Annotated in this window: 154 protein-coding genes, 4 tRNA genes, 3 pseudogenes and 1 riboswitch; of the genes and pseudogenes, 78 read left to right on the top strand and 83 right to left on the bottom strand. The window is 63.2% G+C overall.

All coding sequences use genetic code 11. The features are described 5' to 3' along the window. Positions 1-219 precede the first annotated feature (219 nt). The 5 genes from CK222_RS25010 (at position 220) to CK222_RS24990 (ending at position 5,105) form a co-directional block, all read left to right on the top strand. Positions 220-1,386: an ROK family transcriptional regulator gene (locus CK222_RS25010; protein WP_095802248.1), complete on the top strand. Its 1,167-nt coding sequence runs from the start codon at positions 220-222 to the stop codon at positions 1,384-1,386. Beyond that, the gene (locus CK222_RS25005) at positions 1,383-2,147 is read left to right on the top strand and encodes an ATP-binding cassette domain-containing protein (protein ID WP_095802247.1); all 765 of its coding nucleotides are present in this window, start codon (positions 1,383-1,385) and stop codon (positions 2,145-2,147) included. The genes CK222_RS25010 and CK222_RS25005 overlap by 4 nt, the downstream gene beginning before the upstream one ends. A 40-nt stretch (positions 2,148-2,187) precedes the next feature. Further along, positions 2,188-3,228 carry a sugar ABC transporter substrate-binding protein gene (locus CK222_RS25000; RefSeq protein WP_066995049.1) on the top strand — a complete coding sequence of 347 codons (1,041 nt, stop codon included), beginning with the start codon at positions 2,188-2,190 and terminating at the stop codon, positions 3,226-3,228. A 97-nt stretch (positions 3,229-3,325) separates the two neighbouring features. Continuing rightward, on the top strand, positions 3,326-4,321 hold the full coding sequence (locus tag CK222_RS24995) for an ABC transporter permease (RefSeq protein WP_095802246.1): 996 nt from the start codon (positions 3,326-3,328) through the stop codon (positions 4,319-4,321). Positions 4,322-4,334: 13 nt separating this feature from the next. Beyond that, positions 4,335-5,105, top strand: coding sequence for an SDR family oxidoreductase (locus CK222_RS24990; RefSeq protein ID WP_095802245.1), 771 nt, complete (start codon positions 4,335-4,337; stop codon positions 5,103-5,105). Between the two features lie 21 nt (positions 5,106-5,126). On the opposite strand, the gene CK222_RS24985 is transcribed toward CK222_RS24990, so the two are convergent. After that, positions 5,127-5,202 (bottom strand) — tRNA-Val (locus CK222_RS24985). A gap of 219 nt (positions 5,203-5,421) precedes the next feature. Here CK222_RS24985 and CK222_RS24980 point away from each other — a divergent pair. Together CK222_RS24980 and CK222_RS24975 are read left to right on the top strand one after the other, a co-directional pair. After that, positions 5,422-5,498, top strand: a tRNA-Asp gene (locus tag CK222_RS24980). Between the two features lie 229 nt (positions 5,499-5,727). Then, complete coding sequence (locus tag CK222_RS24975) at positions 5,728-7,074, top strand: FAD-binding oxidoreductase (protein WP_095802244.1); 1,347 nt, start codon at positions 5,728-5,730, stop codon at positions 7,072-7,074. Positions 7,075-7,525: 451 nt separating this feature from the next. Here the strand turns inward: CK222_RS24975 and CK222_RS24970 are convergent, their stop codons facing one another. The 4 genes from CK222_RS24970 to ugpC all read right to left on the bottom strand — a co-directional run bounded on the left by CK222_RS24970 (position 7,526) and on the right by ugpC (position 10,541). Next, complete coding sequence (locus CK222_RS24970; protein WP_067328240.1) at positions 7,526-7,771, bottom strand: hypothetical protein; 246 nt, start codon at positions 7,769-7,771, stop codon at positions 7,526-7,528. A 300-nt stretch (positions 7,772-8,071) separates the two neighbouring features. Beyond that, positions 8,072-9,001: a ribokinase gene (rbsK, locus tag CK222_RS24965; protein ID WP_067328238.1), complete on the bottom strand. Its 930-nt coding sequence runs from the start codon at positions 8,999-9,001 to the stop codon at positions 8,072-8,074. A gap of 4 nt (positions 9,002-9,005) precedes the next feature. Next, complete coding sequence (locus CK222_RS24960) at positions 9,006-9,458, bottom strand: RbsD/FucU family protein (protein WP_066998829.1); 453 nt, start codon at positions 9,456-9,458, stop codon at positions 9,006-9,008. A gap of 24 nt (positions 9,459-9,482) precedes the next feature. Beyond that, the gene (gene ugpC / locus CK222_RS24955) at positions 9,483-10,541 is read right to left on the bottom strand and encodes a sn-glycerol-3-phosphate ABC transporter ATP-binding protein UgpC (RefSeq protein ID WP_095802243.1); all 1,059 of its coding nucleotides are present in this window, start codon (positions 10,539-10,541) and stop codon (positions 9,483-9,485) included. A 279-nt stretch (positions 10,542-10,820) separates the two neighbouring features. Here ugpC and CK222_RS24950 point away from each other — a divergent pair, with 279 nt between their 5' ends. The 3 genes from CK222_RS24950 to CK222_RS24940 all read left to right on the top strand — a co-directional run bounded on the left by CK222_RS24950 (position 10,821) and on the right by CK222_RS24940 (position 14,685). After that, positions 10,821-12,485, top strand: a complete 1,665-nt coding sequence (locus tag CK222_RS24950; protein ID WP_067328234.1) for a sugar ABC transporter substrate-binding protein — start codon at positions 10,821-10,823, stop codon at positions 12,483-12,485. 152 nt (positions 12,486-12,637) lie between these two features. Continuing rightward, positions 12,638-13,759 (top strand): sugar ABC transporter permease, encoded by a 1,122-nt coding sequence (locus CK222_RS24945; protein WP_095802242.1) that lies wholly within the window; start codon positions 12,638-12,640, stop codon positions 13,757-13,759. An 8-nt stretch (positions 13,760-13,767) separates the two neighbouring features. Then, positions 13,768-14,685 (top strand): carbohydrate ABC transporter permease, encoded by a 918-nt coding sequence (locus CK222_RS24940; protein WP_067328232.1) that lies wholly within the window; start codon positions 13,768-13,770, stop codon positions 14,683-14,685. Between the two features lie 39 nt (positions 14,686-14,724). On the opposite strand, the gene CK222_RS24935 is transcribed toward CK222_RS24940, so the two are convergent. Beyond that, positions 14,725-15,468 (bottom strand): creatininase family protein, encoded by a 744-nt coding sequence (locus tag CK222_RS24935; protein ID WP_067328230.1) that lies wholly within the window; start codon positions 15,466-15,468, stop codon positions 14,725-14,727. A 4-nt stretch (positions 15,469-15,472) separates the two neighbouring features. Beyond that, positions 15,473-16,039, bottom strand: a complete 567-nt coding sequence (locus tag CK222_RS24930) for an SIS domain-containing protein (RefSeq protein WP_095802241.1) — start codon at positions 16,037-16,039, stop codon at positions 15,473-15,475. 188 nt (positions 16,040-16,227) lie between these two features. Between CK222_RS24930 and CK222_RS24925 the strand changes: the two genes are divergently transcribed. Next, on the top strand, positions 16,228-17,250 hold the full coding sequence (locus CK222_RS24925; protein ID WP_095802240.1) for an aldo/keto reductase: 1,023 nt from the start codon (positions 16,228-16,230) through the stop codon (positions 17,248-17,250). Positions 17,251-17,333: 83 nt separating this feature from the next. Here CK222_RS24925 and hupB read toward each other — a convergent pair whose 3' ends face one another. The 4 genes from hupB to clpP form a co-directional block, all read right to left on the bottom strand. Further along, positions 17,334-17,606, bottom strand: a complete 273-nt coding sequence (hupB, locus tag CK222_RS24920; RefSeq protein ID WP_027166452.1) for a DNA-binding protein HupB — start codon at positions 17,604-17,606, stop codon at positions 17,334-17,336. 195 nt (positions 17,607-17,801) lie between these two features. After that, on the bottom strand, positions 17,802-20,213 hold the full coding sequence (gene lon / locus CK222_RS24915) for an endopeptidase La (protein WP_067328448.1): 2,412 nt from the start codon (positions 20,211-20,213) through the stop codon (positions 17,802-17,804). Positions 20,214-20,486: 273 nt separating this feature from the next. Continuing rightward, the gene (gene clpX, locus CK222_RS24910; RefSeq protein ID WP_059185169.1) at positions 20,487-21,761 is read right to left on the bottom strand and encodes an ATP-dependent Clp protease ATP-binding subunit ClpX; all 1,275 of its coding nucleotides are present in this window, start codon (positions 21,759-21,761) and stop codon (positions 20,487-20,489) included. A 295-nt stretch (positions 21,762-22,056) separates the two neighbouring features. Further along, positions 22,057-22,686: an ATP-dependent Clp endopeptidase proteolytic subunit ClpP gene (gene clpP, locus CK222_RS24905; protein WP_095802239.1), complete on the bottom strand. Its 630-nt coding sequence runs from the start codon at positions 22,684-22,686 to the stop codon at positions 22,057-22,059. 430 nt (positions 22,687-23,116) lie between these two features. Here clpP and CK222_RS24900 point away from each other — a divergent pair, with 430 nt between their 5' ends. Next, complete coding sequence (locus CK222_RS24900; RefSeq protein ID WP_095802238.1) at positions 23,117-23,662, top strand: hypothetical protein; 546 nt, start codon at positions 23,117-23,119, stop codon at positions 23,660-23,662. Positions 23,663-23,726: 64 nt separating this feature from the next. Here the strand turns inward: CK222_RS24900 and CK222_RS24895 are convergent, their stop codons facing one another. Both CK222_RS24895 and cysE read right to left on the bottom strand, forming a co-directional pair. Next, complete coding sequence (locus CK222_RS24895) at positions 23,727-23,930, bottom strand: DUF3126 family protein (RefSeq protein ID WP_040969488.1); 204 nt, start codon at positions 23,928-23,930, stop codon at positions 23,727-23,729. A 137-nt stretch (positions 23,931-24,067) separates the two neighbouring features. Then, complete coding sequence (gene cysE, locus CK222_RS24890; RefSeq protein WP_067328223.1) at positions 24,068-24,916, bottom strand: serine O-acetyltransferase; 849 nt, start codon at positions 24,914-24,916, stop codon at positions 24,068-24,070. A gap of 121 nt (positions 24,917-25,037) precedes the next feature. Between cysE and CK222_RS24885 the strand changes: the two genes are divergently transcribed. Next, the gene (locus CK222_RS24885) at positions 25,038-25,652 is read left to right on the top strand and encodes a hypothetical protein (RefSeq protein ID WP_095802237.1); all 615 of its coding nucleotides are present in this window, start codon (positions 25,038-25,040) and stop codon (positions 25,650-25,652) included. Between the two features lie 41 nt (positions 25,653-25,693). Next, a complete protein-coding gene (gene speB / locus CK222_RS24880; protein ID WP_095802264.1) occupies positions 25,694-26,659 on the top strand; it encodes an agmatinase in 966 nt (321 codons plus the stop codon). A 123-nt stretch (positions 26,660-26,782) separates the two neighbouring features. Here the strand turns inward: speB and CK222_RS24875 are convergent, their stop codons facing one another. The 3 genes from CK222_RS24875 to CK222_RS24865 form a co-directional block, all read right to left on the bottom strand. After that, a complete protein-coding gene (locus CK222_RS24875; protein WP_095802236.1) occupies positions 26,783-27,550 on the bottom strand; it encodes an alpha/beta hydrolase in 768 nt (255 codons plus the stop codon). 15 nt (positions 27,551-27,565) lie between these two features. Beyond that, positions 27,566-28,078 carry a DUF192 domain-containing protein gene (locus tag CK222_RS24870; RefSeq protein ID WP_095802235.1) on the bottom strand — a complete coding sequence of 171 codons (513 nt, stop codon included), beginning with the start codon at positions 28,076-28,078 and terminating at the stop codon, positions 27,566-27,568. Positions 28,079-28,269: 191 nt separating this feature from the next. Next, a complete protein-coding gene (locus CK222_RS24865; protein WP_066998870.1) occupies positions 28,270-28,863 on the bottom strand; it encodes a cold-shock protein in 594 nt (197 codons plus the stop codon). Between the two features lie 259 nt (positions 28,864-29,122). On the opposite strand from CK222_RS24865, the gene gloA reads away from it, so the two are divergent. Beyond that, positions 29,123-29,563 carry a lactoylglutathione lyase gene (gene gloA, locus CK222_RS24860; RefSeq protein WP_066998873.1) on the top strand — a complete coding sequence of 147 codons (441 nt, stop codon included), beginning with the start codon at positions 29,123-29,125 and terminating at the stop codon, positions 29,561-29,563. A 124-nt stretch (positions 29,564-29,687) separates the two neighbouring features. After that, the gene (locus tag CK222_RS24855) at positions 29,688-29,975 is read left to right on the top strand and encodes a DUF2218 domain-containing protein (protein WP_095802263.1); all 288 of its coding nucleotides are present in this window, start codon (positions 29,688-29,690) and stop codon (positions 29,973-29,975) included. A 12-nt stretch (positions 29,976-29,987) separates the two neighbouring features. Here the strand turns inward: CK222_RS24855 and CK222_RS24850 are convergent, their stop codons facing one another. Together CK222_RS24850 and ilvA are read right to left on the bottom strand one after the other, a co-directional pair. Continuing rightward, entirely contained in the window at positions 29,988-30,560 is a 573-nt protein-coding gene (locus CK222_RS24850) for a DUF1697 domain-containing protein (RefSeq protein WP_095802234.1), read from the bottom strand. Further along, positions 30,557-31,813 carry a threonine ammonia-lyase IlvA gene (ilvA, locus tag CK222_RS24845; RefSeq protein WP_095802233.1) on the bottom strand — a complete coding sequence of 419 codons (1,257 nt, stop codon included), beginning with the start codon at positions 31,811-31,813 and terminating at the stop codon, positions 30,557-30,559. The genes CK222_RS24850 and ilvA overlap by 4 nt, the downstream gene beginning before the upstream one ends. 215 nt (positions 31,814-32,028) lie before the next feature. On the opposite strand from ilvA, the gene CK222_RS24840 reads away from it, so the two are divergent. Both CK222_RS24840 and CK222_RS24835 read left to right on the top strand, forming a co-directional pair. Beyond that, the gene (locus CK222_RS24840; protein WP_164747326.1) at positions 32,029-33,138 is read left to right on the top strand and encodes an alpha/beta hydrolase; all 1,110 of its coding nucleotides are present in this window, start codon (positions 32,029-32,031) and stop codon (positions 33,136-33,138) included. Between the two features lie 106 nt (positions 33,139-33,244). Further along, positions 33,245-34,408, top strand: coding sequence for an alpha/beta hydrolase (locus CK222_RS24835; RefSeq protein WP_095802232.1), 1,164 nt, complete (start codon positions 33,245-33,247; stop codon positions 34,406-34,408). 55 nt (positions 34,409-34,463) lie between these two features. On the opposite strand, the gene ade is transcribed toward CK222_RS24835, so the two are convergent. Continuing rightward, positions 34,464-36,275, bottom strand: coding sequence for an adenine deaminase (gene ade / locus CK222_RS24830; protein ID WP_095802231.1), 1,812 nt, complete (start codon positions 36,273-36,275; stop codon positions 34,464-34,466). A gap of 162 nt (positions 36,276-36,437) precedes the next feature. On the opposite strand from ade, the gene CK222_RS24825 reads away from it, so the two are divergent. The 4 genes from CK222_RS24825 (at position 36,438) to CK222_RS24810 (ending at position 38,186) form a co-directional block, all read left to right on the top strand. Beyond that, the gene (locus tag CK222_RS24825; protein ID WP_095802230.1) at positions 36,438-36,650 is read left to right on the top strand and encodes a hypothetical protein; all 213 of its coding nucleotides are present in this window, start codon (positions 36,438-36,440) and stop codon (positions 36,648-36,650) included. 90 nt (positions 36,651-36,740) lie between these two features. After that, positions 36,741-37,409 carry an outer membrane protein gene (locus CK222_RS24820; RefSeq protein ID WP_095802229.1) on the top strand — a complete coding sequence of 223 codons (669 nt, stop codon included), beginning with the start codon at positions 36,741-36,743 and terminating at the stop codon, positions 37,407-37,409. Positions 37,410-37,687: 278 nt separating this feature from the next. After that, positions 37,688-37,939 (top strand): hypothetical protein, encoded by a 252-nt coding sequence (locus CK222_RS32505; protein ID WP_095802228.1) that lies wholly within the window; start codon positions 37,688-37,690, stop codon positions 37,937-37,939. A 161-nt stretch (positions 37,940-38,100) separates the two neighbouring features. Then, a tRNA-Leu gene (locus tag CK222_RS24810) sits at positions 38,101-38,186 on the top strand. A gap of 32 nt (positions 38,187-38,218) precedes the next feature. On the opposite strand, the gene CK222_RS24805 is transcribed toward CK222_RS24810, so the two are convergent. Beyond that, positions 38,219-38,797, bottom strand: coding sequence for an NUDIX domain-containing protein (locus CK222_RS24805; protein WP_095802227.1), 579 nt, complete (start codon positions 38,795-38,797; stop codon positions 38,219-38,221). 153 nt (positions 38,798-38,950) lie between these two features. Between CK222_RS24805 and CK222_RS24800 the strand changes: the two genes are divergently transcribed. The 3 genes from CK222_RS24800 (at position 38,951) to CK222_RS24790 (ending at position 40,695) form a co-directional block, all read left to right on the top strand. Next, positions 38,951-40,054, top strand: coding sequence for an NADH:flavin oxidoreductase/NADH oxidase (locus CK222_RS24800; protein ID WP_095802226.1), 1,104 nt, complete (start codon positions 38,951-38,953; stop codon positions 40,052-40,054). A 90-nt stretch (positions 40,055-40,144) separates the two neighbouring features. Then, on the top strand, positions 40,145-40,423 hold the full coding sequence (locus CK222_RS24795; protein WP_066998903.1) for a DUF982 domain-containing protein: 279 nt from the start codon (positions 40,145-40,147) through the stop codon (positions 40,421-40,423). A 32-nt stretch (positions 40,424-40,455) separates the two neighbouring features. Continuing rightward, positions 40,456-40,695 (top strand): DUF2188 domain-containing protein, encoded by a 240-nt coding sequence (locus CK222_RS24790; RefSeq protein WP_067328195.1) that lies wholly within the window; start codon positions 40,456-40,458, stop codon positions 40,693-40,695. A gap of 70 nt (positions 40,696-40,765) precedes the next feature. Here CK222_RS24790 and CK222_RS24785 read toward each other — a convergent pair whose 3' ends face one another. Together CK222_RS24785 and CK222_RS24780 are read right to left on the bottom strand one after the other, a co-directional pair. Further along, on the bottom strand, positions 40,766-41,047 hold the full coding sequence (locus CK222_RS24785; RefSeq protein ID WP_095802225.1) for a hypothetical protein: 282 nt from the start codon (positions 41,045-41,047) through the stop codon (positions 40,766-40,768). 193 nt (positions 41,048-41,240) lie between these two features. Next, the gene (locus tag CK222_RS24780) at positions 41,241-42,209 is read right to left on the bottom strand and encodes an alpha/beta fold hydrolase (RefSeq protein ID WP_095802224.1); all 969 of its coding nucleotides are present in this window, start codon (positions 42,207-42,209) and stop codon (positions 41,241-41,243) included. Between the two features lie 127 nt (positions 42,210-42,336). Here CK222_RS24780 and CK222_RS24775 point away from each other — a divergent pair, with 127 nt between their 5' ends. From CK222_RS24775 to CK222_RS24755, 5 genes are all read left to right on the top strand, one after another. Further along, on the top strand, positions 42,337-43,077 hold the full coding sequence (locus CK222_RS24775; RefSeq protein ID WP_095802223.1) for a competence/damage-inducible protein A: 741 nt from the start codon (positions 42,337-42,339) through the stop codon (positions 43,075-43,077). A gap of 103 nt (positions 43,078-43,180) precedes the next feature. Continuing rightward, positions 43,181-44,014, top strand: a complete 834-nt coding sequence (locus CK222_RS24770; RefSeq protein ID WP_095802222.1) for a universal stress protein — start codon at positions 43,181-43,183, stop codon at positions 44,012-44,014. Between the two features lie 210 nt (positions 44,015-44,224). Continuing rightward, complete coding sequence (gene gpt / locus CK222_RS24765; RefSeq protein WP_066998919.1) at positions 44,225-44,725, top strand: xanthine phosphoribosyltransferase; 501 nt, start codon at positions 44,225-44,227, stop codon at positions 44,723-44,725. A 220-nt stretch (positions 44,726-44,945) separates the two neighbouring features. Continuing rightward, on the top strand, positions 44,946-45,434 hold the full coding sequence (locus tag CK222_RS24760) for an NUDIX hydrolase (RefSeq protein WP_095802221.1): 489 nt from the start codon (positions 44,946-44,948) through the stop codon (positions 45,432-45,434). A 115-nt stretch (positions 45,435-45,549) separates the two neighbouring features. Continuing rightward, on the top strand, positions 45,550-45,861 hold the full coding sequence (locus tag CK222_RS24755; RefSeq protein WP_095802220.1) for a PilZ domain-containing protein: 312 nt from the start codon (positions 45,550-45,552) through the stop codon (positions 45,859-45,861). A gap of 51 nt (positions 45,862-45,912) precedes the next feature. On the opposite strand, the gene CK222_RS24750 is transcribed toward CK222_RS24755, so the two are convergent. The 3 genes from CK222_RS24750 to CK222_RS24740 all read right to left on the bottom strand — a co-directional run bounded on the left by CK222_RS24750 (position 45,913) and on the right by CK222_RS24740 (position 50,630). Further along, positions 45,913-47,718 (bottom strand): ABC transporter ATP-binding protein, encoded by a 1,806-nt coding sequence (locus tag CK222_RS24750; protein ID WP_095802219.1) that lies wholly within the window; start codon positions 47,716-47,718, stop codon positions 45,913-45,915. A gap of 408 nt (positions 47,719-48,126) precedes the next feature. Next, positions 48,127-49,806: an NAD+ synthase gene (locus CK222_RS24745; protein WP_095802218.1), complete on the bottom strand. Its 1,680-nt coding sequence runs from the start codon at positions 49,804-49,806 to the stop codon at positions 48,127-48,129. 104 nt (positions 49,807-49,910) lie between these two features. Further along, complete coding sequence (locus tag CK222_RS24740) at positions 49,911-50,630, bottom strand: DNA-3-methyladenine glycosylase I (RefSeq protein ID WP_067328175.1); 720 nt, start codon at positions 50,628-50,630, stop codon at positions 49,911-49,913. 253 nt (positions 50,631-50,883) lie between these two features. On the opposite strand from CK222_RS24740, the gene CK222_RS24735 reads away from it, so the two are divergent. Beyond that, positions 50,884-51,444, top strand: a complete 561-nt coding sequence (locus tag CK222_RS24735) for a DUF1003 domain-containing protein (RefSeq protein WP_095802217.1) — start codon at positions 50,884-50,886, stop codon at positions 51,442-51,444. Beyond that, a complete protein-coding gene (locus tag CK222_RS24730; protein ID WP_067328172.1) occupies positions 51,444-52,052 on the top strand; it encodes a DedA family protein in 609 nt (202 codons plus the stop codon). Before CK222_RS24735 ends, CK222_RS24730 begins: the two co-directional genes overlap by 1 nt. A 23-nt stretch (positions 52,053-52,075) precedes the next feature. On the opposite strand, the gene CK222_RS24725 is transcribed toward CK222_RS24730, so the two are convergent. Next, positions 52,076-52,435 (bottom strand): diacylglycerol kinase, encoded by a 360-nt coding sequence (locus CK222_RS24725; RefSeq protein ID WP_095802216.1) that lies wholly within the window; start codon positions 52,433-52,435, stop codon positions 52,076-52,078. Positions 52,436-52,512: 77 nt separating this feature from the next. Continuing rightward, positions 52,513-52,932 carry a GFA family protein gene (locus CK222_RS24720; protein WP_095779305.1) on the bottom strand — a complete coding sequence of 140 codons (420 nt, stop codon included), beginning with the start codon at positions 52,930-52,932 and terminating at the stop codon, positions 52,513-52,515. 323 nt (positions 52,933-53,255) lie between these two features. On the opposite strand from CK222_RS24720, the gene CK222_RS24715 reads away from it, so the two are divergent. The 3 genes from CK222_RS24715 to CK222_RS24705 all read left to right on the top strand — a co-directional run bounded on the left by CK222_RS24715 (position 53,256) and on the right by CK222_RS24705 (position 55,503). Further along, a complete protein-coding gene (locus CK222_RS24715; protein ID WP_095802215.1) occupies positions 53,256-54,326 on the top strand; it encodes a diguanylate cyclase in 1,071 nt (356 codons plus the stop codon). Positions 54,327-54,398: 72 nt separating this feature from the next. Next, entirely contained in the window at positions 54,399-54,776 is a 378-nt protein-coding gene (locus CK222_RS24710) for an antitoxin Xre/MbcA/ParS toxin-binding domain-containing protein (RefSeq protein WP_066998964.1), read from the top strand. Beyond that, positions 54,736-55,503 carry an RES family NAD+ phosphorylase gene (locus CK222_RS24705; protein WP_095802214.1) on the top strand — a complete coding sequence of 256 codons (768 nt, stop codon included), beginning with the start codon at positions 54,736-54,738 and terminating at the stop codon, positions 55,501-55,503. Before CK222_RS24710 ends, CK222_RS24705 begins: the two co-directional genes overlap by 41 nt. On the opposite strand, the gene CK222_RS24700 is transcribed toward CK222_RS24705, so the two are convergent. The 4 genes from CK222_RS24700 to CK222_RS24685 form a co-directional block, all read right to left on the bottom strand. Next, positions 55,504-56,208, bottom strand: coding sequence for a hypothetical protein (locus CK222_RS24700; RefSeq protein WP_095802213.1), 705 nt, complete (start codon positions 56,206-56,208; stop codon positions 55,504-55,506). It abuts the gene before it with no gap. A gap of 187 nt (positions 56,209-56,395) precedes the next feature. Then, on the bottom strand, positions 56,396-57,769 hold the full coding sequence (locus tag CK222_RS24695; RefSeq protein WP_067328161.1) for a 3-deoxy-7-phosphoheptulonate synthase class II: 1,374 nt from the start codon (positions 57,767-57,769) through the stop codon (positions 56,396-56,398). Between the two features lie 212 nt (positions 57,770-57,981). Continuing rightward, positions 57,982-61,479 (bottom strand): transcription-repair coupling factor, encoded by a 3,498-nt coding sequence (gene mfd, locus CK222_RS24690; RefSeq protein WP_095802212.1) that lies wholly within the window; start codon positions 61,477-61,479, stop codon positions 57,982-57,984. A gap of 7 nt (positions 61,480-61,486) precedes the next feature. Next, a complete protein-coding gene (locus tag CK222_RS24685; RefSeq protein ID WP_095802262.1) occupies positions 61,487-61,774 on the bottom strand; it encodes a succinate dehydrogenase assembly factor 2 in 288 nt (95 codons plus the stop codon). A 93-nt stretch (positions 61,775-61,867) separates the two neighbouring features. Between CK222_RS24685 and recG the strand changes: the two genes are divergently transcribed. Next, entirely contained in the window at positions 61,868-63,976 is a 2,109-nt protein-coding gene (recG, locus tag CK222_RS24680) for an ATP-dependent DNA helicase RecG (protein ID WP_095802211.1), read from the top strand. Here the strand turns inward: recG and CK222_RS24675 are convergent. The 4 genes from CK222_RS24675 to CK222_RS24660 all read right to left on the bottom strand — a co-directional run bounded on the left by CK222_RS24675 (position 63,928) and on the right by CK222_RS24660 (position 69,291). Beyond that, the gene (locus CK222_RS24675; RefSeq protein ID WP_067000327.1) at positions 63,928-64,683 is read right to left on the bottom strand and encodes a DUF502 domain-containing protein; all 756 of its coding nucleotides are present in this window, start codon (positions 64,681-64,683) and stop codon (positions 63,928-63,930) included. The two genes, recG and CK222_RS24675, sit on opposite strands and share 49 nt — an antisense overlap. A gap of 292 nt (positions 64,684-64,975) precedes the next feature. Further along, a complete protein-coding gene (gene glmS / locus CK222_RS24670) occupies positions 64,976-66,799 on the bottom strand; it encodes a glutamine--fructose-6-phosphate transaminase (isomerizing) (protein ID WP_095802210.1) in 1,824 nt (607 codons plus the stop codon). A gap of 230 nt (positions 66,800-67,029) precedes the next feature. Further along, a complete protein-coding gene (gene glmU, locus CK222_RS24665) occupies positions 67,030-68,397 on the bottom strand; it encodes a bifunctional UDP-N-acetylglucosamine diphosphorylase/glucosamine-1-phosphate N-acetyltransferase GlmU (protein ID WP_095802209.1) in 1,368 nt (455 codons plus the stop codon). Positions 68,398-68,544: 147 nt separating this feature from the next. Then, positions 68,545-69,291, bottom strand: coding sequence for a cytochrome c biogenesis CcdA family protein (locus CK222_RS24660; protein ID WP_067000319.1), 747 nt, complete (start codon positions 69,289-69,291; stop codon positions 68,545-68,547). Between the two features lie 406 nt (positions 69,292-69,697). On the opposite strand from CK222_RS24660, the gene topA reads away from it, so the two are divergent. The 7 genes from topA (at position 69,698) to rpmG (ending at position 78,021) form a co-directional block, all read left to right on the top strand. Then, positions 69,698-72,265: a type I DNA topoisomerase gene (topA, locus tag CK222_RS24655; RefSeq protein WP_067328149.1), complete on the top strand. Its 2,568-nt coding sequence runs from the start codon at positions 69,698-69,700 to the stop codon at positions 72,263-72,265. A 6-nt stretch (positions 72,266-72,271) separates the two neighbouring features. Further along, entirely contained in the window at positions 72,272-74,581 is a 2,310-nt protein-coding gene (gene rnr, locus CK222_RS24650) for a ribonuclease R (protein ID WP_095802208.1), read from the top strand. Then, a complete protein-coding gene (locus CK222_RS24645; protein WP_095802261.1) occupies positions 74,581-75,021 on the top strand; it encodes a DUF983 domain-containing protein in 441 nt (146 codons plus the stop codon). Before rnr ends, CK222_RS24645 begins: the two co-directional genes overlap by 1 nt. A gap of 184 nt (positions 75,022-75,205) precedes the next feature. Next, positions 75,206-75,946, top strand: coding sequence for an NUDIX domain-containing protein (locus CK222_RS24640; RefSeq protein ID WP_095802207.1), 741 nt, complete (start codon positions 75,206-75,208; stop codon positions 75,944-75,946). A gap of 19 nt (positions 75,947-75,965) precedes the next feature. Then, positions 75,966-77,141: an MFS transporter gene (locus CK222_RS24635; protein WP_095802206.1), complete on the top strand. Its 1,176-nt coding sequence runs from the start codon at positions 75,966-75,968 to the stop codon at positions 77,139-77,141. A 98-nt stretch (positions 77,142-77,239) separates the two neighbouring features. After that, positions 77,240-77,698, top strand: a complete 459-nt coding sequence (locus CK222_RS24630) for a hypothetical protein (RefSeq protein ID WP_095802205.1) — start codon at positions 77,240-77,242, stop codon at positions 77,696-77,698. A gap of 155 nt (positions 77,699-77,853) precedes the next feature. Then, complete coding sequence (gene rpmG / locus CK222_RS24625; RefSeq protein WP_040995604.1) at positions 77,854-78,021, top strand: 50S ribosomal protein L33; 168 nt, start codon at positions 77,854-77,856, stop codon at positions 78,019-78,021. Between the two features lie 511 nt (positions 78,022-78,532). Here the strand turns inward: rpmG and CK222_RS24615 are convergent. Further along, the gene (locus CK222_RS24615) at positions 78,533-79,906 is read right to left on the bottom strand and encodes a PleD family two-component system response regulator (RefSeq protein WP_095802204.1); all 1,374 of its coding nucleotides are present in this window, start codon (positions 79,904-79,906) and stop codon (positions 78,533-78,535) included. 15 nt (positions 79,907-79,921) lie between these two features. After that, positions 79,922-80,293, bottom strand: coding sequence for a response regulator (locus tag CK222_RS24610; protein WP_027166515.1), 372 nt, complete (start codon positions 80,291-80,293; stop codon positions 79,922-79,924). 238 nt (positions 80,294-80,531) lie between these two features. On the opposite strand from CK222_RS24610, the gene CK222_RS24605 reads away from it, so the two are divergent. Further along, positions 80,532-80,831, top strand: coding sequence for a DUF3572 domain-containing protein (locus tag CK222_RS24605; protein WP_095802260.1), 300 nt, complete (start codon positions 80,532-80,534; stop codon positions 80,829-80,831). Continuing rightward, a complete protein-coding gene (locus tag CK222_RS24600; protein ID WP_095802203.1) occupies positions 80,828-81,481 on the top strand; it encodes a hypothetical protein in 654 nt (217 codons plus the stop codon). Before CK222_RS24605 ends, CK222_RS24600 begins: the two co-directional genes overlap by 4 nt. A 9-nt stretch (positions 81,482-81,490) precedes the next feature. Here CK222_RS24600 and CK222_RS24595 read toward each other — a convergent pair whose 3' ends face one another. Continuing rightward, positions 81,491-83,074 (bottom strand): hypothetical protein, encoded by a 1,584-nt coding sequence (locus CK222_RS24595; RefSeq protein ID WP_095802202.1) that lies wholly within the window; start codon positions 83,072-83,074, stop codon positions 81,491-81,493. 101 nt (positions 83,075-83,175) lie between these two features. Beyond that, a complete protein-coding gene (locus tag CK222_RS24590; protein WP_095802201.1) occupies positions 83,176-83,751 on the bottom strand; it encodes a GNAT family N-acetyltransferase in 576 nt (191 codons plus the stop codon). 65 nt (positions 83,752-83,816) lie between these two features. Here CK222_RS24590 and CK222_RS24585 point away from each other — a divergent pair, with 65 nt between their 5' ends. Further along, positions 83,817-85,145 carry a DNA polymerase IV gene (locus CK222_RS24585; protein ID WP_095802200.1) on the top strand — a complete coding sequence of 443 codons (1,329 nt, stop codon included), beginning with the start codon at positions 83,817-83,819 and terminating at the stop codon, positions 85,143-85,145. A gap of 28 nt (positions 85,146-85,173) precedes the next feature. On the opposite strand, the gene CK222_RS24580 is transcribed toward CK222_RS24585, so the two are convergent. The 5 genes from CK222_RS24580 to CK222_RS24560 all read right to left on the bottom strand — a co-directional run bounded on the left by CK222_RS24580 (position 85,174) and on the right by CK222_RS24560 (position 89,771). Then, a complete protein-coding gene (locus CK222_RS24580; RefSeq protein WP_095802199.1) occupies positions 85,174-85,677 on the bottom strand; it encodes a hypothetical protein in 504 nt (167 codons plus the stop codon). Positions 85,678-85,832: 155 nt separating this feature from the next. Then, entirely contained in the window at positions 85,833-87,011 is a 1,179-nt protein-coding gene (locus tag CK222_RS24575) for a hypothetical protein (protein ID WP_095802259.1), read from the bottom strand. A gap of 36 nt (positions 87,012-87,047) precedes the next feature. Continuing rightward, complete coding sequence (locus tag CK222_RS24570; protein WP_095802198.1) at positions 87,048-88,058, bottom strand: succinylglutamate desuccinylase/aspartoacylase family protein; 1,011 nt, start codon at positions 88,056-88,058, stop codon at positions 87,048-87,050. A gap of 9 nt (positions 88,059-88,067) precedes the next feature. Next, positions 88,068-88,412, bottom strand: a complete 345-nt coding sequence (locus tag CK222_RS24565) for a RidA family protein (RefSeq protein WP_067000282.1) — start codon at positions 88,410-88,412, stop codon at positions 88,068-88,070. 33 nt (positions 88,413-88,445) lie between these two features. Continuing rightward, positions 88,446-89,771, bottom strand: a complete 1,326-nt coding sequence (locus CK222_RS24560) for an alanine racemase (RefSeq protein WP_095802197.1) — start codon at positions 89,769-89,771, stop codon at positions 88,446-88,448. A 68-nt stretch (positions 89,772-89,839) separates the two neighbouring features. On the opposite strand from CK222_RS24560, the gene CK222_RS24555 reads away from it, so the two are divergent. Continuing rightward, positions 89,840-90,781 carry an amidohydrolase family protein gene (locus CK222_RS24555; protein WP_095802196.1) on the top strand — a complete coding sequence of 314 codons (942 nt, stop codon included), beginning with the start codon at positions 89,840-89,842 and terminating at the stop codon, positions 90,779-90,781. On the opposite strand, the gene CK222_RS24550 is transcribed toward CK222_RS24555, so the two are convergent. From CK222_RS24550 to CK222_RS24535, 4 genes are read right to left on the bottom strand one after another with little or no spacing between them, the layout of a single operon-like run. Then, a complete protein-coding gene (locus CK222_RS24550) occupies positions 90,755-91,726 on the bottom strand; it encodes an ABC transporter permease (RefSeq protein ID WP_095802195.1) in 972 nt (323 codons plus the stop codon). The two genes, CK222_RS24555 and CK222_RS24550, sit on opposite strands and share 27 nt — an antisense overlap. Continuing rightward, positions 91,723-92,688 carry an ABC transporter permease gene (locus CK222_RS24545; RefSeq protein ID WP_095802194.1) on the bottom strand — a complete coding sequence of 322 codons (966 nt, stop codon included), beginning with the start codon at positions 92,686-92,688 and terminating at the stop codon, positions 91,723-91,725. The genes CK222_RS24550 and CK222_RS24545 overlap by 4 nt, the downstream gene beginning before the upstream one ends. Next, positions 92,685-94,184 (bottom strand): sugar ABC transporter ATP-binding protein, encoded by a 1,500-nt coding sequence (locus CK222_RS24540; RefSeq protein ID WP_095802193.1) that lies wholly within the window; start codon positions 94,182-94,184, stop codon positions 92,685-92,687. Before CK222_RS24540 ends, CK222_RS24545 begins: the two co-directional genes overlap by 4 nt. A gap of 22 nt (positions 94,185-94,206) precedes the next feature. After that, positions 94,207-95,259, bottom strand: coding sequence for an ABC transporter substrate-binding protein (locus CK222_RS24535; protein WP_095802192.1), 1,053 nt, complete (start codon positions 95,257-95,259; stop codon positions 94,207-94,209). Positions 95,260-95,498: 239 nt separating this feature from the next. Here CK222_RS24535 and CK222_RS24530 point away from each other — a divergent pair, with 239 nt between their 5' ends. From CK222_RS24530 to CK222_RS24515, 4 genes are all read left to right on the top strand, one after another. Beyond that, the gene (locus tag CK222_RS24530; RefSeq protein WP_095802191.1) at positions 95,499-96,299 is read left to right on the top strand and encodes an IclR family transcriptional regulator; all 801 of its coding nucleotides are present in this window, start codon (positions 95,499-95,501) and stop codon (positions 96,297-96,299) included. 80 nt (positions 96,300-96,379) lie between these two features. Then, positions 96,380-97,261 (top strand): DMT family transporter, encoded by an 882-nt coding sequence (locus tag CK222_RS24525; RefSeq protein ID WP_095802190.1) that lies wholly within the window; start codon positions 96,380-96,382, stop codon positions 97,259-97,261. 331 nt (positions 97,262-97,592) lie between these two features. Continuing rightward, positions 97,593-98,411, top strand: coding sequence for an FkbM family methyltransferase (locus CK222_RS24520; protein ID WP_095802189.1), 819 nt, complete (start codon positions 97,593-97,595; stop codon positions 98,409-98,411). Between the two features lie 107 nt (positions 98,412-98,518). Continuing rightward, entirely contained in the window at positions 98,519-99,325 is an 807-nt protein-coding gene (locus tag CK222_RS24515) for a hypothetical protein (RefSeq protein WP_095802188.1), read from the top strand. Here the strand turns inward: CK222_RS24515 and CK222_RS24510 are convergent. The 6 genes from CK222_RS24510 to CK222_RS24485 form a co-directional block, all read right to left on the bottom strand. After that, complete coding sequence (locus tag CK222_RS24510) at positions 99,322-99,999, bottom strand: class I SAM-dependent methyltransferase (RefSeq protein ID WP_206518437.1); 678 nt, start codon at positions 99,997-99,999, stop codon at positions 99,322-99,324. The genes CK222_RS24515 and CK222_RS24510 overlap by 4 nt on opposite strands. A gap of 41 nt (positions 100,000-100,040) precedes the next feature. After that, positions 100,041-101,261 (bottom strand): glycosyltransferase, encoded by a 1,221-nt coding sequence (locus CK222_RS24505; protein WP_245433244.1) that lies wholly within the window; start codon positions 101,259-101,261, stop codon positions 100,041-100,043. Positions 101,262-101,283: 22 nt separating this feature from the next. Continuing rightward, positions 101,284-102,972 (bottom strand): hypothetical protein, encoded by a 1,689-nt coding sequence (locus CK222_RS24500; RefSeq protein WP_095802186.1) that lies wholly within the window; start codon positions 102,970-102,972, stop codon positions 101,284-101,286. Next, positions 102,972-103,931: a glycosyltransferase family 2 protein gene (locus CK222_RS24495; RefSeq protein WP_245433238.1), complete on the bottom strand. Its 960-nt coding sequence runs from the start codon at positions 103,929-103,931 to the stop codon at positions 102,972-102,974. Before CK222_RS24495 ends, CK222_RS24500 begins: the two co-directional genes overlap by 1 nt. 339 nt (positions 103,932-104,270) lie before the next feature. Beyond that, positions 104,271-107,798, bottom strand: coding sequence for a DNA polymerase III subunit alpha (gene dnaE, locus CK222_RS24490; RefSeq protein WP_095802185.1), 3,528 nt, complete (start codon positions 107,796-107,798; stop codon positions 104,271-104,273). Between the two features lie 114 nt (positions 107,799-107,912). Further along, positions 107,913-109,925 carry an acetyl/propionyl/methylcrotonyl-CoA carboxylase subunit alpha gene (locus CK222_RS24485; protein WP_095802184.1) on the bottom strand — a complete coding sequence of 671 codons (2,013 nt, stop codon included), beginning with the start codon at positions 109,923-109,925 and terminating at the stop codon, positions 107,913-107,915. A 266-nt stretch (positions 109,926-110,191) separates the two neighbouring features. Between CK222_RS24485 and CK222_RS24480 the strand changes: the two genes are divergently transcribed. The 10 genes and pseudogenes from CK222_RS24480 to gcvP all read left to right on the top strand — a co-directional run bounded on the left by CK222_RS24480 (position 110,192) and on the right by gcvP (position 119,774). Next, positions 110,192-111,319: an S-(hydroxymethyl)glutathione dehydrogenase/class III alcohol dehydrogenase gene (locus CK222_RS24480; RefSeq protein WP_095802183.1), complete on the top strand. Its 1,128-nt coding sequence runs from the start codon at positions 110,192-110,194 to the stop codon at positions 111,317-111,319. A 67-nt stretch (positions 111,320-111,386) separates the two neighbouring features. Continuing rightward, positions 111,387-111,956 carry an S-(hydroxymethyl)glutathione synthase gene (gene gfa / locus CK222_RS24475; protein WP_067000227.1) on the top strand — a complete coding sequence of 190 codons (570 nt, stop codon included), beginning with the start codon at positions 111,387-111,389 and terminating at the stop codon, positions 111,954-111,956. 62 nt (positions 111,957-112,018) lie between these two features. Continuing rightward, positions 112,019-112,486 carry a YaiI/YqxD family protein gene (locus tag CK222_RS24470; protein WP_095802182.1) on the top strand — a complete coding sequence of 156 codons (468 nt, stop codon included), beginning with the start codon at positions 112,019-112,021 and terminating at the stop codon, positions 112,484-112,486. Positions 112,487-112,510: 24 nt separating this feature from the next. Then, a pseudogene (locus tag CK222_RS24465) lies at positions 112,511-113,189 on the top strand (DUF1345 domain-containing protein). A 103-nt stretch (positions 113,190-113,292) separates the two neighbouring features. Beyond that, on the top strand, positions 113,293-114,174 hold the full coding sequence (locus CK222_RS24460) for a cytochrome b/b6 domain-containing protein (protein ID WP_095802181.1): 882 nt from the start codon (positions 113,293-113,295) through the stop codon (positions 114,172-114,174). A gap of 1 nt (position 114,175) precedes the next feature. Further along, on the top strand, positions 114,176-114,967 hold the full coding sequence (locus CK222_RS24455; RefSeq protein ID WP_095802180.1) for a molybdopterin-binding protein: 792 nt from the start codon (positions 114,176-114,178) through the stop codon (positions 114,965-114,967). After that, positions 114,967-115,095 carry a hypothetical protein gene (locus tag CK222_RS33440; RefSeq protein WP_259979720.1) on the top strand — a complete coding sequence of 43 codons (129 nt, stop codon included), beginning with the start codon at positions 114,967-114,969 and terminating at the stop codon, positions 115,093-115,095. Before CK222_RS24455 ends, CK222_RS33440 begins: the two co-directional genes overlap by 1 nt. Positions 115,096-115,234: 139 nt before the next feature. Continuing rightward, a riboswitch (glycine riboswitch) is annotated at positions 115,235-115,321 on the top strand. A gap of 149 nt (positions 115,322-115,470) precedes the next feature. Further along, positions 115,471-116,571: a glycine cleavage system aminomethyltransferase GcvT gene (gene gcvT / locus CK222_RS24450; protein ID WP_095802179.1), complete on the top strand. Its 1,101-nt coding sequence runs from the start codon at positions 115,471-115,473 to the stop codon at positions 116,569-116,571. Between the two features lie 7 nt (positions 116,572-116,578). Further along, positions 116,579-116,947 carry a glycine cleavage system protein GcvH gene (gene gcvH, locus CK222_RS24445; RefSeq protein ID WP_095802178.1) on the top strand — a complete coding sequence of 123 codons (369 nt, stop codon included), beginning with the start codon at positions 116,579-116,581 and terminating at the stop codon, positions 116,945-116,947. A 16-nt stretch (positions 116,948-116,963) separates the two neighbouring features. Beyond that, positions 116,964-119,774 (top strand): aminomethyl-transferring glycine dehydrogenase, encoded by a 2,811-nt coding sequence (gene gcvP / locus CK222_RS24440; RefSeq protein ID WP_095802256.1) that lies wholly within the window; start codon positions 116,964-116,966, stop codon positions 119,772-119,774. 13 nt (positions 119,775-119,787) lie between these two features. Here the strand turns inward: gcvP and CK222_RS24435 are convergent, their stop codons facing one another. The 9 genes from CK222_RS24435 to cpaB all read right to left on the bottom strand — a co-directional run bounded on the left by CK222_RS24435 (position 119,788) and on the right by cpaB (position 129,016). Further along, positions 119,788-120,960, bottom strand: coding sequence for a GGDEF domain-containing protein (locus tag CK222_RS24435; RefSeq protein ID WP_095802177.1), 1,173 nt, complete (start codon positions 120,958-120,960; stop codon positions 119,788-119,790). A 174-nt stretch (positions 120,961-121,134) separates the two neighbouring features. Beyond that, positions 121,135-121,608, bottom strand: a complete 474-nt coding sequence (locus CK222_RS24430; RefSeq protein WP_095802255.1) for a hypothetical protein — start codon at positions 121,606-121,608, stop codon at positions 121,135-121,137. Positions 121,609-121,741: 133 nt separating this feature from the next. After that, on the bottom strand, positions 121,742-122,704 hold the full coding sequence (locus CK222_RS24425) for a type II secretion system F family protein (RefSeq protein WP_095802176.1): 963 nt from the start codon (positions 122,702-122,704) through the stop codon (positions 121,742-121,744). A 1-nt stretch (position 122,705) separates the two neighbouring features. Further along, a complete protein-coding gene (locus CK222_RS24420) occupies positions 122,706-123,671 on the bottom strand; it encodes a type II secretion system F family protein (RefSeq protein WP_095802175.1) in 966 nt (321 codons plus the stop codon). Between the two features lie 3 nt (positions 123,672-123,674). Further along, complete coding sequence (locus CK222_RS24415) at positions 123,675-125,096, bottom strand: CpaF family protein (RefSeq protein ID WP_095802174.1); 1,422 nt, start codon at positions 125,094-125,096, stop codon at positions 123,675-123,677. Beyond that, positions 125,093-126,307 carry a response regulator/pilus assembly protein gene (locus CK222_RS24410; RefSeq protein WP_095780697.1) on the bottom strand — a complete coding sequence of 405 codons (1,215 nt, stop codon included), beginning with the start codon at positions 126,305-126,307 and terminating at the stop codon, positions 125,093-125,095. The genes CK222_RS24415 and CK222_RS24410 overlap by 4 nt, the downstream gene beginning before the upstream one ends. 13 nt (positions 126,308-126,320) lie before the next feature. Further along, positions 126,321-126,596 (bottom strand): hypothetical protein, encoded by a 276-nt coding sequence (locus CK222_RS24405; protein WP_067328063.1) that lies wholly within the window; start codon positions 126,594-126,596, stop codon positions 126,321-126,323. A 4-nt stretch (positions 126,597-126,600) separates the two neighbouring features. Continuing rightward, positions 126,601-127,995, bottom strand: a complete 1,395-nt coding sequence (locus CK222_RS24400) for a type II and III secretion system protein family protein (protein WP_245433241.1) — start codon at positions 127,993-127,995, stop codon at positions 126,601-126,603. 82 nt (positions 127,996-128,077) lie between these two features. Beyond that, positions 128,078-129,016 (bottom strand): Flp pilus assembly protein CpaB, encoded by a 939-nt coding sequence (gene cpaB, locus CK222_RS24395; RefSeq protein WP_095802172.1) that lies wholly within the window; start codon positions 129,014-129,016, stop codon positions 128,078-128,080. Positions 129,017-129,270: 254 nt separating this feature from the next. Here cpaB and parE point away from each other — a divergent pair, with 254 nt between their 5' ends. After that, a complete protein-coding gene (gene parE, locus CK222_RS24390; RefSeq protein WP_095802171.1) occupies positions 129,271-131,325 on the top strand; it encodes a DNA topoisomerase IV subunit B in 2,055 nt (684 codons plus the stop codon). Between the two features lie 43 nt (positions 131,326-131,368). Next, the gene (locus CK222_RS24385; protein WP_095802170.1) at positions 131,369-133,459 is read left to right on the top strand and encodes an FUSC family protein; all 2,091 of its coding nucleotides are present in this window, start codon (positions 131,369-131,371) and stop codon (positions 133,457-133,459) included. 49 nt (positions 133,460-133,508) lie between these two features. Here the strand turns inward: CK222_RS24385 and CK222_RS24380 are convergent, their stop codons facing one another. Next, positions 133,509-134,630: a DUF2336 domain-containing protein gene (locus CK222_RS24380; protein ID WP_095802254.1), complete on the bottom strand. Its 1,122-nt coding sequence runs from the start codon at positions 134,628-134,630 to the stop codon at positions 133,509-133,511. A 148-nt stretch (positions 134,631-134,778) separates the two neighbouring features. On the opposite strand from CK222_RS24380, the gene CK222_RS24375 reads away from it, so the two are divergent. After that, entirely contained in the window at positions 134,779-135,231 is a 453-nt protein-coding gene (locus CK222_RS24375; protein WP_067000165.1) for a MaoC family dehydratase, read from the top strand. After that, positions 135,231-136,112, top strand: a complete 882-nt coding sequence (locus tag CK222_RS24370) for a CoA ester lyase (RefSeq protein WP_095802253.1) — start codon at positions 135,231-135,233, stop codon at positions 136,110-136,112. The genes CK222_RS24375 and CK222_RS24370 overlap by 1 nt, the downstream gene beginning before the upstream one ends. A 63-nt stretch (positions 136,113-136,175) precedes the next feature. Here CK222_RS24370 and CK222_RS24365 read toward each other — a convergent pair whose 3' ends face one another. Then, a complete protein-coding gene (locus CK222_RS24365; protein ID WP_067328053.1) occupies positions 136,176-136,784 on the bottom strand; it encodes a flavin reductase family protein in 609 nt (202 codons plus the stop codon). A gap of 1 nt (position 136,785) precedes the next feature. Further along, complete coding sequence (locus CK222_RS24360) at positions 136,786-137,370, bottom strand: nitroreductase (RefSeq protein ID WP_095802169.1); 585 nt, start codon at positions 137,368-137,370, stop codon at positions 136,786-136,788. Between the two features lie 162 nt (positions 137,371-137,532). Here CK222_RS24360 and CK222_RS24355 point away from each other — a divergent pair, with 162 nt between their 5' ends. Then, on the top strand, positions 137,533-138,498 hold the full coding sequence (locus CK222_RS24355) for a hypothetical protein (protein ID WP_095802168.1): 966 nt from the start codon (positions 137,533-137,535) through the stop codon (positions 138,496-138,498). Between the two features lie 5 nt (positions 138,499-138,503). On the opposite strand, the gene CK222_RS24350 is transcribed toward CK222_RS24355, so the two are convergent. The 5 genes and pseudogenes from CK222_RS24350 to CK222_RS24330 all read right to left on the bottom strand — a co-directional run bounded on the left by CK222_RS24350 (position 138,504) and on the right by CK222_RS24330 (position 143,079). After that, complete coding sequence (locus tag CK222_RS24350; protein ID WP_095802167.1) at positions 138,504-139,445, bottom strand: 1-acyl-sn-glycerol-3-phosphate acyltransferase; 942 nt, start codon at positions 139,443-139,445, stop codon at positions 138,504-138,506. Between the two features lie 95 nt (positions 139,446-139,540). Further along, the gene (gene thrS, locus CK222_RS24345; protein WP_095802166.1) at positions 139,541-141,514 is read right to left on the bottom strand and encodes a threonine--tRNA ligase; all 1,974 of its coding nucleotides are present in this window, start codon (positions 141,512-141,514) and stop codon (positions 139,541-139,543) included. Positions 141,515-141,743: 229 nt separating this feature from the next. Next, a pseudogene (locus CK222_RS24340) lies at positions 141,744-141,935 on the bottom strand (class D beta-lactamase); the annotation flags it as partial. Between the two features lie 142 nt (positions 141,936-142,077). Continuing rightward, complete coding sequence (gene yidD, locus CK222_RS24335) at positions 142,078-142,452, bottom strand: membrane protein insertion efficiency factor YidD (protein ID WP_095802165.1); 375 nt, start codon at positions 142,450-142,452, stop codon at positions 142,078-142,080. 180 nt (positions 142,453-142,632) lie between these two features. After that, complete coding sequence (locus tag CK222_RS24330) at positions 142,633-143,079, bottom strand: iron-sulfur cluster assembly scaffold protein (protein ID WP_067328046.1); 447 nt, start codon at positions 143,077-143,079, stop codon at positions 142,633-142,635. Between the two features lie 236 nt (positions 143,080-143,315). On the opposite strand from CK222_RS24330, the gene folE reads away from it, so the two are divergent. The 3 genes from folE (at position 143,316) to CK222_RS24315 (ending at position 145,550) form a co-directional block, all read left to right on the top strand. Continuing rightward, complete coding sequence (gene folE / locus CK222_RS24325) at positions 143,316-143,942, top strand: GTP cyclohydrolase I FolE (protein WP_067328045.1); 627 nt, start codon at positions 143,316-143,318, stop codon at positions 143,940-143,942. A 93-nt stretch (positions 143,943-144,035) separates the two neighbouring features. Then, positions 144,036-144,494, top strand: coding sequence for a phosphoribosyl-AMP cyclohydrolase (hisI, locus tag CK222_RS24320; protein WP_095780902.1), 459 nt, complete (start codon positions 144,036-144,038; stop codon positions 144,492-144,494). Between the two features lie 84 nt (positions 144,495-144,578). Continuing rightward, positions 144,579-145,550 carry a patatin family protein gene (locus CK222_RS24315; protein WP_095802252.1) on the top strand — a complete coding sequence of 324 codons (972 nt, stop codon included), beginning with the start codon at positions 144,579-144,581 and terminating at the stop codon, positions 145,548-145,550. A gap of 13 nt (positions 145,551-145,563) precedes the next feature. Here the strand turns inward: CK222_RS24315 and recJ are convergent, their stop codons facing one another. The 5 genes from recJ to CK222_RS24290 form a co-directional block, all read right to left on the bottom strand. After that, a complete protein-coding gene (gene recJ, locus CK222_RS24310; protein WP_095802164.1) occupies positions 145,564-147,348 on the bottom strand; it encodes a single-stranded-DNA-specific exonuclease RecJ in 1,785 nt (594 codons plus the stop codon). A 140-nt stretch (positions 147,349-147,488) separates the two neighbouring features. Next, entirely contained in the window at positions 147,489-148,472 is a 984-nt protein-coding gene (gene glpX / locus CK222_RS24305; protein WP_095802251.1) for a class II fructose-bisphosphatase, read from the bottom strand. A 148-nt stretch (positions 148,473-148,620) separates the two neighbouring features. Beyond that, on the bottom strand, positions 148,621-149,934 hold the full coding sequence (locus CK222_RS24300) for a homoserine dehydrogenase (protein ID WP_095802163.1): 1,314 nt from the start codon (positions 149,932-149,934) through the stop codon (positions 148,621-148,623). Between the two features lie 47 nt (positions 149,935-149,981). Continuing rightward, complete coding sequence (locus CK222_RS24295) at positions 149,982-151,199, bottom strand: LL-diaminopimelate aminotransferase (protein ID WP_067000132.1); 1,218 nt, start codon at positions 151,197-151,199, stop codon at positions 149,982-149,984. Positions 151,200-151,247: 48 nt separating this feature from the next. After that, on the bottom strand, positions 151,248-151,658 hold the full coding sequence (locus tag CK222_RS24290; RefSeq protein WP_067328042.1) for a hypothetical protein: 411 nt from the start codon (positions 151,656-151,658) through the stop codon (positions 151,248-151,250). A gap of 97 nt (positions 151,659-151,755) precedes the next feature. Between CK222_RS24290 and phaC the strand changes: the two genes are divergently transcribed. From phaC to CK222_RS24275, 3 genes are all read left to right on the top strand, one after another. Beyond that, a complete protein-coding gene (phaC, locus tag CK222_RS24285; RefSeq protein WP_095802162.1) occupies positions 151,756-153,597 on the top strand; it encodes a class I poly(R)-hydroxyalkanoic acid synthase in 1,842 nt (613 codons plus the stop codon). Positions 153,598-153,798: 201 nt separating this feature from the next. Beyond that, entirely contained in the window at positions 153,799-155,094 is a 1,296-nt protein-coding gene (locus CK222_RS24280) for a YcbK family protein (protein ID WP_095802161.1), read from the top strand. 139 nt (positions 155,095-155,233) lie between these two features. Further along, positions 155,234-155,308 (top strand) — tRNA-Glu (locus CK222_RS24275). 1,202 nt (positions 155,309-156,510) lie between these two features. Here CK222_RS24275 and CK222_RS32500 read toward each other — a convergent pair. Continuing rightward, a complete protein-coding gene (locus CK222_RS32500) occupies positions 156,511-156,684 on the bottom strand; it encodes a hypothetical protein (protein WP_095802158.1) in 174 nt (57 codons plus the stop codon). 161 nt (positions 156,685-156,845) lie between these two features. Beyond that, positions 156,846-157,391, bottom strand: coding sequence for a hypothetical protein (locus CK222_RS31885; protein WP_141247123.1), 546 nt, complete (start codon positions 157,389-157,391; stop codon positions 156,846-156,848). Between the two features lie 145 nt (positions 157,392-157,536). Between CK222_RS31885 and CK222_RS24255 the strand changes: the two genes are divergently transcribed. Continuing rightward, complete coding sequence (locus tag CK222_RS24255; RefSeq protein WP_095802157.1) at positions 157,537-158,223, top strand: aspartyl/asparaginyl beta-hydroxylase domain-containing protein; 687 nt, start codon at positions 157,537-157,539, stop codon at positions 158,221-158,223. A 4-nt stretch (positions 158,224-158,227) separates the two neighbouring features. Here the strand turns inward: CK222_RS24255 and CK222_RS24250 are convergent, their stop codons facing one another. Next, positions 158,228-158,533, bottom strand: coding sequence for a DUF982 domain-containing protein (locus CK222_RS24250; protein ID WP_067325334.1), 306 nt, complete (start codon positions 158,531-158,533; stop codon positions 158,228-158,230). Between the two features lie 184 nt (positions 158,534-158,717). After that, positions 158,718-159,026, bottom strand: coding sequence for a hypothetical protein (locus CK222_RS24245; protein WP_141247122.1), 309 nt, complete (start codon positions 159,024-159,026; stop codon positions 158,718-158,720). A gap of 210 nt (positions 159,027-159,236) precedes the next feature. Here CK222_RS24245 and map point away from each other — a divergent pair, with 210 nt between their 5' ends. Continuing rightward, the gene (gene map / locus CK222_RS24240; protein WP_067000098.1) at positions 159,237-160,064 is read left to right on the top strand and encodes a type I methionyl aminopeptidase; all 828 of its coding nucleotides are present in this window, start codon (positions 159,237-159,239) and stop codon (positions 160,062-160,064) included. On the opposite strand, the gene CK222_RS24235 is transcribed toward map, so the two are convergent. Then, positions 160,061-161,002 carry a LysR family transcriptional regulator gene (locus CK222_RS24235; RefSeq protein ID WP_095802155.1) on the bottom strand — a complete coding sequence of 314 codons (942 nt, stop codon included), beginning with the start codon at positions 161,000-161,002 and terminating at the stop codon, positions 160,061-160,063. The genes map and CK222_RS24235 overlap by 4 nt on opposite strands. A gap of 95 nt (positions 161,003-161,097) precedes the next feature. On the opposite strand from CK222_RS24235, the gene CK222_RS24230 reads away from it, so the two are divergent. The 3 genes and pseudogenes from CK222_RS24230 (at position 161,098) to radC (ending at position 163,508) form a co-directional block, all read left to right on the top strand. Continuing rightward, complete coding sequence (locus CK222_RS24230; RefSeq protein ID WP_095802250.1) at positions 161,098-161,670, top strand: NAD(P)H-dependent oxidoreductase; 573 nt, start codon at positions 161,098-161,100, stop codon at positions 161,668-161,670. Positions 161,671-161,673: 3 nt separating this feature from the next. After that, a complete protein-coding gene (locus CK222_RS24225) occupies positions 161,674-162,597 on the top strand; it encodes a DMT family transporter (protein ID WP_095802154.1) in 924 nt (307 codons plus the stop codon). Positions 162,598-162,759: 162 nt separating this feature from the next. After that, positions 162,760-163,508 (top strand): annotated as a pseudogene (gene radC, locus CK222_RS24220) (DNA repair protein RadC). Positions 163,509-163,604: 96 nt separating this feature from the next. Here the strand turns inward: radC and CK222_RS24215 are convergent. Beyond that, on the bottom strand, positions 163,605-163,886 hold the full coding sequence (locus CK222_RS24215; RefSeq protein ID WP_095802153.1) for a hypothetical protein: 282 nt from the start codon (positions 163,884-163,886) through the stop codon (positions 163,605-163,607). Positions 163,887-164,352: 466 nt separating this feature from the next. Here CK222_RS24215 and CK222_RS24210 point away from each other — a divergent pair, with 466 nt between their 5' ends. Then, on the top strand, positions 164,353-165,021 hold the full coding sequence (locus CK222_RS24210) for an outer membrane protein (protein ID WP_176477735.1): 669 nt from the start codon (positions 164,353-164,355) through the stop codon (positions 165,019-165,021). 179 nt (positions 165,022-165,200) lie between these two features. On the opposite strand, the gene CK222_RS24205 is transcribed toward CK222_RS24210, so the two are convergent. Further along, positions 165,201-165,508 (bottom strand): hypothetical protein (locus CK222_RS24205; RefSeq protein WP_141247121.1); only part of this gene is annotated, 308 nt, incomplete at its 5' end.

Below are 165,508 nucleotides of genomic sequence, written 5' to 3'. Positions count from 1 at the left end.
TCGCGCCGGCCACTTCCTCGCCTTCATCCATCTCGCCGCAGCTATGTTATGGATGCGCTGAATGTCGATTCAGCCTAGCTTTCCGCACATTGCCCGGGTCGCAAGCGCCGGGGCCGCAGGGAAACTTGCTCTCCTCGAGAGCCGGGCAAATTATTTTTGAATTCCATTTGACTGAATAAATCTTCTCTGCGAACCTTGTGTCCGTCAGGAGCGCAAGCCATGGCGTTGCGGGGAACCAATCAGGAGTTCGGGCGGCCATACAACCGGCGCATCGTGCTCGAATCCATCCGCCGCTTCGGTCCGATCGCCCGCGGCGACATCGCGCAGCACGTCGGGCTCACCGTTCAGACGGTCTCGACTATCGTGCGCGAGTTGGAGGAACAGGGTTATATACTGTCGGTCCGCGAGGAACCGAAGGGCCGCGGCCAGCCGCCGGCCACGCTGCGCATCAACCCGGAAGGCGGCTATGCCGTCGGCATCCACCTCACCCCGCTGGGGATAGACGCCGCACTCATCAACCTGAGCGGCGACGTGATCGAGAGCGTCCATCGCGAAGCGCCGAGCCCGACGCCCGATCTCGCCTTCGAGACGATCGGCGCCATGGTTGTCGATCTGACCGGGCGCCGGGCCGGAGGACGGGTCATCGGCGTCGGCATGGCGCTTCCCGGCCCGTTCGGCGTCGAGTCCATGAGCTTCGTCGGACCGACCACAATGGCCGGCTGGAAAGGCGTGCCGTTGCGCGAGCGCCTTGCCGCCGCGACCGGCCTGCCCGCCTTCTTCGAGACCGATATGGCGGCGGCGGCCATGGGGGAACGCCTCTACGGCCTCGGCCTCCAGCGTTCCGACTACTACTATCTCTACTTCAGCGTCGGGCTTGGCGGCGCCATGGTGCATGACGGCGGCGTGCTGCGCGGGGCCTGGGGCAATGCCGGCGAGATCGGACACATCCCCGTCGTTCCGGAAGGCGAGCTTTGCCCCTGCGGCAACCGGGGCTGCCTCGAACGCTATCTGTCGCTCGAGGCGCGCGGCCGCTGGAACGGCAACGACGCCGGATGGGTGGCCGAAGTCGCTCCGATCTTCCGCAATGCCATCGCCGTGATTGAAAATCTTTTCGATCCCGAGACGATCGTGCTTGGGGGCCTCGCCTCGCCTCAGTTGCTCGAACGCCTGGCTGCATTGGCGGAGCCCCTGCACAATTCGGTTTCGGCTCGCAAGGATCGCGCCGCGCCGCGCATCCTCGTGGCGCAGGGCGGGCAGCATGCCGTGTTGCGCGGCGCCGCGGCACTTGCCGTTTCCGGCGTGCTTTCGCCACGCTTCGGCCAGATCTTCACCGCCAAGCGGCAGCGCGAAGGCGACCTTCTGAACGGCGGAGACATCGCGGCATGAGCGAACCCCTGCTGGTCCTCGACAACGTCACCAAGAATTACGGCGCCATCCGGGCGCTGAGGGGCATCAGCTTCTCGATCGCGCGCGGCGAGGTGGTGGCGCTGCTCGGCGACAACGGCGCCGGCAAGTCGACGCTGGTCAAGATCATCGCCGGCGGACTCGAGCCGACCTCGGGCCGCATGCTGTTCGAAGGCAAGGAGTTCCTCGCCAAAACCCCCGCCGAGGCCAAGGCGGCCGGCATCGAGACCGTCTACCAGGACCTCTCGCTCTGCACCAATGTCGACGTGGTGGCCAACTTCTTCATGGGCCGCGAGATCACCCGCAAGGTGCTGGGCGTTCCGGTGCTCGACGAGCGCGCGATGGAGTCAGTAGTGGCGAAGGCGCTGGCCAATGCCGGCACCCGCATTCCCTCGCTGCGCACCAAGGTCGACCACCTCTCGGGCGGCCAGCGGCAGGCGATCGAGCTCAACCGTTTCGTTCATTGGGGCGGCAAGCTGGTGCTGCTCGACGAGCCGTTCGCCGCGCTCGGCGTCGAGCAGACGCGCCGCGGACTCGACATGATCCGCCAGGTGGCCAGCCAAGGCATTGGCGTCGTCATCATCACTCACATCATGCAGCAGGCCTTCCAGGTCGCCGACCGGATCGTCGTGATCCGCCAAGGCGTCGTGGCGGGCGACGTTGCCCGCAACAAGACAAGTCCCGATGCGGTGATCAACATGATCACCGGGGAAACGCTCGCCGGTGCCGGACCGGCGGGCTGAGGGACAAATGAGGGGTCCGGCGAAAAGAGGAGCGAACGACATGAAGCGAATGCTACTTTCTGTCTTCGGTATCCTGGCCCTGGCCATTGCCACGCTCACGCCGGCATTCGCCCAGTCCAAGGGTACCGTCTACTACCTGGTGCCGACCTTGCTCGACGAATTCCAGACCGGCTCGGTGAGCGCGCTGGAACTGTTCCTGAAACAGGTCGGCTACGAGATGAAGACACTGAACGCCGACAACAAGACCGACGCTCAGCAATCGCAGATGAACGACGTCATCGCGCTGAAGCCGAAGGCGATCATCCTCGCCGCGGTCGATTTCAATGCGTTGAAGCCATCCGTTGAAGCCGCCCGCGCGGCCGGCATCCCTGTGGTCGAGTTCGACCGCCAGATCACCGCCACGCCATCCGACTTCACATCGGTCGCCGGCACGGTCGAGATCGGCCACATTGCGGCGGAGCAGGCCGAAGCGCTGCTGAAGGCCAAGCATGGCTCGGTCAAGGGCAAGATCCTGCAGGTGCTCGGCGATCCCGGCGATCCCTACACGCTCGACATCCAGAAGGGTTTCGAGGAGAAGATGAAGGCGTTTCCGGACGTCAAGATCATCTCGCTGCCCGCCATGCAGTGGGAGGCGAGCAACGCCGGCACCATCGTCGCCGACCAGATCTTGGCCAATCCCGACATCGACCTGATCTTCAGCCACGCCGCGCATCTTTCGGTCGCGGGCGTTGCCTCGCTGGAGGCTGCCGGTAAGAAGCCGGGCGACGTGATGATGATGAGCTCGAACGGCGCGCCGGTCGGCCTCGACCTGATCCGCAAGGGTTGGCTCAACGTCGAAGTCGAACAGCCGCTCTACGCCCAGGCCGCGGCCGTCGCCATGTTCATGGACAAGGTCGTCAACAAGCAGGAGATCAAGCCCGGCGAATATGACGTGCTCGGCCTGAAGTCGGTGGTGACCAAGGAAGCCTGGGGCCCGAACATCAAGATCCCAGGCGCGGCGATAACCAAGGAGAATGTCGACAACCCCGCTTTCTGGGGCAACCTGAAGCCGCCGACGGATACCGTTAAGCCCGTCGAGTAGGCCTTTTGCATCGAGCTCCGGGCCTCCCGGCCCGGAGCCTCGCGGGCCCGCCCCGCGGCAGCCGCATATTCAAATTCGACGCTAACCGGATCGGCCGATGAGCCCACGCACCCGCCACAGTCTCGAGCTTGTGCTCGACAATCTCGTCTGGTTCATGCTGGTCTTCGTGCTGGCCGTGTTCTCGACCCTCATTCCGAACTTCTTCCAGCTCGGCATCTTCGCCAACATCGTCGAGGCATCGAGCGTGCTGGGCGTCATGTCGATCGGCCTGGCGCTGGTCATCATTGCCGGTCACATGGACCTGTCGGTTGAATCGGTCGCGGCGCTCAGCGCCATGGCGGTCGGCATCATGTTCTGCTCGTCAGGCATCGGCCTCGGCCTGCAGTTGCATCCGGACTGGCTGATGGTGCCGGTCTCGCTCGCCGTAGCCCTGGCGGTGGGAGCCCTTATCGGCGTCATCAACGGTTTCCTCATCGTCAGACTGCGGATGAGCGCCTTCATCATCACGCTTGCCTCCTATATCTGGGTGCGCGGCCTCGTGCTTGTCGTTTCCGGCGGACGCTCGGCGCAGGATCTGGCGCCGGCCATCCGCTGGTTCGGTATCCAGCGGCTCGCCGGCCTGCCGCTCACCGCCTGGATCGCTGTCGGCTGCTTCGTCGTCTTCTCGCTGATTCTCGCCAAGACGCCGTTCGGCCGGCATCTGGTGATGATCGGTGGCAACGAGACCGCGACCTTCCGTGCCGGCATCCGCGTCAACCGCAACCTGATCATCGCCTTCGTCCTTGCCGGCGCCATCGGCGGCCTCGCCGGCTGGCTGCTCGCCATCCGCACCTCCGGCGCCACCGCCAATCTCGGCGTCGGCCTGCTCTTCAACGCCTTCGCCGCCGTGGTCATTGGCGGCGTCAGCCTGAAAGGCGGCGTCGGCACCCTGCCCGGCGTCTATGCCGGCGTGCTGCTCCTGTCGGCCATCAACACCGCCATCAACCTCATGGCCCTGCCGGCCAACTTCACCCAGGTCATCCACGGCTTGCTGGTGCTGGCGGCCGTGCTTCTCGACGCCTTCAAGCAAACCCTTCGCCAAAGGCTCGCATGACAGGACGGCTCGCATGACCGGACGCATCGAAGGCAAGGTGGCGGTGATCGTCGGGGCCGCGCGTGGCATCGGCAAGGGCATAGCCCAGCGCTTCACCGAGGAAGGCGCCAGCCTTGTGCTGGCCGACAGTGAAGCCGAAGCCGGCAGAGCGAGCGCCGACGAACTGGGTGCCGCCTTCATCCGCACCGACATTTCGAAGATGGCCGACGCCGAAGCGGTGGTGGCATTTGCGCTGCAGCGTCACGGCCGCCTCGACATCATCGTCCAGAACGCCGGCATCTATCCCTGGCAATTGATCGAGAACACCAGCCCGGAGGACTGGGACCGGGTCATGGCGGTCAATCTGCGCGGCAGCTTCAACGCCGCCCGGGCAGCGCTTCCACCGATGAAGGCTCAGGGCAGCGGTCGCATGCTCTTCACCTCTTCCATTACCGGCCCGCAGGTGAGCAGCCCCGGCCACGGCCATTATTCGGCAAGCAAGGCCGGCATCAACGGCTTCATCCGCTCGGCGGCGCTGGAGTTTTCCGGCTATGGCATCACCGTCAACGGCGTCGAGCCTGGCAACATCCTGACCGAAGGCATGAAGCTTCACCGCGATGCCGCCTTCATCAAGAGCATGGAGGACGCCGTGCCGCTCGGACGTCTCGGCACGCCGCGCGACGTCGCCAACGCCTTCCTGTTCCTGGCCTCCGACGACGCCAGCTACATCACCGGCACGACGATCGTCGTCGATGGCGGCCAGCTCCTGCCCGAAGGCCAGGATTTCCGCCTGACGCCGCCGTGAGTCTTGATTGTGCCGGGAAACTGGTGGGCGATGACGGGCTCGAACCGCCGACATCTTCGGTGTAAACGAAGCGCTCTACCAACTGAGCTAATCGCCCGCTCCGGGCCGGACCTTTAAGCAGTTAGAGCTCTATTCGCAAGGCCCAATGAACAGCCGGCGCACCCGCTATCGGACGGGATTTCGCCAATGCCGGCGCACTTGTCAAAAAACCTTCTGCTGATTGCTGTTATGCTCACATGCCGCGCTTGACACCCGCAAACGAACCCCTTATCCAGCGCCCCAACGACGAACACGCCTGACACGTGCTCGTCAGTGCGCGGGTGTAGCTCAGTCGGTTAGAGTGCCGGCCTGTCACGCCGGAGGTCGCGGGTTCGAGCCCCGTCACTCGCGCCAGTCTTTCAAGGGTTTAGGCCCTGCTCTTCAAAAGCTTGAACTTTCACTTTCCGGAGAGTTTCAACTTTTTGTATTCGCTACGGCCAACATTCGCGATCCACCGCGTCTGAATGGGCGACTACGGGAGCCGCTCGTCAGGCGCCTGTGCTCCACCTTCCCCCTGAACTGCCTCAAGAAAGGTTGGCTGCCGGTGGGCCATAGCTGACGCAGCCTTTTCAGGATTCTCCCCTTGCCTACTTTCCCGTTCTCCGAAGCAGATCCGATTCAATTTCCCGGCCCGCCCCCAAAAAGCGCTGACGTGGTCATTATCGGCGGCGGCGTTATCGGCGTTGCGACAGCGCTTTTTCTTGCGCGGCGCAACATCTCGGTGACGCTGTTGGAAAAGGGACGCATCGCTGCCGAACAGTCCTCCCGCAATTGGGGATGGATCCGCAAACAGGGACGCGATGCGGACGAACTGCCGATCGTGATCGAGGCGTCGCGTCATTGGCGGCAGCTGGCCGAGGAATGCGGCGAAGACATCGGCTTGAAGCAGACCGGCGTGACTTACCTGGCAAGCTCCGACCGCGAAATGGCCCGCTTCGAAAAATTCATGACGATCGCTGCCGTCCATGAAATCGACACGCGCCTGCTGAACGCACGCGAAACCACCGGTCTCATTAAAGGCATGTCGCGCAGTTTCAAGGGCGCGATGACAACGCCTTCCGACATGCGAGCGGAGCCTTGGCTGGCCGTGCCGGCACTCGCCCGGCTTGCCGCCCGCAAGGGGATCAAGCTTGTGGAGAATTGCGCGGCGCGAGCCCTGGAAATCTCGGCCGGGAGGATCAGGGGAGTGTGGACAGAGGCGGGTCACATCGAGACGTCGAGCGTTCTGCTCGCCGGCGGTGCGTGGTCTTCCCTGTTCCTGAGAAGACATGGCGTTTCCATTCCCCAGCTCAGTGTAAGGTCGACCGTCGCGGCAACCGAGGCGACGCCTGAAGTCTATGCAGGAGCCGCGGCAGGAGAGCATATCGCTTTCAGACGCCGACAGGATGGCGGATACACGCTCGCTGCCGGAGGCAGTCATTTGCTTCACCTTGGCCCGGACGCATTCCGGCATGCGAAGAAATACCTTCCCGCGCTTATGGCCAATCCTTTCGGCTCACGCTATTCGCCGGCCGCGCCGGCGGGCTACCCGGATGGCTGGTCGACGCCGCGTCACTGGGCGCCGGATTCGCAAAGTCCTTTCGAAAGAATGCGGGTGCTAAATCCGGCTCCCGAACGTTCTGGTCTGCGTTCCATCGAGCGCAATTTCAGGCGCCTGTTCCCACAGCTCGACGCGGTGCGCCTAAAGGCAAGCTGGGCTGGCATGATCGACGCGATGCCGGACGTCGTTCCCATTGTGGACAAAGTGCAGGCGATCGTTGGCCTCGTTGTCGCGACGGGCATGAGCGGCCACGGCTTCGGTATCGGACCGGGAATCGGCCGGGTCGTCGCCGACATGATCCAGGGAAACCAGATCGGGCACGATCTCACCCGCTTTCGCCTGTCGCGCTTTTCTGACGGAAGCGCCATTCGGCCGGGCCCGGCCCTCTAGAGCAGTCACCGACCGGCCAGCCTGCTCTGAGCAGCAAAATTCTTCAGCTGCGCTTCGGCGCCCCTGTTCACTCGCCCAATATCACACCGGAGGCGACAATCTGCGCGGTTCGGGCGGTGAGCTTCTCGCGCTTTACAAGCGTGGGCTTTTTATAGGGGTTTTTCATCTCACCGTTCCGGGAAACCAGGCTGCCTGTGCTGGTCAAGACGGTGAACGCGCTGGCACTGCTTGCGTTCCGCAGGCGCGTTTGGCGGGTTGAGCCAGCCTTGGCCGGCCCCGGTCATCAAGCCATGGCACGTAATCGCAACGGCTTTACGTTTCCGAAAACCCAGGTCTTGAAAGCCTTGTCGGCTCGAACTGCTGCCCGGTCGCGCAGTTCCACGAGAAGGGCGGGACGGTTTGGTCGTCGCCAAGGGTTTACGGTCTGCACTCGCTCGGGAGGGTGAGCCCTCTAGTGTGGACGCGCTCGCTGCACCGGTGGCGCCGCATTTGCCGATATAAAGTCAGCTCCAGTGCCTTGCGATCCCCGCTTGTAGATGAGCCGCATGACCAGTCCGGCATATCCAATCTGGAGAATGATCATTGCAAGCATAGCGCAGCCGAGCGCCTTCCAGGCGGAGCCGGTTTGCAACCCGACCCAGATTGCGACGGTGAACGACGTCGCGAACATGCCCACCAGAAATTGCGGAAAATACATCGCCATTATCCTCGACCCTTAAAGCGCCGCCGCTCCATCGCGGAGCGGCGGGCCCCCCAAAATAGCCCCCCGGCTACCGAGGCACGGTCCACCCCGGCATTGCTGACAGTGCAATTGCGATGCCAGACACAGTGGCCCATTACGGGACACCTATGCCGTTGATGCAAGGCGTTGGCGCCGATTAATATTAACCGTGGCTAATATGCAACCCTGGGGGCCGTGAGAGACCAACTTCTGTGAGTTGTGGCCAAGCCGAGGGCCGGCTAGCGCCGCTGAAACGCCACGCGAGATTTGGCGGCTTCAACCGCGCGCCAGCAGCGCCTCGACTTCCTGGAGCGTCGGCATCGAAGGCGCGGTACCCGGCCGGGTCACCGAAATGCCTGCGACGGCACAGGCGAAGCGCACCGCCTCCAGCGGCTCGACGCCCTTGGCAAGCGCTGCCGCCAGTCCGCCATTGAAGGCGTCGCCCGCCCCCGTGGTTTCGATTACAGGGCCGGCAGTGACGGCGCCGACGTGATCGGATCGCTCCCTGGTGTGCAGCAGCGCGCCCTTCTCGCCAAGCGTCACGATAACGGCGCCGACGCCCTTTGCCAGCAGGCTGTCGGCAGCGCGGCGGGCATCGTCGACCGAAGAGACGGCGATGCCGGTCAGCCCCTCGGCCTCGGACTCGTTGGGTGTGACGTAGTCGCAAAGCGCGTAGATGCTGTCCGGCAGGGTGGCGGCCGGCGCCGGGTTAAGAATGGTAGTCACCCCTGCCCCGCGCGCGATTTGCAAAGCTTTCAGCGCCGCGTCAATCGGCTGCTCGAGCTGGGTGACAAAGACGCCCGCCGAGCGGATCAGGTCAGCATGCGCCTCGATGTCAGCGGACGAGATCAGCATCGCAGCACCCGGGCTGACGATGATGGCGTTGTTGCCGCTGCCCTCCTCGACAAAGATATAAGCCGCCCCGGTGTAGCTGTCCGGCGTGTCGATGACCGCGCTCTTGACGCCCGCATCCTTCCACGTCTGCTTGGCCATGTCGGCGAAGGCATCGATGCCGAGCCGGGTCAGGAAGGTGATGTCGGCGCCGAGTTTGCCGGCTGCGACCGCCTGGTTCGAGCCCTTGCCGCCGGGTCCGAGCTTGAACGAATTGCCGAGGATCGTCTCGCCCATGCGCGGCTGGCGGTCGGCGCGATAGGCGGTGTCGGCGACGAAGACACCCAGGATGACGACTGGCTTGCTGGCGGACATCTCCTTACTCCGCATCCGGCGGAATGACGCCCTTGCGGAAGGCAAAGCAGCCATAGAAGCGGCGCTCACCGGTCTGGATGACGCAATACGCCTTCTTCGCCCGCTCGTAGAAGGCGTAGCGCTCGATCGAGATCATCGGCCAGGGTTTGCCCTCGGCCGCGTCGATTTCCTGCTGCACCTCCTTCTGCACCGGCGGGATCTCGTTCGGCTTGCCGACGATCTCCATGCGCGCGGCCGCGTCGTTGACGAAGCTGTCCAGCGGATAGAGCGACAGCACCGCCTTCACCACTTCGGCCGCCGGCGCATCGATGCGCAGGAGCTTGCCGAGCACCGTCTGCTTGGCGACGGAGTCGGATGGGAAATTGGTGTCGGCGATGATCAGGTCGTCGCCGTGCCCCATCGCCCGCAGTGCCTGGAGCACGTCGGCGTTGAGCAGCGGATTGATCCCTTTGAGCATGGTTTCCTCGATGTGTGTTTGCGGTCAGAGACGCTTGCCGGTCCCTGCGTCGAAGAGATGGACATGGTCGAGCCGCGGCCTGAGCTTCAGCGTATCGCCAGGCTTGAAGTCGTGACGCTCGCGGAACAGCGCCACCATCTCGCCCTCGCCGAAGCGCACGAACACCAGCGTTTCCGAGCCGGTCGGCTCGACCACCGAAATCGTGGACGCCACACCGTCGGGATGGATCTCCAGATGCTCGGGACGGACGCCATAGACGACGGCCTGGCCGTCCGCCGCGGCGATGCTGGCAGGCATCGGAAAGGCCGAGCCTGCTATGTCGACCTCGGACCTTTCACCCTTCTTCACCGTGCCCTTGAGCAGGTTCATCGCCGGCGAGCCGATGAAGCCCGCGACGAACAGGTTGGCCGGCCGGTCGAACAGTTGCAGCGGCGCGCCGATCTGCTCGATGCGGCCGTCGCGCATCACCACGATCTTGTCGGCCATGGTCATGGCCTCGATCTGGTCGTGTGTGACGTAGATGGTGGTGGTCTTCAGCCGCTGATGCAGTTCCTTGATCTCGGTGCGCATCTGCACGCGCAGCTTGGCATCGAGGTTTGAGAGCGGCTCGTCGAACAGAAACACCTGCGGGTTGCGCACGATCGCGCGGCCCATGGCGACGCGCTGGCGCTGGCCGCCGGAAAGCTGGCGCGGATAGCGCTTGAGATAGGGATTGAGGTCGAGGATGTCGGCCGCACGCTTCACCCGCTCGGCGACGATGGCCGGATCGGTGCCGCGCAGCTTCAGCGCGAAAGCCATGTTCTGCTCCACCGTCTTGTGCGGATAGAGCGCGTAGTTCTGGAACACCATGGCGATGTCGCGCTTGGCCGGCGGCAGGTTGTTGACGATGCGGTCGCCGATCGAAATCGTTCCGCCGGAAATCGTTTCCAGCCCCGCCACCATCCGCAGCAGCGTGGACTTGCCGCAGCCCGAAGGGCCGACCAGGACGACGAATTGACCGTCGGCGATATCGACGCTGACCTCATGTAGAACCTTGACGGTTCCGAAAGCCTTGGCCACATTGGCGATCGCGACTTGAGCCATTGTCTCCCCTATCTTTTTCGGTGAAGCTAGCCATTGCCAACGGCAAGGGCAAGTCGGTATCTTATAGATAAAAAGCCAATCTTGTTGACAAGGTAATCGATTACGCGAATAGTGACGAGTGCCAATCCGAATGCCGGTCCTTGTCCCGAAAATCGGATCTCCAGGCGACGCAGGGTGGGGCCCCCACGCTGCCCTATGGTATAGGAGAACCGCAGACGTTTCGACGTCGAGAGATTGGCAGAATCAATTCACGACTGAAGTTCTGGGAGGAACCTTGAGATGAGAGTCGATCTTTACGAAAAACTGGTGCGTGCCGGGGCGACCCGCCGCGATTTGCTGAAGGGCGCGGCCAGCATGGCGGCGCTCGCAGCGGCGTCCGGCACGGGGCTTGGCGCGCTGACCAGGCCGGCGGCTGCCGCCGACGACCTGCGCGCGAAAATCCTGCAGATACCCGGCGTCGGCAAAGGCCAGCCGACGGACGCCGACTTCCAGAAAGTCGGTGAGCTCTGCCTGGAAGCGACCAAGGCCAACGTCAAGCAAGGCGAGTTCGCCGGTGTCGAGCTCACCTTCATGGGCCTCAACAACCAGAACCTGCACAACGTGCTGTTCCGCGGCTTCCTGAAGCCGTGGGAGGCCTATACCGGCGCCAAGATCAGCTGGATCGACCTCGCCCAGGCCGACTACAACGCCCGTCTGCAACAGTCGATCGCGACCAAAACCGTCGACTTCGACATCATCGAGATGGGTGCGCCCTTCGAGGGCGACGTCTGCGGCAAGGGCCTCACCTCGGAGATGCCCGACTGGGTCAAGAAGCAGATCGACATGGACGATCTCGTCAACTACCTCAAGCCGCCGGTTGGCACCTGGGACGGCAAGCAGTATCGCGTGACCATCGACGGCGATACGCACAACTTCAACTACCGCACCGACGTATTCTCCGATCCCGACCTCGCCAAGGCCTGGAAGGAGAGCGGCGCGACGACCGAATGGGGCGTGCCCAAGACTTGGCAGGAAGTGCAGGCCGTCACCAAGTTCCTCAAGGGCAAGCAGTTCAAGGGCCAGGACGTCTATGGCTATCTCGACGCGCCCAAGCCCTGGGGCGGCTTCGGTTTCTACTTCCTCGGCAGCCGCGCCTCTGCCTATGCCAAGCACCCCGACGACAAGGCCTGGCTGTTCGATCCGGATACGATGAAGCCGCGCATCAACAACCCGGCTTGGGTGCGGGCCATCCAGGACGTCATCGACGCCCTGCCCTCGGAGCCGCCGGATCAGATCAACGCCGATCCGAACACCACCGGCTTCCAGCAGTTCCTGGCCGGCACTGGCTCGATGATCCCGTGGTGGGGCGATATCGGCTCCAACGTCAAGACCAACGACTCCTCGGTCATCGGCGACGTCACCGGCTTCTCGATCCTGCCGGGCTCGGACGACGTCTACAATTCGAAGACCGGCAAGTGGGACAAGCTGGCCAGCGGCCCGAACTATGCGCCGAACTGCGCCTATCTCGGCTGGGGCGTCTATGTCATGGCCCGCGTCGACAGCGACGAGAAGAAGAAGAAGGCGGCGTGGTCGGCGGCGGCCCATCTCGGCGGCAAGGATCTGTCGCTGTGGTGCGCGGCCTATCCTTCCGGCTTCCAGCCCTACCGCAACTCCCATTTCAACATTCCGGAATGGGTGGCGGCCGGCTATGACGAGGCCTTCATCACCTCCTATCTGAAGTCGGAGGGCGACTCCTACAACCATCCGAACGCCGCGATCGAGCCGCGCATCCCCGGCATCTTCCAGTACTACAGCGCCGCCGAGGACATCCTGGCCAACACCTTCGCCGGCAAGATGAAGGCGCAGGAAGGTGCGGATGCCATCGCCGCCGCCTGGGAGAAGCTGACCGACCAGATCGGCCGCGAGAACCAAATCAAGCTCTACAAAGCCTCGCTCGGCATGTAGGCTGTCCCGTGAGAAGTCGCGGCCCGGCGACCTCGTCGCCGGGCCGCATGTTGACCGGCAATGGCCGGTCATTTGGACTTCCAGCAATTCCAGGAAAAGCGTGAAGCGGTTTTCCTCCGGAATTGCATCAAAGCAAGGTAGAGGCGAGAGGCGTGGCTGAGCAGACTTCAACCGCCAATGCATGGCCGGCTAACTCCGCAGCGGCCGATCTGATCCCTCCCGGCCGCAAGCGCCTCGGCTGGGCCCTGATGATCGCCGCGACGCTCGTGCTGCTGGCGACGATCGTCATGCAGATCCTTTACAAGACTGAGGTCGACACGATCGGCTTCTATACCTGGCGTCCGGTGGTCTACGCCTATGTGCTGTGGGGCGTGGCGCTCGGCGCCTGGCAAGTGCTGACGCGCGGCGAGGACGGCCAGCGCGCGCTGTTCCTGCTGCCGGCGCTGCTCTTCACCGTCGCCATGGTGATCTTCCCGACGCTGTTCGGCTTCTATATCGCGCTGACCGACTGGAACCTCAGCTCCTTCGCTGGCCGCAGGTTCAACGGTCTCGACAATTTCTGGCAGATGCTGGCCGACCCCTACTACCGCAACGCGCTCTTCAACATGGTCCTCTATGTGCTGGCGGTGCTGGTCGAATATGTCATCGCCTTCGGACTGGCGCTGCTGCTCAACGCGCAGATCCGCGCCAGAAAATTCTTCCGTGTGGTCTTCCTGCTGCCGCTCATGCTGTCGCCGGTGGCGGTCTCCTGGATGGTTGGCAAGTCGCTGATGGAATACCGGTTCGGACCGGCATCGACGCTGGCGCGCCATCTCGGCTGGGACAATCCCGCCTTCTTCTCCGACCCGATCATCGCGCGCATCTCGATCATGGTGCTCGACGCCTGGACCTTCATTCCGTTCATGATGATCATGCTGCTCGCCGGCCTGCAGGCCATGTCGCGTGAGGTGATCGAGGCGGCGCGCGTCGACGGCGCGACGACATGGCAGACCTTCTGGCAGGTTACCTTCCCGCTGATGCTGCCCGTGTCCGTGACGGCGGTGATCCTGCGCATCATCTTCAAGCTGAAGCTCGCCGACATCATCATTACGGTGACGTCCGGCGGGCCCGGCGGCGCGACCGATTCCGTTTCGAGCTTCATCTACCGCGAATATCGCGACCGTTCGAATGTCGGCTACGGCACCATGCTCGCCATGGTCTATCTGATCATCATCGTCGTGTTTGTCACCTGGCTGCTGAAGCTCGCCAGTCGCTTCGTGCGCAACGTCAACTGAGCGTCCATATGAGCGTCCAGACCACCGAATATACCGTTTCCGAAATTCGCTCCCCGGCGGCCTTCCTCGCCAGCCGCGTCTTCATCTATGGCGCCCTGGTGTTCTGGTCCTTCGTCTGCCTGTTCCCGATCTATTGGACGATCACCACTTCGTTCAAGTCGGCGGTCGATGTCACGCAGGGGCACCTCATCCCCTTCGTCGACTTCCAGCCAGACTGGAAGGGCTGGCGCTCACTCGGCCTGTCGCCGGATTCGATCGTCCAGACCTCGACGGTGCGCGACGAGTTCCTGAAACGCTTCATGAACTCGGTCATTACCTCTGTCGGCGCGTCGAGCCTCGCCATCATTATCGGCAGCCTGGCCGCCTATGGCCTGACGCGTTACCGCTACAAGTTCGCCTGGTTCAAGAACGAGGATATCTCCTTCTTCTTCCTCTCGCAGCTGATCCTGCCGCCCGTGGTGCTGGCGCTGCCCTTCCTGGTGCTTTACCGCGAAGTGGCCCTGCTCGACACCCGCATCGGCCTTGTGCTCCTCTACACGCTGATGGTGCTGCCGATCGTCATCTGGATCATGCGCGACCAGTTCAACTCCATTCCCGTCGAGCTCGAGGAGGCGGCACTCGTCGACGGCCTGTCGATCTGGGGCGCCTTCTTCCGCATTGTCATGCCGATCGCGCTCCCCGGCATGGTCGCCGCCTTCATCCTGGCGATGGTGCTCTGCTGGAACGAATATTTCTTCGCCGCCCTTCTGACGTCGACGGATGCCAAGACCATCCCCGTGATGGTGGCGAGCCAGACCGGCTCGCAAGGTATCAACTGGTGGTCGATGGCAGCCCTGGCGACGGCAGCCATCACGCCGCTGGCGATCATCGGCATCGCGCTCGAACGCTATCTGATCATGGGCATGACGGCCGGTTCGGTGAAGTAGGCGCCGTGCCCTTCCCCCTTCTTGTGGGGAGAAGTTGAGCTAGACCCGCAATATCGCCCGCAAATGCTCGAGGATCATCGCCACACCCTTCCGGCCCAGCTCGGCCGACGCATCCGATGCGCCTTTTGTGTACCAGCCGGTATTGTCCGCGAAATGACCGGCATCCACCGCTTCGGGACATAGCGCCTGCATCAGCGATGTCTCGCCGATGCCGGCATGGTCGAACGGATATTTGCCGGTCATTGTGGCCGGCATCAGCGGGTGCACCTGCACCCAGTTGAAGACGTTCTCGCCCTGGGCATGGCCGGCATAGTAATCGACCATCGTGTCCGAGCCCCACCAGCCCTCGCCGCGTTCCTTCTCCAGGAAGCGGAAAATTGCCTGCCGGCCGGCGGTCTTGAAGGCGAGATCGGTCGGCATGCCGGCAACGAAATTCTCGGTCTGGTGATGGATGATGGCGTGGATGTTGCGGAAGCCGATGCGCAGCAGGCCGTAGAACAATTCCTCCGCAAAGGGCGCCAGCACCGGACCGCCGACCTGCACCGAGCCGCTGCCTTCCGGCGGCGCCACGGCATAACTCGCCGCGCCATAATAGAAGGGCGGCAGGATGACGATGTCCCGCTCCTTCTCGATAAGCTCGAGCGTCTTGATGACGGCCAGCGTGTCCATGCCGACCGCCATGTGCTCGCCATGGTATTCGAGCACGCCGAGCGGCAGCGCGACCGGCCAGTTCTCCTCGATCGCCTTGCGGATCTGGTGCGGCAGCATCAGTTCGTAGCGCATGCCCCTACTCCATGTTGGTGTGCCGGGCGCGCATCGTCTCCGGCGTTGCGCCGGTGAGCGCCTCGAGTTTCAGCACCATCACCTCGAACAACAGGAAAAGCGCTGCCTCGAACAGCGAGCCCATCGGCAGCACCGAGCTTCTGGCGGCGCCTTGGTCGCTCGCCATGGTCTGGGCCGGAACGAGCAGCGTGAAGTCCGAAAGCTTTGCCGCGCCGCCCGCCGGTTCGGCCGTGAGCAACACCACCTTGGTGCCGGCCGCCCTGGCCACGCGCATCAAGGTGAGAACGGTCGCGGTCTCGCCCGGTCCGGAACTCGCCAGGAATACATCGCCCTGGCCGAGTGGCGGCGTGGTCATATCGCCGACCACCGAAACCGGCAGGCCGAGATGGAAGAGCCGCATTGCGAAACCCTTGACCTGCAGCGCTTCGCGGCCGCAGCCATAGACGACGATCTTGCCAGCGCCGGCGAGCATTGCGCAGGCGGCGTCAACCCGACCGTCATCGATGCGCCCCAACACGGCGCCGAGCTCGCCCAGCGCTGTCGCAAACAACTCCGATCCGGCTTGCGTCATGGCTGCCTAATCCTGTCTGCCGATGTCCTGATAGGCATGCGGCTTTGCGGTCGCGTTCGGCGCGAAACGCTTGTTTTCGTTCATGCTATCACCGCGAAAATTCGTGTCCAACGAGCCTCGGCGCTTTTGCTGTGCCACCGGCGTGATAGTGTCATGTCACACAAATCAATCCAGGACATCGTGCGGATATGAAGACACGGCATTTCGACCGCATCGGCAATGGCGGCATCACCTTCACCGAGCTTGGTTTCGGCACCGCGCCGCTCGGCAATCTCTACCGCGCCGTCTCGGACGAGGATGCCAATGCCACGCTGGAGGCGGCATGGAAAACCGGCTGCCGCTATTTCGACACCGCTCCGCTCTATGGCCTCGGCCTTTCCGAAACCCGGCTCAACCCCTTCCTGCGCGGCAAGAAACGCGACGACTATGTGCTGTCGAGCAAGGTCGGCCGCCTCATGCGCGTCTCTGCGCCCGACCAGCGAACCGGCATCGGCAAGTTCTTCGAGACGCCCTCGCGCCGGGAAGTCTACGATTACAGTTACGACGGCGTGATGCGTTCCTTCGAGGCCTCGCTGGAGCGTCTCGGCGTCGACCGCATCGACATCCTTTATGTGCACGATGTCGACATCTTCACCCATGGCAGCAAGGAGGCTTCCGACCGGCGCATCGAGGAGTTCATGTCTTCGGGCTATTACGCGCTGCTCGCGCTGCGTGACCAGGGCGTGATCAAGGCTTTCGGAGGCGGTATCAACGAGTGGCAGGTTTGCCAGACGCTCGCCGAGCGCGGCGATTTCGACCTCTTTCTGCTCGCCGGCCGCTACACGCTGCTCGAGCAGGATGCGCTTGCGAGCTTCCTGCCGCTCTGTGAGAAGCGCGGCATCGGCATCGTTCTTGGCGGGCCCTACAATTCCGGCATCCTGGCGACAGGGCCGAAGCCCGGCGCCTTCTACAACTACACAGAGGCGCCAAAAGACGTGCTCGATCGCGTGGCACGCATCGAGGCGGTCTGCAAGCGCCATGGCGTGCGTCTGATCGAGGCGGCGTTGCAGTTCCCGCTGCGGCACCCTTCCGTCATGTCGGTAATACCCGGCGGCCAACGGCCGGCCGAAGTCGAAAGCAACCGTGCGCTGCTCGACGTCAAGATCCCGGCAGCCTTGTGGGCGGATCTCAAGCAAGAAGGCCTGATGCGCGCCGACGCGCCTACCGGCTGATGCCACACATGTGCCCCTGCCGCGGGTCACAAAAAGGAAGAGCCGGGCAAGCCCGGCTCATCTGATCTTAAAAAGAAAAGGTCTTAGTTGACCGCGTCCTTGAGGCCCTTGCCGGCCGAGAACTTCGGCACGGTGCGCGCCGGAATCTTCACTTCCGCGCCGGTCTGCGGGTTGCGGCCGGTCGAAGCAGCACGTTTTGACACGGTGAAATTTCCGAAGCCGACAAGCCGGACATCGCCGCCCTTCTTCAGTTCGCCAGTGATCACAGAGAACACCGCATCGACGGCGGACTGCGCATCAGCCTTCGAAATGCTTGCGGAGTCGGCGACGGCGGACACCAGTTCGTTCTTGTTCATAAAAATTCCCTTCCATGAGAAAACCGGAACTACGACTCATCCGGCAGGAAACGGACTTTAGAAAGAAGCGTTCCGGAACCCAAGCCGAAAACCGCAGAATTCCGGGCTTTTTTCCACTTTTTCGGAGATTTTTCACATGAAAAAGCCGGGCTGAAAGCCCGGCTCTCTCTTTGTGCATTGCAACCTTAGAAGAAACTAATGCGCAAGCGACTTGCCGGCGTCGTCGCCGGCGTCCGCGCCGGCCGGCGGATTGACCGGCTCGACCCATTCGATCGGCTCCGGCATCCTGACCAGCGCGTGCCTCAGCACCTCGCCGACCCGCGACACCGGAATGATCTCCATGTTGTTCTTCACGTTGTCCGGGATCTCCGCTAGGTCCTTGGCATTGTCTTCCGGGATCAGCACCTTCTTGATGCCGCCGCGCAGCGCGGCAAGCAGCTTCTCCTTCAGGCCGCCGATCGGCAGCACCCTGCCCCGCAGCGTCACCTCGCCGGTCATTGCCACATCGGCGCGGACCGGAATACCCGTGAGCACGGACACGATCGCCGTCACCATCGCCACACCCGCCGACGGGCCGTCCTTGGGGGTCGCGCCCTCCGGCACGTGGACGTGGATGTCGCGCTTGTCGAACAGCGGGGGCTCGATGCCGAAATCGATGGCCCGCGAGCGGACGTAAGAGGCCGCTGCAGAGATCGATTCCTTCATCACGTCGCGCAGGTTGCCGGTCACCGTCATGCGTCCCTTGCCGGGCATCATGACGCCCTCGACCGTCAGCAGCTCGCCGCCGACTTCCGTCCAGGCAAGACCCGTGACGACGCCGACCTGATCGTCGGCCTCGACCTGACCGAAGCGGAAGCGCGGCACGCCGAGATAATCGGCGAGGTTATCGGCCGTGATCTTCACCGTCTTCTTCTTCGTCTTCAGGATCTCGGTCACCGCCTTGCGCCCGAGCTTCATCAGCTCGCGCTCGAGGCTTCTGACGCCCGCTTCACGGGTGTAGGTCTGGATGATGCCGCGGATCGCGTCCTCGCCGACCGAGAACTCGTTCGGCTGCAGCGCGTGATCGCGGATCACCTTCGGCATCAGGTGCCGCTTGGCGATCTCGATCTTCTCGTCCTCGGTGTAGCCGGCGATGCGGATGATCTCCATGCGGTCCATCAGGGGCGCAGGGATGTTCAGCGTGTTCGCCGTCGTCACGAACATCACGCTCGACAGGTCGTATTCGACTTCGAGGTAATGGTCCATGAACGTCGAGTTCTGCTCCGGATCGAGCACCTCGAGCAGGGCTGACGACGGATCGCCGCGGAAGTCCTGGCCCATCTTGTCGATTTCGTCGAGCAGGAAGAGGGGGTTGGACTTCTTGGCCTTCTTCATCGACTGGATGACCTTGCCGGGCATCGAGCCGATATAGGTCCGCCTGTGACCGCGGATCTCGGCCTCGTCGCGCACGCCGCCGAGCGCCATTCGGATGAACTCACGCCCCGTGGCCTTGGCAATCGACTTGCCGAGCGAGGTTTTGCCGACGCCGGGCGGGCCGACGAGGCACAGGATCGGACCCTTGATCTTCTTCTGACGGCTCTGCACGGCGAGATACTCGACGATGCGCTCCTTGACCTTGTCGAGGCCGAAGTGATCGGCGTCGAGCACGTCCTGGGCGTAGCCGAGATCCTGCTTGACCTTGGAGTTCTTGCCCCACGGGATCGACAGCAGCCAGTCGAGATAGTTGCGCACGACCGTCGATTCAGCCGACATCGGCGACATCGACCGCAGCTTCTTCAACTCGGCTTCCGCCTTCTCGCGGGCTTCCTTGGAAAGCTTGGTCTTCTTGATGCGCGCCTCGATCTCGGCAGCCTCGTCGCGGCCGTCCTCGCCCTCGCCGAGCTCCTTCTGGATCGCCTTCATCTGCTCGTTGAGGTAGTACTCGCGCTGCGTCTTCTCCATCTGGCGCTTGACTCTGCTGCGGATGCGCTTCTCCACTTGCAGCACGGAAATCTCGGCTTCCATGAAGCCCATCGCCTTCTCGAGACGCTCCTTGACGGAGAGCGTGGCGAGCATCTCCTGCTTCTCGGGGATCTTGATGGCCAGGTGCGAGGCAACGGTGTCGGCGAGCTTGGAATAGTCGTCGATCTGACTGGCGGCACCTACCACTTCGGGCGAAATCTTCTTGTTCAGCTTGACGTAGTTTTCGAAGTCGGTGACGACCGAGCGGGCCAGCGCCTCGATTTCGACCTCTTCCTCCTCCGGCTCGACCAACGCGGTCGCGCGGGCCTCGTGGAAGTCGGCACGTTCGGTGAACGAGACGATCTTGGCGCGCGAGGCGCCCTCGACCAGCACCTTCACAGTGCCATCGGGAAGCTTCAGGAGCTGCAGCACATTGGCGAGCGTGCCGATGTCGAAAATCGCATCGGGTTCAGGATCATCGTCGGCTGCGTTCATCTGGGTGGCAAGCAGGATCTGCTTTTCCTGACCCATCACTTCTTCCAGCGCCTTGATCGACTTTTCACGCCCGACAAAGAGCGGGACGATCATGTGCGGGAACACGACGATGTCGCGCAGTGGGAGGACTGCAAACACGCCGTCGCCGGAAGCCCTGGATATTTTGGCCATTGTCCAACCTTTCATGTCGCGGCGCTAATTGAGCCAACCGCGAATCTTATATTAACGACCGAGCGTCGTTCCGCCTACCACCGTTTGTGACGGGAATTTTACAGCGCAGAATTCAGGCCCTCGGCCTTCCGCTGTTAGGTGGATGCGGGCGGTGCAAAGATCAAGGGTTAGCATGCTTTGATCAGCCACTCCATCACCTACAGGTAAGCCCCTCACAGCAAAACGGCGCCACACGGGCGCCGTTCCATGAAAATTTGCCGGATCAGTGCCATTTCAGGCGCTGACATTGCCCTTCTTTTCCTTCTGCTCGGAATAGATGTAAAGCGGCCGGGCGTTACCCGAGACCACCTCTTCCGAGATCACCACCTCGCGCACGCCTTCCAGCGCCGGAAGCTCGAACATCGTGTCGAGCAGGATCGCTTCCATGATGGAACGCAGGCCGCGCGCGCCGGTCTTGCGCTCGATGGCGCGCTTGGCGATCGCCGACAGCGCGTTCTCGTGGAAGGTGAGATCCACATTCTCCATCTCGAACAGCCGCTGATACTGCTTGACCAGCGCGTTTTTCGGTTCCGTCAGGATCTGGATCAGCGCCGGCTCGTCGAGGTCCTCGAGCGTCGCCAGAACCGGCAGACGGCCGACGAATTCCGGGATCAGGCCGAATTTCAAAAGATCCTCGGGCTCGACTTGGCGGAACAGGTCGCCGGTGCGGCGATCCTCGGGCGACGCCACGGTTGCGCCGAAGCCGATCGAGGTCTTGCGGCCGCGATCCGAGATGATCTTGTCCAGTCCGGCAAAGGCGCCGCCGCAGATGAACAGGATGTTGGCGGTGTCGACCTGCAGGAATTCCTGCTGCGGGTGCTTGCGGCCGCCCTGCGGCGGCACGGAGGCCACCGTGCCTTCCATGATCTTCAACAGCGCCTGCTGCACGCCCTCGCCCGAGACGTCGCGGGTGATCGACGGGTTGTCCGACTTGCGCGAGATCTTGTCGATCTCATCGATGTAGACGATGCCGCGCTGGGCACGTTCGACATTGTAGTCGGCCGACTGCAAGAGCTTCAGGATGATGTTCTCGACGTCCTCGCCGACGTAACCGGCTTCGGTCAGCGTCGTGGCGTCGGCCATGGTGAACGGCACGTCGATGATGCGGGCGAGCGTCTGGGCGAGCAGCGTCTTGCCGCAGCCGGTCGGCCCGATCAGCAGGATGTTCGACTTTGCCAATTCGACGTCGTTGTTCTTGCCGGCATGCGCGAGGCGCTTGTAGTGGTTGTGGACGGCCACCGACAGCACCCGCTTGGCGTAGGGCTGGCCGATGACATAGTCGTCGAGAACCTTGAGGATCTCTTGCGGGGTCGGCACGCCCTCGCGCGACTTCACCATCGAGGTCTTGTTCTCCTCGCGGATGATGTCCATGCAGAGTTCGACGCATTCGTCGCAGATGAAGACGGTCGGACCGGCGATCAGCTTGCGCACTTCGTGCTGGCTTTTGCCGCAAAACGAGCAATAGAGCGTGTTCTTTGAATCGCCGCCGTTGTTGCTAACTTTGCTCATTTTTCTGTCCTTTCACCGCCTGCCAGCCGATGGTCTGGCCGCATTGGCGTCTCATCAATCTATCGCAGGAATCCGCCGGCGCCAGTGTCCCGGCTCACACAGCGCATTCCGTCCGAAACACAATCAGAAAACGCGACAATGATTCGCAGCAACCCCATGCAAAGCTAAGCCGTCGAAAATCAACATAGCCTTAACGTAGGCAATCCCGAACCTTGAGGGAACAGGCAATTGTGGCCGAAATGCCGCAAGCCGCGCCAAAAGCGCGTTATCCCGCCATTCAGCCCCCAATCAGAGCCTATGCGGTGGGGGTTTCGCCAAGTTCGCGCGTCGTAATGACCTTGTCGATCAAACCAAACTCCTTGGCCTCGTCGGCGGTCATGAAATGGTCGCGGTCGAGCGTCCGCTCGATCTCGTCATAGCTCTTGCCGGTGTGCTTGACATAGACCTCGTTCAAGCGGCGCTTCAGCTTGATGATGTCCTGCGCATGACGTTCGATGTCCGACGCCTGGCCCTGGAAGCCACCGGACGGCTGATGGACCATGACACGGGCGTTCGGCGTGGCAAACCGCATATCCTTGTGGCCGGCGCAAAGCAGCAACGAGCCCATCGAGGCTGCCTGGCCGATGCAGAGCGTCGATACCGCCGGCTTGATGAACTGCATGGTGTCATAGATCGCCATGCCCGATGTCACCACACCGCCCGGCGAGTTGATGTACAGGTTGATTTCCTTCTTGGGGTTCTCCGCCTCGAGGAACAAAAGCTGTGCACAAACCAGCGTTGCCATCCCGTCCTCGACCGGGCCGGTGATGAAGATGATGCGTTCCTTCAACAGGCGGGAGAAGATGTCGTAGGCACGCTCGCCGCGATTGGTCTGCTCGACCACCATCGGAACGAGGTTCATGTAGGTTTCGACGGGGTTCTTCATGGACTACCCTTGTTGGATGGATTCCGGCGCCGTAGACCTGAGCAATCGGGCGGAATCGGTTCTGGATCGTTGAATCCTAAATAGGATGCCGGCTCACCCTAGCGCAAGGCCGCCCCTCCTAGCCATCTGGTTAAGTCGAAGCAAGCGGCTCGGCCCAAGGAAATGCTGCGGGTTGCGCCGGAGATGGCCCTTGCCCGAAATGCGAGGGCGCTACCCGGCCGCCACGGTAGCAGTTTCTTAACCGTGCTGCTTAACGACGAGCCGTGAAATCCCGTCCATGGCGGACCTTCCGATACGCTCCCGCGTTGAACCGGCGTCCTTTTTTCAACGGGGGAACGTCATGTTCAGCCAGAGTTCCTTTTGCACGAGTTCCTTTTGCAAGAGCTCCCTTCGCAAGGGTGCCGCATCGCTCGCCTCGACCAGCCTCGCAATGCTTGCCGCCGTGTCGCAGGCCGCGGCCGGCGGCCGCACGTTCGAATGCTACGAGCCGGTGCATCGGCCGGCGATCTACGACACGGTCTATGAAGACGTGATGGTGAGCCCCGGCGGCCAGCTCGTCCACTATGACCCGCCGATCTACGGCACGACCGAGAGCATCGAACAGATCGCCACGCCTCGCATCAGCTATGAAGTCGTGCCGGCCGTGACGCGCACCGTCTATCACACGGTCAAGGTGGATGACGGCGGCTATGCCTGGGAATGGCGGGTCATCCACGGCCGCAAGGTGCTATGCAAGGTGTGGCGTAAGGCGCGCTACGCGCGGGTTGCCAAAATCATCGTCGAGCCGGAGCGCGTCCGGCGCGTCGTCCTTCCGGCCGAATACGAAGGCGTCGCCCGCGAGGTGCTGGTGCGGCCAGGAGAGCGGCGCATCACGGAAATCGCGCCCTCATACCGGAGGGTGGCGCGGCGGATGATGGTGCGGGAAGGCTCGACCGACTGGCGGCGGGTGCATATCCCGCGGCACTGCGTGGACTAGCCGGAAAATCACGCAGGGGTGTTTCCGACCGGGGCGGCATGGCGAGCCCGGCCGGAAAGCCGGATTAGGCCAGGTCGACGTCGAGGATCGCCATCGAGAAATTATAGTCGCCGTCGTCCTCGTCCTTGAAGACGATGCCGAGGAATTCGTCGCCGACATAGACCTCGGCAGAGTCTTCCTTGCGCGGGCGCGCCTTCACCTGCAGCTTGGGATTCTGGAAGACGCGCTTGAAGTAGGCGTCCAGCTTTCTGATTTCGTCTGGCTTCAAAAGTCTTCTCCGAATGCGGCTGTTCGTTGGAACGCGCTTCTGACACGCCGACGATGGCGATGTAAAGGCAAGCCGGCAGCATTACAACCGAGCCTTGAGTGGCGACCGGACTCCGGCCACTGGCGATGACCGCAGAATCAGATGTCGAAGCTGACGACGTGGTCCATCGTCTGCGAGGGCAGGAGCTGGTCCATCTGTCGCGAGGGCTGGTCGCAGCCGGTCTCTCCGACGACACGCGCCGGCACGCCGGCAACCGTCTTGTTATGCGGCACGGGCGAAAGCACCACCGAACCGGCCGCGATCTTCGAGCAATGGCCGATCTCTATGTTGCCGAGTATCTTGGCGCCGGCGCCGATCAGCACGCCGCGGCGGATCTTCGGATGGCGGTCGCCGCTGGCCTTGCCGGTGCCGCCCAGCGTCACGCCGTGCAGGATCGAGACATCGTCCTCGATGACGGCGGTCTGGCCGACCACCAGGCCGGTGGCGTGATCGAGAAAAATGCCCTTGCCGATGCGGGCGGCCGGGTTGATATCGGTCTGGAACACCGAGGACGAGCGGCTCTGCAGGTAGAGCGCGAAGTCCCTGCGGCCCTGGTTCCACAGCCAATGCGCCAAACGGTGCGTCTGGATGGCATGAAAGCCCTTGAAATAAAGCACCGGCATGATGAAGCGGTCGCAGGCAGGGTCGCGATCGTAATAGGCTTGGATGTCGACGCGGACCGTCGTGCTCCACTCCGGATCGTCGGCAAGCATGGCCTTGAAGGTCTGCCGGATGAGGTCGGAGCCGATATCCTGATGCGCCAGGCGCTCGGCCAGGCGGTGAATGACCGCTTCTTCCAGGCTCTCCTGGTTGAGGATGGTGGAATAGAGGAAAGCAGCCAGCAACGGATCGCGGTTTACCGCTTCCATCGCCTCATCCCTGATCGCGCGCCAGATCGGGTCGACCGGCTGCACCATGCTGGGGCGGGCTATCGTAACGCTGTTCATCGACGGTCTCCGGCCTGCTCATTCATCCGGCGGCACATATAGGCCAGATCATAACACGGTTGAACTCAATTTTCCTTAGTGCTTTGTCAAATGGACTTGGTTCACCGAGATTCAAGCGGCGATGGAAAACGAACCCTTGATCGACGATGCGCTGAAAAGCGAGCTTGCCGCGCTCTATCAGAGCGCGGATCGCCACTACCACGGCTTGCCTCACATCGAAGCAATGCTGGCGTTGGCAGCCGAACACCGGCACCTTCTTGACGATCCAGAAGCAGTCGAAGCGGCGATCTGGTTCCATGACGCGGTCTATGACAGCCGCGCCAAGGACAACGAGGCAAAGAGCGCGGTGCTCGCAGAAAGGAAGCTCTCCGGCCGCACCGACCCGGCCCGGCTTGCCCGGATTCTGGCCATGATCAGCGCCACCGCCACGCACCAGTTGTCGCCGCTCGAAGATGAGGGTGCCGCGAGCGATGCCGCCCTTTTCCTCGACATGGACCTCGCGATCCTCGGTGCCGACCCGAACCGCTTCGACGCCCACGAGAAGGCGGTCCGGCGCGAATATGGCTGGGTCGAGGAACCGATCTGGCGCGCCGGCCGCGCGGCTGTCCTGACGAGCTTCCTGGCCCGTCCGCATATTTTCAACACACAACCGTTTCGCGATCGGTTCGAGGCTCGGGCCAGGGAAAATCTGGTCCGATCGCTGCAGGTCCTGCAAGACCAGTCTCAACAGACCTGATCGCCACGCCGAACGTGAACGCCTCTGGGATGACCGAAACCATGGAAAACAACTTCTTCCAACCCGTCGACGCCGCCCAGGTGCCGCGATTTGCCGGGCTTTCCACCTTCATGCGGCTGCCGGCGGTGCCGAACGCGAAGGGGCTCGATATTGCCCTTGTCGGGATTCCTTGGGATGGCGGCACGACCAATCGGGCCGGCGCCCGCCACGGTCCACGCGAAATCAGGAACCAGTCGAGCCTGATGCGCCGCGTCCACCACGTGTCGGGAACCGAGCCGTTCAGCATTGCCAATGTCGCCGATGTGGGAGACCTCTCGGTCAATCCGATCAACTTGCTCGACGGATTGAAGCGCATCGAGGACGGCATCGCCGCGATCGTTGCTGACGGCGCTCTCCCTTTGGCCGCCGGCGGCGATCATCTGGCGACATTGCCGGTGCTGCGCGCCGTCGCCCGCAAGGAACCCGTCGGCATGATCCACTTCGACGCGCATTCCGACACGAACGACCGCTACTTCGGCGACAATCCCTATACGCACGGAACGCCCTTTCGCCGCGCGATCGAGGAAGGGCTGCTCGACCCGAAGCGGGTTATCCAGATCGGAATTCGAGGCTCGATCTATGAGCCGGGCGAACACGACTGGGCGACCGCTCAGGGCGTGCGCATCGTCTATATGGAAGAGTTCGTCAAACGCGGCACCGCTTCCGTCATGCAGGAAGCACGCGATCTTGTCGGCGACAGCCTCACTTACGTGACCTTCGACATCGATTGCATCGATCCGTCGATGGCCCCCGGCACCGGCACGCCGGAGCTCGGCGGCTTCACCACCCGCGAGGTGCAGGAGCTGGTTCGATTGCTCGACGGTTTGAATTTCGCCGGGGCCGATGTCGTCGAGGTCGCGCCTCCTTTTGATATTGGCGGCATGACGGCGCTTGCGGGAGCGACCATGATGTTCGAGCTGCTTTGCGTCATGGCGAAATCCATCGCCGACAGGAGAACGGGCCGCTAAAGCATTCTCCCCCAAGTGCTTTCAGTTTCGCGACAAGGACATCGCAGGGGTCAAAAAGCTAAAGCAGGTCGCGTTTCGCGCAACCTCTTTAGACGCGTCGTCGCCCGCAGCGGACGGTATGGGTCAGAGCGGATTTTCGGCGTAGAACTCCAGCACGCGCTGCTTGAAGCTCTTGTCGCCGACGGCAAGCATGTGGTCGCGGCCCTCGATGCGAAAAGCCTCTGCGTCGGGCATCAGCGCGGCAAGCTCGTCGGGCGAGCCGGCGATGTCGTCCTTGGTCCCGACGGCAATCAGGGTCGGCTGGGCGATCCGCGCGACATCGTTCTCGCTCATTGACGCGCGTGAGCCGACGATGCAGACGGCCAGCGCCCGGCGGTCGCTGCGCGTCTGGTCGGCGAAGGCGCGAAACGAGCGGCCGCGCGCATGGCTGATCGTACCGGCATCCTCGGCCAGAAGCGCATCGGCGATTGGATCCCAGTCGCCGACGCCGTCGACAAGACCGATGCCGAGGCCGCCGAACACCAGCGTCGCCACCTTGTCAGGATTGGACAACGCCATGAAGGCGGATACCCGCGCGCCCATCGAATAGCCCATGACATGGGCGTGCTCGATGCCGAGGTGATCGAACAGCGCGGCCCCGTCCGAGGCCATCTTGGCCGGCGTGTAGTCGGCCTCCTGGTAGCTCTTCGTCGAAGAACCGTGGCCGCGATTGTCGAGGGCGATGGCGCGGTACCCCGCGTCGTTCAGCGTCTTGAACCAGCCCGGCGAGACCCAATTGACGTAGTGGCTGGAGGCGAAGCCGTGGATCATCAGCACCGGATCGCCCTGACCGGACGCCGGCGGGCGGTCGAGGTAAGCGAGTTCGAAGCCGTCGTGGGAAAAATATTGCATCTGGCGCAGCCGCGGTCAGTTGGAGCCGGCGCCCGAGGCCTTATCGATCGCCGGGTGACGCAGGAGATCGCCGTCCTTGAGACCGTCCTTGGCGGCCGTTCCCGCCTTCAGCTCAAGCACGAAGCTTACCGGCTGTCCGGGCGAGATGATCGCCTCCGACTCCGGTTCGCCACGCTTGATGGCCTTGATCCTGCCGTCCTGGCCGACAAAGACCAAATCGAGCGGCATCGGTGTATTCTTCATCCAGAAATTCACCTCAGCGGGCCTCTCGAACACGAATAGCATGCCGTGATCGTCGGCCATGTCCTTACGAAACATCAGCCCGGCCTCGCGTTCTTCCGAGGTGTCGGCGATCTCGATGGAGAAGGAATGCTCGCCGGAGCCGGTGATCGCGACGAGCGGCGTCGGATCGGCAGGCAGCATCATCGCCTGACCGTCCGCCGAACTCGGTCTCAAGGCGCTGAAAATGGCGGCCAGAGCGATGGCGGCGCAAAGCGCGCCTGCGGTCAGCCAGTTGCGATGAGCCATGTGATACCTCGTCCAGGCCCTGTCCTAGACCATGATCCGAGCGAGTGGAACTGGTTTTTGGACAGGAACGGCCTTGCACCGGGCAGGGCATCCCGATCGTATCGAGAGAGCCCGATGCATGTCGCCCAAAACTGCCAAGCGGTTTTGGCGAACCTGCATCAAGCAAAAAATAAAGTGCGTCGGGCCGCGCTTTAATGCGAGACCGGCAAGGTGCCCATATCGGGGTGTATTTCGGCGGCCATAAGGCCTTTGTCGCCGCGTCCGAAGCGAACCAGTACGACCTGGCCGGGCCTCAGCTCGGTGATGCCGTAGCGGCGCAGCGTCTCCATATGGACGAAGATGTCCTCGGTGCCCTCGCCCCGGGTCAGGAAGCCGAAGCCCTTGGTGCGGTTGAACCACTTCACCAGCGCCCGCTCGAGCCCGCTCTCGGCAGTCACGGTGACATGCGTGCGCTGCTCCTGCTCGGCCGGATGCACCGCTGTCGAGGCGTCCATGGAAAGAACCCGGAACGCCTGCAGGCCACGCTCGCCCTGCTTGACCAGACAGACGACGCGCGCGCCTTCCAGCGCGGTCTGAAAACCGTCTCTTCGAAGACATGTCACATGGAGGAGAATATCACCCGAGACGCCGTCGTCCGGAAGAATGAAGCCGTAGCCCTTGGCCACGTCGAACCATTTGATAGCGCCGGCGATTTCGACAAGCCCGGCGGAGTCGCCGCCACTGTCTCGCGTCAAGGCGTCGTCAAGGCTTCCGTCCCGCCTCGTAAAAGAGGCTTTTTCCCCCATAAGAACGCCCCCTTTTCCAACTGCAACCGCTAGTGATTCTTGCCATCAGATTAACACTGCGGCTTCCGGGGTGTGCAAGACCTGACGTGCCTTTTTTCACCGTTGAGCACCGGAAAGCCTCAATTGTTGTTTACCGGCGCGGCCTGAAGCGCAAAGGGGCGGCTGAAATCGATCACCTTATCGGTTTTGTCGGACGATTGCCCTTTGGCGGAGCGGCTCCTATGGTGCGCCGCAAACGTAACGCCGCGAGGAATCCGATATGCGCTATCTTCACACAATGGTCCGCGTCGCCGACATCGATCAATCGCTCGATTTCTACTGCAACAAGCTCGGCCTCAAGGAAGTGCGTCGCTACGAGAACGAGCAGGGACGCTACACGCTGATCTTCCTCGCCGCGCCCGATGACGAGCAAAGCGGCATTGCCGAGAAGGCGCCGCTGGTCGAACTGACCTACAATTGGGATCCGGAGGAGTACAAAGGCGGCCGCAACTTCGGCCACCTCGCCTATGAGGTCGACGACATCTACGCCACCTGCCAGAAGCTGATGGACAATGGCGTGACCATCAACCGGCCGCCGCGCGACGGCAACATGGCCTTCATCCGCTCGCCGGACGGCATCTCCATCGAGCTGCTGCAGAAAGGCCCGGCCAAGGCAAAGGCGGAGCCATGGGCCTCGATGTCGAATACGGGAAGCTGGTAGGCGCCTGCCCCTCCCGGGGATTTGACCGGCCGGGCTATGGCGTTTTGCCGGATCGCGCCTATCTAAGCGCTTGTGGCGCCAGCCAGATCAGGCTGGCGCTTTTCTTGATCGCCGGGAGAATTTCATGCCGACCAGCCGCGCCGACGTCGCCACTGAAAACGCCAGCCGCTATCTGCAGCAGCTCTGCAAGCACTGGGCGCACAAGTTCCCGGTCGAATTCGACCCGCATCACGGCGCCATCCAGCTCTCGCTCGGCCGCACCGTGATGGATGCAGACGACAAGGCTCTCCACATCGCGGTCGCCGCTGACGACGCCGCCTCGCTCGAGCGGCTGGAAACCGTGGTCGCCGACCACATCAGGCGCTTCGCCTTCCGCGAGGAGCTGACTTTCGATTGGCAGAAGGCTGCCTGAAAGTATTGAGCGTCAGCCGGCGGCCTTGCTGGCCATTTCGAGCAGCGCAAGCACGCTGCGCCAGTTGCGCGCCGTGCCCGGCACCTTGAGCGTTCGCCCAATAAGATTGGCAAACACCGATTTGCCAAGCCCTTCCGGCGCATGCAGGTAAAGCACGTCGCCTTTGATCTCGAAGCGCGCCGGGCCGGCACACTTTTCCGCCAGCCGCTTCGCCTCTTCCGCGGTCGGCTCTCGCTCCAGCGCATAGGCATGCAGCTTGGTCGGCTCGCCGGCAACCTCCGGATAGGGATTGTCCTTCACCAGGCGCTCGAACCAGCCGGCATTGCGCACCATGATGCGGGAACTGAACTCCCATTTCTTCTCGAAGGCCGCTTCGAGTGCTTTGGTCAGCGCCGCAGCGTCGTTGTTGTTGGCACGAAACACGACGTTGCCGCTTTGCACGTAGGTCGATACGTCGGTGAAGCCGAGGTCTTCGAAGAACGACCTCAGCTCCGCCATCTTGACGATGCGGTTGCCACCGACATTGATGCCGGAAAACAGGGCTACGAACACCGTTCCTTTTTCGCCCGTTTTTGCCCCGCTCATATGATGAACCCCGCGAGCGTCTCGTTGTCGGTGATGTCCTGATACTGCACGCCCTCGGCGTCGAAATTGGCCTTGAGCAGATCGAAATTGCGCCGGTCCTTGGTCTCGATGCCGATCAGCACCGAGCCGAAATTGCGCGCCGACTTCTTGAGATACTCGAAGCGCGTGATGTCGTCGTCCGGGCCCAGCATTTCGAGGAAATCGCGCAATGCGCCCGGCCGCTGCGGGAAGCGGATGATGAAATACTTCTTCAGCCCCTCGAAACGCAGCGCCCGTTCCTTAACGTCCGGCAGTCGCTCGAAATCGAAATTGCCGCCCGAGACGATCGCGACGATAGTCTTGCCCCTCATCTCCTTGCGCGAAAAATCCTTGAGCGCGTCGATCGCCAATGCGCCGGCTGGCTCCAGCACCACGCCCTCGACATTGAGCATCTCGATCATCGTCGCGCAGAGCCGGTTTTCCGGGACAAGGCGCACCGCGTCGACGGTGAATTCCTTGAGATGGCGCAGCGGCTCGCGGCCGATTTCAGCCACCGCCGCGCCATCAACGAAGTTGTCGACCTTGGCGAGCCTGACCCGCTTGCCACCGGCGAGACTCTCGCTAAGGCTAGGCGCGCCCGCCGGCTCGCAGAACACGAACCGCAATTCTCGCTGCTGGTCAGCGAAATAGTGGGTGACGCCGGCAGCCAAGCCGCCTCCGCCCACTGGCAGCATGACGATGTCGGGCATGCGCCCGCCCGGCATCTGGGCTGCGATCTCATAGGCGACGGTCGCCTGCCCCTCGATGATGTCCTTGTGGTCGAAGGGCGGCACCATATGCGCGCCGGCAGCTTCGGTGAATTCGAAGGCGGCGCGATAGCAATCGTCGAAGAAGTCGCCGACCAGCCTGATCTCGACGAAATCGCCGCCGAAAAGCCGCGTCTTGTCGATCTTCTGCTGCGGCGTCGTCACGGGCATGAACACCACGCCCTTTTTGCCGAAATGGCGGCAGACGAAGGCAAAGCCCTGCGCGTGGTTGCCCGCCGAGGCGCAGACGAACAGCTCGGCATTGTTGCCGGCGGCGAGCGCCTTGCGGAAGAAGTTGAAGGCGCCCCTGATCTTGTAGGAGCGGACCGGCGTCAGGTCCTCGCGCTTCAGGAGGACGCGGGCGCCGGTCTTTTTCGACAGATAGTCGTTCTCCTGCAGCGGCGTTTCCGGAAAGATCCCGCGGATCGCCTCCGCGGCGCCTGCGACGCGGGAAGAAAAACTGTTCATGAGGCAACCGGCTCCGAGACCATGTGGTTCGCAGCCCAAGCCTATTGCATAGTTTGGTTTTCGCGGCCACCGATGCAGCCGCTCGCCGGCCTGCTGCCGCCACTTTGGTTTTCGCGCAACAGTGCCAAGGCGGTTGGCACCCGCCGATCAAATTTCCGCTGGACACGACTTACTTCCGCCGCACTTCCCCTGTCCGGGAGATTTCGCGGAGGCAGATGGCCAATTGCGGCCGGAATGGAAGTTTCGACGTGCATTTGAAGACGATTTGCATCATTGCCCTGGCCTTGCTGGTTGTAGGCTGCGCGGGACGACCGTCACAGGAAATCCTGGGCAGCGTCGTGGTGCCGACGACGGCGACCGAGATCGCCGGCAACCATTCGATCTTCATCGCCACCACCCGCAAGCGCTCAGACGACCCGAACAAGGTTTTCGACGGCGAGCGCTCGGCGACGCTCAATTACGCCCGCGTCAACGTCACCGTCCCGCCGGTTCATGAGACCGGTCAGATCGAGCGTCGCTCGCGCGGGACGTCGAACGATCCGACCAAATATTTCATGGCTTCCGAGGTCGTCGGCTACGACACGCAGCCGAAATTCTCCAGCGCGCTCAATGCCGACATCGACGCCCGCGGCGGCCGCGTCATGGTCTTCGTCCACGGCTACAACACCGGCTTCGACGATGCCGTCTACCGTCTGACCCAGATCGTCCATGATTCCGGCTATCCCGGCACGCCGGTGCTTTTTTCATGGGCTTCGGGCGCCAAGACCACCGACTATGTCTATGACAAGGAAAGTGCCGCCGCCGCCCGCGACCAGTTGGAAGTGACGCTGAGAATGCTGGCGCAGACCGGTGCGCGCCGCATCGACATCGTCGCCCATTCGATGGGGACGTGGGTGACGATGGAAACACTGCGACAGCTCGCCATCACCGGTGACCGCGACCTCGGCGGCAAGCTCGGCGATGTTCTCCTGGCCTCGCCCGACATCGACGTTGATGTCTTCAAGAGCCAGATGCGCCGCTACGGCAAGCCCGACAAGCCGTTCATCCTGCTCCTGTCGGACGACGACCGCGCTCTCCGGCTCTCCGGCCTGATTGCCGGTGCACGGCCGCGCGTCGGCGACTACAGAGACGCGGCCGACCTCGCCTCCTACGGCGTCACGGTGGTCGACCTCTCCAAGGTGAAGGGCAACGACAGCTTCAACCACACCAAATTCGCCGACAACCCGATGCTGGTGAAGATGATCGGCCAGCGGCTGCGCCAGGACGACGGCTTTGCCAGCGACCGCGACGTCACCGACCGGATCAGCCAGCTCGCCACTCAATAACCGTGTTCACGCGGTTGCCGCCCTGCACGGACTTTGAACTGGACCAGACCGCTCGCTGGCTTTATCGAAGGAGCCCGAGAGGTTTGCCGCCCTTGGGGGATCCCGGGTGATCGTGCGTTGGAAGATCGTCCTTGGCCTTGCCATCACGCTCGCCCTGACGGGCTGCGCCGGGCAGAACGCGCATGACCTGCTCAATCGGAAGGCCGTTACCGCGCCTGCATCGGACATTGCCGCCAAGCACGAGATCTTCGTCGCCACGACCCGGCAGCAGGCGACCAAGGACCCGCGGCAGGTTTTCGACGGCGACCGTTCGCTGACCACCAGCTACGCCCGCGTCGATGTCACGGTTCCAAAGATCCACCAGGTTGGCGCGATCGAGCGAGCCAAGGGTTCGGCCGACAGCATTCCGGCCAGGCAGTTCACCGCAACCGATGTCGTCCACTATGGGAACGCCTCGCAATTCGCCAAGGCGGTCGGCACCGATATTGCCATACGCGGCGACCGCGCCCTGGTCTTCGTGCACGGCTTCAACAACGGCTTCGACGATGGCGTTTACCGCCTGACGCAGATCGCGCACGACACGAATTATCCGGGCACACCGGTGCTGTTCTCGTGGGCGTCGAGCGGCAAGACGACCGGCTACATTTATGACAAGGACAGCTCCACCGCCGCGCGCGACGACCTGGAAGCGACACTGAGGATGCTTGCCAAGTCCCGCGCCAAAAGCATTGACATCATTGCCCATTCGATGGGGACCTGGCTGACGATGGAAGCTTTGCGCCAGCTCGCCATCACCGGCGACCGCGATCTCAACGGCAAGCTCGGCTACGTCATCCTCGCCTCGCCTGACATCGACGTCGATGTCTTCAAGAAGCAGATGATCCGCTACGGCAAGCCCGACAAGCCTTTCGCCATCCTTCTCTCGGGCGACGACCGGGCGCTCAAGCTGTCCAGCTTCATTTCCGGCGAAAAGCCGCGCGTCGGCGATTACGACAACGCGGCAGATCTCGCCAACTACGGCGTGACGGTGGTCGATCTGACCCGAACCAAGGGCGGAGACCGGTTGAACCATGCCAAATTCGCCGACAATCCGATCCTGGTGCAGTTGCTCGGCAATCGGCTGCGCACGCCTGCCGGTCTTGCCTCCGACGAGCCGGATCCAACGCAGCTCAACAATATCGGTCAGGGTCTCGGCAAGGCGGTCGGCTCGGTCGCCGAGGTGGTCATCACCACGCCGTTCAGGGTGCTGACGATCGCCACTGGCGGCTGAGCACCGGTTAGGGCGTGTCGAGGTTCGGGTCAGGCTGACCTCACCCGAACATCGACTAGACGAACAGATCGACCTTCTGGAACGACGTCACGTCGACAAGGCCGACATCGGAAATCCTGAGTTCCGGGATGACGACCAGCGCCAGCAGCGAATGCTGCATGTAGGCGTTGTTGAGCGAACAGCCGACCTTGCGCATCGCTTCCGTCAACTGCTCGGCTTTGGCCGCGACGATCTCGGCGCGCTCGTCCGACATCAGCCCTGCGATTGGCATTTCCACCAGCGCCAGTTCCTTACCCTTGGAGTAGAGCACGACGCCGCCGCCGACCTCGCTCAGCCGGTTGACGGCTAAAGCCATGTCCTCCTTGTTGGTTCCGACGGCGATTATGTGGTGCGCATCATGCGCCACGCTCGAGGCCATCGCGCAGTCTTCCACATAGCCGAAGCCCGACACGAAGGCGTTGGTGACGCCGCCCGTGCCCCTGTGGCGTTCGACCAGGGCGATCTGGCAAATGTCGTTGCGGCGATCCATGGCGACCAGCCCGTCCTCGACGGGCAGGTCGGCCTCGAACGCTCTGGTCGGCGCCTGGTTCTCGATCACGCCGATCACCCGCGCCCGCACCTCGTTGGCACCCTGTGGCGCGGCGATGTCAAAGTCAGACGCCTTGAGCCTTTTGCCGAGCTTGACCGTGTTTTTCGCCGTCCCGGGATAATCATAGACCGGAATGTCGATCTCGAGCTTGCCGGCTTTCGCCAGCCTGACGCCGCGGCCATACACCTCGTCTATCGTCATTTGGGCAAGATTGGAGACGATCAAAAGATCCGCCAGCCGCCCCGGCGCGATCGAACCGACCTCGCGTTCCAGCCTGAAATGCTGGGCGGTGTTGAGCGTCGCCATCTGGATCGCCGTCACCGGCTTCAGGCCCTGGCTGATGGCGTGCCGCACCACACGATCCATATGGCCTTCGTGCACCAGCGTGCCGGAATGGCTGTCGTCGGTGCACAGGATGAAGTTGCGCGGGTCGATGCCGCCTTCGGTGACCGCCTTGATCTGCGCAGCGACGTCGTACCAGGCGGACCCCAGCCTAAGCATCGCCTTCATGCCCTGGCGCACGCGTGCGATCGCATCCTCGGCGCGCGTGCCCTCGTGGTCATCTTCGGCGCCGCCGGCGACATAGCCGTGGAACGGCAACCCGAGATCGCGCGAGGCATAGTGGCCACCGACGGTTTTGCCGGCCTTCACCGTCTCGGCGATCTCGCCCGACATCACCGGATCGTTGGCGGCGACTCCCGGGAAATTCATCACTTCGCCAAGGCCGATGATATTCTCCCAGGTCATCGCCTCGGCGACGTCTGCGACCGTAAGCTCCGCGCCGGCATGCTCCAGGCCGGGCGCCGAAGGCACGCAGGACGGCATTTGCACATGGACGTTGATCGGCATCGCGACCGCCTCGTCATGCATCAGCCGAACGCCCGGCAGGCCCAGAACGTTGGCGATCTCGTGCGGATCGATGAACATCGAGGTGGTGCCGTGCGGGATCACCGCGCGGCAGAATTCCGTCACCGTGACCATGCCGCTTTCGACATGCATGTGCGCATCGCAGAGGCCGGGCACCAGATAGCGGCCACCCGCATCGACCACCTTGGTCCCCTGCCCGATCGTGTGGCCGGCATTCGGCCCGCAATAGGCGAAGCGTCCGGCGACGACGGCGATGTCGGTGCCCGGAATGATCTCGCCCGAATGGACATTCACCCAGCGTCCGTTGCGGATCACGAGATCGGCAGCCCGGCGCCCCATCGCGACGTCGACCAGTTGCGTCGCCACTTCGGTCCAGGGCTTGGGTTTCGTCGGATTGGTGCGGCTCGCCATGAAGAAACTCCTGTTTGCCCGACTGTGCCAAGCTGGCGCGGTTTTGACCAGTTGGCAAAACTGCTTTGTTTTTAAGGCAGGACCGGTTCCCGACAGATCTCTCCTGCGGCAGGGCGAAATCTCGCCTAGACTGGATCTCCGGCTATTTGGGTTGCAGAAGAGATGGCAAAAACGATCCGGTTCGCAATTTTCATGCTGTCGGCATGTAGCGCCGGCCTGGCCTTCTTCACCTTGCATTCATTCTGGGCATGGGCCGCGCCGATCGCCATCTTCATCGCCGGTTCGTTACTAGCCGAATATGCTTTCACGCGGCTGGCCACTCCCGAGGAGAAACAGCGCGACCTGGAGGATCGCGTGCGCAACCCGCCGAAGTAAACCACTGTTGCAGGAATACAATTCCGTTTTCGGGCGAATAACGCTAGGTTGCACCGAGAAGTTTTCGAAACCGCCATTTCGGAGCGCTCGATGGGTCGCCTGACACTTGCCAGTGCCGGCTTTTTCGCCTTGCTGTCCGGGCCGGCCTTGGCCGCGGACGCGATCGCCGACCTGCCCATGACTGCGCCGGGCTTCGATTGGACAGGCTACTATGCCGGCCTGCAGGCCGGCTATGGCTGGGGCTCATCTGACATCTCCGGCACGGAAGGCGAGCCGTTCGCCGCTTCTCCCGATGTCGACGGCGGCTTCGTCGGCGGCCATGTCGCCGGCCTCTGGCAGTTCAATCAGGCGGTGATCGGCGCGCGCGCTGAGCTCAATTATGCCTTGATCGACGGTTCGGCCTTGCTCGACCCTGGCAATGCCGTCGGCACCGAGGTCAAATGGCTGGGATCGATCAATGCCGAAGCCGGCTTGGCGGTCGATCGCTGGTTGATCTATGGCGTCGGGGGCGTCGCCTTCGCCGGTATCGAGACCTCGCAAGATGTCGGCGGCAGCGGCTTCGCCAGGACACGCACCGGCATCGGCTGGACGATCGGTGCCGGGGTCGACTATGCCCTGAGCAGCAACATCGTCGTCGGCGCCCAGTACCGTTACTACGATTTCGGCAAAGAGCATTTCGACATCCCGGACGACTTCTCCGATCGTGATCAGGACCTGAAGCTCCATACCCTAGGCGTAAACTTCAGCTACAAATTCTGATTTGCGGAGCAGCACGAAACGAAGGTGGCCGGCGCGCCGCGGGATCAAAACAGAGTCGACTTACCGGGTCATTTTTGATGTCCGCCCTATAAGCAGCTCTCGAAGCGGCCGGCGCCGACTTCATTCCCGAGAACGGCGGCGGTGCCGGGGTGAGAACTGCGGAAGCCATGAAGCGGATAGCTGCTCCCCTTGGCAAGCCAGCTTGCGTGCGCCTCCTTTGCCTTTCACGGCCAATCCCTCTAAAATGTGCGGCCAAGAAGAAAGAGGGGGGAAGGCTTATGACTGAGCCTGACGCTGCGCACGAAGCAATCGTCGATACGTGGCGTAGTTTTGGCGCCTCTGATTATGAGTACTTTGAGAAATACGAAAACCCTGAGTTGGTGGCTTGGTTTTGGGCACCGGCGAGCCGCTTTCGCAAAGCTTTTGAGCGATATTTGAACTTGGATGATGTGCTCGAAATAGCCAGCGGTGCCGGACGTCATTCGGCGCAGATCGTCGGCGACGCTCTCACCGTCGTGGAGAAGGGTTAACAGCGCGCCCTGCGCTGGTCTTCTGCGGCCCGGAAGGCGAGCCATAGCCGGTCCAGTTGCGATGAGAACCGATGCGGAAGAGCAATATTCGGTGGCAATACGGTGCCATCCCGCCCACAAGGCTGGACTCGTGTCGGCCCAAGTGCTTGAAATCGCGGCGCGCGGACGTGGCGGAATTGGTAGACGCAAGGGACTTAAAATCCCTCGATCTCTGATCGTACGGGTTCGATTCCCGTCGTCCGCACCACCCTTCGCTCCTCGCTTCGGGTGGCAGGCCACTCAACCCTTGATCGGATTGAGCTTCAGGTGCTGGATCAAAATGATGGTCTTGGCGTCGACGATACGGCCGTCGGCGATGCCGGCCAGCGCCTCGTCGAGCGGCATTTCCAGCACCTCGATGTCTTCGCCCTCTTCCGGAGCTCCGCCGCCGTCGGAAATACGGTCGGCCGGCGAATAGCGCGCGGTAAAGAACCAGAGCCGTTCCGTCACGCTCCCGGGGCTCATATAGGGCGCGAACAGCCGCTCAACGTTCTTCAAATGATAGCCGAGCTCCTCTTCCGCTTCCTTGCGGATGCAGGTTTCCGGATCGTTTTCGTCGAGCAGACCGGCACAGGCCTCGATCAGCGGCTCGCGATGACCGGTGACATAGGCCGGATAGCGGAACTGCCGCACCAGCAGCACCGTCGAGCGCTGCGGATCGAAAGGCAGGATCACCGCGCCGTCGCCGCGATCGTAGGTTTGGCGGATCTGCGTCTCCCAGCGCCCATCACGGCGGCGATAGTCGAGCACCGTCTTCTTGAGCACCGCCCAATCGTCGGACAGGACTTCTTCAGACTGGATGCGGACGCGATCTTCCATGATTGGCTCCGTGCTGTCGGCAAGCGTTATCGGCGAACAGGCGCGGGCGCAATCCTGGAAAGCGACTGGTCCAGCGAGACTTTCACCAGCTGTTGTCTGGCGCGAAGTGCCGCGGCTGCCTAGATAGCGATATCTCTCCCAGGAGCCGTTTCCATGACACCATCGCTTTTCCAGCCGATCACCCTCGGCGGCCTGACCTTTCCAAACCGTATTGCGGTAGCGCCGATGTGCCAGTATTCGGCCGAGGACGGTTCCGCCAGCGACTGGCATCTGCACCACTGGATGAACCTGGCCATGTCCGGCGCCGGCATGGTGACCGTCGAGATGACCGACATCGAGCGGCGCGGCCGCATCTCGCATGGCTGCCTTGGCCTCTACTCCGACGACAACGAGGCGGCGGCCAAGCGCACGCTCGATGCGGCCAGGCGCGTCGCTGCGCCCGGCACCAAATTCGGCGTCCAGCTCGCCCATGCCGGCCGCAAGGCATCCAACAGAAGGCCTTGGGAAGGCGGCGGGCCCCTGCAACTGGGCGAGGATCCCTGGCAGACCGTTTCGGCTTCGGCCATCGCCTATGACACCGGGTGGAATATACCGCACGCACTGGACGAGGAAGAGATCCGGCACGTCATCCAACATTTTGCCGATGCGGCCAAGCGGGCCGAGCGCGCCGGCTTCGACTTCATCGAGCTGCACGCCGCTCACGGCTATCTGATCTTCCAGTTCCTGTCGCCGCTTTCCAACCAGCGCACCGACCGCTGGGGTGGCCCGCTGGAAAACCGCATGCGCTTCGCCGTCGAGATCGCCAGAGCGGTCAAGAAGGCCGCGCCGGGCCTGATGCTGGGAGCGCGCCTTTCGGTGAAGGAATGGGTCGACGGCGGCTTCGAGATCGAAGAGGCGATCGAAGTGGCCAAGGCGCTGAAGGCGGAAGGCGTCGCCTATCTGTGCTGTTCCAGCGGCGGCAATTCGCCGTTGCAGAAGCTGCCCAGCGGCCCCGGCTACCAGGTGCATCTGGCCGAAGCTGTGCGCAAGGGCGCCGGCATTCCGACGCGTGCCGTCGGCCTGATCGACGATCCGCAGCAGGCCGAGGCGATCGTGGCCGACGGCCGCGCCGACATGGTGGCTCTGGCGCGCGCCTTCCTTGCCGATCCGCGCTGGGGCTGGCGCGCGGCGGCGACGTTCGGCGAGGAAATCCGTCCGGCGCCGCAGCTGGAGCGCTCGGTCACGACGATGCAACACTGGATGAAAGCGGCGGGCTGAACGGCTTGCACAGGTGACGATTGGCTGAGACCTTTGGGCGCAGCCTTCCGCCACCATTGCAACCAAATTGGCCGTTTTACGTTGGCGGCCATGACAGACAGCAAGCCATTTGAGAAGCCGGTGGTGGTCGAACTCGGCCATGTCGGCAAATATCGCCAAATAAGCAGCACCCGCGAAGCGGCCGAGTGCCTGATGACCGTATGGCCGCTCAATCGCGGCCAGCGGCATCGTGATGCTCTCGATACTTGCCTGAAAGCGCTGGAGGGGTATCGCTCGACGGCGGACGCGCGCCGCGCGCTGATCGAGGCAGCCGAGGAATCTGAAGTGCTGGTTCCCGAAGAAAGGCTGTCCGACGGAAAGCTGCATTGAGCAGGCAAAGGGCTTCTCGACCGGAGGATTCCATGGCGAAACTGACCTACAAGATCGTCGAGCATGACGGCGGCTGGGCCTACATGGTCGGCTCGACTTTTTCAGAAACATTTCCCACCCGCCAGGACGCGCTGCGCGCGGCTGAAATTGCTTCGGCCGAGCAGCAGGTCGCCGGCACCACGGATGGCATCCAGTATGAGGATTCCGAGGGTGTCTGGCATGACGAACTGGCCGATGGCCGCGACCGGCCGCAGACCGAAGTCTCAGATTAATTTCCGTCGCTCGACCTTGCTGCGACCGACGCTGTAAAAGCTTCACGTCGGTCGCTCGCTGGCGAACGGACTACTTGCCGCAATACTGGTCGTTGACGTTCGGGCCGGCATTCGCGTCGGGGCCGGCCGTATCCGAGGCGCATGGGCCGACGGCACCGTTGCCGAAGCTGTTTAGCGCGCTGGCGTCGCGATCGGAGTAAATGCTGCCCGTGGTGTAGGGATCAACCGGCACTTGCTTGCTATGGACCGGGCGATCACGATGCCACCACCACCAAGCGTCCGACGATTGTGCCATAGCCGAGGTGCCCATGGCCAGAACGAGCGCCGAGGCTGCAAAAATCTTCGTAAGCATGATTGGTCTCCATCTGGTGATTTGCCGCATTCTTGCTGGCCGGAAATTCGCCAGCCCGACACGGATTAGAACCGAGGGTTGGAGCCGAAGTTCCCGTTTAAAGTGTAGGTGAGGCAGAATGTCCGACACTTTTGTGTGACGGTTCGTGAACGGACGCGATCCCCTCTCGGCCTTTGACCCGAACGGGATCAATTCACGCTGGGAATGCGCGCGCGGCGATGCGCTCGATAAAGGCCACGACGCGTTCCGGTTCCACGAATTGCGCCATGTGCCCGAGCCCTTGGACGCGTTCGAAATCGAGCTCCCTGATCCTGCCCGGCATCGGTTCGCCATGAGCAGCGATGCCGATCACCCGGTCATCCGCGCCGAACAGAATGCCGGCCGGCATCAGGATCTCGCCATAGCGCTGTTCGAGGCGGCCGAGATCCTCTTCCACCGCCACGATATCGGTGGAGGTCGCCTGAAAATGGGCGGGCCGCAACCCGAGCCAACCACCTCCGGCGATCATGTAGTCCCTCGGCACGGCTTGCGGCGCAAAGATGAACTTCATCGTCGGCTCCGCATATTTCAGGCTGTACGGTATCGCTAAAGTATGGGCCAAGATCCAGCGCTTCAGGCGCGAGGGAACATAGAGCAGGTCGAATTTCTGGCGCACCCTCGCCTCCAGATGCGTCAGCGGCGCGATGAGCGCGATGCCGGAAATCGCCGTCGGATGCTCGATCGCAAGTGCAAGCGCGATGGCGCCGCCCAGCGAATGACCGACGATCAAAGGCCGTTCGAGCCCAAGCTCCTCGATGAAGCGCCGCACCACTTCCGCCTGTTCGGGCAGACGGCCGCTCGCCCCGCCCGCCCGCACCGAGTATCCCGAGCCCGGCCGGTCGAGAGCGATCAGCCGGTAGCCGGCGCCGAAGCGGCCGAACAGCGTGTGCCGGAAATGGTGGAGTTGCGCGCCGAGCCCGTGCAGGAACACGATCGGCCTGCCCTCGCCTGCTTCGACATAGTGGATGCGGCTGCCGCCGATCTCGATGAACTTGCCGCACGCCGGTACCAGCCTCTCGGCCTTGGTCGCAATCCACCAGGTTGCGAGCATGAAGCCGAGCACGACCGCGGCGGCCGCAACGAGCAGGCCACCGATCAGCCACGGCAAAATCGATATCAGCATCTTGCACCCGAGCCCTACCGACGCACCTTACTCGCAACCGTGTCTGCCACAAGAGTCCCGCCTCGCGTGCGCATTGCGGCCGGCTATCCGCCGCGTTATTTCAGGCCACCTGCAGCCGGAGTGAGCCATGCCCGAAATCGTCACAGCCGCCATGCTCGTCATCGGCGACGAGATCCTCTCCGGCAGGACCAAGGACAAGAATATCGGCCATCTCGCCGATATCATGACCGCGATCGGCATCGACCTGAAGGAAGTGCGCATCGTTCCCGACGAGGAGGACGAGATTGTCGCCGCCGCCAACGCGCTGCGCGCCCGCTACACTTATGTCTTCACCACCGGCGGCATCGGCCCCACGCATGACGACATCACCGCCGATTCGATAGCCAAGGCCTTCGGCGTGTCTTGCGAATACGATGCTAGGGCTTACGCCATGTTGGAGGCAAGCTATGCCGAGCGCGGTATCGAATTCACCGAGGCGCGCAAGCGCATGGCGCGCATGCCGCGCGGCGCCGACCACATCGATAATCCGGTGTCGATCGCGCCAGGCTTCCGTATCGGCAACGTTCACGTGATGGCCGGTGTGCCGTCGATCTTCCAGGCGATGCTCGACAATGTCGTGCCGACGCTGAAGACCGGCACCAGGATGCTGTCGGCCACCGTGCACTGCCCCTTCGGCGAAGGCCTGATCGGCGGACCGCTCGCCGACATCCAGAAGGCGCATCCCGACACCATTATCGGCTCCTACCCGAAATATGGCGACGGCAAATTCTGGACCGAGCTCGTGGTACGTGCCCGCGACGAAGCGGCTCTCGAGGCCGCGCGCCAGGACGTTGCGGCCATGGTGGCGGGCCTGTCGGCTGCGAGCTGACCCCGGAACCAGAAGGCGCGCGCCGACGTTTCTGGCACGGCACTTTCGTTGCGGCTATTGATGCCGGTGGCGATCTTGCGCCGATAAATTTGAGGGATCTGCCATGCGCTTCAAGACGATCGTCGCCATTCTGCAGAACGAACAGGACGCCGAGCGCGTGCTCGATTGCGCCATCCCGCTTGCCGAGCGGTTCGAAAGCCACCTCGTCGGCATCCACGCCGAAGCGCTTCCGGTCCCCTATACGTCGGCAACCGGTTTCCCCGACACCGAATTCCTGCAAGTCTCGGCCGAGATGAACAAGGAGCGCGCCGACAAGCTGCAGGCTGTCTTTCTCAGGCGCGTCGAGGATTCCGACCTGTCCTTCGAGTGGCGGAGCCTCGAAAGCTTCTCCGGCGACAGCGCGCTGACCGGCATTTCGAGCGTGCGGGCGGCTGACCTGATTATCGCCGCGCAGCGCGACACCGGGGGCGATCCGGGCGCCGATGTCGATACGCTGGTCTACGATGCCGGCCGGCCGGTGCTTGTCGTTCCGCATGCCGGGCCGCTCGTCACCACCTTCAGGCGTGTGCTGCTAGCGTGGAACGGCAGTAAGGAGGCGGCTCGTGCAGCATTCGATGCCCTGCCCTTCATCAGCGAGGCGGACAAGACCGACATTCTCGTCATCGATCCGCCGGAAACGCTCGACGAGGCTCCCGAGGCGGCGGGCGCCGAGATCGCGGCTGCCTTGTCACGCCACGGCGCCAATGTCAGCGTTTCCGTGCAGAAATCGGGGGCAAGCTCGGTCGACGACATCATCCAGGAGAGGATCGCCGAATCCGGCGCCGATCTGCTGGTGCTCGGCGCCTACAGCCACTCATGGCTGCGACAGCTCCTGTTCGGCGGCGTCACCCGCACCGTGCTGCGCACGGCAAACGTGGCAGCCTTCCTGTCGAGATAAGCCTGTCTCCGCGAAGTGGGAATCGGGTTCGGGGGACAAGGACATGTACCAAATAGGAACTTGCACCGCGTCGCCTGAACAGCGCGACGCGGTATAAGTACACAGCCATCCCTGGCGGCCACCTTGCCAAGGCCGGCGCTTTCCGGCTAATTCCGGCTGCATTCCATCGTATCTGCGCGCTGCGGCGCGCGCTTGCGGAGTGCACGAACCATGTCCCTTCCCGAAAAAGCCTTTCCGGTCTCCTGGGACCAGTTCCACCGCGATGCCCGCGCGCTCGCCTGGCGGCTTTCCGGCACCAACAAAGGCCAGTGGAAGGCGATCGTCTGCATCACCCGAGGAGGCCTGGTGCCCGCCGCGATCATTTCGCGCGAGCTTGGCATCCGCGTCATCGAAACGGTCTGCGTCGCCTCCTATCACGACTACACCAGCCAGGGTCAGTTGCAGGTGCTGAAGGAGATCTCGCCTTCGCTTCTTGCCGATGACGGCGCGGGGGTGCTCATCATCGACGACCTCACCGATACCGGCAAGACGGCCGGTATCGTGCGCGCCATGATGCCGAAGGCGCATTTCGCCACCGTCTATGCCAAGCCGAAGGGCAGGCCTCTGGTCGATACATTCGTCACCGAGGTCAGCCAGGACACTTGGATCTACTTCCCGTGGGACATGGGTTTCACCTATCAGAAGCCGATTGCCGACGATCACGCCGGCTGATCGTTGGAAGCTGCTGTTTCCGTCCAGCGCCCGCCCAAATCACTGTTTGCTGCATAGAGAAGGCTCTCGGGGAGAAGGCTCTCGGCGGCGATGATTTCGCAATGGCCTGCCCTGTCCGGGTTAAGCAAACCGAGTGAAGTTTTTTACTTTTATCGTCCACAATACGTCGTAAGATTCGTTTGATGGCAAATGATTCTAGAGGCTCGGGGCAGCTTCTACGATGTTGACGAGGCCAACGACGCACAACCAGATGGCCGAAAGAGTCCGACGACTCTTCGGCTCAGTGCCTTGCCGCCTGCAGGTTGCAGCCCTGCCTTGGCGTGAGAACGAAAACGGCGTCGAGATCATGCTGATCACCAGCCGCGATACCGGGCGCTGGGTGCTGCCGAAAGGCTGGCCGAAAGCCAGGGAGCCGCTTTGCGTAGCTGCCGCCCGCGAAGCGGGCGAGGAAGCGGGTTTGCACGGCACGGTCTCGCATCTCGAAGCCGGCCGCTATTTCTACGGCAAGGTCCTGGCATCCGGCGAGGAAGTGCCTTGCGAGGTCCTGGTGTTCCCGCTCAAGGTCGACCGGGTCGCGGACCGCTGGAAGGAAAAGCGCGCCCGCACCCGCAAATGGGTCGGCTCCGCCGAGGCCGCCCGCATGGTCAACGAGCCCGATCTTTGCCAGATCATTGCCTATTTCTGCGCCGATCCGCGAAAATTCGCCTGAGTCATCGCTCACATAACGCATATGTGACCCGACGAGCATGCCGCGCGTTGCGGTGCGCGAACATCGGTGCTTTGTGTGGTTAATGCAGTGCCGATTCGGCTAATGGCGTCGATCGATGACGAACTCCGCGCAACCACTTGAAGAAGACTCCGGCGAACACCGGCGCGAGCACCGCCAGCGCGTGCTCAAGGGCGGGACGATCATCACCGGTATCCAGAATTCCGAGGTCAGTTGCACGTTGCGCAATCAGAATGCCGGTGGCGCCGAGCTGAAAGTCGCACCGGAATCACGCGTTCCCGATCGTTTCCTGCTCTACGTCCCGCTCGATGGCGTGGCGTATCGCGCGGAAGTCCGCTGGCGCCGCAACGACCGCGTGGGCGTCAAGTTCACCGGTACCGAGGCCAAGCCCAAGTTGCACTACGGCTAACGGTCGGCCCGCAAGGCGGGAAGGCACCCGGCCGAAGCCGGATGCCTTTCCTCAGGCGACCAGGCCTTTGGTGAGTTCGAGCGCCTGGCGCTCGAACAGCCGGCGGTAGATACCGCCGTTCAGCCGGATAAGCTCGTCGTGCGAGCCTTCCTCGATGATGCGGCCGCGGTCGAAAACCAGCAGCCGGTCGAGTGCCCGCACGGTCGAAAGCCGGTGCGCGATGACCAATGTCGTGCGCCCGACCATCAGCCGCTCCATCGCCTTCTGGATGAGCACCTCCGATTCGGAATCCAGGCTCGATGTCGCCTCGTCCAGGATCAGGATACGCGCATCGGCCAGGAAGGCGCGCGCGATCGCCACGCGCTGGCGCTCGCCGCCCGACAGTTTCACGCCGCGCTCGCCGACCAGGGTTCCGTAACCCTTGGGCAGATCGGCAATGAAGTCGTGCGCGCTGGCGAGCTTCGCGGCATGCTCGATCTCGGCCTGCGTTGCGCCCGGCCTGGCATAGGCGATGTTCTCGGCCAGCGACCGGTGAAACAGGATCGGCTCCTGCTGCACGATGGCGATCTGGCTGCGCAACGATGATTGCGCAACCTTCGAGATGTCCTGGCCGTCGATCAGGATCCGGCCCCCGTTCACGTCATAGAGGCGCTGGATCAGCTTGACGAAAGTCGTCTTGCCCGATCCCGAATGCCCGACCAGCCCGACGCGTTCACCCGCGGCGATCTCGACCGAGAAGTCGCGATAGAGCGGCAGCCGGTGATTGCCGTAATGGAACGTCACCTTCTCGAACGCAATGCTGCCGTCGGTGATCCGGATCGGAGCGGCACCGGGCCGGTCCTCGATGCCGAGCGGTTCGGACTGGAAGTCGACCAATTCCTCCATGTCGTTGATCGAGCGCTGCAGGTTGCGGATATGCGTGCCGATATCGCGCAGATAGCCCTGCAGGACAAAGAACGACGTCAAAACAAAAGCGATGTCGCCGGCACTCGCCTCGCCCCACGCCCAAAGCATGAGCGCAAGGCCGATCACGGCCGCCCTCATCAAGAGCAGCATCGTGCCTTGCGCGGTGCCGTTGAACGTGCCGCGCACCCAGGTACGGCCCGTGCGCAGACGCCATTTGGCGACCACGCGGGCAAGCCGCGCTTCCTCGCGCGCCTCGGCGCCAAAACCCTTGACCACGGCATTGCAGCTCACCGCGTCGGCCAGCGCGCCGCCGAGGCGTGTATCCCAGCTGTTGGCGAGGCGTGCCGCCGGCGCGACGTAGCCAAGCGACAGCATGGCGGTGACGGCGATGAACAGCACCGAGCCGATCGCGACCACCAACCCCATCATCGGCCAGAACCAGCCGAGCAGCAGCGTCGAGCCGACCAGCATGACGAACGACGGCAGCAGCGCGATCAGGATCGTGTCGTTCAGCAGGTCGAGCGCCCACATGCCACGCGTTATCTTGCGCACCGTCGAGCCGGCGAAGCTGTTGGCGTGCCAGTCCGTCGAGAAGCGCTGGACGCGGTGGAACGCGTCGGCGGCGATGTCCGACATCATCTTCAACGTCAGTTCGACAATCCCCATGAAGGCGGCGTTGCGCAGCACCACAGCCGCCAACGCCAGCGCCATCAGGATGGAGAACGCCGTCATTGCGGCATGCCACGCAACCTCGTCGGCGCCGGCGCTGCTGGCGACCGCGTCGACCAGCCGGCCGGAATAGAGCGGCGTCAGCACGTCGGCCAGCGTCGAGAGCAGGAATGCGCCCATGATGAGCGACAGGCGCCACGGCTGGCGGCGCCAGTGGCCAAGCGTGAAGCCGAGCACGCTGCGAAAGGCGCTGGCGCGCAGATCTATTCTGAAACGAGCCATGATGTCATCCGGGCGCAGAGAGGCCCGGTCCCGCTAAAATCAAATTGGAAAACCCGCGCCGGCGCCCTATGGCGCCCTTAGAACGGGGAGGTTCAGTATGGCTGGTCGCGCGCCCTCGGTGGCGACCGGCAGAGCCAGATGCCTGCCTGCGGATGGCCTTCCGAACGGAGTTCGGACGGCCGGTGCAGATCTAGGCTTCGCGGCCTCGCATAACGATGTCAAATCCTGCCATACGGTCCTCCCGAAAGGGAATCGCGGAAGCGCTCTTATAGAGGCGGCTCACCATCTCGCCAAGGCAGGGCGGCGCCAGGAGGGCGTCTTGTCCGGCCACTGAGACGATTTTGCAACAATGGTGGGTTGCGCTGCCAACAGCGCCGGTTCAGGCGAACAGCTTTGCGTTTCAGCGGACTAGCTGCGATCCCGGAACCGATTGGTGATCGGGTAGCGGCGGTCGCGGCCGAAATTCTTCTTCGTGATCTTCACGCCTGGGGCCGCCTGCCGGCGCTTGTACTCAGCAATGTAGAGCAGATGCTCGACGCGCGTCACCGTCGCCCGGTCGTGGCCGCGCGCGACGATGTCGTCAACGCCCATCTCGTGCTCGACCAGGCATTCGAGAATGTCGTCCAGCACCGGGTAAGGCGGCAGCGAATCCTGGTCGGTCTGGTTTTCGCGCAGCTCCGCCGACGGCGCCTTATCGATGATGTTCTTCGGAATGACCTCGCCCGATGGGCCGAGCGCCCCCGGCGGCACATGCGCGTTGCGCCAGCGCGCCAGCGCATAGACCTGCATCTTGTAGAGGTCCTTGATCGGGTTGAAGCCGCCATTCATGTCGCCATAGAGAGTGGCGTAGCCGACCGACATCTCACTCTTGTTGCCGGTGGTGACGACCATCGAACCGAACTTGTTCGAGATCGCCATCAGGATCGTGCCGCGCGCACGGCTCTGCAGGTTTTCCTCGGTGATACCTTCCTGAGTGCCCTCGAAGAGCTGGGTCAGCGCATGCCGGAAACCTTCGACCGGCTCGGAGATCGGCACGATGTCGTAACGGCAGCCGAGCGCGCGGGCGCAATCCTCGGCGTCCTTCAGCGAGTCCTTCGAGGTATAGCGATAGGGCATCATGACGGTGCGCAGCCGCTCCTCGCCAAGCGCGTCGACCGCCAGTGCAGCGCAGATCGCGGAGTCGATGCCGCCGGAGAGGCCGAGCACCACGTTCTTGAAGCCGTTCTTGTTCACGTAGTCGCGCAGGCCCAGCATGCAGGCCCGGTAGTCGGCCTCCTCCCGCTCCGGAATCTTCGACATTGGGCCTTCGGAACAGACCCAGATGCCATCCCTTCGCTTCCAGGTGGTGACGTCGACCGCTTCCTCGAACTGGCTCATCTGGAAGGCAAGCTTCTTGTCCGCGCCGATGGCGAAGGAGGCGCCGTCGAAGATGAGTTCGTCCTGGCCACCAAGCTGATTGGCGTAGATCATCGGCAATCCGCATTCGATGACCTGACGGATCACCACCTGGTGGCGGACGTCGATCTTGGCGCGGTAGTAGGGCGAGCCGTTCGGCACAAGCAGGATCTCGGCGCCGCTCTCGGCCAGCGTCTCGCAGACGGCGATGTCGCCCCAGATGTCCTCGCAGATCGGGACACCGATGCGCACCCCGCGGAAATTCACCGGCCCTTGCAGCTCCGGCCCGGCCTGGAAAACGCGCTTCTCGTCGAACTCGCCATAGTTCGGCAGGTCGAGCTTGTAGCGCTCGGCGATGATCTTGCCGCGATCGGCGAAGACGATGGAGTTATGCGTGCCGGTCCGGCGCTTCAGCGGCGTGCCGATGATGACGCCAGGACCGCCATCGGCGGTGTCGGCGGCGAAATCCTGCGCCGCCTTTTCGCAAGCCTTCAGGAAGGCCGGCTTCAGCACCAGGTCTTCCGGCGGATAGCCGGCGAGGAAGAGCTCCGTGTAGAGCACCAGATCGGCGCCCTGGCGGGTCGCATCCGCCCTTGCCTCGCGCGCCTTGGCGAGATTGCCGGCGACATCGCCGACGGTCGGGTTGAGCTGGGCGACGGCAATGCGCAGTAGGTCGGGAGCGGTCTGGGTCATGAATTGGATTTAGCGTGGCGGCAATCGCCGGGCAATGGCGATTGCTTGTGCCACCCAGGACTGGCCGGCGAATGCCGGTCATGTCCCGCCTCAGCCGGAGGCGATCAGGCCTGCTCGCCCATGTATTCGCGCAGCGTCTCCGGCGAATGGTTCTCGCCGATCGACATCGCCAGAATGCGCGAGATGTGCCGGCGCGGCAGCCCGGTCGCGGCGGACCATCGGTTGATCTGCGCCTGGATCTTGTCGAGATCCCGCTTCGAAGTCGGGCTTTCGGCGATGTCGAGACCGGCGTCGCGCAGCGCCGCCGCCATGTCGGCGGAAACAATGAAGGTGTCCCACTCCAGCCAGCGCAGAAAATACTGGCCGGTGTTGCCGCCGAGCCGGCTGCCATGCTTGCCGAGATAGGCGGTCAGCCCGACCTGGTCGTCGGCCGGCCAGTCGGCCAGGAACTTGCCGAAGCCGCCATGTTCCTTCGAGACGCGGTCGACGAAAGCCGCGTTGTCGCGCACGGATTTGATCTTTTGCGGGTTGCGCACGATGCGCTTGTCGGACGCCAGCTCGTGCCAGAAGTCGTCCGGCTGGAACAGGAGCCGCTTGGGCTCGAAGCCAAGGAACGCCTCCTCGAAACCAGGCCATTTCTGCTCGATCACACGCCAGACGAAACCGGCGGCAAAGATGCGCTCGGCCATCGTGGAGAGGATGCGGTCATCATGAACTTTCGCCACGGCAGCGTTGTCGGGCATAGGTCCGAGCAGCGACGCCAGCGCCTCTTCACCGCCCTTGCGTTTTGCCGCCCGGGCACGAATTCGCTGGAAATCGGCCATTTCCGCCCTCGCCTGTGCCGACCAATCTATCACTTCCCGTCAGGCTCGGTAGCCTCTACCTCTATACGCAATTCCAGGAAAAGTGCGAAGCGGTTTTCCGTCCGGAATTGCGTGAGATAAGTGAGAATTCCAGGAAAAGTGCGCAGCGGTTTTCCGTCCGGAATTGAGTGAGCTAAGTAAGCAATCTCAGGAAAAAGTGCGCAGCGGTTTCCATCCGGATTCTTGGAACCCGGGCCTGACGACGGAGAGGACGATGAACAAGACGGTCGAGGATCTGTCGAACCGCTGGCTGAAGCGAAAGCCGGACGGTCTCTCTCCTCTCGAGAGCCGCGTGCTTAAGTCGACGCTGGAACGCACCACCATCACCAGGGACACCAACAAGGCAGTCGCCTTTCATCAGAGCTATGGCGATCGCGTTGCCGACACGATCGCCCGTATCGGCGGCTCATGGTCCTTCATTCTGGGCTTCATCGCCTTTCTGGTGCTGTGGACCTTTGGCAATGTCTGGCTCTTGTCGCGGAACGCCTTCGATCCCTATCCCTTCATCTTCCTCAACCTCGTGCTCTCGATGGTCGCCGCCTTGCAAGCACCGGTGATCATGATGTCGCAGAACCGCCAGACCGAGCGTGACCGCATCGACGCCGCCCATGACTATGAGGTCAACCTGAAGGCCGAGATCGAGATCATGGCGCTGCATGAGAAGCTCGACGAACTGCGCCACAGTGAGCTCATCGGCATGCGCGACGAGATCCTGCGCATGGCCGAGCAGATCAGGCGGATCGACGACAAGCTGTCGGCGCGGTCGGCGGGCTGATGACCGAGGCCATCCATCGTCTCATCGAGCAATACGGGCTGATCGCGGTCTTCCTTGGCTGCGTCGCCGAGGGCGAAAGCGCTGCCATCCTCGGCGGCTTCTTCGCCCATCAGCACATATTCGTGCTCTGGCAGGCTTTCCTGGCCGCGTTTCTCGGCGCCTTCGCCGGCGACACGGCTTTCTTCACCCTCGGCCGCAGCTTTGCCGATCATCCCTATGTCGTCAGGCTGCGCAGGCGGCCGGGTTTTCGCCGCGCCTACCGGCTGCTCAACACCCATCCCAACATCTTCGTGCTGACGAACCGCTACATCTACGGAATGCGGCTTGTCGGCGGCATCGCCGCCGGGCTGTCGACCGTGTCGGTGCCGCGCTTCGTCATCCTGAACGCCATCTCGTCGGCAGTCTGGGCAGCCCTCTTCGGCACGGTCGGCTATGTCTTCGGGCTGGGGGCGGAGCGCATGGTCGGCCAGGCATTTGCCCGCCATGAGCGCGTGCTCGTAGCCCTCGCCGTCGGCATCGCTGTGGCCGTCCTGGCCGGACTGGTTGCCCGCCATTTTGCCGGAAGGGAGCGCGCAAAGGACGCAAAAGAGGATCAGGCCGAATCCTAAGCTGTCGGACCGATGCCTCCCGGTCAGATCGGCGCGCCGATGATGCGCTCGATGATGGCAATGCCCCAGACGCCCCCCGCGATCACGATCGAAATCAGCACCGCCAGCGAGCCGCAATCCTTGGCGAGCTGGATGTCGATGTGGAACTCGCGGGAGATCGCGTCGCACGCCGCCTCGATGCCTGTGTTGAGCACCTCGACCAGGATCATCAGCAGAACCGCGCCGATCAGCAAGGCGTAGCCGCGCCAGGATACCGAGATGAACCAGCCGGCCGGCAGAGCGAGCACAAGCAGCATCAACTCCTGCTGGAACGCCTTTTCGTGAGCAGCCAGCTTGCGGAAAGCCCGCGCCGAATTGATGAAAGCGTCGATCAGCCGCTGCATGCCCAGCCCCGTTTCGAATCACCGTGAGGGGATATCGCAACAGCCGGATCAAGGGAATAAGGCAGGCGGCCCAAAAGTCACTCGACCGCGACCTTTATCGACGGCGTCGACTTGTCGAACTGCGGCAGGCCGTCGTCGATTGCATAATAGTCGCCCTTGTCGCCGACGAAGATGTGGCTTTCGGCCGAAAGCCCGGTCGGCTTGTCGAACGAGCCGGCCATGATGGAGATCGTGTCGAGCTCGTTGTGCTTCCAGAACAGCACCGAGCCGCAGCTGCGGCAAAAACCGCGTTTCGCTATGTCGGACGCGCCGTACCAAGCAAGCGCGTCGGCCCCCTCGATGTCGATGTCGGCGTCCCTCGAAGAAGTCGCTGCAACGAAATGGCCTGTTTGCTTGCGGCACTGCGAGCAGTGGCAATAGACCACCCCGCGCAACGCTCCTCTCGTCGTGAAGCGCACCGCTCCGCACAGGCACGATCCCGTGTGATTTTCGCCCATCCCCGGCCTCCTTCAACGCCATACGCCTCGATCGCGCCACACAAGATTCCAGTTTTGCGCTCTTCCGGCGCAGGCAAATGCGACACCGAAGCGGCGCGTTTCAAAAGCTGCGCCTGCACTGCAGTGCAACCTGAAGCAGCAAAAACGGTCTGGAAACGCCCGCCATTAAGGAAACTTTAGCGCAGCTGCATTTATGGTTCCTGCAGGCGATGGTCGTGTTGGGGACGCGGCCTAGCATCGCAATTCTGATTCGATCCCCGCATTGGCGGCTCCCGGCGGTGGCAGGTCTCCGGTCGCGCACTGAAGGGGGTAGTGAACAGACTATGCAGCCGGCAGCCGTCCCGAGCGACAGAAATGGCGACATCGCCAGCACCGTTGTGGCGACCATGCGCCAGCTCGGCCTGCTCGGCCTGCCGCGCAACTACGAAATCTTCTATGAAGCGCTGAGCGGCAGCAATCACGAGCTCAGCCTCGCTGTCGTCTCGTTGAGCAACCGCCCGACGCAAGAGGATCTCGATCGCATCGGACTCACCTTCTTCCCGCAGCACCACGGGCCTGCGATCGTCGAACACGCCCGCGAGGTGGTCGCCAAGGAGCTTGAGGACGTCGCCGCGCTGCTGCGCAGCGAGCGCAGCCATATCGAAAAGTACGGCCGCATCCTCGACGAGACGTCGAGCGGCCTGAGCAATCGCAGCCTGCTTTCCCAGGATCTGCTGCAAAAGATCGCCGGCGCGATGTCTGCCGCCACCAGCTCGACGCTGGACCACAACCGCCAGATCGCGAGCACGCTCAGCGAAAAGACGGCCGAGCTCGAGAGCGTCAAATCGAAGTTGGAGGAATACAAGCGGCTCGCCAATACCGATCCGCTGACGCAGATCTGGAATCGCCGCGCCTTCGACAAGGAAATCACGCGCATCTACAACAGCAACCGCGGTATCCTCTTCAACGCGCTCATCCTTGCCGACATCGATCGCTTCAAGGATATCAACGACCGTTACGGCCATCCGGTCGGCGACAGGATCATCCAGATCATCGCCGACATCTTCCAGTCCAGCATCCGCGCCGACATGTTCGTGGCGCGCACCGGCGGCGAGGAGTTCGCGCTGATCGTCGAAGGCGCCAGCGAGGACACCACCTATGAAATCGCCGAGCGCATCCGCGTGCTGATCGAACAGACGCCGTTCACAAGCAGCCAGACCGGGATGAACTATGGCACGGTGACTGTCTCGATGGGCATTTGCATGGCTTCCGAGGCCGACACCCCCGAAGACCTCTACACCAAGGCCGACCGCGCGCTCTACCGCTCCAAGATCGGCGGCCGCAACCGCGTCACAAGGCATTCCACAATGGCCGGCCGTGCCGGCAAGGGCTGGCTGCTCTACAAGAAGGACTGAGGGCACATTGGACACCCTTTCCAAATGAATTTCTGTGGACTATATTTTCCACGGAAATGAAAAGGTGCGCTCATGCCACGTCCAGTCGCTGCCGCGACGGCGGCAGAAAATGCCGTCATCACCAAGGCCACGCTGCGCGCGGCCGACCTGCTCGAGATCACGGCGCGAACGCTTGCTCTGGTCATCGGCGTCTCTGAGGCGACGGTCTCGCGCATGCGCAAGCAGGAGTTCCTGCTCGAGCGCGGCACCAAGCCGTTCGAGCTTGCGGTGCTGTTCGTGCGGCTGTTCCGCTCGCTCGACGCCATCGTCGGCGGCGACGAGACGGTCGCCCGGGCATGGCTGAAGAACCCGAACACGGCCCTCGACGGCACGCCGCTCGAAAAAATCCTGACCATTGCCGGACTTGTCGATGTCATTGCCTACCTGGATTCCCGACGCGCTCTCGTCTGAGGCCCTCAGGCTCGAAGGCAAATATTGGCGGATGGTCGAGGCGCAGCATCGCGTCTCGACCCTGAAGCTCGTCGACAGGCTCGACGAGCAGGGCCTGCTCGAAGACCTCATCGAGGAAAGCAAGCCGCGGATCCCGCTGGAATGCCGCCATCTTCACTATCTTCTGGCGACGCCCTTCCGCTACGGCTCGATTTATCCGTACGGCTCGCGCTTCCGCCGCGCCGGCAAGACCAAGGGCGTCTACTACGCCGCCGAGACGGTGCTGACGGCAGTGGCGGAAATGGCCTTCTACCGCTTGCTGTTCTTTGCGGAATCGCCGCAAACGCAATGGCCGAACGACGCGGCCGAATATACCGCCTTTGCCGCGGCCATCAGATGCGAGAAGGCCGTCGACCTCACGCGGCCGCCGCTCGACCGCGACGAGAAGGCGTGGACGGATCCGACTGACTATGCCGCCTGCCAGGCCATCGCCGACGTGGCGCGCGAGGCGGGGATGCAGGCCATCCGCTACCGCTCGGCGCGCGATCCGAAGGGCGCCAACATCGCGCTCTTGACGTGCAGCGGTTTTGCCAAGGCCAAGCCGCTGGAGCCTCATACCTGGCGCATCCGCATCGGCTCGTTCGGGGTCCAGGCAATCTGCGAATTTCCAGACAGGCGGCTGGAATTCTCAAGGACGAGCTTTGTCGATCCGAGGCTGGCGAATATGCGCTGGGAGCGCGGGCGCTAGTTAAGCCAGAATGTTGACCGCACGCGCGGCGACCAGCGCGATCGTCAGCAGCGAGATCATTGCCTCGGCCATCATCAGGAGCTTGGCGCGCTGAGTGAGCGGTAATGTGTCGGTCGGCGAGAACGCCGTCGCATTGGTGAAGGCCAGGAACACGTAATCGACAAAGCCGGGCAGCCAGTCGCGGATCTCGCGATCGGACAGCGTCATCTGCGGGAACAGGAAATCGGCATGCGCGCGATTGACCAGGCCGCAGGTCGGCGGGCCGCCGCGGTCGGTGCTCCAGAACCACAGCGCGAAGACGATGACGTTGGTGACCCAGATGTTGAGCGCGTCGACAAGCAGCGTCGTGCCGGCGCCGGCATGGCCTGCCAGCAGCTTCTGGACCAGAAAGACCAGCGAGCCGCAATTCATGATGCTGATGACGCCGGTCATGACCAAGGCGGTACGGCGGATGAAGACGCGAAACCGGCCGATCGCATACCAATGCTCGTGATCGACGGCCTTCTGAGTCGCCATTTGCGTCCAGGCCGTTGCGATCGACAAAGGCACGAGCAGCGCCGCCTCGATCGCGGGCGCGAGCCAGCGCGGACCGAAGGACAGGTCGTTGATGACCAGAAGCTGCAGGCAGATGACGACAAGCACCGCCGCCCGCGCCGACCAGAAGTCGATCGCGCGGTGATGAACGATGGCATGCTCGTGGCGCATGGGGGACCTGTGTCGTGTGCGCGGTTTTCGACCGCGGGCGACACCTCCACCTCAATCTTGGTCTTGCGATGGTCGCGTAACTATAAATTTTCGTAAGGTTTCGGCGGCCGGCGCCTCGCAGGATCGGCCCAAACGAAAAGGGCGTCGGACTTTGTCCGACGCCCCGGTTCGATCGCTGGCAAGCGGCTTAGGCGTTGGCGGCTTGCTTGTGCTGGATCGTATGGCTTTTCTTGAGCAGATCCGAGACCAGGAAGGCCAGTTCGATCGCCTGGTCGGCATTGAGGCGCGGATCGCAATGGGTGTGATAGCGGTCCTGCAGGTCTTCCGCCGTGATGGCCCGGGCGCCGCCGGTGCACTCGGTGACGTTCTTGCCGGTCATCTCGACATGGATGCCGCCCGGATGCGTGCCTTCGGCGCGGTGCACCTCGAAGAAGGTCTGCACTTCCTTCAGGATACGGTCGAACGGCCGCGTCTTGTAGCCGGCCGCCTCGATCGTGTTGCCATGCATCGGGTCGGAAGACCACACCACGTTGCGGCCCTCCTTCTTCACCGCCCGCACCAGCTTCGGCAGATGCTCGGCGACCTTGTCGGAGCCGAACCGCGCGATGAGCGTCAGCCGTCCGGGCTCATTCTCGGGGTTGAGCAGGTCGATAAGCTCCAGCAGGCCGTCCGGCGTCAGCGACGGACCGCATTTCAGGCCGAGCGGATTCTCGATGCCGCGGCAATATTCGACATGCGCATGGTCGGGCTGGCGGGTGCGGTCGCCGATCCAGATCATATGGCCCGAAGTCGCGTACCAATCGCCGGAAGTCGAATCGACGCGGGTCAGCGCCTCCTCGTAGCCGAGCAGCAGCGCCTCGTGGCTGGTGTAGAAATCGGTCTCGCGCAGCGCGAAATTGGTTTCCGACGTGATGCCCACCGCGCGCATGAAATCCATCGTCTCGGTGATGCGGTTGGCGAGCGATTCGTATTTCTCGCCCTGCGGGCTGTCGGCAACGAAGCCCAGCATCCAGCGATGCACGTTCTCCAGGCTGGCATAGCCGCCTTGCGCGAAGGCGCGCAGGAGATTGAGGGTCGCCGCCGACTGGCGATACGCCATCTCCTGCCTTGCGGGATCCGGGATGCGCGACGCGGCGTCGAACTCGATGCCGTTGATGATGTCGCCGCGATAGCTCGGCAGCGTCACGCCGGCCTTGGTCTCGCTGTCGGAGGAGCGCGGCTTGGCGAACTGGCCGGCGACGCGGCCGACCTTCACCACCGGCTGCGCGCCGGCGAAGGTGAGCACCACCGACATCTGCAGGAAGACGCGAAAGAAGTCGCGGATGTTGTCGGCGCCATGCTCGGCAAAGCTCTCGGCGCAGTCGCCGCCCTGGAGCAGGAAGGCCTCGCCGGCGGCGACCGCCGCCAGTTGCTTCTTCAGCTTGCGCGCTTCACCGGCAAACACCAGCGGCGGATAGGTGGTGAGCCGGGCTTCCGTGGCCTCCAGCGCCGCAAGGTCCGGATAGGCCGGAACCTGCTTGATCGGCTTTGCTCTCCACGAATTCGGCGACCATTTTGTCATCGCTGCACCCAAAACTCTTCAGAGCAATTCCAGGAAAACTGTGAACGGTTTACGTCCGGAATTGCGTCAAAACAAACTGGCGAGCGGTCTCGCCCGCCATTCCCACCCCAATCAGAGGTCGCGGCTCCTTACACGAAGCCGATTTTCTATTCTAGCCGGGAATTTCAGCAGTGGCGAATGCCTTGAACTGCTCGGATGCCGGTGTGAAGGCGTCAGGCAGCTTTGTCGACCAGCCGCGCCAATTGAGTCATGACAACAGCCGAGCCGGCCAGCCGCTTCTCGGCATTCGGCCAGTCACGCATGAAGACGACGCTGTGGTCGGCCCTGATCTTGGCCAGCGAGCCCTGCTCGCCGATGAATTTGACCAGTCCGACCGGATTGGGGAATTCGCGCTTGCGGAAGTGGATGACGACGCCCTTGGGGCCGGCATCGAGCTTCTCGACATTGGCCTTGCGGCAAAGCGCCTTGATGAAGACGATCTTCAACAGATGCGTCACTTCTTCCGGCAGCGGCCCGAAGCGGTCGATCAGCTCGGCGCCGAAGCCGTCGATCTCCTCGGTGGTCTCCAAGTCGCCAAGGCGGCGGTAGAGCGCCATCCTGAGCTGCAGGTCCGGCACATAGCTCTCCGGGATCATCACCGCGGTGCCCACCGCGATCTGCGGCGACCAGCCGCCATCCAGCACTTCGCCGGAATCCTTCACTTCGGCCACCGCTTCCTCCAGCATCTGCTGGTAGAGCTCGAAACCGACCTCCTTGATGTGGCCGGATTGTTCCTCGCCGAGGAGATTGCCTGCGCCGCGGATATCGAGGTCGTGGCTGGCAAGTTGGAAACCAGCGCCGAGCGTATCGAGCGACTGCAGCACCTTGAGCCTGCGCTCGGCCGTATCGGTGAGCTTGCGGTTGGCCGGCAGCGTGAACAGCGCATAGGCTCGCACCTTCGAGCGGCCGACGCGGCCGCGCAACTGATAGAGTTGGGCCAGACCGAACATATCGGCTCGGTGGATGATCAGCGTGTTGGCGGTCGGAATGTCGAGGCCGGATTCGACGATGGTCGTCGACAGAAGCACGTCGTACTGGCCGTCATAGAAGGCATTCATGATGTCGTCGAGTTCACCGGCCGGCATCTGGCCGTGGGCGACCGCTACTTTCAGCTCCGGCACGGATTCTCTCAGGAAATCATGGATTTCGGCAAGATCGCTGATACGCGGCACGACATAGAAGGAATGGCCGCCGCGGTAGCGCTCGCGCAGCAGCGTCTCGCGGATGACCAGCGGATCGAAGGGCGAGATGAAAGTGCGCACCGCCATGCGGTCGACCGGAGGGGTGGCGATCAGCGACAGCTCGCGAACACCGGTCAGCGCCAACTGCAGCGTGCGCGGAATCGGCGTCGCCGAAAGTGTCAGCACATGCACGTCGTTCTTGAGCTCCTTCAGCCGCTCCTTGTGCTTGACGCCGAAATGCTGCTCCTCGTCGATGATCAGCAGGCCGAGATTTTTGAAGGAGATCGAGCTACCGAGCAGCGCGTGCGTGCCGACGACGATGTCGACCGTGCCGTCGGCGACGCCCTTCTTGGTCTCGGCCAGTTCCCTGGAGCCGACCAGGCGCGATGCCTGCGCGACGCGGATCGGCAGGCCGGAAAAGCGTTGCGAGAAGGTCTTGAAATGCTGCCGCGACAGCAGCGTCGTCGGCACCACGACGGCGACCTGGAACCCTTCCATCGCCGCGATGAAGGCGGCGCGCAGCGCCACTTCCGTCTTGCCGAAGCCGACGTCGCCGCAAACCAGCCGATCCATCGGCTTGCCGGCGCCGAGATCGTCCATGACGGAATCGATTGCCGTCTGCTGGTCGTCGGTTTCTTCATAGGGAAAGCGCGCCGCGAACTCGCCATAAAGGCCGTCGGCCGGAATCATGGCGGGTGCTGCGCGCATCTGCCGCTCGGCGGCGATGCGGATCAATTGCCCGGCCATGTCGAGCAGCCGCTTCTTCAGCCGCGCTTTGCGCGCCTGCCAGGCGCCGCCGCCGAGCTTGTCGAGTGGCGCTTCCGCCGAATCCGAACCGTAGCGTGAGAGGAGCTCGATGTTTTCGACCGGCAGGAACAGCCGGTCGTCGCCGGCATAGTGGATTTCGAGACAGTCATGCGGTGCGCCGACCGCTTCGATGGTGCGCAGACCAATGAATCGGCCGATGCCGTGGTCCGCGTGAACGACGATGTCGCCGGATGACAGCGACGATGCTTCGGCAATGAAGTCGGAGGCACGCTTTTTGCGCTTGGAGCGGCGGATCAGCCTGTCGCCTAGAATGTCCTGTTCGGCGACGACGACCATCCCGTCGGTCTCGAAGCCGGATTCGAGCGGCAGCACGGCAAGACCGGCCTGCCCCGGCTCGAGCTTTTCGACCTCGGAAAGAGTCGCCACCGGTTTCATGTTGCCGAGATGATGCTCGGCGAGGATCTGGCCGAGGCGGTCGAGCGACCCCTCGGTCCAGCCGGCGACGATGACGCGGCGGCGCGCGGCGCGCTCGTCGGCAATATGCTTCACCACCACGTCGAAGACATTGCTGTTCGGGTCGGCGCGCTCCTCGGCGAAGCTGCGGCCTTGCCGCGAGCCCGCATGGAAGACCTTCTTGCCGCCGACATCGGGTGCGTCGAAGACGGTGAAATCAATGTCCTCGCGCGGTCCGAGCGAGGCTTTGAGATTTTCCGGCGAGAGATAGAGCAGATCCGGCGCCACCGGCTTATAGGGCACGGCATCTTTCAGCGCGCCGTCAGCCTGCTTCCGCCGCGCCTCATAGTGATCGAGGATCAGCATATGGCGCTCGGCCAGCGCCTCATGCGCGAGATGATCGAAGATGACAGGCGCGTCCGGCAGATAGTCGAACACCGTCTCCAGTTGCTCGTAGAAGAAAGGCAGCCAGTGCTCCATGCCGGCAAAGCGCCGTCCTTCGCTGACGGCTGCATAGAGCGCATCGTCGCGCGACGGCGCGCCGAAGGCTTCGATATAGGAGCGGCGGAAGCGGCTGATCGTTTCCGGCGTCAGCGCCACCTCGCTCATCGCCTGCAGCGCCATCGACTTGCGCTGGCCGGTCGTGCGCTGGGTCGCCACGTCGAAGACGCGGATCGATTCCAGCGTGTCGCCGAAGAAGTCGAGCCTCAGCGCCTCGCTCCAGCCGGGCGCGAAGAGGTCGAGAATGCCGCCGCGCACCGCGAACTCGCCGACGTCGCGCACGGTCGGCACGCGCTCGAAACCGGAATTCTCCAGCCGCGCGATCAGCACGTTCATGTCGATCTGGTTGCCGGGCTTGGCGTGGAAGGTCTGCGCCTCGATCAGTTCGGCCGGCGGAATGCGCTGCAAGAGCGCATTGGCCGTCGTGAGGATAACGGCGCGGTGCGGCTTTTTCGCCAGCGCAACGATGGCGGAGAGCGCGTCGAGGCGCCGCGCGGCGGCATCCGCGCCCGGCGAGACACGATCGTAAGGCAGGCAGTCCCAGGCAGGCAGTTCCAGAACCGGCAGGCCGGGAGCGGCAAAGGCGAGCGCATCGATGATCGCCGGCAGCCGCTGGCCGTCGCGCGCGACGAACAGCACCGGCTTGTCGGGCGCGATCTCCTGCGCCGTCCGCGCCAGCGCGAAAGCTTCGTAACCGTCGGCGACGCCATCGACGATGAACTGGCCGGCGCGGCCCTTCGGCAGGCCAATGGAGGGAATGAGACTCATGCTTCTTTCAAAATGTCATGGTCCGGCGCGACGCCAGGATCTTCTGCAGCACCGTGCAATCGATATCGGGCGGAACCGGGCGCTCGCCGGTGATCATCGGCAGGAATTCGGTGTCGGGGATTTCGAGGAGCTTTTCATATTGGTCGATTTCGTCGCCGGTCAAGGCGCCGATCTCGGCATCGGCGAAGCATCCCAGGATGAGATCCATCTCGCGCATGCCGCGATGCCAGGAGCGGAACAGCAGCTTGCGGCAGCGGACGTCCAGTCCCTCGCTTGATCGCTGTGTTTCGGTCATCGCGCTGCATCCCTGTTCGAAGCGGCGCATATAGCGTGGATAGCGATTGGTGTCAGCCTTTGCGCTGCGGCCTCCGCGACATAAGCTGACGAGATGCGTCCTTCCATCCTCGATCCCCTGTTCGTCCCGATCACCTCGCTCGCCGGCGTGGGTCAGAAGGTCGGGACCATGATCGAACGTGTCGTGCCGGCCGATCTCGGCGACCGCGCCGCGCGCGCCGCCGATCTTCTGTTCGTGCTGCCCAACACAGTTATCGACCGCCGCAACCGGCCTGGGATCGCGCTGTCGGCCGAAGGCCAGATCGTAACACTCGACGTACGGGTCGACCGCCACCAGCCGCCGCCGCGCGGCAACAGGTCCGTGCCCTACCGGGTCTACGCCCATGACGACACCGGCGAGATCGCCTTGACCTTCTTCCATGCCCATGCCGCCTATCTGCAGAAGATGCTGCCTGAGGGCGAGCGCGTCGTAATCTCCGGCCGCATGGAATGGTTCAACGGCCGCCCGACCATGGTTCATCCCGACCAGATCGCGCCGCTCGACGAGGCCGAGGGCCTGCCGCTGGTCGAGCCCGTCTATCCGCTAACCGCCGGCCTGTCCGCAAAAGTGCTGCGCCGCGCCATCGGACAGGCGCTCGGCCGCTTGCCGGAACTGCCGGAATGGCAGGACGACGCCTTCATGCGCCGCCACACCTTTCCGTCCTTCGGCGATGCGCTCGCCCGCATCCACTATCCCAAGGACCCGATCGACGTTGCCGTCGAGGGTGCGGCCTGGCGGCGCCTGGCCTATGACGAGCTCCTGGCAGGGCAGGTGTCGCTGGCGCTGGTGCGCGCCAGAATCCGCCGCCTTTCGGGCCGGCCGCTGGTCGGCGACGGGCGCGTTGTCGAGAAACTGCGCGCTGCCCTGCCCTACAAGCTCACCCCCAGCCAGGAATTCGCGCTCGGCGAAATCAACGCCGACCTGGCCGACCCCGAACGCATGCTGCGTCTGCTGCAGGGCGATGTCGGCTCCGGCAAGACGGTGGTCGCGCTGCTTGCCATGGGGCGCGCGGTCGAGGCAGGCGGCCAGGCTGCGCTGATGGCGCCGACCGAAATCCTGGCGCGGCAGCATCTGGCGACCATCGCCCCGCTGGCGGAAAAAGCCGGCCTCAGCGTCGCCGTCCTTACCGGCCGCGAGAAGGGCCGCGAACGCGCCGAAACACTGGAAGGCCTCGCCAGCGGTGCGATCGACATCGTCGTCGGCACGCACGCGCTGTTCCAGGAGACGGTGACCTTCCACGACCTCGTGCTTGCCGTCGTCGACGAGCAGCACCGCTTCGGTGTCCACCAGCGTCTCGCCATCACCGCCAAAGGCGACGCGCCCGATATGCTGGTGATGACGGCGACGCCCATTCCGCGCACGCTGGTGCTGACCGCCTTCGGCGACATGGATGTCTCGAAGCTCACCGAAAAGCCGGCGGGCCGCCAGCCGATACGCACCGTCACTTTGCCAATGGAGCGGCTGGACGAGTTGGTCGGGCGCATGGTCGACGCCGTCGCCGAGGGTCAGAAGATCTACTGGATCTGTCCGCTGGTCGAGGAATCCGAAGAGATCAAGCTGATGTCGGCGGAAGACCGCTTCGCTTCGCTGAAGCCGCACTTCGGCGAACAGATCGGCCTCGTCCATGGCCGCATGAAAGGGGCAGAGAAGGACGATGCGATGCGCGCCTTCAAGCAGGGCGAAACGCGCATATTGATCGCCACCACCGTCATCGAGGTCGGCGTCGACGTGCCGGACGCCACGATCATCGTCATCGAGCATGCCGAGCGCTTCGGCCTTGCCCAGTTGCACCAGTTGCGCGGCCGGGTCGGGCGCGGCGACAAGCCCTCGTCCTGCGTGCTGCTCTACAAGGATCCGCTCGGTGAGACGGCGAAGCGCCGGCTGTCAGTGATGCGCGAGACGGCGGACGGCTTCCGCATAGCCGAGGAGGATCTGAAGCTGCGCGGCGAAGGCGAACTGCTGGGCACCCGCCAGTCCGGCACGCCAGGTTTCCAGGTCGCGCGCATCGAGTTCCATGCCGACCTGCTGGAAGCCGCCCGCGACGACGCAAGGCTGATCCTGTCGCGCGACCCCGAATTGCAGTCTGGGCGCGGCGAGGCGCTGCGGCTGTTGCTCTACCTGTTCGGGCGCGACGAGGCGGTGCGGCTGCTGCGCGCCGGCTGAGCCGCGCCCAGCGCCGGATTGGCAAGCGGCCCTTCGATCGGCTCGCCGTTCAGCGTCACCAGCTTGGCCTTGACCTCCGGCGCCACCATGCCGGCCGAAACGATCAGCTTGGCGCCGTCCTCGATCGTCATGTCGAGCAGCACGATCTCGGATTTATAAACATACATCAGGAAGCCTGTGGTCGGGTTCGGCGTGCAGGGCATGAACACCGCGATCAACGGATCGCCTTCCTGGTCGAGCTTCTGGTTGATCTCGGTTTCCTTCTCGCTGGCGACGAAGACCAGCGACCAGACTCCCTTGCGCGGATATTCGACCAGCCCGACCTGGCGGAACATGTCGCCCTTGTTCGACAGCACCGTCTCGAAAATCTGCTTCAGGGAGCGGTAGATGCCGCGCACCAGCGGCATGCGGCCAAGCAGCCGCTCGCCGAAATTGACGATTGCGCGGCCGACGATGTTGGCCGTCATGAAACCGATGAACGTGATCAGCACCAGCGCCACGATCAGCCCGAAACCGGGGACCGGAAACGGCAGATAGGTGTCGGGGTTGTAGCGGGCGGGAATGTAGGGCTTCACCCAGGAATCGACCCAGCCGATGAGCGACCAGGCGATATAGGCGGTGATCGCCAGCGGCGCGCAGACGATGAAGCCCGTCAGGAAATAATTCCTGAGCCGGGTCATGCCAGAGGTCTTCAGGGCGTCGGACATAGGATCACCGCGGCGCAGATTGCGGTTGAACTTTAGTGAACCGCAATTCGGTTTGGAACTGCGAAGTTTTTAAAGAGCGCTCTCTATGAAGCGGCTTTCAGCGTTCCAAATGGAAGCTCCTGCGTTCGCGACTGGCTGCAACACCCCTTCCCTTCGTCATCCACGCGCGGAGCAAGGAGCGAAGCGACGCGGCGTAGACCCAGGATCCATTCCGCGACGCCCCTCGAGGAGTGAAAGGGCCATCGGCAAGCCATACTTCGAACTACGGTGCCCAAAAGAAGCAGTGACAGTGCTATTCCACCGTGACCGATTTCGCCAGATTGCGCGGCTGGTCGACATCGGTGCCCATGAACACTGCGGTGAAATAGGCGAGCATCTGGATCGGCAGCGCGTAGATGATCGGCGCGATGATCTCAGGTACTTCGGGCAGGATGATCGTCTCCATCGACTTGATGCCGGCCTGGGCCGCGCCCTTGGCGTCGGTGATCAGGATGATCTTGCCGCCGCGCGCCGCGACTTCCTGCATGTTGGAAACCGTCTTTTCGAAGATGCGGTCATGCGGCGCGATCACGATAACCGGCATGTTTTCGTCGATCAGCGCGATCGGTCCATGCTTCAGCTCGCCGCCGGCATAGCCTTCGGCGTGGATGTAGGAGATTTCCTTGAGCTTCAGCGCCCCTTCCATGGCTAGTGGAAAATTGGTGTCGCGGCCGAGATAGAGCACATCCTTGTAGCGGGACAGATCACGCGAGATGCGTTCGATCTGCTCGTCGAGCTTCAGCACCTGTGTGGCAAAGCGCGGCGCCTCGGAAAGCTCGCGCACCAGCCGCTTCTCCTCATCGCGCGAGATCGTCCCGCGCGCCACGCCGGCCCGCACTGCGAGCGAGGCCAGCACGGAGAGCTGGCAGGTGAAAGCCTTCGTCGAGGCGACGCCGATCTCCGGCCCGGCAAGCGTCGGCAGCACGACGTCGGATTCGCGCGCCATGGTCGATTCGCGCACATTGACCACCGCGCCGATCTTCATGCCGGCCTGGCGGCAGTAGCGCAGGGAAGCCAGCGTGTCGGCGGTCTCGCCCGACTGCGATATGAAGAACGCCGCGTCGTTCCCGGACAACGGCATCTCGCGGTAACGGAATTCCGAGGCGACGTCGATGTCGACCGGCAGCCGCGCATAGCGCTCGAACCAGTATTTGCTGATCAGCCCGGCCAGATAGGCGGTGCCGCAGGCCGAGAGCGCCAACCGGCCGATCTTGGCAAAGTCGAAGGGCAGATCGAGCGGCCTCGACACGCCGGAGACGAAATCGACATAATGCGCCAGCGTGTGCGAGATCACCTCCGGCTGCTCATGGATTTCCTTTTCCATGAAATGGCGGCGGTTGCCCTTGTCGACCATGAAGCTGGTCGAGAGCGACTGCTGGCGCTTGCGGTCGACCTTGTTGCCGTCGGCGTCATAGATGGTGACGCTGTTGCGACGCACTTCCGCCCAGTCGCCATCTTCGAGATAGGTGACTGCGTTGGTGAAAGGCGCCAGCGCGATCGCGTCCGAGCCCAAAAACATCTCGCCGTCGCCATGGCCGACGGCAAGCGGCGGACCGTTGCGGGCGCCGACGATCAGATCCTCGTCGCCCTTGAACATGATCGCCAGCGCAAACGCGCCCGAGAGCCGCTTCAGCGCCTGGTGCGCTGCCTGGACCGGCTTCAGCCCCTTGGCGAGCTCCCGCGCGACCAGATGCGCGACGACCTCGGTGTCCGTCTGAGAGGCGAATTTGTAGCCATCGCGGGAGAGCTCGTCGCGCAGCTCGGCGAAGTTCTCGATGATGCCGTTGTGGACAATCGCGACGCCTTCGGAAAAATGCGGATGCGCATTGGTCTCGTTCGGCACGCCATGGGTCGCCCAGCGGGTATGGCCGATGCCGATCGTGCCTTCCAGCGGATCTTCTTTCAGCCGGCGTTCGAGATTGATGAGCTTGCCTTCTGCGCGGCGGCGGCCGAGCGTGCCATTCTCGATGGTGGCGACGCCGGCCGAGTCATAGCCGCGATATTCGAGCCGCTTCAGCGCATCGACGATCAGCGGCGCGACCTGTGAATGGCCGACAATTCCAACGATACCGCACATACGCTGCCCCCGATTCCCCGCGAAAACCCAGCGCTATTTACGGATGGCCGGCCTGCCGCGAAAGTCACTTTGCGTTTCGTTCGGTGTCACCCGGAACGGTTTTACGACTGATGCACCATGACACGCCGCGCTTGCAATCCGGTTACTGCAAATGGTTGGTTTTTCGCGGCGCGGTGCTCGATCTTATGGTTGGCGCCAGCGGCGCCGGCCCAGCAAACGTCCTTTGACGATCATTCCGCGGCTCTTTTCTTCGCCGCGGCCGCCGACGCGAAGCGCTCGCGCAATTCCTTGCCTTTTCTGGGCAGCGTCTTTTGGCGGGCGCGGCCGAAGGCCAGCGCATCGTCGGGCACGCTCTCGGTGATCACGCTGCCCGAAGCGATGTAGCCACCCTTGCCGATCGTGACCGGCGCCACCAGCGCGGAGTTGGAGCCGACGAACGCGCCCTCGCCGATATCGGTGAAGAATTTGGAAAAGCCGTCATAGTTGCAGGTGATGGTGCCAGCGCCGATATTCGCCCCAGCACCGACCCGCGCGTCGCCGATATAAGTCAGGTGGTTGACCTTGGCGCCTTCCTCGATCGTTGCCTGCTTGACCTCGCAGAAATTGCCGACCTTGGCCTTTTGCCGCAGATCGGCGCCCGGCCGCAGCCGCGCGAACGGCCCGACATCGCAATTGGAAGCGATCGTGGCGCCTTCGATATGGCTGAAGGCGTGGATTTTCGCCCCTGAAGCGATCTTGACGCCCGGGCCGAACCAGACATGCGGCTCGACAATCGTATCGGCACCGATCTCGGTGTCGTGCGAGAAGTAGACGGTTTCAGGCGCGATCAGCGTCACGCCGGCAAGCATCGCCTCGCGCCGCTGGCGCGCCTGCCAGATAGCTTCCGCCTCGGCGAGCTCGGCCCGGTTGTTGATGCCGAGCGCGCTTTCGAAGCTCGCCTCCGTGGCCACCACATCGAGCCCGTCCGCGCCGGCGAGCTCGACGATGTCGGTGAGATAGAACTCGCCCTTGGCATTGTTGTTGCCGACCTTGTCGAGCAGCCGAAGCGCCTGGTTGCCGGCCACCGCCATCATCCCGGCATTGCAGAAGCCGAGCTTTTTTTCCGCCTCGGAGCAGTCCTTCTCCTCCCTGATGGCGACGAGACGCCCGCCCTTCTCGATCAGCCGGCCGTATCCCGTCGGATTGGGCGGGCGGAAGCCGATCACCGCAACGGCAGCACCCTCCGCCAGCTTCTGCCGCGCGGCAGCCAGCGCTGCCGCATCGATCAGCGGCGTGTCGCCGAACATGACGAGGATGTCGTCGTAGCCCTTCGCTATCGCTTCGCGCGCGGCAAGCACCGCATGGGCCGTGCCGAGCCGCTTCTCCTGCACGAAGGTCTCGGCTTTCGGCGCGAATTTCTGCACCGCCTTCCGCATCTCGTCGGCGCCGTGGCCGATCACCAGCGCCAGACCCGTTGCCCCGGCGGCCTCAGCGGCCTTCACCACATGAGCCACCATCGGCAGGCCGGCAATGGCGTGCAGCACCTTGGGCATCGCGCTCTTCATGCGCGTACCTTCGCCGGCGGCGAGGATGACGGACAGGCAGGATCTCTGGCTCATAGGGCAACCGTATGAAGGGATTCAAATCATCGCATGCTAGCAGCGGCGTGATGCTGCACCAATGCGGTTAAATTCCGGTGAGACAGCGGATCACCTGGACTCTTGATCGGCGGGTCCACAATTCGATCCTGTGCACGAAGTGGCAGATCACCCGAGCCGCCCGAGCGCCGGGAAGTTTTCCAGCAGCCAGTAGGATGCGCTCTGCACGCCACCGGTGAGAAAAAACACGCCGGCGACGACGAGCAGCGCGCCGATCGCTTTTTCCACGCGACCGAGATGGACGCGGAATTTTCCCAAGAAGCGCATGAAGGCGCCGGAAAACAGCGCCGCGATCAGGAAGGGGATGCCGAGCCCGAGCGAATAGGCGGCGAGCAGCAGCGCGCCCTCGCCCACCGTCTCGCGGCCGCCGGCTAAAGTCAGGATCGGCCCCAGCACCGGGCCGATGCAGGGCGTCCAGCCGAAGGCAAAGGCCAGCCCCATGACATAGGCGGCGATCATGCTGGCCGGCTTGCCCTGCGACTGGAAGCGCGCCTCGCGCGACAAGAGCGGGATGCGCACGATGCCGAGGAAATTCAGGCCCATGATGATGATCAGCGCGCCGGCCACCATCGCCAGCGGTTCCTGCCAGACGCGCAGCAGCCGGCCGATCGTCGAGGCGCCGGCGCCAAGCGCGACGAAGACGGTCGAGAAGCCGAGCACGAAGGCAACAGAGGCATAGAGCAGCGCGCCACGTGCGCCTTCGCGCGCCGTCGCGCCGGCGTTGCCGCGGAAATCGTCGACCGAAACGCCGGCCATGTAGCAAAGATAAGGCGGCACCAGCGGCAGCACGCACGGCGACAGGAACGAGATCGCCCCTGCTCCGACCGCGCTGACATAGCCGATGTCCAATGCCATTTCACGATGCCCCGGTTGTGCTGGCGCCGATATAGCGATGCCGGCGCCCTCGTGCCAATCACCATTGTGTGGCGCGTGGTCGCTAGCCGAGGAAGAAGCGGCGGCCGCTGCGCGTTCAATGGATGGCGCGCCAGTGCCGCGTGCCGTCCGCGTACCGCCGGGCCGATGCTGGTTCTGTCGGCGACTCCCCTCGGTAAAAGACCGAACCAAGACACGATCCGTCGGTGCGCCAAAAAATGTGTTCTCCGCCATACACTCTAAGAGTGTATCGCTGTCGGCCAGTTCGCAAATTGGGCCTGTCCCCTTGACCGATTGCAAAAGCACGGCCATGTGAGCGACGAAAAGAGTGGGATTTCGTCGTGCGCCGCGGAGCTCTTCCGCCGCCTCACAGCTGATAAGAGACCTCATGGACGTCGTCGTCGTCGAATCGCCGGCCAAGGCGAAGACAATCAACAAATATCTGGGCAAGAACTATAAGGTCCTGGCCTCGTTCGGCCATGTCCGCGATCTGCCGGCCAAGGACGGCTCGGTGCGCCCGGACGAGGACTTCGCCATGTCCTGGTCGGTAGACACCGCCTCCGGCAAGCGCCTCGCCGACATCGCCAAGGCGGTCAAGGACGCCGACGGGCTGATCCTCGCCACCGACCCGGATCGCGAGGGCGAGGCGATTTCCTGGCATGTGCTGGAAGTGCTGAGGCAGAAGCGCGCGCTGAAGGACAAGCCGGTCAGCCGCGTCGTCTTCAACGCCATAACAAAGACCTCGGTAATGGAGGCCATGGCCAATCCGCGCCAGATCGATGCGCCGCTGGTGGACGCCTATCTCGCGCGCCGCGCGCTCGACTATCTCGTCGGCTTCACCCTCTCGCCGGTGCTGTGGCGCAAGCTGCCGGGCGCCCGTTCCGCCGGGCGCGTGCAGTCGGTGGCGCTGCGGCTGGTCTGCGACCGCGAATCCGAGATCGAGCGCTTCGTCCGCGAGGAATACTGGCAGATCGCCGCCATCCTCAACACGCCGCGCAACGACAGTTTCGAGGCGCGGCTGACCGCCTATGCCGGCAAGAAGCTGCAGAAGCTCGACATCGCCAACAAGGCCCAGGCCGACGACATCAAGGCGATGCTCGAAGGTGCGACCTTCAAGGCGCTGTCGGTCGAAGCCAAGCCCACCAAGCGCAATCCGGGCCCGCCCTTCACCACCTCGACGCTGCAGCAGGCCGCCTCCTCGCGGCTCGGCTTCTCGGCCAACCGCACCATGCAGGTGGCGCAGAAGCTTTACGAAGGCATGGATGTCGGCGGCGAGACCGCCGGCCTCATCACCTATATGCGAACCGACGGCGTGCAGATGGCGCCGGAGGCGATCACCGCGGCGCGCGATGCCATCGCCAGCGAGTTCGGCGCGAAATACCTGCCCGAAAACCCACGCTATTATTCGGTCAAGGCCAAGAACGCCCAGGAAGCGCATGAGGCGATCCGCCCTACCGATTTCAAGCGCACGCCGGCATCGGTCAGGCAATATCTCGATGCCGATCAGGCGCGCCTCTATGAGCTGATCTGGAAGCGCGCGATCGCCAGCCAGATGCAGCCGGCCGAGATCGAGCGCACCACGGTCGAGATCGAGGCGGTCAACGGCGCCCGCACCGCCGAGCTTCGCGCGGTCGGCTCGGTCATCCGCTTCGACGGCTTCATCGCCGCCTACACCGACCAGAAGGACGAGGACGCGGAGGACGAGGAAAGCCGCCGCCTGCCCGAGATCCGCGCCGGCGAGCAGCTTGCCCGCGAGGCGATCAACGCCACCCAGCACACGACCGAGCCGCCGCCGCGCTATTCCGAGGCGTCGCTGATCAAGAAGCTGGAAGAGCTCGGCATTGGCCGGCCGTCGACCTACACGGCGATCCTGAAGACGCTTGAGGACCGCGACTACGTCGCCATCGACCGGCGCAAGCTGGTGCCGCAGGCCAAGGGCCGGCTGCTGTCGGCCTTCCTCGAAAGCTTCTTCGAGCGCTATGTCGAATATGACTTCACAGCCTCGCTCGAGGAAAAGCTCGACGAGATCTCCGACGGCAAGCTCGCCTGGAAGGACGTGCTGCGCGACTTCTGGAAGGATTTTTCGGGCGCCGTCGACGACATCAAGGAACTGCGCGTCTCAGACGTGCTCGATGCGCTCAACGACGAGCTGGCGCCGCTGGTGTTCCCCGCGCGGGAGGACGGCTCAAACCCGCGCGTCTGCCCGAAATGCGGCACCGGCAACCTGTCGCTGAAGCTCGGTAAGTTCGGCGCCTTTGTCGGCTGCTCGAATTATCCGGAATGCTCCTATACCCGCCAGCTTGGCGACGCCGCCAATCCCAACGGCGAGAACGGCAACGGCGACGACGGCGTCAAGCTACTCGGCAAGGATCCATACACCGCCGAGGAGATCACGCTCCGGAGCGGCCGCTTCGGCCCCTACATCCAGCGCGGCGAAGGCAAGGACGCTAAGCGCTCGAGCCTGCCCAAGGGCTGGACCGCCGAGTCGATCGACCATGAGAAGGCGCTGGCGCTGCTGGCATTGCCGCGCGATGTCGGTAAGCATCCGGAAACCGGCAAGATGATCTCGGCCGGTCTTGGGCGGTACGGACCCTTCGTGCTGCACGACGGCACCTACGCCAATCTCGAAAGCATCGAGGACGTGTTCTCGATCGGCCTGAACCGCGCCGTTTCGGTGATCGCCGAGAAGCAGCAGAAGGGCAAGGGCGGCCGCAACGGGAGCACGCCGGCTGCGTTGAAGGAACTGGGCGAGCATCCCGACGGCGGCGGCAAGATCGTCGTGCGCGACGGCCGCTACGGACCCTACGTCAATTACGGCAAGGTCAATGCCACGCTGCCCAAGGGCAAGGATCCGCAATCGGTGACGATGGACGAGGCAATCGCCCTGATTGCTGAGAAGGAAGCCAAGGGCGGAGGCGGCAAGAAGCCGTTCCGCCGGGCGGCAAAGAAAGGATAGCACGACGTGGCGCGCAGGATCTCCGGAAGAAGTCACGGCGATCCGCGCAGCGCCGACACCAGGGCGAAGGTGGTCAAGGATGACTACCGGCCCTCGCGCGACGAAATCCTGCGCTACATCGCTGAGAACCCCGACCGCTCCGGAAAACGCGACATCGCCAAGGCGTTCGCGCTGCGCGGCGAGGACCGCATCTGGCTCAAGGATCTGCTGCGCGACCTGCAGGATGAGGGCCTGCTGACCAGGAACCGCAAGCGGCTCACCCGCGCCGGCTCCCTGCCCCATGTCGCCGTGCTCGACATTTTCGGCCGCGATAACGATGGTGTGCTTCTGGCGCATCCGAGCGAATACACCGGCCCGGGCTCGCCGCCCGTGATCGCCATCCGCATTTCGCGCGGCGCCAGCGGCCCGGTTCCGGGCATCGGCGCCCGCGTCCTCGCCAAGACCTTCCCGACCGACGATCCCTCAGGCCCCGCCTATACCGGGCGGGTCATGAAGATTTTCGAGAAGCGCAGCGAAGCCGTGCTCGGCGTCTTCCGCGTGCTGAAGGACGGCACCTTTCGCATCGAGCCGGTGGAACGCCGCCAGCCCGAGCTGATCGTCGACAAGGAATTCCAGAACGGCGCCAAAAATGGCGATCTGGTCGAGGTCGAGCCGGCGCGCGCTTCGCGCTACGGCCTGCCGCGGGCCAAGGTGCTGGCGGTGCTGGGCTCGCTGACTAGCGAGAAGGCGGTCTCGATGATCGCCATCCACGCCCACGACATACCCCACGTCTTTCCGGCCCATGTGATCGCCGAAGCCGACGCCGTGAAGCCGGTTTCGCTTGCCGGGCGCGAGGACTGGCGCGATCTGCCGCTGGTTACCATCGATCCGGCCGACGCCAAGGACCATGACGACGCGGTGTTCGCCACGCCCGATACGGATAAGAAGAATCCCGGCGGCGTCATCGTCACCGTGGCAATCGCCGATGTCGCGGCCTATGTCCGCTACGGCACGCCGCTCGACCGCGAGGCGCTGAAGCGTGGCAATTCGGTCTATTTCCCGGACCGCGTCGTGCCGATGCTGCCCGAGCGCATCTCCAACGACCTCTGCTCGCTGCGCGAAGCGGAGGACCGCCCGGCGATCGCCGTGCGCATGACCTTTTCGGCGGAAGGCCGCAAGCTCAGGCACTCGTTCCACCGCATCATGATGAAATCGGCGGCCAAGCTCGCCTACCCGCAGGCGCAGGCGGGGATCGATGGCGTGCCCGACGACAAGACGGGGCCGATCCTCGAAGGCGTTCTGAAGCCCCTCTGGGATGCCTATGCCGTGCTCAAGCGCGGCCGCGACAGCCGCCAGCCGCTCGAACTGGAGCTGCCGGAACGCAAGATCCTGCTCAAGCCCGACGGCACCGTCGACCGGGTCGTCGTGCCGGAGCGCCTCGACGCCCACAAGCTGATCGAGGAGTTCATGATCCAGGCCAATGTCGCGGCCGCGGAGACGCTTGAAGGCAAGAAAGAGCCGCTCGTCTATCGCATCCACGACGCGCCGTCGCTGGCGAAACAGGAATCGCTGCGCGAGTTCCTGCACACGCTTGGCCTGTCGCTGGCGCGCGGCGCGCAGATGCGGCCCGGGCAGTTCAACGGCATTCTGGAGCGGGTGCGCGGCGCCGACAACGAGGCGCTGGTCAATGAAGTGGTGCTGCGCTCACAGAGCCAGGCCGAATACTCGCCGAAGAACATCGGCCATTTCGGTCTCAACCTGAGACGCTACGCGCATTTCACCTCGCCGATCCGGCGCTATGCGGATCTCATCGTGCATCGCGGACTGATTGCCGCGCTCGGCCTCGGTCCCGGCGGCCTGACGCAGCAGGAAGCGGATCGCCTGGAAGAGGTCGGCGCGCTGATCTCGGCCACCGAACGCCGCGCCATGGCGGCCGAACGCGACACGGTCGACCGGCTGATCGCGGCCTATCTCGCCGAGCGCATCAACGACACCTTCGACGCTCGCATCTCCGGCGTCGCCAAGGCGGGACTCTTTGTCCAATTGCCGCAGTATGGCGCCGATGGTTTCATCCCGGTGTCAAGTTTGGACGGCGATTACTATATCTACGATGAAACCGCTCGATCGCTGTTCGGAGAGCGCACCGGCAAGGGCTACCAGCTAGCCGACCGCGTCGAGGTGCGGCTGCTCGAGGTTGCGCCGATGGCGGGCGCGATGCGTTTCGAAATGCTGAGCGACCCGAAGCCGCTGCCAGGCTCGCGACGGTCGTTCCACAAGACCAAGGGCCGCGCCCGCGCGTCGCAGTCGCGCATGGGTCCCCGCGGCAGGAGAAGATGATGTCGAAGGGCATGGAAGAACAGGTTTTCGGCGGCGAGCACCATTCGGGCCGCGTCGCGCGTCCGCTGTGGACGGCAATCAAGCGCGGCATGCTTGGCCGGTGCCCGCATTGCGGCGAAGGCAAGCTGTTCGGCGCCTTCACAAAGCCCGTCGACAAATGCGGCGTCTGCGGCGAGGAGCTTCATCACCATCGCGCCGACGACCTTCCCGCCTATCTGGTGATCGTCATCGTCGGCCACATTGTGGTTGGCGCCTTCATGACTGTGGAGGCCGCCACCACGCTTTCGACCTGGCAGCACGCGCTGATCTGGGTGCCGCTGACCATTATTCTGGCCGTCGCGCTGTTGCAGCCGGTCAAAGGCGCCGTCATTGGCCTGCAATGGGCGCTCTATATGCACGGCTTCGGCGGCGAGAAGGACGAGTTCGAGCCGCATCTCTAAGCCTGGAGCGGTTCTGTCCTTGATACAAACAACGACCATCTCCGAGCAGTGGAATTCCAGATCGAGAACCGCTGCGCGTTTTTTCCTGGAATTGCTCCGGCAGCGACGTTTGGTCCGGGCTGGTGCAAAGGCCCGAACACGTAAGCCACTTTCGCGTTCGAGAAGTTTCCGCTAGGTCGAGCGCATGGAAGGAATGACCAAGGCGGATGTCGACAAGCTCGATAAAGGCTTGGCCGTGCACGGCGGTCGGGCGCTTCGCCCGCGCGATGCCGCAACCTTGATCCTGCTCGACAGGAGAACCAGCGACGTTCTGGTGCTGATGGGCCGGCGCCATGCCGGCCACGCCTTCATGCCGGGAAAATTCGTCTTCCCCGGGGGCCGCACCGATCCCGCCGACAGCCGCGTTCCGGTGGCTGCCCCGCTGCATCCTGAGGAAGAGGCGAGGCTTGTGAGCGGCCCCGGCCGCGCGAGTGCCGCACGGGCGCGCGCCATCGCCATGTCGGCAATTCGTGAGACTTACGAGGAAGCCGGCCTGCTGATCGGTCGTAAAGGCCCGTTCGCGACCGCCAAGCGCGATTGGCAGGGTTTCGTCGAACACAGCGTCGCACCGTCGCTGGACGCCCTGCGCTTCATTGCCCGCGCCATAACGCCGCCCAACCGCGTGCGCCGCTTCGATACCCGCTTCTTCAGCGCCTGGCGTGAGGATGTCGCCGTCGAATTGCCCGACGGTGGTCCAACCAACGAGTTGGAGGAGCTCGTCTGGCTGCCGCTTGGCGACGCCCGCAAGGCCGACACACCCGACATCACCCGCATGATCCTGGAAGAACTGGAAAGGCGGCTCGCCCACGATCCGTTGCTACGTCCGGGCGGCGCAGTGCCGTTCTTCCGCCTCATCCGAAACCGCTTCGTTCGCGAAGTCCTTTAGAAGCAGAGCATCCCCATCGATGACGGTCGATACCCAGCAACAGGGCGACGAACGCGTACACTGGCTGCCGATGACTGCGGCGATCTCCTCGATCAGCGTGGTCGGCATTGCCATCGGCCTCGGCATGCCGCTGCTCAGCGTCATCCTCGAATCGCGCGGCCACTCGGCCTCGATGATCGGCCTCAACACGGCGGTCGCCGGGCTCGCCTCGATCGCCGGCGCGCCGCTCGCCACGCCGCTGGCCATGCGCCTCGGCGTCGCCCAGACCATGCTTTTGATGATCGCCGTTGGCGCGCTCGCTTTTGTCGGCTTTCATTTCGCGCCGGCCTTCTGGATGTGGTTTCCGCTCCGCGTCGCGCTGCACATTTCGCTGACAGTGCTCTTCATTCTGTCGGAATTCTGGATCAGCACCTCGGCGCCCCCGCATCGTCGCGGCCTTGTGCTTGGCATCTACGCCACGGTGCTTTCTCTGGGCTTCGCCGCCGGGCCGTGGCTGTTCGCCCATGTCGGCTCCGGTGGATTCCTGCCGTTCGGCGTCACCATTGCGCTGGTGACGCTTGCTGCCATCCCGGTGCTGGCGGCTCGTAACGAGAGCCCGGCGATCGTCGCCGACGGCGAAACCAGCCATTTCCTGCGCTATATCTGGATGGTGCCCACAGCAACCTTCGCCGTGCTGGTGTTCGGCGCCGTCGAGACCGGCGGCTTTTCGCTGTTCCCGGTCTATGGCAGCCGCGTCGGCTACTCCGAGGCCGACGCCGCGCTGTTGCTGACCATGATCGGGCTCGGCAACGTGCTGCTGCAGATACCGATCGGGATGATCAGCGACCGAGTCTCGGACCGCCGCTACCTGCTTCTGGCCTGCGCCACGGTCGGCCTCATCGGAACCGTGTTCATGCCTTTCTTCGCCAAGGACTGGCACCTGATGGCGGCGCTTCTGTTCGTCTGGGGCGGTGTGGTCGCGGCCATGTACACGATCGGCCTTGCGCATCTGGGTTCTCAGCTTTCCGGCCATGAGCTCGCCTCCGCCAACGCCGCCTTCGTGCTCTGCTACGGCGTCGGCATGGTGATCGGTCCGCAGGCGATCGGCATCGGCATGGACGCCTTCGGCCCTTCGGGCTTCGGCTGGTCGCTGGCGCTGTTCTTTGCCGCGTACATGCTCCTAGTCCTCGTCAGGCTGGTGCGAAAGATCCTCTAGTGAAAATGTCGCCCGGCACCGGGGCATGCTGACATCACCGTGTCAGCAGGCCCCCTGCTATACCCTCGCTCCGATCCAGGAAGAGCGAGGATATAGCGATGATCGACAGCGGCTTTGAAACCAAGTCCCTCAGGATGGAACTGCTTCTGCTCGTCACCTTCCAGGCGCCGGCGGCCGATGTCGAGCGCATCATGGAGGCGGTGGTGGCGATCACGCCGCTGCGCATGGGCAAGTATGACGGCAATGCCTACCAGTCGGCGCAAGGAATAGAGCGCTACCGGACGCTCGAAGGCGCTGCCGCGGGCGCCGAGATCGAGTTGCGCAGGCGGCCGGGCACGGTCGAGGTGTCGTTCGAACTGCCCGACGATCAGGCGCTCGCCGCCCGTGTCGCCGAAGCGATATTCCAGGCCCATTCCTACCAGGAGCCTGTGATCCGCATTCAGCCGCTGCTGACCAGCCGTTCCAAGGGACTCGACGACCATACCAATCCGAACCGCTGGTGGAACACGACCGGTGACTGGAAGAAGCCCGATCTGCAGGTCAGGGAGAACGCCTGACGCGGCGAGTTCCGCCGCGTCAAAACGGGGCAAGAAGGGGCTTGGGCTTGACTTTCCGGGCGTCTTCTTTATGTGTCGCGCCAAGTTTCCCGCGTCCGGGTGTTTTCCCCGTGCTCCAGCGGCCAAAACTCCACGAACATTAACGGACGATCATCATGGCCAAAGCCGCAAACATCAAGATCAAGCTTCTGTCGACCGCCGACACCGGTTTCTTCTACGTGACCAGCAAGAACAGCCGCACCAAGACGGACAAGCTGTCGTTCCGTAAGTACGACCCGATCGCTAAGAAGCACGTCGAGTTCAAGGAAACCAAGATCAAGTAATCTGGTTTATCCTGAAATGCCGAAACGCCGCCCCTTGGGGCGGCGTTTTTGTTTTCAGCGGGCGGATGCTCGAGCAAGAAAGCCCGCGGCTGCCTGACGCTGAATCATCATGAGAAAAAGGGGGCCGGTCGGCGGTTGGCAGCGGTACGAGGAGGCCACTATGTGCCAGCGCCGGCCGGCCGACCCCACGGACCCAGGAGATGCGGCGGACCTGAGCATCATGGGGTATTTTTTTGGATCGAGCCGGGCAGTCTACCCTCGTGCCGGCTTCGTCTTCGGTCTATGCCAAGCAGATTTGCGCAAGAACGTATGAAAATCAACCATTTCTTAACCACGGCTCCCGAATCGCTTGGATTAAGGTAAATTCCTAACCCTATCGGGTTGACGCGGAATTGGGGGCTTCCGTGCGTAACCGCTTCACGGCGCAACGATTTCAGGCAACGCGCTTAAGTCTTCTGGTCTTGTCCATGTCGATGCGGCAAAACTGCTGCGCACCATTGGGTGGCATGGATTAGGCGGCCTTGGCGACAACCCGGTTGCGGCCGCCGCTCTTGGCCTCGTAGAGCGCAAGGTCGGCTCGCTTCATCAACCCCGCGACCGTATCGGCTCCCCTCAGCACCGATGACACGCCGACGCTGACCGTCACCTCGATCGTCTTGCCACTGCTTCCGATTGCGAAGGGCGCCTGCGCGATCTCGGCGCGGATACGCTCGGCCACCTTCTCGGCGATTGGCCCGTCGGTATCCGGCATGACCACGACGAACTCCTCGCCGCCGAAGCGGCAGGCGAGATCGATGCCGCGCACGTTCTTGCGCAGCCGCCTGGCGAATTCACGCAGAACGTCGTCGCCGCCGTCATGGCCATGGGCGTCATTGATGGATTTGAAACGGTCGAGGTCGGTGATCATCACCGAGAGCGGCCGCCGCCGCGCCACGGCGCGGTCGAACAGCGTCTCAAGATGGCTATCCAGGTAGCGGCGGTTGTGCAGGCCGGTCAGCGCGTCGGTCACCGCCATCTCGATGGTCTGGGTGACGCTGGCGCGCAGCTGATCGTTATAGCGCTTGCGCCGCACCTGCGTGCGCAGCCGGGCCGTCAGCTCGTGCTGATCGATCGGCCGCGTCAGATAGTCGTTGATGCCGAGTTCGAGGCCGCGGATGATGCGGCCCTCCTCGCCCTCATCGGCCAAGAGCATGATCGGCAGGAAGCGGGTGCGGTCGAGCGAGCGCAGTTGCGAGCAAAGCCGGAGCGCATCGAAATCGGCGAAAGCCGTCGAGATCAGCACGCATTCATAGGCGGTCTCGGCGGCCTGGAAGAATCCGGCATTCGGATCGGTGGCGACGTCGAGATCGGCGCTGCCGCGAAGCATCTTCTGGATACGCTCGATAGACGACTTGCGCTCGTCCACCAGAAGCACCTTGGGCTTGGTGTCTTCCGTCGCGAAATTGCGGCTGAGCAGCTCTTCGATGCCGATGTTGCGCGTGGTCGAGGCGCGCAGCCGCAATTCGTCGGTCAGCGACTTCAGCCTGACCAGGCTCTTCACCCGCGTCATCAGTTGCAGATCATTGACCGGCTTGGTGAGGAAATCGTCGGCGCCCGCCTCAAGGCCGCGCACCCGGTCGGATACCTGGTCGAGCGCGGTGATCATGACCACCGGAATATGCGAGGTCGCCGGGTCGCTCTTCAGCCGCTTACAGACCTCGAAGCCGTCCATGCCCGGCATCATCACGTCGAGCAGCACGACATCGACTTTGCCGTTTTCGCAGGTCTCGATCGCATCCGGGCCGTTGCCGGCCGTCAGCACCTCGAAATATTCGGCCAGCAGCCGCACCTCCAGCAGCCGCACATTGGCGGGGATGTCATCGACGACGAGGATCCGCGCAGTCATCTCAAAGGCTCCGGCTCAGGCATCGCCCAGATAGGATTTGATCGTTTCGATGAAGCGCGGCACCGAGATCGGCTTGGAAATATAGGCCTCACAACCGCCCTGCCGGATGCGCTCCTCGTCGCCCTTCATCGCGAAGGCGGTGACGGCGATGACCGGGATCGAGTGCAATTCGTCGTCTTCCTTCAGCCACTTGGTCACTTCCAGGCCAGAAACCTCGGGCAGTTGGATGTCCATCAGGATCAGGTCCGGCCGGTGCTGGCGCGCGAGATCCAGCGCCTCCAGGCCGTTGCGCGTGCGGACCGTTTCGTAACCGCTGGCTTCGATGAGGTCCCGAAAGAGCTTCATGTTGAGCTCATTGTCCTCGACGATCATGACCTTCTTAGCCATCAATTTCCCGTCCCGACGGTCCCCTGAGCCGAAGACCGCCGTCATGCGTCCTTGCCGGATCGCACCCAACCCGCCTGTACCGTACGTCAATATGATTGACGAAACGCAAACCTGCCGTTGGAAAAGCACACCGATTCCACTTGCGGCTGCAGGGCTGAAGCGGCTGAGACTTGCCGCAAGCGACGCTTGCCATTACTGCGGAAGAAAGACTCAACATGCACATCGGCAAAAGGTAATGATGGCAGACGCAGCGTCAATGCGTGAGGAGGCGGAAACCCTTGCCGTCAAGGCGCTTGGCTTCGTCGCCGGCGATCCGGAGCTGTTGCCTCGCTTCCTGGCGATAACCGGCATCGAGGCGCGCTCGATCCGCCACGCTGCCGCGGAGCCGGGCTTCCTTGCCGGCGTGCTGCAGTTCATCCTCGCCCACGAGCCGACGCTTTTGCGCTTTGCCGAGGAAACGGGCACGCCACCGGCTGCCGTCGGCAAGGCTTTGCGGGAGCTGCCGCTCGGCAACGACGATCATGAGCGCTCGACATGAGCGACGATCCCGAGACCGCGCGCCAGATCGAGGAGTTGGCGGCCGACGACCGGCCGCTGCTGGTGCTCGATGTCGATGATGTCGTGCTCGAATTCATCCGGCCCTTCCCGCGCTACCTGAAGTCGCGCGGCTTCGGGCTGACTCTCGCCTCCTTCCGGCTCACCGGCAACATCGCCGAGATGGCGTCCGGCCGGCTGATCGAGCAGGCGGAAGTGACGGCGCTTCTCGACGATTTCTTCGATGCCCAGGCCGATTGGCAAAGCATCACCGACGGCGCCGCGGAGGCGCTGGCGTCGCTCGGACAGCGCGCCGAGATCGTGCTCCTGACCGCGATGCCGCACAAGCACCGCGCCGTGCGCCGGGCGCATCTCGACGTGCTGGGCCTGAACTACCCGCTGCTGACCACGGAAATGGCAAAGGGCCCAGCCATCGCCAAGCTGCGCGGCGCCAAGGGCCGGCCCGTCGCCTTCGTCGACGATCAGCCCTCCAACCTGCTGTCGGCGCGCAGCTCTGTCGTCGACGCGCACCTCTTCCACCTGATGGCCGACAATTCGCTGCGCGCTTTCCTGCCGCCGACGCCGGACGACATCATCTCGGTCGATAACTGGCGCGAGGCGGCGCCGAGGATTGCGGGCGCGCTCGGGCTATAATTCAGGCGCTCAGGGCTGCAGCTTCGCTCCAGCCCCGCCATTGTCGCCGCCGTCCGAATCGGCCCCGCCGGTTGAATTGTCCGTTCCGTTCGCGCCGTCATCGCCGCTCGAATTGTCGTCCTGCCCCGCGCTGTCGTCCTGGACTTTATCCGGGCCCTTCAGCATGGCGCCGTTGACGACGATGGACCCATCGGCCTTGGTGTTGATCACCCACTCCAGGCGACCGTCAGGCAGTGTCTTGCCAAAACCCTTGACGGCAAGCGCGAACGGGAAGGCCTGCACCATTTGCTCATCGCTCTTTGCCGCTTCCTTCAGGGCATCGACGATCCTGTCGTAGCCGGCGACGTCGATGGTCACGCTCCCATCGGCTTTCTTGCTATCCGGGAAATACACCTCGCCTTCCATGGCGACTTCGATACCGCCATTCTTCACTGTCGAGTGCCCGAACACGATCTTGGGCTTCTTGGCCTTGAAATCCTCGACCAAAGCCTTGCCGAATGCATCCGGCAGCGACGGATTCTTATTGAGATCAAAGGCTTCGATCGTCTTCCTTGCCATGGTATCGAGATCAATATTGGCGCCACCGAAGTTGAGGTCGATATCCGTCGGCAGCAACGCGACGCTCCAGGCGGGCAGCGCTTGCTGCGGGATCGTCAGGCCGGAGGCCTTGATCGAGTAATCGACTCTGCCGTTCGGTGAGATTCCGTCCATCGCGAACGCGGTGCTGAACTGCTTCGCCGCGAATTTGCCGACAGGGCTCTCCACCTCGAAATCCTTAAAGCTGTAGTTGCCGTCGATCCTTTCCCAGACGGGCAGCGCGGCCAACAGGAGCGATTTGAGCTCCGCCTGGTTAGCCTTGAGCTTGGCTTCGTCCTCGTTGGCGACGGCAAAGGCAAGAAGGTCGAGCAACGGCTTCGTCCGTACGCCCTTGCCATTCGCATCAACGGAAAGTTCGGGCGTTTTCAGGGTGACCGGAAAATTCATTCCGCTGTTGGGATCGTCCATCTTGATAGTCTCGACGAAGCTCGAGACCTTTTGCGTTGCCTTGAAGTCGACGCCGCCATTGGCCGACTTGGTGGCGGCAATCGTCGCGGTGCCAGCACCGGCGGTGACGTCCGCCTGCTGCTTGGCTTCCCGAGACGTCATCGTCATGCCGGCCATCGAGCTGGCGCCGCTGGTGAACGCCGCCAGGTTCGGATCGTAGACGGCGGAGCCCTTGCCGTCCTTGACCGAAACTTGCATGCTTTGCGGGCCTTCGGGTCCGTTGAATTCGAAGGACATGGTGTGGGAAAAATCCGAGGTGACGTCCCAGAATCCATCGCTGCGCGGCTTCACCATCAAGGCATAGGGCGCGAGGTCGATCTTGAACGGCTTCTGCTCCGGCAGGGCGCTGACCAGGGCCTTGACGTCCACTGCGATCTTGTAGGCGTCGCCTTCGACCGAGACCTTGAGCACGCCCTTCTCGAACGCCTGCTTGCCGAAATAGCGCGCCAGATTGTCCGAAAGCTGTTTGGCGCCCTGGCTGTCGACGGTCTGCGCAACGGCCGGCGCGCTGAAAGCAAGAATGAAAACAAGTGGCAAAACACGCTTCACGTCAGTCTCCGTCGGTCTCGGAAGGCAAATCGTTTCGTCTTCTGGTGGAAAAGAAGCATTACAGCCGCAAGACGATGACTGTAAGCCAAATCATCAAGCGGCTAAAGCACCAGCCGCATCAGCGGCCTGCCGGGCTTGCGCTCCAGAAGCCTCTCGAACCCGGCCTTCTCGAACACGCGCGACGAGCCGACGAACAGCCCGATCGAACGCGAATCGCGCGACAGATCGATCGGGCAGGCTTCCAGCAGCCTGGCGCCATTTTCGCGGGCAAAGGCGATGCCGCCGTCGACAAGGCGATGAGTGATGCCCCTGCCCCGCGCCTTGGCGCGAATGAAAAAGCAGGAGATCGCCCAGACGTTCGGGTCTTGGGCATGCGCGGGATCGACAGGCGCCGAGCCCCGGCCTTGATTGTTCCATTCAGGCACGTCGGCGCGCGGGCCGACCTGCATCCAGCCGACGGCCTTGCCGTCCTCGAAAGCTAGAAGCCCGGGCGGCGGGCCGGCTTCGATGCGCGCCTTGATGTGATCCTTGTTGCGCTCGCGGTCGCTCGCCCGCCGCTCCGCCGGGGTCAGCCGGAAATGCGTGCACCAGCAGCCGTAACAGGCGCCCTGCTTGCCGAAGAGATCCTCGAAATCGGTCCAATGCTCAGGACTCAGCGGTACTATGGTCGTGCTCATACGTTCTCCCCAGGCCAAGCTTGTTGCCGGCCCTGCACTGTCGTACCATTGCGTTTGTTCTCTTTATGTTCGCAGCGATGGCGGCTCCTGTCAACAATCCCGAACACGGCTTTTGTCGCGACTGCCTGGCTTCTCAGCGCAGCGAGACGCGCCGTTGCGAGCGCTGCGGCAGCCCGCGCCTTGTCCGTCATCCGGAACTCTACCGGCTGCACATCGCTCACATCGACTGCGACGCTTTCTATGCCGCCATCGAAAAGCGCGACAATCCGGCGCTGAAGGACAAGCCACTCATCGTCGGCGGCGGCAGGCGCGGCGTCGTCTCCACTGCCTGCTACATTGCCCGCATCCAGGGCGTGCGCTCGGCGATGCCGATGTTCAAGGCGCTCGAGGCCTGTCCCGAGGCCGTGGTGATTGCGCCGAACATGGAAAAATATGTCGGTGTCGGCCGCGAGGTGCGCGCGCTGATGCAGGCGCTGACGCCGCTGGTCGAGCCGCTGTCGATCGACGAAGCTTTTCTCGACCTCGCCGGTACCGAGCGGCTGCATGGCATGCCGCCGGCGCTTGTGCTGGCCCGCTTCGCACAGACCGTCGAGAAGGAACTCGGCATCACCGTTTCCGCCGGTCTCTCTTACTGCAAGTTCCTCGCCAAGATCGCGTCGGACTTCCGCAAGCCGCGCGGCTTTTCGGTCATCGGCGAAGCGGAAGCGCCAAGCTTTCTTGCCGGGCAGCCGGTCACGCTGATCTGGGGCGTCGGCAAGGCCTTGGCCGCGACGCTCGAGCGCGACGGCATCCGCACCATTGCCCAGCTGCAGCGCATGGAGCGCGGCGAACTGATGCGGCGCTACGGTGTCATGGGCGACCGGCTCTACCGGCTTTCGCGCGGCGAGGACGACCGCCGCGTCGACCCCGACGGCGATGCCAAGAGCGTGTCGGCCGAAACCACCTTCGACAACGACATCGGCTCGCTGGCAGAATTGGTGCCGGTGCTGCGCGGCCTGTCGGAAAAAGTCTCGGCGCGGCTGAAGAAATCCGGCATGGCCGGGCGCACCGTGGTGCTGAAGCTGAAGACGCAGGATTTCAAGCTGCGCACACGCAACCGCCAGCTTGGCGATCCGACACGGCTGGCCGATCGCATCTTCCAAACCGGGCTCGATTTGTTGCGTCGCGAGACCGACGGCACGAAATTCCGCCTGCTCGGCATCGGCGTCAGCGATCTTTCCGACGACGGGAAGGCCGATCCGCCGGATCTGGTCGACGTCCAGTCGCGCAAGCGCGCGATGGCCGAAACCGCGATCGACGAGCTGCGCGACAAATTCGGCAGGAAGGCCGTCGAGACCGGTTACACCTTCGGCAAGGGCCGTGCTGCCAACCCGCCCGAGCCGCTCGAGGACTGAGACCGGCTGGCATTCATGGGCGGCTTGATCAGGTGCGCTGCAGGTCGATCCGGCTCGTCACCATGGTCTTGCCAGTTTCTGGATCCGTGTCGGTCACCGTCAGCCGCATGCTGTCGCTGCCGGTCTTTTCGACGGTCAACTGCGCTTTGCGGTCGCCATTGACCTCCTTTGCCCAACGGATGCCGAGATTGAGCGCGTTGCCCGAGCGGCTGCCGTTCAATTGCGCCGGCCCGGTACGTGAGCCGATATAGACGCCGCTATAGCCCCTGCCGGTGGCCTTCAGATCCGCGCTGATCTCCCGCGTCATCAAGATCAGCCCGCGGCATTTGCCGTCGAGCGACAGCGAGGTCGAGGTAGCGCCGGATTTGAAGTCGCAGGAGATATTCACCGTCGGCGAATTCGCGCTCACCTTGAAGGTGCCGTTGCCGGCGAAGCTGCCCTGGAACGAGCGCAGGAAATCTGCATCGTCGGCGTAGGCGCTCGCGGCAGTCATCAGGCAGCCGGCGAGAACGAGCGGAACCACTGGTCTCATCGAAATTCTCCCCCGTTGGAGCCGAAACGCGCCTCCTGGCCTCGGAAGGCGCAAACAGACTCAGGAACGCAAGCGATCTTGGCAGGTTCCCCTGCCGATATCACCGTTTTGCAACAAGGCCGGTTGGCGTGAGGGTATTTTAAGACCGGCAGCGCTCAGGCCGAGAGCGCGGCCTTCACCCAATCCAGCCGCGCTGCCGGCACCAGCCCGTAATTATAGAAATTGATGCCATCGACATCAGTTTTCCGCGCCGGGCTGACCTTCGCCGCTAGCAACTGCGGACCCGCCATTTCCGGGTAAAAAAGCCGGTAGCCGGTGCCGAGAAATTTGCCGGCGCCGAGCGCGGCGCGGCCGTCCGTCACCAGGCTTGCGACATCCTCGGCCTGTATGTCATAGGCGCACAGGATCGCCCCGTCGCAGACCTTGCCGACAGCCGCCAGATCGCAGCCACCCAGCCAGCCTTCCTTGAGGTCGATGATGAGGACCTTGGTGACCGGATGCGCCACCTCGCGCAGCTCGGCGACCAGACTGGTCACCGGCTCGAAGCGCCAGACCAGATAGGCGTGTAGCTCCGGCCACGGCCCGAAAACTTCGAGTCCGCTCGCTGGAAAACCGGGGAAGCGCCGCTCCGGCACTGCGCGCTCGCAGGTCGCGACGATCCATTGCCGGACGAGCGCTCGCGCCCGTTCGGCGTTGACGCCGGCTTTAGCCGCGCGATCGACACAGGACGGACAGAAGCACAGCGACAGCAGGAAATCCTCCTCGGGCGTCAGGCCGACGCCGTCCTTCTCGTGATGGTATTCATGGGCAAATCCCATGAAGGAAGGGCTTTCGAGTTCGATCATATCCGGTTTGTAGCCGTGCGAGATGTCCGCAACCAGCGCCCGGACATAGGCGCGCGCGTCGGGATGCGAGGGACAGAGATTGTAATAGTTGGGATCGCCGAAGGCGTTGCGAGTGACCGCCTCGGGATGAAGCATGCCGAGGCGGGTGTTGTGCAGGCACACCGTCCAGCAAGAGACCCCGGGGCCGCCCTGTTCCCGCCGGCGGACGAGTTGGCCAAGCACGTCGCCGCCTTCGCTGATCACATCCGCGACCTTGGGCTGGATGGCGAGGTCGGCCCATCGCGCCGCTGACGGCTTGAAATAGATGGTGCCATCCTCTGGAAAATAGGCTTTTCGCCGCGGGCTACGCGGCTGCAGGAAGCGACCGGCATGATAAGAGGTGGCCAGGCTGATCATGTTGAGGCCGGCGCGCTGGACAATATCGCGCTCGACCGTCTCCAGGCCGAGATCCTGAATGTCCCAGGGATAGGTCCACATCGAAAGCTGCATGCTCATCCTCGGTTCTTCGTCCCTTCCGGGCCGGCGTCAGCCTTCGACCGGCTCGGCCACTTGCATCAGGCAGTCGCCCGCCTCGCACATGGTGTGCAGCCGGCGCGACAGCACAATGCCGCTTTCGGAGAAACGCATCGCCTCCTCGGCAAGCTCCAGCCGTTCGAGATCGTGATACCATCCCGCCAGCTGGCCAGCACTGACGCTGTCGCCGAGGCGGACCGCAGGCTCGAACCAGCCGCGCCGCGTCGAGTAGATGCCCTGGCTGTGCCTCGACAGCGAAAGCAACCGCGTCGGCTTCGCCGGCTCTGCGTCCGATGTGAGCACCGGCGCCGCGACCACGCCCAGCTCGACCATCAGGCGATCGAGCGCGCGAGCGGTAAGCGTCATCGAATTGACGGTAGCGGTTCCGCCGCCGCCGAATTCGCCGCTGACGCCGATGGCGCCCGCCCGGCGCGCGGCACCCATCGAGGTCGGCGAGGCCTGGCCGTTGTCTGCGACGAAGCCGAACGGCATCCCGAGCGCGCGCATTAGCTCGACACCCCGCCGATGGCGCTCGGCATCGGCATTGCGCTCGACCAGCGCCGTCGGCAGATGCTCCATCGAGGTGCCGCCCGAATGGATGTCGAAGACGACATCGTGACGGGGAAACAGTTCCGTTTCCAGGAAATGGGCGAGCCGACTGGTCGGCGTGCCCGACGGATCGCCCGGGAACGCGCGGTTGAGGTTGCCGCCGTCCAGCGGCGAGCAGCGCTTGGCGGCCATAACCGCCGGCGCATTCGCCATCGGCAGGATTGTGATGCGACCGCTGATTGCGGCCGGATCGAGCCGGCGGATCAGCTTGGCCAGCGACAGCTCGCCCTCATACTCGTCGCCGTGGTTGCCAGCCATCAGCAGCAGTGAGGGACCCTTCCCGTTGCGAATGGTGCAGATCGGTACCTTGACCTGGAAATAGGGTGAGCGGTCGACCGAGAACGGAATGCTGAGATAGCCGAGCGTTTTGCCTTCGCGGTCGAAATCGAGCGTGTGGACAAGGCCGGTATGCATGCTGTCCTCTCAGACGGCCGCGACGGCGGTGACTTCGATGCGCAGGTCCGGGTCGGCCAGACGCGCTTCGACGCAGGCGCGTGCCGGCAGGCGCTCGGGATCCACCCAGGCATCGTAGATTTTGTTCATCGCGTCGAAATCGCCGATCTGCGGCAGGAAGATGTTGACCGCCACGAGCTTCGACTTGCTGCTGCCGGCCTCATGCAGCAGCGCCTCGACTTTGGCCAGAACATCGCTGGTCTGCGCTTCGATGCCCCCCTTGCGGTCGTTGGCGACCTGGCCGGCTATATGCACCATGCCGCCATACACCACCGCCTGCGACATGCGAGAGCCGGACTGGAAGTATTTGATCATCTCGGATCCTTTCTAGTTCTTTTGGAGGCCTGGTCAGCCGAAATACGTCGGAAAGACATGGGCCACACGACCGGTCGCATGCACGCCGAAAATAACGCGATAGCGGTCGAGGCAGGTGCAGGGATGCGAAATGCCGAATTCGATGACATCGCCGACCGCGATGTCGTCGCCAGGCTGGAGAGCCAGGAAGGCATGCTGATCGTTGAGCTTGACTACCTGCGATTTCTCAGGTGAAGCCGGCAGCGGCTCGCCCGAACGATACACCCTGAGCGGCTTGGGAAGACCCTGGTCGAAGGAGACGTCGCGCATGCCCATGCCGCAAATGACGAGATCAGGTTCCGGCCGCGAAAGCACTTCGGCCCAGACACGCAGGACCGGACGGAAAGAATTGCGCGCCGAGGCGGTGGCGCCGCCGAGCTCGAAACCGCTGCGGCTGTCGACCGCGCCAAGCGATCGGTCATAGACGCCGTGGTCGTGGAAGAAGATGGCACCGCTGCGCAGCACCAGCGTCGCCTTGCCGTCCTGTTCGACCAGCGGCGAAAGCGCCGCCACCACCCTGTCGAAGAAGACCGACCCGCCGGCCGTCACGACCAGGGGAGCCTCGCCGCCGAGGCGAGCGCGGAGCCTGAGGAACATGTCGCCCACCGATGCTAGCAGCGCAGAGACCGCTTCATCGGTGCGCAGCGGATCAGGCTGAGCGGCAGCGCCTTCATAGGTGCCGACGCCGGCAATGCGCAGCCGTCCGCCGGTCGCAACGACGGCATCGGCGATTGCCTCGGCCTCGGCCGTGGTTCGTGCGCCCGCCCTCGCCGCGCCGAGCTCGACCAGGACACGCAACGGCGGGAGATCGGCAGCTGCCCGCCACGCATCCGCCAGTGCCCGCACGGCCGCGACCGAGTCGGCGAAGACATAGAGCTCGGCATCCGGCCACGCGCCAGTCAGTTTCGCGAGCCGGCCTGCACCACCGGCGCCGCCGACCTCGTTGGCAACGATCAGTCTCGAGAGACCCGCCTTCAGCATCACCGTTGCCTGCCTTATATCGGCGACCGTCGTGCCCCAGGCACCGGCCTTGACGAGCGAATGGGCGAGATCCGGCGCCATCGGCGTCTTGGCATGCGGCGCGACCGCAGCGCCCTGCTCGCGCGCATAACGCAGGAACAAGTCGCGATTTGAGGCGAAGGCCGCTTCGTCAAGGGTGAGCAGCGGCAGCGACATGCGGCCATCGGCCGGATGCCAGCCTTGCTGTCCGGCCAGGCTGGAATCCAATCCGGACGTGCCGGGGGGCACGCCACGGATACAATCGTCGAGCATGAAATTTTCATGCACGACAAGCGATTGGGCCGGTGTGTTCTCGCTCATCCGATGCTAACCCTTCCGTCGCCGAACAATGGCTCAACCGATTGCCGGCCAAGGCCTGAGGGAACCGCGTGCCAAATCCCTACTCCGGACCCATCATCGACGCCCATCACCATCTCTGGGATCTCAGCCTCGGCCGCCATCCCTGGCTGACCGCCTCTGCCGGCGAACGCGGCGGCCTCGGCGAGCTTGATGCCTTGCGCCGCAACTATCTGCCTGAGGATTATCTGCGCGACGCCGCCCGGCACAATGTCGTCGCCAGCGTCCATGTCGAAGCCGGCTGGGCGAGCGACGACAGCGTCGGCGAGACCCGCTGGCTCGAGACGCTCGACAAGTCGTGCGGCGTAGCGGCGCGCTACGTCGTCCATGTGCCGTTGGCGAGCCACAACGCGGCGGAGTTGATCGAGGCGCAGGCCGCGTTCGACCGCGTCATCGGCATACGCGACATTCTGAGCTGGGACCCTGATCCCGCCCGGCGCTTCGCCGCTCGCGACGGCATAATGGACGATCCCGCCTGGCGCGCCGGCCTTGGCTCGCTCGCCCGGTACGGGCTCTCCTTCGACCTGATGGTGTTTCCACGCCAACTGGCCGAGGCAGCGCACCTCGCCGCGGCCTTTCCCGACCAGCAATTCGTCCTCAACCATTGCGGCAGCCCGATCGACCGTGATCCCGAAGGCTTGCAGAGATGGCGAGACGGGCTGCGGCGGCTGGCCGAGCGCGACAACGTCGCCATCAAGATATCCGACCTGATCGCTTACGATCATGACTGGACGCTCGAAAGTCTGCGGCCGATCGTTCTGCATTGCATCGACTGCTTCGGCATGAAGCGCGCCATGTTCGGCTCCGACTTCCCGGTCGCCGGCCTGCACGCCTCGTTCAATGAGGTATATGACAGCTTCAAGGTGATCACCGCCGATCTTTCCCGGGACGAGCAGGCGGCGCTGTTCTTTGGCAACGCCGCTCGCATCTATCGCCTGGACCCCGGGTCATCGCCGGGCTTGCTCCCTGCCTGAGAGCAGCAGGAGCCCGAGGATGAGCGAACCGAACAGGATGCTGCGCCAGCCGGGCGATGCATTGACCACGGTGATCAGCGCAGTGATCGTCACCAGCAGGATGGCTCCCGGGATGGTGCCGGCATAGGTGCCGAGCCCGCCGAGGATCGAGGTGCCGCCAAGCACCACTGCGGCGATCGAGGCGAGCAGATAAGGATCGCCGATCCCGACATAGCCCTGCCCGTTCATGCCGAGCACCAGCACGCCCGCGAGCCCCGCCGTGAATCCGCTGATGCCATAGACAGCCAATGTCGTGGAAATGATCGGCACGCCCGACAGCGAAGCCGCAAGCGGATTGGCCCCCATGGCGAAGATGCGGGCGCCGAAAGGCGTTGCATGCATCAGCGTCAGCACGAGCACGGAAACCGCGATCCATAGCAGGATGCCAGCCGGGATGCCGGCCGGCCGCGCATTGCCAAGCCAATGAACCAGCGGGTTCTCGGCGGTGACGGCACTGCCGCCGGCAATGATGATCAGCAGACCCTGCAGGAATGTCGCCATGGCCAGCGTCATGATCATCGGATGGACGCGCAGCAGCGCCACCCCTAACCCGTTGACCACGCCGATAGCTGTGGTCAGCGCAAGCACCGCGAGCACGGAGGCAAGGCCGGTCGGATCGGCCTGCCATGACAGCAGCGGCAGGCTGATGGCGCTGACGGTGACGATCGCTGCCACCGAGAGATCGATCCCGCCGGCGATCACCACGAAGGTCTGCCCGGCCGCCACGAGGCCGATCACCGCGCCAAGTTCTACCAGGTAGCGCACATGTCCGTAGGCGCCGAAGCCGCGCGATGCGATGCTCGCCGCAATCCAGACTGCGACGACGATGGCAAGGGTGAGGAACGGTCGGCTGGTGAGGATCGCCCTGGCGCGTCTGCCGCCGGGGCTATCGGTCCACGCTGTCATTGCTGCACCTTGCGGAATTGCGGGATGGCGACCGCGCCGATGATGATCAGCCCTTGCGCGACATACTGCGCTACCGGGGTGAAGCCGAGGAAGAACATCACGCTAATCATCAGGCTGAGCAGCAGGCTGCCGGCGAGCGCGCCTCGCATGGTGCCCTGCCCGCCGAGAAAGCCAATGCCGCCAAGCACGGCAGCGGCAATGGAATTGAGCGTGAAGGCGGTGCCGATGACCGGATCGCCAGAGCCCGTTTGCGCGGCGACGAACAGCCCGGCGCCGGTCGACAAGAGGCCGCTGATCGCATAGGCGGCCACACGCGCCGCGTCGACCGGCACACCGGAACGGTAAGCCCCGACCGGATTCTCGCCGGCGGCATAGAGGCTCAATCCAAGCGGCGTGGCGAGATAGAGCTTCCATAGCAGGACGATCACCACCAGCAGCACGAACGCCGCTGGCGTGTCGCCGGCAAGCAGGTCGGACAGCCAAGCCGGGATGGAGCCGCCAGGTCTCGGCAGGATCAGCAGTGCGGCGCCGCCGATGATGAACGAGCCGGCGAGCGTCACCACGATCGCCGGCAGGCGCAGCCTGACCACGATGAAGCCGGTCGCGGCGCCAATGCCGAGCCCGGCAAGCGCCACGGCGGCCGCGCCGCCGGCGACGCCCAGCTGTCCGCCCATGGTGGTCGCGGCAATGACCGCGCCGAGGCTGACGGTCGCGCCGATCGCAAGGCTGATGCCGCCGGTGAGCATGAGGATCGCCTGCGCCATCGCCACCAGCGCTAGCGGGAACCAGCTCTGGGTGAACTTGGCAAAGCCGGAGACCGTGAACAGGCCCGGAAAAAGCACGGCATAGGCGATGAGAAACGCCAGCACCACCAGGAAGAGGCTGCGAACGCCGATGTTGCGGCGCGCCTGCACCTGCCAGTAGAGCGCGCCGTCGGCTCTCGCGGATGGAATGATGCTCATGCCGCCACCTTCCGCCTCTCTGCACCCATCGCCGCCGACACGATGGCTTCCTCGCTCAGCGCGGCACGCTCGAGCATCCTGGCGACCCGGCCTTCACGAACCACCGCGACGCGGTCGCATAGATGCACCAGTTCCGGCGTATCGGAACTGAGCAGCACGACCGCCTTGCCAGCGGCGGCGAAGGCGCGAAGCATCAGATAGATTTCGCGCTTGGTCTCGACGTCGACGCCACGCGTCGGATCGTTGAGCAGCAGCACCAGCGGATCGTGCGGCATCCACTTCGCCAGCGCGACCTTCTGCTGATTACCGCCCGACAAGGCCTGCGCCGGACGCTGCAGGTCGCCCTTGATGGAAAGCTGGGCGGCGAGATCCCTTCCCTTCTGGCGTTCAGCCTTGCGGCTGCGCAGCTTCAACGACGAAAGTCTTGCGAGGGAAGGCAACATCATGTTGGTGATGATCGGATGAATAAGGTGGAGGCCCTCGCGCTTACGGTCGGCTGGCACATAGGCGAGCCCCAGCGCGTTGGCTTTCGGCACATTACCCGGCAGGCCCGACACGCCGTTTACCGTCGCCGAAACCGTCCTCGCCGGGATGGCCCCATAAAGACCGAGCAGCAGATCCTCCTGCCCCTGACCGACCAGGCCGCCTATGCCCAGCACCTCGCCGGTCCCGATGTCGAGGTCGACGTCGTGCATCAGGCCGGCCGAGAAGCCGCGGACCGAGATGGCGGCGCCGGGCGATATCGACGGCTGCCATTTCGGAAAGAGATCGCCGGGGTCGCGCCCGACCATCAGGCGCACCAATCCAGTCGCATCGGTTCCCTCCAGCGGCCGGTCGGCCGTGCAGGCGCCGTCCTTCAGCACCGTCACATGCTGGCAGAGCGCCATCACCTCGTTGAGCCGGTGCGAGATGTAGAGAATGGCGACGCCTTCTCCACGCAGCCGTCCCAAAAGGTCGGTGAGGATTTTCGTTTCCGTCGCCGAGAGCGACGAGGTCGGCTCGTCGAGGATGAGCACGCGCGGCCGGCGATAGAGAGCCTTGGCGATCTCCACCATCTGCCGTCGCCCGAGAGATAGATTCCCAACCGGTGTCGACAACGGCTCGTCGAGGCCGACGAGTTTGCATGCCGCCTTCGCCCGCGCGGCAAGCTCCTTGTAGTCGACCAGCCCGAAGCGCTTGGGATAGGCGCCGATGCCGATGTTCTCGGCTATCGAAAGGCTGGCCGTCAGGCTGAGCTCTTGCTGCACGACGGCGATGCCGGCCTGTCGCGCGAGCGCTGGCGTCATGCGTGCCACGGCACGCCCATCGACCTCGATGGTCCCGCTGTCCGAGCGCAAGGCGCCCGACAGGAGGTTGATCAAGGTCGACTTTCCGGCGCCGTTCTCGCCGAGCAGCGCATGCACGCGGCCCGGCTGGAGAGCGATGGAAACGTCGCGCAGGACGGGGTTGCCGAAGAACGCCTTCGACACCCCCCGCGCGGCAAGGAGCGGAGCCATGGTCAATGCTGCGACCCTTCGCCTACTTCTGCGCCAGCAGCTTCTTGAACAGCTCCTCATCGTAGGGCGAATAGATGTAGCCGTCAGCCGGGAAATCTTTCGCCCGGGCGAGGTATTGATCGATGTTGGAATTGTCGATGACCGGCAGCGGAATCTTGACGAAGGCCGGCACGTCCTTGCCCTCCAGCGCCTGGACCGCGGTGTAGGTGGCAAAGGCGCCGAGCCAGTTCGGCTGCATGGTCGCCCAGCTCTTCAGGCCCTTTTCCTTCCACAGCTCGAGGAACTGGCGCGCATTCTCGCCGGTGATCGGCACCTGGTCGCGGCCCTGCTTGTCGAGCGCGAGCACCGCACCGGCCGAGAGCGCGCCGCCGAGCGACAGGATGCCGTCGATCTCGGGATTGGCGAACAGCAGGCTGGTGACGGCTTCCTGGGCCGGCGCGACATTGTACGGCGTGTTGGTCTCGGCGAGGATTTTCACGTCGGGGTGGGCCTTGAGCTCGGCATCGGCGCCCTTGCGGCGGTCGTCGCTGACCGAAACGCCGGCCGGGCCGTTGAGGATGAGGATCTTGCCCTTGCCGCCGATGGCGTCGATCAGGAACTTCGCAGCCTGGTCGCCCCACTGCGAGGAATCCGTGTTGACCTTGGCCGTCACCTGGTCGGTATCGACCAGGCTGTCGAAGTTGATGATCGCGATACCCTTGGCGCAGGCATCCGCGATCACACGCGCCGGAGCGGTCGAGGAACCGGCGATCAGGATGATGGCGTCGACATTGGAATCGATCATCGACTGGATCTGCTGGATCTGCACATTGGCGTCGCCCTGGGCGTCGGTCACGACCAGCTTGTCGACCAGCCCCTGCTTCTTGAGCGCCTCGACCTCGGCTTCGATCGTGCCCTGGGTCTGCTTCATCCAGGTCGGCACGGAATAGATGTTGGCCCAGCCGATCGTATACGGCGCCTTGCGGTCGCCCTTGATGCACTTCGCGGCCGCATCGGCCTGCGAGCCGACACCGACGGCCAGGACGAGACCGAGGCAAAAGGCGCTGACGGATGCGAAAAACGATGACTTCTTCATGACAGTTCCCCTTCTGTAGCTCTTGTCCGGACGTGCGGAGTCGGGACGGCGAAACACCGCGGTTGCCGCGTCGCGGAAACCGCTCGTTCGTCGGCTGGACTTCTTCTGCCCGGCTCGTTAGTTTATCCGATATTCCAGACAACATGTCTGTATATCGGACAGACGGGATGCTAGACTGAGCCTTGACATCTTTCAAGCGTCTTGAGACGAGAGCCGAAAATGATTTTTGAGCGGCTGGCATGAGCGAAGGCGCAACTGGTTTGATCGAGGCAGGCGCCGGGGCACAATCGCAGGCCGGCGAGCGCCGCCGCGGCATCGACCGCGTCATCATGCTGCTCGAGGCCCTGCTGAAGCATCGCGCGCCGATGCGCATCGGCGACATCGCAAAGATGATCAACGCACCCCGTTCGACGACCTATGAGATCGTCAACAGCCTGCTCGAAGCCGAGATGCTCGAAAATGTCGGGTCCGAGGGCTACGTCTATTTCGGGCGGGCGATGCACTTGTTCGGATGGGCGTACTCGCATCACAACGCACACTATCGCCGCATCCTCGAAACGCTGGACAGGATGGCGGCCGAGACCGGTGAGACCGTTCAGCTCTGTGGTCTGCGCGGCAACAAGTATGTCGTTCTCGATTGCCGGGATTCTCCCGGCCCTTTCCGCATCTCGAGCGATGTCGGCGTCGAGGTGCCGATCCCCTGGACGGCGTCGGGGCGGCTGCTGGTCGGCCATATGCAGGAGAGGGAACTCAAGAATTTCATTCCTGCCGCCGACTACGAACTCCCCGACGGTCGGGTCATTGCTCCCGACGAATTCTTCGCCGATGTCGACCTGGCTCGCCGGCAGGGCTTCAGCGAGACCTCGGCGCTCGCCGACCGTTTCACCTGGTGCATGGCGGCTCCCATCCGCGACAGCCACGGCGCCATCTACACGACGCTTTGCTTTGTGCTGCCGGTCGATACGCCGGAGCCGCGTCGCAACCAGTTGCTTGAGCTGCTGCGCGAGCGCGCCAGCGCACTGTCGCTCGCCGGAAGCTGAGCCGGAATGCGGCCGTCTGGCCCAGTCGAATGCCGCGACTACCGGTTGCGGCACAACGACGGTCTTGCGACATAGCGCCAATGGCACCCGCTCCCTCGATCACCAAGGCCGCGCTCTGGATGGCGCTGTCGATCGCCTCGTTCCTGGCGATGTCGGTCGCTGGCCGTACCGCGACGGCCGCGCTCAATGTCTTCCAGGTGCTGGAGCTGCGCTCGGTGATCGGCTTCTTCATCCTGCTGCCGCTGGTGCTGACGGGCGGCGGCTTTAGGGCGATGCGCACCCAGCGCCCGCTCGCCCACATCGCCCGCAACGTCGTCCACTATGCCGGCCAGGCCGCCTGGCTCTATGCGCTGACCTTGATTCCGCTGGCCGTGCTGATCTCGATCGAGTTCACGACCCCGATCTGGACGGCGATCCTGGCGGTGACCTTTCTCGGCGAAAGGCTGTCGCGGGCCAGGCTGACGGCAATCGTGCTGGGTCTGATCGGCGTGGTGATCATCGTACGTCCCGGCGTCGGCTCGGTCGATCCCGGGCATCTCGTCGTGCTGGGAGCCGCAATGTGCTTCGGCGTCTCGGTGGTCATGGTCAAGTCGCTGACGCGAACCGACAGCGTCGTACGCATCATCTTCTGGATGCTGATCATTCAGTCCGTGGTCGGCCTCGTCCCGGCGCTCTATGTCTGGCGCAACCCGGCAGTCGAACTGTGGCCGTCGATATTGGTGGTCGCCTTCACCGGCATGTCCTCCCATTTCTGTATGGCCCGCGCGCTCAGCCACGCCGATGCGACCGTCATTTCGCCGATGGACTTCCTGCGCGTGCCGCTGTCGGCGCTGATCGGATGGCTGCTTTACAGCGAGCAGATCGATGTCTTCACCGCCGGCGGCGCCTTGCTGATCCTGACCGGCAATCTGCTCAACCTGCAGCGCAAGGCGCCTCAGCCTGCTGAAGTCGCGACCTCCTAGGTGTGAGGTCAGACGCCCGGTTGGGTTGCCTGCGACCCGACAAGCTGGCTGGCGTCGACACCGGGCCCATGGGGCATTTCATCAGCACGGGTGGAGCGCATAACACCGCCAACTACGCCATTGCTGCCTAGGCCGGGGCAACCAGCCTTCAGCCAGCCGCTCATTGGCATGGGGGCACCCGCTCTCACCCCCTCCTTGCGATCAGCAAAGCGCCTTTTGTCGGCTTCACTAAAAAAAAGGCAATGCCGTTTTAATTTGACAGCGCCACTGCCTTCGCTGTCCGTAATTTTCCAGTCTGAACGGGCGTGAACGAGTTCTCCGGAGGGCCTCGATGAATACTATGAAGCATGCATTTCATTTAGTGAACGTTCTTGGCAATATAGTTCCCCATGCCGGCAGGCGCTTTTTGCTGGATAGGCTTGGATTGGGCAAGATTTTGCAGCGGGCGTCCAAGGGGAGCATCGATCAGGTCAAACTGCCAAACGGCTATGACCTCTTCTTCAACCCGATGCTACACTGGAATGCAACCAACCCAAAAAATCACGAGCCAGAAGTCACCGCCCTGCTCCACCGCTATTTAAAACCAGGGGCCATTTTCTATGACATTGGCGCCAATATCGGGTTGCATTCGCTGATCGCGTCGAAGATTGTGGGCCCAACGGGACGAGTGCTTGCATTCGAGCCCGGTGAGATCAACCTTAAGTATTTCCGCCGGACTCTGGAAAACAGGATCCCCAACGTATCGCTGCACGAATTCGCGATTGGTGCTGCCGACGAAGTGAGGGTGTTCGACCTCAGGGGTGGCGCAATGTCGGGGAAGCTGGTTGGCCCCGGGGAAAATGCCGTCGCTCCCGTGAGCGTGCAAGTTAGGTGCATCGACAGCCTCATAGCTGAAGGCTATCCACGCCCTGATGTGATAAAGATTGATATCGAAGGAGGCGAGGCAGACGCGCTGCAGGGGGCCGCGACAACGTTGCAAACACATCCGGTCGTGATCTGCGAGATGCATGATTTTGCGCCCGAGGAAGTGAAACGGGCCATGAAATCGCTGACAGAAGCTGGTTATCAGGTGACCCGAATCCCGGATAGATCGCCATCGGATCATTCGCGCAGCCATCATATTGTGGCAGTACGGGGCGACGGCGTTTGAATTCGGCTAAAGCAAGATTTGTGGTGTCCCGCCTAACCGTCCTGGGCGACCAGGTTTTTAACTGGGGACATTCCCACCGTGCGCCCATTCGCAATCTTGGGCTCACAGTGGCGATTTCGATTTTTGCTGGCGGCCTGCTGTTGGCTATCCAAAGCATGCCTGGCCTGTTTGAACGGCTTAACGCAACTCCCTTTGTCTTCCTCGTCATGGTCGCAGTGCCGGCCACGGCGGCGCTGAATGCGCTCGAGCTCCAGATCATGGCAGCAATGGCGAAGAAGAACATGGCTTGGGCAAACGCATTCGAAATCGGCGTCTTTTCAAGTGCCGCCAATATGCTGTTTTTGCCGGCTGGCCTTTTGTCGCGCGCTGCGGCGCTACGGGCACATGGAGTCGGACTGCGCTTTGGAGGCAGCCTGATTCTTTTTTTCATGGCGTTGTGGTTTGGGGCAGCGTTTGGTTATTCGGGCCTATTCCTTCTTGCGCTCGGCCACATCAAAATCGGTGCAGGTTTTGCCACTGTCGGATTGCTGTGCACTGGCGCCAGCATTGTCTTCCTGGTTCGCCTCCGATCCGGTTGGAGACTGGTTGTTTCGGCGCTGGCCATAAAGCTCGCTGGCTTGATCCTCGAAGCCTTTCGGCTCTGCCTCGCGGCAAACGCGCTCGGGATCGGCCTCGGCTTCAATCAGGCTTCAACCTTTTCGATAGCCTCCATAATCGGAACACTAACCTCTCTCGTTCCGGCAGGCTTGGGGATCACGGAGGCGATCACGGCATTACTCTCGCCGCTTGCCAATATCGATTCTGTCGCAGGTTTCCTGATTGCTGGAACCAACCGAATTGCCGTAGTGCTGGGTTTGCTCTTGCTGGCGGTCATTCTTGTAGGGACAAGGCGATTGAGATCCCTATCTGATTAATTCCGGCTGTATACGTAGAAATCGGCAAAGGACGTGTTGTCGGGATCGCGCGGATCAAGCGGATAAGCGTTCGGAGTCACCGAACAAAGTTTCCAATCCGGTCGATTGACCTCGATCCATTTCGTAAACATGCGATGCTTGACGTGCGGTTCCGGGGTCGATTCAGCTGAATTGCTTGAATACACAATGACAAACCGCTCTGAAGAAGAGAACAAGTTCCGCATATACGTATCAAATACGGTGTCTTCCACCAGGTGATATACCACGTCCAATGACAGCGCGAGATCATGCCGACCACCCGGATCGTTGTCGACAAGCTCGAATTGTTTGGTCGGATCATTCGCGAACCGCTTTCGACACTGGGCTACCGCCGAAGGTGCATTGTCGAGCCCTAAGTATTTTGGATATTCTGCAAGGGCCAGTTGCATCCCGTCGCCGCAGCCGAACTCAACTACCGACTGAATTTCGTGACTTTCTACAAAGCGATTGAGAAAATCGGCCTTAAACCGCGCGAGACGGTCGGCTGAACCGGCACCCGACGTGCCGCCATCCCTGTAGCGCCTTTCCCAATAGTCAGCAGAATTTCGAAAATTCAGCGCGGCCAAGGCAAAATATACCTCTCGGACGAGCGGCCCCGCAAACCAACTCTTCTTCGCCCATTTCTTCAACGACATAATTCTGGACGCCCTTCTTTCGACCGGCAACTTGTGAAGCATCAATGGGTTCGTCTCTCGGCCGATAAAACGCGGTGATAAATTTCGTGGAATCGTTCAGCGGTCTTGGCGATCGTGCCCTCGGACAGAACCCATTCCTTGGCATTGGCGGCAAGGCCGATTGCAAAGCGTTTATTTGTAACCATTCTCTCCACCGCCTCGGCGATTTCTCCTGGAGATCGCTCGGCGACCAGAAGCCCTGTCTCCTCATGGCGAATGATGTCGACGAGACCACCGCATCGCGACGCAATCACGGGCAGGTCGTGGAGCATCGCTTCGAGCGGCACGACGCCCTGCGCTTCCATTGTGCCATCTGCCGCACGGCGAGAGGGAATGACCAGAACATCGCTTCTGCGCATCCACTGGCTAACCTTTTCCGGCTGCAGCCAATCCGTAAACAATATGCGGTCGCGCACCTCGAGAGACGCGGCCTTCGCCTCGAGGGTTTGCCGGTCCGGCCCATCGCCCACGACAACGAGTCGTGCGCCTGGCAGACGGCTTTGCAGCAATGCGAGAGCGGCGACTGCATCCTCCGCTCCCTTGCAGTCAATTAGCCTTCCGACGAACAGCAAGAGAGGGTTTGCTTCGTCGGCGAATCCACACTCCCAAGACGGGACCGTTTCCTCACGAGTTCGAGAAGATGCTCCGATCGGAACGATCTCGACCCGATCGGGGTTTGCGCCCAACCTGCGTAGCGCAGCCGCCGTCGCGACAGAGTTGGCCGTCAGGAATGATGCGTGCCGCGCGGCAAGCTGTTTCGCCCACATCGGTAGACGTCCCTGCAAACCGAGAACGTCACTGCCATGCGCACTCACGACGAGAGCCGTTCGACCGAGACAGGAAGGCAATGCAGTGATTCCTTGCGGGACCACCCAATGTGCATGGATCAGATGATGGCGACGCGACTTGGCTAGCTGATAGGTAGCAGCAGCTTGCGCGACCGCGATGAGTGGCAGCTTTATCGCTTTTGATGGCTTCGCCTTGATATTTTCGAGCGCTCCTGCGCCATAGAAGACGTTTTCCAGCTTTTCAGGCCAAGCATAGCGAAACCGATGAACGGTGACACCGTTGCCCAGATCCTCGACCGTCTTGCTGCCAGGCGAATGGGGGGCCAACACGTCCAGTTCTATTCCTCTGGCCGCGAGCGCGAAAATCAGATCGGACATAAAGGGGGAGACGTTGTCGCCATGAAAGCGAGGAAAAGTGGACGTGGAAATCAGCACGCGCAAACCAGCAGGCCCTCGCCTAGAACCCGGTGAAGATCGCCATTGGCGGCTCGCGCGCGGGAACAGGCGGGTTTCGCCCATGGCGCAACGTGGCAAGTCCGCCCCGAAAGCTATGCGTTCCCTCAGTTAGCTCGACAACATCGCCCGGCAGGATCGATCGCCGGTCAATTTCAACCGGTGCATCGGCCGTCATAGTGTAGGGTCCAGGAATGTGAACCGCGAATGTGGCTTCAACCCCGCCTGTGGCGGGTAGCTGCTTTCCCGCGATCCAGATTGGACCCCAATGGCGCACATAGTTCTCTTTCAGAGCCTCTATGTCGGCAGGGAGCAATCCTTCGCCCGCATCGGTCGATACAGTGCCGGGTTCCAGCGCAGCCGAAAGCGCCGGGCCCGAGACGATGACGAAGGGCGGTCTTTCTTTCTCGATCGCATGCAGAAGCACCGGTTCTCCTCGATCGCGATATTCCTCGATTCCCCAGGTGCTCATCAAAAATCCTGCGTGGGGATAGGATGCAACCATGCCCGTTTGAGCGATATAAGGTACCGGGTTCGGAAAGATCTGATGCACGGCGGAAATCAGTGATCGCTGAGCCGATTGGTCTCGCTGAAATTCTGGAATCGCATGCCCCACCGCCAGGGCGACGAATATCACGGGGATTGCCCCCGAAATTTTTGACAGGGAAGAGAGCTTATCTGCGGCCAACGCCCCGACCACCGCCACGGGTGCCATCATGAACACATAGAAGTAGGGAAAGCTGTTTCGATAGAAGGCAATGCATAACAACGGCGAGGCGAAGCTAAGTATAGTCAATGCGCGGAGCCTCTCCGCGCCGCTATTGTTGATTGTCCGAGCTACAGCCAGGCCCATTCCGACGCAGATCACCGACCATTGCAGCGCGTTCACCGCCAGCGAATACGCCAGAAATCTCGCCCCGTAGAAGAGGCTGCTATCAACCAGCTGCTTGTTGTAAACGGAGGTCAGCGTATTCCCGGCCTGAGATACGGCCTGCGCCAAGCTTGCCGAGTGACAAAGAAATAGGCCGACGAACGCCGTGGCGGCAATCACGAGTGCGACGGCCATATTCCGGAGCAATACCTTATCGTGGGTGCGTGCCAGTTGCAGGGTGGCGACCATTGTTATGGCCGGGACATAAAAGACCGATTTTATCGAGATCAGGCCCGCAACCGTCACCGCCAGCGCAGAAAGGATAAGCAGCCTGAGCGGAAGGCGGTCGCGCGTCAGCCCGAATAGTGCACCCATCAGAAGTGTCGTGATGATCGGGTCGGCACGGAAGCTCGTCGCGTTCCGCATCACAAAACCCAGTGTGGCGTAAAGCACCGTCGCCCATAAAGCCCCGCGAATGGAAACGAGGTTCTCGGCCGTTTTGAAGAGGAACCAGAGCGTGGCCAGGTGAAGAAGCCACATCAGGCAGCGCGCAATGACGATCGTGCCTATCTCGTCGGTGGGCAGCAATGTCAGCCACGAAAATAGATGGACGTGAAACGTTTGCAAGGCAAGACTAAGCGAAGCCCGCTTGTATTCGAAAATCAGTGATAGGAAATGGAATTCGTCCCAGTTAACTTCCCGAAAGAGCGCCGTTGTCAATTCCAGTACTGCGATAGCGCCGAACAGAATAAGAATAGTCCATCGACCGACCCTGACAGGAGCTTCAGACCTCGCATCGAAGAATCCGGCCAAACTCGTCATTATTCGACCCGATCCATCTGCTCTTCGATTTTCCGTAGCTTGAAAAGCGTCATCTCGAGCATTTGCCGGTTGCGCCCAATTAGGTCGGCGAGAAGTGCGAAAAGCAAAGTGATAAAACCTACGATGATCAACACGCCGCCAAGGATCAGCGATTGAATGTGGCCCCTATTGTCGCCTACCAAAGACAACCACAGAAAACGAAGTATCGGCAACGAGCCAGCGAAACAAATTACGCCACCGATGAGCAGAAACGCGTTCAGTGGATTGTAAAGGGCATAGGAGCGTACAATTGTGATGCCGGTGTTGAAAATAAAATGAGGTATGCTTTTAAATAAACGAGACCGCCGCATGGGCGCATTGGTTCGAATGGGAACCGACGCCACCGCCAATCGCCTCTTGCCAGCGAGGATCAGCATTTCCGTTGTATAGGAAAAGCGCGACACAATGTTGATCTGCATCGCGGCATCGCGACTTATTGCGCGAAATCCACTGACTGCATCGGGAACGTCTATCCCCGCCAAATGACGAACGACGCGGGTCCCGACGCGCTGCAGGATCTGCTTGCCTGACGAGAAATGGAAATTTTTACCCACTTGGCGGTCGCCAATGACGATGTCGGCTTCCCCACGCAGAATAGGCCCGACAAGCAGCTCTATGTCCGACGCGTTGTATTGGTTGTCGGCGTCGGTATTGACAATGATATCGGCTCCCGCGCGAAGGCTGGCGTCTATCCCCGTCTGGAACGCAGCCGCCAAGCCGCGATTGCGGCGATGGCTAACCACGTGATCCACATTGAGGCTTCTCGCAACGTCGGCAGTCCCATCACTGCTACCATCATCGATCACAAGAATGTCGACGCTATCTATCCCCTCGATCTTGCGCGGTATTGCCGTAACGGTGGCTCCAAGACTCGCTGCCTCATTGTAACAGGGAATCTGGATAACCAGCTTCAGTGCCAAGATCGTCTCCCCACGCCCTGTAACATCATAAGCCAACTACTTTATTTTTGGTTACCTTTGGTTACCGAAACACAAAGGCCTCCCAGGGTCACGGTTTCTTGCCGGGCGACTTTTGAGTGCCAGATTGTCAGCTTGGTTTGCCGCTCACGCCATCATTAGCAAGAACAAGTTAGGCAAAGATATACAGAACCATACGTCGTTGAGCGAATGACGTGGTTTGGCCAGTACGGGTGATGGCGGCGGGGCTTGAATTGGTGGCCACGCCTCGCGCCAAAGCATTCCAGGAAAAGCGTTACCCGGTTTCTGTTCGGAGTTGCGCGAGAACAAGTAGTTGGAACGCTACACCAGTTCCACTTCGACGACACCCGGCACCGCGCGCATGGCCGACGCGACCTGCGGCGAGATGCGATAGCGGTTGGGCAGTTCGATCTCCACCTCGCCCTGGCCGGCTTCCTTGATCAGCACGAAGCTCACCTGCCCCTCGCCCTTCACGGCAAGCTGGTTGGCAAGGATGTTGATGGGCTGAGCATCACGCACGAAGATGCGTAGCGCCTTTTGGATGCGGCTTGCTTCGTCCTCCAGCGACTGCACCGTCTGGATGCGCAGATTGATCCCCTCCGGCCGGTCTTCGGCCGAGACGGTGATCACCACCGAACGGCCAGGCTCCAGCATGTCGCGATACTGCGCCAGGCCTTCGGAGAACAGCACCGCCTCGTACTGGCCGGTGGTGTCGGAAAACTGCACGACGCCCATCTTGTTGCCGGTGCGGGTCTTGCGCTCCTGCTTCGTGGTGACGGTGCCGGCGAGCCGGCCGGCCGCAGCGCCGCGTTTGACCGCGGCGGAGAATTCCGCCCAGTTCTGCACCCGCATCTTCTGCAGCGCCGCCTTGTATTCGTCGAGCGGATGCGCAGAGAGATAGAAGCCGACCACCTGGAACTCGCGGTGCAGCCGGTCGGCGGCAAGCCATGGCTCGGCCGCCGGCAGGTTGAGCGCCTGCGATTGCGCGCCGAGCGAGGCGCCGAAAATATCCGTCTGGCCCGAGATGGCATTCTGCTGCGCCAGCGACGCGAGCCCCATCATCCGCTCCACGCCGGCCATCATCACGGCGCGGTCATGCCCGAAGCAGTCCAGGGCCCCCGCCATGATCAGGCTTTCGAAGACGCGCTTGCCGACGATCTTCGGATCCACGCGCTCGCAGAAGTCGGCTAGGCTCTTGAACGGCCTCTCACCGCGCTTCTCGACGATGTGCTCGACCGCGGCGTCGCCGACGCCTTTGAGCGCCGCCAGCGAGTAGAAGATCTTGTTCTCGCCGACCTCGAACGGTCGGAAGCTGGTCATCACCGACGGCGCCACCACCTCGATGCCGAGGCGTAGCGCGTCCTGGCGGAAATCCGCCAGTTTGTCGGTGTTGCTCATGTCGAGCGTCATCGACGCCGCCAGGAACTCGACCGGATAGTGCGCCTTGAGGTAGGCGGTCTGGTAGGAAACGACCGCATAAGCCGCGGCGTGCGACTTGTTGAAGCCGTAGTCGGCGAATTTCGCCAGCAGATCGAAGATGAAATCGGCCTGCGCCTTGCCGACGCCGCGCTCGACGGCGCCGGTGACGAAGCGCTCGCGCTGCTTGTCCATCTCGGCGCGGATCTTCTTGCCCATGGCGCGGCGCAGAAGATCGGCTTCGCCGAGCGAATAGCCGGCAAGCTCCTGCGCGATCTGCATCACCTGTTCCTGGTAAACGATGACGCCTTGAGTTTCCTTCACAAGGTGGTCGATCTTGGGGTGGATCGAGGCCATCTCCTCCTCGCCATGCTTTCTGGCGTTGTAGGTCGGGATGTTCTCCATCGGGCCTGGGCGATAGAGCGCGACCAGCGCGATGATGTCCTCGATGCAGTCCGGCCGCATGCCGATCAGCGCCTTGCGCATGCCCGCGCTTTCAACCTGGAACACGCCGACCACCTCGCCGCGCGACAGCATGGCGTAAGTCTCGGGGTCGTCGAGCGGGATGCGGGCAAGATCGATATCCACACCGCGCCGCCGGATCAGCTTCACCGCCGTTTCCAGCACCGTCAGCGTCTTCAGGCCGAGGAAGTCGAATTTCACCAGCCCGGCCTGCTCCACATATTTCATGTTGAACTGGGTGACCGGCATGTCCGAGCGCGGATCGCGGTACATCGGGACCAATTCCGACAACGGCCGGTCGCCGATGACGATGCCGGCGGCATGCGTCGAGGCATGGCGGTAGAGGCCCTCGAGCTTCTGCGCGGTGTCGAGCAGCGTCTGCACGATCGGCTCCTTTTCCGCCTCCTCGGCGAAGCGCGGCTCGTTGGCGATGGCGTCGGCCAGCTTGACCGGGTTGGCCGGGTTCTGCGGCACCATCTTGGAGAGCTTGTCGACCTGGCCATAGGGCATCTGCAGGACGCGGCCGACGTCGCGCAGCACGGCGCGCGCCTGCAGCGTACCGAAGGTGATGATCTGCCCGACCTGGTCGCGGCCGTATTTCTGCTGGACGTAGCGGATGACCTCCTCGCGCCGGTCCTGGCAGAAGTCGATGTCGAAGTCCGGCATCGAGACGCGGTCCGGGTTGAGGAAGCGCTCGAACAGCAGCGAGAAGCGCAGTGGGTCGATGTCGGTGATGGTGGTCGAATAGGCGACAAGCGAGCCGGCGCCCGAACCGCGCCCCGGTCCGACCGGGATGCCTTGCGCCTTCGCCCATTTGATGAAGTCGGCAACGATCAGGAAGTAGCCGGGAAACTTCATCTTCTCGATGATGCCGAGCTCGAATTCGAGCCGCTCGCGATATTGCTCGACCGTGTAGCCTGGCGTCGGTCCGTGCGCGGCAAGCCGCGCCTCCAGGCCCTCGCGCGCCTGGCGCGCGAGCTCGGCGGCTTCCGCCTTCTCGGCGGCGTCCTTGTCGGCGGAGTCGGCGCCGGTGAAACGCGGCAGGATCGGGCTGCGGTTCTTCGGATAGTAGGAGCAGCGCATGGCGATCTCGACCGTGTTGTCGATCGCTTCCGGCAGGTCGGAGAACAGCCGTGCCATCTCGGCCTGGCCGCGCAGGAAATTGTCGGGCGAAAGCCGCCGGCGATTGTCGGCGGCCACCACCGAGCCTTCGGCGATCGCAATCAGCGCGTCATGCGCCTCATAGTCTTCGCGCTTGGAGAAGAAGGCCTCGTTCGTCGCGACCAGCGGCAGTTCGTGGGTATAGGCAAGGTCGAGCGTCGACTTTTCGACCATGCGGTCATAGCCGGCGACCCGTTCCAGCTCGACATAGAGACGGTCGCCGAAAAGCTCTTTGAGGACCAGCAGCCGCTGTTCGGCAACGTCGCGGCGGTCCGCCTTCAGCGCGCTGCCGATCGGGCCGCGCGGGCCGCCGGTCAGGCATAGCAGGCCATCGCAATGGCTCTCCAGCATGGCGCTGGTCATATGCACCGGCTCGCCGGGCGGCGTTTCCAGATAAACCTTGCTGATCAGCCGCACCAGATTGGCATAGCCGGCCTCGCTGGCGGCGATCAGCACGATCGGCGACATCTCGGGACCGTGCCGGCGGCGGTCGCGTTGGGCGTCGCTCGTTTCGCCGGAAAAGACGAGGTCGACCTGGCAGCCGATGATCGGCTGGATGCCGTCCTTGACCGCTTTCTGGGCGAATTCGAGCGCGCCGAACAGATTGTTGGTGTCGGTCACTGCGATCGCCGGCGCTTCATCCTTGACCGCGTGGCCGACGATGGCGCCGAGCTGCAGAGCGCCCTCGAGCAGGGAATAGGCTGAATGCACGCGCAGATGGATGAACTTCCGCGCAGGCGTCTCCGGCTGCGTAGCCTTCACGACAGCTTCGCGCTGCAAAGGGTCGCGTGGAAGTCGTTCATCCGCCATGTTTTTTCGCGCTATCTCAAGGACTCATCCGTGCAGATGTATTGTCCCGGACGCCGCGATGCCAGTCCAGTACAATCGACCGCGAACCACAAGCTTGCGGCCTATGTCGCCCCGTCAGGCGAACTCCATGATCACAGCGTCGACCGCGAGGCTGTCGCCCGGTTTGGCGTTAAGCTTCGCCACGGTGAGGTCGCGCTCCGCGCGCAGCACGTTCTCCATCTTCATCGCCTCGACCACGGCCAGCGTCTCGCCGGCCTTGACGTCTTGGCCCTCGGCGACGGCTATCGACACCACCAGTCCTGGCATCGGGCAAAGCAGCATTTTCGAGGTATCCGGCGGCAGCTTTTCCGGCATCAGCCTTTCCAGCTCCGCCGTCCGCGGACGCATGGCTTGAGCCGTCACCGACATGCCCTTCCAGGCGATACAAAGGCCGTTCAGCACCGGCCGGACCTGCGCCGCGATCCAGTTGCCGCCGACCCTGCCGCGCCAAATCGGGTCGCCCGGCCGCCAGTCGGAAGCGACCGTCAGCGGCTCGCTGCCATCGATCGAGAGATCGATCTCCATCGGGATCGAGACCATGCCGTCGAGGATGCCGGCGCAAAGATAGTCCGCGCCGATCTTCACCACCCAGTCGCGCTTGAGATGGCCCGAATGCGGTGCCAACCGGCCGCTGAGCCGGTCGAGCCGGTCCCGTCGCAGCAGCTCGATTGCGGTGGCGATCGCGGCAAACACCGCCATCTCCTCACCGTCCGGTTCGACCGGCGCGAAACCGTCCGGATACTCCTCGGCGATGAAGCCGGTGGAAAGCCGCCCCTCGCGCCAGCGCGGATGCTGCATCAGCGCAGCGAGGAGCGGAATGTTGTGCTCTATGCCGTCGACGACAAAACCGTCCAGCGCTTCGGACATGGCATCGATAGCCTCGAGCCGCGTCGGCGCCCAGGCGCAGAGCTTTGCCACCATCGGGTCGTAGAACATCGAGATCTCGGAGCCTTCGGCGACGCCGGTGTCGTTGCGGATCACCACATCGCCGAACGTGCCCTCTTGCGGCGGCCGGTAGCGCGTCAGCCGGCCGATCGAGGGCAGGAAATTGCGAAACGGGTCCTCGGCATAGAGACGGCTTTCCACCGCCCAGCCGTTCAGCTTGACCTCGCTTTGCCTGATGCCGAGTTTTTCGCCGGCGGCGATGCGGATCATCTGCTCGACCAGATCGATGCCGGTGACGAGCTCCGTCACCGGATGCTCGACCTGTAGTCGCGTGTTCATTTCAAGGAAATAGAAGTTCCTGTCCTTGTCGACGATGAACTCGACCGTGCCGGCGCTCTGGTAATCGACGGCTTTCGCCAGCGCCACAGCCTGCTCGCCCATGGCCTTGCGCGTCTTGGCGTCGAGGAACGGCGACGGCGCTTCCTCGACCACCTTCTGGTTGCGGCGCTGGATCGAGCATTCGCGCTCACCCAGATAGAGCGCATTGCCATGCGCGTCGGCCAGCACCTGGATCTCGATGTGGCGCGGGTCGACGACGAATTTCTCGATGAAGACGCGGTCATCGCCGAAGGAGCTTTTCGCTTCCGAACGCGCTCGCTCGAAGCCGTCGCGCACTTCCGCGCTGCTCCAGGCGATGCGCATGCCCTTGCCGCCGCCGCCGGCCGAGGCCTTGATCATCACCGGATAGCCGATCTCGCCGGCAATCCTTTCGGCGTGGTCGGCATTGTCGATGACGCCCAGCCAGCCGGGTACGGTCGAAACCTTGGCCTGGCTGGCGAACTTCTTCGATTCGATCTTGTCGCCCATTGCGCGGATCGCCTTGGGCTTCGGTCCGATGAAGATGATGCCTTCCTTTTCCAGCGCTTCGCAGAAAGAGGCGCGTTCCGACAGGAAGCCATAACCCGGATGCACCGCTTCGGCGCCGGTTTCCTTGCAGGCGGCGATGATCTTCTCAGGCACTAGATAGCTCTGCGCCGCCGGCGACGGGCCGATATGCACGGCCTCGTCGGCCATTTCGACATGCACGGCGTCGCGGTCGGCATCCGAATAAACCGCGACCGTGGCGATCCCCATCTTGCGCGCCGTCTTGATCACGCGGCAGGCGATCTCGCCGCGATTGGCGATCAGGATCTTCTTGAACATTCGGATGTCGTTCCTCCGGCGAAGCCGTCCAGTTCTATGGACAATCCCGACGCGCCTCAAGTGTCTGCAGCCCCTGCCCTTCGGCGCTCGATGCTTTTGCAGAAGCGGCGTCGAAAAACGTCGCAACAGACGTTGGCCGCCACCTTCGAACCCGGTAAGGTGGTGGCGAGCGCAAGAAAATGGCAGGCGGTATTCGCCTCGCCGGGCAGGCTCGACGGCCTGCCATAAAGCTGAGACTTTTAAGATTGCCTTGGGAGGAATGCCTCATGAAAACGCGTGCCGCAGTTGCCGTTGGTGCCGGAAAGCCGCTGGAGATCATGGAGGTGGATCTTGAGGGGCCGCGCGAGGGCGAGGTGCTGATCGAGGTCAAGGCGACCGGCATCTGCCACACCGACGAGTTCACCCTCTCGGGCGCCGATCCGGAAGGCATCTTTCCGGCGATCCTCGGCCATGAAGGCGCCGGCATCGTCGTCGATGTCGGCAAGGGCGTGACCTCGGTCAGGAAGGGCGACCATGTCATCCCGCTCTACACGCCCGAATGCCGGCAGTGCCCGTCCTGCCTGTCGCGCAAGACCAATCTCTGCACCGCCATCCGCGCCACGCAGGGACAGGGCCTGATGCCCGACGGCACCTCGCGCTTTTCGGTCGGCGGTGAAAAGCTGTTCCACTATATGGGCTGCTCGACCTTCTCCAACTTCACCGTGCTGCCGGAGATCGCGGTCGCCAAGGTCAATCCCGACGCCCCCTTCGACAAGATCTGCTATATCGGCTGCGGCGTGACCACCGGCATCGGCGCTGTCATCAACACCGCCAAGGTCGAGCAGGGCGCTACGGCCGTCGTCTTCGGCCTCGGCGGCATTGGCCTCAACGTCATCCAGGGCCTTCGCCTGGCCGGCGCCGACATGATCATCGGCGTCGACTTGAACAACGACAAGAAGGCCTGGGGCGAGAAGTTCGGCATGACGCATTTCGTCAATCCGCAGGAGATCGACGGCGACATCGTGCCTTACCTGGTCAACCTGACCAAGCGCGGCGCCGACCAGATCGGCGGCGCCGACTACACTTTCGACTGCACCGGCAACACCAAGGTGATGCGCCAGGCGCTGGAAGCCTCGCATCGCGGCTGGGGCAAGTCGGTCATCATTGGCGTTGCCGGCGCCGGCCAGGAGATTGCGACGCGGCCCTTCCAACTGGTCACCGGCCGCACCTGGATGGGCACCGCCTTCGGCGGCGCGCGCGGCCGCACCGACGTGCCGAAGATCGTCGACTGGTACATGGAGAAAAAGATCCAGATCGACCCGATGATCACCCATACGCTGACGCTCGACGACATCAACAAGGGTTTTGATCTCATGCATGAGGGCAAGTCGATCCGCAGCGTCGTGGTTTATTGAAGCAATGCCGCATCGGTCGCGGGCTGGAGCCCGCGACCTTTGCGGCTCAACATGGGAGGAAGGACGAATGGCGGAAAAATTGCATCCGAAGATCGACAACGGGCTGCCGAAGGAAAGTGCTGCCTTTTCCGGCGGCACGCTGGTCTGTCTCTGCACCAGCAACCCGGTGAAGGTGAAGGTCAAGGGCCAGATCGCCCACAACCATGCCTGCGGCTGCACCAAATGCTGGAAGCCGGAAGGCGCGGTGTTCTCGGTCGTCGCCGTTGCCGGCACCGGCGACGTCACTGTGGCCGAGAATGGCGACAAGCTGAAGGTGGTCGACCCGGCAGCGCTGATCCAGCGCCATGCCTGCACCAGCTGCGGCGTGCACATGTACGGCCCGGTCGAGCGCGACCATCCCTTCAAGGGTCTGTCCTTCATCCATCCCGAGCGTTTCGAGGAGGACGGCTGGTCGCCGCCCGGCTTTGCCGCCTTTGTCTCCTCCATCATCGAAGCCGGCGTCGACCCGAGCCGCATGGACGGCATCCGCGGCCAGCTGAAGTCGATCGGGCTCGAACCCTATGACTGCCTCAACCCCGCCCTGATGGACTACATCGCCACCTGGACGGCGAAGAAGTCGGGAGCCTTGGCGGCCTGACGATTGCGGGATTTCTGGTAAAGGGCCGGCCAACGCCGGCCCTTTGCACATTTGGAGAGACGATGCCCGCACCCATCATCTACGTCGACGCCGATGCCTGCCCGGTGAAAGCCGAGGTCGAGAAGGTCGCGGAACGTCACGGCATTGCCGTTACCTATGTTTCTAATGGCGGCCTGCGCCCGTCGCGCGATCCGATGATCCGCAATGTCGTCGTCTCCAAGGGCGCGGATGCCGCGGACGACTGGATCGTCGAGAACGCCAAACCCAACGATGTCGTGGTGACGGCCGATATCCCGCTTGCCGCGCGCGCGGTGGCGCTCGGCGCGCATGTGCTGGGACCTACGGGCCGTCCCTTCACGCCCGAGACCATCGGCATGGCGGTGGCGATGCGGGATTTGAAGCAGCATCTGCGCGAGACCGGCGAAAGCCGCGGCTTCAACGCCGCCTTCACGGCGAAGGACAGGTCAAACTTTCTCGGCGAGCTCGACCGCATCTTGCGGCGGGCGCTCAAATCCGCCACACCCGGCTGACTCGAAGCCCTTTGAGAACCGGCCATGGGCGACGACATATCCCTCAACACGCCGATCCACCGGCACGTGCAGTTCGCTTTGGCTGCGGCCATCGGCATTGTCGCGCTGCTTCTCGCCCTGATGCTGGGGGCGCCGCTGCCCTACTCCATCGGCGCCAACCTCTTCTTCGCCGCTTACACTCTTCTGGTGCTGGTCGCGATGCCGAGGCTCACCGTCCGTTACCTGAGCAAGAACGCGCGTGCCACGGACCTGCCGGTGCTGCTGATTTTTGCGGTCACGCTCCTGGTCGTCGGCCTCGCCATCGGCTCGCTGTTTCAACTCATCAACCAAAAGGCTGCCGCGCATCCGCTGGAGGTTCTGTTCGCGATGCTGTCGATCCCGCTTGGCTGGTTCACAATCCATGCGATGGCCGCGCTGCATTATGCGCATGTCTACTGGATGGACGGCGACGAGATCGACGAGAAAACCAGGAAGAAGAATCCGGTCGGCGGCCTCGATTTTCCCGGCGGCAAACGCCCGGAAGGCTGGGATTTCCTGTATTTCGCGACCGTCATCGGCATGACTGCGCAAACCGCCGACACTGGGATAACGACCTCGCGCATGCGCCAGGTCGTGCTCGTCCATTTCGATCCTGAGCTTTTTCTTCAACACGGTGATCGTCGCCGCCGCGGTCAATCTCGCGGTCAGCCTGGGCAGTCCATAATAAATCCGTGATCGGATGAAACAACGCTTGGGCCGGAGACGTATTGGGAGGAGAACAAGGCTCTGAGAGGCCGCAGAAGATGCAGCCGGGAGGACACCTAGATATGGAGACCGTCGCCAGAAGCGAACCCTCCACCGAGGTAGAAGCATCCACGCCGAAGGACCCGACGCTGATTTACCGGCAATCGGGCTGGACGCGCCTGACCCATTGGCTCTGGGCGTTCTCGCTGTTCTTCATGCTGCTTTCGGGCCTGCAGATCTTCAACGCGCGCCCGCAACTCTACATCGGCAAGGAATCGGGCTTCCAATACAACAATACGATCCTCGAGATCGGCGCCGAAAACACAGACGGCGGACCGCGCGGCTTTACCAAAATCTTCGGGCATCGCTTCGACACCACCGGCGTGCTCGGCTGGTCCGGCCCTCCCGGACAGGAAACGCCGCGCGCCTTTCCGTCCTGGGCGACGATCCCGTCCTACTACGACCTCGGCACGGCCCGCGTCGTGCATTTCTTCTTCGCCTGGGTGCTGAGCGCAACACTGCTCATTTGGCTGGTCGCGAGCCTGATCAACGGCCATATCCGTCGCGATCTTGCCCCTCGCCTGGATGACTTGCGCAAGCTGCCGCGCGACATCCTCGACCATGCGAGGCTGAAATTCCACCACGCGCGCGAATACAACACGCTGCAGAAAATGGCCTATGGCGGCGTGCTCTTCGTGCTGTTGCCGCTGATGATCATCACCGGGCTTGCGATGTCGCCGAGCATGAATTCGGTGCTTCCCTGGCTCAATGAAATCCTGGGCGGTCGGCAGACGGCTCGCACCATCCACTTCATTGTCATGGTGCTGCTCGTGCTCTTCTTCGTCGTCCATATCCTGATGATAGTGGCGGCCGGCCCGATCAACGAGCTGCGCTCGATCATCACCGGCTGGTACCGCACCGACCCGCCCGCAAAGCACGACCAGGCCACCGAGAGGAGCGCCTGACATGGCAAAATTCCAGATTAGCCGCCGGAAGTTCTTGACCTCCGCCAGCCTCGGTCTGTCAGGCATCGCGCTGTCCGGCTGCGATGCCTTCGACAGCGGTCTGGGCGTCGGCAGCGGGCTGCGCAGCTTCCTCGAAAGCGCCAACGGGCTGACATACCGCGCACAGCGCCTGCTCGCTGGCCGGGACGCGCTGGCACCGGAATTCAGTGAGGCCGACATCCGCCAGCCGCAGCGGCCGAACGGCGTCACCGCGCCTGACGACGACACCTATAAGGGTCTGCTCGCCAACAATTTCGCCGACTGGCGCCTGGAGGTGACCGGCCTCGTCGAAAAACCGCTGTCGCTCACCCGCGAGCAGTTGCAGAACATGCCGAGCCGCACCCAGATCACCCGCCACGACTGCGTTGAAGGCTGGAGCTGCATCGCCAAATGGACCGGCACGCCTTTGTCGCTGGTGCTCGATCAGGCCATCGTCAAGCCGCAGGCGCGCTACGTCATGTTCCATTGCCTCGACACGATCGACCAAAGCCTGTCTGGCGACATCAAATATTACGGCAGCATCGACCTGATCGATGCCCGCCATCCGCAAACGATCCTGGCCTACGGCTTGAACGGCAAGCCGCTGCCGGTCGAGAACGGCGCGCCGCTGCGGGTGCGGGTCGAGCGCCAGCTCGGCTACAAGATGCCGAAATATCTCTACAAGATCGAGCTGGTCGACGGCTTCGCCAATGTCGGCGGCGGTCGCGGCGGCTATTGGGAAGACAATGGCTACGACTGGTATGCCGGTATTTGATGGCGCTTCGCCTGCAGGCCGAGCACGATCTTGCGTCAGCCGAGTTCAACGCGATTGAGAAAAGCCTCACGGCGACAATCGGCCATTCCAACATCATCCTTTGCAAGACGATGGCCTCGGGCGACTAGGCCGCCTTGCTGGGCCGCCGTTCAGACCAGATCGGGTGTTGTCATCGGCGTCGGCTGCCGAGAGATATGTCGCTGGGAGGTGACAAGGTGTCGCCGACGGGCTATGGATGGCGCGTCGAGGGCTCAGGTGACTGAGTCCTACCTGTTTGCGGGAGAGAACAGCGCAAGCTGTCGCCGAAGGGGAAATCGCCCGAAATCTCTCAGGCAAAAGAACCGTGGACGGGAAAGACAACTCTGGAAAGTCGGGAATCTTCCCGCGCCGAAGGTGTAAGCGCTGCCGACAGAGTTACGGGGCGCGAGTCTCTCAGGCTTCAGACAGAGGGGCACGGACTAGACCGCTAATGGCGGTCGATTGCGTGCGACTCTGGAGAAGACATGACCGGCGAAGACACCAAACATCTACCCCTCGAGGATTTGCATAGCGCCGCGGGCGCGCGTTTCGGCGCTTTTGCCGGCTGGTCGATGCCGCTGACCTATCCGGCCGGCGTGATGAAGGAGCACCTCCACACGCGCGAGCATGCCGGCCTGTTCGACATCTCGCATATGAAGCTGTTCGAGGTCAGCGGCCCGGGCGCCGCCGCCCTACTCAACCGCGCCTGCCCGCTCGACGCCGGCGCGATGGAAATTGCCCAATCCAAATACACTTTCTTCCTCAACGAGGCCGCTGGCGTCATTGACGACTTGATCGTCACGCGTCTTGACGATGGCCGATTCATGGTGGTGGCCAACGCCGGCAATGCGGCCGAGGATGAAAGGCATCTGCGTGCGTTGGCCGCGGATTTCGATGCCAAGGTCGAGCCGCTCGACCGCGTCTTCCTGGCAATCCAGGGCCCGGATGCCTGGGCGGCCCTTTCGCGAGCCGGTATCGAAACGGGCTCGCTGCTGTTCATGCATGGTGTCGAGCCCCGGCAAAACTGGTTCATGAGCCGCTCCGGCTACACCGGCGAGGATGGATTCGAGATCGGGCTGCCGGAAGCGGATGCCCGCGATCTCGTCGGCAAGCTGCTGCAGGATGAGCGCGTGCAATGGATCGGCCTTGCCGCCCGCGATAGCCTGCGGCTCGAGGCCGGGCTCTGCCTGCATGGCCAGGATCTGACACCCGAGACCGATCCGGCGAGCGGCGGTTTGATGTGGGCGATCCGTAAGGAGCTCCGCGCTTCCGGTCACTTCATCGGCGCCGACGCGCTGCGCTCGATCCTCGAGCGCGGGCCGTCTCAGAAGCGGGTTGGCCTGAAGCCCGATGGTCGTCAGCCGGTGCGCGCCGGCGCCGCGCTTGTCGATGCCGACGGCAATGCGGCCGGCCACGTGACCTCGGGCGGCTTCGGCCCGTCGACGGGCCACCCGGTCGCCATGGGCTATGTCGACAATGCGCTGGCCAAGCCCGGCATCAGACTATTCGCCGACGTCCGCGGGACCAGGATCCCGATCGATGTCACTTCGCTGCCCTTCACGCCACATCGCTACCGCAAAGGATGATATTCCGATGGCAAATACCTATTTTACTGAGGATCATGAATGGCTGCGCGTCGAAGGCGGCGTCGCCACCGTCGGCATCACCGACTATGCGCAGGAGCAGCTCGGCGATCTCGTCTTCGTCGAACTGCCGGAAATCGGCCGCAAGCTCGCGAAGGGCGACACTGCAGTAGTCGTCGAATCCGTCAAGGCGGCCTCTGACGTCTATGCGCCGGTCGACGGCGAGATCACCGAAGCCAACACAGCACTGTCGTCGGACCCTTCATTGGTCAATTCGGCGGCGACCGGCGATGGCTGGCTCTGGAAGATGAAGCTTTCCAACGCAAGCCAACTCGACAGCCTCATGGACGAGGCCGCCTACAAAGCCCATGTCGGCTGATACCAGGATCTTGGAAATGACCGCAGCACCCATTCCTTTCTCGGCCCGTCACATCGGCCCCAGTGTCAACGATGTCAGGGCCATGCTCGCCACCATCGGCGTTCCGTCCGTCGAAACGCTGATCAGCCAGGCCGTGCCGAGATCGATCCGCCTCGACCTGCCGCTCAACCTGCCCACTCCGGCCAGCGAGGCCGAAGCACTGGCCGAATTGTCGGCGATGATGGTGAAGAACACGGTGCTGAAGAGCTTCATCGGCGCCGGTTATCACGGCGTCCATGTGCCGCCGGTCATCCAGCGCAACATGTTCGAGAACCCGGCCTGGTACACGGCCTACACGCCTTACCAAGCCGAGATCAGTCAGGGCCGGCTGGAGATGCTGTTCAATTTCCAGACCCTGGTTGCCGAGCTGACCGGCCTGCCGGTGGCGTCGGCATCGCTGCTCGACGAGGCCACCGCCGTTGCCGAAGCGGTCGGCATCGCACTGCGCCATCACCGCGACAAGCGCACCAAGGTGGCGCTTGCCGGCACGCCGCATCCGCAGACGCTCGATGTCGTGCGCACCCGCGCCGAACCGCTCGGCACCGAGGTCGACGGCGAGACCATCGACGACAACACCGCCGCCCTGCTCGTCTCCTGGCCGGACACTTTCGGCGTCTATGGCGATCACAAGGCGGCGATCGAGAAGGCCCGCGCCGCTGGCGCTCTGGTCGTCTTCATCGCCGACCCGCTCGCGCTTACGTTGACGGATGCGCCGGCCAAGCTCGGTGCCGACATCGCCGTCGGTCCGATGCAGCGCTTCGGCGTGCCGATGGGCTTTGGCGGCCCGCACGCAGCCTATTGCGCCGTCTCCGACAAGCTCACACGTCTGATGCCCGGCCGCCTCGTCGGCCAGTCGACCGACAGCAAGGGCCGCCCAGGCTATCGCCTGGCGCTGCAGACGCGCGAGCAGCACATTCGCCGCGACAAGGCGACCTCCAATATCTGCACCGCGCAGGCGCTGCTCGCCAACACGGCGACGGCCTATGCGATCTGGCACGGTCCCGCCGGTTTGCAAGCGATCGCGGAGCGCGTCCACACTCTCGCCAACCGCCTTGCGGCGGGGCTGAAGACAGCGGGCGTGGCCGTTCTCGGAGCACATCGCTTCGACACTGTGACGGCGGAAGTGAAGGGCAAGGCAGCGGCAATAGCCGCCGCCGCCGAGAAGACTGGCCGGCTGCTGCGCGTCATCGATGCCGACCACGTCGGCATCGCCTTCGACGAGACCTCGACCGAAGCCGACCTCGAAGCGATCGCGGCGCTATTCGGCGCCAAGCCCGGCACGGTGGCAGCCGGCTCGATGCCCGGTAAGCGGCGCGGCAAGGAGTTCCTCACCCAGCCGGTTTTCCACGAGAACCACTCCGAGACCGAGATGATGCGCTTCCTGCGGCGGCTGGCCGACAAGGACCTCGCGCTGGACCGCGCCATGATCCCGCTCGGATCCTGCACCATGAAGCTCAACGCCGCCGCCGAGATGATGCCCGTGAGTTGGGTGAATGTCGCCAACCTGCATCCCTTCGCGCCGGCCAGCCATTCGGCCGGCTATCGGGCCATGGTCGGCGACCTGGAGGCCTGGCTGTCGGAGATCACCGGTTTCGACGCGGTCAGCCTGCAGCCCAATGCCGGCAGCCAGGGCGAATATGCCGGCCTGCTCGCCATCCGCGCCTATCACCGCGCGCGCGGCGAAGGCCACCGCACCGTGTGCCTTATCCCGTCCTCCGCGCATGGCACCAATCCGGCGAGCGCGGCGATGGCGGGAATGAGCGTCGTCGTCGTGCGCTGCGCCGAGGACGGCAGCATCGACATGGATGACATGCGGGCCAAGGCCAACGAGCATTCCAAGAACCTCGCGGCGCTGATGTTCACCTATCCCTCGACGCATGGCGTCTACGAGGAAGGCGCGCGCCATCTCTGCGCCCTTATCCACGAGCATGGCGGCCAGGTCTATTTCGACGGCGCCAACCTCAACGCCCTGGTCGGTCTCGCCCGCCCCGGCGATATCGGCGCCGACGTCTGCCACATGAACCTGCACAAGACCTTCTGCATCCCGCATGGCGGCGGTGGCCCGGGCGTCGGCCCGATCGGCGTCAGGGCGCATCTGAAACCCTATCTGCCGGGCCATGTCACGGAAGGTTCGGCGCATGCCGTCGCCGCCGCGCCCTTCGGCAGCGCTTCGATCCTGCCGATCACCTGGATGTATATCCGCATGATGGGCGGCTCCGGGCTGAAGCAGGCCACCGAGACGGCGATCGTTTCGGCCAACTATGTGGCGACGCGGCTCGCGCCGCATTTCCCCCTCCTCTACAAGGGCAGGAGCGATCGCATCGCCCATGAGTGCATTCTCGACACGCGCGTGCTCAAGGAGAGCGCCGGCATCAGCGTCGACGACATCGCCAAGCGCCTCATTGACTACGGCTTCCACGCCCCGACCATGTCGTTCCCGGTTGCCGGCACGCTGATGGTCGAGCCGACGGAATCCGAACCCAAGCGCGAACTCGACCGATTCTGCGAGGCGATGATTGCGATCGCTGGCGAGGCGGCGAAGGTGGCGAAGGGCGAATGGCCGCTCGACGACAACCCGCTGGTCAACGCCCCGCACACTGCCGCCGAGGCATTGGCAGGCGCATGGCCGCATCCATACTCGCGGATGGAAGCAGCCTACCCAGCGGGTGACGTCGATCTGGCAGCAAAATACTGGCCGCCGGTTTCGCGCATCGACAATGTCGCCGGCGACCGCAACCTGGTCTGCTCCTGCCCGCCGCTGTCGGAATATCTCGGCGCCGCAGAGTAGACGGTAGGGCAAGTTAGGCCGAGCGCAGGGCTGGCCCACTATCGGGCTGGTCCTCCTGGCGTTGGGCGATCACGCGGTTTCGCCCGGCGCGCTTTGCGGCGTAGAGCGCGGCGTCCGCCTCAGCCAGCACCTCGTCCAGGGTCCGGCCATCGGGGGCGCCAAATCCCATGCCGCCGCTGACGCTGCTGCGCAACGGACCACGTTGAGTCGGAACGATTTCGGTGCCGAAAGCGACCCCGATCCTGCTTGCCATATCGTGCGCCTTTTCCGGCGTCATGCGCGATAGGACGAGCGCGAACTCCTCACCGCCTAGCCGGAAGGCATCGACCCCGGCCCTGCCATATTTCTTGATCACCGCCGCGAAGCGGCAAAGCACCTGATCGCCGACGGGATGGCCGAAGACATCGTTTGTGGTCTTGAAATGGTCGAGGTCGAACATCGCGATCGCCATGAACGGACCGAAGCTGCGACCGCCGTAAAGCTCGTTGAGCGCCCTGCGGTTCATCAGGCCGGTCAGCGGATCGGTCATCGTCGCGGCCTTGAGCTCGATCTGCGCCTGCAGATGGTGCAGCGAAAGCGTCAGCGCGCCGAAGGCGGTCATGCAGGCGACCGCGACGACGGAGTTCAACCGCTCCGCCCAGTTGTCGGGCGCGGCGCCTAGGACCCATTGCCCTTGCACCAGCAGCACCAGGCCGCACAGCGCGAAGGATATCCCGCAGGCGCCGCTGAGAAACGAAACGACGAGCAGTATCCGGCGGTCGTGATCGCCCTTCATCCAGAACATCGTTCCGATCGCGCCGAGCAGCGCCGTCACCGTCGAATAGGTGATCAGAAAGCCGACGCCATCGAAGCCGAAATAGGTGACGAGGGCGCAGGCCGCCATCGCTGCCAGCGCCGGCACGATGGCGCGGCGATAACTGCGGATGCCGAGATACTGCATCGCCGACAAACAGATGACGAGGAACCCCAGGCTGAGCAGGGCAAGCACCATCTGGCAGAGCCACGGGTTGGCGTCCTTGGTATAGCGCCAGAACAGGACGACATGGGCAACGAGCACGAGTATGCCGCAGGCGACCGTAAGCACGAAACGCGCCTGCGGCGCGGTGAGCCAGATCGCGAGCATCGTGACGCTGAGGCATGTGCCCGACAGCGCCGCCGCGAGCAGGAGCGAGCTGAAATCCAACATCTCTGAAGATCTGCCGTTGGGGAGACTCGTTGCTTCCTCAATGTAGGTTGTAGAGGCGTGGCGCAAACCCTTTTCGGCCGGTGTCCGCTGCTCGCTCGACAAAGGGTTTACAAAGCGTCGACATGTCCGCTGAAACTACGGCCCGGTTCCGCTGCGGGACGAGCCGGAAGCGGATCAGCTCTTGTCGAGCAGCGCTAGGTTGGCGTTGACCACGGTCTGGTCGGCGAGACCGGCCTTGGCTTCGAGCAGCAGCGCCCTTGCCTTCTTCTTGTTGCCGCGCAGGAGCTGCGAATAGCCCATATTGTTGACGATCTGCGGCTTGCGCCCGGCGACCCTCAGCAATTGCGCATAGGCGCGGTCGGCGAAGTCGAAGCGGCCGAGCTCGTCATAGGAGGCGGCAAGCCCCATCCAGGCTTCGGCATTGTCTGCCTTGAGCTCCACCGCTTTGCGGAAATGCTGTTCTGCGAGACCGAAATTCGCCTCCCGGAATTGCGCCTTGCCCTCCGTCAGGTCGGCGGCGCTGATATCCTTGGCCGTCGCCTGGATTGCGGTGGTCTTGGTCGTGTCGACGCTGCTGTTCGTAGTACAGCCGGTGATCATCAAGACGGCCGCCAATACCGCCGCTGCCGTGGAAAGTCTGTGACGCATGCCCTGCCCCGTCGCCCGATTTGCCGGGTCGTTCTTCAGCAAGGACCATACAGGAGAGCGATTAAGCTTCGGTGCCGAAATGCGCCTAAATTTCAGTTGCTTGCAAAGGATGCGTTAACCAGCACCGCCGGCCTCAGTGCGACGTCAGCCTTACCACGATCGGGATGATGGCGACCATCAGCACCACCGGCAGGATGCACACCGTCACCGGGACCGACATCTTGGCCGGCAAGGCATGCGCCTTCTCCTCGGCAAGCGACATGCGCTTGTGGCGCATTTCGTCGGAAAAGACACGCAGCGCTCCCGACAGGCTGGTGCCGAGTTCCTTGGACTGCTGCAGGAGCGTCGCGAAGGAGCGCACCTCGTCGAGGCTGAGGCGATCGGCGAGCGCCTTTAGTGCATCGTCGAGGCTGCGGCCGGCCCTCAACTCCAGCGACACCAGCTGCAGGTTTTGGCTGAGCGACGGATAGGTCCTGGCGAGTTCCTTCGAGACCCGCTCGATGCCGGCCTCCATGCTCATGCCCGCGTCGGAGCAGACGATCATCAAATCCATGAAGTCGGGAAAGCCATTGCGGTATTCGCGCATCTTTTCCCGCACCTTCTGCGTCAGCACCAGGCCGGGCAGGAAATAGCCGGCCGCTCCCGACAGGATGATGAAGGTCCAGCGGCTGGTCACGGTCGATTCGGCGCTGGCCGCCCAATGGTTGACCAGGAACGCCCCAAGCGCCATTCCGACCAGCGCGGCAAAACGGATCAGGAAGAACGTACCGACGGCGCGCGGCTCCATGTAACCGGCCTGGATGAGCTTCATGCGCAGTCGCGCGACATTCTCCGGATCGCTCTTGGCATAGAATTCCTGCGCCCGCCTCACCGCCTTCTCGCGCACGGCGTTCGCGTTTTTCCTGGGTGCCGGCTCGTGCTGCTCGATCGGCTGCGCCGCCTCGACCTTCAGCCGGCGCTTGACCTCGTTGCGGTCGCCCTGCGCGACGACCAGCGGCCAGGCCACCGCGCCGCCGCCCATCACCAGCAGCAGCATAGCCACCGGCATCAGCGATGTCGGCGCTAGCGAGGCAAGGAAGCGGATGACCTCGTCCATTTCAGAACCTGAAATTCGACATCTTGAACATGATGGCATTGCCGAGCAGGAGCCACAGGATCGAGCCGCCCAGCATGTACCAGGTCTTCGGTATCCCCCACACCTCGCGGTAGAATTGCGGCATCAGCACCATGATGGCGGTGAACAGAAGCACCGGCACGGCGGTCAGGATATAGGCCGACATGCGGCCTTCGGTCGAAATGGCGCGCACCTTGCGCCGCAGCTTGCCGCGCTCGCGGATGGTCGACGACAGGCCGTCGAGGATCTCGCGCAGATTGCCGCCGGAGCTGCTCTGGATCGAGACTGCGGTGACGAACAGCGGCAGGTCCTCATGGCCGACGCGATCGAACAGGTTGTTGAGCGCTGAAACCAGGTCCGAGCCATAAGTCACTTCGTCGGCCACGACGCCGAACTCGGTGCCGATCGGATCGGCCATCTCGCGCGCCACCATCGCGATCGCCACCGGCACCGGGTGGCCGGCCTTGAGGCCGCGCGTGATCAGCTCCAGCGCTTCCGGCAATTGCATGCCGAAGCGCTTAAGCCGGCGCTTGCGCAGAAAACGCATCGCCATAACCGGCAAGACCGGCACCAGCACAGGAAGCAGGACCAGCCCGAACAGCAAAGGCAGGCCGTACCAGACGGCGAAAAGCGCCAGAGTGAACGCTGTCCCCGACGTGATCGTGAGGAATTTGGGCATCGGCATGATCATGCCGGACTGCGTGCGCAAGGCGCGAAAGCGATCGAAAGAAAGGAGGGGCGTGCCCTCTTCCATGCCGCGCTCCTTGCGCAGCTGGATCAGCACCTGCTCCTGGCTGATCTTGTTCTCCGCCAGCTTCATGCGGCGATTGATCGCCGTGCGCTTGTCGCTGCGGCCGGCATAGAGCAGGTAGCAGCCTTCGGCGATCATGATGCCGGTGAGCGCCGCCGCCGCGTAGACGGCATAGATCGGGCTGAATCCCTCGAGCACCGGCTACTCCTGCGGCCGGCCGGGTTCGAAATACTTGCCCGGAAATTCAATGCCCATGTTGCGCAGGTCCTCGAGGAAGCGCGGTCGGATGCCCGTTGCCTCGAAATGGCCGACTATCTTGCCGTCCGCCTCCATGCCGGTGCGCACGAAGCGGAAGATCTCCTGCATCTGGATGACGTCGCCTTCCATGCCCGTCACCTCGGCGACGCTGGTCACCTTGCGCTTGCCGTCGGACAGGCGTGTCAGCTGCACGATGATGTCGATGGCGCTCGCAATCTGGCTGCGGATCGACTGCACCGTCATCGGCATGCCGGTCATGCCGAGCATTTGTTCGAGGCGCGATATTGCGTCGCGCGGCGTGTTGGCGTGGATGGTCGCCATCGACCCTTCATGGCCGGTGTTCATCGCCTGCAGCATGTCGAAGGCCTCCTCGCCACGGCACTCGCCAAGGATGACGCGGTCGGGCCGCATGCGCAGCGCGTTCTTGACCAGATCGCGCTGCTTCAGCTCGCCATGACCCTCGATGTTTGCCGGGCGCGTTTCCATGCGCGCGACATGCGGCTGCTGCAGCTGCAATTCGGCGGCGTCCTCGATGGTGATCAGGCGCTCGTCCTCGGGAATGAAGGCCGACAAGGCATTGAGCATCGTCGTCTTGCCGGTGCCGGTGCCGCCGGAGATGATCGTCGTCTTGCGCGCATGCACGGCCGCCGCCAGCACCTCGGCCATGTTCTGGGTGATGGCGCCGAACTCTACCAGTTTGTGCAGGCCGAGCTTGTTCTTGGAGAATTTGCGGATCGATACCAGCGGCCCGTCGACGCCGACCGGCCTGATCGCGGCGTTGAAACGCGATCCGTCGAGCATGCGGGCGTCGACCATCGGCTGCGATTCATCGACGCGGCGGCCGACGGCCGCGACGATTTTATTAATGATCCGAAGCAGATGCGCCTCGTCCTTGAACGGGATATGGACCTGCTGCAGCTTGCCTCGCTTTTCGACGAAGCAGTTCTGATGGCCGTTGATCAGGATATCGTTGATCTCCGGATCCTTGAGCAGCGGCTCCAGCGGGCCGAGGCCCACCATCTCGTCGACGATGTCGTCCACCAGCGCGTCCAGCTCGGCGGTGTTGATCGCCATTCGCTCCTGACGGGTCTTTTCCGAGACGAATTCATGCACCTGGCGGCGCATTTCGTCCTTGGGCAGCCGCTCCAGAGCGACGAGGTTGATTTCTTCGAGCAGCATGCGGTGGATGCGCACGCGCGCGTCGAGCACCTTGTTGGCGCTCTTTGCGGGTGCTGCTTCCAGCTTCGGCGGCGCCGGCTTGCGGGTCGTCGGAATGACCACGGCGTGATGCGCAACGGGCGCGGGTTCGGGCGCCCGCAGCGGACGGACATCGCGATTCTGCAGGTTGGAGAAGCGACTGCTCATCCTGCTTTCCTCTTCAAGAGGCCCTTGCCGAGGCCGAACAGCGACTTCGATTTTGCCGTCGTCGCCACGGCCTCCTCGGGCAGGATGATTTTCTTCAGGTCATTGACGACATTGGCGTTCGGATCGATGTCGTGCAGCGGCACGCCGCGGTCGACGGCCTCGCGCACCAGCCGGTAGTTGTTGGAGATACCGCCGACGAAGTGCTCGCCGAGGATATCCTGGACGTCGGCCTGCTTGATGCCGCTGTCGAACATCTTCTGCTCGAAACGGTTGACGATGACGTTGGGCTTCACTTCCTTGCCAGCCGTCTCGTAGATGGCCTGGATGAGACGCTGAGTGTGGCGCAGGCAAGGCACCGTCATCTCGGCCACGATATAGAGCTTGTTGGAGCCGAGCAGCACCGTCTCGGTCCACGGGAACCAAGTGCGCGGCATGTCGATGACGACATTGTCGAAATAGGCCGAGACGAGGTCGAGCATGCGCACCACGACATCGGTCTTGAACGAGCGCATTTCCGAAGGGCGCGTCGGCGCTGCCAGCACGCAGAGCCCGCTTGCATGCTTGGACAGCATGACGTCCAGCAGCTGCCGGTCGAGACGTTCGGGCTGGTTCTCGATTTCGGTGATGTCGAAGCGCGGTTCGAGGTCGAGATATTCGGCGCAGGCGCCCTGCTGGAAATTGAGGTCGACCACGCAGGTCGAGGCGCCGCGCGTCACCGAATGATGCAGCTGGAAGGCGGTCTGCAGGGCAAGCGTGGTGGTGCCGACACCGCCGGCGGCCGGCATGAAGGTGTAGATTTGCGATTCGGTGTTTTCCTCCCGCCCCGGCCCCTGTAGCGCGCGAATGACGGAACGCACCAGATCGGCGGTGGTGATCGGCTTCACCAGGAAGTCGGCGACCTTGAGCTGCACCAGGATGCGCACCGCCGCCGCATTGAATTCCTGCGTGACGACGACCACCGGGACGCGGCCTTCGATTCGGCGCATGATGCGCTGCAGCGACTCGATCTCTTCGAGCTTGGCCGCGTCCATGTCGACAATGACGGCGCCGAAATCGGTCTCCTGGACCTCGCCGCGCAGTTCGTTGACGCTTTTCTCGACCGTCAAAAGCTCGATGACCTCGGATGCAGCGAAAGCCGTCCGCGTGTCCTGCGAAAACGCCCGATCGGTCGAAACGAGCAGGATCTTCTTGGTCTTGGTGCCCGATGCCATGGTCGTCAGCTCATCAGTCTGCTGTCGTTGATACCGATGTCGTCGAAGCCGGCGCCGCGCCGGCCTTCGCGCCCGCGGCATTGGCCGTGGAGCTCGTGCTCGGAGCCGGCACCAGGAGCCTGGTGTTCTGGACGCCGTACTGCCAGGGGTCGACCATCTGCATGGCTGTGTTGGACGCCTGGGCGTTGCCGGCGGCCGGAGACACGCCTTCGGTGCGCACATAGTCGTCGCTGGTGCAGCCGGAGAGCGCGCCGGCGAGCAGCAGAGCGATGCAAGGAGCCAGACGCATGGCTTCAGTCCTTCGGCAGATCGAGGAAATGGCCCGACGTCGTGGCCGCCACCGGACGGGCCCCGCTGCCGTCGGCCAGCGCCAAGGGGCGCTTGGGAGCGGAAGCGTCGACTTCCTCGGTGTTGTTCAGGAAGTAGTCGGCATTGCTTGGCGGCCGCGTTCCGTCGGTGGGCTCGACCATCTTCTTCGACGGGTCAACCGGTTTGACCAGGTAGGGCGTGACGATGATCACCAGATCGGTCTCGCGCCGCTGATAGGATTTCGAGGAGAACAGCGGACCGAGAACCGGCAGCTTGCCGAGCCCCGGCAGGCGCGAGGTGGTGATGTCGTTCTGCGACTGCAGAAGGCCCGCGATCATGAAGCTCTGGCCGTTTTTCAAGTCGACCGACGTCTTGGCGCGACGCACGATGAAGGCGGGAATGGAAATGCCGCTGCTGACTTCGATCGACGCGGAGGGATCGATCGACGAAACTTCCGGCGCGATATCGAGGCTGACCAGTCCACCCTTGAGCACGGTCGGCGTGAAATCAAGACCGACGCCGTATTTCTTGTAGCTGACGCTGATCTTGCCGTTGTCCTCGGACACCGGGATCGGGAACTCGCCGCCGGCAAGGAAGCTCGCCGTCTGGCCCGAGCGGGCGATCAGGTTGGGCTCGGCCAGCCGCCGGGCGAGACCGCGCTCTTCCAGCGCCTTGATGGCGATGTCGATCGAAACCCCGTTGGAAAGCAACCGGCCGATGATCTCGCCGGTCCCGGCGGTCGGTACCGTGCCCGGGTCGATGATGACGTCGCGACCGCCGACGCCGAAGGCAAAGTTGGCCCCGTATTTGGCGCCGAGATCCTGTCCCGCCTGCCGGTTGATCTCGACGAAACGGACATTGAGCTGAACCTGCTGCGAGGACGAGATGTTGACCGAGTTGATCACTTCCTCATTGCCGGAGAAGCGCGACGCGATCTTGCTCGCCTTGTCGGCCGCGACCGCGTCTTCCGCCTCGCCCGAAAGCACCACGCGGCCGTTGGCCGAACCGACCTTGATCTTGGCATCCGGCACGCTGGCGCGGATGGTGTTGGCGAGTTGGTCGGTGTCCAGCGTCACCTCGATGTCGATGGTGCCGACGAGCTGCTTGTTCTGATCGAACAGCGCGATGCCGGTGGTGCCGAGATTGTTGCCCAACACATAGAAGGACTTGTCGGTCAGCGGATTGACGTTGGCGATCTCCGGATCGCCGATGACGATCTGATAGAAGGCCGCGTTCGTCATGATCGTCTTGGGCTTGCCCTTGGCGACTTTGATCGAGGCGTTCTTGGTCGCCGAGACGTATACGACGTCGTTGTTTGCCTGGGCCGGCGCCCCAAAGGCCAGTATTCCGGCGGCTGCCAGAAAGGCGCCCGCCGCCATTGCACGCAGAAGGCGCAGCCCTCTCGTCGTCCGTTCTTTGTTCAACACAGGCATTGTCCCGTTCCCGGCCGGTCCCCACCGGCTATTGTTCTTGTTCCTTGGAAGGAACGACGTCTCCCTCGGCGGGCTTGGAGGGAACCTTGTATTCCTCCACCTTCGTGCCACGGGACACGATCACCGTCTTGAATTTTGGCTCCTCCGGCTCCTTCGCCACCGCCTTGACCAGCGAGGCGGCGCTTGCCTCGGCGCTCGCGGCAACCGAACCGCCGAAGGAAGAGATGGTGGTAAGCCCGTTGCCGCTGGCGCTGGCATCGGCGGCGGACCGCAAAGACAGCGACAAGGAGCCGACGGTGCGGGCGAGCGCTACCTTCTGCGCCCCTTCGTTCGTGACCTCGAGGGTGACGGAATTGGCGACCTGCGGCTCGGTCTTGCGCTCGTCCGCGCCCTGCCCGACCGAAAGCACCTTGGCGTCGGAGACGACGATTTCGGACGTGACCGTCGAGCCGGCTGCCCCTTGCGCGTTCTTGGACACTTCCTGGATTTCGCCGGCATCGCGCGTCAGCACGACGTCGACCCGGTCGCCCGGCGTGATGAAGCCGCCGACGCCGGCGATCTCGTCGGTGCGGATGGTGACGGCCCGCATGCCCGGCGACAGCATGTTGGAAAGTGTGGCGCGGCCATTCGGTCCCGACAGCTTGGCGAGCAGCACCGGCTCGTTGACCTCGATCGGCGACAGCACGACGCGGCTGCCTTCGGCCAGCAGCTTGTCGACGGTCGGGAAGGCGCCTTGCGGCAGAGAATCCTGCGGCCACGGAATTTCGGTGAGTTGCGACCGGTCGAGCTGCATGCCGTAGCGCAGCGGCGCATTCGCCACGACGATGGTCTTGAACTCGACTTTGGCCTCGTGCGGCACCACGATCGATGCCGTCTTCTGCTCGGACTGGGCCCTCGCCTGGCTTTTGACCCAGAAGTCCGCGGCAAAGATCGAGATCGCGCCGAAAACGGCTGCGATGCCGATCATGGTTATGGCCCTGCCCTTCACAACGAAACCCCTGACGCCCCGTGGTCTTTTGTCGTTGAGGCTCACGCTAGGCGTTAATGTTAAAGAATCAGGAATCCGAAGGGGTGGAGCCCGCCCTATTTCCAGCGGCTTGGTTATCGAATGGTTTTGGAATAAGAGACAGTTTGATCCCTGAACGGAACAGGAACTCGTTCGCCCGCCAAAAGCGTGGCAGTATCGAGGAGTGATTCGCAGTACCGGACTTAATGGCTAGCATGGACGACACCAGCGATCTTTTCGGCAACCCGGAAAAGCAGCCCCAGCAAGTACGCGCGTCCTCGCGGCCGGCCGATCCGCTGGTGCAGGCCGCAAAGCGCTCGGCCGCCGCCCGCGACGGCAGCGAGAGCTACAGCGCCGCCGACATCGAGGTGCTTGAGGGGCTGGAGCCGGTGCGCCGCCGCCCAGGCATGTATATCGGCGGCACCGACGACAAGGCGATGCATCACCTCTTCGCCGAGGTCATCGACAATTCGATGGACGAGGCGGTGGCCGGCCACGCCACCTTCATCGACGTCGAGCTTTCGGCGGACGGATTTCTTACCGTCACCGACAATGGCCGCGGCATTCCGATCGATCCGCATCCGAAGTTCAAGAAGCCGGCGCTCGAAGTCATCATGACGACGCTGCATTCGGGCGGCAAGTTCGACTCCAAGGTCTACGAGACCTCCGGCGGTCTGCACGGCGTCGGCGTATCCGTCGTCAACGCGCTGTCCGACCACCTCGAGGTCGAGGTCGCGCGCGGGCGCCAGCTCTATCGCCAGCGCTTCTCGCGCGGCGTTCCGGTGAGCGGGCTGGAGCACCTCGGCGAGGTGCACAACCGCCGCGGCACCAGGACCCGCTTCCATCCCGACGAGCAGATCTTCGGCAAGGGCGCCGCCTTCGAGCCGGCCCGGCTCTACCGCATGACGCGCTCGAAGGCCTATCTGTTCGGCGGCGTCGAGATCCGCTGGACCTGCGATCCCTCGCTGATCAAGGAAAAGGATCAAACTCCGGCCAAAGCCGAGTTCCATTTCCCGGGCGGCCTCAAAGACTATCTCAAGGCCACCCTCGGCGACGAATTCCAGGTCACGCGCGAAGTCTTCGCGGGCAAAAGCGACAAGCAGGGCGGCCACGGCTCGCTGGAATGGGCGGTGACCTGGTTCGGCGGCGACGGCTTCCTCAACTCCTACTGCAATACGATTCCCACTCCCGAGGGCGGCACGCATGAGGCGGGCTTCCGCAACGTGCTGACGCGCGGGCTTCGCGCTTATGCCGACCTCATCGGCAACAAGCGCGCCTCGATCATCACGACCGAGGACGTCATGATCTCGGCCGCCGGCATGCTGTCGGTATTCATCCGAGAGCCGGAATTCGTCGGCCAGACCAAGGACAGGCTGGCCACCATCGAGGCGATACGCATCGTCGAAACCGCCATCCGCGACCCGTTCGACCACTGGCTGGCCGACAACCCGCAGGAAGCCTCGAAGCTTCTCGAATGGGTGATCGCGCGCGCCGACGAGCGTGTGCGCCGGCGCCAGGAAAAGGAAGTGTCGCGCAAGAGCGCGGTACGCAAGCTGCGCCTGCCGGGCAAGCTCGCCGACTGCACGCAGAACGCCGCGGCCGGCGCCGAGATCTTCATCGTGGAGGGCGACTCGGCCGGAGGCTCGGCCAAGCAGGCGCGCGACCGCGCCAGCCAGGCGGTGCTGCCGCTGCGCGGCAAGATCCTCAACGTCGCCAGCGCCGGCAACGACAAGCTTGCCGCCAACCAGCAGATTTCCGACCTGATCCAGGCGCTCGGCTGCGGCACCCGCTCGAAATATCGCGACGAGGACCTGCGCTACGACCGCGTGATCATCATGACCGACGCCGACGTTGACGGCGCGCATATCGCTTCGCTTTTGATCACCTTCTTCTACCAGGAGATGCCGAACCTGATCCGCGGTGGCCACCTCTATATGGCTGTGCCGCCGCTCTATTCGATCCGTCAGGGCGGTAAGGTGGCCTATGCGCGTGACGACGCGCACAAGGACGAATTGCTGCGCACCGAATTCACCGGGCGCGGCAAGGTCGAGATCGGCCGCTTCAAGGGCCTTGGCGAGATGATGGCCTCGCAGCTCAAGGAAACCACGATGGACCCGAGGAAGCGCACGCTTCTCAGGGTCGACGTGATCGATGCCGAGCAGGCGACCAAGGACGCCGTCGACGCGCTGATGGGCACCAAGCCCGAGGCCCGCTTCCGCTTCATCCAGGAACGTGCCGAATTCGCCGAGGCCGACGTGCTGGATATCTGAACGCGGACTGGTCCATAACAGGCTCCGGGACGGAGACTTGCATGTGACCTGGACGCGGCTGAAGGATCTAGCCGGGACACCGTTAAGTGAGCTGACCCAGCCGACGCGCTCGGACTGGATCTTCGCCCTGCGAACGGTTTCTGCCGGGCTGATCGCGCTGCTTGCCGCTTACGCCTTGAAGCTCGATCATCCGCAGTGGGCGATGATGACCGTGTTCATCGTCGCGCAGCCGGTCGCCGGCATGGTGCTGGCGAAAGGCTTCTACCGCCTGCTCGGTACGCTGGCCGGCGGCCTGGCGGCGATCGGCATCACATCGCTGTTCGGCACCAATCCCTGGCTCTTGGTGACGGTGCTGGCACTATGGATCGGCGTCAGCACCCTCGTTTCCTCGCTGCTGCGCAATCCGGAAGCCTATGGCGCCGCCCTTGCCGGCTATACAGCGATGATCATCAGCCTGCCGGCATTCGGGCAGGCGCATCTCGTCGTCGATCTCGCTGTCGCGCGCTGCGCCGAAATTGTGCTCGGCATCGTCTGCGCCGGCGTCACCAGCCGGCTGATCCTGCCGAAGCTCGCGGCGGACGCCATCATCTCCAGGCTGAAACGCAGCATTCTCGATCTCGCCGACTACGCCTCAGGCGCCTTTTCCGACGGCGATCCGGCCGGTCTTGCCGCTCTCCAGCGCAAGCTGATCACCGATGCCCAGACACTTGCCGAAATGCGCACCTATGCGCGCCTCGAAGCGCCGAGCTTCGCGACCCGCGCCCATCCGGTCCGGCGCACGATCGGACAGCTCCTGTGGGCGCTCTCGGCGGCCCGCGCGCTGCATACCCATGCCGCGCCGGAGAATGCGACGCTCATCCCTGTTCGCAGCGAGTTGAAGGCAATCGTCGGGGAACTCGCTACGACGCGCGACGCGTTGGACGACACCGGCCCATGGGTGGCCCGGCTCGAGGCAATCGCGATCAGGGCAAGAGAAACGGCGCCGGTGGCCACCGATCCCGGTGAAGACAAGGTCGGCACCATCAGCCGCCTCACCATTGCCGCCGATTTCGCGGAGGCGCTGAAGCAGGTGATGCGCGGCTTGGATGCGCTTCGCTCGCCGGTTTCCCGAACGTCTCGTGAGCGGCAGCAACCGGCCCTGGTCGTGCACCGCGACTATCATGCGGCCTGGCGCAATGCGGTGCGCGCCGCGCTCGCCACGCTTCTGGTGGCCGCCTTCTGGCTGACCACCAAATGGTCGGAGGCGGCGGGCACCGTCATTCTCGTCGCCGTCGTCTCCAGCCTGTTCGCGGCGCGTCCCGATCCGGTTCAGTCGGCCTGGGGCTTCTTCACCGGAACGCTCCTCGCTTTGCCTTTCGCTTTCCTCGTCGGCCAGATCGCAATGCCGGCGCTGCCCGGCTTCGGCTGGTTCACCCTCTTTGTCGTGCCGATCCTGGTGCCGGCAGCGCTCGGCATGGCCAATCCGCGGCATGTCGGCGTGGCCACCGCCTTCGCCATCAATTTCTTGGCTTTTCTCAGCCCGCACCAGATGATGACCTATGATCCCGGCCCGTTCTTCGCCGGATCGGCATCGATCCTGGTCGGCATCCTGATCGCCATCGGCGTCTTCATCGTCGTTCTGCCGGCCAATCCCTGGGCCACTGTTGAGCGCATCTCGACGGCGATGCGCGAGGACCTGGCGCGCCTTTGCGTGCATGAGCGCGTCCCCAGGCGTTCGGCCTTCGAAAGCCTGGCCTATGACCGGATCAACCAGTTGATGCCGCAACTGCAGCAGACCGGGAGGAAAGGCGACCCTATTCTTGGCGGCAGCATTGCCGCCGTGACCGTCGGCCTCGAAGTGCTCCGGCTGCGCCAGGCGCAACTGAACTCCATCGTGCCACGCGAGACGGTCGAGTCGATCGGCAGCTTCCTGCGCGGCCTGGCGCGGGAATTGCTGTTCAGGAGGCATGGCGAGCCGCAGACCTCGACCATCGCCGTGGCGCGGGAATATGCGGCGAGCATCGCCGGTCGCAGCGACCGGCCGGAAATGCTTCAGGTCGCGGCCTCACTGCGCATCATCGCTGCCGCGATGCAGGATTATCCGGATTTTTTCGCGAAGGGGGCACCCTTAGACGGGCCGGGCCGGGATACGTGAGCATCGAGCAGGAAGCCGCCAGGCCGGCCACACCTGATACCGACATGCGCTAGGCGGCGGCAATTGCCAGCGCATGCCCGCGCGCGTTCTCGCGCAGCGCGTCGAGATGGATCGACTTCACCAGTCCAGCGAGATCGCCCTCGGCCGATTGCCCGCCGAGTTCCTTCAGCATCAGCCAACTCACCTCCTGCACGCCGGCGACACGCTTGCCGTTGGCGACCTCGCGCCAGATCTTCAGCGCGCGCAGGATGATGCCGTGCGTGGCGGCGGCGAGGCCTGCGCTGCGGAACAGCGCCTGCAGCGCAACGTCGTGCCCACCGACCAGCAACGCCCTCACCCGCTGCTCGGATTGTTGGGCAAGCGCCACCAGGGCCGAGCCGAAAAAGTCGACCTTGCCATGCGCGACGGTGCGGATGATGAAGCTCGCGGTGAGATCGCCGCGCAGTCTGAGATGCTCGATCAGCGCGGCGTGCTCCTCGGCGCGGGTGCCCTCGATCAGCGTCACCGAAGCCTTCACGCAGGCGTCGCGCATCACGCGGTCTGCCCGTGCCGCTCCCATCAGTGCCAATACCAGCGGCGATCCCTTCAGCGTCTCGCCGAGCTTGACCAGAAGCATGTGCCGGCAGTCCGCGGGAAGCCGCGCGTCGGCGATCAGCGCCTCGCGCACCAGCGGCAGGTGGCCGTGCCGTTCGGCCATCCGGCGGAAACTCAGCGATGCAATATCGGCGCCGCTGTTGGCGATCAGCGTGGCGCAGGCTTCCGGCTCGCCGATCTCGGCGATGGCTGCCGCCAGCGACATCGAGACGACGGGACGGTTGGCTATCAGCTTTTGGGTGGCCTTCTGGCCGCAGGCGACGCGGTCGATGAGATCGGCATCGGTAAGCAAAGGCGAACGCGCCAGCACCAGCGCCGCCACTTCCGGCTGGTCGGAAGCGAGTGCTGCGATCACCTGCGGCGGGGCGTGATGGCTCATCGACAGCGCTTCGGCGAGCGCCTGCCGGACCTTGGCGGAAACGTCGTCGAGCAGCAGCGTGAGCGCCGCCTCGGCGGCGCAGCGATCCTCGAACGGCAGGTCGGAATTGATGTAGGCGCGGGCCAGCGCGCTCGCGGCGGCGGCGCGCTCGGAAACCCTTGCCTTATCGATCCACTTTAGAAAATGCGAAACAACCATGCCGATCAGCTGCCCTTGCCGAAACGTTTCGGCCCCGTTGGGAACGGTAAGCTGGAAATGGTTTACGAACGGTTCACCATGTTTCTTAACCGGCTTGATGGCTTTGCAACCAACGCCTATCAAACAGAAATAGCGGAGGAGATCGACCATGGCCGGGCTTTATCTGGAGGAGTTCGTCGTCGGCCGCGTCTTCCGGCACACGCTGCGCAAGACCGTCACCGAAAGCGACAACATGCTGTTCTCGGTGATGACGCTGAACCCGCAGCCGCTCCACATCGACTTCGACTTCGCCGCGAAGAGCGAATGGGGCAAGCCCTTGGTCAATTCGCTGTTCACGCTCGGCCTCATGATCGGCATCTCGGTGAACGATATCACCGTCGGCACAACTGTCGCCAATCTCGGCATGAAGGAGACCGTCTTCCCGCACCCGGTTTTCCACGGCGACACCATTCGCGTCGAGACGACGGTCGTTTCGGTGCGCGAGTCCAGGTCGAAGCCCGATCGCGGCATCGTCGAATTCGAGCACCGCGCCTATAATCAGAACGATGTTCTTGTCGCCAAATGCACGAGGCAGGCGATGATGATGAAGAAGGCGTCCTGATGCGCTCGCTGCTCTTCGTGCCGGGCGATTCCGAGCGCAAGCTGGAAAAGGGCTTTGGCGCCGGCGCCGACGTGGTCATCGTCGACCTTGAGGATTCGGTCGCCGCCGGCAATAAGGCGGCCGCCCGCAAAGTCGCGGCGAACCTCATCGCCGGCCACCGACAGCAGACCAGCTCCGCCATCTACGTACGCGTCAACGATCTGTCGACCGGCCTGACCGACGATGATCTTGCGGCGCTCGTCCCGGTGAAACCCGACGGCATCATGCTGCCGAAGTCGAACAGCGGACAGGATGTCCAGCAGCTCGCGGCCAAGCTTCGGGTGCACGAGGCCGAAAGCGGCTTGCCGGATGGCGGCATAAAGATCCTGCCGATCATCACCGAAACCGCATCCGGCCTGCTGGCTGCCGCGAGCTACGCCGGAGCAAGCAGCCGGCTTGCCGGACTTACCTGGGGCGCGGAAGATCTGTCGGCCGCAATCGGCGCGCGTTCGGCGCGCGACGAGAGCGGCCGCTACACCGACGTCTTCCGCCTGGCGCGCGCGACGACCATCCTGGCCGCCGGAGCGGCGGAAATCGCCGCGATCGATACCGTCTTTCCGGATTTCCGCGACATGGCCGCTTTCGAAGCCGAATGCAGAGAAGCCGAGCGCGACGGCTTTACCGGCAAGATGGCGATCCATCCGGCGCAGGTGCCGGTCATCAACGCCGCTTTCACGCCGTCGCCGGAAGCGGTCGAACGATCGCGGGCGATCGTCGACGCCTTCGCGGCGGCGGGAAATCCGGGCGTCGTCGGCATCGACGGCAAGATGTATGATCGGCCGCACCTGCGGCTTGCGGAGCGGCTGCTGGCACGCGCGAGAGCGGCGGGACTTTCAGCCTGAACCGCCAATTGCCAGACCATGGGGATCAGTTTGTAGCGGACGTGAGCCGTGTAGCCCTTTCGGTTAATCCTTGCTCCAGCGCGGCCGCCGCATCGAGAAAATCTCGTTCACGCTGGCATAGTCCATATAGCCGAGCCGGGCGACATTGCCGGCCCTGACGATGTCGAACAGGCCGTCCCTGAGATAAGCATCGTCGATGTGGACCCCGACGACCTCGCCGGCGACGACGATGGCGCTGGTCTCGGCGCCATCCAGTGCCCGCGGCCGAAATATCTCGGTCACCTTGCATTCGAGGGCGGCGGGCGCTTCCGCCACGCGCGGCGGCGCGACGAGGCGCGACGGCGCCATGGCGAGATCGGCATAGGCGAACTCGCTGACGCCGCGCGGCGCATCGACGGCGGTGCGGTTCATCTTCTCGGCAAGCTCGCGGCTGACGAGATTGGCGACGAATTCGCCGGTTTCTTCAGCGAAGGTGGCGCTGTCCTTCGCGCCTTCGGATGAGAACCAGACGATGAAAGGCCGCGTCGAAAAGGCATTGAAGAAGGAATAGGGCGCCAGGTTGATCTCACCGGCCTTGTTCAATGTCGAGATCCATCCGATCGGGCGGGGTGCAACGATCGCCTTCGACGGATCGTGCGGCAGGCCGTGCCCCTTGGATGGCTCGTAGAACATCTCAGCCGGCCCACGGCCCGGCATAATCGGCATAGAGCTTCGCCGGATCGGGCCGCGGCCGCTCCGGCGCCGGTCCCTGGTACGAGCCGATATGGACGAAGCCGATGACGCGCTCCTGCGGCGACAGCCCGAGGATCGCCCTGCCCTCCGCAACGTCGGAATACCAGTTGCTGATCATGTTGGTGCCATAGCCCAGCGCGTTGGCCGCGATCATCAGATTCATAGCCGCCATTCCACCCGACAGGAACATCTCCCATTGCGGGATCTTTGGGTTCTCCCGCGGCACGGAGACGACGCCGATCACCAGCGGGGCGCGCGAGAAGCGCGCCAGTTCCTGGTTGCGGCGCCCCTCCGGCAACGGTCCTTCGCGCTGCTCGGCAAGCACCGCGAGCTTCTTGCCGATCTCGACCCGCGCCTCGCCGCGGTAGACGATAAACCGCCAGGGCTCGAGGCGGCCATGGTCTGGTACCCGCGATGCCGCGGCGATCATCGTGGCGATTTCCGCATCGCTCGGCGCCGGCTCCTTGAGGTCCGGAATCGGCGCTGAACTGCGGGTCAGCAGGAAGTCGATGATCGGCGACGCCATGGGCGCAAGTCTCCTAGCATTCGATTTTGAGCTGAAGCGCGCCATCGGGAGATCGGGCGGCTCGGGCAATGGCGCAATTATACGCCGGATAAAGAGCCCTGGCGGAGGGCGGCAGGCTCTTGAGCCTTGAAATTGCCACCGCCTTGGGCTTCAACGCAAGGCATGTTTGAGGGGACTCTGCGCCTTTTCGTGGTCGGGCTCATCGCCGCGTTGCTTGCGGTGCCGGTTTCGTTCGCGCTGGCCCAGAACGCCAACGATGTCGGCAATATCAAGTTGCCGGGCATTTCGAGCTATGCGACGCCGAAGAGCGAGCGGTCGCTGGCGCTTGGCAGCGGCGGAGCGATCACCCTTTCTGCGCAACTGACCGACAAGGGCGCCGACATCACCCGCGGCATCGTCTGGCGCGTCTTCAAGCCGGAACCGGCCAGCGACGGCAAGCTGCCGATGGTCGCGTCCGCGCATGGCGGCACGGCGGTGTTCCAGCTCGACCCCGGCAGCTACCTGGTCCACGCCTCTTACGGACGGGCCGGCGCTACCAAGCGCATCACCGTCGGCAAGGACGCAAAGCGAGAGAGCCTCGTTCTCGATGCCGGCGGCTTGAAGCTCGATGCGGTGACGTCCGGCGGCGCGCACATCGCGCCAAAGAAGCTCCGCTTCGCGATCTATGAGGGCCAGGCCGAGGCCAATGGCGACCGCGCGCTGATCGCCCCCGATGTCGAGCCGAACACGGTGGTGCGGCTGAATGCAGGCACCTACCATGTCGTCTCCACCTATGGCGCGGTCAACGCCGTGATCCGCTCCGATATCCGCGTCGAGGCCGGCAAGCTGACCGAGGCCACCGTCGAGCACCGCGCGGCCGAGATGACGATGAAGCTGGTGCGCGAGCCCGGCGGCGAAGCCATTGCCGACACCTCCTGGTCGCTGCTCAATGAATCCGGCGATCCGATCAAGGAAGCCGTCGGCGCCTTCGCCTCGATGGTGCTGGCCGAAGGCCAATACACCATCATCGCCAAGAACCGCGACCGCATCTACCAGAAGGATTTCACCGTCGTGGCCGGCCAGAACCAAGAAATCGAGGTCGTGGCCAACGAATCGTCCGCCATCGATCCCGAGGAGGGCGCGGACTAAGCTGCTCAGGCGGCTTTGCGCATCCGCTTGGTTAGAAACGGCGTGCGTCCGCGCCGCGCCGCCGCCGGAGCGAGATCGAAAACCGCTTGGTAGAGCTTGTCGAGCAGCGCCTTGCGGTCGCGCAACGGTTCGAGCTCGCTCCACTTCAGCACATCGCCGATGCGCACCTCGATCGCCTTGCCCGACAGCCGGGCGAATTCGCGGATTAATAGGGAGGTGCGCAGCGTCAGCGACGCCTTGCCGACGAATTTCGCCACGCGGTTGTCGCGCTCGGCCATGTTCATCGGCCCACTGACGAGATGGAACAGACGGCCGTTCTGGCCGGAGAAATGCAAAGGGATGACCGAGGCCTTGGCCTCCTGGATGAGCTTGGCCGGAAACATCTTCCACGGCAGGTCGATCGCCCGGCCGAACCCCTTCGGCGCCGTGGCGACGCCGCCGGCCGGAAAAACGACGATGGTGACGCCTGCCTTCAACAGCCGCACTGCCTCGTGGCGCACGGCCATGTTGTTCTTCAGCGCTTCCTTGGTCTCGGAAAAATCGATCGGCAGCGAATAGGCTTCCATCTCGCGGATCCTGAGCAGGTCCTTGTGGATCATGACCCGGAACGGACGGCCGAGCTGCTCGGCGAGCGACAGCACTGCAATGCCGTCGCCGATGCCGAAGGGATGGTTGGCGACGATCACCAGCGGACTAGCCGGCACATTTGCCGGCGGCCAACGGCCGGCGTGGTGCACCCTGACGTCGATCAAGTCCAGCATGCGGCTGAACACACGTTCGCCCGTTGGAGCGACCTGGCGCCGCCACAAGTCGTAGAGCACGGCAAAGCGGTCGCGGCCCGACAGGCCTTCGACGGAATGGATGAACCACCGCGTCAGCGCCGGCTGATGCCGGTTGGCGTAGGAGAGCTCGGGAAACGGCCTTCCCCGCGGTTTCAGCTTGAGCATGGCGGCTCGGCTACAAGGTTGGCGTGACAGGCGTGTGAAGATGGCGGTGGACTATGTGCCACCGCCATTCGAGAAGCGATTGGAGATTAACGATTTTAGGCCGCGCGGCGCTTGCGGTCCGGAGAGACGGCCTCGTCCGCCAGCAATTTCACGGCGTCGTCGAGCTTCAGCGATTCCTGGTCGCGGGAGCCGAGACGGCGGACATTGACGGTTTCCTCTTCCGCCTCCCGCTTGCCGCAAACGAGAATGACCGGAACCTTGGCCAGGCTGTGCTCGCGCACCTTGTAGTTGATCTTCTCGTTGCGCAGATCGGTTTCGGCGAGCAGCCCCGCAGCCTTCAGCCGCTCGACCACTTTCGTGGCATACTCATCCGCGTCGGAGGTGATCGTCGCCACCACCACCTGCAGCGGCGCGAACCACAGCGGGAAATGGCCGGAATAGTTCTCGATCAGGATGCCGAGGAAGCGTTCCATCGAGCCGCACACCGCGCGATGCACCATGACCGGCTGCTTCTTCTCCGAATCCGAGCCGATATAGAAGGCGCCGAAGCGTTCCGGCAGGTTGAAGTCGACCTGGGTGGTGCCGCACTGCCATTCGCGGCCGATGGCGTCCTTCAGCACATATTCGAACTTCGGCCCGTAGAAGGCACCCTCGCCCGGATTGACCGAGGTCTTGATGCGATTGCCGGAGCGCGTGCGGATCGTCTCCAGCACATTGCTCATGATCGCCTCGGCATGATCCCAGGCCTCGTCTGTGCCGACGCGCTTGTCGGGCCGCGTCGACAGCTTCACCGCGACCTCGTCGAAGCCGAAATCGGCATAGGTCGACAAGATTAGATCGTTGATGCGCAGGCATTCCGCGGCGAGTTGCTCCTCGGTGCAGAAGATATGCGCATCGTCCTGAGTGAAGCCGCGCACACGCATCAGCCCATGCAGCGCGCCCGACGGTTCGTAGCGGTGCACATTGCCGAACTCCGCAAGCTTTACGGGCAGTTCACGGTAAGACTTCAACCCATGCTTGAAGATCTGCACATGGCCGGGGCAGTTCATCGGCTTCAGTGCGAAGACGCGGTCGTCGTCGGTGTCGTCACCGGCAACCGTCACCTTGAACATCGCGTCGCGATACCAGCCCCAGTGGCCGGACGTCTCCCACAGGCTCTTGTCCAGCACCTGCGGCGCGTTGACTTCCTGGTAGCCGTGCTCGTCGAGGCGGCGGCGCATGTAGTTGACCAGGTTCTGGAACATCTTCCAGCCCTTGGCGTGCCAGAAGACGACGCCCGGTCCCTCCTCCTGAAAATGGAACAAATCCATCTCGCGGCCGAGCTTGCGATGATCGCGCTTCTCGGCTTCCTCCAGCAGCTTCTGGTATGCCTCGAGCTGCGCCTGGTCGGCAAAGGCGGTACCGTAGATGCGCGTCAGCATCGGGTTGTTGGAATCGCCGCGCCAATAGGCGCCCGCCACCTTCATCAACTTGAAGGCGTTGCCGATCTGCCCGGTCGAAGCCATGTGCGGACCGCGGCAGAGATCGAACCAGTCGCCCTGCGCGTAGATCTTGATATCCTGATCCTCGGGGATAGCGTCGATCAGCTCGACCTTGTAGCGCTCGCCCTTGTCGGCAAAGACCTTCTTCGCCTTCTCGCGCGACCACACTTCCTTGGTGAACGGCCTGTTGCGGGCGATGATCTCGCGCATCTTCTTCTCGATCACCGGGAAATCGTCCGGGGTGAACGGCTCGTTGCGCGCGAAGTCGTAATAGAACCCGTTCTCGATCACCGGCCCGATGGTCACCTGCGTTCCCGGCCAAAGCTCCTGCACGGCCTCGGCCAGCACGTGCGCCGCGTCGTGGCGGATGAGTTCCAGCGCGCGCGGATCCTCGCGGGTGATGATCTCGACCTTGCCGGACCTGCCGAGCGGATCGGAAAGATCGCGGACGGTGCCGTCGAGGCTATAGGCAACAGCCTTTTTCGCCAGCGATTTGGAGATCGATTCGGCAAGGGCGGCGCCGGTCATGGCCGCGTCGTACTCGCGGACGGAACCATCGGGAAATGTCAGGGACACGGAATTCAGCATCAGAGTTGTCCTATCCAGTCCCGCAAACGAGCGCGGGTGGTGAATGCATGTCGCAGGAAGTGTGCTGGAGCATGCAGGGTTGGCCGGAGGCGCCAATCACTTGGACGCTGGCGGGCGGCAGTCTTTTATGAGGAGTTTCCGCCGCCGTAAAGCCGCAAGCCGTTCTATTTGATGAGCCCGGGAAGATCGTTCAGGAAGCCGCCCGCGTCGCGAGCCCCTTCGGCAAGATCGAAGCCGGGCTGACGCGCTCGTCGCGGAAGCCATCCTGGCAAAGCGTCGAGCCGCTCGCCGAGTCCTCGATCAAAGTGCAGTGGATGTCTTTGAGCGGCGCCGATTGCGCCCGCATCGGCAGGCCGAGCATCCAGGCCAGCAGGAACAGAATGATGGCAATGAAGAACGGATAGCGGTCCATCTGGCGCATCGAAGCTCACTCCGGAAAATGGATTACGCGGAGCGGCTTAGCGAGGCGTCTTGTCTCGATTTTGTCTCAAATTGGCAGTGTTTGTGCAGGCTGACGTTAACCCTACTGAATCGTAAACACGGGCTGCGAAACGCTGCCGCAGTCAGCCATCTGCGTCATCGCGCTTCCTGCCGATTTGCCAATAGCGCCACGGCATGAACCAGACATAGCGCGGCGCAAGCGTCTCCGGCACGCGGTCGATGCCATGCGTCCCGAACGGCCCGCAACGCGAGACCCGGAACAGCGCCAGCCAGCCCCCGGTCCACAATCCATGGCGGGCGATTGCCTCATGCGCGTATTCGGAACAGGTCGGCAGATGCCGGCAGCTATTGCCGACGAAGCCGGAAAGCGTCAACTGGTAGAGGCGCACGAGCGACGTGCCGAGGACGCGGCCCGGCGTCTTGCGCCAGGGTCCCTGCCAGTTTCGCCCATGCCGGACCGGCCGGACACCATGGATATGTCCTGGATGGTCTCCCATCCGCACTTCTCCGCAGCCAGCTTCCTTGTGCGTTAGATGTGGGTTTCGAGCCGGGAACGCAACGACCTTTTATCGGTCATCGCCGGGAAGGCCGGACGGGACGCCGGTCGGTCCACTCGACATGGCGCCGGGATACCAAGCGAGTTCGCCATAACAGGCAAGCAGCTCAGGAGATCGCCCTCAAGCAGCCTCTCCGGCGCGCTTCTTCTCGATCTGGCCGATCGCGTCGACCACCGCATCGAAGGTCAGCATGGTCGAGGCGTGACGTGCCTTGTAGTCGCGCACCGGCTCCAGATATTTCAGATCGGCGAACCGGCCTTCCGGCGGCGCGCCGTTTTCCTTGAGCATCTTCAGCATGGTCTCGCGCACTGCGCGCAGCTCATCGGCGTTCGCGCCGATGACATGCTGGGCCATGATCGAGGAGGATGCCTGACCAAGCGCGCAGGCCTTCACGTCATGAGCGAAATCGGTCACCACGTCGCCATCCATTTTGAGGTCGACTGTGACGGTCGAGCCGCACAGTTTGGAGTGCGCTCTGGCGGTCGCATCGGGGTGGTCGAGCCGGCCGATCTTGGCGATGTTTCCGGCGAAGCTCAGGATTTTCGCATTGTAGACGTCGTCGATCATATTTTTCCAATCCGTCGCCGCCAAGCGAACAGGCTTTGCCGCTGTTGCGTCTTCCTTTCGCTGTGCACGACCATATATAATGATGGCAGCCGGGCATCGACAAGGCAAACTCAAGCCATTGTCATTGCTCATCTGTTCACGCCGCTTACGGGCTGGAAACCGGGCGAGTTTCACCCGAAAGGTCGTGGTCCGTTCAACTCGTCCCACCTTTGAGTGGGACTACGGGAGACGCCTTTATGGATGCCGTCATCAAGAAACTCATGCCCCCTTCCTCCTACATGGAGAAGCCTGTCACCGATCGCCCAAGCGAGGCCGAGGTCGAAGCCGCCGTGCGCACGCTTTTGCGCTGGACCGGCGACAACCCTGATCGCGAGGGCCTTGTCGACACGCCGAAGCGCGTCACCAAGGCTTTTCGCGAGATGTTCAACGGCTATGACATGTGCCCGGCCGAGGAGCTTGGCCGCACTTTCGAGGAAGTGGCCGGCTATGACGATCTCGTCATCGTCAGGGACATCAAGTTCCACTCCCATTGCGAGCACCACATGGTGCCGATCATCGGCAAGGCGCATGTCGGCTACCTGCCGGACGGCAAGGTCGTGGGTCTGTCCAAGATCGCGCGCGTCGTCGACATCTTCGCCCATCGCCTGCAGACGCAGGAAGCAATGACGGCGCAGATCGCAGGCGTCATCCAGGACGTGCTCAACCCGCGCGGCGTCGCCGTCATGATCGAGGCCGAGCATATGTGCATGGCCATGCGCGGCATCCGCAAGCAGGATTCGACCACGCTCACCTCGACCTTCACCGGCGTCTTCAAGGACACGCCCGAGGAACAGGTGCGCTTCGTCACCATGGTGCGTGCCTGATCGCCGCCTGCTGCCGGCCTTCAGACCATGGTCCCGAAAAGCGGGACCCGGTTTTCGGATAAGATCATGGTCCAACAAAAAGACGAACCGGCAATGTCGGCACTGCAATTTCCCAAAGCCCCGGCAGACAAGAAGGCGCTGGAGGAAGGCACCGTCCTTTCTCCGCGCTTCGATGCTGCCGGCCTCGTGACCGTCGTCGTCACCGACGCCGGCGACGGCATGCTTTTGATGGTCGCGCATATGAATGCCGAGGCGCTGGCGCTGACGCTCGAAACCGGCATCGCCCACTACTGGTCGCGTTCCCGCAACGCGCTGTGGAAAAAGGGCGAGACGTCGGGCAACGTCCAGCGCGTCGTCGAGATGCGCACGGATTGTGACCAGGACGCGATTTGGTTGAGCGTCAAAGTATTGGGCCAGGACGCAACTTGTCACACCGGTAGGCGTTCCTGCTTTTATCGGACGGTGGGGCTCAGCGACGGCAAGGCGGTGCTTGCCGACGATGGCAGCAAGCCGCTGTTCGATGCGCAAGAAACGTATCGGAAGCCGGTGTGAACCATTCGATATTCACAAACCACTCATATTCACTATTCTCAAACATCCTTGTGATAGAAGGGACACGGGACAAGGGAGATCATGATGCTCGAATGGGCGTCATTGCGCAGCAGACCTGACGTTCAGGAGGCCAACGGCCTTGCATCGTCCGGCGGCGTGCTCGATCCGAAATCGGCGAAGAAGATGGGCATCTCGCTGGCGCTCGGCGGCGGCTGTGCGCGTGGCTGGGCCCATATCGGCGTGCTGCGCGCGCTGGACGAAGCCGGCATCGAAGTTTCGATGATCGCAGGCACGTCGATCGGCGCGCTGGTCGGCGGCTGCTATCTTGCCGGCAAATTGGACGAACTGGAAGAGTTCGCCAGAAGCCTGAACAAGCGGCGCCTCTTCGGACTGCTCGATCTCAATCTGCGCGGCAGCGGCCTGTTCGGCGGCATGAAGCTCGATGCGCGGCTGCGCGAACATGTCGACGGTATCCGTTTTGAGGAACTGTCGAAGCCCTTCGTCGCCGTCGCTTCCGAAATCCGCACCGGCCACGAAATCTGGCTGTCGAAAGGTTCGCTCATCACCGCCATGCGCGCGTCCTACGCGTTGCCCGGCGTCTTCGAGCCCGTAAACTGCAACGGGCGCGTGCTGGTCGACGGCGCGCTGGTCAATCCGGTGCCGGTCTCGGTCTGCCGTGCTTACGAACAGCCGCTGGTCGTTGCCGTCAACCTCCACTACGATCTGTTTGGGCGTGCCGCGGTGATCAAGCACAGCGCGGGCGAACTCGTCATCGAGAACGACGCGCCGCGTCCCGGTCAGGTCAATCCCCAGCACCCGCCGCACCAGACCCGCCTCGGCATCACCGGCGTCATGGTCGAGGCCTTCAACATCATCCAGGACCGGATTTCGCGCGCCAGGCTCGCCGGCGATCCGCCCGACATGTCGCTGCAGCCGAAGCTCAGCCATATCGGACTGACCGAGTTCCACCGCGCCGACGAGGCGATCCGCATCGGCTATCAGGCGACCATGTCCCAGATCAGCGAATTGCGGCGGCTGCAGACGGTGCTCGCCTGATCCGAAGCGTCAGTCAAGCAATCGCGGCATCTGTGATGCGGAATTGCACTGAGCGGTTGCCGTTCCAGTAATTGCCCGACAGCGAACCGGCTATGTGCACGGTCTTGCCCCTGTTCTTGAACAGGAATTCGCCGAGCGCGGTGTCGACGGCGCGGAACGCGATCGCCTGGAGGTTGCCGCCGCTTTGCGACTGCAGGTCGGCGCGGATGTGGTTGGTGCCGATCGGCCGCGCATCGATAAGTCTGTGGCGCGGCAGCACAAACACCGGCGCGATGTGTCCGGCGCCGAACGGGCCGGCTTTCTCCAGCGCGTCGAGAAGCGCCAGCGTCGCGCCCTCGGCGGCTAACGCGCCGTCAATCGCGAGGCTTTCCTCGCTCTGCAGCCGGAACACATCCGCCGCAGCGCGCTCCTCGAAGAAAGCCCGAAGCGCGCCGAGCTTGGCACGTTCCACGGTGATGCCTGCCGCCATGCCGTGACCGCCGCCCTTGGCGATCAGGCCGGCCTGCGCCGCCTCGCGCACCAGCCGGCCGAGATCGAAACCGGAGACCGAGCGCCCCGAGCCGGTGCCGATCCCATTGGCATTGAAGGCGATGGCGAAAGCGGGACGGCGCGCATGTTCCTTGAGCCGCGAGGCCAGCAGCCCGACGATGCCGGGATGCCAGCTGTTGCTGGCGGTCACGACGATGCCAGGGCCGGTGCCGCCGGCAAGCTCCGCGTCGGCCTCGGCGCGCGCCTGCGCCAGCATCTCCAGTTCCATCTGCTGCCGTTCCTGGTTCAGCCGGTCGAGCGTCTCGGCAATGCTTGTGGCTTCAACGGGATCCTCGGTGGCAAGCAGCCTGCTGCCGAGCGCGGCATCGCCGATGCGCCCGCCGGCATTGATGCGCGGCCCGATCAGATAGGCGAGATGGAAGGTATTTATCGGCTCGCCGATGCGCGAGACCCGCGCAAGCGCCGCCAGCCCCTCATTCTTCTGCTGGCGCGCCACCTGCAGCCCCTTGACTACGAAAGCGCGGTTGACGCCGGTGAGCGGCACCACGTCGCAAACGGTCGCCAGCGCGGCGAGGTCGAGCAGCGAAAGCAGATCGACCGGCGCGGCGTTCGGCAAGCGTTCACGAAGCACCTTCGCCGTCTGCACTAGGCACAGGAAGACCACACCGGCGGCGCAGAGATGCCCCTGCCCCGAAAGGTCGTCCTCCCGGTTCGGATTGACCACCGCATCCGCCGCCGGCAGCGGTCCGCCGACCTGGTGATGGTCGAGCACCACGACGTCGGCGCCGGCATCTTTCGCCGCCTCGATCGACACGGCGCTGTTGGTGCCGCAGTCGACGGTGACGATCAGCTTCGCGCCGCGCGAGATCAGCTCGCGCATAGCTTCCGGATTCGGGCCGTAGCCTTCGAAGATGCGGTCGGGGATATAGATCTCGGACGGCACCGAAAAATGCGCCAGAAAGCGCTTCAGCAGCGCCGACGACGCGGCGCCGTCGACATCGTAGTCGCCGAAGATCGCCACCCTCTCGCCGGCCACGACCGCATCCGCGATGCGCGCCGCCGCCTTCTCCATGTCGGTCAGCGAGGCCGGGTTCGGCAAAAGCTCGCGAATGGTCGGATCGAGGAAGCGCTCGGTCTGCTCGACCGTCACGCCGCGCCCAGCCAGCACCCTTGCGACGATGTCCGGCACGCCATGGCCCTGCGCGATGGCCAAAGCGGCCATGTCCTGCCGCTCGGTCAGCCGGTGCTCCCAGGAAACACCGGTCGCCGACTGCCTGACATCGAGGAAGAAGCGTCTCTCGCCCATCATGAGACGCGCCGTCTGCACACCATCTTTCGGCAGATATCAAGATGCGACAGCCCTAGCAATTCCGGGAAAGCGAACCACCCCGGAAAACTGTGGAAGGGCGCTCCGACCGTAATTGCGCGAAAGTGTCTACAAGGACGAAATCAGAACTTTTCCAGATCCTGGTGGCGCGCCTTGATCTCGCGCACTGTGCGCGAGGACGAGCGCAGCACGATGGTGTGAGTGGTGATGAAGGTGCGCCCGAACTTCACCCCGCCGAGCAGATTGCCGTCGGTGACGCCGGTCGCCGCGAACAGCACGTCGCCGCGCGCCATGTCCTGCGCGCGATAGACCCGCTTCGGATCCGAAATGCCCATCTTTTCGGCCCGTGCAATCTTCTCCGGCGTGTCGAGGATCAGCCGGCCCTGCATCTGTCCGCCCGTGCAGCGAAGCGCCGCCGCGGCCAGCACCCCTTCCGGCGCGCCGCCGGTGCCGAGATAGATGTCGATGCCGGTCTCTTCCGAATCGGTGGTGTGGATGACGCCGGCGACGTCGCCGTCGCCGATCAGCCGGATGGCGGCGCCCGTGGCCCGCACCGCGTCGATCAGCTTGGCATGGCGCGGCCGGTCGAGGATGCAGGCGGTGATGTCGGGCACCGCCACGCCCTTGGCCTTGGCGAGATTGGCGATGTTCTCGGCCGGCGGCGCGTCGATGTCGATCAGGCTGTCCCGGTATCCCGGCCCGATGGCGATCTTGTCCATGTAGACGTCGGGCGCGAACAGCAGGCTGCCCTTTTCCGCGATGGCGATGACGGCAAGCGCGTTGGGAAGGTTCTTGGCACAGATCGTCGTGCCTTCGAGCGGATCGAGCGCGATGTCGACCGCCGGGCCTTTGCCGGTGCCGACCTCTTCGCCGATATAGAGCATCGGCGCCTCGTCGCGCTCGCCCTCGCCGATGACCACGGTACCCTTGATGGCCAACCGGTTGAGTTCCTGGCGCATCGCATCGACCGCGACCTGGTCGGCCGCCTTCTCATCGCCGCGACCGCGCAGCCTGGCAGCGGCGACCGCGGCCCTTTCGGTCACACGCACCACTTCCATGGTTAGGATACGATCGAGGCCGGCTGCGATGTTTTGGGCCATGTTCATGGATGGGCATTCCTCGTTGAAACTGCGCTTTGCCTCCCGCCAGAAGCGCGCTTCTTCTGGCAAAGCTCCATGACAACGGCAAGACTTGCCATTTCAATTTTTGAAATGGCAGCAATATCAATCGATTAAAGGTGAAGTATCACTCGAACTATTCCGCCCGCTCGATACGGATCACCTGCGGCTTGTCGGTGAGATGGCCGTCCTTGGTGACGCCTTCGACCGCCTTGCGCACCGCCGCTTCCGTTGTCTCGTGGGTGACGAGGATGACGGTCTTCTGCGCTTCGGTAGCCGGCCCGGCGGCCTGCTGGACGATCGATTCCAGTGAAATATCGTTGTCGGCCATGCGCTTGGCGATCGCCGCGAAGACGCCGATGCGGTCGTGCACGGTCAGCCGGATGAAATAGCCGCCGGCATGGCTGCGCATCTGCGCTTTCCTGTAGGGCTTCAATTCCTTCGCCGGCCAGCCGAAGACCGGCCCGTGCTGGAAGCCCGGCCGGCTCTTGGCGATATCGGCAATGTCGCCGACCACCGCCGAGGCGGTGGCATTGCCGCCGGCGCCGGGGCCGGAGAGCAAAAGCTCGCCCAGGATGTCGGTCTCGATCGCCACGGCATTGGTGACGCCATGCACCTGCGCGATGACCGAGGCCGTCGGCACCATGGTCGGATGCACGCGCTGCTCGATGCCGCTGTCGGTGCGCTGCGCGACGCCGAGCAGCTTGATGCGATAGCCGAGCTCGGCTGCGGCGCGAATGTCGGCCTGGGTGATGTTGGAGATGCCCTCCATGTAAATGTCGTTGGCGGCGATCTTCGTGCCGAACGCAAGGCTGGTCAGGATCGACAGCTTGTGCGCCGTGTCATGGCCTTCGATGTCGAAGGTCGGGTCCGCTTCGGCATAGCCGAGGCGCTGCGCGTCCTTGAGGCAGGCATCGAAAGAGATGCCTTCGGCCTCCATGCGGGTCAGAATGTAGTTGCAGGTGCCGTTGAGGATACCGAAGACGCGGGTGACCTGGTTGCCGGCCATCGCCTCGCGCATCGTCTTGATGACCGGGATGCCGCCGGCCACCGCAGCCTCGTAGTTGAGCAGCACGCCCTTCTTCTCGGCGATCTCGGCGAGTTGCACGCCGTGCTTGGCCAACAGCGCCTTGTTGGCCGTCACGACATGGCGGCCGGCCTCGAGCGCCGCCTTCACCGATGCACGCGCTGGCCCTTCGTCGCCGCCGATCAGCTCGACGAAGACATCAATGTCGGCCTTCTCGGCCATCTTCGCGGCATCGTCGAACCATTTGGTGTCGCCCAGATCGACACCGCGGTCCCGCTTCGGATCGCGCGCCGAAACCGCTGTGACGACAATGTCGCGACCGCACTGGCGGGTGAGCTCGGCGGCCTTGTCGTTGAGCACGCGCGCCACCGAGGCGCCCACCGTGCCAAGGCCGGCAATTCCAACACGCAACGCTTCAGCCATGTCCGGCGACGCCCCTCAAAGATTGGTCGGTGTGATGTGCGGTGAATTCAGCGGCGCGCGGTGAGCGGCACAACATTGTTGGGCTGCTTGGCGGTCGAGGCCAGGAAGCGCTTGATGTTGCGCGCCGCCTGGCGGATCCGGTGCTCGTTCTCGACCAGCGCCACACGAACGAAATCGTCGCCGTGCTCACCGAAGCCGATGCCCGGCGCCACCGCCACGTCGGCGTGCTCGATGAGCAGCTTGGAGAATTCGAGCGAGCCGAGCTGGCGGAACTGTTCCGGGATCGGCGCCCAGGCGAACATCGAGGCCGCCGGCGCCGGAATGGTCCAGCCGGCACGGCCGAAGGAATCGACCATCACATCGCGCCGCTTGTGATAGACCTCGCGCACCTCGGCGATGTCGGCACCGTCGCCGTTGAGCGCATGCGCCGCCGCCACCTGGATCGGCGTGAAGGCGCCGTAGTCGAGATAGGATTTGACGCGCGTCAGCGCCGCGATCAGCCGCTCGTTGCCGACCGCGAAGCCCATGCGCCAGCCGGGCATGGAAAAAGTCTTCGACATCGAGGTGAACTCGACGCAGACATCCATCGCCCCTGGAACCTGGAGCACCGAAGGCGGCGGATTGCCGTCGAAATAGATCTCGGAATAGGCAAGGTCCGACAGGATGATGATGTCGTTCTTCTTCGCGAAGGCGACCACGTCCTTGTAGAAATCGAGCGAGGCGACAAGCGCCGTCGGGTTCGACGGATAGTTGAGGATCAGCGCCAGCGGCCTCGGAATCGAGTGGCGGATGCCGCGCTCGACCGCCGGGATGAAGCCGTCATCCGGTTCCACCTGCAGCGACCGGATGACGCCGCCCGACATGATGAAGCCGAAGGCGTGGATCGGATAGGTCGGATTGGGGCACAGGATGACGTCGCCGGGCGCGGTGATCGCCTGCGCCATGTTGGCAAAGCCCTCCTTCGAGCCGAGCGTCGCCACCACTTGCGTGTCGGGATTGAGCTTCACGCCGAAGCGGCGGGCATAGTAGTTCGCCTGGGCCCGGCGCAGGCCCGGAATGCCGCGCGAGGACGAATAGCGATGCGTGCGCGGATCGCGCACCACTTCGCATAATTTGTCGACGATGGCCTTCGGCGTCGGCAGGTCCGGATTGCCCATGCCAAGGTCGATGATGTCGGCACCGCGCGAGCGGGCGCTGGCCTTCAGCCGATTCACCTGCTCGAACACGTAAGGCGGAAGCCGGCGGACCTTGTGAAATTCTTCCATTGGAGTTCCAGACGATCAAAGGGGCGCTTTTCGGCGCGCGATATAGACCTAATTGCAGTTAGGGTCGAGGGCAGGATCGCATTTGCCTTCGATCTGCTTCAGCGCGTCGTCGCCATGCGTCCTGGCGAGCGTGTTCAGCGCCGCCGTATTGGCGGCTGGCTTCGCGCGGCCGCCCTTGGCGAGCTGCGCCTGCTGCTCGGCCTTGAGCTGGGCAAGCTTGGCGGCAGTCTCTTCCTTCGTCAGCTGCTTGGCGGCTACCGGCGGCGGAATGTTGAGGTTCGGATAGGAGCCGGTGTCCTTCGGCCCCTCGGTCACCGCGGTCGGCCTCGCATTGTTGGTGTTGCTGCTGGTCTCGCAGCCGCCCGCAAGCAACGGCGTGCATAGCACCGCGGCTGCGGCGGCGATGCGGCAAATCGAACCGGCGCCGAGAAAATAAGTCCCGCCAACATTAATCGTCATATTGTTTTCCTGGCAGCCGGGTTAGAGCGTGTTGGACCCGGTCAGATGTCCCATGGTAATATGTCAAGAAAACGCTCCGGGAGGAACCCCGCGAACCATGTCCAAAGCGCCCGATTCGGACAAAGCGGAAAATGGCGGACCTTCGACCGTCGAGCAATATCTGGTGAAAGATCCCGAACGCTTCGCGTTGAACATGGCGCGCATGATCGAGCAGGCCGGCAAGGCGGCCTCCGCCTGGGCCGAGCCGCGCGAAAAGGGTGAGGTGCGCGACCACGTCGCCGAACCCGTGGTCGACATGGTCAAGACCTTCTCCAAGCTCTCGGAGTACTGGCTGGCCGACCCGCAGCGCGCGCTTGAAGCGCAGACGCGGCTGTTCGCCGGCTACATGACGGTCTGGGCGAACGCCATCCAGAAGGTCAGCCCCAGCCCCAACGCCGAAGCCCCCGAGGACGCGGTCAAGCCCGAGCGCGGCGACAAGCGCTTCCAGGATCCGGAATGGGGCCGCAATGCCTTCTTCGACTTCCTGAAACAGGCCTATCTCGTGACCTCGCGCTGGGCCTCCGATCTCGTCGATCATGCCGAGGGCCTGGACGAGCACACCCGCCACAAGGCGAGCTTCTACGTCAAGCAAGTGTCCAACGCCATCGCGCCGTCGAATTTCATTCTGACCAATCCCGAGCTGTTCCGCGAGACCGTCGCCTCCAACGGCGAGAATTTGGTGCGCGGCATGAAGATGCTGGCCGAGGACATCGCCGCCGGCAGGGGCGACCTGAAGCTGCGCCAGGCGGACTACGCGCCGTTCGAGATCGGCAAGAACATCGCCACGACACCCGGCAAGGTCATCGGCCGCAGCGATGTCGCCGAGATCATCCAATACGATCCGACGACGGAGACGGTGCTGAAGCGCCCCCTGCTCATTTGCCCGCCGTGGATCAATAAATACTATATCCTCGACCTCAACCCGCAGAAATCCTTCATCCGCTGGGCCATCGAGCAGGGCCACACGGTCTTCGTCATCTCCTGGATCAACCCGGACGAGCGCCACGGCGCCAAAGGCTGGGAGGCCTATATCCGCGAGGGCCTGCAATATGGCCTCGACATGGTCGAGAAGGCGACCGGCGAGAAGGAGGTCAACGCTATCGGCTATTGCGTCGGCGGCACGCTATTGGCCGCGGCGCTCGCGCTGTTGGCGCAGGAAGGCGACCACCGCATCAGGTCGGCGACCTTCTTCACCACCCAGGTCGACTTCACCTATGCCGGCGATCTCAAGGTCTTCGTCGACGAGGACCAGGTTGCCGCGGTCGAGCGATCGATGAACGAAAAGGGCTATCTCGACGGCACCAAGATGGCGACCGCCTTCAACATGCTGCGCTCGGGCGACCTGATCTGGCCTTATGTCATCAACAACTATATGCGCGGCAAGGACCCGCTGCCCTTCGACCTGCTCTACTGGAATGCCGATTCGACCCGCATGGCGGCGGCCAACCATTCCTTCTATCTGCGCAATTGCTATCTCGAGAACAATCTCTCCCGCGGCACGATGGAGCTTGCCGGCCGCACCGTCTCGCTGGCCGACATAACGATCCCCGTCTACAACCTCGCCACGAAGGAAGACCACATCGCGCCGGCGCTCTCGGTGTTCCTCGGCTCGCGCTATTTCGGTGGCGACGTCGAATATGTCATCGCGGGCTCCGGCCACATCGCCGGCGTCGTCAATCCGCCGGCGGCGCACAAGTACCAGTACTGGACCGGCGGCAAGCCGGTGGGGGATTTCAACACCTGGTTCGCCGGCGCGCACGAGCATGCCGGCTCATGGTGGACGCACTGGCAGCACTGGATCGAAAGCCAGGACAACATCCATGTGCCCGCCCGCAAACCGGGCAAGCGTATGAAAACCTTGGGGGACGCGCCGGGCACCTATGTCAAGGTGCGTGTGTAACCGGCTGTAATGTCTGGTGAGTTGACGGGCCGCCCAAACAGGGCGAAATGGTGATGTTAATCGTTTTCGTAGCCTCAGTCCGCCTGCAGACAAACAATAAATCCGAGGCTTTGCAGATCGATACAGATCCCGTTTCCGGTTCGGGAACAGGAGGTCGCCGCCAGAGGCACTGGAGCGCCGCGGCGACGACATACGGACCGGATGCCGAGGGGGAATTTTATTTTGAAATCAGCAGGTTGGCGCCTCGCACGAAGGGAAAGCCGCAGCATCGTGGCAGCGCTTTTATCCGTGCTTCTGGCCTCCTGCACCTCGACCGGCGACCCGACGATGTCGGTCGTCACGCCCGCCTACAATTCAACCGCCACAGAGATGAGCGCGGCTTCCAGCGCCCAGTCCGCGGCGTCGGCCGATTCGACCTCGCAGGCGGCGTCGACCTCCCCGGCATCCCCAGAGGCGGCATCGACCGTGATGGGCGAAGACGACAAACCGTTGCCTGAAAAAGTCGCCTATGTGCCGGAAACCCGGCCCGGAGCAGCCTTCCCCGCGGTAGCGGTTCCTGCTGACGCCGGCTCGATCGCCGGCAACACGCCGCAACCGCTGGTACATCCGCCGCAGACGGCAGAGGAGACGAAAGCGGCCGCCGACAAAGTCGCTGCCGGCGATGCCGCCGCGGTCGCATCGCAAGCGCAGGCGACCGTGCAGGCGATGAGCAAAGGCGTCTACGTGACAGCGGGCGAGCCCCAGCAGCAGCCGATCGCCGCGCCGAAGAAGGGGCTGTTTGCTTCTCTGTTCAGCACCACGCCGGCCTCGGCCGCGCCTGCCCCGCTGATCAACACGCGCTCCAGCGACCAGCCCGCCGCCCAGGCCAAGACCACGTTGCCGGCGACAAAGCCGATCGTCACCCTCGCCTCCGCGACCCCGGGCGACAAGCCGGTGCAACTGGCTTCCCTCGGTGACGACAGCAGCAACCACATCACCGGCGCCGATGCCTTGCCCGGCGTGCGCCAGACGGCGCTGTTCGAGATCAAGCGCAAGTCCGGCATCGACGACGAGAGCGACGTCGATCTTAACGAGGACGAAGGCGGCGGCTCCTACCAGGTGGCGTCGGCCGCCGGCATGGCAAGGCTCGCGCCCAACGGGCTCTTGAGACAGAACGAAAGTGTCGACGTCGCCTGCCTGAAGCCTTCGCTGGTGCGCGTGCTGAAGACGATCGAGGGTCATTTCGGCCGCAAGATGATCGTCACCTCCGGCTATCGCGACCCTGCCCGCAACCGCCGCGCCAACGGCGCCAAGAACTCGCTGCACATGTATTGCGCTGCCGCCGACATCCAGGTGCCCGGCGTCTCCAAGTGGGAGCTGGCGAGCTATGTTCGTTCGATGCCGGGCCGCGGCGGCGTCGGAACCTACTGCCACACCGAATCCGTCCATGTCGACGTCGGCCCCGAGCGCGACTGGAACTGGCGCTGCCGCCGGCGCGGCGGCGGTGGCGACAACTGAGCGGCTTACCTGCCTTCAATCGAATTGTTTTCCGGTTGCCAAACATGCGTTTTGCAGGCTCGCGAAAAAAGTTGTCGCATGTGGCGGCAGATGGGTTGCCGGTTGCGAGCAACGCAATTATAAGCCGCTTCGTCTGAGCGCGCCCATCGTCTAGCGGTTAGGACACCGCCCTTTCACGGCGGTAACAGGGGTTCGATTCCCCTTGGGCGTACCAGCAGATGTCAGCGACTTAGCACCCTCTCCCGGCAAATCATCCAATAACGTCAAATAGCGACTGGGTATTTCGGCCAACGGTGACCGCGAAATAGGCCCGCTCTGCGAATCCGTAGCGGCTCGTGTCATCCGGTGGCGCTTTTCATAACGTGAACGCCTTCCAGCGCTCCTCGAGTCAGACATTATGGCTCAAGCAGTGCGAAACCATATAGCGCCCACAACTGCTCACATTCTCTCGCCCTGAGGCTCGGTGTTCCTGCTTTTCCGTAAAACACCATCGCTCCGCGAACTCCGTATCCAAGCACGGATGCATTCGCAACGAACTGGATAGCTTCCCCCAGGCGCATGGTGCCGATCTTGGCATCAGTCTTGTTGGCGAGGTCGACGACTCCAAGGATCTCAGCGTCAGTGTTCCTGGCTTCGAGAACAGCATCCGAAGTCGCACTGGTGACGCAAAAAGGCATCGTATTAGCCCCTGCTAATAATAACAGCGAACTAACGCGTCTTGTTCCCGAGGATCGACAGGCCCGGCCACCGAGGTCGCCGGGAATTGCCTCGTATTTTAGCAACATCTGAAACAAAGGGATTTCGCGAGCGTTTAAAGCTCCACAAAGGAGCTTCGACGATGGACCCGGCTACGGCAGCGGTGATGGTTTTGCTTTTGTGCAGCCCAGGCGAGGCTTCGATCTGCAAACCGCTTAATACGGCGCCTCGGGTTTTCGCCTCCCTCAACGAATGCCGTGCCTCATTGGCAGATGAACTCGCCGGCGCTCCTAGCGGAAGAATGGTCGGCCGATGCCAGGTGGTCGATCCGACCATCACGGGCTCTTTGCCAGCCGGCTATACGACAGTTACGATTACGCGCGGCGAGAGCGTTGTCAGGTATATTGTTCCGCACAAGGAATAGCCGGGCCACCTAAGCAGCCGAGCCTGGTCCGAAGAGTATCGATCAGCAGCCCGTCTATTTCCGCCGCCAAACATTCTCCTCCCGAGCCAAGACGAAGCAGTGGAGTGGTCGATATCAATCCGGTAGGGATCGCCGTGCAGGGTTTCTATCGGGTGGGCTAGGAATCGCGCAGCAAGATCGACTTGGGCCAGCTTCGCCTTGACCTCTGCGGCTCGGTCGGCGATGGCATCGGCACGCTGCGGATTTGTCCTTCCTGCCCAACAGGCGGCTTGAGCCGCCTCTACGCTGAAATTTCGTCAGATACCGTCCCAAGTGTTGGAAGAAAGATACTTGGTGGTCGGCATAACTGCCCAGCCAAAATCCATTTGCATTTCGCGTGGCGGGCCGTTCAGCATCCGCGTCGTTTTTTGGGCATCATGCGCATATTTCAGGGCCGCTCCCATGCGGTTGAGCGTTTTTAAGATCGGCATGGCTCATCATCCTTCCATGTGCCGAAGCCGTCCCGCGAACGATCTTCGGCTGCTTTCGATCGGTACTAGATGGTCGATGATTGTTTCCGACGCGTCGCACGCAAGCTCACCGGCTGTAACCAAACAGTTGCCCCTGAAACGCTCGCACACAACCAAGCTGGTCAGAAGGTTTTGAGGTGATCCGAGTTGTCCGAGGCATCCCACGCACAGGGAGCGTGTGCCGTTGCCTCCTCGAAACAAAGCCGAAATTGCACACCATCAGATCGAAACATGATCGCTGCAAAAACGGCCTCGACCGGCACTGCCGGAAATGAGAGCAAAGGGAAACTCAAATGACCAACATCATTCGTAATGCAATTCTGGCTACTGTCGCGGTTTTCAGCTTGGCCGGTGCGGCTTATGCTCAGCAGCAGATTATCACTTCTTGCAGCAATCACGATGGCTACTGGAACCAGTGCCTGGGTGCCGCAAACAACGGCCACCAGAGCGGCGGCCGCGGACACGATCGCCACTGATTGACGATCGGGTTCCAACAAATGCCTCGCTGGCAAGTTGCCGGCGTGGCTTTGTGCGTTCTGGCAATTTTTTTGACACAGCACGTCGCGGCCCAATCGCCCCCAGTGTCCTGAGTTGCACGACAGCGCATGCAGCCGACCAGCCGCAGGCGGTTGAGACGGCACGATCGACAGCACGACGCCCGAAGTCATCGAGGCGTCACGACTGGTCCCGCAGATGACATCCAAGACGCAGTGATACAAAACCGAACCTCTGCCTGACGCCTCGGAACAAATCTCCGTGACCCATAGCTGAAAGCAATCGTGCACTATATTATAACATGGTCGAGGCGATGCGATGTCGAACGTCTACGATCTTGGAACCGATCTGGTGCGTCGTATCTATGAAAAACGCATAGATGCACCGGCGCTTCTTGATGCCTCCACGCATTTTCCCAACGCGACGAAGTTCGCAGCCGTCTGGCAGAGTATTCGCGATGAAGCGCTGTCGGTGCAGTTGAACCGGGTTCCGCGTTTTCACGACATCATGCCGGAACAGGCCGAGATTTCGGCCAATGACGGCCTCGATTGGCGCATGTTCGTGCTCAAGGCCTACGACATGACGATCCCGGAAAACCTTGGGAAGATGCCTACCCTCAGCCAGTTGCTGTCGGAATGCCCCGAGGTCAAATCGGCGGCTGTTTCATTCCTGGCGCCGCGCAAGCACATCCCGCCCCACCGCGGCCCCTTTCGCGGCATCATGAGGTTTCATCTCGGCCTTGTCATTCCGAAACTGGCGGACGGCCGCCCGGCAACGATCATGATGATCAACCATCAGGAAAAGCGGATCGCCGACGGCGAATGCCTGCTGTGGGACGACACTTTCGAGCACGAGGTCATGAACAGCGCCGATCAAGCGCGTATCGCCTTGTTGCTTGATGTGTGGCGCCCGGAGATGCCGCTGGACATGGAGGTCCTGTCCAGGTTGATCGTTCGCGGCGTGCAGTTGGGAATGCACTACAGAGGAGTATCTTTCGCCGGGTGAAGCGTCACGCCCTCGCTTCCCGAAACCCTCTTGCGCTGCCGCCGCGCTTCAGCGGCAACATCATGTCCCTTGCGAGCAAACCGCTGACCCGGCAGAAGACCATGAAGGCCCGGCACGCCTCCTCGGCGCTCGCCACATCGACGGTCGCGCCGAAGCAGGCGTTAAACGCGGCGTCATAAAGCTTGCCCTGCCGGCGCTTCGGCCAGTTCTGCAGGAAATCGAGCGCCTGCTCGACGCTGTAAATTTCCTCGACCGGCAGGCCGGGCGCGGGCGTGATGCGCACCGGCACCTCGAATTGCAGCCTGTCCATTCCTGTCTCCCGAACTGGCGCAGCGGAGCAACGCCGTTCGTTCTGAAAAGTTCTCTGACCGGCTTTTGACGCAGGAATGTGACCTCAGTGGGGTGCGGGCCCGGCGACTGCCACTGCAAATCGGCGCCCTAGCCACATCGTTCGACCGGGCGATGCAACCGGCATCGCCCTGTCGAGGTTGCGTCTACTGGTTCGGCTGGTCCGTCTCCGCCTCATAGGCCATGCGCGAGACCACCACCAGCAGATAGGCGGACGGCACGGCGAAGATGACGCCGAGCACGAGGGCCTGCGCCTTGCCGGCGATCCTCAGCCAGGCAAGCGTTACGCCCTGCCGCATCGCGCTGATGCCGGCGCCGCCCGGGGCAGACGCTGTCGAGGCGGAGACCTCGGCCTGGGCGAAGCTCACCAGCGCAAGCGCAAGCAGCGCCATCAGGGCCGAGCACGCGGTCCTGCTTGGCAGCAGCGTCGATCTTGCGCGTTCCGGTGCCGTCAACGGGCGTAAATCTCCTGCATCCTGACCCGGCTACCTCAAGGGATGGTGCAAGGAAAGCTTTGCGACACCCAGACGCGCCCGCCCAGCGAATATTCCCTCGGCAAACCGGTTGCAGGCACTTCGTCCTTGAACCTTGCGGCTTCCAGTGCCAAATCTGAAGAAAATTTCCGCACCGGCTCGCGTCAGGAGCCAACCCGCGAACGGACAAGAATGGTTACCTATCTCGACGCCGCAACGGCCCCCTTGAGAAACACCGGCCAGATCCGCCTCTATGGCGAGGAAGGGTTCGCGGGCATGCGCAAGGCCTGCGATCTCACCGCGCGCTGTCTCGACGAGCTTGTGTCGATGGTGAAGCCCGGCGTCACCACCGAGACCATCGACCGTTTCGTCTTCGAGTTCGGCATGGACCACGGCGCGTTGCCGGCCACGCTCAACTATCGCGGCTACACCAAATCGTCCTGCACTTCGATCAATCACGTGGTCTGCCACGGCATTCCCGACAACAAGCCGCTCAAGGACGGCGACATCGTCAACATCGACGTCACCTACATCCTCGACGGCTGGCACGGCGATTCCTCGCGCATGTATCCGGTCGGCACGATCAAGCGCGCCGCCGAGCGCCTGCTCGAGGTGACTTACGAATGCCTGATGCGCGGCATCGCCGCAATCAGGCCGGGCGCTCGCACCGGCGCGATCGGCGCCGCTATCCAAACCTATGCCGAGGCCGAGCGCTGCTCGGTGGTGCGCGACTTCTGTGGCCACGGCGTCGGCCAGCTTTTCCATGACGCGCCGAACATCCTGCATTACGGCACCGCCGGCGAAGGCGTCGAGATGCGGCCCGGCATGATCTTCACCGTCGAGCCGATGATCAATCTCGGCCGCCCGCATGTGAAGGTGCTCTCTGACGGCTGGACGGCGGTGACGCGCGACCGTTCACTGTCGGCACAGTACGAGCATACGATCGGCGTCACCGATAGCGGCTGCGAGATCTTCACGCTGTCGCCAAAGAAGCTCGACCGCCCCGGCTTGCCGGATTAGTCTGCCGCAGGCACGGCATCGGCAGGATTCCCAAGCCCGGCTCCGGCCAGAAGCGCGGACCTGAGGCACCTGGCTGCTGGCAGCAAGGGTTTGTCGAGCCGTCGGGCAAGATAGACCCAGCTCTTCGTTGTCCCATTTTCACCAAGCGCAGCGGCTGAAAGCTGCACGAGCCGCTCTTCGACCAGATCTTGCTCGATCAACCAAAGTGGAAGCCGCCCCCAACCGATGCCTGCTCTGATCAACGCCAGTTTCGCCTCTTGGCTACCCACCCGCCACTTGCGCTGGGAGAGCACGCCATAGTCGCGGCCATGGGAGCGAGGAGAAGGGTCCATCAGGACGATCTGGATGTGATCGGCCAGCTCTGGCGTACTCACCCGGCCTTTCTTCGCTATCAAGGCCAGAGCGTGCCCAGCACCGACGACCGCCGCCATCGACAGCGGCGCGAGGGAATCGAATTCCAGGCGCGGATCGCGCAGGTCTTCGCCCACCGTTATCGCGAGGTCGACCGTGCCCTGCAGGAGGCAATCGATCGGTTCCCCAAGGGTACCTATCTGCAACCGGACGCCAACCGTCGGATAGGTGGCGTGGAGGGCTTCAAGAGTCCTGCCGACGGCCGGCAATGGAACAAGCGTGTCCACCATCAGCGCAAGCTCGATTTCAATGCCGCTGCCCATACCCTGCGCCTTCGCGCGCAGCAGATCGGCGCGTAGAACCAGCGAGCGACAGTCGTCCAGCAGGGCCCGTCCGTCCGAGGTCAAGGTCGGCCGACGAGTCGACCGGTCGAACAGGACCGTCTTGAGTTCGGTCTCCAGATTGGCAATCGCGTGGCTTACCGCCGACTGGGCGCGACCGAGCCGCATGGAGGCCAGGCGAAAGCTACCCGCGTCCGCCACGGCCAGGAACATCCGCATCTGATCGAGAGTGAGCGCGTCGAGCATGATCGATCAATTAGATCAGAAAGCGCCAACTTTTAGCAATCCCATCGATCGCCCCGATGTGTCATCAGTTTCCTGGCCTGAGACAGGAGAGCGAAGTGACTGAACGGCTCAAGCTCGCAGCGCTGATCGGCAGCACGCGGGAACGACGCTATGGCGACAAGGCCGGACACTGGTTTGCCCAGGAGGCGCAGAGACTGGGCGATTTCGAGCTTTCCCGCATCGATGTTGCAGACATTGATCTGCCCAGCCGGCACTTGGCGGAGCCGACACCGGCGATGAAGGCATTCACGAGTAAGCTCGCCAAGGCAGACGCCTTCGTTGTCGTCACCCCCGAATACAATCACAGCATGCCCGGTCATCTTAAGCACGCTATCGACCAGGCTACTGAAGAGTGGCACGCCAAGCCGGTCGGCTTCGTTTCATACGGTGGCGTTTCCGGCGGGTTGAGGGCCGTCGAACATCTTCGGCAGGTATTTGCCGAGCTCCACGCCGTCACCGTCCGGGACGCAGTAAGCTTTCACGGGGTGTGGGAGCATTTTGCCGATGGTGCGGGCCCGCTCGATCCGAAGCGCAGCTCCGGCGCTGTCAAAACCATGCTCCACCAACTCAAGTGGTGGGCTCTTGCGCTGAAGGAGGCGCGTTCGCGCGCCCCCTATACCGTAGGCTAACACATGGATTCGCAACGCATCATTGCAGGCGCCCTCATGACCATAGCCATGACGCTGGTCGGATCCGGCGTGGTGGCCTCGAAAATCATTGCCGGCGGCATGCACCCTTTCCTCGCCGTTCCCCTGCGTTTCCTGATTTCGACGCCGATCCTCTGGGGACTCGTCTTCCTGACAAGCACGCCGCGGTCGCGGCTCTTGGCAAAGGAATATATGATTGTGATGATTCAGGCGGCCGCGGGCAGCGCCGGCTATAGCATTCTAATGATCCTCGCCTTGACCTTGACGACGAGTGCCAATGCCAGCGTCATCCACGGCCTTTTGCCTGTATTGGCTGCCCTCGTTGCAACGCTGGCCTTGAAGGAGAGGCTTGGCGCCAAGCTATGGATCGCCGTCGGCGCTGTCACGGCAGGCGCACTTCTTGTCAATGTCGCCTCTGCCAAGGGCTTTGGCCTCGATCTGAAGCTGCTGGCGGGTAACCTGCTGGTGGTCCTCGCTGTTTCCGGCGAAGCACTGTTTGCTATCCTGAACAAGAGAATCAGCAAGCCGCTGGCGCCGCTCTATCTCGCGGCGCTGATGAGCAGCATTTCACTGGTGCTGACCTTGCCGCTCGCCGCTGCCCTTGTCGCGTTTAGCACCGTTGCAGCAGCACCTGCCGCCCTATTGGCGACAGTCTATATCAGCATTTTTCCCACCGTGATCGGCTTCTGGCTCTGGTATTCAGGAGCCGCGCGCGCCAGCGGCGGAGAGGCTGGCGTGTTCATGGCAGTGCTGCCGGTCGCGGCACTCGCGCTCTCGTTTCTTCTTCTCGGCGAGACCATCACGACGATCCACATTCTCGGAACCGCCCTTGTCGTCCTCGGCATCGCTGTTTCGGTCAGCGGGGCAAGAACGGTGAAGAAGCAGGCTGCCGAAGGTGCTCATGTTTAACGCTCGCCAATAGGCGATGCAGCCCTCATCGTCACGGCGTCTTGATATGTCCCAGCAACGCTCCCGGCTACTTTCTTGAAATGATCGAGAACCGTTTCGCGTTTCAGAATCATGCTTTAGTCTCTGGCAAGGTCTTCTTTCGATCAGCGATGTGGGCGGGCGATGGGAAAAGTCGAGGACGAGCGGGCGTTTTTCTCTGAAGCCTGGGTAGAGCCGCCGAAGAAAGAGGTGGCGCCTGTTGAGAAGCCGCACTACCACGGCCATCGTGATCGTCTGCGCGAACGCTTCTTGGCCGGCGGTCCGGACGCCCTGCCCGACTATGAACTGCTTGAGCTGCTTCTCTTCCGGCTGATCCCGCGCGTCGACACCAAGCCGATCGCCAAGGCGCTGATCGCGCGCTTTGGTTCGCTTGCCGAAGTGCTCGGCGCGCCGGCGTCCCTGCTCGAGGAAGTGAAGGGCATCGGGCCGACGGTGGCGACCGATCTCAAGGTCATCGCCGCCACGGCGCACTGGCGCGCGGCGAAGTGCGCGGCCGCGAGGTTCTGTCGAACTGGACGCAACTTCTCGATTATTGCCGCTCGGCCATGGCCTTCGAGGCCCGCGAGCAGTTCCGCATTCTCTTCCTCGACAAGAAGAACGGGCTGATCGCCGACGAGGTGCAGCAGACCGGCACGGTCGACCATACGCCTGTCTATCCGCGCGAGGTGGTCAAGCGCGCGCTCGAACTTTCCGCCAGCGCGATCATTCTGGTGCACAACCATCCGTCCGGCGACCCGACGCCCTCGCGCGCCGACATCGACATGACCAAGCAGATCATCGACACGGCCAAGCCGCTCGGCATCGCCGTTCACGACCACGTCATCATCGGCCGCAAGGGCAACGCCTCGATGAAGGGCCTGCTGCTGATCTGACAGTCCCGAAAATCAGCTGGACACCGATCAGGAAATCATCCCCGGGCGGGCACGTCGCGGGCGATGGCTCGATCGAGACGCGTTCACGTTAGTTCATCAAAAGCACCGAGCGGGATGCAGCTTCTTCAGGTTCGGCAATGATTTCGATTGCCAGGGTATGTCGGGCGTTCCGCGCACGACAAGTCGAACATCGGGATGCTTGCGCACCTCAATGGTAAATTTCGCCAGCAGGTTGATGCCGGAAGAGTTGAGAAAGTGAAGGTCCTTCAAATTGAGTGTGATGGAAGCGGGATTTGAGGCAAGAACACTGGTCGCCAAAGCCGTGATCGGGGCACCTGCCTCGGAACTGGCAAGCCGCATTGCACCGTCGAAAAAGATATCGCTTCCCTCAGTCCCTCAGGGTCTCGCAGCTAAGAATCGCTGTCGCCCACATTGATCGGAGGCCTCCGTGCGCGGGAGTAGAACCAGCGGACATAGCCGGATAGAAATAGGTTGTCTGCTGGCGAACCCGACCATATGCGACGAATGGAAGGCGCGGCTTAGCGCGCCTTTAAGGGTTGTTTTTTGCTGGCCGTAGTCGTTGCGTCGGCCGCCAAGGATGCCAGCGTAGGTGGGCATCCGCGACGTCATCCAGAACGTGAAGCGCGAGATTGACGAGTTCCGGGTGTAGGCAAGCCCCGTCCCCATCAGGCCTGCATGGATTCACGCCCTTTGCTCTCACGTTTGCGTGATCCCCAACCTCAGCCTGCGTCATTCGCAAGCGAGTGTTGCGGTCGGGCTACAGCCAATCCGGAACGTTCTGCTAAAACAACCACTGCTTGTAACAACCTGGGCGGGTCCGACTTTGAAAAAGCTAATAGGCTCTATAGCTCTCTACTGTGCATTTAGTTCTTCAGCGTTCGCGGCGGATGCCCTCTCGGTTGGAGGCCCTGCTTCATACAACTGGAGTGGCGGCTACATCGGCGCCGTCGCCGGTGTAAACTTTTTGCAGGGGGATGTGACGATACCTGCGTACGACCCAACTGGTTATGACGGAGATAGTACATCCGCGTCGATCGGCGGGCAGATCGGCTTTCAGTACCAGTTCGACAACAACGTCGTCCTCGGAGCCGAAGCGCGACTGGTGGCAGTGTTCAACAGGAAGACTGTGCCGACCCACGACGACGAAACCTTTGAAACCGGTGCCAACTGGCAAGGCAACATCGTGGCGAAAGCCGGCTACGGTATGGGCAATTTTCTCCCTTACCTCAAGGGCGGCGTAGCTTTCCTGCACCTTCACGACACTGGCTACGAATCGGGTTTCGGGATTGCCAAATTTGACCGTACCTACACCGGCTGGACGGTTGGATTCGGAGCCGACTACGCTTTGAACGAGAAATGGGTGGTGGGCGTCGACTACGCCTATTCGCATTTCGCAAAGCACGACTTCTCGGAAGACAGCGCGGCCGTGGGACCGACGATCGTGAAACCCAGCACGCACACTGTGTCGCTGAGCCTCAACTACCGTTTTTAGATCGTCGATCGCGTGAGGCGATTTGGGAAGCCCGTTGGCTATGGCCGGCGGGTTTTTCTTTTTAGTCATCCAACTGCAAACATGGAAGACAAGGCCAACAACCCCGCAATGTGGATGGCATTCTACGAGCGAAGCCGAAACTAGCTTCGAGAGAACACGCGACAGTTCGGACAAGCAGGTTAGTTCATCAAAAGCACCAGAGCGGGGTGCAGCTTCTTCAGGTTCGGCAGTGATTTCGATTGCCAGGGTATGTCGGGCGTTCCGCGCACGACAAGTCGAACATCGGGATGCTTGCGCACCTCGATGGTAAATTTCGCCAGCAGGTTGATGCCGGAAGAGTTGAGAAAGTGAAGGTCCTTCAAATTGAGTGTGATGGAAGCGGGATTTGAGGCAAGAACACTGGTCGCCAAAGCCGTGATCGGCGCACCCGCCTCGGAACTGGCAAGCCGCATTGCACCGTCGAAAAAGATATCGCTTCCCTCAGTCC

Source organism: Mesorhizobium sp. WSM3866, assembly GCF_002294795.1.
In the GTDB taxonomy this organism is placed as follows: Bacteria; Pseudomonadota; Alphaproteobacteria; order Rhizobiales; family Rhizobiaceae; genus Mesorhizobium.
The sequence above is the reverse complement of the archived record's forward strand: the minus strand, read 5'-3'. Positions and strand labels throughout refer to the sequence as shown.

Bases quoted from the DNA above. Each gene is read 5' to 3' on its own strand.
- CK222_RS25010 (WP_095802248.1), top strand. From the start codon at position 220: ATGGCGTTGCGGGGAACCAATCAGGAGTTCGGGCGGCCATACAACCGG.
- CK222_RS25005 (WP_095802247.1), top strand. From the start codon at position 1,383: ATGAGCGAACCCCTGCTGGTCCTCGACAACGTCACCAAGAATTACGGC.
- CK222_RS25000 (WP_066995049.1), top strand. From the start codon at position 2,188: ATGAAGCGAATGCTACTTTCTGTCTTCGGTATCCTGGCCCTGGCCATT.
- CK222_RS24995 (WP_095802246.1), top strand. From the start codon at position 3,326: ATGAGCCCACGCACCCGCCACAGTCTCGAGCTTGTGCTCGACAATCTC.
- CK222_RS24990 (WP_095802245.1), top strand. From the start codon at position 4,335: ATGACCGGACGCATCGAAGGCAAGGTGGCGGTGATCGTCGGGGCCGCG.
- CK222_RS24970 (WP_067328240.1), bottom strand. From the start codon at position 7,771: ATGTATTTTCCGCAATTTCTGGTGGGCATGTTCGCGACGTCGTTCACC.
- rbsK (WP_067328238.1), bottom strand. From the start codon at position 9,001: ATGTCCGCCAGCAAGCCAGTCGTCATCCTGGGTGTCTTCGTCGCCGAC.
- CK222_RS24960 (WP_066998829.1), bottom strand. From the start codon at position 9,458: ATGCTCAAAGGGATCAATCCGCTGCTCAACGCCGACGTGCTCCAGGCA.
- ugpC (WP_095802243.1), bottom strand. From the start codon at position 10,541: ATGGCTCAAGTCGCGATCGCCAATGTGGCCAAGGCTTTCGGAACCGTC.
- CK222_RS24950 (WP_067328234.1), top strand. From the start codon at position 10,821: ATGAGAGTCGATCTTTACGAAAAACTGGTGCGTGCCGGGGCGACCCGC.
- CK222_RS24940 (WP_067328232.1), top strand. From the start codon at position 13,768: ATGAGCGTCCAGACCACCGAATATACCGTTTCCGAAATTCGCTCCCCG.
- CK222_RS24935 (WP_067328230.1), bottom strand. From the start codon at position 15,468: ATGCGCTACGAACTGATGCTGCCGCACCAGATCCGCAAGGCGATCGAG.
- CK222_RS24930 (WP_095802241.1), bottom strand. From the start codon at position 16,039: ATGACGCAAGCCGGATCGGAGTTGTTTGCGACAGCGCTGGGCGAGCTC.
- CK222_RS24925 (WP_095802240.1), top strand. From the start codon at position 16,228: ATGAAGACACGGCATTTCGACCGCATCGGCAATGGCGGCATCACCTTC.
- hupB (WP_027166452.1), bottom strand. From the start codon at position 17,606: ATGAACAAGAACGAACTGGTGTCCGCCGTCGCCGACTCCGCAAGCATT.
- lon (WP_067328448.1), bottom strand. From the start codon at position 20,213: ATGGCCAAAATATCCAGGGCTTCCGGCGACGGCGTGTTTGCAGTCCTC.
- clpX (WP_059185169.1), bottom strand. From the start codon at position 21,761: ATGAGCAAAGTTAGCAACAACGGCGGCGATTCAAAGAACACGCTCTAT.
- clpP (WP_095802239.1), bottom strand. From the start codon at position 22,686: ATGAAGAACCCCGTCGAAACCTACATGAACCTCGTTCCGATGGTGGTC.
- CK222_RS24900 (WP_095802238.1), top strand. From the start codon at position 23,117: ATGCTTGCCGCCGTGTCGCAGGCCGCGGCCGGCGGCCGCACGTTCGAA.
- cysE (WP_067328223.1), bottom strand. From the start codon at position 24,916: ATGAACAGCGTTACGATAGCCCGCCCCAGCATGGTGCAGCCGGTCGAC.
- CK222_RS24885 (WP_095802237.1), top strand. From the start codon at position 25,038: ATGGAAAACGAACCCTTGATCGACGATGCGCTGAAAAGCGAGCTTGCC.
- speB (WP_095802264.1), top strand. From the start codon at position 25,694: ATGGAAAACAACTTCTTCCAACCCGTCGACGCCGCCCAGGTGCCGCGA.
- CK222_RS24875 (WP_095802236.1), bottom strand. From the start codon at position 27,550: ATGCAATATTTTTCCCACGACGGCTTCGAACTCGCTTACCTCGACCGC.
- CK222_RS24870 (WP_095802235.1), bottom strand. From the start codon at position 28,078: ATGGCTCATCGCAACTGGCTGACCGCAGGCGCGCTTTGCGCCGCCATC.
- CK222_RS24865 (WP_066998870.1), bottom strand. From the start codon at position 28,863: ATGGGGGAAAAAGCCTCTTTTACGAGGCGGGACGGAAGCCTTGACGAC.
- gloA (WP_066998873.1), top strand. From the start codon at position 29,123: ATGCGCTATCTTCACACAATGGTCCGCGTCGCCGACATCGATCAATCG.
- CK222_RS24855 (WP_095802263.1), top strand. From the start codon at position 29,688: ATGCCGACCAGCCGCGCCGACGTCGCCACTGAAAACGCCAGCCGCTAT.
- CK222_RS24850 (WP_095802234.1), bottom strand. From the start codon at position 30,560: ATGAGCGGGGCAAAAACGGGCGAAAAAGGAACGGTGTTCGTAGCCCTG.
- ilvA (WP_095802233.1), bottom strand. From the start codon at position 31,813: ATGAACAGTTTTTCTTCCCGCGTCGCAGGCGCCGCGGAGGCGATCCGC.
- CK222_RS24840 (WP_164747326.1), top strand. From the start codon at position 32,029: ATGGCCAATTGCGGCCGGAATGGAAGTTTCGACGTGCATTTGAAGACG.
- ade (WP_095802231.1), bottom strand. From the start codon at position 36,275: ATGGCGAGCCGCACCAATCCGACGAAACCCAAGCCCTGGACCGAAGTG.
- CK222_RS24825 (WP_095802230.1), top strand. From the start codon at position 36,438: ATGGCAAAAACGATCCGGTTCGCAATTTTCATGCTGTCGGCATGTAGC.
- CK222_RS24820 (WP_095802229.1), top strand. From the start codon at position 36,741: ATGGGTCGCCTGACACTTGCCAGTGCCGGCTTTTTCGCCTTGCTGTCC.
- CK222_RS32505 (WP_095802228.1), top strand. From the start codon at position 37,688: ATGACTGAGCCTGACGCTGCGCACGAAGCAATCGTCGATACGTGGCGT.
- CK222_RS24805 (WP_095802227.1), bottom strand. From the start codon at position 38,797: ATGGAAGATCGCGTCCGCATCCAGTCTGAAGAAGTCCTGTCCGACGAT.
- CK222_RS24800 (WP_095802226.1), top strand. From the start codon at position 38,951: ATGACACCATCGCTTTTCCAGCCGATCACCCTCGGCGGCCTGACCTTT.
- CK222_RS24795 (WP_066998903.1), top strand. From the start codon at position 40,145: ATGACAGACAGCAAGCCATTTGAGAAGCCGGTGGTGGTCGAACTCGGC.
- CK222_RS24790 (WP_067328195.1), top strand. From the start codon at position 40,456: ATGGCGAAACTGACCTACAAGATCGTCGAGCATGACGGCGGCTGGGCC.
- CK222_RS24785 (WP_095802225.1), bottom strand. From the start codon at position 41,047: ATGCTTACGAAGATTTTTGCAGCCTCGGCGCTCGTTCTGGCCATGGGC.
- CK222_RS24780 (WP_095802224.1), bottom strand. From the start codon at position 42,209: ATGCTGATATCGATTTTGCCGTGGCTGATCGGTGGCCTGCTCGTTGCG.
- CK222_RS24775 (WP_095802223.1), top strand. From the start codon at position 42,337: ATGCCCGAAATCGTCACAGCCGCCATGCTCGTCATCGGCGACGAGATC.
- CK222_RS24770 (WP_095802222.1), top strand. From the start codon at position 43,181: ATGCGCTTCAAGACGATCGTCGCCATTCTGCAGAACGAACAGGACGCC.
- gpt (WP_066998919.1), top strand. From the start codon at position 44,225: ATGTCCCTTCCCGAAAAAGCCTTTCCGGTCTCCTGGGACCAGTTCCAC.
- CK222_RS24760 (WP_095802221.1), top strand. From the start codon at position 44,946: ATGTTGACGAGGCCAACGACGCACAACCAGATGGCCGAAAGAGTCCGA.
- CK222_RS24755 (WP_095802220.1), top strand. From the start codon at position 45,550: ATGACGAACTCCGCGCAACCACTTGAAGAAGACTCCGGCGAACACCGG.
- CK222_RS24750 (WP_095802219.1), bottom strand. From the start codon at position 47,718: ATGGCTCGTTTCAGAATAGATCTGCGCGCCAGCGCCTTTCGCAGCGTG.
- CK222_RS24745 (WP_095802218.1), bottom strand. From the start codon at position 49,806: ATGACCCAGACCGCTCCCGACCTACTGCGCATTGCCGTCGCCCAGCTC.
- CK222_RS24740 (WP_067328175.1), bottom strand. From the start codon at position 50,630: ATGGCCGATTTCCAGCGAATTCGTGCCCGGGCGGCAAAACGCAAGGGC.
- CK222_RS24735 (WP_095802217.1), top strand. From the start codon at position 50,884: ATGAACAAGACGGTCGAGGATCTGTCGAACCGCTGGCTGAAGCGAAAG.
- CK222_RS24730 (WP_067328172.1), top strand. From the start codon at position 51,444: ATGACCGAGGCCATCCATCGTCTCATCGAGCAATACGGGCTGATCGCG.
- CK222_RS24725 (WP_095802216.1), bottom strand. From the start codon at position 52,435: ATGCAGCGGCTGATCGACGCTTTCATCAATTCGGCGCGGGCTTTCCGC.
- CK222_RS24720 (WP_095779305.1), bottom strand. From the start codon at position 52,932: ATGGGCGAAAATCACACGGGATCGTGCCTGTGCGGAGCGGTGCGCTTC.
- CK222_RS24715 (WP_095802215.1), top strand. From the start codon at position 53,256: ATGCAGCCGGCAGCCGTCCCGAGCGACAGAAATGGCGACATCGCCAGC.
- CK222_RS24710 (WP_066998964.1), top strand. From the start codon at position 54,399: ATGCCACGTCCAGTCGCTGCCGCGACGGCGGCAGAAAATGCCGTCATC.
- CK222_RS24705 (WP_095802214.1), top strand. From the start codon at position 54,736: ATGTCATTGCCTACCTGGATTCCCGACGCGCTCTCGTCTGAGGCCCTC.
- CK222_RS24700 (WP_095802213.1), bottom strand. From the start codon at position 56,208: ATGCGCCACGAGCATGCCATCGTTCATCACCGCGCGATCGACTTCTGG.
- CK222_RS24695 (WP_067328161.1), bottom strand. From the start codon at position 57,769: ATGACAAAATGGTCGCCGAATTCGTGGAGAGCAAAGCCGATCAAGCAG.
- mfd (WP_095802212.1), bottom strand. From the start codon at position 61,479: ATGAGTCTCATTCCCTCCATTGGCCTGCCGAAGGGCCGCGCCGGCCAG.
- CK222_RS24685 (WP_095802262.1), bottom strand. From the start codon at position 61,774: ATGACCGAAACACAGCGATCAAGCGAGGGACTGGACGTCCGCTGCCGC.
- recG (WP_095802211.1), top strand. From the start codon at position 61,868: ATGCGTCCTTCCATCCTCGATCCCCTGTTCGTCCCGATCACCTCGCTC.
- CK222_RS24675 (WP_067000327.1), bottom strand. From the start codon at position 64,683: ATGTCCGACGCCCTGAAGACCTCTGGCATGACCCGGCTCAGGAATTAT.
- glmS (WP_095802210.1), bottom strand. From the start codon at position 66,799: ATGTGCGGTATCGTTGGAATTGTCGGCCATTCACAGGTCGCGCCGCTG.
- glmU (WP_095802209.1), bottom strand. From the start codon at position 68,397: ATGAGCCAGAGATCCTGCCTGTCCGTCATCCTCGCCGCCGGCGAAGGT.
- CK222_RS24660 (WP_067000319.1), bottom strand. From the start codon at position 69,291: ATGGCATTGGACATCGGCTATGTCAGCGCGGTCGGAGCAGGGGCGATC.
- topA (WP_067328149.1), top strand. From the start codon at position 69,698: ATGGACGTCGTCGTCGTCGAATCGCCGGCCAAGGCGAAGACAATCAAC.
- CK222_RS24645 (WP_095802261.1), top strand. From the start codon at position 74,581: ATGTCGAAGGGCATGGAAGAACAGGTTTTCGGCGGCGAGCACCATTCG.
- CK222_RS24640 (WP_095802207.1), top strand. From the start codon at position 75,206: ATGGAAGGAATGACCAAGGCGGATGTCGACAAGCTCGATAAAGGCTTG.
- CK222_RS24635 (WP_095802206.1), top strand. From the start codon at position 75,966: ATGACGGTCGATACCCAGCAACAGGGCGACGAACGCGTACACTGGCTG.
- CK222_RS24630 (WP_095802205.1), top strand. From the start codon at position 77,240: ATGATCGACAGCGGCTTTGAAACCAAGTCCCTCAGGATGGAACTGCTT.
- rpmG (WP_040995604.1), top strand. From the start codon at position 77,854: ATGGCCAAAGCCGCAAACATCAAGATCAAGCTTCTGTCGACCGCCGAC.
- CK222_RS24615 (WP_095802204.1), bottom strand. From the start codon at position 79,906: ATGACTGCGCGGATCCTCGTCGTCGATGACATCCCCGCCAATGTGCGG.
- CK222_RS24610 (WP_027166515.1), bottom strand. From the start codon at position 80,293: ATGGCTAAGAAGGTCATGATCGTCGAGGACAATGAGCTCAACATGAAG.
- CK222_RS24605 (WP_095802260.1), top strand. From the start codon at position 80,532: ATGGCAGACGCAGCGTCAATGCGTGAGGAGGCGGAAACCCTTGCCGTC.
- CK222_RS24600 (WP_095802203.1), top strand. From the start codon at position 80,828: ATGAGCGACGATCCCGAGACCGCGCGCCAGATCGAGGAGTTGGCGGCC.
- CK222_RS24590 (WP_095802201.1), bottom strand. From the start codon at position 83,751: ATGAGCACGACCATAGTACCGCTGAGTCCTGAGCATTGGACCGATTTC.
- CK222_RS24585 (WP_095802200.1), top strand. From the start codon at position 83,817: ATGTTCGCAGCGATGGCGGCTCCTGTCAACAATCCCGAACACGGCTTT.
- CK222_RS24580 (WP_095802199.1), bottom strand. From the start codon at position 85,677: ATGAGACCAGTGGTTCCGCTCGTTCTCGCCGGCTGCCTGATGACTGCC.
- CK222_RS24575 (WP_095802259.1), bottom strand. From the start codon at position 87,011: ATGCAGCTTTCGATGTGGACCTATCCCTGGGACATTCAGGATCTCGGC.
- CK222_RS24570 (WP_095802198.1), bottom strand. From the start codon at position 88,058: ATGCATACCGGCCTTGTCCACACGCTCGATTTCGACCGCGAAGGCAAA.
- CK222_RS24565 (WP_067000282.1), bottom strand. From the start codon at position 88,412: ATGATCAAATACTTCCAGTCCGGCTCTCGCATGTCGCAGGCGGTGGTG.
- CK222_RS24560 (WP_095802197.1), bottom strand. From the start codon at position 89,771: ATGAGCGAGAACACACCGGCCCAATCGCTTGTCGTGCATGAAAATTTC.
- CK222_RS24550 (WP_095802195.1), bottom strand. From the start codon at position 91,726: ATGACAGCGTGGACCGATAGCCCCGGCGGCAGACGCGCCAGGGCGATC.
- CK222_RS24545 (WP_095802194.1), bottom strand. From the start codon at position 92,688: ATGAGCATCATTCCATCCGCGAGAGCCGACGGCGCGCTCTACTGGCAG.
- CK222_RS24540 (WP_095802193.1), bottom strand. From the start codon at position 94,184: ATGGCTCCGCTCCTTGCCGCGCGGGGGGTGTCGAAGGCGTTCTTCGGC.
- CK222_RS24535 (WP_095802192.1), bottom strand. From the start codon at position 95,259: ATGAAGAAGTCATCGTTTTTCGCATCCGTCAGCGCCTTTTGCCTCGGT.
- CK222_RS24530 (WP_095802191.1), top strand. From the start codon at position 95,499: ATGAGCGAAGGCGCAACTGGTTTGATCGAGGCAGGCGCCGGGGCACAA.
- CK222_RS24525 (WP_095802190.1), top strand. From the start codon at position 96,380: ATGGCACCCGCTCCCTCGATCACCAAGGCCGCGCTCTGGATGGCGCTG.
- CK222_RS24520 (WP_095802189.1), top strand. From the start codon at position 97,593: ATGAATACTATGAAGCATGCATTTCATTTAGTGAACGTTCTTGGCAAT.
- CK222_RS24510 (WP_206518437.1), bottom strand. From the start codon at position 99,999: ATGTCGTTGAAGAAATGGGCGAAGAAGAGTTGGTTTGCGGGGCCGCTC.
- CK222_RS24500 (WP_095802186.1), bottom strand. From the start codon at position 102,972: ATGACGAGTTTGGCCGGATTCTTCGATGCGAGGTCTGAAGCTCCTGTC.
- dnaE (WP_095802185.1), bottom strand. From the start codon at position 107,798: ATGGCGGATGAACGACTTCCACGCGACCCTTTGCAGCGCGAAGCTGTC.
- CK222_RS24485 (WP_095802184.1), bottom strand. From the start codon at position 109,925: ATGTTCAAGAAGATCCTGATCGCCAATCGCGGCGAGATCGCCTGCCGC.
- CK222_RS24480 (WP_095802183.1), top strand. From the start codon at position 110,192: ATGAAAACGCGTGCCGCAGTTGCCGTTGGTGCCGGAAAGCCGCTGGAG.
- gfa (WP_067000227.1), top strand. From the start codon at position 111,387: ATGGCGGAAAAATTGCATCCGAAGATCGACAACGGGCTGCCGAAGGAA.
- CK222_RS24470 (WP_095802182.1), top strand. From the start codon at position 112,019: ATGCCCGCACCCATCATCTACGTCGACGCCGATGCCTGCCCGGTGAAA.
- CK222_RS24460 (WP_095802181.1), top strand. From the start codon at position 113,293: ATGGAGACCGTCGCCAGAAGCGAACCCTCCACCGAGGTAGAAGCATCC.
- CK222_RS24455 (WP_095802180.1), top strand. From the start codon at position 114,176: ATGGCAAAATTCCAGATTAGCCGCCGGAAGTTCTTGACCTCCGCCAGC.
- CK222_RS33440 (WP_259979720.1), top strand. From the start codon at position 114,967: ATGGCGCTTCGCCTGCAGGCCGAGCACGATCTTGCGTCAGCCGAGTTC.
- gcvT (WP_095802179.1), top strand. From the start codon at position 115,471: ATGACCGGCGAAGACACCAAACATCTACCCCTCGAGGATTTGCATAGC.
- gcvH (WP_095802178.1), top strand. From the start codon at position 116,579: ATGGCAAATACCTATTTTACTGAGGATCATGAATGGCTGCGCGTCGAA.
- gcvP (WP_095802256.1), top strand. From the start codon at position 116,964: ATGACCGCAGCACCCATTCCTTTCTCGGCCCGTCACATCGGCCCCAGT.
- CK222_RS24435 (WP_095802177.1), bottom strand. From the start codon at position 120,960: ATGTTGGATTTCAGCTCGCTCCTGCTCGCGGCGGCGCTGTCGGGCACA.
- CK222_RS24430 (WP_095802255.1), bottom strand. From the start codon at position 121,608: ATGCGTCACAGACTTTCCACGGCAGCGGCGGTATTGGCGGCCGTCTTG.
- CK222_RS24425 (WP_095802176.1), bottom strand. From the start codon at position 122,704: ATGGACGAGGTCATCCGCTTCCTTGCCTCGCTAGCGCCGACATCGCTG.
- CK222_RS24415 (WP_095802174.1), bottom strand. From the start codon at position 125,096: ATGAGCAGTCGCTTCTCCAACCTGCAGAATCGCGATGTCCGTCCGCTG.
- CK222_RS24410 (WP_095780697.1), bottom strand. From the start codon at position 126,307: ATGGCATCGGGCACCAAGACCAAGAAGATCCTGCTCGTTTCGACCGAT.
- CK222_RS24405 (WP_067328063.1), bottom strand. From the start codon at position 126,596: ATGCGTCTGGCTCCTTGCATCGCTCTGCTGCTCGCCGGCGCGCTCTCC.
- CK222_RS24400 (WP_245433241.1), bottom strand. From the start codon at position 127,995: ATGGCGGCGGGCGCCTTTCTGGCAGCCGCCGGAATACTGGCCTTTGGG.
- cpaB (WP_095802172.1), bottom strand. From the start codon at position 129,016: ATGATCGGCATCGCAGCCGTTTTCGGCGCGATCTCGATCTTTGCCGCG.
- parE (WP_095802171.1), top strand. From the start codon at position 129,271: ATGGACGACACCAGCGATCTTTTCGGCAACCCGGAAAAGCAGCCCCAG.
- CK222_RS24380 (WP_095802254.1), bottom strand. From the start codon at position 134,630: ATGGTTGTTTCGCATTTTCTAAAGTGGATCGATAAGGCAAGGGTTTCC.
- CK222_RS24375 (WP_067000165.1), top strand. From the start codon at position 134,779: ATGGCCGGGCTTTATCTGGAGGAGTTCGTCGTCGGCCGCGTCTTCCGG.
- CK222_RS24370 (WP_095802253.1), top strand. From the start codon at position 135,231: ATGCGCTCGCTGCTCTTCGTGCCGGGCGATTCCGAGCGCAAGCTGGAA.
- CK222_RS24365 (WP_067328053.1), bottom strand. From the start codon at position 136,784: ATGTTCTACGAGCCATCCAAGGGGCACGGCCTGCCGCACGATCCGTCG.
- CK222_RS24360 (WP_095802169.1), bottom strand. From the start codon at position 137,370: ATGGCGTCGCCGATCATCGACTTCCTGCTGACCCGCAGTTCAGCGCCG.
- CK222_RS24355 (WP_095802168.1), top strand. From the start codon at position 137,533: ATGTTTGAGGGGACTCTGCGCCTTTTCGTGGTCGGGCTCATCGCCGCG.
- CK222_RS24350 (WP_095802167.1), bottom strand. From the start codon at position 139,445: ATGCTCAAGCTGAAACCGCGGGGAAGGCCGTTTCCCGAGCTCTCCTAC.
- thrS (WP_095802166.1), bottom strand. From the start codon at position 141,514: ATGCTGAATTCCGTGTCCCTGACATTTCCCGATGGTTCCGTCCGCGAG.
- yidD (WP_095802165.1), bottom strand. From the start codon at position 142,452: ATGGGAGACCATCCAGGACATATCCATGGTGTCCGGCCGGTCCGGCAT.
- CK222_RS24330 (WP_067328046.1), bottom strand. From the start codon at position 143,079: ATGATCGACGACGTCTACAATGCGAAAATCCTGAGCTTCGCCGGAAAC.
- folE (WP_067328045.1), top strand. From the start codon at position 143,316: ATGGATGCCGTCATCAAGAAACTCATGCCCCCTTCCTCCTACATGGAG.
- hisI (WP_095780902.1), top strand. From the start codon at position 144,036: ATGTCGGCACTGCAATTTCCCAAAGCCCCGGCAGACAAGAAGGCGCTG.
- CK222_RS24315 (WP_095802252.1), top strand. From the start codon at position 144,579: ATGCTCGAATGGGCGTCATTGCGCAGCAGACCTGACGTTCAGGAGGCC.
- recJ (WP_095802164.1), bottom strand. From the start codon at position 147,348: ATGATGGGCGAGAGACGCTTCTTCCTCGATGTCAGGCAGTCGGCGACC.
- glpX (WP_095802251.1), bottom strand. From the start codon at position 148,472: ATGAACATGGCCCAAAACATCGCAGCCGGCCTCGATCGTATCCTAACC.
- CK222_RS24300 (WP_095802163.1), bottom strand. From the start codon at position 149,934: ATGGCTGAAGCGTTGCGTGTTGGAATTGCCGGCCTTGGCACGGTGGGC.
- CK222_RS24295 (WP_067000132.1), bottom strand. From the start codon at position 151,199: ATGGAAGAATTTCACAAGGTCCGCCGGCTTCCGCCTTACGTGTTCGAG.
- CK222_RS24290 (WP_067328042.1), bottom strand. From the start codon at position 151,658: ATGACGATTAATGTTGGCGGGACTTATTTTCTCGGCGCCGGTTCGATT.
- phaC (WP_095802162.1), top strand. From the start codon at position 151,756: ATGTCCAAAGCGCCCGATTCGGACAAAGCGGAAAATGGCGGACCTTCG.
- CK222_RS24280 (WP_095802161.1), top strand. From the start codon at position 153,799: ATGCCGAGGGGGAATTTTATTTTGAAATCAGCAGGTTGGCGCCTCGCA.
- CK222_RS32500 (WP_095802158.1), bottom strand. From the start codon at position 156,684: ATGCCGATCTTAAAAACGCTCAACCGCATGGGAGCGGCCCTGAAATAT.
- CK222_RS31885 (WP_141247123.1), bottom strand. From the start codon at position 157,391: ATGACTTCGGGCGTCGTGCTGTCGATCGTGCCGTCTCAACCGCCTGCG.
- CK222_RS24255 (WP_095802157.1), top strand. From the start codon at position 157,537: ATGTCGAACGTCTACGATCTTGGAACCGATCTGGTGCGTCGTATCTAT.
- CK222_RS24250 (WP_067325334.1), bottom strand. From the start codon at position 158,533: ATGGACAGGCTGCAATTCGAGGTGCCGGTGCGCATCACGCCCGCGCCC.
- map (WP_067000098.1), top strand. From the start codon at position 159,237: ATGGTTACCTATCTCGACGCCGCAACGGCCCCCTTGAGAAACACCGGC.
- CK222_RS24235 (WP_095802155.1), bottom strand. From the start codon at position 161,002: ATGCTCGACGCGCTCACTCTCGATCAGATGCGGATGTTCCTGGCCGTG.
- CK222_RS24225 (WP_095802154.1), top strand. From the start codon at position 161,674: ATGGATTCGCAACGCATCATTGCAGGCGCCCTCATGACCATAGCCATG.